We start from the raw sequence: 222035 nt of genomic DNA on the forward strand, positions 1-222035 counted from the left end.
GACAGGCGCGTTCAATCGCTTCCTCGGTGGACGGGCCGATCCATTTGAGCGGGCCCACGCGGGACTGAAAGCAGATCTCGTGGTTCTGCAGGTGTTCAGGCAGGCGCGCATTGACCTGGGCCACCGTCTGCTCGACCTGCCATTGATAGCTGTCGCCCTTCTTGATGATCGTTTCGGGCAGACCGTGCGCGGAATACAGGACGCGCGGATTGTCCGGCTTGCCGGCCTTCTCCCATTCCGCCTCGATCAGGCGCACATGGGCAGTAATGAAATCCGCTTCCTCGGGATAACAGCAAATGGCCCGCGCCTCAGGCCCGCCTGCATCACGCCACGCCTTGAAGGACGAGCCGGTCGTGGTCGTGGAGAACTGCGGGTAAAGCGGCAAAAGGACAATCTCATCAGGTGCATAGGCTTTCACAGCCTCCACCGCTTCATGCACGAAGGGGTGCCAGTAGCGCATGGCGAGGAAACACTGCACGTCGTCCTCTTCCCCGAGCCGATCCCGTAGCGCGGCGGTCAGCGCCTGCGCCTGCTTTTCGGTTTCAGGGACAATCGGCGAACCGCCGCCCATCTTGGCGTAGTTTTCAGTCGCTTCCTTGGTGCGCGTGGTCGAGATCAGCCAGGCCAGAAATTCCCGCACCAGACCGGGCGCGCCGATGATCGCCGGATCCCGGAACAGATTGCGCAGGAACGGGCGCACATTCTCGGGCCTGTCCGGGCCGCCCAGATTGAACAGCACCACTGCAATACGCCGCGCCATGCGCCTACTCCTGTCTGAAACCGATCACGCCTGACCTGTCAGCCCTTGAAGGCACGGACGCGTTCCACGAGGCGCGTCACATGCTCGGGCGGCGTGTCGAGATTAATGCCATGTCCGAGATTGAACACATAGGGCCGTCCCGCCCAGGCGGAAAGGAGGCGATCAATCTCTGAATCCAGCATGTCTCCACCTGCGCGCAGCACGGACGGATCCAGCTGACCCTGAAGCGGCAGATCCTTCGGAAACGCTTCACGCGCCCAGTTTGTGTCGAGGCCATGATCGAGCGCCAGACACTGGATGCCGGTCTCCCTGGCATAGCGCACGGCCTGGGGCCCCGCGCCGCGCGGAAAACCGATGACCGGCAGCGTGACGCCCATCTGGCGCAGGCGATCGATGATCAGCTTTGTGGGGCGAATGACCACGCGGTCAAACAGCGGATCGGGCAGCCCTTCCGCCCAGGAATCAAACAGCTTGAGCGCATTGGCGCCGGCATCGGCCTGGGCCTTGAGATAATGCGCGCTGGCTTCGGCCAGAAGATTGAGCAGAGCGTCAAACGCGTCCGGCTGGGTCCAGGCCAGGGTGCGGGCCTTGAACCGGTCCTTGGAGCCGCCGCCTTCGATCATGTAGGTCGCCACCGTCCAGGGCGAGCCTGCAAACCCGATCAGCGAACAGGTGTCCGGCAGGCCGGCGCGCACCTTGGCGATGGTGTCGCTGACCGGACGGAGAACCTCATTGGCCCGTTCGACAGACAGCGCCCCGAGATTTTCAAGCGCCAGCGGCTCAAGTTTGGGCCCCTCGCCTTTCTCAAACCAGACTTTCTGTCCAAGACCGTATGGGATCAGCAAGATGTCGGCGAAGACGATAGAGGCATCCAGATCATAGCGGCGAATGGGCTGGAGCGTGACTTCCGCAGCAGCGTCCGAATTCAAACAGAAATTGATGAAATCGGGCTGATTGGCGCGCACCTCCCGATATTCAGGCAGATAGCGACCGGCCTGGCGCATCAGCCAGATCGGCGGCGGAGAGACGGTCTCGCCAGCAAGGGCGCGCAGGAAAGGCTGGTTCTGATCAGTCATCGATGGCTCTCGTCAGCGCCGGGGTTCGGGAGTTTTCCCCGGACAGGTCAGACCCGGTCATACCGTTCTTTTTCATTGAATGAAAAGAAGGGGTGATAGTAGGGGCGCCCATAACGTGGATAACTGCGACGGATCAACGCTGGCGCCGGATATCCACAGCCTGTGAACGCGGGTCATCCACGGTCTGACTTTTGTATCAAAATGAGACGTTAACTCATTTTTTACTTTGGTTAACCGCAGCCTAGCCGAATGCGCGGCGGCGATCAGGCGTAAAACCGATAATATGACTCGGATAATTGTCGACAGTTCTGGGGTGATCGCAGACCTGTTAATCCCCGAATGTGCATGACTGGGCGCCGATTGGGCGCCAACGCTGAAACCCGACTTCGCCTGTCCCCAGCCGGGCTTGAATCGTGGACAAGCAGACAGGGTTATTCACAGCTTGCCCGCTCTGGTCTACCGATGGGGGATGAAGTCTGTTCAGGAGCCGCGCATGCCCCGGTCCGCCGATGCTGGCATTTATTTTCATGTGCACATGATCTCGGATTCCACGGGCGAGACCCTGATGGAAGTCATGCGCGCCTCCGTCGCCCAGTTCCAGAATGTGCGCCCTATCGAGCATCTGTATGCCCTGGTGCGGTCGCCGCGGCAGCTGGAGCGCGCGCTTGAGCACATCGAAGCCTATCCGGGCATTGTCATGTTCACACTGGTCAATGCCGAGCTGCGGCGTGATCTCGAGGATGCGTGCGCGTCCATGGGCATGCCGGCGTTGGCGGTTCTGGACCCGATCCAGGCCACCATGTCGAGCTATCTGGGCGCGCCGGTTCAGGGCAAGGCGGGCGCCCAACGGGTTCTGGACGCCGATTACTATCGCCGCATCGAGGCGATGAATTATTCCATGGCCCATGATGATGGTCAGGGGGATGACCTGGCGAGCGCCGACGTCATTCTTCTTGGGATTTCACGGACGTCCAAGACCCCCACAAGCGTGTATCTAGGCCATCGCGGCATTCGGACCGCGAATATTCCGCTGGTGCCGGGCGCGCCGCTGCCGGAAATCCTCTACCGCCTGAAAAAGCCGCTGATCGTGGGTCTGACCGCCTCGCCCGAGCGCATTATCCAGATCCGGCGCAATCGCCTGCTCAATCTCAAGGAAGATCGATCCACCGATTATGTGGATGAAGAGGCGGTCAAGGAAGAGGTCATTCACGCCAAGCGCTTGTTTGCGCGGTATAACTGGCCCTCTATCGATGTGACGCGGCGCTCGATCGAAGAGACAGCGGCGAAGGTGCTCAACCTTCTGCAGGACCATAAATCCAAATTCTAGAGACGGTCGTCATGAGCTTTATTCTCGCTTCCGGTTCGGCGTCACGCCGCGCCATCCTTGAAAACGCCCGGGTCGCCTTTGAGGTGGATCCCGCCGATATCGATGAAGGCGCGGTCAAGGACAGCTTTGCCGGCGACCCGGCGGCGCTGGCGCTGGAACTGGCCGAACGCAAGGCGCTTGAAGTGTCCAATCGTCGCCCCGGCGCGCTGGTGCTGGGCTCGGATCAGGTCCTCGAGTTTGACGGCGTCGCCTATGACAAGGCGCGCTCGGTCGCAGAGGCCGAGGAACGCCTGCGTCAATTGCGCGGCCAGACCCATCATCTGCAAGGCGGCATTGCGCTGGCGCGGGACGGAGAAGTCGTCTGGCGGCATCAGGCGACGTCCACGCTCGTCATGCGGAATTTTTCAGATGCTTTCCTCGCGGACTATCTCGACAAGGCCGGCGATATCCTGACCAAGGCGGTGGGTTGCTATGCGTTCGAAGGGCTGGGCGCGCAATTGTTCGAGCGCACCGAGGGCGATTATTACGCTATTCTGGGCCTGTCCCTGATCCCTGTGCTGGGCGCCTTGCGCGCACACGGCGTTCTGGAGGCTTAACGAGATGGTGAGCGATTGGCCCAAGGCGGCTGTGGTCGGCTGGCCCGCCAAGCACTCGCTGTCTCCCCTGATCATGAAAACCTGGCTCGATGAAACGGGTCAGCCGGGCGATTACGCCATCATTGAATGCGAGCCTGATGCCTTTGAAAGCGCAGTGCGCGAACGGTTTCATGCAGGTCTGGTCGGGGTCAATGTCACCGTTCCCCACAAGGAAACGGCGCTGAAGGTTGCAGACGAAGCCTCTGATGCGGCGCGCGCCATCGGGGCAGCCAATGTGCTGGTCTGGCGACAGAACCGGATCCTGGCGGACAACACCGATCATGTGGGGATCGCCCGCGCTCTTGAATCAGATTCAGGGTCTGGCCCCGCCGTGCTGATCGGCGCGGGCGGCGCTGCGCGCGCCGCGCTCTATAACCTCAAGGATCAGCGCCGGGACATACGCATCCTCAACCGGACCCGGTCTCGCGCTGAAGCGCTGGCGGCAGAGTTTGGCGTTTCCGCACACATTCATACGCTGGACGATGCGCAGGCCTATCAGGACGCGTCTCTGGTCATCAACGCGACATCGCTGGGCATGACCGGACAGCCGCCGCTGACGGCGGATCTGTCGGGCACGGCGGAAGACGCGCTTGTCTTTGACATGGTCTATGCGCCCTTGAAAACCGGGCTTCTGGCCGAGGCCGAGCGCCTGGGACGCCGGACCGCGGATGGCTTGGTCATGCTGGTCGGACAGGCGCGCCCGGCCTTTGGGCGCTTTTTCGGGGCGTCCGCGCCCGATCATGACGGCGTGCGTCAGGGCCTGCTCGCAGAACTGGAGCGCCGGGCATGATCATTCTGGGTCTGACAGGCTCCATCGGCATGGGCAAATCCACGACCGCGGCCCTGTTCGCGGAAGAGGGCGTGCCGGTCTTTGATGCAGATGCCGCAGTGGCCGCGATGTATGCGCCAGGCGGCGAGGCCGTGCCGTTGATTGCGCGAGCCTTTCCCGGATGCGCGGATGAAGCGACAGGCGTGGACCGGGCGAAACTGACAGCAGCCTTACAGGCCGATCCGTCAAAATTTGAAACCCTGAACGCCATCGTGCATCCGCTGGTGGGTCAGGCGCGGCGTCGCTTCTTTCATGAGGCGGAAGATGCGGGCGCGCCGCTTGTGGTTCTGGATGTGCCGCTCTTGTTTGAAACCGGCCAGCATGACCAGGTCCATCATGTGGTGGTGGTCTCGGCCCCCGAAGCAGTCCAACGTGATCGTGTTCTGGCCCGGCCCGGCATGAGCGTGGACAAGTTCGAAGCCATTCTGGCGCGGCAGACGCCCGATGCGGACAAGCGCGCCCGGGCCGATCATGTCATCGACACCAGCCAGGGCGTCGACCATGCCCGTGAACAGGTGCGGGCCTTGCTGGACGCGTTGAAATTGAGCGGGGATGCGCAGTGAGCAAGCGCGAGATCATTTTCGATACCGAGACCACCGGCCTGGATCCGCGCGGCGGGGACCGCGTGACGGAACTGGGTTGCGTGGAGGTCATTGACCTCATCCCGACGGGCAAGGATTTGCGCATCCTGATCAATCCCGAGCGCGACATTCCCGCCGAAGTCACCGCTGTGACCGGCCACACCTGGGAGATGCTCAAGGACGAGCCGAAATTCGCCGAAGTGGTCGATCAGTTTCTCGACTTCATCGAGGATTCAACGCTGGTGGCGCACAACGCCATGTTCGACATGGGCTTCATCAATATGGAGCTTGAGCGCTGTGGCAAGACAGCCATCCCGAAAGCGCGGTTCATCGATACCGCGGCGATTGCGCGCGAGAAATTTCCCGGCGCGCCCGCCAGCCTGGATGCCCTGTGTAAACGCTTTGATGTTTCGCTCGACAGCCGGACCAAGCACGGGGCCTTGATCGACTCCTACCTGCTGGCCGAAGTCTATCTTGAGCTCAATGGCGGGCGTGAGCAGAGCCTGAGCTTTTCAGGCTCAGAGGGCGGGGACGGAACGGTGGTCTACCCGACGCGTACGCCGCGGCCGAAATCCCTGCCCAGCCTTGTGACAGAACAGGAACGGGCCGCCCATGCCGAGTTTATCTCGGAAATGGACGACCCGCTCTGGCAGTCTCTGGGACTGTTGAAGGCTGATCAGACAGCCTGAGTATTACGCGTCAGACGGCGGGGTCGCCGGGGCGCCTTGCTGGGCCTGGGCCTGTTGGGCGGCGCGTTGGCGATACAGGGCCGCGAAATCCACCGGCTCCAGCATCAACGGCGGGAAGCCGCCATCGCGGGTGGCGTCAGACAGGACGCGACGGGCGAACGGGAAGATCAGGCGCGGGCACTCGATCAGCAGGAAGGCTTCACGCGCCTGCGGATCCACATTCTGGATCTGGAACAGACCGGCATAGGTCAGTTCGACGATGAAGACCGGGTTGGACTCGCGCTGGGCGCGGGCGCCAATGATCAGTTCCACTTCGAACATGTCATTGCCCATGTCACGGGCCTGAACGTCCACGCTCAGGTCGATATTGGGCTGGCCGGCGCCGCGCAGGCTTTCAGGCGCGCCGGGATTTTCAAATGACAGGTCTTTGACATACTGACCCGCCACACGAATGGCGGGAGGCATCGGCTGGTCGCCGCCTTGCGGCGTAGCGGGCGCGTCGGTCATGATGGGTCAACTCAAGCTTTGATCGGGAGAATGCGAAAGCACAATCCCGCAAACAACTAAGGGTGAAGCGGGGCGGGTAGCACGCAGGCGCGAATGCGGCAAGCACAAGCGCCCGCGTGACGTGGCGGTCATGAACCCCTATATCTGCACAAAACGCACACACATCTTGCGAGAGCGTCTCCATGGACATTCTTCAAATCCTGTTTTTCGCCGGCCTCGCCGTGTTCCTGGGGGTCCGCCTCTACATGGTGCTGGGCAAGCCGTCCGGACGCACCGCCGAGGATGTGGAACGCGAACAGCGCGAGCGCGCGGAAGCCGCCGGGATGGGCGCGCCGCCGCCCTCCATGCGCCCGCAAGAGGATGAAACGCCGTTTGCAGCGCAGTTCTCCGGCCCGGCCGGCGAAGGCCTGATGCAGATCGCCCAGCAGGACCCCTCCTTTGATCCAGAGGAATTCCGCAAGGGCGCCAAGGCGGCCTATGAAATGATCGTGCTGGCCTATGCCAAGGGCGATCGCGAGGCGCTTCAGCCGCTGTTGAGCGACCGGGTCATGAAAGCCTATGACCAGTCGATCAGCGCGCGTGAGGAGAAGGACTGGACGGTGACCACCGAGATCGACCGCATCAAGTCTGCGGAGATTTCTGAAGCCTCTCTTAACGATAATCGGGCCAAGGTGAAGATCACCTTCTCCGTCGAGCTCGCCAGTGAAACCCGCAATGCTCAGGGAGATGTGGTGGAGGGCGACCTCACCACACTGAAAACGGTCGATGAGATCTGGAGCTTTGAGCGTGACGTCACCAGCGAGAACCCCAACTGGCGCCTCTCCGGGGTCAAACCCGCTTAAGCTGGCGGCCCTTTTCGCCTGTCTGGTGCTGGCAGGCTGTTCCAGCGGACCCGTCGCGCCTTCGCCTGCTCAGCCAGGCGTACCGGGTCGACCCGGCGGGCTTCCGCCCCGCCCGGCTGTGACTTCGGTTCAGCTTCACCCTGTTCCGTTCTCCCGGGTTGAGGGTTGGCGTCAGGTGGATGCGCAATCGGCCCTGAGCGCGTTTGTCCGGTCGTGCGAACGGGTCGAGCAGCGTCCCGATCACGAACCGATGAATCCGCGCGTGCCCTATGCCGGCACGGCAGGCGATTGGCGGTCCGTGTGCTTGCAAGGCGCGATGCTGGTGGGCATGGGCGCTGGCCCCGATCAGGCACGGGCCTTCTTCGAGCGCAATTTCACGCCGGTCGAACTTGATGGCGCGGGTCGCCTGACGGGCTATTACGAACCCGTTGTGGAGGTCAGCGCTGCGCCGACATCTGAGTTCTCCATGGCGATCCGGGGCTTGCCGGGCGATCTTCTGACCGGCGATCTGGGCCAGTTCATTGCCGGGCTCGAGGGGCAACGCGTGGTGGGGCGCGCAGCGGACCATCGCTTTGTGCCCTATCAGTCCCGCGCCGAGATCGAGGCCCAGAATCTGGGCGTGCCGCTGGCCTGGGGCCGTCCGATCGATGTGTTCTTCCTGCAGATCCAGGGCTCGGGCCGTTTGGTCTATCCTGACGGCTCTGAAGCGCGGGTGCGCTTTGCGGCGCATAACGGCCGACCGTATGTCTCAATCGGGCGCATCCTGATTGATCGCGGGGAGCTGTCCGAGCACAACGCCTCCAAGCAGGATATCGAGAACTGGTTGCGCCTGCGCGGACCGCAATCCTGGCGCCCCCTGTTTGATGAAAACCCGCGCTATGTCTTCTTTACCCTTGATAGTCTGGATGACCCCTCTGAAGGCCCGATCGGGGCCCAGGGCGCGCCCTTGACGCCGATGGCGTCACTGGCAGTGGATGCGGCTCATCACGCCTGGGGCGTTCCGGTGGTGCTCAATGCGCGCCTGCACGGCGCGCCGAACTGGACCGGGCTGGTCATTACCCAGGATGCGGGCGGCGCCATTCAGGGCGCGGCGCGGGGCGATCTGTTTTTTGGCTGGGGTTATGAAGCGGGCGAACGCGCTGGGCGACAGAACGATCCCGCCGCGCGCTGGACGCTTCTTTTGCCCAATGAGCTGGCGGCGCGTCAGCAGCACTGATGGTCAAGCGGCGCACACCCCGTGGGCTCAAGCCCGAGGAGCGTGAGCTCTGGACCCGGTTTGCGCGGCAAGTGAAGCCGCTGGACGAGGATCGCCTCAAACGGCTGGAGCGGGAGGACATTGAACCGCCCAAACCCAAATCCTTGCCCATTCCCCAGACGGAACCGTTGAAAACCGGCGCCTTGCAGCGTGATTTGATGCGGGAAATGGCCAAACGGCCCGCGCGGCGCGTACCCGTGGATCGCAGTCCGGAAAAGAAGGTGCGTCGCGGACAGGTCGAGGTGGAAGCCCGGCTCGATCTTCATGGCATGACCTCTTCCCATGCGCGTCAGGCGCTGTTGGGCTTTTTGCACCGCTGCCGATCAAATGGCATGCGCACGGTGCTGGTGATCACCGGCAAGGGCGCGGGCTCGCGCGCGCTGGATGAACGGCGCTTCCAGCCCTGGTCGCCCGATGAGCGCGCGCTGCCGGGCGTTTTGCGCCGCTCCTTTACCCAATGGATGCGTGACCCTGACTTCGCCCAGCTGGCTTCGGGCTATGCCGAGGCCAATCGTCGACATGGCGGCTCTGGCGCGTTCTACGTCATGCTTCGAGCAAAATAATATTTAAATATATAGACTTACAAAATAACTAAGTTTTTAGTTGATAGATCAGGACGGGTGTGCGAAACGAATTGAAACTAAGGAATTCGTAGATGGCCCGCACCTCCTCCCCCACCCTGACCGAAGCCGAGCATCGCATCATGAGCGTGCTGTGGACGCGTGGCGAAGCCAGCGTTCGCGACCTCACCGATGCTCTGGAGCCCCGCTATGGGCTCGCTTACACCACCGTGCTCACCACCGTGCGCATCATGGCCGACAAGGGCTATGTCAGCTTTCGCAAGGAAGGCCGGGCGCATATCTACGCCCCGGCCTTGTCCCAGGAAGGCGCACAACGCACCGCGCTGGGCAGCGTGCTGAAATCTTTCTTCGGAGGCTCGCCCCAGCGCCTGGCCCAGCATCTGGTCGAGGATGAGGCGCTGAGCCTTGATGATATCGAGGCCCTGCGCGCGGAACTGCTCAAGCAACAGAACAAGACCGGCGGTGAATCATGATCATCGCCCTGTTCCAGTCTGCTGTCTTCGTTCTGATCGGATCCACTGCAATCAGTCTTGGCGCTGTGCTGTTTGACCGGTTTGCACCGGCCCTGCGCATCCGCGAACGCCATGATCTGGCGCTTGCGGGTCTGCTCACGATCCCCGCCATCTTCGCGTTCGCCCTGATGCCGGGTTCAAAGACCGCCATCCAGGGGTTCAATGTCGGCAGCGCAGCTGCAGCCCCGGTGTCCGTGATCTCACCTGAAGCGTTGACGACCCTGCCGGCGAGCGTCTCGTCGATGAGCGATCCGGGTTTGGCTGGGTCAGATATTCTGACGGGCATGGGGTTTGCCGGGGTCTGCTTGTGGCTGATCGGTCTGTTCTGGGCCGGATTAAGCCTCATCCGTGATCTGTGGAGCCTGAACCGCCTGACATCGAGAGCGAAATCCGTAGCGTCCCCGCTGGCCTTGTCTCGTCCGGTCCGCTTGCGTCAGAGCGCAGATGTCCTCACGCCCATGGTAGCGGGCTTCATCCGCCCCGTGATCGTGATCCCTGATGATTTCCGCTTCGATGAAGCCGGTGAAGCCGTGCTGGAGCATGAAATCGCACATATCCGTCGTCATGACGCCCTGACAGGGCTTGTCCAGCGCCTGATCGCGGGCCTGTTCTGGTGGGCGCCCGGCGTGCACCAGCTGAACCGGCAGGTGCATCGTATGCGTGAGGTGCTGTGCGATGAAGCGGCGGCGCGCACCCAGGGCAAGCCGCTGGTGCTGGCCCATGCGCTGTTGGACGCCGCGCAAAAAGCGGTGTTGGCCCGTCCTCTGACATTGGCGGCCCAAGCGCCGCGTAAATCTGAATTGAGGTTCCGTGTGAACGCTTTGACCCAAGTGCGCGCGGGTTCCGTGCGCCGCTCTTTCCTGACGATGCTGACCGCCTTGCCAGTTCTGATCGCGCTTGCCCTGGTCTTCACGCCGCGTGTCGGTGCGGTGGAGTTTCTGGAATCGCGCCTGATCCAGGCGGTTCGTCAGGGTGATCTCGCCAATGTCGAGGCCCGGCTCGCGCGTGGCGCGGATGTGAACCGCATCTGGCCCAATGACGGAACGGCCCTGATCGAGGCAAGCCGTCGCAGTGACGCGCCCATGGTCGCGTTGTTGCTGGAAGCAGGCGCTGCGCCTGATCTCGTCACGCGTCAGTCCGGTACGGCGTTGATCGTCGCTGCGCGGGCCGGAAGCCTGGAGGTGGTGGACCTGCTGCTGGAGGCCGGCGCCCAGGTGGATCTCGCCGCACCTCAGAATGGCTCTCCGCTCATCAACGCGGCGAGGGGCGGTCATCTCGACATCATCTCCCGGCTGGTGCTGGCGGGCGCCGATCCCAACGGTTTCGTGCTGGCGGATGAAACGCCGCTGATCAATGCAGCGGCGGCCGGTCAGACCGGGGCGGCTGAGCTCTTGCTGATTGCAGGCGCGGACCCGACTCTGACCGTGCCGGCGGCGCCGGGGGATCGGGGCGGTCCCTATCGCTCGCCGCTGAGCGAAGCTGAACGCCATGGCCAGTCTGAGATGGTGCGATGGCTTGAGGCGCGGGGTGCAAGACATCAACCGCCCCAAACGAACTAACCCACTCTAATAACACTAAAAACAAAGATTCTGGTAATCCGTCGATTGATGGAAAGGAGACCCCTATGTCTGGATTCCCCCTGAAGACAGTTTTGTCAGCTCTGGTGCTAGGCGCTGCGACGCTGGTGAGTGCGCCCGCATTGTCTGCCTGCCAGCCGGCGTCCGCCTTCAGCAGCTATGGCCCTGAACGCTTCACCGATGCGCTGCGCGGGCGGTTCTCCCATGACGGGGTTGTTGAGCGCTATTCGCTTGAAGATCGCATGGCCCATTACGGTGTTCCTGGCGTCGCTGTCGCCGTGATCGAGGATGGCGATGTCGTGTTCGCACAGGGCTATGGCGTGCTCCAGGCCGGCTCAGGGGCGCCTGTCACGGCGGACACCGTGTTCTCGGCGGGCTCGGTCAGCAAGATGGCGACAGCCTTCATGACCCTGAATCTGATTCAGTCCGGCGCGCTCGATCTCGATCAGGATATCAGCCACGCTTTGGACTACTGGGCGCCGGAGGCAGGCTCGCCCCATGCTGATGCGCCGCTCACCATCCGTATGCTGCTGTCTCATACGGGCGGGCTGAACCTGCACGGGTTTGCGGACTTCATGCCGGGCGAGGCCCTGCCGACCCGGGCGCAGACCCTGAATGGTCAGGCTCCGGCCAACCATGCGCCTCTGCGTGTGGAAGCGCGGCCGGGCCTGAGCTATCGGTATTCCGGCGGAGGCTATACCCTTCTTGAAGGGCTCATCGCCCAGGCGACCGGGATGAGCTTTGAAGAGGGCGCAGAGGCGGCCTTGTTCGACCCTCTGGGCATGAGCCGGTCCACTTTCGCCAATCCGCTGCCTGAAGACCATGGGGATATCGCCAGGGCCCATGACCGGTCCGGCGCGCCCACGGCCCTGCCGCGGGGCTATGAAGCCTTCCCCGAGATGGCGGCGTCAGGCCTGTGGACCAGCGCCAGCGATCTGGGCCGCATGACGGCGGAGATGATCCGGGCCTATCGCGGCGAGAGCGGGTATCTGCATCCCCGGCTGGGTCTGGAGATGATGACGCGAGTGTCGCCTTCCGAGCATGGCCTGGGTCCGCGCCTTGAGGGCCGTGGCGCACATTTCATCTTTCATCATGGCGGCGCGAACAATTCCTATCGCACCTGGATGGAGGGACATCTGGGAACCGGAGATGGTCTGGTCATTCTGACCAATGGCGCGAACGGGATGGACCTTGCGATCGAGATCCGCAATGCCATGAATGACGTCATGGGCTGGACGGTGAATCCGGTGGTGGACGTGCCCCGTCTCGAGCTGAGTGAAGATCAGCTGGCGCGATATGTCGGCGTTTATGCTGCGGACCCGGCCTTTCCTCTGGACATTCGGGCCCAGATGGCGGCCCCGCCCTTCACCAATGATCTCACGATTTATCTCGAGAACGGTCGGCTTATGGCAAGCTATAATGGAGGACAATCGTGGGCGCCTTTGGTCCCTGTGGCGCCGGACCGTTTCTACATTACTGATTTTTCACTGAGAACTGGCGTGTTTGAGCTCAAGTTCAACAGAAATTCACTTGCGCAAGTGACCTCGGTTGAGGCTTCTATGTCTGCAGCTGAGACGGTGTATCTCCCCGCTTCATAGCGTGCGACTTCGGTCGGCGCCGGTATCAGCTCGCGCCGCGCCGGTCCCCTTTTTTCGGCGCGGCGCACCCTTACGGTGCGCCGCGCTGTTCTTTTAGAGGATGAATTTGGACAGATCGGCGTTACGCGCCAGATCACCCACGCGCTCACGCACATAATCGGCGTCGATGGCCAGGGTTTCACCGGACCGGTCCGAGGCGGTGTAGCTGATTTCCTCGCACACGCGTTCGAGAATGGTCTGCAGTCGGCGAGCGCCGATATTCTCCACGCTGGCGTTCACCTCGGCGGCGAAGTCGGCGATGGCGTCAATGGCCGTATCGTCAAAGCTCAGCTCGAAGCCTTCAGTTTTCATCAGCGCCACATACTGAGTGATGAGGCTGGCTTCCGGCTCGGTCAGGATGGCGCGGAAATCATCGCGGGTCAGCGCCTGCAACTCGACCCGGATCGGCAGGCGGCCCTGCAGTTCAGGCAACAGGTCGCTGGGCTTTGATACGTGGAACGCGCCCGAGGCGATGAACAGCACATGGTCGGTTTTCATCGGCCCGTACTTGGTGGTGACGGTGGCGCCCTCGATCAGCGGCAACAGATCGCGCTGCACCCCTTCGCGGGACACATCCGCCCCGCGCGCGTCGGAGCGGGCAGAGACCTTGTCGATTTCATCGAGGAAGACGATGCCCTCGTTTTCCGCCAGACGGATGGCTTCGGACTGGATCTGGTTCTCATCCAGCAGCTTGTCCGCCTCCTCGTTGATGAGCGGCTCATAGGCTTCTTTCACCGTCGTGCGCAGGGTTTTGGGCTTGCCGCCAAACCCCTTGCCCAGCATGTCGCCCAGATTGATGACGCCCATCGATCCCATGCCGGGCAGATCCATGCCCTGGAACGGATTGGCGCTCTCATCGACAATCTCGATCTCGATTTCCTTGTCGTCGAGTTCGCCGGACATGAGTTTCTTGCGGAAAGCCTCACGGGTGGAGGCGCCGGCGTCCTTGCCGACCAGGGCGTCGAGCACGCGCTGCTCGGCGGCGCCATGGGCCTTGGCCTTCACCTCTTCGCGTTTCTTCTCGCGCACCAGCGTGATGGCGATTTCCACCAGGTCACGGGCGATGGAATCCACATCCCGGCCCACATAACCCACCTCGGTGAACTTGGTGGCCTCCACCTTGATGAAGGGCGCGCCGGCCAGCTTGGCGAGGCGGCGGGAAATCTCGGTCTTGCCGACCCCGGTCGGGCCGATCATCAGGATGTTCTTCGGCGTGACCTCTTCGCGCAGCCCTTCAGGAAGGTGCTTGCGGCGCCAGCGGTTTCTCAGCGCGATGGCGACAGCCTTCTTGGCGTCGCCCTGGCCGATGATATGGCGGTCGAGCTCATGGACGATTTCGCGCGGAGAAAACTCAGTCATGACGCCCCATGTCTTTTTGTCGATTGGGTGGTAAGGATTGCAGACATGTAGGGGCTTACCGCCCGGAACACAAAGCCCGTGGCTGCAGGGCCCGACAGAGGAGTGTGCGATGACCCGTCCCCGTTTCCATCTGGCCTTTCCCGTGGACGACCTTCAGGCGGCCCGCCGATTTTATGGGGACGTGCTGGGATGTCCGCGGGGACGGGACAGCGACCACTGGATCGATTTTGATTTTCTCGGCCATCAGATCGTCGCCCATCTGGCGCCCGAGGAATGCCAGAACGCCCAGACCGGCGCCGTGGACGGCAAGGATGTGCCCGTGCGCCATTTCGGCCTGATCCTGGAATGGGATCAGTTTGACCCTCTGGCTGAACGCCTGCGCCGCGCCGGCACGCCCTTCATCATCGATCCCTATGTGCGTTTCGCCGGAAAGCCGGGTGAACAAAAAACGATGTTCGTCCGTGACCCCGCCGGCAATGCCCTGGAATTCAAGGCGTTTCGCGATGACGCCATGGTGTTTGCGACAGAACTGGACAGCTGAACCTCTTGCGGGCTGGCGCTTCTCGCCTAATTCACTTAATGAGTGAACTAATCAGTCAGGGAGGAGACCACCATGTCGAACGCAGAATTTGACGTCGTGATCTATGGCGCGACCGGTTTCACCGGGCGTCTGGTGGCGGAATATCTCGCCAGCGAATACGGCAAGGACGTCGCCTGGGCCATGGCGGGCCGGTCCGAAGACAAGCTCAAGCGTGTGCGCGACGAGATCGGCGCGCCGGCCGATACGCCGCTTGTTGTGGCCGATGCGTCTGATCCGGCCTCATTGAAGGCCATGGCGGACCGTACGCGCGCCGTGATCACCACGGTGGGCCCGTACCAGCTTTATGGCGAGGCGCTGGTCAAAGCCTGTGTCGAGGCGGGGACCGATTATGTGGACCTGTCCGGCGAGCCGGCCTGGATGCACGACATCATCGCGACCTATTCGGACAAGGCGAAAGCGTCCGGCGCCCGCATCGTGCATTCGTGCGGGTTTGACTCCGTCCCCTTCGATCTGGGCGTTTATTTCCTGCAGCAGCATGTGACCGACAAGATCGGCAAGCCGCTGTCTCGGATCAAGGGCCGAGTGCGCGCCATGAAGGGCACCTTCTCGGGCGGCACGGCGGCGAGTTTCGCTGAAACCATGAAGCGCGCGGCGAAAGAGCCGCAGATTATCGACTGGCTGAAAGACCCCTTCTCCCTGTGCGAGGATTTTGAAGGTCCCAAACAGCCTCATGGCGCGAAGGTGATCTATGAGGATGATCTGGGCGCTTGGTCCGCCCCGTTCGTGATGGCCACGATCAACACCAAGAATGTCCATCGCTCCAATGCCTTGATGGGTCACGCCTATGGCGAGGACTTTGTCTATGACGAGATGTTCCTGACCGGGCCGGGCGAAAAGGGCGAGCAGTTTGCGCACGCCATCGCCAATGATCGCTCCATGCAGGACAACCCGCCCAAGCCGGGTGAGGGCCCGTCCAAGGAAGAACGCGAAACGGGCTTCTATGACGTCATGTTCACGGGAGAGACCGCGGACGGTCAGCGTTTCACCGCGTCGGTGAAGGGCGACAAGGATCCCGGCTATGGATCGACCTCGAAGATGATCACCGAATGCGCGCTATCGCTGGTCAAGGATGTGAGCCGCGACCAGACGCCGGGCGGGGTTTACACCACGGCGCCGGCCCTGGGCGATGCTCTGATCAAACGCCTGACCGATCATGCCGGCCTGACCTTCACGATCGAGGACTAAGTTTCCGCGCTGTCAGCATTCAATCGAGCTTAAAGAAAAACCCCGGCGGCAAGCCGGGGTTTTTTGTGTTCAGGCATGTGAAGATCCTAGCCCAGCGTCTCGACGGTGAGATTGCCGTTGGAATAGACGCAGATCTCGCTGGCGATCTTCATCGCCTTGCGCGCGATCACTTCGGCGTCCTCTTCATAATCGAGCAGCGCCCGCGCCGCCGACAGGGCGTAATTGCCGCCTGAACCAATGGCGGCGACGCCGTCTTCAGGCTCCAGCACATCGCCTGCGCCGGTCAGGGTGAAGGTTTCGGACTTGTCCGCCACGATCAGCATGGCTTCCAGCCGCCGCATATAGCGGTCTGTGCGCCAGTCCTTGGCCAGCTCCACACAGGCCCGCGCCAGCTGGTCGGGATATTGTTCGAGCTTGCCTTCCAGACGCTCGAACAGGGCAAAGGCGTCCGCGGTGGCGCCGGCGAAACCGGTGATCACCTTGCCGCTGGAAATCGGCCGCACCTTGCGGGCGGTCGCCTTGACGACCGTGTCGCCGATCGAGACCTGCCCGTCGCCTGCCAGAACCACTTTTCCGTTCTTGCGCACGCTGAGAATGGTCGTGCCGCGCCAGCCGGGAAATTTGCGTTCGGTATCAGGCATTATGCGATCATTTCCGGGTCTTCTGAGAACTGGCCGCCCTTGCGATAGCGCACCAGATAGGTCGGGGTGAGGGCTTCGACGGTTTCAAGCTCGATGTCGAAATCGGCGGTGGTTCCCAAATCCTCATCGGTCTGACCGACCACATTGTCCGATTTCAGCAAGGTCACCTGATCGCGGGTCAGGAAGGGTTGGACGAAGGGCAGCGCGCCTAGGATCTCGCCGACCATGCCCAGCGGATAGGCCGCAAAGAAGGGCACCGGGACCAGCACACGCTTGCGCCGGATCGTGGTCAGGATGAACTCCATCAGCTCCTTGAAGCTGTAGGTGCTCGGACCGCCCAGCTCATAGGTGCGGCCTGCATACTTGGAGGGCGCCTCGATCGCCTTGAGCACGCAATCGGCGACGTCGCCGGCAAAGATCGGCTGGAAGCGGGTCTGGCCGCCGCCGATCAGCGGCAGGGCCGGTGCAAAGCGCGCCATGGAGCCGAACTTGTTGAAGAAGCCGTCTTCGGTGCCGAACACGATGGACGGACGCAGCACGACGGCGGAGGAAATGGCTTCACGGACCGCTTTCTCGCCCAGCGCCTTGGTGCGCGCGTATTCGGACTTGCTGCCCTCATCCGCGCCAATGGCCGAGATCTGCACGAAATTGGTGATGCCGGCTTCAGCCGCGCACTTGGCGACCAGGCCCGCGCCATCCGCTTGCAGGGACTGGAAGCTCTGCTTGCCGCTTTCAGACAGGATGCCCACCAGATTGACCACCGCATGGGCGCCATCCACGGCGCGGCGCACGGAGTCTTCATTGCGCAGATTGGCCTGCATCAGCTGGACCTGGCCGACGACGCCCATGGGTTTGAGCTCATGGGCCAGATGCGGACGGCGGGTCGCGGCGCGCACCCGGTATCCGGCCTTGGCCAGTTCACGCACCACATACCGGCCGATAAAGCCCGAAGCGCCGAAAACGGTGATCATTTCATTGCGAAGTGTCATGGTCCGCCCCTGGAAGGCTCGCGCGCGAAGCTGCGTGCGACATGTAAGATAGGTTTGATAGGGCGATAGACCAAAATGGGGGCGCATGTCCATGCGGCGCAGTGATCGTGGCGGCGTCCGGGGGGCTTGGCGGGCGCCGGTTTCAGGGCATGTGACGATGATGTGCAGATCAACGGCGCCATCCCCGTTGACAGCCGCCATCCATCGCCGTATCACCCCCGCTCCTCACCTGCCCAGGTGGCGGAATTGGTAGACGCGCTGGCTTCAGGTGCCAGTTCCCGCAAGGGAGTGGAAGTTCGAGTCTTCTCCTGGGCACCATATTCTCCGAAGTCACTGATTTCGTTGAGAACGCTTGCAATCGGAAGCGAAATTACACAGGATTCTCCACAGAGGAATCCTCCAGTTTCGACCGATGAAGCGTATAAATTTCCATCTCCGTGAGCCTGATCGTCGTTCCCGATTCTACCGGTATGATCGAACGGTCCCTGCTGATGTTCAAAGCCTGGTGGGCCAGAAGGTAATTGCCTTCAGCTTGAAGGTGACTGACCCGGTCTAAGCGCGAAAGCTACGGGACGAATGGGATCACCATTACGAAGCAGAGTGGGCGCGTCTCCGTCAGCAGACAAAGTTGAATGCTGAAGCGCGATTGATTGCGGAAGCCAAGGCTTTCCAGGACCACAAGAGGAAGCCAGTGGAACCGGTCGCTTCGATAGAGCGAAGGCCGGGACACACGAGCTTGGCGATTTCCGCAGCCCCCAAAGTTCAGGAAGATACATTTGACCAACCAGAGCTGAAGAAGCTCGTGGATAGAACGCGTCAGATCGCCATCGACCGACTTCCTGTGAGTGACCGTGATGACGAACAGAAGATCAAAGCGTCTCTGGATTGGGTGAACGCGAATACCGAGGATGGTCGCCTACTTCGCCAGTACATGCATGCTCTGGTGGGGCGGAGGAGCTACGTTGACCTTGGCGCAGAATATCTGGAAAGAGCTCGAAAAAAACGCGATGGAAAGCCTTTATCGGACAAGTCTAAAGAATCGTATCGGAAGGCTTTCGAGCGAGCTGATAAGTATCGCCTTCCTTCGATTGAGCAAGTGGACTGGGATATTGCGGGCGCTTTTCTGCAAGAGATAGCCGATACTGAGCGCTTGTCTCAAAAATCCATCGGGAACATTGCTACCGCACTTTCGAACTTGTGGAAGTTCAACAAGAAGCAACGCACGGTCTGGCGTGGTCATGAAGTGCAAACCGAGCACATCCCGGTCGAGCATGAAGCCTGGTTTGATGATGAGCTTCGAGCCCTGCTGGCTGGGTCGGAGGGACACTGGATGCGGGATGTGATCTGGATCGCCCTATACACCGGACACCGGCGGAGTGCGATTGCCGAGATCGAGTATGACCCTGAGACGGACTTCATCCGCTTTAAAAAGCAGAAGCAGGAGTCAGGCGATCGGTTCTACCCCTGTCATCCGCATATTCGCGAAGCTGTTGTTCGCTATACGGCCCAGCCTCACAAGTCGAACACTCTTGGGAACGAGTTTCGTAAGCTTCGAGATCGCCTCGCTCTCAGACCTCAGGACGGTGAGCGGAAGAAAGATTTCCACTCCCTGCGATCCAACACGACAGCTCAGCTCATGCAGAAAGGCATTGCCGATAACAACATTGATGTCCTGCTCGGTCGGAAAAGCACATCGATCACAAGCGGGGTCTACGGTTTCAAGACTCTGCCGCCTCATGCGAAAGCAGAGATCGAGCGCTGGCGCCCGCTCGTGGAGACCGTGGACTGGCAGTACCTTCTTGAGTGATCCCAGTTCGAGGAATCACGGCCAAGTGTGGGACGATCCCATTAGGCGGCGGTCGTGTCGTTTGTGATCTCGCGAAGGACGTACTCACGTAAGGCCGCTGAGCTTTTGAAGCATCGGAATCCGGCCTGGCTGGCGAGGACGATCAGCTGGTCGTCTTCGTTCAGCAACAGAGCTACTGGCGTTGAGAGGCCCTGCTGAAGCCCATCCGGCCAGGCAAGGTCTAGCTGAGCGATCACAGTTCCGGCTTCGTCGGTTATTTCGTGGCTGATGAAGCCTTTGGGCAGCCCGCGTTCGATCAACCAGTCGTTCACGCTTTCCAGCTCAGCCTCTTCTTCTTCGCTTGAGATGCCGCCCAGAGTTTCAACTTGGTCGGTATGCCCAGCTGGCCGTGTCTCCATCAGCCAGCGATCATCTCCATGAAGAAGGTCCGCAAATCGCTTGTTGGCCTCTTCCGCAAGCAAAGCCTTCCGCGCTTCCAGGAAGTCGCCATATCGCTCTATGCGCCACAGATCGGGGTCCATGGGCACCCATTGCGAGGCGAGCGCCCCGGGGTGCTTGTCTTCAACCTCAGGGAAATAGTCTTCAGGCAGCCGGTTGGAGATATTGAGATTGGTGTCCTTGGTCAGGAAGCAGAAGTTTGCGAGTGCGTTGACCTCGGGCCTGCTCAAGTTGTGCGCATAGAGCCGAGATTTCGGGAAGATGTGATGCACTTCCAGGCGGCTCATCTTGCCCAACAGGTTCGACTTGAGGGCGATACCGCTTCCCCAGTCTCGCGCTTCGCCCATCCGCGTCATCATGTAAAGGACAGGATAGAAGCGGTTCCCCATGCTCCAACCGGTGAAGTGACCCGCTTCCATGCGCATGCCGCCTTGCCAGAGGCGCAACTCTTCGAGCAAGCCATCAAGGCCACCGGCCTCCAGAACGGCGAGGTCACGGTCGAGACGGCTCTCCGTGGAGCTCGAATACAGACCCCACATGCCAGCCTGAGCGAACCAGAAGAGCAGCTTGTCGCGCTCTCGTTCATCGAGCTTGCCGCCCTTCTGATCGAGATAGCGAACCATTATGGGGATAGCGAAGCGGCCAAACAGGACCCGGGCATGATCAAGACCAAGGCGGCCCGCGATCAAGTTCAGCACGTTGTCGATCTGACGTGTGGCGCGATCCAGTCCGCTCTGAACGGCGTCAGGTGACTGGTCATGCAAGAAGGTGAACTTGGCCTCGCCGGTGAGCACAGTGTTTACGGATCGAAGCAGCCAATCGAGATTAAAGTCATAGCCCTGATCCGACCATTCGGAGAGCTGAGACTTCATCTTGCCGCGAGCTTCAGGCCACTCGGCGCAAATCTTCGCTAGCGCCAGGTCGCCTTTTGAAAGCTTTGTGCCGCCGCTGTTGACCTTGTTGAAGATGTCTACGACCACATCCAGGGTCATATCCGCGCCGGTCACCTCTTCGATGTGAAGGTCAATATCCGCGATGCCCAGGAGCTTGCTGAGGCGTCCGATATAGTCTGACAGGCGCTCACTGAGCGCTTCATCCTGGCTGAGGACCTTCACAGCCTGGCCCAGGCTGGCTTGTCCGCCCTTCATCAAATCGGTGACATCAACCCAGAGCGGATCATCGCGCATCTTCACCGGCTGGTAGAACTCGAACACCTCATCTTCCAGATGGAAGCGTAATCCAGTGAAGGCTCCCTCATTTCCATCAAAGAAGGCGGGAGGCCGCCCCCGCATCACCCCGTAAAGCGAGGTCATCCGCTGTTGGCCGTCGAGCAGAAGCTTCACCACGCCCGACGCCAAATCTTGATCGCCACGGTGAGCTGCTGACTTGGCCTCGGTCGCCCAGACGAGGAGTCCGCCAATCGGGTGTCGCTGATAGAGCGATGCGAACAAGCCGCGCACCTGATGCGGCCCCCAGACATAGCCGCGCTGGAACTCGGGCAGGGCCATATGCCCGCTATCGATGTGGTCGAGGATCGTGGAGATTTTCATGTCAGCCTCAGTCGATATCGAGCTTGGGCAGGCTGTTAACGATCTTCATCGTCTCAAGGCTGACCGTGATCACCCGGCGGAACAGATCGAGCGGATAGCGCGGATCGCCGATGGTCTCATTGGCGTAATCGTTCGCGTCGTTGATGATGCCGCTGGCCTTATCGGTCTTCACGACCTGCCGCTCCATCACCCATTCAAGCGCAGGTTTGCCGTTGACCACATAGTCGTAGGCCGCCAGCGGGATATTTTGCATCGTGATGTTGTCGTTGTAGATGACCGTGGTCTTGTCCTTCTCCTTGCCCTTGCCACCGAACTTCATCTTTTTTACGCGGTAGAATTTGACGGAATCGTCCTGAGCCTCATGGATCAGCCGGTGATCGCCTTCCTTGAAGGTCACCAGGTAGGGCTCTTGCTCTTCAAAGTTCACATGAAGATCGCCCAGGGCACGGCCTGCGTCGCGGAAGGCGGCGAAGTCGGCGAAGGTCTTCACCGCCGGGATGCGCGGCAGGGCCTTTGCGAGGTTGTTTTTGAACCGCTCGCGATAGTCGGGTGAGTGGAGTAATCCGTAGACGTAGTAGAAAAGGTCTTCCTTTGTGATTGCCTTGCTCGGATAAACGGCTTGGAAATGGGCTAGCCCTGCGGCGGTGATCGCGTTGCGGCGTGTCAGACTGAGTTCACCATCTGCGTTGGCGAACAAGCCTTCTTCGGCATTGGTTTCTTCGTAAAGGAAAAGAGGGAAGCACTGGCCAGTGTCCACATTATGGAAGTTTGGCAACTTGTCAGTGAGCAGAGCTGAAAATCCTGTCTTCACTCCAATTCCGGTTATGTGAATAACTTTGTTCTCAGCCGCCGCGTGCGGAAAGATACGCGGCATCTGATAGACGCGTTCGTTTAACCTGCGGTGGAAATATTGCCATTGAGGCTGGTAAGGGCGATAGATTGCCCTCTGGATGGCATCATCAACAAACTCAAGCGGTTTCAATCTCGCCAAGTCGGATTTTAAGTTGCCGGTCCAGCTTATCCGCTTCGCGTCATCTTCCACGAATTTGTTGACGTCTTTCGGTTTCCCCGCCGCCTTATACCGGCCCACCTCTGAGCTGTAGAAATCGATCATTCGCCGCATATTCTGCGCGAGCTTAGATCGGCTCGAATTGTACGCCCATGAGTCACGTGCGCTTAGTACCCCTTGGGAGTAGTTCTCGAAAAGCCCAACCTCTTTCCCACGCTTCGCGCCAATTAGCGGGAACTTGTCAAAGCTCGCGTCGACCTGGTCCAGCCAATCATTGTTGGCGTCAGGTGTGATCCGCTCCCAACCCTCTCGGTCGGCGATGCCGTCAACCGACCCGACATCCCGAATGATATCCAGCTTTTCCTTCTGGCTCAGATAATCGCCAATATCGTGGAAATGGATACGGCCATGTTCGGTCGCGCCCGCGTTCTTCACAAAGACAAAGATCGCTACTGGCGTACGGGTACCCTCGCCGAAGACGTTCCCTTTCTCCATTCGCCGTTGCTCACCCGAAGTGCGTGCGTTACCGCGAAGATGGAACACATAGAGGTCGCTGAACTCTTCCACGAGGCATTTGCGCAACCCGTCAGTGGCGTTACCGTCAATCCACCCCGCATTCGTGACATAGGCCATGACGCCTGCATCCCCGATCCTGTCGGATGCCCAGCGAATTGCGCGGATATAGCTGTCGTAAAGCGCTTTCTGGAGGGTTGCGCTTGATGCTGCGGCGTAGGTTGCGCCGATGCGAGCGTCTAGCGTCGGATATCCGATGTTCTTCGCGTTATCGTTTTCGCTTTTCTGCCCAGCCGAATAAGGCGGGTTTCCAATGATCACACGGATATCCAGCGCCTTCTGCCGGGTTCTGCGCTCAGAATTGTCAGGCAGCAAATTGGCGATCATGTCGTGCTCTTGCTCGTACATCTGGAAAGTGTCGGTGAGCAGAATGCCGCCGAACGGCTCATAGGGCGCATCGTCACTCAGCTCGCCCTGAACCAATTCGTGATAGACCGTCTCGATATTGATCGCGGCAATGTAATAGGCCAGCAGGACAATTTCGTTGGCGTGGATTTCCTCGCGGTACTTTCGGGCAAGTTGGTCTGGCGCGATCAGTCCGGATTGCAAGAGGCGGGTGATGAAGGTGCCTGTACCGGTAAACGGGTCGAGGATGTGCACGCCCTCTGACCCGAGGGTCTGGCCGAATTGCGCCTTCAGAACGTCATTCACTGAGTGGATGATGAAATCGACGACCTCGACGGGCGTGTAGACGATGCCCAGGCGTTGGGTCAGCACTGGGAACGCGCCCTTGAAAAAGCTGTCGTAGAGCTTGTAGATCAGCTCCTGGCGGCCGTGGGCGGTTACGACACCAGCGGCTCGTCGTTCTACGCTGGCATAGAATTTCCTGAGGCTCTCAGATTCCTTGGCCAGGTTGTGTTCGTGGAGTTGACCGAGAACGGTTTCCATCGCCCGGGAAACCGGATTTTGCTTGGTGAATTCGCTGCCCTTGAACAACGCGTCGAAGACCGGGCGGGTTATGAGGTGCTGCGCCAACATCTCGATGGCCTCAGCCTCGGTGATCTCAGGGTTCAGGTCGTCCTGAAGCTCCTCCAGGAAGGCGAGGAACGCCTCACGCTCAGCTCCATCCTTCGCCACGATCGTTTTAATGCGAGTGATATGGGTCTGGGCGATCTCGGCGATATCCTTGGCCCAGGTGTCCCAGTATTCTCGCGTCCCGCATTTCTGGACGATCTTCGCCATAATGGCGCGGGTGAACTCGTCGAAGATCAATTCGCCTTGGGTTTCGGGTAGGTCTTGAGTGCGACTGTCTCGCCCAGGCTGCCCGATATCCGACTTTCCTTTGTGGGCCTTGGACTTCGTCGTCGCAAAATCATCGACGACTGCGGTCAGCTCTTTCAGCTCGCTTTCTGATGAGATGCGAACGAATTCAATTTTATCGCTGATATCCTCGCCCAGTTCAGCTTGGTTGATCCGGGCATCCAGGCGTTCATCATGAGCGCGGAGCGCGTTCAGGATTTGCCAGACGACCTTGTATCGCTCGTTATCGTTCAGCGCTTCTTCGGGCGTTGTGTTTGGCGGGATCGCGACCGGCAGGATCACATAGCCGAGTTTCTTCTCGCCCTTGGGGTCACGCCGCATGACCCTCCCAACCGATTGCACAACATCGATCTGACTTTTGCGCGGGTGCATGAACATGATTGCGTCGAGCGCTGGGACATCGACTCCTTCGGACAGAACCTTAGCGTTTGTCAGGATTCGACATGCATCCTCACCGGCGTCAGCTTTGAGCCAGTTCAGCATTTCCTCGCGGGCGCTGGCGTTGTAGCTGCCGTCGATATGTCGGACTTCGGTTCGTAGACGCGGCGCATCCTCGATCAGATCGCTGTTGATATATTCATCGACGACCTGAGCGAATTCGTCCTCGATGATCTCCGACTTCTTAATGCTCTGACAGAAGGCCAGCGCTCGCTTCATCGGTTTGGGATCGAACTCCAGATCGGCGCGAAGATCGCTTTTCGTCAGCGCCTTGTAGCACCCGATGATTTTGGTCGCGTCGTCGAGGGTTAGCTCGGCACCCTCCTTGAGGCGGGTCTGAATCGTGGTAGACACCAGTCCCTCATCCACGGCCAGGACGACAACTTTGTAATCAGTGAGCTGTTCGTTCTCTACGGCCCAGCCGAACCCACGGTGAAACAGGTCCTTACCGAACTTGGTCTCGTCATCCATCGACGCCAGTTCAGCGTCGTGATCATCGGCCTTACGACGCGCAGCGTCACCGAAGATGCGGGGCGTGGCCGTCATGTAGAGCCGTTTCCGCGCCGCAACGTACTCATCGTTGTGAATTCGGACGAAGTTGCTGTCGTCTTCATCCTTCAGCGTGACGCCGGTCGTCCGGTGGGCCTCGTCGCAGATGACGAGATCGAACTCGGGCATGCCGTAGGTCTTCTGAGCGCGGGTCAGCACATCGATGGAGTGATAGGTCGAGAAGACGACGGTCATCTTCTCTGGGTCAGCGTCGGCGACCTGATGGCCCAGCTTGGCGGGGTCAGTCGTCGCCGGGAATGACAGATCATGGACGTTCAGGTCCAGGCTGTCCGCATCCTCGCGCCGCCCAACCTTCTTGTCAGAGCAGGCGGCGAAGGCGGTGAACTCTTGTTCGGCGTCGTTCTTCCACTCGCGGACGGTCTGAGACATGAGGGCGAGCGACGGCACCATAAAGAGCACTCGCTTTCCAGGGCCGCCCATCTGCTCGGCGATCTTGAGAGAAGTGAAGGTTTTGCCGGTGCCGCACGCCATGATGAGCTTGCCGCGGTCAGCCTCGGCTAAGCCTTCGGTCACGGCTTTCAGCGCTTCTCGCTGGTGATCCTTGAGCGTCTTCTTGGCCGCGAGGCTGATGGCGCCGGTGCGGATGAACTGGGACCAATCGATCCGGCTGGCCGCCATATCGTTGATGCCGATCCGGTTCCAATCCTTCGACAGATTGTTCAACGTCTCCTGCGTATTCCGGCCAAAGTCGCGCTGGGTCGTGTCTGCGATGATCAGGCGAGTGAAGAGATCGCTGGATGACGCGGAAATGAAGCTGTCGATGTCCGGCTTCTGGATGACGTGGTTCGGCGCGTAGAACTTGCACTGGATCGCGGCGTAACCCGAGCCGTCAGCCAGGGTCGCCACGAGGTCGATCCCGGTGTCGGTATTTTTCCAGCCTTGCTCTTTGGCCCAGTCCGCGAAGGGAACCACAGCTGAAAAGTGCTGCTTCTGGATGTCGTCGTTTTCCAGGAACACGCGGACAAGGCGTTCGAAATAGTCGCCCTTCTCGCGCTCGTTCTTCGATGAGGCGCGGTACTGTTCCAGAAGCTCGTCGAGTTGCATGATTCAATCCGTCGGGTAATCGATTCAACGTGGCATTGTTAGGGGTGGAGCGGCTGCTCGTCTAGACGCGCTGAGATAAATCTCGTCGCTTCACCAGATAGATAGGCGGGTTTCAGTTATGTCTGAATTCATACTGGCCGCACCTGGTTCGCGTGTGCGTTGGCCACGCTAGTACAATTCGCGAGGTGCGAGGAAGGCGTTTAGCTGGGATCGCGCTAAGCTGCTGATAGACGCAGGGAGGCCTTGGTCATTGCCAGGCTGCCTGAGCTCCTAACTGTCTAAGCTTGGCTCGACGAAACTGGGGACAGGGTTTTTGCCGGAAAATCTGTCGGCCCTCTAATAATCAGGCAGAACGGGATTCCCCCCCCATACCCCCTCGGCCAATCTTCAGCATGCCCGGGGGCAGGCGGCAGCGATCACAACCGTACTAGCCCCAGGGTCAACCGAGGCGCCGGGGGACGGCTCGAGTGAGTCACATGACCTTGCCCGTGTGACTCATTTATAGGCTAACGGCTGGGGCATCATATGAGTGGTATATTGACTTTTGGATCATTGTGATGCATTGGGTCTAAACCCGTGTGATGCATGAGAATGACCAATGCTGATAGGATATGCGAGAACATCAACAGCTGACCAAGTGGCGGGACTTGAGGCTCAAACTCGGGATTTGACGGCCGCTGGTGCGGAGAAAATCTTTTCCGAGCAAATCAGTGCGAGGGCAAAACGCAAAGAGCTGGAAGCCGCGCTCGAATATCTCCGAGAGGGCGATACGCTGATCGTCAGCAAGCTCGATCGTCTTGCCCGCTCAGTCCGTGACCTTATGGAGATGGTGGAAACAATTGAGGCCAAAGGCGCAAGGCTACGCATCCTGGCCATGGACCTGGATACCGGGACGCCGACCGGGAAGCTGATCCTCGGGGTTCTGGGGTCAGTCGCTGAGTTCGAGCGGGGGATCATGCTGGAGCGTCAACGCGAGGGCATCGCCAAGGCAAAGGCGGAAGGGAAGTATACTGGGCGACAGCCCACAGCGATGCGGCGAGCCGAAGAGGTCTTGACGCTTCTTCGGGAGGGCAAGACCGAGATGGAAGCGGCTGAAGCCGTCGGGATTTCCAGGGCTAGCGTTCAGAGAATCAAGCGCCAAGCTAAGCGTGAGGGAGCCGAGGCTTGAAAGCGGACCGTGATCAGGCGGTAGATGATGAGCACGAGCGGTTCGTATAGCTGGTCAGGGACATAGCCGAGATGGAGCGTCACCTATCCTAAAGCTGAAGCGGGTGGGGACAGCTTCTCTTCCTGCTTGCAAGGCGAGACGCGAGGTGGCTATCTTCTGGCTTGGGCGTGTCCCCACTTCCGACAATAGAATCAATATCATGACGAATGCGCCGGACTGGCGTGTGTGCCAACCTACGAAATGCTCAACGATCAAGACGAAGAATTCGATTCACTCGCCAGCCTCCAGCGGGAAATCGATCAAGGGAGTCCGCGTCCGCTTCTCCCTGAGAATGGCTGCTTGCCATTGGAAGACATTCACTCGCTACCCGATGTTTTCCAACCTCGTCGCGGAGTCGATACGGATGGTGTTGCTGACAAGCTCTTTGTCGAAGACTTGAGCAATACGCTTGAAACACGTCTTCGGGTTGGCCTCGATCCGATATCTGTTTTTTGGACGGGCAAGCGCTGGGTCTTGGTCGATGGTCACCATCGGCTGAAGGCGTATCGTGCATGTCGCCTATGGAACGATAGACCGGTTCCTGTTCGAGTGATCGAAGGTGACCTGTGGGCTGCAATTCGTGAGAGCGTCGAGGAGAACAGTAAAAGCCGACTCCAGCTCACTAGGTCAGAGCAATCTGATTTCGCCTGGCAGTTTGTTTGCAAAGCCGATCCCTCCGAGACGGTGTTCATGGAGGTGACCGGGCAGCGGCGACGCCAGTACTTCAAGATGAAGAAGCGTGTTCGTGAGCTCCTTGAGGCCCACCCTGATCTAACTCGCTTGGACCTCGCCGAAAAGTCGTGGGGTCTGATCAGCATAAGTGATCCATTTGCTGACCCTGAGGCTTCGATGGACCCTGAGATTGCTGAAGACAAGAAGGCAATTGATTGGGCGAAGATCATGCGAAAAAAACTCGGACCTAAGCTTACAAGCCGGAAATTCTCGCAAAGGCAATTATCGAGGTGAGTCCGAACCTTCCAGCGATGTTGATGGAGTCTTTTGCTTGGAGTGGAACCCGCGACGAACTTTTGGATGACTGGTGCCGGGATCGGGCTGATCCAGACTTCTAACTGTGCATTCCCTTACTGGTTTTTGTGCATCGTGCACTTTTTTCAGAGATTTCCGCTATGGGACGCGATCGTTCAGCAGAACTGAGAAGGCGGTTGGATCGGCTTGACGCTCAGAGCTGTTGCATCGTCTTGGGTTGTCCAAATCCTTCAAGGGCCGCAGCGAGTGAGGGGTTCGATGAGCGGTTCTGCCGTCGTCACCACGAGCACTATCAGCGTCACGGGAGTCCCTACCGTGCATCATATTCGGCAGCCGAACTCGTAGAGCCGCGTAAATGGGCCGCGGCGTGGCTCAAATTGAATGGGAACAGTGACGAGGTTGGATCGGCTCTAGAACGTGTCCGTATTCTCTATCGCTCAGCAGGTGTAGCTGTTCCGGCTTTCCGCTTGAGGGGGCTCTCAGCGAAAGAACGCGCCCGAAAAGCATGGGCAAGGCTTCGGGATGCGCAGGTTCCACCGGAGCGTATTCTTGCGGCGTGGTTGGCGGTTCAGAGGGCGCTTGCCACTGACCCTGAAGCAGATAGTCGGCCTGAGTTTGCAAGAGTCCAGGCGGCTAAGCTTGTCCATCGGCTCGCTTCGGGAACACGGAAGACATGGGTTCAGGAGAGGCTAGACGGCGGAAAGAGAGTTGAGCGGATTGAGGTCTATCCCAGGAGCCGCGGGAAGGTTCTGCGCGTTTTAGGCGAGCAAATTGCGGATGCAGCTGACCCGATAAGCGCCTTATTACAATAGGTTATATGTATTTGTATCATGTGGGTATCACAGAAATCCACTCTACCCATAAAAATTGATTGACCGGTCAGCGCGTTTCATTAATGTGGGTATATCGGATATCGGACTTACCCACAGGAAAATCATGGTAACGCTACGCGATGAATTTCATACCCGGCTTGAAGAGTTCAGGGATGTTTACTGTTTCTATGAGCAAGATGAGGTCATTCGTTCTCTGGCTGTAACTGGAGAAATACTTGACCTCGTCTTCGTAGGAGATGAGGCCGCCATGGCTATGGCGCTTCTAGCTAAGATCATCAGTAAAGGAACGGCCGACAGCTGGGATCGTCTCAAGTTGAGCGAGACGAGGCCGGATCAGAACTGGCGAGAAACTTGGGCTGAGATCGATGGTTGGGATTCCAGCTCCACTCCGCCTTTTCTCGATGAGCTCCATGAGCTTAGCGCGTTTGCCAACTACGGAATCATGACGATTTGGGATATCCAAGAGGATGCGCATGATTACCTGGAGGTCAGGCATCTGAAGGAGAGAATGGCTGATGCGAAGAACCCGCCTAAGTGGGTTCAAAAAGTCTGCTCAAAGATCGAGCGGTTCGAAGCGCTTGTCGGTTCTGTCGAGGGTAAAACGAAGCTCGAATACCTTCCCGCGCTCAGGGAGCAAGCCCTGGCTCGTGTGAAGCTTGATGGAGGCGAGCCGCTAACAGTCAGTGAGCTGGCAGTACTATCAGGCGTTTCCATGAAGCGTCTCCAGAATGCGATCTATGCTCAAAGTGAAGGGGCGCCTACGGTTTCAAAAGGCGGATTAATAGCTCCTGAGGCTTGCGCTCGATGGCTGAACGAGCGCGATTACCGATGGTCGATTTGGCAGGATATTGTCGCGGAATATCCCCTTAAGGCGAATTGGGGGGAGAGCACAGAGCTCTCGCCGCATGATGCTCTTAAGGAGCATGAGGATTACCTTTTCGTGCCAGTCGCTTTGGATGGGTCGGTTTTTTCGCCCGATCTTGGTAGCGGGCCTTCCGGTCAACAATTTCGAGTTGGGCCTAAGGGCGAAGAGGTAAACGTTGAAGGTTTCGAAGAGGCTCTCCAACGCCTAACCAAGATGGAAACGCCTCGTTGGCGTCGTCCTAATCCTGAGAGCGGACGTTTGGGGATCGTATCGGGGCAGTCTTGGAAGCGAGTTCGTCGTTCTGAATTGGAGGTGCGTTGATGAATCAAGATCATCTGAAGACCCCGATGACGCACCATGCTGAGCGTAGGAGTGTAGATCGCAACATCCCGGAGATCGCGCGTTGGCTCTTGCTTGATTATGGAAGGCGTCAGCCCGCCGGTGGCGGTAGCACTCGATACGATTTCGATAAGCGATCTTGGAAAGAGGTGGAGCGGTTTTTTGGTCGCTGGCGACTCAAGGAAATGACTCAATTAAGAAATTCGTACCTGATCCAAAGTCAGGACGGCGCAATTATTACAGTGGCATACAGAGACTAAAATGTATCAACAATATATCGACATTATTAAGTCACACATTAGACAGGGCTCTCTTATCGAAAACATTGAAGCTGATCTTACGCTGTATGAAGACGGGCGTCTTCGAGCGGAGTATGCACCCTTTGATTATGTCGAGAGGAGTGCACGGGTTGTGATAGTTGGCCTTACCCCAGGCCGACAACAGGCCCGTAATGCTTTGAGGGCGTTGATTGAAGCTTTGCAGGGTGGTGCGAATGTCGAAGTCGCTCTTGAAGTGGCGAAAAAGACCGGAAGCTTCAGCGGGCCGCTTCGGCGTAATTTGACTGCAATGCTCGATCACATTGGGGTCAATACGCTTTTAGGCGTTCAATCTGCTGAGCAGCTTTTTGATGAAGAAGCTCGTGGCGCACATTTTACTTCAGCTTTGAGGTATCCCGTGTTCGTTAACGGGGAGAATTACAGCGGAGCGCCAAAGCCTCTGGGTGTTCCGGCGCTGAAGTCAATGATTGAAACGTATCTAGCTGAGGAGACGGCGATTCTAGATCGAGCGATCTGGATACCACTCGGCACTCACGCATCAGATGCTTTGTTGCACTTGGTTGCTTCCGGAGCATTGGATCGTGACCGCGTATTGGCTGGACTACCCCACCCCAGCGGGGCAAATGCGGAAAGGGTGGCTTACTTTTTGAATCGTAAGGGACGCGATGAGCTTTCCCGAAAGACTCGTCCAGAATCAATCGAGCAGGCGCGTGAACAGCTTAAGGGGCAAATTGCCAAACTCAGCTGACTGCACAGAAAATCACACAGACCAAGATCATGCTGAGTCTAGAAGATATAGTGCCAACTAACTGTAATACAAAAGGAAAGTAGTATGGCGGGTTCGAGTGCGGACAATCTTCTCCTGGGCACCATCCTTCCTTCCAAGGATGATCGAGACCAAAAAAGCCGCTGCACCCGCAGCGGCTTTTTTGGTTCCGGGCTGGGGCGGTCAGCCCCCGGCGCACTGCGCCTTTTTCAGCGCTTCATTGCGCAGATGACCCAACGCCTCGATCCAGGGTTTGAGATCCACATCCGCTTCGCTGGCCATGGCGTGCACGCAGGCCAAGGCGTCCGAGGCCTGCCCCTGCAGGGCGCGGCCCTGATCGGTCAGGCGGATGCGCACCACGCGTTCGTCCTTGGGGTCGCGCGTGCGCGTGAGATGGCCCATCCCCTCCAGGCGTTTGAGGAGCGGGGTCAGGGTGTTGGTGTCCAGAAACAGGCGCTTGCCCAGCGCCCCGACGGTGACATCGTCTTTTTCCCACAGCGCCAGAAGCGCGATGTATTGCGGATAGGTCAGGCCCAGCTTGTTCAGATAAGGCCGATACATGCGGTTGATCGCCGTGTTCGCCGAATAGATCGCAAAGCACAGCTGATCATCCAGTGTGGCGAGATCGGGCGTATGGGGCGCACTCATCGTCAGGTCCCTTCGAATAATCGCACACGACAATATCGTTACGTCTTGACGACGACAAGCGCATGATTATATCGCGTACCGTTATATCGCACGCGATAAATAAGGAGCGATCTCATGTCCATTCTCTACACCGCCCGCGCCAGCGCGAACAAAGGCCGCCAGGGCCGCGCCTGGTCTGATGACGACCGGCTGGATGTCCAGCTGTCCACCCCGTCCGAGCTGGGGGGTGATGGCGGTTCCGGCACCAATCCCGAGCAATTGTTCGCAGCGGGCTATGCCGCCTGCTTCATGAGCGCGATGGGCCTGGTGGCGCAGCAGGACAAGATCACGCTGCCCGAGGATGCGAAAGTGGACGCCGAGGTCGGGATCGGCCCGCGTGACGCGGGCGGGTATGGCCTGGAAGTGACGCTGATCGGGCATCTGCCCGGACTCGACACCGAACAGGCCAATGCCTTGATGGCGAAGACCGAGCAGGTCTGCCCCTATTCCAACGCGACCCGCGGCAATGTGAAAACCACGCTCAAGCTGGGATAGATCGATCGACCGGATGGTGTCTAACGCGCCCGGGTCCCGTGACCCGGGCGCGTTCTGCGATCTGCGCTGCAGAGCGGGCGCGCATTGACGCTATCGGGCGAACGTCCGATACCCTGATGGTTCAAGAGAATTGCAGCTGTGGAGCGCAGGCATGACCATTCACTTCCATCGCGGGGATCTGCCGGACGGCCTGGACCTGGGCAAGCGGGTCGCGATCGACACCGAAACCCAAGGGCTGTCGCTGGTGCGCGATGGGTTGTGCCTGGTCCAGCTCTCGGCCGGCGATGGCGACGCCCATATCGTCCAGCCGGACCGGTCCACCTATGACTGTCCCAATCTCAAGGCGCTGCTGGCCGATACGAGTGTCGAAAAGCTCTTGCACTTCGCCCGCTTCGATCTGGCGATCATCGAGCGCGATCTCGGCGTGACCATGACGCCGGTCTATTGCACCAAGATCGCGTCCAAGCTGGTGCGCACCTATACTGATCGCCATGGGCTCAAGGAAGTCTGTCGCGAGATCGCCGGGGTCGAGCTGTCCAAGCAGCAGCAAAGTTCGGACTGGGCAGCTTACGATCTGAGCGAGGCGCAGCTCAACTATGCGGCCTCCGACGTCCTGTACCTGCACGCCATCGCGGATGGTCTGTCCGCCATGCTTGAGCGCGAGGGCCGCGTGGAAATCGCACAGGCCTGTTTCGAGTTCCTGCCTCAGCGGGCGCGGCTTGATCTGATGGGCTGGGATGAAACCGACATCTTCGCCCACTCCTGAGCCTGCTTGCGCGCAGCGGCGATGACGGCCACAAAGGTTAGTTCACAATTCTGCTTCGGAGCCCGCCTGCATGTCTGCGGCCCTGACTTTCTCAGACGGTCACATGATTGGCCAGCGCCGCGCCAAGTCGCTGGCGTCGGCGCGCTCGCGCTCGCGCTTTGTGGCTGGTCTGCGTCTTGTGCTGATTGCCGCGGGCGTTCTTGTGGCGCTCAACGCGCTGGTTCAGATCGTATTGACGGGGGGTCGCAACGGCTCAGCGCCTGAGATCGCCCTGAGTGCGAGTGCTGGCGAGTCCGAACGCATCATCAATCCGCGGTTTACCGGTCGGGACGAGGGCGGCACGCCCTATGTCATCACCGCTGACACCGCAGAACGTCGGTCGGGCGCCGAGCAGGCCCTGATCGATCTTGAGCAACCCGCGCTGGATTATGCGCTTCTGGATGACGGGGCGGATGCCTCCCGGGTGCTGGCCCAGCATGGCGTGTTCGATGACGCCAGCCTGTCCTTGCATCTTGAAACCGATGTGCGCCTGACAACCCGCTCGGGCTATGTCTTTGATACCCAGGCGGCCACGCTGTATTTGCGTGAAGGCGTGGTGGTCGGACCGGAGCCGGTCCACGGTCTGGCGCCCTGGGGCGCCGTGCGCGCAGATCAGTTTGAAGTGCGCGAGGACGGCCAGCATGTCATCTTACGCGGTGACGTCCGCACGCGCTTCAATGCGCCGGGATCCGCCGATGCGTCCACCCATTCCAATTCTGACGCCGGCGCGGTCCGGTCAGAGGAGAACGAGCCATGATTATGCGTGTCCTGATCGCCGCCTGTGCTGCGGCGCCGCTGCTTGTGACGGCGCCTGCGCTGGGTCAGGCGCTGGGCTCTGGTGAAGGTCCGGTCGATATCAGCGCTGATGATTTTGAAGCCTTCGACGCCCAGGGCATGGGGGTCTACACAGGCGATGTGAATGTGGTGCGCGGCAATGTGCGCCTGCGCGCGGACCGGTTAGAAGCCTATTATGTCCGGCGCGACACCGGCGGGCCCGAACTGCAGCGCATCGTGGCCGAAGGTGATGTCTTCTACATCACCGAGGACGAGATCGCGCGCGGCGACCGCGGTACTTATGATCTGACTGAGGAAGTCATCGAGCTGATGGGCTCGGTGGTGCTCACCCAGGGCTGCAACGTCTCCACGGGTGAATATCTGCACGCCGAACTCGCCAATGGCGTCGCCCGCCTGGAAGGCGGCGAAAACAGTTCGGGCCGGGTGCGTTCGGTCTTCTTCACCGATGAGGACGCGGCGGCCGCCCAATCCTCCCAGGACTGCCCCCAGCCGGTCATTCCGGGTGATGGCCCGCGTCCCTACGAAGCGCCTGAAGGGTGAGGTTTCGCGCCGAAAGCGCCGGACTTCACAGTTTTTTAGGCCGTCGGAGTTAAGCATGACGACCATGGAATACGAGCGGATCGACACGCCGTCCGAGGCGTTCGCCGGGGAGGGGATTCAGGTTGAAAACCTGGGCAAGTCCTATGGCAAGCGCACGGTGGTCAAGAATGTCTCGCTATCGCTGAAACGCGGCGAAGTGGTGGGGCTTCTGGGACCGAACGGGGCCGGCAAGACGACCTGCTTTTACATGATCACCGGCCTGGTTTCGGCCGATCACGGACGCATCATGCTCGACGGCGAGGACATCACCGGCTTTCCCATGTACCAGCGCGCGCGGCTGGGCATTGGCTATCTGCCGCAGGAAGCCTCGATCTTTCGCGGCCTGACGGTGGGCGAGAATGTCGCCGCCGTCGCCGAGATCGTCGAGCCGGATCGTAAACGCCGCGAGACCCTGGTCGATGAATTGCTTGAAGAGCTTCATATCGGCCATTTGCGTCACAGCCCGGCCATGGCGCTGTCGGGCGGGGAGCGTCGCCGGGTGGAGATCGCCCGCGCGCTGGCCGCGCAGCCGAGCTTCATGCTGCTGGACGAGCCGTTCGCCGGCATCGACCCGCTGGCGATCGCCGATATTCGCGATCTCGTGGATTATCTCAAGCAGCGCGGCATCGGCATTCTGATCACCGATCACAATGTGCGCGAAACGCTGGAGATCACCGATCGCGCCACGATCATTCACGATGGGGAAGTCCTCTTCGAGGGCGCGCCCGAGGCGGTCCGCAACGACCAGGATGTGCGCCGGTACTATCTGGGCGAGCGGTTTTAATCAGGGACATTAATGGCCGGACTGGGACATAAGCTTGAGGCCCGCCAGGGTCAGGGTCTGGTAATGACCCCTCAGCTGCAGCAGGCGATCAAGCTGCTGCAGTTGAACAATATCGAGCTGGCCGAGTTCGTGGAAACCGAGCTGGAGCGCAATCCGCTGCTGGAACGCGATGAGCGTTCCGATGCGCCGGCGTTTGATGAATCCGCCCCTGCCGAACCCGCCGAGAAGACCCGCGAGAGCGGAGATGAGCTGAGCTTTGACGCGCCGGGCAAGGCGGATGAAGCGCTCGATGCGGACAGGGAGGCCATGTATTCGGACTCCAAATCCGACATGGCCGGCGCGGATAATACAAGCGGGGCTGTGGACTGGTCCCGCGCCGGATCGGGCGGCTCTTTCAACGCCTCCGAGTTTGACGCCGCGGACCATGCCAGTCGTGAAAAGACCTTGCATGAACATCTGCATGACCAGCTGGCTGATCTGGCGCTGCAGCCGGCCGATCGGCTGATCGCGGCGCATCTGATCGATCTGGCGGATGAAGACGGCTATCTGCGCACCGATCTGGGTGAGACGGCGGATCGTCTGGGCGTGACCCGGTCCGAGGTCGAGGCCGTTCTGGCGGCGCTGCAGAAGTTCGAACCGACGGGCGTCATGGCCCGCAATCTTCAGGAATGTCTGGCGTTGCAGCTTCGAGAGCGCGACCGCCTGGACCCGGCCATGGCGGCTCTGGTGGATCACCTGCCGCTCTTGGCCAAGCATGACTATGCCGGGCTCAAGGCCTTGTGCGAGGTGGATTCCGAAGATCTCGAGGACATGATCGCCGAGCTCAAGCGTCTGACGCCCAAGCCTGGCCTCGGCTTTGGCGCGGATGGCGCGCGGGCCGTGGAAGCCGATGTCATGGTGCGCGAGCGCCCCGATGGCGGCTGGGCGGTGGAGCTCAATACCGACACCTTGCCGCGCGTTCTGATGAACAATCGCTACGCTGCTCAGATCAGCAAGTCGGCGCGGTCAGAAGACGAGAAGGTCTTCATCAGCCAGTGCGCCCAGAACGCCTCCTGGCTGGTGAAAAGCCTCGATCAGCGCGCCCGCACCATTCTCAAGGTCGCCAGCGAGATCGTGCGCCAGCAGGACGCCTTCTTCGCCAAGGGCGTCGCCTGGCTGCGGCCCTTGAACCTGAAAACGGTTGCGGACGCGGTGGGCATGCATGAATCCACGGTCAGCCGTGTGACCTCGAACAAATACATGGCCACCCCACGCGGCCTGTTCGAGCTGAAATACTTCTTCACCTCCGCCATTGCGTCAGCAGACGGCGGCGAGGCCTATTCCGCCGAAGCGGTCCGGTTCCGCATCAAGGCGATGATCGATTCTGAAACCATCGATGACGTGATGAGCGACGACAAGATCGTCGAGCGTCTGCTGGCCGATGGCGTCGATATTGCGCGCCGTACGGTGGCCAAATACCGCGAGGCGATGAACATTCCCTCTTCGGTCAAGCGCCGCCGCAAGCTCAAGGGCATGAACTGAGCGATCGCCTTGCTGCACTGCATGATGCGATTGCCCTACCTGTCGTTCACCGTGTCGCACCGGTTCTGATTGACGGGCCTGCTTTGGCGCCTCTACCGTGAATGTCCGGTCTTTCTGACAGACCGGCCGCGCCCGGCGCGGGAGTGACCCTTAAGGGGTCCAACGCGCCGAAGGCGCGCTGTTGGACCCCCAGTTGAAGGGAGCTCTCATGTTTATCCAGTTCGTTTCCAAAGGCATCGACGTTTCCCCCGCTCTGCGTGAGCGCATGGAGACTCGCATCACGGACGCCGGCTCGAAATATTTCAATCGTCCGGCCGAAGCCTTTGTCGTCGCGAGCAAGGAGGGGTACGGCTTCAAGGTGGACATTTCGCTCCATCTGCCGTCCGGGGCTTTTCTTCAGGCGTCCGGCTCGGCCGAGGACGCCTATGGCGCGGCCGAGGACGCGGCGGGCCATCTCGAGAAACGATTGCGTCGTTATAAGCGCCGTTTGAAGGACCATCACGCTGATTCCAAGTCCGATCTGCCGGCGGCGGAGCCGACCCCGGTTCTCGTGCTGCGGTCTGATGGACGCCAGGGCGATCTGTCAGACGAGGCGTTCGACGATGATGATGGCGGCGCGGTCGGCGGTGACGAACCGGTGATCATCGCCGAGCAGGCGGCGGAACTGAAAACGCTCACCGTGTCCATGGCGGTGCTGGAAATGGACCTAGCGGATGCGCCCTTCGTGCTGTTCCGCAACGCTGCCAGCGGGGCCATGAATTTCGTCTATCGCCGTCCGGACGGACATGTGGGCTGGATTGATCCGTCCCGAGGCGCTAAAGACGCGGCCAGCGCGGCTGCGGAGTGAGTGAAATTCCCAGCCGCTGGGCAGCCAGCAGTTGAGCGTTTCATGGCTCTGAGCACTCTCATTCCGCCAGGCGGCGTCTCCGCCGAACTGGCAGCGACCAGTCGCAAGCAGGCCCTAGTGGGCCTTGCCGAACTCGCAGAACGGGCTCTGGGCGTCTCCGCACGACCGGTTCTGGATGCGGTGATCGAACGCGAGAAACTCGGATCGACCGGGGTGGGGGATGGCGTGGCCATTCCCCATGCCCGCACCGATCTGGTGGATCGGGTGTGCGGCGTGTTCGCGCGTCTGAAAAGTCCTGTGGATTTTGACGCCATCGACGGTCAGCCCGCCGATCTGATTTTCCTGCTCCTGGCGCCGGAAGACGCCGGGGCGGATCATCTCAAGGCGCTGGCCCAGGTGTCGCGCTTCTTCCGGCGTGAAGAACTGCGCCGCGCCGTGCGCGCGGCGCCGGATGCAGACGCGGTCGCGGCCTTGCTCAACAATGGCGTGGAAAGCGACGCGGCCTAGAGCTCGCGTCTCTGCGCTGAAACAAAAAGCCCCGGCCTGATGGTCGGGGCTTTTTCTTGTGTCTTAGCTCATCCGCACATCGATGCGGCCATCGGAATGCACGATGGCGCGCTTCATGCCCGGCGAATTGAACTGGGCGGTCACAGCCCCCGAGGCGTCCACCGCGATCAGCCCGCCTTCACCGCCCAGCCGCGCCACATCTTCAAGAGCGCCTTCAACCGCTTCGGCGAGCGGGCGTCCGGCGTATTTCACGCGGGCGGAGACATCGGCGGCGGCGTTGGCGCGCATGAAATACTCGCCCTGGCCCGTGCAACTGACGGCGACGCGCTCGTCCGCCCAGGTGCCCGAACCGATGATCGGCGTATCGCCGACCCGGCCCCAGACCTTGTTCAGCGTGCCGCCCGTCGAGGTCGCCGCTGCGAGGCGGCCCTGCAGATCCAGCGCCACCGCGCCCACCGTGCCGGTCGGGATGGGGCGGGGGTCGGGATCCGCGGCGGATTTGTAATAGCTGTCGGGGTCTTCGACCTGAGCGAGGCCTGCTTTTTCCGCAAAGGCTTCCGCGCCCTTGCCGGCCAGCAGGACATGCGGGGTCTCTTCCATGACCGCCCGCGCCGCCTTGATGGGCGATAGGAAGCCGGTCAGCGCCGAGACCGCGCCGGCATTGCGGGTGGAGCCCTCCATCACCGCCGCATCCAGCTCATACCGGCCCGCCGCATTGGGGGCGCTGCCCTTGCCGGCCACATACAGCCCGGACGCTTCCAGATCGGCGACCGCTTCGACAACGGCGTCCAGCGCGGACTGGCCCGCCAGCAGCTTGGCGCGGGTGCGTTCGGCGAGATCGGTCAGATGTGTGATCTCACGCTCATAGCTACGATCCGCGAGAACGCCCGCGCCGCCGTGAAGAACCAGAACCGGTGTGGTCATGCCGCCCTCGCACCTGAATGAATGAACTCAGTATCGCCGATCGCATTAACACCCCAGCGGTCAGGGTGGAAGCGCGGCGTCATGCCCATGAGAGACGCATTCCAATTTGTAGGGCGAGACGCTATGTCAGGGGGGGAGAGGGCCGGTTACTCCGGCCTGTCACCTCCACGTCCAAGAACACTCACACCCAGGGGAGAGACACATGGATTTCAAAGGCATTGCAGCGGTCGTCACGGGCGGCGCATCCGGTCTGGGCGAAGGCACCGCCCGTCGTCTGGCCGCCGAGGGCGCCAAGGTTACCCTGTTTGACCTCAATGAAGAGCGCGGCGAAGCCGTGGCCAAGGAAATCGGCGGTGTGTTCGCCAAGGTGAACGTGGCCGATCCTGAAAGCGTGAAGGCCGGTTTCGAGAAAGCCCGCGCCGCCCATGGCCAGGAACGGGTTCTGGTGAACTGCGCCGGCATTGGCTGGGCCGAGAAGACCGCACGTCGCTCCTCATCGGGCGATATCGTCATGCACCAGCTCGACAAATTCCAGCTGGTGGTCAATGTGAACCTGATCGGCAGCTTCAACTGCGCGGCCATCTCTTCGGCCGGCATGCTGACGCTGGACCCGACCGACTCCGGTCGCGGCGTGATCATCAATACCGCGTCGGTCGCCGCTCAGGACGGCCAGATCGGCCAGGTCGCCTATTCCGCGTCCAAGGGCGGCATTTACAGCATGACCCTGCCCATGGCGCGTGATCTCGCCCGTGAAGGCGTGCGGGTGAACACCATCCTGCCGGGCTTCTTTGAAACCCCGATCTACGAGCAGATGCCGCCGGAAGTGAAAACTAATCTCGCCGCCAACCTGCAATTCCCGCAGCGCTTCGGCACCCCGGCGGAATACGCCGACCTCGTCGCCTTCATGGTGTCGAATGATTATATTAACGCCGAATGCGTCCGCCTCGACGCCGGCGCGCGCATGCCCCCGAAATAAGGGCGGATTCAGCGCTGAAGCGACAAACCCCGGAGCCTGCGCTCCGGGGTTTTTTGCGTTTGGCGTCTATGCCGCGTGAAAAAGGGGGAAGACAGCTCCGGCCTGATCGCGCAAAGACAGGCCGATTTTGATCCGGATCAGGGAGCCATCCATGGGGTTTGCCGCGATTTTCTTCGCCGTTTTTCTGGCCGAGCTGGGCGACAAGACCCAGATCGCTTCCGCCGCCTTCGCCGCGGGCGATCCGGGCCGTGCCTGGAAAGTCTTCGCGGCCTCCTCGCTGGCGCTCGTCTGTTCCACCGCCATCGCGGTTTTCGTGGGCCAGTTTGCGGGCGAGCATCTGGCGCGCCTGCCCCTCAAACTGATCTCCGGGATCGTTTTCATCGCGCTCGGCGCTCTGGCGGTGCTGGATCATTTCCGCACGGCTGCGGGCGCTTGAGGCATGAAAAACGCGCCCGCTGATCCAGCGGACGCGTTCTTGAAGTCTGGTCGCGAGATCTAGTTGGTCGCCGGACGCTGGACGCGTGGCCCGAGATTGGCCAGCACTTCGCGGGCATTGAAGGCGTCGGGGGTTTCGGGAACCGCGCCGCGGCCCAGTACGATTTCCGCCATGGCTTCATAGCGGGTGACTTCACGCAGATTCACATCATTCCAGAACGGATCGTAATGGCCATACCAGCCATGCGCCGGGTGGAAATAGCGATAGCGAAGCCCGAACCGGTCATAGCCTGACGACCCCATCAAGCGGGTATTGCTCTCGGTGTCGCGCTGGGCGAGGCGGAAATAGTCATAGCCCTGATCCAGCGTCAGCTCGGCGGCGCGATAGAGCAGATAGGTTTCCACCGTATCGCGATCGGTCAGGGAATTGCCGCTGAAGCTGATCCGGAAGCGGTCGGATTCCACTTGCTGCTCGGTCAGGCCGTAACGGGAGTCGCCCGCCGGCGCGTAAGGCGTTGGGCCGCTTGCACAGCCAGCAAGTATGGCGGCCAGGCTGATGACGGTGAGTGTTCTGAGCATGATCGGAGTCCTCTCATGACGTTGCTTCCTTCAAATATGGGGGGAAGTTCGCGCCAAGTGAAGCCGACAGAGGCGAAATTTAACCTTATGACCGACGCGCCCGCCTAGAGCTGGATCAGCCACCCGCGCAAGACCACCATGTTCTTGTCCGCCTCGATCAGCTTGCGGGCGGCGGGGGACAAGGTGCGGCCCCGACCGGCCTGTTCGGCGGTCCGGGCGGTCCTTTCCGCCAGGGCCAGTATGTTCATGGAACGTCGCATGGGTCTCTCCTGTAGATTGGAGAGGAGAGTGCACCCATGGGTTGATTGTGAAAAGCCCTATCCCGTACGGCGGGCATTGATGATCTGTCCTCTCAGAACAAGAATATCAATGTTTTCAGGGGAGAGGGCCCGAGCCGCCTCAATGTCCGACAAGGCGGCGTCAAAGTCGCTCTTGGCGAGACGCGCCTCGGCGCGCAGGCGGTATGCCAGCGGGTCTGAGCGATCGTGTTCCAGGGCGGCGCTGGCGGAGGCTTCCGCCGCGTCAAAGGCTTCGAGCGCCAGCTGGGCCTGGGCGAGGCCGGTCAGAAGACCGCGATCCTGGGGCGCGAACTCAAGGCCCTGTTCGAAGCTGATCGCAGCTTGCTCATATTCTTCCGCCGCCAGAAAGGCGTCGCCGGACTGGCCCAGCATGATGGCGCGGCTGAGATCGCTCGCCAGGCCCGCCTCCAGCGCGGCTTCGCGCAAGCGCAGGGCGCCCGGCGCTTCCTGACCCAGCGCGATCAGCGCCAGGGAAATACAGTGTTCCGCCGGCCATCCGCCCCCTTGGTGTCGCCAGGTCAGCGCCGCCTCATAGGCGGTCTCGGCATCATCGCTGATGGTGGCGAGACAGGTCTCGAGCCGTGTCTGATCGCTCACGGGCGCGGACTGGGCCAGAGCCAGAGACAGGGTCAGTACAAGAACAGGCGCCATGACGGGTTTCCCAAGGGCTGCAACGGGGTCTAAGCCTATCGGGCCAATCAAGGAGACGTCCATGAGCGCGCGCAGCATCACCCTTTTCGGCTTCGGCTTCACCGCCCGGGCCATCGCTCGCCGGTTGAGCGCGGAAGGGTGGCGGGTGAAGGCCACAACGCGCTCTGAAGATCAGGCGGATGCGATTGCGTGCCTGGGGCATGAACCGGTCATCGCCAATCCCGCCAGGGCGTCTGATCATGCCCAGCTGCAAGCCGCCGCCGAGACGTCTGACGCCTGGGTCTTCTGCGCCCCGCCGGGCGAAGAGGGTGATCCTTTCTATCCAGCCCTTGAGGCGGTCGAGACGTCGGGCAAATGGCTGGGCTATCTGTCCACGACCGGGGTTTATGGCGACCGACAGGGCGGCTGGGCATTCGAGTATGAACCCACCTCACCCGGCCAGGATCGCTCCTTCCGTCGTGAAAGGGCCGAAACGCAATGGCGGATGCGAGGAGCGCGCCTGTTTCGGTTGGCGGGCATTTACGGGCCGGGCCGGTCCGCCTTTGACCGGCTGGAGGCGGACAAGACGGTTTTTGACAAGCCCGGCCATGTCTTCAGCCGTATTCATGTGGAGGATATCGCGCAGGCGGTGTCGCGGGCGCTGGCTCGCCCCCATATCGAAGGGGCGTTCAACATGGCCGATGACTGGCCCGACACTCAGCCTCATGTGATGACCGGGGCGGCCCGGATCGCGGGCCTGCCAGCGCCGACGATCGAACCGTTTGACCCCGAGAACGCCACGCGCATGCAGGCGAGCTTTTATGCCGAATGCCGTCGGGTCTCCAATGCGCGCGCCAAGGCGGCGCTGGGCTGGCGGCCGGACTATCCGAGCTGGCGTGAAGGCCTTCAGGCCATCTGGGATCAGCGCTAGACGCTGACTTCGTCAATCATCCGGATCAGCGCGGCCAGATCGTCAGGCGCGCCCATGCCGTGATCGCCGGCCTTGGACAGCTCATAGCGCACATCGTTTGAGGTGAGCTGTTCGAGCACGCGCAGGCCATGGCTCCAGGGCACGTCCCGATCGTGCCAGCCATGCAGGATGCGCACGGGACCGTCAAAGGGGATGGGGGCGTCGAGCACATTCCATTGCCGGCCGTCCTCGATCAGGGTTTTCGTGATCGGATAAGGCTCCCCATAGGGGTTGGGCCGAAGCCATTCCCCCTCTGTGTCGATCTGCTCGCGGATATGGAAGGGCAATTGCTCCCAGATCAGCGCATCGGTGAAATCCGCCGCCGGGGCGACCAGCACCAGGGCTCTGACTTTTTCAGGGCGCGTCAGGGCCAGAAGCAGGGCCATCCAACCGCCCATGGACGAGCCGACGAGGATTTGCGGACCGTCGGTTTCAAGATCGAGCATGGCGAGCGCATCCTCGCGCCACTGACTGATCGTCGCGTCCGCCCATTCGCCGTCCGACGCGCCATGAGCGCTGTAATCAAACCGCAGGAAGGCGCGCTCGGTCCTGTCCGCCCAGGCCTGAAGCGCGCTGGCCTTGGTGCCCGTCATGTCGGACTTGAACCCGCCCAGGAACATGACGCCCGGGCCGGAACCCGTGCGGCGGTGATAGGCGAGGCCGGGCTGGCCGGGGCGGTTCAGGCGTCTTGGGTCGGTCATCCAGGTCTCCTTGGCGGCGCCCAGATGGTTTACGGACCCGCCCGGTCGCGGTTATCTGAAGGTCTTGCGGGCCGTCAACCGGTTCGCCCGATCAGAAGGCGCACGCGTTTGAACATCTTGCAGGTCATCCCCCAGATGCATGCGGGCGGCGCTGAGCGCACAGTCATCGAGGTGGCCCAAGCCATCGTGGAGGCCGGGGGACAGGCGATCGTCGCCAGCTGCGGGGGCCGACTGGTCGCGGATCTGGAGGCGGTGGGCGCCCGCCATGTCACCCTGGACATGAAGACCAAGAATCCGCTCAAGATCTGGTCAAACGCCGGCAAGCTGGCGCAGCTGATCGAGGCGGAGTCCATTGACCTCATTCACGCCCGCTCGCGCGCCCCCGCCTGGAGTGCGAAATGGGCGGCCCGACGCACGCATATTCCGTTCGTGACGACCTATCACGGCTTCTATAAGGCGAAGGGGCGGCTCAAGCGCTGGTACAATTCCATCATGGCGCAAGGCGATCTCGTCATCGCTAACTCCGAATTCACCGCCAACCATGTGCGCGATGAGCACGCGATCGAGGATCGCCGCCTGCGCGTCATTCCGCGCGGGGTGGATCTGGACCAGTTCGACCCGGCGAAGGTGAACCCGGACCGGATCCGGGATCAGCGCAAGAGCTGGGGGGCGGGCCCGGAGCGTTTGACGATCGTTCTGCCTGGGCGGCTGACCCGCTGGAAGGGGCAAAGCCTGATGATCGAGGCGCTGGCCCGGCTCAGGCTTGATCCGGCGCCGCTCCTGGTCTGCCTGGGTGAAGGCGGGGGCAAGCTGGAGTATCAGGCCGAATTGCGGACGCTGGCCGAACAGGCCGGCATCGACCTGGCGATGCCCGGTCACACCACCGATATCGCCGCCGCCTATCTGGCGGCCGATCTGGTCGTCTGCCCGTCTCTGGAGCCTGAAGCGTTCGGGCGCACGGCAGCCGAGGCGCAAGCCATGGGCGCAAGGGTCATCGTGGCCGACCATGGCGGCGCGCGCGAAGTCGTCCGCGACGGCGAAACCGGGTGGCGTGCGGCGCCGGGCGATCCCGAGGCCTGGGCCACAGCGGTGAAAGCCGCCTTGTCTGTCAACGCCGATGGCGCCAACACTCTCGCCCAGGCCGCCCGCAAGCGGGTGCGCACCTATTTTTCCAAGGCGCAACTGCAACAAGCGACCTTGCGGGTCTATCAGGAGCTTCTAGACTAAGCCCATGTCAGAAGACGCCGGAAAAGAACAGATCCTGGTGATCCACGAGGGCGAGCTCACCGAGGTCGTCCGCATGCTTGCGGCCGCCAAGATGATCCGTGACCATCATCGCAAGGCGCGCATCACCCTGCTGTGTGGTGAGGAATACGAGGGGCTGCTCAAGCATTGCCCGTATTTCAATTCGGTCGAGACCAATCTCGAAGACACCGCCAAGCGCAATTTCTTTGACCGGCTGAAGGCCGCGCGCAATTCCGGTTTTGATGTCATCTACGATCTGTGCGGCACCGAAGGCGCCAAGAAGATCGGACGCGCCGTCCGGTTTTCCCGCACGCGCTGGGTCAGCGCCGTACCGCGCCCCGATCGTCCCGGACATCCGCTCGAACAGGTGGCGGGCCGGCTGGGCGAGGCGGGACTGGGTCCGACGCAGTATCGTCTGGGTGAAGCATCGCCGCCGGATCTGAGCTGGATTGATTTTGTCGCCAAGCGGTCGCGAACGCTGGAGCCGGAATATTTCGGCCTGCTGGGCCGGTACGCCCTGTTCGCGCCGGCCGGTGACGATGTGGCGCCCGCCCAGCGTTGGCCCAAGGAGCGCTGGGCGTCGCTGGCGCATGAATTGCTGGAAACCGGGGTCGAGCCGGTGATCGTCGGCGGACCCAACACCCGCGAAGTGGGGCGCTATGTGGCGCATGTGACGCCGGGCGCCCGCGACCTGACCGGACGCGCCAATCTGATCCAGCTGGCGGGGCTGGGCCGCAAGGCCAGTTGCGCCTTTGGCGAAGCGGCTGGCCTGCTGCACCTGATGGCGGCGGCGGGCTCACCCTCCGTGCTCTTCCATCCGGGTGAGAACGCACCGCTTGAAAGCGCGCCGCGGGGGGAATCCCCCACCTTGCTGATGCATGCGCCGACCCTGGCGCAGATCAATGCGAAAGAGGCCGTTCAGGCCATGCGCTGCGCGGGAGGCTTCGCAGACGCGTCAAACGCGGCCTGAACACCTTGATTTTCACGCCCTGATCGCGATATTCGCTACCGATCCCGCGCAATATCGGTTAATTTGCGCACTTTACACGCAGTTGCCATGGAGAAGACGCATAGCTCGACGTCCGCATGCCGCGCCCCCGCCTAAGAAAGAAGGGCCGCGCATCAACAGAGAAATCCGCGTACCGCGGGTTCTGTTAATTGATGAATCTGGGGAAAAACAAGGTGAAATGCCAATCGACGCCGCGCTTGAAGCTGCGTCCGAGGTTGGTCTTGACCTTGTAGAAGTTTCGCCGAACGCCAACCCGCCGGTCTGCAAGATCGTCGATTACGGCAAGCTCAAATACCAAGAGCAGAAGAAAAAGGCTGAAGCGCGCAAGAAGCAGAAGACCCAGGACGTCAAGGAAATCAAGATGCGTCCGAACATCGACATCCACGACTACCAGGTCAAAACCAAGGCGATGACCCGGTTCTTCGAGGATGGCGACAAGGTCAAGGTCACCCTGCGGTTCCGCGGTCGCGAAATGGCGCACCAGGAACGCGGCATGGATGTGATGAAGCGCGTCAAGGAAGACTTCTCCGAAGTCGCCAAGGTCGAGCTGGAACCCAAGCTCGAAGGCCGCCAGATGATCATGGTCATGGCGCCGCGCTAGGGCGTTCCGACACCCTGACTGGTTTGAAAAACCCTATCGTCAATCGACGATAGGGTTTTTTCATGCCGCGTTCAGATTTGCCGTCCCATGATGCTCTGAGATATTCGCGCAAAAGGGTCGCAGGCGAACGGTTTCGTCTGGTCCTTTAAACCAACCCTGCTTAGGGTGTTCGGGTAAAGCCGCATCACTCTGCGGGGGACTATGGGGGACGTATTATGAAGACACGATTTGGCGCTCTGAGTGCAGGGGTTCTTGCTATCGCCGCTCTGGCCGGCTCCGCGCTGGCCCAGGATTATACCGAGCCGCCGTCATTCGGCCGGGTGAGTCTGAGCTCGGGCTTCACGCCGGATCCCTATGTCCGCAATCTGACGGCGGGCGGGCCGATCCGCGCCCAGGACCGGTTTTCCGAATGCCGCGGCTATATCGCCAATGCGCCGGACTTCTCGATCAACTACACCTCCGGTTCGTTTCCGCTGATCTTCACCGTGGATTCCGACACCGACACCACCCTGGTGATCAACGGCCCCGACGCGCGCTGGTATTGCGATGACGACGGCGCGGAAAGCCCGTTGAACCCGATGGTGCGCTTCTCCAACCCGCAATCGGGCCGGTATGACATCTGGGTCGGCACCTATTCGCGCCAGGCCGGCCAGCCGGCGACGCTGTTCGTGTCTGAACTGGGCGAGCATACCCGCGACGGACAATCCGGCGGCATGAATTACGGCGGCGGCCTGGATATCAGCCTGCCCTCGCGCTTTGCAGACATCACCCTGAACGGCGGTTTCCTGCCTGATCCGTATCAGCTGCGACTGACAGCGGGCGGATCGGTTGCTGTCAGTGACGCCGTGCAATACGCCACCGGGTCATGCCGCGGCTATGTCACGCGCGAACCGAGCGTGGAGCTCGATTATACGGGCTATGGCGATCTGTACATCTATACGAGCGGGGACGCCGACACGACGCTGGTCATCAATGGTCCGGACGGGCAATGGTATTGCTCGGACGACGAGATCGGCACCGATGCAGGGCTTGATTTCACGAACGCCACCCAAGGCGTCTACGACATCTATGTCGGGACGTATTCGCGGGGCGATCGCCAGACGACTCTCATGATCTCCGAGATTGAAATGGGCTATCAGCCGGCTCGGAAATAAACGGTTCGCTGGCGGGCGCGGGGCTCGCCAGCGTTCACTCGGACAGCGCCGTCCGGGCGGCCCGGGATCACGGGTCGATAGGGGACAGGAAAGGGACACCTCATGTTTCGTACGATGCTTACCGCCGCTGTTGCCGTCAGTGCTCTGGCTGTCGCCGCCGAGGCTCAGAACTATTCGCTCAGCCCGACTTACGGCACGGTCAGCCTGAACAGCGGCTTTTCACCGGATCCGTATATCGTCAACGTTCAGGCTGGCGGCTCGATCTCGGCCTCCAATGTGGGCTGTGCGGGCTATATCGCCAATGCGCCGGATTTCCGGATCAACTACAGCGCTGGCAGCTCCCTGCCGCTGATCATTTCGGTCAATGCGTCTGCGGACACCACGCTGGTCATCAACACCCCCAGCGGCGGCTGGTCGTGCAATGACGATGGCGGCAATGGCACCAATCCGTCGATCCGTTTCAACAGCCCGCAATCGGGCCAGTACGACATCTGGGTCGGCACCTATTCCAGCGGCGGCACCCAGCCGTCTCAGCTGCATATTTCCGAGCTCTACAGCCAGTAGGCTCCAGCGTCGCTTCTCCCGCTTCAGGACAGCGGCGCACAGTTACGGCCGGCGGGTATTCCCGCCGGCCTTTTACCAGGCGGCCGCCCGGGATATGTCATCGAAAAAATCTCCGGAGCGGCGCCGGACAGCCATGATCTGGCCCGTTTGTACACGATGAATGGACAGATCAGGCACTGACTCAAAGGGGGGCGCCATGACGCCATCACTCAAACTCACCGCTTCCGCAGCAGCACTGGTTCTGGGGTTGAGCGTCCCGGCCTTCGCCCAGACTTTCTCCGGTGACCCGGCCTATGGCGTGCTCTCGCTTGAAAGCGGCGCGACTGAAACCGGCGTGCGCGCTGGCGGCGCCTGGAATGCGGACCTGCTCGAGCAGGGCTGTTACGGCTTCATCACCGAGACGCCGACCCTGGCGGTCAACTATCAGGGCGATGAAGACCTCTATCTGTCAGCGGGAGCGGACGAGGACACCACCATGATCGTCCGTGCGCCGGACGGTTCCATGCATTGTGATGATGACGGGGCGGGCGATTTCAATCCGGGCCTTGTCTTCGCCAAGGCGGATGCCGGCCTTTATGAAGTCTGGCTGGGCACCTACGGCGCAGGCATGGGCACGCCTCCGGCTCGTTTTCATGCCTCCACGACCGGCTTTGACACGTCCAACCCCTACACGGTGAACCCGAATCCGGCCCTGCCAGGCGAGCAGACAGCGCGTTTGCGGTCCGGATTCCGTAATGATCCTTACGAGATTGAAGTCGTCGCCGGCGGCGGCGCGCGTCTCGAGAGCCTGGGCGATATGTGCTATGGCTATGCCGGTGAGGCTGCCGATCTGGCGCTGAGTTATCGGGCCCGGTCCCTGCCGCTCTATATCGCCATGGAAAGCGAACGCGACGGCGTGCTGGCGGTCCAGACGCCCTCTGGCGAGATGCTTTGCAATGATGACGCTGTGGGCCTGAACCCGGGGCTCCACATCGACAGCCCTGAAAGCGGTGAATACCTCATCTGGGCGGGGCTTCTGGGCGATCGCGGCGCAACGGACGCCGGCGTGCTGTCCATTTCCGAAATAGGCTATCAGGGCGTTGATCGGCGTCTTGATCTGACGGCGACGCCCCGCTTCGGCGCAGGCGTCCTGCGCGCCGGTTTCCTGCCGGATCCGTCCGTCATCGAGGTCGAGGCCGGCGGCCCGATCCAGGCGGGCATGGCGGTTGAAGATGGTGTGACCGCGATCGGGTATTGCACGGGCGATATCACGCGCGAGCCGACCTATGAGCTGACTTACGAGGCGGGCGGCAATGCCCCTCTCTTCATCTCGGCCATCTCTGATGACGACACCACCCTGGTGGTGAACGGCCCGGACGGCGCCTGGATGTGCGATGATGACGGGGGCATGGGTGTTAATCCGCTGCTCACCGTCGAGAACGCGCCAAGCGGCGTGTACGATATCTATGTGGGTCGGTTCTACGGCGAAGGCGAAACGTCCGACGCGACGCTGTACATTTCCGAGATTGGCGGCGGCGCCGATCCGGTCAATTCGCGCGTGGATATCAGCCAGCCGGCCCTGTTCGGCGATCATGCGCTGGAGGCGGGCTTTGTGCCGGACCCCTATCGCATCCAGATCGAGGCTGGCGGCTCGCTTGAAGCGTCCATGTCGGGCATTGCTTCGGATGAAGACTGGTGTGCGGGCCATTACACCATGGCGCCGACGGCCCAGCTGGACTGGACGGGGGGCGATGGTCCGTTGTCGATCTATGTCGAGGGCGAGCGGGACACCACGCTGGCGATCAACATGCCCGATGGCAGCTGGCGCTGTAATGATGATGGCGGTCCGGGCCTGAGCCCGGCGCTGGAGTTCGGCAACGCCATGAGCGGCGTCTATGACATCTATGTGGGCGTGTTCAGCGGTGAACCGGCCTCGGCCGAGCTGATGATTTCCGAATTCGACGCGCCGTCCGACTAGGGCGCGTCGACCCGGTGTAAAAGGCGCCTCGGCCCGTCCGGGGCGCCTTGCATTTTGAGTGGGGACGCGTATAACCCGCGCTCTTACTCACCGGCCACCCCGGCCTTATCGACATGCCGGGCAGCCGAGAACGCTGGAATGACGGGCCTCAGGGCCCGATTTCCCCGCAGGAATGGAGAGCGAAATGTCGAAACTGAAGACCAAGTCGAGCGCCAAGAAGCGTTTCAAGGTCACGGCCTCCGGCAAGGTTCTGGCCGGCCAGGCGGGCAAGCGCCACGGCATGATCAAACGCACCCCGAAGCAGATCCGTCAGAAGCGCGGCACCACCGCCCTGGCTGCTCCGGACGCGAAAGTCGTCAAGCGCACCTACATGCCGTACAACCGCTAAGGCGGACGGCTCAGCCCACCTTGTAACGAGATTTAGGAGACAGCCCTATGGCTCGCGTGTCCTCCGGTCCGGCCCGTCATGCCCGGAAAAAGAAGATCATTTCCCAAGCGAAAGGCTATTATGGCCGTCGCAAGAACACCTTCCGCACTGCCAACCAGGCGGTGGAGAAGGCGGGTCAGTACGCCTATCGCGACCGCCGCGCGAAAAAGCGGACTTTCCGCGCGCTGTGGATCCAGCGGATCAACGCTGCTGCCCGTCTGAACGACTTCACCTATGCCCGCTTTATGGACGGGCTCAACAAGGCCGGCATCGAGCTGGACCGCAAGGTCCTCGCCGACATCGCCGTGCATGAGCCCGAAGCCTTCGCCTCGCTGGTCGCACAGGCCAAGCAGGCTCTGCAGGGCTAAGTCGAACCCGTTTGTTCGACAGCTTGTGACAAGCGCCCGCCTGCAGATGCTGCAGGCGGGCGTTTTCGCGTTTGAGATCAGGCGCGGGCCTCGCTAAACCCCTATCTGAATAACCGCTCGTCCGATCCCCGGAGTGACCAATGACCGCCTCTTCCGATCTTGAAGCGCTGGAAGCGCGCCTGTCCGCCGATATTGAAGCGGCGTCCGATCTTGCCGCGCTCGACGCCCTGCGCGTCGGCGCCCTGGGCAAGAAGGGCGAGGTGTCCCTGAAAATGCGCGAGCTGGGCAAGATGAGCCCGGAAGAGCGCCAGGTGATGGGCCCGGCGCTCAACGGTCTGAAGGATCGCCTGAACGCGCTGGTCGAGGCCAAGAAGACGGCCCTGGAAGACGCGGCCCTGAACGCGGCGCTCGCCAGTGAGAGCGTGGACGTCACCCGCCCGGTGAAGCGCGAGGCGCAAGGCTCGCTGCACCCGGTCGCCCAGGTGATGGAAGAGCTGGCGGTGATCTTCGCCGATATGGGCTTCGCCGTGGCCGAGGGGCCGGATGTGGAAGACGACTTCCATAACTTCACCGCCCTCAATTTCCCGCCCGATCACCCCGCGCGCGACACCCACGACACCTTCTTCATGAAGGCGGAGGATGGCGAAACGCCAAAAGTCCTGCGCACGCATACGAGTCCGGTGCAGATCCGCACCATGCTCAAGAACAAGCCGCCAATCCGCATCATCGCGCCGGGCCGGGTGTATCGCTGTGACTGGGACCAGACCCACACGCCGATGTTCCACCAGGTCGAGGGCCTGGTGATCGACAAGGAAACCCATATGGGCCACCTCAAGGGCTGCCTGATGGATTTCGTCGCGGCCTTTTTCGAGACCGACACCGTCGAGGCGCGCTTCCGCCCCCACCACTTCCCCTTCACCGAGCCGAGCGCGGAAATGGATGTGCGCTATGAGCGCGTGGGCGACGCGGTGAAAGTGGGCTCGGGCGACAAATGGATGGAAATCCTGGGCTGCGGCATGGTCCATCCCAATGTGATCAAGTCGTGTGGTCTCGATCCGGACGAGTACCAGGGCTTCGCCTTCGGCATGGGCGTGGACCGTCTCGCCATGCTCAAATACGGCATGCCCGATCTGCGACCCTTCTTCGAGCCGGACACCCGCTGGCTGAGCCATTACGGCTTCAGCCCGCTCCTGCAGGCGAATCTCGCCACGGGTTTGAGCTAGGACGCGCGCGATGCGGCTTGATTCCAATTACCTGCAAGCCTTCGGCACCCTGGCCGCCGCGGTGGCGGCGCTTATTGCGCTGTTTGTGGCCTGGGATCAGGGCCGGGTGATGCGCCAGGAAATCCGCGCCTCGGTCTGGCCGGCCTTGCAGGTGGATGGTTTTTCCACCCAGCGGGACGATGACATTGTCCAGGGGCTCAACATCCAGAACGCCGGTGTTGGTCCGGCCCGGATCGATTCCATCGCCGTCTTCTACCAGGGCGCGCTCGTGACCGATCTGGAAGCGCTGTCAGACTTGTTTCCAGGACATACCGGTCGCTCTGCGACCAGCGTCTCCGGACGCATCATCGGTGCGGGCGACACGGTCGAGGTCTTCTCGTTCCAGTTATTGCGCGCAGACGGCGATGACGCTGTCGAGATGATGTACGACCTCGCCAGCAACTACACCGTGGACGTGTGCTATTGCTCGGTTCTGGATGAATGCTGGATCGCGCATACGAGCGGCGCCGCCACCCCGAAACCTGAATCTGTGGACGCCTGCCCTGCCGAGGGCGTCAGCAATCTCTAACTCTCCGACCCTTTGGACCTGACCGATGAAATTCACCTATTCCTGGCTCAAAGAGCATCTGGACACTGATCTCAGCCTCGCCCAGCTCGACGAGGCGATGACCATGGCCGGTCTGGAGATCGAGGAGATTGAAGATCCGGGCGCCAAGCTGGCCGATTTCTCCACCGCCTATGTGACCGACGCCCAGCCGCATCCGGATGCGGACAAGCTGCGGGTCTGCACGGTGGAGACCCGGGACGGGACCAAACAGATCGTTTGCGGCGCGCCCAATGCGCGGGCGGGCATGACGGCGATCTATGCGCCGCTGGGCGCGTATATTCCCGGCCTTGATTTCAGTCTCGACAAGAAGCCGCGCAAGATCCGCGGCGTCGAGAGCCATGGCATGATGTGCTCGGCCAAGGAGATCGAGGCGGGCGAGGATCATGACGGCATCGCCGATCTTCAGGGCGACTGGCCGGTGGGCACCCCCGCCGCCGAGGCGCTGGGCGTGAATGATCCGGTCATCGATTTCGAAGTCACCCCGAACCGCCCCGACTGGCTGGGCGTTTATGGTATTGCGCGCGACCTCGCCGCGGCGGGCGCCGGCACGCTGAAAACCGGCCCGGTTAAACCGGTTCCGGGCAGTTTCCCCTGCCCGGTGACGGTGAAGCTGGACTGGCCCGAAGCCTGCCCGATCTTTGCCGGCCGGGTGATCAAGGGCGTCAAGAACGGTCCCTCGCCGGACTGGATGCAGAAGCGCCTCCTGGCCATTGGCATCAAGCCCAAGAACCTCTTGGTCGATGTGACCAATTATGTGGCGTTCGATTATGCCCGCCCGCTGCACGTCTATGACATGACGAAAATCGGCGCCACGCTGTATGCGCGTCAGGGCCGGGGCGAGGCGGACGCTCATGTGGCGCTCGATGAAAAGACCTACACCCCGTCGCAAACCGATTGCGTGATCGCCGATGATGAGCGCGCACTGGGTCTTGGGGGCATTATGGGCGGCCAGTATTCAGGCTGCTCGTCCGAGACCACGGATGTCTTCCTGGAGAGCGCCTGGTTTGACCCGGCCATCATCCGCAAGTCCGCCCGGGCGCTGGGCATTGAATCGGACGCCAAATACCGCTTCGAGCGGGGCGTGGATCCTGAAAGCCCGGTGGATGGCATTGAACGCGCCACCGCGCTGATCCTGGAATATGGCGGCGGTGAAGCGTCTGAAGTGACCGTGTCGGGTGAAGCCCCGGCGCGCCCGGACGACATCGCGTTCGATCCGTCCCGCATCCAGCGGCTTCTGGGTCTGGAGCTGAGCGAGGACCGGATCGAGGAGATCCTCGTCTCGCTGGGCTTTGGCGTCACCCGCGGCGAACGCTGGACAGTGAGCGTGCCCAGCTGGCGTCGTGACGCCACGATGCAGGCGGACCTCATCGAGGATGTGGCGCGCATTGCGGGTTATGACAATCTGCCGGTCGTCTCCTTCCGTCGTCCTGAAGGCGAGCGGTTTGACGCCCCGGCGACCGAGCTTCAGAACCGGGTGCGCGCCGCGCGCCGGTCAGCGGCCAATCGCGGCTATCGCGAAGCCATCACCTGGTCCTTCTGCCGGTCTGATCAGGCCGACCTGTTCGGCGGCGTCGGCAAGGGTCTGGTGCTGGAAAACCCGATCAGCACCGAGCTTGATGTGATGCGCCCTTCCGCGCTCATCCATCTTCTGACCAGCGTGCAGAAAAGCGCCGATCGCGGTTTTGATGACGCTCGCTTCTTCGAGGCGGGGCCGATCTATCTTGATGATACGCCCAAGGGGCAGCAGACCGTGGTCGCCGGCGTGCGCCGGGTGGTCGCCGCGCGTGACTGGCGGGGCGAGGGCGCTCCGGACGTCTTTGACATCAAGGCGGACGCCATGGCGGCTCTGGACGCGGCGGGCGCCCCGGTGGACAAGCTGCAAGTGACCGCCGATGCGCGCGATTACTGGCATCCGGGCCGCTCGGGCGTGCTGCGTCTGGGCCCGAACGTGCTGGCCGAGTTCGGCGAAATCCATCCCAAGACGCTCAAGGCGCTGGATGTGGATGGCCGCGTGCTGGCGTTCGAGGTCTTCCTCAACGCCATCCCGGCGACCAAGAAGAAAGCGCTCAAGGCGCGTCCGCCGCTGGAATTGTCCGGCCTGATGGCGGTCAAGCGCGATTACGCCTTCCTCATGGATGCGTCTGCGCCGTCCGCGGATCTGATCAAGGCGGTCAAGGGCGCGGAGAAACAGCTCATCACCGATGTGGCGCTGTTTGATGTCTATCAGGGCCAGGGCGTGCCCGAAGGCCAGGTCTCGCTGGCGCTGGAAGTCACCATCCAGCCGACCGACAAGACCCTGACCGACAAGGAGATCGAGGCGATCAGCGCCAAGATCATCGCCAACGCCCAGAAAGCCGGCGCATCGCTGCGCGGATAGGGCACAAGAAAACGCCCCGGAGGCTTGAGGTCTCCGGGGCGCTCTCACATCGCCCAGCCCTGTTCTTTGAACGCTAGACCCTGAGATTCACGCCGCTCTGGGCGATTTCCTGCGGGGTCACGGCGTTATCAAGGTTGTTATCCAGCGGTTGGCTGACCTGCCTGACGCGCTGAGGCTCCTGAGCGGTCTCGCTCAGCCGATCCACGAGTGAGGGGGTCGGATCGGTCTGGCTGAGCCCGTTATCACGGGTGGAGAGCCCGCTGTCCGCGCGGTCGAACCGCGTTTCAAACCGGGTATTGGGCGTTGTCACTTCGGCATCCACATCGCCGATGCTGGCTCCGGTTTCAGGCCGTGTGACGGCGGCGGGTCCGGTCTCGTCAGCTTCCAGAGGCTCATCGGGTCGTGGCGCGATCTCGGCGCGCAGCGTTGCGGTTTCCTCAGGCTCTTGCGCCTGTTCCAGCGCGGCCGTGGTCGGGTTCACCTCCTGGGCGGCCCGGGCGGCGGCGTTCAGGCCGTCATCAGACGGGTCCTCGGATTGTTGCGCAGGGGCTTCAGGACGGGTGTTCAGTTCAGCGTCACGCGGACTGTCTGCGGGCTCGGCCCGGTTCAGATTGTCATCGATCCGACTATCGAGCCGCTGGTCCTGACGTGCGCCGGCGTCTTCACGCTGGGCCTCGCGGATCGTCTCGGTTTGCTGGCGGCCCTCTTCAATCACGGTGCGGGTCTGATCGGCGCGCTGCTCACGCGTCTCCAGTTCATCAGACCGGGCCTGACGCTGTAGCGTTTCCGCCTGCTGCGCCTCGCTCAACCGGGCGGCAATGCTGGGCTCTTGGGCATCAACGGGCTGCGCCGGCGCCGGCGCCGTCTCAGCGCGCGCTTCAGGCGGCTCCGGCGTCTCGGCCGGTTCACGGGTCGGCTGGGGCGGTTCCTGGGAACGCGTGGCCAGACGCTGCTCCTGCACCTCCAGAAGCACGGCATTGGTGGAGGCGTTCAAGCGATCCTGGCTGGCTTGCGCAAACCCTTCCGCCGCGGCGGAGCGGGTCGGCGTTTCCTCTTCGGAGGACCGGTTCTGCGCCGCGCCGCGATCCTGCCGATCCTGGGCGCTGTCAGCCCGTTCCACAGGCCGGACGGCCGCGGCATCGCTGGCGGCGGTGGAATTGATCAGAGCGGGATCGGACTCACGGGGCGGGGTCCGGTACAGATCAGCCAGATAACCCACTCCACTTGCAATATCGGCGACCATAGCGCACCTCTGCACAGCTCGCGTATATTACAACTATATAGGTCTCAAGAATGCCTGTTAAAGGCGACCCTTTATGAGGGTTTCCATTTGGTAAAGAAAAGGCCCCGACGCGGAACGCCGGGGCCTGATCAGATCGGAAGAGAATTCGCCTTAGCCTTCGCTGCCTTCGGCTTCGTCCTCATCCATGAGTTCTTCCATCAGGAAGGTGTATTCCAGCGCCAGACGACGCGCGCTTTCCTGAAGGTTGGCGGCGGCGGAGTGGCCGCCCTCCATGTTTTCATAATACAGCACGTCCTGCTCCATCTCGTTGAGGAGATAGGCCAGCTTCCGGGCGTGACCCGGATGGACGCGGTCATCCTTGGTGGAGGTCAGAAGGAACATGGGCGGATAGTCGACGCCGGTCTCCACATTGTGGAAGGGCGAGATCGAACGCAGGAAGGCGCGCTCTTCAGGATTCTCGTCCGGGAAGCCGTACTCGTCCTGCCAGCTGGCGCCCGCCAGCAGTGTGTGGAAGCGCAGCATGTCCAGCAGCGGCACCTGGCTGATCACCGCGCCCCACAGATCGGGACGCTGGGTGTACATCACGCCGGTCAGAAGCCCGCCATTGGAGCCGCCCTGAACCGCCAGCTGGTCCGACGTGGTCACGCCGTCATCGATCAGGTCTTCGGCGACCGCGATCAGGTCATCATAGATGCGCTGACGGTTGGTGCGCAGACCCGCCTGGTGCCAGGCCGGACCGAACTCGCCGCCGCCGCGGATGTTCGCCAGCACATAGGTGCCGCCGTTTTCCAGCCACATGCGGCCGCGCGTGCCCGAATAGGACGGGGTCAGGCTGACCTGGAAGCCGCCATAGGCGTAGAGCAGCGTCGGCTGGGGCCCTTCCGCGCCTTCGGCATGGACCACGAAGTACGGGATCATCGTGCCGTCGGTGCTTTCGGCCTGACGCTGTTCGACCACAAGGCCTTCCGCATCAAACCAGGACGGGGCGGATTTCGCCGCTTCCAGCTCGAGATCGGCGGTCAGGCGGTAGAGCGCTTCAGGCTCCAGGAAGCCTTCCACGTTCACATAGGCCAGATCGGACTGCTCATCGGCGGTGACGATGGAGATCGAGGCGTTCTCCGGCGTTTCCACGCTTTCGCTGGTCCAGCCGGCATCGCTGCGGGTGAAGGCTTCAAGGCCGCCCACAACATTGTCGTTGATCACCATCAGAAGGTGGTTCTGGGTGGTGGCGACGCTGCCAATGGACTGGCGTTCGTTCGGCGTGAACACGACTTCGACGCTCGGCAGTTCGCCGGTTTCAACGAACGCGCCCATGTCAAAGCTGAGGATCGAGCCGGTGGGGTAGGTTTCGCCGCCCTCGACCGGGGTCCATTCCTCTTCGATGGAGAAGACCAGCTGACCGTCAAACAGGGTTTGCGGGCTGGACTTGCGCGGCAGCGGCATCTGCACCGGCTCGCCGGTCGCGCCGTCGGGCAGGTAATAATAGACGCTTTCAAAGAAGCTCGCGGCCTGGATGGCCATCATGTAGGCCGTGCCGTCCGCCTGTTCGAAACGGGCGGGCCAGACGCCCACATTGCTTTCCTCGCCGGAAATGACGACTTCGGCCTCTTCGATCGGCGTGCCGCGGGTCCAGCGTTTCACCACGAAGGGATAGCCCGACTGGGTGGCTTCGGCCGGATCGAGCGCGGTGGCGATCAGCAGGGTGTCGTCATCAATCCAGGCGGTTGAGCCCTTGGTTTCATCAATGACAAAGCCGTCCTCGATGAACTCGCGGGTTTCCATGTTGAATTCACGGCGCACCGCGGCGTCAGAGCCGCCATCGGACAGCGTGATCATGCAGCGGGTGTAATCGGGCGCCAGGCAATCTGCGCCGCGCCAGACCCAGTTATGGCCTTCGGCTTCGCCCAGGGCGTCGAGATCGAGCACCACATCCCATTCCGGGTTTTCGGTGGCGTAGCTTTCCACCGAGGTCTTGCGCCACAGGCCTTTGACGTGGTCGGCGTCCTGCCAGAAATTCCACAGCTCGCCGTTGCGCACGCCGACATAGGGAATGCGGTCGGTGGATTGCAGAACTTCAAGCGCCTGATTGTACAGCGTGTCATAGCGCGGGTCCGAGGTCAGGCGGTCGAGCGACTGCTCGTTCATCTCGGTCGCGAAGGCGAGGGCGCGTTCGCCTTCCACCTCTTCAAGCCATTCAAGGCTTTCGGTTTCCGCCTGGATCGCGGCGTTCAGCTCCGCGCCGGGCAGGTTGGCGGTGTCTGTCACACCGGACTCCTCGGTTTCGGTCGTATTGCTTTGTTCGGATGGCGAACAGGCCGCGAGCGCCAGAACGGCGGCAGCGGCGGACAGGTGATAACCCCAGCGGCGCATCATGCTCTCCCCTAGTTGAGCGACGGCGTGCATTGAACAGGGCGTTGAGCCCGCGGTCAAAGTGATACTGTGTTACGCGCGCGTCATCTTGCAGGCGGACGCAGACAAGCGTATCGGTGCGGTCATGAGAGCATACGCCATGAACGGGGCGGGGAACGCCTTCATCGTCATCGATCGTCGCGAGGCGTCGGGCCCCGCCGCCTATGCTGCGGATCAGATCGAGGCGATGCGGGCTGTGCATCCCTTTGATCAGCTCATCGTGCTGGACCCGTCCGATGACGCGGATGCGGATCTGCGGGTCTGGAACAATGATGGCGGCGAAGTGGGCGCCTGCGGCAATGGCACGCGCGCGGCGGCCTGGTTGCTGTTTGAAGACGGCGCAAAGCCCCAGCTGCGGTTCACGTCCACGGGCGGCCTGATGCAGGCCCGAAGGCTTGATGGCGGCGCCGCGGAAGTGGATCTCGGCCCGGCGCGTCTGGACTGGCGGGAGATCCCGTTATCGCTGCCCATGGAGACGGTGCGGCTGGATTTCGGCGTCAACCTGCCTGATGGCGGACGGCTGGAAGGTCCCGGTGCGGTGTCCATGGGCAACCCCCATGTGGTCTTTGCGGTCGAGGATGTTCTGGCCCTGGCGCTGTCGGAGATCGGACCGTGTGTGGAGCACGACCCGCTGTTTCCTGAACGGGTCAATGCCGGCTTCGCCCAGGTGCGCGATCGCGATGATGTCCGCCTGAAAGTGTTCGAACGCGGCGCTGGGCTGACGCTGGCGTGCGGAACGGGGGCGTGCGCGGCTCTGGTCGCCTTGCATCGACAGGGGCTTGTGGACCGCGAAGCGGTGATCGAGGCGGATGGCGGCAAACTGCCCGTGCGCTGGGATGATCAGGGCCATGTGCATCTGTCCGGCCCCGTGGTGCTGGAGCGGGAGCTCGATCTGAGCGGCGTTTAATTCCTCTCTCTCTTTCCAACTAGCGTCATCCCGGACTTGATCAGGGGATCCGGGGCCCATAGGCGCCCTGTGATCCCCTAGGTCCTGACGTTCGTCAGGATGACGATAAGTGAATAGCTTTCTCACCCTGTCATCCCCGCATGAACCGGCGAATGACAGCCTCTTAAAATCAAAGACAACTACGAAACGCTTGTGAGCGTCCCTCTCCCCTTTCTGAGGGGAGAGGACAGGTGAGGGGTGAGCGGCGCTTGATCCTTCAGGCTGGTTGTGCGCTGAAGCGCACCCCCTCACCCAGCCTCTCCCCCTTGGACAAGGGGGAGAGGGGTAGGGTCCAGCAACGCTCCAAACGCATACCCGCCTTGCAGACTCCCTTCCCCGCTTGACCGAAGGGCGTCTCAACCCCACTTTGCGCGCTCATGAGCACACCTGTGGAAAACCCTGCCCTGTCCCCTGAGACTTCAGAGGGGCGCGATGTGGAGATCGTCACCTTCGGCTGCCGGCTGAACGCCTGGGAGTCCGAAGTGATGCGCGATCACGCGCGCGCAGGCGGGCTGGAAGACGCGGTGATCATCAATACCTGCGCTGTGACCAACGAGGCGGTGCGTCAGGCGCGCCAGACCATTCGCCGGATGAAGCGCGAGCGGCCCGACGCCCGCATGATCGTCACCGGTTGCGCCGCCCAGATCGATCCCGACCAGTTTGCGAAAATGGCCGAGGTCGACCAGGTGCTTGGCAATGCCGAGAAGCTGCGTCCGGAAACCTTCAAATCCACCGTCATTGGCGGCGGCGACAAGGTGAAGGTGGATGACATCATGGCGGTCAGCGAGATCGCCAGCCATCTCGTCGATGGTCTGGATGGTCGCGCCCGCGCCTATGTGCAGGTGCAGACCGGGTGTGATCACCGCTGCACCTTCTGCATCATTCCCTATGGCCGCGGCAATGCGCGCTCCGCGCCGGCCGGTGAGGTGGTCGATCAGGTCAAGCGTCTGGTGGAGACCGGCCATTCCGAAGTGGTGCTGACCGGCGTGGACATGACCAGCTGGGGTCAGGACCTGCCCGGAACGCCCAAGCTGGGTCGTCTGGTGCGGGCCATCCTCAAGCAGGTCCCCGAGCTTCAGCGCCTGCGCCTGTCGTCCATCGACGCCATCGAGATTGACGAGGATCTGTTCCGCGCCATCGCCGAGGAAGAGCGGCTCTGCCCCTATATGCACCTCTCGCTTCAGGCGGGCGATGACATGATCCTCAAGCGCATGAAGCGGCGACACTCGCGCGATGACGCCATTGCGCTGGCCCAACGCCTGCGCGCCGTGCGTCCGGACATCGCCTTTGGCGCGGACCTCATCGCAGGCTTCCCGACCGAGACCGAAGAGATGTTCCAGAACTCGCTGCGGCTTGTGGACGAGTGCGACCTCGCTTTCGTCCATGTCTTCCCCTATTCGCCGCGCCCCGGAACGCCCGCTGCGCGCATGCCGCAAGTGGACCGCGAAGTGGTCAAGGAACGCGCGGCGCGGCTGCGCGCGAAATCGCATGACGCGCTGCAACGTCATCTGGCGTCGCGCGTTGGCCATGAGATGACGGTGCTGGTTGAAAAGCCCGGCTTCGCCCGCGCGGATGACTTTACGCCTGTGCGCATGCAATCCAGCGCCCGGCCCGGCGCGCTTGTCCGGGCGATCATCACCGGGCATGACGAGAAAGCCCTGTTCGCAACACCGCTGGAGGCTGCCCGGTGAGCTGGTTCAAATTCGGTTTCGGCAAGAAAAAGAAGAAAGACGAGGCTCCCTCTGAGGCTCCGGCCCTTGAAGCGCCGGACACAGAGGCTGAGGCCGAACCCGAAGCCCCGGTTGAATCCGCGGTCATCGCCGACGTCGAAAAAGCGCCTGAACATCTTAATGAACCGCGCCCGGCCGAGCCGGCGCCTGCGCCCGTCGATCCTGATCCGCAGGTGGAAGAACGCGCTGAAGCGGTTGTCGACGAGGCGGCGCCAAGCCCTGACGACATCGCCGAAACCCCCGCGCAGGCCAGCGGGATCGAAGCGCTGGCTGAAACACTGTCTGAGCCCGACGCAGCCGATCCGGTGGCGGATGAGACCCCGTCCGAGCCCCAGCCTGAACCGGCTGAAGAGAAGAAAGGCTTCTTCGCCCGCCTCGCTGCGGGTCTGAAGAAATCCTCCTCCCGTCTCAGTGACGGGCTCAGCTCGCTGTTCACCCAGCGCAAGCTCGATCAGGAGGCGCTCGACGAGCTTGAGGAATTGCTGATCGCGGCGGATATCGGCGCGCCCACGGCCGCCAAGGTCGTCGCCCGTCTCGCAAAGGACCGTTTTGACAAGGATGTCAGCGATCTCGAGATCCGCGAAGCGCTGGCCGACGTGGTCGCTGAAACCCTGCAGCCCTATGAGCAGCCGCTCGACATGACCGGCGCGACGCCGAGTGTGGTCGTGTTTGTGGGCGTGAACGGCTCGGGCAAGACCACGACGCTGGGCAAGATCGCGGTGAAGATGACGCGCGAGGGCGCCGATGTGGTCACCGCCGCGGGCGATACTTTCCGCGCCGCCGCCGTCGAGCAGCTTCAGGTCTGGTCAGAGCGCGCGGGGGCGAAATGCCTGTCGCGAGAGCTGGGTGCGGATGCTGCGGGTCTGGCCTTTGACGCCATTCAGCAAGGCCGTTCCGATCAGTCCGATGCGGTTCTGATCGACACGGCCGGCCGGTTGCAGAACAAGGCCGAGCTGATGGATGAGCTCAAGAAGATCATCCGCGTCATCAGGAAGATCGACGAGACCGCGCCGCATCATGTGTTGCTGGTGCTCGACGGGACAGTGGGCTCGAACGCCATTTCCCAGGCCGAAGCCTTCATGGAAACCGCCAATGTTACCGGCGTCATCATGACCAAGCTTGATGGCACGGCGAAAGGCGGCGCGCTGGTCCAGGTCGCCGAACGCTTCAAGCTGCCCATCCATTTCATTGGCGTGGGTGAAGGCGAAGCCGATCTGCAGGCCTTCAAGGCGAAGGAGTTCGCGCGCGCGCTGGCGGGGCTTGAGGGGTAGGCAAGGACGGTATGGGCCTCCGGATCAAGTCCGAAGGCCGAGAGGTTTGAGCACTATGGTCTCGGTCCTCGGGCTTGCCCTGGGGACCTATAAGGCGACTAGCCCAGCCCCCGCACCCAGTGCGGCACCACTTCGGTCGCCGGCCCGTAATGTGTTTCTTCGAACAGATCGCTGATTTCGCCCGGCTCAAGGGTCAGCTCGACCGTATGGGCGCCGCCCCGGCGGGCTTCGGCGACGAAGCCGGCGGCGGGATAGACCGTGCCGGACGTGCCGACCGCAACGAACAGATCGCACCGGTCGAGGGCGGCATAGATTTGATCGAGCCCGAGCGGCATTTCCCCGAACCAGACCACATGCGGACGCAGGCCGCCGGCCTTGCCACAGCCCGGACAGGGGCGCTCACGCGTCATGTCCTCTCGGTCGGAAAACAGATGGCCGCACCGGGTGCAGCGGGTTTTCAGCAATTCGCCATGCATGTGCAGCAGGCCCGCCGAGCCCGCCTGTTCATGCAGGTCATCAATGTTCTGGGTGACCAGAAGGTAATTCGCCCGGCCATCGAGCATCCAGTTCTGTTCCAGCTCGGCCAGGGCGAAATGGGCGGCATTGGCCTTGGCGTCCGCGAGGTTCGCGCGCCGCGCATTGTAAAAGCCCAGCACTGTGTCGGGATCGGCCTCAAAGGCTTCGGGCGTGGCGAGTTTCATGGGATCGAACTTGGCCCACAGCCCGCCTTCATCGCGGAACGTGCCCAGCCCGGATTCCGCGGATACGCCGGCGCCGGTCAGGATGACGATGTTTTCATAGCGCGCCATGACGGCCTCATGGGTTAGGAAAACGGGTCTTGAGCCAGCCCAGCATCAGTTCGGACAGCTCGGCGGGCGCCTCATACTGGGTCCAGTGGCCGATATCCTCGATCACGTTCATGTCCAGATCCTTGCACAGGATCGGCATCCAGCCCGCCAGCTTGGGCGGCAGCATGTAATCACACTCCGCCGAGATCATCTGGCACGGCATGGAGAGCCGGTGATCCACACCGCCGAGTCGTTCCCAGTTCGCATCGAAATTGCGATACCAGTTCATGCCGCCGCGAAACCCGGTGCGCGCATAGGTTTCGGCGTAGACCTTGCGGATTTCGGGCGGGACGACGCAATCATCCTCGCTCTTGAGACCGCCGCGTTTGACGAAATTATCGAACCGCTTGGGCAGGTGCGTGATGGAATCGGGCAGCTTGTCGAGATCGGCGCTGGGCGCCGGGGCGGCGAAGCTGAAGGCGAAGAAGTCGTCTTCGCGCCCCTTGAAGTAATCGTCCATCGCCTCGTCCTGGAAAGCGACGATGTAATGATCCTCGCCGCCGCGCTCGCGGAAGACCTCTGTGGGCGGGACCGAGCCGCGCGGCAGGTGCGGGGTGTTCACGCCCACCGCGCCCAGAAACCGTTCGGGGACCAGACAGGCGGCGTGCCACATCAGAATACCGCCCCAGTCATGGCCGACCCAGACCGCTTTCTCGATGCCCAGCGCATCCAGCAAGCCGGTGAAGTCACCCACCAGATGATCCACGCCATAGGCGTCCACCGGGTGCGGCGCGTCAGAGGCGCCAAAACCGCGATTGTCCGCCGCGATCACCCGGTATCCCGCGTTCGCCAGATCCGCGATCTGCTGCGCCCAGCTCAGCGCCAGCTCCGGCCAGCCATGCATCAGAAGGACCGGGACGCCGTCCTCGGGGCCGGCCAGATGCACCGAGAGCGTCACCTCCCCCACATCAATCCTCTGGGCGGGCGGCATGGGTGGGTGAGACATCAATTCCTCCGGGCAGTCAGGCGGGCCGTATCCCCGCACGTTTTTGTTTTCGCTCGAAGTGTAGAAGCTCGAACACGAAGACGGCCAGCCCTAACCAGATGAAAATGAAGGTGGCGAGATAGGCCAGGCTGAAGGGTTCGCCATACATGAGCCCCACAATGAACTGCAGGGTGGGCGCCACGAACTGCAACACGCCGATGATCGCAAAGCTCAAGCCCCGCGCGCCGGTCAGGAACAGGAGGAGCGGCAGCACCGTCATCGGGCCGGTCATCATCAGCAGGATCGCGTAATGGGGCCCGTCAAAGAAATGGCCCGCCTGCGCGCCGCCCTGAATCTCGAACACCGTGAGCACGAACAGGGAGGGGATCGCCATGATCAGCGTCTCCCAGAACAGGCCGACCCGGGCATCCACCTGGATGGTCTTGCGCACATAGCCATAGGCGGTGAACGTGCCCGCCATGATCAGCGCGAAGACGGGCAGATGTCCCACGGTGACGATCTGATTGATCACGCCCAGCACCGCCAGGCCGATCGCGATGGCGCGCAACAGGCTGAAACGTTCTTTGGCGACAAACAGGCCCACCGCCACATTCATCAGCGGGTTGATGTAATAGCCCAGCGAGGCTTCCAGTACGCGGCCTGAATTGACCGAGAAGATATAGACCCACCAGTTCGCCCCGATCAGAAGGGCCGTGCACACGAGCACTATCAGGGTCTTGCGGTCATTGAGCACGCTGAGCGCGGGACCGAGCCGTCGGCTGACATACAGGAGCGCGAACAGAATGGGCGCCGACCAGACCACCCGTTGCAGCACGATCTCGCTGGGGTTCGCGAACGCCAGGAACTTGTAGAAGATCGGCGACAGGCCCCAGATGAAATAGCCCGAAAAGGCGGCGAGCGCCGCCTGTTTGGGGTCGAGGCGATCCGGGGTGAGGGGCGGCTGGCTCATGCGGGCCATTTAGGGCCGCACAGCGCTCCTGTCATCTCACGCGGCTGCGCCTGTCATGATTTATTCGCGCGGGGTTCGGGACGTGCGGGCGATCCGTCCCAGGCGCCAGGCCAGCCAGACCGCGCTCCAGACATTGCCGAGGATGGGCAGCGGCAGGATAAACGCCAATGCGATCAGCTTGTTGGGTTCAAACACCCAGATCAGGATCGCGATCAGCACAAAGCCCAGATACAGATCAATCAGGCTGACCACGCCCCAGGGTTCTGACACCAGCCACCCCACCGCTTCAGAGAGCGACTGCCCGGCTGTCATGGACGCCCAGACAATGGCGATGAGGAGCGCGATGGCGCCCAGTCCTGAAAGTATCCGAAAGCCTGTGGTCATGTCCCGCTCCTGTGAATGCGTCATAAGGTGATACGGGCGGGATGGCGGTTCGGTTCAGCTGATGACACGGATGGTCGGCCTGCAAAGATAAGAAAAAGGGCGGCCCCGTCACTGGAGCCGCCCCTTCTCGTCTCAGCCTATGCGAATGACCTAGTCCCGGTCGGCGTCGGCCACGTCAGGGGTGGTTTTCGGCTCATAGGGCTGGTCGGCCGGATGGCGATAGCAATCCTCGTCCAGCTCGCCTTCCCACTTGGCCACAGCCGTTGCGACAGTGGCGTCGCCGGTGACGTTCAGCGCGGTGCGAGCCATGTCCATGATCCGGTCCACCGGCAGGATGAAGCCCACAATGATCGCCACCTGCTCCGCGCTGACGCCAAAGGTGTCGAGCACGATCGCCAGCAAGAACAGCGAGGCGGACGGAATGCCGGCCGCCCCGATCGAGACGATGGAGGCGGTGAAGGCGATCAGGAAATAGTTCGCCAGCGTCAGGTCATAGCCGAAGGCCTGGGCCGTGAAGAGCGCCAGAATGCCCAAGTACAGCGCCGTGCCGTCCATATTGATGGTGGCGCCCAGCGGCAGCACCGAACCGGCGATGGAGCGTTTGACGCCCAGATTTTCGCTGGCGTTGGCGATGGTCACCGGCAGGGTGGCGCTGGAGGAGGCGGTGGAATAGGCCACGGCGATGGCGTCGAGCATGCCGCGCAGGAAGTTCATTACCGGCAGGCCGAGCACGAAGCGGATGAAGCCGCCATAGACGAGCACGGCATGGGTGAACAGGCCCACATAGACCGCCGCGATCAGCACTGCGATGGCGGCGAGCGCTTCAAAACCTTGCGACGCCACGGTGTGGCTGACCAGGGCGAAGACCCCGAACGGCGCCACTTCCATCACCAGATGGGTGACTTTCAGGATCACATTGGCGGCCTGGGTGAACACATCGCCCACCAGCTTGCCGTCACGGCCCGCCATCAGGATGCCAATACCCAGAAGCACCGCGAAGAAGATGATCGCCAGCACATCCCCGTCCGCCAGGGCGGCGATGGGGTTGTCCGGCACGATGCCCAGAAGCCGCTCGACGAGCGTCGGGGCTTCGCGCGATACCGGGACAGCGTCGGCGCCGCCCAGATCCACACCGTCGCCGGGGCGGAAGGTCAGGCCGAAAATCATGCCGATGATGTTGGCGAAGAAGGTAGTGGCGAAATAGAGCGCCATGGTCTTCAGACCGATGGAGCCCAGCTTCTTGGGATCGCCAAGCGCCACGACCCCGGACACCAGCGTCGTCAGGATCAGCGGGACGATGAGCATCCGGATCAGGTTGATGAACAGATCACCGACCGGTTTGACGAAGGTCTCGAGCCAGCTCGCTGCGGCCTCGCCGCCCATGATCCGGCTCAGGATACCGCCGAAAATCACGCCGATCACGAGCGCGCCAAGCACGCGCTGCCACAGCGCGATCTTAAACCAACCTCTCATACAGGCCCCTCCCCGGCGGCTCTCATATCAGAACCGCGCCAGCCTAAGCCCGGATGCGGAGAGGTCAACGACCTGACGCCGTAAGGTTATCAGATGTAAATCACAAATCTCTTGAACGGGTGGATTGGCCGACGGCCTTGAGGACGCCCATACGCAATCCGTAAGCCAGCCAGAACGCACCGATGATCAGCATCCAGGGCGCGGTGGGCAGGGTCGGGTTCAATCGCGACAGCACGACGAGAATGCCGGCCATCACCACATGTCCGGTCACCACGCGCCAGCGCACGTCGCGATAGCTCTCGGCGGCCTTGATCGTCGCTTCCGAGAACCAGCGCCAGGCCCGGTTCACCGAGCCAGAATCCCGCTCCCGGCGGGCCGTTTCGGATTGATCGGGCGGGTAGGACATATTTTCAGGATACGGACTTGTTCAAACCCTGTCAAAATGACGTTTTCCAAGCGTGTGAACAAAAAAACCCGCCGGGACGGTCATTGAGGACCGCCCGACGGGCTCAGGAGAGATCGTGAATCAGGCGTTAGCCGAGATTGGCTTCCGCGCGGATCACGGCGGCCGCAGCGTTCACCACGGAGGCGATGCGGACCGCCGCCTGGATCTGTTCGGTGGTCAGGCCGGCCTTGCGCAGTTCGTGTTCGTGCGCATCGATGCACATGCCGCAGCCATTAATGGCGGAGACGGCGAGCGACCACAGTTCGAAGTCCGCCTTGTCCACGCCGGGATTGCCGATGACGTTCATGCGCAGCTTGGCCGGCATGGTCTTGTAATCGCTGGCGGAGACCAGGTGGTTGAAGCGATAGAAGACATTGTTCATGCCCATGATGGACGCAGCGGCCTTGGCGGCGCTGATCGCTTCGGCGGACAGCTTGTCTTCCACTTCGGCGACAATGTCGTTGAGGGTTTCGCGCTCGCCCACGGCATAGGCGGAGGCGAGAAAGACGCCGTATTTCTTCTGATCGTCGAGAACGGTTTCACGGCCCAGGGAGCTGAGATTCAGCTTGATGTCCTTGGCGTGATCGGGGAGGCGGTTCTTCAGGGCGTCAAGGCTCATGGCGCGTCCTTTCATGTTCTGTATCAGGTTTGGACCGGCCGTCCGGCAGGGCAGGAACGCCCGTCACCTGAAGGGGGGATAGGATCGGGCGGGGGACATTGGGCGGCCGGTCCGGCTACGCTCATGGCGCGCCATGAACGTAGCGGGGCTGGTCGCCGTCGGACGGCTCTCGTGTGAGAGCCGTCCTTCAGCAAGACGTTTACGCTGCGAGCGTGTCGCCGCCAGCCTGGCGGTTGCACGGGCAGAGTTCGTCGGTCTGCAGGGCGTCCAGAACACGCAGGGTGTCTTCCGGGTTGCGGCCCACATTGAGGTTGGTCGCATAGACGTGCTGGATGACGCCATCCGGGTCCACGATATAGGTGTAGCGGTAGGCGACGCCTTCGGGGGAACGCACGCCCAGGCCGTCAACGAGGGAACCGGTGGTGTCAGCGAACTGCCACTGGTTCAGGCCGTTCAAATCCGGGTGCTCGCGACGCCAGGCCAGCTTGCAGAATTCATTGTCCACGGAGCCGGTCATGACGACGGCGTCGCGGTCTGCAAATTCATCTTCAAGATTGGCGAACGCGACGATTTCGGTCGGGCAGACGAAGGTGAAATCTTTCGGATAGAAAGCGATGACTTTCCACTTGCCCGAGAAGGAATCCTGAGTGATCGGCTCGAAAGCGGACTCACCGTTTTCTTCGTGCTGATTGAACTTCGGCTTGACGCCCATGACTTCGAATTCAGGGATCTTATCACCAATACCCAGCATGTGTGTCTCTCCTGGCAGGTTTGAAATTGTTCACGCGAGGGCGGTTGTTGAGGGCCGCCCTTCGACACTCTTGGATATGAACCCCGGCTATTGATAAATCCAATGGATTGTTCCTGTCGCTCCCATAGGATTTATCAATAAAAGGCCTGCTAGCGATATAATTCAATGAAATCAGTTAGATGCTTTTTGACTTTCGGCATCAATCCGACTGCAGGGCGTATGTGATCCGGCCTCGAAGAGGCATGGAGGCACTATATTGGGAAAAACTATAGGGTCCCGTGATTAAATCGATTTGATAAATGCATGGGCCTCACGTCATTCTGGGCGCAATCTAGACGTTCTGATCCAGGAGGACATGACCATGGACGGACACGATATGAAATCTGCAGGCGGTTGCCCGTTCCACCACGGTGGCAATACCGCGATGGACAAGCCGGTCACCCAATGGTGGCCCAATGCGCTCAATCTCGACATTCTGCACCAGCGCGGCGCCCGCACCAATCCGATGGACCCCGACTTCGATTACAAGGAAGCGGTGAAGAGCCTCGACTTTGAGGCCGTCAAGGCCGACGTCAAAGCGCTGCTCCATGACAGCCAGGACTGGTGGCCGGCGGACTGGGGCCATTATGGCGGCCTGATGATCCGTCTGGCCTGGCACTCGGCCGGCTCCTACCGTCTCGCAGACGGTCGGGGCGGTGGCGGATCGGGCAATATCCGGTTCGCGCCGCTCAATTCCTGGCCGGACAATGCGAGCCTGGACAAGGCGCGCCGCCTGTTGTGGCCCGTGAAAAAGAAATACGGCAACAAGCTCTCTTGGGCCGACCTCATCATCCTGTCGGGCACTGTGGCCTATGAGGATATGGGGCTTGAGACCTTCGGCTTCGGCTTTGGCCGCGAGGACATCTGGGGCCCGGAGACGGATGTCTATTGGGGCTCGGAAGCGGAATGGCTGGCCAAGTCCGAAGAGCGCTATGGCGATCTTGAAGATGCGTCCTCGCTCGAGAACCCGCTGGCCGCCACCCATATGGGCCTGATCTACGTCAATCCCGAAGGCGTGAACGGCCAGCCCGACCCGCTCAAGACCGCCGCCATGGTGCGTGAAACCTTCAAGCGCATGGCGATGAATGACGAGGAAACCGCAGCCCTGACCTGTGGCGGCCACACTGTCGGCAAGGCGCACGGTCGCGGCGCGGTGGACAAGATCGGCGCGGAGCCGGAAGGCTGCAGCGTGGAATCCCAGGGCTTCGGCTGGGCGAATGAAGGCCATCAGGGCAAGGCGTCCAACGCCTTCACCTCCGGCATTGAAGGCGCCTGGACCCAGCATCCCACCCAGTGGGACATGGGCTATTTCGACTATCTGTTCGGGTATGAGTGGGAGCTCAAGAAGTCGCCCGCCGGCGCCTGGCAGTGGGAACCGGTCGACATGCCCGAGGATGTCAAACCGGTCGACGCGTCAGACCCGTCCATTCGCCACAATCCCATCATGACCGATGCGGACATGGCGATGAAGATGGACCCGACCTACAACGCGATCTTGCAGAAATTCCGCAAGGACCCGGAGTATTTCGCCGATACGTTCGCGCGGGCCTGGTTCAAGCTGACCCACCGCGACATGGGTCCGAAGGACAATTATGTCGGCCCGTTCGTCCCGGATGAGGACCTGATCTGGCAAGACCCCATTCCGGCTGGTCCGACGGGTTATGACGTTGATGCGGTCAAGGCGGCGATCCGGGCCAGTGATCTGACCCCCGCCGAGCTGATCGCCACGGCGTGGGACAGCGCTCGCACCTTCCGCGGTTCGGACAAGCGTGGCGGCGCCAATGGCGCGCGCATCCGTCTGGCGCCGCAGAAGGACTGGGAGGGCAATGAACCGCTGCGTCTGCACCGGGTGCTGACCGTGCTCGAGCCGATTGCCGAGGAAACCGGCGCATCGGTTGCGGACGCCATCGTGCTGGGTGGCGTTGTGGGTCTGGAAGACGCCATCGCCAAGGCCGGGTTTGACGTGGCCGTCCCGTTCGCGCCGGGCCGCGGCGACGCCACGGCCGAACAGACCGATGCGGAGTCGTTTGAACCGCTTGAGCCGTTGGCAGACGGTTTCCGGAACTGGATGAAGGACCGGTATGCCGTCAGCGCCGAGGAAATGATGCTCGACCGCGCCCAGCTTCTGGGCCTGACCGCGCATGAAATGACGGTTCTGGTGGGCGGCCTGCGGGTGCTGGGCGTCAATCACAACGGCTCGTCCCTGGGCGTGTTCACGGACCGGGTCGGGGCGCTGACGACGGATTTCTTCGTCAACCTGACCGACATGGATCTGAGCTGGCATCCGGCGGAAGACGGCCTCTATGAGGTGCGCAACCGCAAGACCGGCGAAGTGAAGTGGGGCGCGACCAGTGCGGACCTGGTGTTCGGCTCGAACTCCATCCTGCGCGCCTATGCCGAGGTCTACGCCCAGGACGACAACAAGGAGAAGTTCGTCAAGGACTTCATCGCCGCCTGGACGAAGGTCATGAACAATGACCGCTTTGATCTGAACTAGATCCCAGTTGGAGCGCTCCCGCCGAGGGGGCGCTCCTGCCTTTTCCGAACAAGCCGATCAGGATGCCGAATGAGCAGTCACCTGCCCACGCTTCGACAACTCACCTTCCTTCTGGCGCTCGCCGAGCACGGGTCATTCTCCCGCGCGGCTGAAGCCGCCCATGTCACCCAGCCCACCCTGTCCGCCGGCATCAAGGAGCTCGAGACGATTCTCGGCGCGACCCTGGTCGAACGCGGCGCCCGCGGCGCGGCCCTGACGCCGGCGGGCGAAGCGGCGGTGTCGCGCGCACGTATCGTGCTGACCGAAGCCGAAGACCTCGTGCATGTGGCGCGTGCGGCGGGCGAACCCCTGTCAGGGCCTTTCCGGCTGGGGGTCATCCCCACTATCGCGCCTTTCCTTCTGCCCAAGGCCCTGCCCAGCCTGCGCGAGCATTATCCCAAGCTGGAGCTGTTCCTGCGGGAGGATCTGACACATCGTCTGGTGGACGCGCTGAAGGATCGCCGCCTGGATGCGGCGCTGATCGCCCTGCCCTATGACGCGCCGGGTATCGAAACCACTGGCCTGCTGGAAGACGAATTCCTGTTCGCTGCGTCGCCGGACCACCCGCTGGCCCAGGCCGAAACGCTGAGCCCGGACATGCTGGCTGATGAACCGCTGCTGCTGCTGGAGGACGGGCATTGCCTGCGCGATCACGCTTTGGCGGTGTGCTCGGCCAGCCGGCCGGACACTCAGGATGCGCGCTCGGATTTCGCCGCCACATCGCTGCACACCCTGGTGCAAATGGTGAAATCGGGCCTGGGCGCGACCCTGCTTCCCAAGCTCGCCATCGATGCGGGTCTCGCCGACCGGCTTGATCTCGCCATCCGGCCCTTCGACCCGCCGGTCGCGGGCCGCGAAATCGGTGTCGCCTGGCGCAAGGGCAGCGCCCGCGAGCACGAGGCGCGCATGCTGGCCGATGCCGTGCGCGAAGCGCTGAAGGGATAAAAAGATACAAAAAACCCCGGCCCTTTGAGCCGGGGTTTTCGTTCGGCGCTGGGTGCGTCCCTAGTCGGGGCGACCCAGAATGATGGTGCCGTTGGTGCCGCCAAATCCGAAGGAGTTCGACAGCACGGTGTTGAGCTCGGCCTGTTTCGTCTCGGTGACGATGGGCAGGTCCGCCAACTCGGAATCCATTTCGGCGATGTTGATGGAGGGGGCGATGAAGCCCTCTTTCATCATCAGCAGTGAGTAGATCGCTTCCTGGACGCCGGCGGCGCCCAGCGAGTGGCCGGTCATGGACTTGGTTGCGGACAGGGCCGGGACATCCTTGCCGAACACGGCGCGCAGGCCCTCCGCCTCCTTCACATCGCCCACAGGCGTGGATGTGGCGTGCGGGTTGAGATAGTCGATCTTGCGGCCCTTGGCTTCTTTCAGCGCCAATTGCATGCAACGCGCCGCGCCTTCGCCCGACGGCTGGACCATGTCATGGCCATCGGAGGTGGCGCCATAGCCGAGCACTTCGGCATAGATGGTCGCGCCGCGCGCCTTCGCCCGCTCATACTCTTCGAGCACGACAATGCCGGCGCCGCCGGCGATGACGAAGCCGTCGCGATCCTTGTCAAAGGCGCGTGAGGCCACAGCCGGCGTGTCGTTATAGTTCGAGCTCATGGCGCCCATGGCGTCAAACAGGTTCGAGAGCGCCCAGTGCAGCTCTTCGCCGCCGCCGGCGAACATCACGTCCTGCTTGCCCCACTGGATCTGCTCGGCGGCGGCGCCCATGCAGTGCAGGGAGGTCGTGCAGGCCGAGCTGATCGAATAATTCAGGCCCTTGATCTTGAACGGCGTCGCCAGCGTCGCCGAGCCGGTCGAGGCCATGGCCTTGGGCACGGCGAACGGGCCGATGCGCTTGGGGCCTTTCTCGCGGGTGATGTCGGCGGCCTTGACGATGGCTTCCACCGACGGTCCGCCCGTACCCACGATCAGGCCGGTGCGTTCATTGGACACATCGCCCGGCTCGAGCCCGGCGTCCGCAATGGCCTGTTCCATGGACATGTAGGCCCAGCCAGCGCCTTCACCCATGAAGCGATAGGCGCGCTTGTCCACATGCTCAGCCGGATTGGCGTTCGGCCGGGCGTGCACCTGACACTTGAAGCCCAGTTCCGCATATTCGGGCGCAGCCACGACGCCGGACTTGCCCGCTTTCAGGCTGGCCGCGACTTCCTGGGCGTTGTCGCCAATGGATGAAACGATGCCGATACCGGTTACGACGACACGCCTCATGCTTGTCCTCCGCCATTGTTGATCTCTTCGGGCCGGAACAGACCCACCCGCATATCCTTGGCGGTGTAGATGGTCTTCCCGTCTGCTTCTACGTGACCATCAGCAATGCCGAGCACAAGGCGACGATTGATCACACGCTTGAGATCAATGACATAGCGAACCTGTTTGACGCTGGGCGGGACCTGACCGGTGAATTTCACCTCGCCCACGCCCAGGGCGCGGCCCTTGCCGGGCGCGCCGGTCCAGCCCAGGAAAAAGCCCACCAGCTGCCACATGGCGTCCAGGCCCAGACAGCCGGGCATCACCGGGTCGCCCTGGAAGTGGCAGTCGAAAAACCACAGATCGGGTTTGACATCGAGTTCGGCGACCAGAAGGCCCTTGCCGTGCGCCCCGCCATCGGCGGTGATTTCGGTGATGCGATCAAACATCAACATCGGGGGCAGCGGCAGCTGGGCATTGCCCTCGCCAAAGAGTTCGCCTTTGCCGCAGGCGATCAGGTCATCGTAATCGTAGCTGTTTTTTTGGTCTGTCATGGGGTCCGTCGAGCCGGTCCGGCGAGGGTGCGCCGGGTTCGGGAGTTGCGGCGAACGCGCCAGCGCCAAACGGGGTTCGCTCGGCGCCAGGCTCTCATCCTGGTTTCAGATCCGTCAGTCGGTCGGGGCGGAACCGGGTTGGTCCGCGGCCAACACGTCTGGCTCAGACGCAGAGCGGTAGCATGACGTTTGCCCCCCCTCAAGCGCGAGGCTCGGCTGGGTTTCTTCGCGATAGACGCCCCAGAAGGCGTCAGCGCGGGCCCAGCCGCGCCGATCTTCCGCTTCCAGACGGCACCAGCCGGCCCGGCAGCGTTCCAGCCAGAGCACGGCGCCCACCTGTACATCCGCAATCAGGGATGCCTCGACATCCGGCCGCGCATGCAGCTGTGTCGCTTCGCGAGCCCAGACGGCGCGGCGACCGGTCAGCGTGCGGCGATGCATCCAGACTTCCTCGCCGTCGGGATCGCGCACGCGGCGCCAGTCCGGTGTTTCGGCGACGATCTCCACCGGCAAGCCCTTGCGCTGATACAGCCAGGCGACCGGATGCGTGAAGGAGGGGCCGGCGCGTCCCCGGGTTTCATTGAATTTGAGCGAGACAAAGCGCGGCACGGGCAGGCCCGAGAAGGTGTCGCAGGTTTGCGCGCTTGCCGTGTACGGCGCCAGCAGGCCGCTCAGGAGCAAGATCAGGGCAAACAGCTTGGGCATGAGGTCGTGACATCCCGGTCAGAGTGACTTTGCGGGCAAGGGTGACCGGGCATGATTAATAATGTTTTTCGCCGGGGGCTGGATAAGCGGGTCGCCTGCACCCATCTTGCGCCCAGATCACAGCTCTTGAGGAGACCGTCATGATCCGCACCGCGCTTTTCGCCAGCCTGGCCCTGACCGCCACGGCGCAGGCCCAGAACGACAACCAGGTCTATGTGGAAACCACCGATCTGGGGTCTGGCCTGTACATGCTCGCCACCAACCAGGCTGGCAATGTGGGCGTCAGCGTCGGTGAAGACGGGGTGTTCATGATCGACACCCAGATGGAACGGTTCGCCGAAGCGATCGACCAGGCTCAGCGGGACGTGTCCGGCGACCGGGCCGTGGATCTGGTGCTCAACACGCACCTGCATGGCGACCATGTGCTCGGCAATGCCTATTTCGCCGAGCAGGGCGCGACGATCATCGCCCATCCCAGCGTGCGCGAGGCGCTGATGAACCCGGTGACCTCCCAGCTGACCGGCTCCACGCCGGAGCCGCTCTCGGGCGGATACCTGCCCACAGTGGGCGTCACCCATGGCGATGTGGTCACCCTGAACGGGCTGACCGCGCGGCTTCACCACACCCCGGACGCGCACACCAATGGGGACATCTTCGTCGTCTTCGAAGAGGCGAATGTCATCCATGCGGGCGATTTGCTGTTCTCGGGCTGGTTCCCCTATATCGATCTCGACAATGGCGGCACGGTGGACGGCTATATCGCCGGCATGCAGGCCATCGTCGATGAGGCGGACGCGGACACCCAGATCATCGCCGGCCACGGCCCGCTGTCGACCGAGGCCGATCTGGAAGCGAGCATCGCCATGCTGACCGAAGCGAAGGCGCGGGTTCAGGCCCTGGTCGATCAGGGCATGAATTTGCAGCAGGTTCAGGACTCTGAACCGCTGGCGGACTTCCATGACGACTGGAATTGGGCTTTCATCACCACCGAACGCATGGTCTGGACGCTGTATCGGGATATCACTGGTGAAACCGAGTAAATCGAAAACGGTCTGGATGCCGGAGCCGCGCATCCTGACGCTTATCGGGATGATTGCGCTGGTGATGGGGCTGGTCTTCTCGGCCCTGCTCACCAGCTGGGTCTATGGCGCGGCCGTGGGTCTGGTGTTTGCGGGCGGCATCTACCTGTTTGTCGTCGTGAACGCCCGCCGGGCCGCCAAGACCTTGACCCAGAACCATCACGGCAAGCATCGCGGTCGGATCTGACGCTTGCCGTTCTGGCCGGGTTCGGGGTAGGGAAGGGACAAATTGTCTCAGGTCCCTGACTGATGTTTCCCAACCTCGCCACCCATCCGCGTCGCCGCGCCGATCTGACCCTTCTGTCTTTCATGTTGTTGGGGCTGGCGGTTGCGATTGTTGTCGGCGTGCTGGGACGTAGCGCCGTTCTCGCGGTTGTGCTCGGCCTAGCGCCGGGCCTGTTGCTGGGCGGCATCGCCTGGTTCCGGATCAGACGCGGCGGGTGCGGGGGGTGCCAGTTCTGTCCGATGCGCAAGCCGGGCAGCTGCGGGATGCCGGCAGACTGACCGTCCGCATCCGGCCCGACAATCCGTCATAAAGCCCGATCCGACCCAGCAAGGGCTCGCCGGCGCCGGAAATCAGCTTGATCGCTTCCATCGCCATCATCGACCCGATGACGCCTGTCAGAGCGCCGACAACGCCCATCACCGCACAGTCTTCCGCATCCGGCGGTATCTCCGGCACCCAGCATTGATAGCAGGGCGCATCATCCTTGAGATGCGGGGCGAAGACGCCGATTTGCCCGTCCCAGCGCCCAACGGCGCCGGAAACCAGCGGGATGCGCGCGTCCAGCGCGGCGCGGTTCACCGCGAAGCGCGTCTCGAAATCATCACAGCCATCCAGCACCAGATCGCTGTCGGCCAGCAGGCCGGGCAGCGTCTCCTGGGTGGCTTTCACGCTGACAGGATCGATGTCGATGCCCGGGTCCAGCGCTGTCAGCGCGTCTTTCGCCCGCTCGACCTTGCTGGCGTCCACATCTTCGGTGCGAAACAGGATCTGGCGTTGCAGATTGCTCAGGGAGACCGTGTCGGGATCCACGATCCGCAACTGGCCCACGCCGGCGGCCGCCAGATACAAGAGCGCCGGGGCGCCCAGCCCGCCCGCGCCGATCACGGTGATGCGGGCGCGTGAGAGCTTTTGCTGGCCCGGACCGCCCAGCTCCTTGAGCACGATGTGTCGCGCATGTCGTTTGACGTCCACGGCCATGTCGGTCAGACCTGATGCATGCTGGGGCGAACGGACGGTGTCTGCTCAGCCTGTGTTCATGAAGGCGAGTGTAGCTCAGAGTGAACCGCCAGCCATGGGGATGCACAGATGAAATACCAGATCGCCGCCGCTCTTGCCCTGTTGGTGGCCGCTTGCGCCACTTCGGAAGGCTATCGCCAGCATATGAGCCAGCTGGTCGGTCGCACCCAGGATGTGGTGCTGGTCGAGTTCGGTTCGCCCGATCGCGTGGATGAGCTCAGTGATGGCGGCGAGGTGTGGAGCTATATGCGCGAGGAACAGCGCGTCATACCCGGCGGTTATCGCACCATCCCCAACGAGCGCCGCGTTACCTATGTGGATTCCAATGGCGAGCGTCATACCCGGATCGAGCGCTATGACGAGACGGTCTATGAGCCCGATGAAACGCGCTGGGTGCAGTGCGAGACCCGGTTCGTCATCGACCCGTCCGGCGTTGTGCGTGATTTCCGCTTCGTGGGCGATGGCTGCGTGGCTGAAGAGTTGTACTGACCGGCGCAGGCCCTCTCGAGTTCCTTTCAAAACTTGCATGAGCTGAACTGGCACGCATACTTTCTCCGTGGAGGAGAAGGTCATGATGAAACTTGCAGTCTGTGTCGCCGCAGCAATGCTTGCGTCCTCAGCCGCTCACGCGGAACGCCCCTATCTGCCGAACAGTTTTGAAGGCGCTCCCGTTGAGGCCATGATCGACGCATACGGTCAGCCCGCCTATCAGACACTGTCTCGTGATGGGCGTGACGTTGTGGTTTTCGAGCTTGTTTCGTCTGAAACGCGTTCATCTCTCGCCCGAGCGAATGGACAAGCGCCCTCACGTCGAGATCTGGCGTTTTTCCGGGACGTTACGGCCGCAAGCGGGCATCTTGGCGCTTACACTCCATTTAGCCGGCGTCCTGACACTCCTGAATTGCGCCGTCAGGCTTTTCTTCAGAGCGTCAATGTTGAGCCGGAGCATGCCTATGCCCTGGGCAGCAATGATCTGGACCGGGCGCGTCGCCATCGCCCGATCCTGATCGAGTGCCAGGTGGGCGCGACGCTTGATGAGTCCGGGCGTGTCAGTGAAGTTCATGTGAGCGATAACGCCTGCAGCACGCTCAATCTGCGCTGAACCCGCTCTCTGGCGGCTGAGCGCGAAACAGGCCAAGGTCGGGCTCTCTCAAAGGAGCCCTGACCGTGCTGACCCCTCGCCCCGGAATTACGCTTTCTCCTGACCAGCAGGCCGTGGTCGATTACGCCATCAATGGCGGCTCGCACCTGTTCCTGACGGGGCGGGCGGGGACAGGCAAGACCACGGTCACGCGCGCCATTCTTCAAAGGCTGGGGCCCCAAGCCGCCGTCGTCGCGCCGACCGGCGTTGCGGCCATGAATGCCGGCGGTCAGACCCTGCACAGCTTCTTCCGCCTGCCGCCACGCCTGATCACGCCGGGCGATATCCGCCGTTTGCGCAATGCACGCACGGTGAAGGCGTTGACCACCCTGGTGATCGACGAGATCTCCATGGTCCGCTCGGACATGATGCAGGCGGTGGATTTCTCCTTGCGGCTCAACCGCGACAGCAATGAACCGTTTGGCGGCGTGCGCATCATCCTGGTGGGCGATCTGGCGCAGCTGCCGCCCATCGCCCAGGGCGAGGAGGGGATGTTCCTTGAAGAGACCTATGGCGGTCCCTTCTTCTTTCATGCCCCGGCCTTCCGCGACGCCGGTTTCACCATGGTCGAGCTGACCGAGGTGCACCGTCAGGCTGATCCCGAATTCGTCGAAGTGCTCAACGCCGTGCGCGATGGCGAGCTGACCGATGATCTGGCGGACATCCTCAACGCGCGTGTCACGGGCCGGATCGGGCTTGAAGCGTCGGGCACCCATGTGGTGCTGACCCCCACCAACCAGGCCGCCTCCGCGATCAATCAGGCGCGCCTTGAAGGCTTGCGGGGCGAACCGCGCGGCTTTTCGGGCAAGGTCGAGGGCGAGTTCGATCCGCGGCTCTTCCCCACGGACGACCCGCTCGTTCTGAAGGTCGGGGCGCGGGTGATGATGATCCGCAATGATCCCGGCGGACGCTATGTGAACGGTTCCATCGGCGAGGTTCTGGGCTTTTCCTCTGATGGCGTGAAAGTGCATGTGAACGATCAGGTCGTCACCATCGAACCGGTGAGCTGGGAACGCATCCGCTATGCCGCGGACGGCCAGTCCAGCAAGCTCAAGCGCGAGACCATCGGCTCCTATGTGCAGTATCCGCTCCGGCTGGCCTGGGCGATGACCATTCACAAGGCGCAGGGCCTGACGCTGGACAAGGTCTATCTGGATGTGTCCCGGCGCTTTTTCGCCCACGGTCAGGCGTATGTGGCGCTTTCGCGCGCCCGCTCGCTTGAAGGGCTGGAATTGTCGCGCGCGCTCAAGCCGACCGATATCATCACCGACCAGCGCCTGTTTGATGTGAAGGCGTTCTGCGACCCTGCGCCCTTGGGGATTGGCGGATGACCCCTCAAGAGGCTCAAGCCGCGCTGGGGGTCGACGCCTGGGGCCTGAACCAGCTGGTTGCGCAGGGTGAATTCGCCGATGCGCTGGACGAGCGCAGCGTGAAACGCCTGGCCGAGCAACGCCGGCGCGTGCGCGCCCAGGCGCTCAAGGAGCTGGCGCAGATCGACGGCCCGCATCTGGCCCCGTCCAGCTCGGATGCGCCGGTGATCGCTGCCCCTGAAGCGGTTGAATTACCAGACGACTTTGACCGACCGGCCGTCTTTCTGGATGCCTGCGTGCTGGCGGGCGCCGTGCGGCGACACCTGGTGCTGGCGCTGGCGGACGCCGGGTTCTTCTATCCGCGCTGGTCGGACGCGGTCCTGTTCGAGACAGGATACGCCCATGCGCGCATCGTAGATGGCAAGCCCGATCGCGACGGGCCGGGCGAAGCGTCCCGTCTGGTCATGGCGCTCGAACATGCCTGGCCCGAAGCCCTGACCCCGGCGGAGGACGCCATGGCGATCAAGGTGACCGGCAAGCTGCCCGATCCGGACGACGCCCATGTCATGCAGGCCGCCAGCGCCGGTCAGGCGCGGGTGATCCTGACCGAGAACATGAAGGATTTCCCCCGCGCCACGCTCAAGCCGCTGGGCCTATATGCGCGCCCCACAGGTGATTTCATCGCCAGCCGCCTGGGACTGGCGCCGGACGCGGCGCGCGCCGCCTTGTTGACAGCTGCGCACCGTCTCGGGCTCAGCGCGCCTCGTTTTGCGCTGGCCTTGCAGCGGTCCCGGCTGGGTGCGATTGCGAAAAAACTGGGTTTCTAGACGCCGGTCGAACCGAAACCGCCCTGACCGCGTGCGGTTTCATCGAGCGCGTCGACGGGGTTCCAGCTGATCTGGGTGAACTGGCCGATCACCATCTGGGCGATGCGTTCGCCGCGCTGTACGACAAACGGCTCCTTGCCGTGATTGATCAGGTTGACGCGCAGCTCGCCGCGATAGTCGGCGTCCACCGTGCCGGGCGTGTTCACGCACGATATGCCCTTCTTGGCGGCCAGTCCGGAGCGGGGTCGGATCTGGGCTTCATAGCCTTGGGGCAGCGCAATGCAGATGCCGGTCGGGATTAGCTTCCATTCGCCCGGCGCAATGACCACGGGCGCGTCGGCGGGCACGGCGGCGGGCAGGTCGAGGCCAGCCGATCCCGCTGTCTGATAGGCCGGAAGCTCAAGGCCTTCGAAATGTTCCAGCGTTTTGACATTCAGCTTCATGACGCAACCCTTCCCGCCGCTTGAGTGAACGGGAAGGGTTAGCGTCTGAAACAGATGAAGTCAGCTGTCTTGTTCGGCTTGCGCCGTCATGTACGCATCGAGCGCCTGCTCACTTTCGGCGAATCCTTCAAGCGCGCCGATGATGCCGGTGCGTTCTTCGTCATTCAGCCCGCCCTGGGCCATCTGGACACGATATGTCGGCTCGGTCATCTCGCCGTTCTCGTTCTCCATGGCCGGCTGGAAGCCCAGGATCAGCATCTGGGTGTTTTCGCCTTCGCCCTTGGAAATCAGAAGCGGGGTGGCGTGATAGCGCACCAGCTCGAAATCATTCGGACGCGGCACGATGCTGTCGCGTTCACACGCGATGGCGTTGGCGCCGTCCGCCAGCGGCGGCGGGTCCATCAGGCCGTCAAGATCAGCGGCTTCGGTGACCGAATATCCGACCATCGGAACCGGTTCCTGGCCGGAGCCTTCCGGGTAGATGGAATAGCAGTCCGCCTGTGCGGCGGTCGCGCCAAGTCCGGCGAGCGCGAGGGCTGTCAGTACGGTTTTCATGTCAGGTCCTGAGTTTGCTTAACCCGGGCAGCCTAACAAGCGTAAAGGCTGCATATCAAACGCAGTCTGAAGTTCATGAAAGGGCTTGGAAAATACGCTCGGCCAGAGTGCGGGCCAGCGCGGTCTTGGCGGCGCGGGCGAAGTGTTCTTCGCCCTGATCGGTGATCAGCAGGGCGGCGTTTTCCGATCCGCCCATGACATCGCCGGACACGTCATTGGCGACGATCCAGTCACAGCCCTTGCGCGTGCGTTTGGCCCGCGCGTGATCGATCACGTCATGGGTTTCCGCTGCAAACCCCACCACCAGGCGCGGGCGCTGATTAGGAGTGTAGTGGGAGACGGTTTTGAGGATATCAGGGTTTTCGGCCAGCGGCAGGCTCGCCATTGCGCCCTTGTCGAGCTTGAGTTTCCTGTCCGCCGTTTCCGCTGGCCGCCAGTCCGCGACCGCGGCGACGGAGACAAAAACGTCTGCCGGCAGGTGCGCGTTAACGCTCGCCAACATCTCGCGCGCCGTCTCGATACGCACGGTCTGAAGGCCTTTGGGGTCGTTCAGCGCAACAGGGCCCGAGATCAGGACTACCTCGAATCCAAGGTCGCGCAACGCTTCGGCGATGGCGTAGCCTTGCTGGCCCGAGGAGCGATTGGAGAGAAAACGAACCGGATCGATCGGCTCCAGCGTCGGGCCGGCGGTGACTATGGCCTTCATGATTTCAGCGCGGTCTCGATGGCGTCGGCGATGCGCGCGGGTTCGGGCAGGCGGCCCGGACCGAACTCGCCGCAGGCCATTTCGCCCTCATCGGGGTCCATGACGGTGACGCCATGACTGCGCAGGGTCTTCAGATTGGCCTGGGTGGCGGCATGAGTCCACATGCGCACATTCATCGCCGGGGCCATCAGCACAGCCTTGTCGGTGGCCAGAAGCGTGGTGGTGGCGAGATCATCCGCCAGCCCGTTGGCCGCCTTGGCCATCAGATTGGCGGTGGCGGGGCAGACCACCACCAGATCGGCCGAGCGCGACAGCTCGATATGGCCCATCTCGGCTTCGTCGGTCAGCGAGAACAGATCGGAATAGACCTTGTCGGCGGTCAGCGCGCCCACGCTCATGGGCGTGACGAACTGCTGGCCGGCCTCGGTCAGGATGGCGCGCGTCCTGATGGATCGCCGCGCCAGCTCCCGGATGAGTTCAAGCGATTTATAGGCCGCGATGCCGCCGCCAATGATCAGAAGAATGCGTTTATCCGCCATGACATGCCCCGCGGGTGTTTCAACTCAGGCTTAGCGCGAACGGCGCGCCGCGTCACCTGAGGACGGATCACATCACCGCCAGCAGGACCGCAATCGCACTGGCGGCGCCGGCGATCACGCCCAGCCCGGCGATCAGCCAGCGCCGGTCCGATGGCGGACGGGTGTCGCGTTCACGCAGCACCCGCGCCGTCTCGGTCAGTTCATCCAGCGTATCGGGCAGGCGCTTGATGGCGGATTTGGCGCGGTCAAACGCTTCGGTCAGGTCCTCGATCCGGCCTTGCGGGCCCAGCTCGCGGCGCATGAAGCGCTCCACGGCGGGGCCGGAGGCCTGCCACATATTGTGATCATCGGTCAGAAGCCGGCACACGCCCTCGGCCTGCACCATGGTCTTCTGCAAGAGGACCAGCTGGGGCTGAAGGTGCATGTCATAAAGATCGGTGATCTCGAACAATTGCATCAGCACACGGCTCATGGGCGTCTCGCCGGCGCTCTTGCCGAAGATCGGCTCGGCGACGGCGCGCAGGGCGCTGGCGAAATCGGCGCGGGAATGATGTTCGGGCACATAGCCGGCGTCGAAATGGGCCTGCGCCGCGCCATCATAATCACGGGTCAGGAAGCCATGAAGGATGCGCGCCAGATAGCGGCGCTCGCCCCGGCCCAGTCGTCCGATAATGCCGAAATCCACCGCCCAGAGGAGGCCCTGCTCGGTCACGAACAGATTGCCCGCATGCAGGTCGGCGTGAAACACGCCCTGTTCCAGCGCGGTCGACAGGAAGGCGTCGGTCAGATCGCCCGCCAGCTTGACGGTATCCACGCCCGCTGCCCTTACGGCGTCCAGATCGGTCAGGGGAATGGCGTCGATCCATTCGGTGGTCAGGACCTTCTTGGCGGTGAGCGGCCAGATGACGTCTGGGATGAAGAAGTTCTGTGCGGCGACGGCGGCTTCGCTCAGCTCATTGGCTGAGGCGGCCTCCAGTCGCAGGTCCAGCTCCAGCACCAGGGAACGCGCCACTGTCTCCACAAAGGCGCGCGGCTCCATGCGCTTGGACGCCGGGAACAGGCCTTCGGCCAGTCTTGAACCCAGCCTCATGGCGGCGATGTCGCGCTTGATCCGCTCGGCCACGTCCGGGCGCAGGATTTTCACCGCCACATCGCGACCATCGAGCGTTTTCGCCCTGTGAACCTGCGCGATGGAGGCGGCGGCGACCGGTTCGCCGAATTCCGAGAACAACGCGTCCACGGGCTGGCCGAATTCGGCCTCCAGCGTGGCGCGCGCCTTCTCCATGCCGAAGGGCTCCATCTTGTCCTGGAGCCGGGACAGGCCGCGGGCGAACTCGGCGCCGATGACATCCGCGCGCGTGGCCAGCACCTGACCGAATTTCACATAGGACGGGCCCAGCTTTTCCAGCGCATGGGCCAGGCGTTCGCCGGGATTTTTCGCGCGGTCACGAATGGCGATCAGACGGGCGAGCTTGCCCAGCACCCGCGCCGGCGCCGGAAAGGCCGACTGGTACTCTTCGGGGAAGATCGCGTCATGACGGGCCAGCGTCCAGGCGGCGCGCGTCAGGCGAAGGAAATTTGAGATCGTTCCAAACACGGCTGAGAGGTTTAGGGCGCGCGCACGCATTTGGCGAGGGGGCGCGGCGCCTTGCGGGCTGCGTCATGGTGATCCGCCGACACATGAGCGATCATTCCGGACGCGCTTGTTTCAGGGTGAAGGCGGACCTAGTGTTTCAGGGGAAAATCGCATCCATGGGTAGAATGTCGCCTTGTGATCAGGAAAGTCGGTTCATGATCGAGGAACAAGACTCCCAACCAGGAGCCTGGCTTGGCTTGTCGCCAAGCCTCTGGATAGCCCTACTTTTCGGCGTCTTTGTATTGGGGCCTCTTGTCATGGCCCCGTTTCTGGACGGAGTGTCAGATGCGATTGCAGGTCGACCGAACGCGGTTCAGGAGCGCCTTCTAGAGGAGTGAGGCCGCCCTGGCCTTTTCCAGATAGGCGCGCACGGCCGGGTCTGAACTCAGGGCGATCGCCCGGTCAAAAGCGTGCGCGGCGCCTGTCTTGTGTTCGGCCTGGGCCAGCCAGTGCGCCAACGCCGCCCAGTACGGTTGATAGGTCTCCGCCTGGTCCTTGAGTTCCGCCAAGCTTTCAAGCGCCCGTTCCGCGCCGAAGGCTTCGCCATGGGCGCAGGCGCGGGCGATCAAGGCGCCCAGCCCGGGCGCCTGCCGCACCAGAGCGTCATAGAGCGCTGCAGCGGCCAGCCAGTTCGTGTCGCCGGTCATGCGGCGTTCGGCGTGGACGGACTGGATCGACGCTTCCAGCGCATAGCGGGCGGGCGGGGCGAGTCTGAGCGCGCGGCGCAAGGCGGCTTCCGCCTGATTGAGGGTCGCCTCGCACCAGAGCCGGGGGTCCTGTTCAGACAGCGGAATGAACCGGCCCTGCTCATCGCGTCGCGCCGGTGTGCGCGCCTCGCAATGGGCGATCAGGGCATACAGGGCCCAGACTTCGGCGATGTCGGGCGCCAGTTCCGTCAGGATGCGGCTCAGATAGAACGCCTCGCTCGCCAATCCGCGCACCCGGCTCTCGCCGGCGCTGATCTCGTCCCATCCCGTGCCATAGGCGGCATAGATCGCATCAAGGACTGGCGAGATGCGTTCGTTCAGTTCAGCCTTGCCAGGTCGCTCGAACCGGGCGCGACGCTCTCTCAGCCGGGCTTTGCCGCGGGACAGGCGTTGGCCCATGGCCGCCGGGCTGACCAGGAAGGCCGAGCCGATCCGCGCCGCATCCAGCCCCAGCACGGCCTGCAACATGAGCGGCGTATGCAGCGCCGGGTCGAGATCGGGATGGGCGCAGGCGAGCATCAACCCCAGCCGGTCATCAGGCAGGGCGTCCGGGTCCTCGATATGCGCCAGTTCTTCGGCGCGCCGGATCAGGTCGGGCGCTGCCTGCGCCGCGCGGCCTGAATGCCGAGCGGCGTCAACCAGACGGTTGTGCGCGGATTTGAGCAGCCAGGCCTCGGGCCGTTTTGGCAGGCCTGTTTCGGTCCAGGCCTTCAGCGCGCGCTCAAAGGCGTCGGCAAGGGCGTCCTCGGCGCGTGTCAGATCCCCCCAACGCCGGGCGAGACTCGCAACCAGTCGTCCATAGGAGCGGCGCGCGACAGCCTCGGCCATCGCGCGCGCGTTCGCATCACTCTTATTGAGTTCAGACGTCGCCATAATCAGGCACGGGCCGGACCTCGATCTGGTCGCCCGGCAGGCGCGGGCACTGCTTCGCCCAGTCGAGCGCGGCATCCAGACTGTCGGCCTCGATCACGTAAAAGCCGCCCAGCTGTTCCTTGGTGTCGGCATAGGGGCCGTCCTGCACGCCGGCATCAGTGACCCGCCTGGCGGTTGCGGCCACGTCCAGCGGTTCGCCGGCGACCATCACCCCGGCCTTGTCCAGCGCCTCGGAATAGGCGCCGTGCTTTTCGAACATGGCCATTTGCTCGGCTTCGCTCAGGGCGGTCCACTGGCTTTCCGCGCCATAAATCAGAAGGGTGTATTTCATATGACGGTCTCCACGCTGTTGCTGATGAATTGAAGGGGGCGCACTTCCACGGCGCCATTGCGGGCCGCCGGGCAGCGCTCGGCCCAGCTCAGCGCATCCTCGACACTGTCCATGTCGAGCATGATGACGCCGCCCAGCTGTTCAGGCGAGTCCGAATACGGCCCGTCCGAGATCCGGCGCATCGCGCCGTTGCGTCGAAACACGACGCCGGTGTCAGGCGTCTGAAGGCAGGCGCCCAGGCAGACCTGGTCGTCCAGTGCGCCTGAATAGGCGGCCCAGCTTGACCAGTAGGCGGCGGCTTCGGGCCCCCGCCTGCGCGCAAAGTCACACGCGCTTTCGTAAATGAGGAGTGCAAACTGCATCATCCCCTCCCTGTTCCAGCCCTGCCCCGATGGCAGGGATGATCCAAGGACGGTCGAGCCGGGCCCGTTTCGACAGCCCGGCTGAAAAAGTTTGCAAAAAGCCGGCTAGAGCTTCCAGCCCATATGGATGGCGGCGATGCCGCCTGACAGGTTGGTCACGCTGACGCGCTTGAACCCGGCCTCTTCCAGCTCGCTGGCGAAGGCGTCCTGATGCGGGAATTTGCGGATGGATTCCACAAGGTACTGATAGCTGTCGCGATCCTTCGCCACCCATTCGCCGATCTTGGGGATCGCGTTGAACGACCAGGCGTCATACAGCTTTTCAAGCGGACGTGTGGTGGGGCGGGAAAACTCCAGGCAGACAAAGCGCCCGCCGGGCTTGAGCACGCGGCGCATATCTGTGAGCGCCTTGATCCGGTCGGTGACATTGCGGATGCCGAAGCCGATGGTGATCGCATCCGCCACACCATCGTCAAACGGCATGCATTCCGCATTGGCCGTGCACCAGTCCAGCCGGTCGCGTTCGCCGCGCTTGAGGCCCGCAAGCAGCATCTGCTCATTGATGTCGGCGACCACGGCCTCGGCGTACTGGTCCGTACCGCGGCGCTGGGTCATGGCGTCAGCGCGATCGAGCCAGGCGCGGGCGATGTCGCCGGTGCCGCCGGCCACGTCGATCAGGCGCGCGCCCGGGCGCGGTCCGGCCTTGGTGACGGTGATGTCCTTCCAGACCCGGTGCACCCCCAGGCTCATCAGATCGTTCATCAGGTCGTATTTGCGCGCCGAGCGGTCAAATACGTTGCGAACAAGGCCCTGCTTTTCGCCGCGGGCCACATCCTTGAAGCCAAAGGAGACGGTGTCGTGATCAGAGGTCTGGGTCATGGGAGCCAAGCTAGTGCGCGAACGCCGGGAGCGCCAGCGTTCGATGCCGCGCCGAAACGCCTCATTCGACATCGAGCGATGTGAGCGCTCGCTCTCCGGCGACATAGCCATAAAGCGTGAAGCCGGCCGTCTCACGCCATCCCCCCGCCCCGCCATAAAACGCAAGCAGCATGGGATCGCCCTTCGGCGCATAGGCGCTCAGCCGGTAGGCGCAGGCGGTGGCCAGGGACAGGCCGTCCACTTCGCGCGTCGGATCCGCCTGGGTGGCCAGCACTTTGAGGCCCGCGCCGGCCTGGGACAGGTCATCACAGGCCCGGCTGAGATGGGGCCACAGGCCGCGCCATTGGGTGCAGATCACCGCCGGCTGATCGAGCATGGCGCTGTCGTCCTCGGCATAGATCCTCCAGTTCACCGGATACGGGCCGCCCTCGGCCAGACGGACCTGCATTTCCGGAAGGGCGCGTGTCAGCGGCCCCATCAGGGCGGAGACTTCGTGACGGTGTCCGGCGTCCGCCGGGTTGGCGGTGAGGGTGTGATCGATTTCAAGCGCCAGCTCGATCGCCAGATCGCGGGTCCAGGGATTGCGGACCCGTCGGGCATAATCAAGGGGCGCATCCGCGTCCGCACGCCGTTCGGTCAGCGCCCTGAGGGCGGCTGTCACGCACTGGCGCGCGTCATGCGCATCGACAAGGCTCGCGCGCCTGTCGCTCATGGCCTATCTCCTCCCCCCAAGGACCTCAGTTCCAGGATAGTCTAGATGCCCGAATTGCCAGAAGTCGAGACGGTCAGGCGCGGACTGGCGCCCGCCATGGAGGGACGCCGCATCCTGAGCGCCGAGGCGCACCGGCCGGATCTGCGGTTCGCCTTCCCCGAACGGTTCGCGGCCCGGCTGACCGGAACCCGTGTGGAGCGGATCGACCGGCGGTCGAAATATCTCCTGGTGCGGCTGGGCTCGGGCGAGACCTTGCTGATGCATCTGGGGATGTCGGGCCGGTTTTCGGTCACGGCCGAGGATATCAGCCGCCAGCCGGGCGATTTTGTCTATGCCGCGCCCGCCAATCCGGCCCATGACCATGTCGTGTTCGAGATGGAGGGCGGGGTGACGGTCACCTATAACGATCCGCGCCGCTTCGGCTTCATGACGCTCTATGCGACAGACGCCGAGGATGAGCAGGCGTATCTCAAGGATCTGGGCCCCGAACCGCTGTCGAACGGGTTTTCCGAAGCGCGCCTGAACACGGCGTTCAAGGGCCGCCGCAGCCCGGTCAAGTCGGGCTTGCTCGATCAGCATGTCGTCGCCGGTCTGGGCAATATCTATGTGTGTGAAGCGCTCTGGCGGGCGCGGATCAGTCCGCGGCGTTTGTGCCAGTCCATACCCGGGGTCAGGGCGTCTCGCCTGGCGCCGGCGGTCCGGGCGGTGATCGCCGAGGCGATCGAGGCGGGCGGCTCCACCTTGCGTGATTACGCGGGCGCGGATGGGGCGATGGGCTATTTCCAGCACAGGTTCGATGTGTACGGCCGTGAGGGGGAGCCCTGTCATCGCTGTGAAGACGCAAGGGTCGAGCGGATCGTGCAATCGGGGCGGTCGAGCTTTTTCTGTCCATCTTGCCAGCGCTAGGCGAAGCTGATCTCAACATGAACTTTTGGTAACTCTTCCGGTTTGGGTTGAACCGCGAGGTGGGGCGTTTAACCCTTGCGGCCAAATCTTTTGAGGGATGAGGAACTGATGCTCAAACGCATGCTTGCAGCCTGTTTAGGACTGACTGTACTCGCCGCCCCGGCGATGGCCCAAACCATGGACGTGGAAGAGGCCGAAATCGGTCCGGCCATCTGGATGCTCGAGGATGAGGACAATATCGCCTACATCTTGGGCACCATTCACCTGCTCAAGCCTGAAACCGAATGGCGCACCGAATTTTTCGATGAGATCCTGTCCGGAGCCGACCAGGTCTGGTTTGAAGCGGACGTCCACAGCGCTGAAGCACAGGCTCAGATGCAGGCTCTGGTGCCGCAGCTCGGCATGAATCCGCAGGGCGTCACCTTGTCATCCATGCTCAGCGACGACGCCAAGGCTGACATGGCGACCCTCGCTGGGCGGATGGGCGTGCCTGAAACGGCGATGATGTCGTCCATGGATCCGCTCCAGCCCTGGCTGGCGAGTGTGTCCCTGGCGTCCACCATGGCCATGGCCCAGGGCTATGATCCGCAATATGGCGTTGAAGCCGCGCTGCGGCCGATGATCGAACCGGTGACCGACGATGTGCGGTATTTCGAGACGGCCGAGCAGCAGCTGGGCTTCCTGTCCGGTCTGCCCCGGGATGTGCAATTGCGCGACCTGGAAAGCGCCCTGGAGCAATCGGTTGAAGAGCCGCACCTGCTTGATGACCTGGCGATGGCCTGGGAAGTCGGCGACATCGACATGATTGACCATCTTATCAATGACCGGATGAAATCGGACTCGCCGGAGATGTATCAGGCCCTCATCGTGAACCGGAATTATGACTGGGGCGAGCAGATCGACCAGATCATGATGGGCGATGAGGATGTTCTTATCGCGGTCGGCGTGGGGCACCTGCCCGGCGAGGACGGACTCGCGGAAGTGCTGCGCAATCTGGGATATGGTGTCTGGCGGGTTCAGTAGACGGGCTGAAGGCGCGGGGGTGACCCGCGCCTTCGCTTCCGCTAAGAGAGCGCCCGTTTTGCCGTCTATCCCGCGCTCAAGGGCGCGTAACTGCATCGGAGGGCCGCATGGCCTACAATACGATCCAAGTGAAAACCGAAGGCCGGGTGGGCGTCATCACCCTGGACCGTCCGTCCGCCCTGAACGCGCTGTGCGACGAGCTCACCACCGAGCTCAAGGACGCCCTGTCCGCGTTCGAGCGTGATGAAGAGATCGGCTGCGTGATCCTGACCGGCTCCGCCAAGGCGTTCGCTGCGGGCGCCGACATCAAGGAGCTCCAGGAAAAGGACTTCGTGTCCCTGTACAAGCACGATCCCTTTGCGGAGACCTGGGAAAGCGTGGCGCGTTTCCGCAAGCCGATCATTGCGGCGGTGTCCGGCTATGCGCTGGGCGGCGGCTGCGAGATCGCCATGATGTGCGATTTCATCATTGCGTCGGAGACCGCCAAGTTCGGCCAGCCTGAAATCAATCTCGGCGTCATGCCGGGCGCGGGCGGCACCCAGCGTCTGCCGCGCGCCGTGGGCAAGGCCAAGGCCATGGACATGTGCCTGACCGGGCGGATGATGCCGGCCGAAGAGGCCGAGCGTGCGGGTCTGGTGAGCCGCATCGTGCCGGCGGAAGAGCTGCTGGACGTGGCCATGGAAGCGGCGACCACGATCGCGTCCAAATCCCTGCCTATCGCCATGATGACCAAGGAAGCGGTCAACATGGCCTTTGAGATGGGCCTGGCCGAGGGCGTGCGTTTCGAACGCCGCGTCTTCCAGTCCCAGTTCGCCACCGAAGACCAGACCGAAGGCATGGCCGCGTTTGCTGACAAACGCGCTGCGCATTTCAAGCATCGGTGATGAATCTTGGCGTATACCGGTTGACCGCACCTGCGCGGACCGGTATACGCCGCGCCTCATAGTTTTACCCGGCGGCCGGCTTTGGCCTGGCGCCCTTGATCATACGGATCTGGAGACCTCATGGCGAACACGTCATCCGCCAAGAAAATGGCGCGCAAGATTGAGCGCCGCACGGCCCTGAACAAAGCCCGCCGCACGCGCATGCGCACCTACGTCAAGAAACTCGACGCGGCCATCGCGACCGGCGACCAGGAGCAGGCTCGCGCCGCACTGCGCACCGCGGAGTCCGAGCTGATGAAAGCGGTCAGCAAAGGCGTCATCCACAAGAACGCCGGCGCTCGCAAGGTGTCCCGCCTTTCGGCCCGCGTGAAGTCGATGACGGCTTCTTAAAAGCTGGTCCATACCCGGACTAAAAAAGAACGCCCGCACAAAGCTGTGCGGGCGTTCTTTTTTGTTCCGCATCAAAATGACCCACATACCAAAGTCCATATAAATCAACGCAGTAATAAGTTAATTCGGGCGGGATCGGCGGCTGGCGCTAGATCACCAAAACGCGCCAAGGCAAGCCCTGAAAACAGCGAAAATTTTTTTCAGAACGCAAACGCCCGACCTGCTTTAGGAATCAACCTGTCAAGCGCGGAATCCGAAAATTGCGTGGGTTAATCATGTTGATTCGCACGCGCGCGGCGGTAACCTGACGACCTCGACGGAGTTGTCCCCACACGGACCGAAGCTAGTCCGCCGAGCGCGAAAATATGCGTGCTCGGTGCGGGAGAACTACGTTCAAAATCAAGCCGCGACTTCGGTCATACCGGGGCGCGCAGAGTGGAATAAAGGTTGGGGCTCATGGGGTATTCTCAAGATGCGACGGCGCGGCGTAGCGGGATGGATATGACGGATTCCAGCTCGATCGTCGCCGTCTGGCGCGCTGTCCGCGCCCGCTTGCGTGAGGAATGCGGAGATCTGGTCTATGCCGCCGAGATCGCGCGGCTTCGCGTGGAGCCGGATTCTGCAGGTCGCGTGTGCGTGATCTGTCCGAACGAGTTCGGGCGCGCCTGGGTCGAGGACAATGTGGGCGTTCGCCTGCGCGCCCTGTGGGCGAATGTCGCCGAGCAGGCCTGTGACATCGTCATCTGCACCGAGAAGACTCTTTCCAGCGCCAAGTCCCAGTCCACGAGCGTGGCAGCGCTCAATGCGGGCGGCGTGTCTGAAACCGCGGCCCTGCCGCCGGTGGAGAGCGCCGAGCCCGAAGCCAAGCGCGAAGCCCGTTTCACGTTTGACACCTTCATGGTGGGCTCGGCCAACATGATGGCGGCAACCGCCGCGCGCGCCGTGGCCAGCGCTGACGCCCCGCCTTTCAACCCGGTCTTCTTTCATGGCGATTACGGGGTGGGCAAATCCCACCTTCTGGCCGCCATTGCCCACTCCTCCACGCTCAGCGGCAAGCGCAAGAAGGTGCTGTATCTGACCGCGGAAGAATTCCTCAACGGCTTCCAGTCCGCCCTGCGCGCCCGCGATGTCCAGCCCTTCAAGGATCTGGTGCGCGATTGCGACATGCTGCTGATCGATGACGTGCACTTCATCTGCGGCAAGCCGCGGACCGAGGATGAATTCCTGCAGACCGTCACCGCCCTGATCAGCGCGGAGAAGCAGGTCGTGCTCGCCTCCCATTGCGCCCCGTCCCAGCTCAGCGTGTCCGATGATCGTCTGCGCAACATCCTGGCCGGCGGCTTCAACTGCCCGCTCCAGGGGCCGGATCTCGACCTGCGCCGCAAGATCCTCGATTGCAAGATCGCCCAGGCGCGCAATCATTGCCCGGATCTGGAAGTGCCCGAGACCGTGCGCGATTTCCTGGCGGCGCGTGTGACCAGCTCGGCGCGCGAATTGGAAGGCGTGCTCAACAACATCATCGTGCGCACCGCCTATATGAACCGTCCCGTCACCATGGAGACGGTGGAGGAGGCGCTGGGCGAGCTGCCGGTGAAGGCCGAGCGCCGGATCACGGTCGACGACATCCAGAAGACCGTGGCGTCCTACTTCTCCATCACGGTGGACGACCTGATCTCCAAGCGCCGCACCAAGGCGGTGGTCCGTCCCCGGCACATCGCCATGTACCTGGCCAAGAGCATGACCACCCGGTCCCTGCCCGATATCGGGCGCCGCTTTGGCGGACGCGATCACTCCACGGTCATTCACGCGGTGAACAAGATCAGCGAGAGCCTCACCTCCGACGCGGTTCTGGCCGAAGATGTCGAGGCGCTGCGCCGCCGCTTGCGGGGTTAAGCAGTTTCATTGAAAAACGACCGCAAGACCCCCTTCTTGCGGTCGTTTTTTTTAGGCTATGGTGCTTGACCCAAATCAGGCGATTCTCGCCCCCTGTTCTGAATTCTCTGTTTGAGGCGACACATGAAGCTCACGATAGAGCGCGCGATCCTGCTCAAGGCGCTGGGCCACGTTCAGGCCGTCGTGGAGCGCCGCAACACCATTCCGATCCTGTCCAATGTCCTGATCAACGCGTCGGACGGCTTCGCCCGCTTCACCGCGACCGATCTCGACATGGAGATCGTGGAGGAGGCGGAAGCCCAGGTGGAGCGCGATGGTCTGATCACCGCGCCTGCGCACACCCTTTATGAAATCGCCCGCAAGCTGCCCGAAGGCAGCCAGGTGACGCTGGAGCTGGGCGGTGACGATCCGCGCATCCTGCTGTCGGCGGGCCGCTCGCGCTTCAACCTGCCGATCTTGCCGCCGGGTGATTTTCCGGTCATGCCCACAGAGGATCTGGCGGTCAGCTTCACCGCGCCCGCCAGCGAGATCGCGCGGCTGATCGACAAGACCAAGTTCGCCATCTCCACCGAAGAGACGCGCTATTATCTCAACGGCATCCATCTGCACGCCGCAGAGCGCGACGGGCGCAAGACCCTGCGCGCGGTGGCCACCGACGGACACCGTCTGGCGCTGGCGGAAACCGATCTGCCCGACGGCGCCATGGGCATGCCGGCGGTGATCGTGCCCCGCAAGCCGATCCAGGAATTGCGTCGTTTGCTCGAAGATCTGGACGGCGACGTGGATGTGTCCGTGTCCGAAGGCAAGATCCGCTTCCAGCTGGGCGCGGCGGTGCTGACCTCGAAACTGATCGACGGCACCTTCCCCGACTATGAGCGGGTGATCCCGCGCGGCAATGACAAGGTGATGCGTATCGATCGCGCGCCCTTCGCCCAGGCCGTGGACCGGGTCGCCACCATCAGCCAGGAAAAATCACGCTCTGTGAAGCTGTCGCTCGCGCCGGGCCAGGTCACCCTCACCGTGAACAATCCCGAAAGCGGCGCCGCCAGCGAGGAGCTGGTCGCCGATTACAGCGCGGACGAGATGACCATCGGTTTCAACGCCCGCTATCTGCTGGATGTGGCCAGCCAGATCGAAGGCGATGAAGCGATCTTCGAACTGGCCGATTCCGGTTCGCCCACCCGCGTCACCGATTCCGGCGACCAGGATGCGGAATATGTGCTGATGCCGCTGCGGGTGTGACCAGCGGCGGCCCTGATACCGGTGGGCCCGCCGTTTCCCGGCTCAAGCTCACCGGTTTTCGCAATTATGCCCGTCTCGACCTCGCGCTGGATGCGCGTCCGGTCGCCCTGTTTGGCGAGAACGGGGCGGGCAAGACCAATCTGGTGGAAGCGGTCTCCTTTCTGGGTCCGGGGCGCGGCCTGCGCGCCGCCGGAGCGGACGCCGTGCGTCGCCGCACCGAAGACGGCGTTGATCCGCTCTGGGCGGTCTATGCCGAGGCGATCACGCCTGAAGGCCCGGTCAGCCTCGCCACCGGCGCTGACCCCCAGAACCCCACACGCCGCCGAACGAAACTGGATGGCGCCGCCGCGACCCAGACCGAGCTGGCGCGCCTGATCCCCATGCTTTGGCTGACCCCGCGTGAAGACCGTCTCTGGGCCGGGCCGCGGGCGGACCGCTTGCGCTTCTTTGACCGGCTGGTGCTGGCCGCGGCGCCCGATCACGCCAGCTCGGCCAGCGCCTATGAGAAATCCATGAAGGAGCGCCAGCGCCTGCTTGATCGCATGGCCGAGGGTGGTCGCGCCGATCCGGACTGGCTCAAGGCGCTCGAAGCGGAAATGGCGGCGGCGGGCGTGGCGCTGGCGGCGGCGCGCCTTGATGCCCTGGCGCGCTTGCAGGACGAGATCGACACAAGACCCGAAAGCCAGTTCCCCAAGGCGGATCTGGCGCTGGACGGCGCAGTGGAAGCCCGGCTGGCAGAGGGGATGAAAGCGGGCGAGGCGGAAGACTGGTTCATCGAGGAGCTGTTGCGCGTGCGACCGCGTGACAGTGCGGCGGGGCGGGCGCTGACTGGCCCGCATCGCACCGAGCTTGAAGCGCGACACCGCACCAAGGACCAGCCCGCATCCGATTGTTCGACGGGCGAACAGAAATCCATGGTGCTGGGTTTGGCGCTGGCCCAGGCCGCGGCCATCCGGCGCGTTTCAGGTCGCGGGCCCGTACTGATCTTTGACGAGGCGTGTGCGCATCTGGATGCAGCCCGTCGCGAAGGCCTGGCGCAGACGGTTCTGGACCTGTCGGTGCAGGCTTTCATGACGGGCGTCGAGCCGGTTCTGTTTGACGCCTTTGGCGCAGGCGCGCAGCGGGTGGAAGTCCGCGACGGCGCCGCCCGGCTCCTTGACTGACTTGCCATTGCGATCTGATCGGAGTTCAACCGTTCCCATGAAAGGCGCCAAACCCGCTCTGCAGACCCGGTCCCAGCAAACGCGCGACAAGCTGGTCGCGGCGCTGGAACGCCTGCTGCGCCAGAAAGCCTTCGAGCAGATTTCCGTCGCCGAGATCGCTCAGGAGGCCGGGGTGTCTGTGGGAGCCGTCTATAACCGGTTTGAAAACAAGGACGCCTTCATCCCTGTCCTGTTCGAGCTGTACAAGGCGCGGCTCGATGACCATGCGGCGGACCAGACGGCCGAGGCGGAAACCGATGCCGATGAGAGCCTGCGCGGCGTCTTGCGGCGGTCCTTGCGGGTGGGCGCGCGGTTCATTGCGCGCGAAGCCCATCTGATGCGGGCGGTGCATCTGTATGCGCGCATCCGGCCGGATCTGATCGGCGAAGGCTGGGAAGAGATTACAGAGACGGCCCGGCAATCGCTGGCCGCCCTGTATGATCATTTCGACGCCGACATCACCCAGCGAGACCGGGAGCGGGCGGTGGAAACCCTCGCCTATTTTCTCAATACGGCGCTGATCGAGGCGGGTCTGTATCCCGATCTGGGGCCGCCCGCGCCCCGAGGGCTGAGCCTTGAGGCGCTGGCGGAGGAGCTGGCCGATTTCGCCTGGGGCTATCTTACGGCGCCGCGGGCGTAAGCGTGGCGGCGGGTTTCCGGCTCAGATAGAGATAGAGCCCGCCCACCATATCCGCCGCGATATGCACGATGATGGCGGGCCAGAGCGACCTGGACAGCACGACCAGCACCGTCAGGCCGATGGTGATGGGAATGATGCGGATCATGCCCGACACGCCCTGATAGGTGTGGAAACCGATAAAGATGATCATGGAGACGAGTGCCGCGGCCCAGAGCGGCATGACCAGTACCAGCGCGCCCAGCAGGAAGCCCCGGAAAATGATCTCCTCGTTCCAGCCGGCGCTGATCGCCATCAGCTGAAAGCGCCGGTGTTCGATGGCCGTGCGCGGCTGGATCATGTCGACGCCTTCCATGCCGTCCAGCGCCTTGGCCATTTCGGCCCGACCCTCAGATGTGCGCAGCGGCAGAAGCTGGCTCAGCAAAAACAGGACAAAGACGGTGGCGACCGCCCAGCCGGCCCAGCCGCGCCAGGCGCCGTCACCGGTCAGCTCGGGCAGGGTGAGGCCCAATGCGTCAAGATCGCGCCCGGACCCCAACCAGCAGGCCAGACAGATGCCGCCCAACAGCCAGAGCATGATGATGGTTTCAGTCATGGTCTTCAGCGTGTTGCGCTCTGCCGTCTCGGAGGCGCGTTTGCGCGCCGCCCTTGTGCTGCATTCGGCATAGATGAAAGCGATCACGATGGCCGTCATGCCCGCAAAGAGCGCGGGTTCGGAGGCCACTGCGAGCACAAAACGCTCGGCGATCGAGAGGTTCGAAGAAGCGGCAGACATGGATCGAAGCTCCAATAAGAATACGAATTCATATTCATATTCTGCATCGGGCCGGATTTGTCAATTCCGGCGGCCAAATCACTTGGTAGAGGGATATGAGGCCGGCTCAGCCGAGCAGCGGATATTCCGTCTCGATCCGGTACAGATTGGGGGTGTGGGATTTGCGCGCCCAGCTGGAATACAGATGGAAGCGGTCCACCGTGAACGGGTCGGACTTGAACAGGCCCAGCCTTTGTTCAAAGCGCTGGACCCGCCCCATATCCACATCCCGGTTCAGATAGGCCAGCGTCAGATGGGGCAGATAGGCGCGCTTCTCGATCTCAACGCCGGCCTGTCGCGCGGCCTTCCGGCACTGCCGCGCCAGATCCATCAAGGCGGGGTGGCGTTCCACTCCGAGCCAGATTGCGCTGGGATCGCCGCCGCCAAACCGCCCCGCGCCTTCCAGCCGCAACTCAAAGGGCGCCACGCGCACCTGGCCCAGGGCGGAATCGAGCTCTTCGATCACGGGCTCGTCGAGCTCGCCGTAAAAGCACAAGGTGATGTGCAGGTTCTCGCGCGGCCGCCAGTTGGCGTCCGGCACGCCGGTCATCTCATCGCAAGCCTGATCGGCGACGGTTTCAGACAGGGGCAGGGCGGCGAAGACACGGAGCGACATGATCCCAAGGGGCATGCCGGGAGTGATCGCGTCAAGCATGCAACGGCTCTGTGTGATGAAATCCCTTTAATATAAAGGGGTATTGCGATGCATGACGCTCCGGTTTCTCTTGAAACCCGAGCGCAAAACTCCGATATTCAGCCTCACAAGGCGCAGAGTTCGCGCTGACACGTTTCTGGTTGAGAAGGACATCATGAACCAGTTTTCACACCCTGCTTACGGCGCACAGTCGCTCGACACCTCTGTGGATGCCGGCCTGCGCAGCTTCATGCTGGGCGTTTACAACAAGATGGGCCTCGGACTGCTGTTGTCCGCCGTGCTCGCCTTCGTTGTCGGCACCGTCGATCCGGTGACACAGCTCGTCTTCAACACGCCGCTCTACTTCGTCGTCCAGTTCGGCCCGATCGTGCTGCTGTTCGGCTCCATGTTCTTCATGCGCAACCCGTCCCCTCTGGGCGCCGCAGTCCTGTACTGGTCGGTCGTGTCCCTGATCGGAGCCGGGCTTGGCGTCTGGGTCCTGATGGCGGTTGGCGGCACGAGTGCTGAAACCCTGACCGGGACCATCTCGATCACCTTCGGCACCATCGCGCAGGCCTTCTTCATCACGGCGGCGGCCTTCTTCGGCCTCTCGCTGTACGGCTACACCACCAAGACGAACCTGCAGCCGATTGGCGCATTCCTCGTCATGGGCGTGATCGGCGTGGTGCTCATCTCGCTGCTGAACATGTTCTTCATCGAGAGCTCGGGCCTGCAATGGCTGATCCAGTTTGCGATCCTGGGCCTGATGGCCGGCGTCGTGGCCTGGCAGACCCAGTCGCTGAAGCTGACCTATGTGGAAGCACGCGGCGATGAGCGGTCCCTGGGCGTGCTGACCTATTACGGCGCGCTGAACCTGTATATCGCCTTCATCAACATGTTCCAGATCATCCTGATGATGCTGGGCAACCGCGAATAGGCGAACGCCTTTCCAGCAAAAACCCCGGAGCATCCGCTCCGGGGTTTTTTGTGGTCAGGATCCGCTCCAGCTCAGTTTCTTGAGCTGATTGTCGAAAACCTTGAGCACGTTGGACAGCTCGTGGCCGCGCTTGAGGATGTTTCCGCCCGGCGCCACCACTTTCCAGGCGCCTTGTTTGCGGGCGTCCGCCGGGGTCTTCACGATCCGATAGATCGGCACTTCGGCGGCGTTTCTGAAAATGGCGAACTCGGCACGGTCCCTGAGGCCGTCAATGGCGTAGTCTCGCCATTCGCCGCCCGCCACCATCATACCGTAAACTCTCAGGATTTGATCGAGTTCGGTGCGCTGGAACATCACCTGATCATCTTTCGGGCGCGGCGTGTGAAGGGGAGTTAAAGCCATGTGTGTACTGAAATAACCTTCGTTCTGGACCTTACGAACTTTTCACAGTCTGCCGCAATCTCGCCGCAATTTCGTCCTCGCGCAGCCTAACCCCGTCACCACCTTAATCGCGTCGGCTGGCGCACACAAAACCCGCCTGATCTGGATTCACAGCCCCCCCAGCCCCCCGGGTCTGGCGGTTTGCGCCGGTCGACACCGTCTCCCTGTCATCGCGTTCCGTCATTTTCAGGCTTTGGTCATTCCCGGGCTCTAGAAAGCTGGTGCGAGGGGAAGAGGTAAGCTACCCCTGTTACGCCGTTTTCCGCAGCTGACGGGATGAGCCGCCGCCCATGATCCGCGCCGATCGCCTGATCAAACGTTTTGCCGGTTTCACGGCAGTGGACGCGGTGTCCTTCACGGTCGAGCGTGGCGAAGTCGTCGCGTTCCTGGGTCCCAACGGCGCGGGCAAATCCACCACCATGCGCATGCTGGCAGGGTGCCTGGAGCCTGATGACGGCCGGGCGCTGATCGCTGACTTTGATTGCCATATCGATCGCCGCGCCGCGCAGTCTCATCTGGGCTATCTGCCCGAAGGCGCGCCCGCCTATCCTTCCATGACGGCGCGCGGGTTTGTCCGGTTCGGCTTGCGCGCTCGAGGCTATTCCGGCGCCGCGCTCGAGGAAGCGACGCGCGTCGCGCTGGACCGCGCCCGGCTGGGCAAGATGGCGGACAAGGCGATCGGCGCTTTGTCGAAGGGGTATAAGCGCCGCGCCGCGCTTGCCGCCGCCATCGCCCATGACCCGCCGGTGCTGATCCTGGACGAGCCGACAGACGGGCTCGACCCCAACCAGAAGGATGGCGTCAGGGATCTGATCCGTGAGATGGCGCCGAAAAAGGCGATCCTGATCTCCACGCATCTGCTTGATGAAGTGGACGCGATGTGCTCGCGCGCGGTCGTGATCGCCGAAGGTCGGGTGAAGGTCGACGCGACCCCGGCTGAAGTGGCGCGCCAGTTCGGCGGCAGCCTGGAAAGCGCGTTCCGCGGGCTGACCGGATCGCTCCAGGACCCCGTGATTTCAGATCAGACGGGGCCGCGCACATGACGGGTTTGATCGCGATTTTCCGGCGTGAAGTGGCGGCCTATTTCGAAACGCCGCTCGCCTATGTCTTCTTGTCCGTGTTCGCCTTTGCCGCGCCCGCTTTCGCCTGGCGGGTCGGCCGCCTGTTTGATACCGGGCGCGCCGATCTCAGCCCGCTGTTTGATTACATGCCCTGGCTGTTGCTCGTGCTGATGCCGGCGCTGGCCATGCGCGCCTGGGCGGAGGAACGCGATCGGGGCACGCTCGAAGTGCTGTTGGCGAGCCCGATCGCGCTTTACGAGCTGGTGCTGGGCAAGTTCCTCGCCGCGCTCAGCGTCGCCGCCCTGGCCCTGATGCTGACCTTCCCCATGTGGGCGGCGATGAATTATCTGGGCAGTCCCGATAACGCCGCCATCGCCACCGCCTATCTGGGCGCGCTCTTGCTCGCAGGCGGATATCTGGCGCTGGGCCAGGCCCTGTCCGCCTCCACCCCGAACCAGGTGATCGCGTTCGTGCTGGGTGTGGGCGCGTGCTTCCTCGTCACCGTGTCCGGCGCGCCCTTCATGCTGGACGCCTTGTCCGCGCACATGCCGGGCGCCGCGGCTGAAGCGCTGGCCGACCTGTCTGCGCTCGCCCGGTTTGACAGCTTACGCCGGGGCGTCATCAGCCTGGCGGACCTGATCTACTTCCTGTCTCTCATGGGGCTGGGCCTGGGGCTCGCCATGGCGCTGATTGATGCGCGCCGGGGAGGCGGACGATGAGCCGCAATCGCTTCCTCTGGGTGATGATCCTCAGCCTCATTCTGGGGTTCGCCGGGCTGAACATGACGGCCCGGCTCATGCTCGACGGGGCCCGGCTCGATCTGACCGAGCGCGGTCTTTACGAATTGTCGGACGGCACGCGCGATGTCCTGTCCCGGATCGACGAGCCGATGACGCTCTCCTTCTATTATTCGCGGGCGGAAGCGGCCGGCTATCCCGAGCTTCGGGCCTATGGCGCGCGGGTGCGGGAATTACTGCGCACCCTGACGGCGCGGTCGGGCGGGGCGCTGCGCCTTGAAGAGATTGATCCGGCGCCGTTTTCGCCAGAGGAAGACGCGGCCATCGCCGCCGGTCTCCAGCCGGTCCCGGTCGAGGGCGGCGGCCAGATCTTCTTCGGTCTGGTGGGCCGCAACGCGGTTGATGACGCCCGCATCATTGCGTTCTTCGACCCCCAGGATGAAGCGCGGCTGGAATACGAGATCGTCCGTCTCGTCGCGGAGCTGGAGCGCGCCCGCACGCCCCGTCTGGCGATCATTTCGGACCTGCCCTTCGCACCGGATCGGGAGGGCCGCAGCGGCAATCGCATCATCGACGAGCTGGGCGCGACCTATGAGCTGAGCTGGCTGGAGCCCGATTTTGAAACCATCCCGGAAGACGCTGATGCGCTGCTGGTGATCCATCCGCCGATCATGAGCGAGCGTCAGCTCTATCTCATCGACCAGTTCACCCTGGCCCGGGGCCGGGTCATGGCGGCTGTGGACCCCATGGCGCATCTGGCGTTGAAACCGGGGCCGGACGGCCTGCCCCCGCTTAACGCCCAACGCGCTACGGACCTGCCGCGGCTCTTTGCCAGCTGGGGCGTCATCTACGATCGCAACAGCGTCGGCATGGATGGCGAAACCGGCCTGCCGGTGCAGATCGTCGAGGCGGGACGCACCCGCATGCGCGCCTATCCGCTCTGGTTCTCGGTGCCGCCCGCCGGGTTGAACGCATCGCTGCCCGGTCTGGCGGGGCTGTCCCGATCGGTCAATCTGGGTTCGCCGGGCGTTCTGGGATTTGAGCCCGATGCGGGTCTGAATGTGACGCCGCTTCTGTCCACTAGCGCCCAGGGCGCGCGGCTGGACGCCGATATCGCCGCCTCGAGCCCCTCACCTGAAGAGTTGATGCGCACTTTCGAGGCGGCTCCGGATGCGCCGCTCAATCTGGGCCTGTTGCTAGATGGACGCTTCCGCACTGCCTTCCCGGATGGGCCGCCCGCCGATGACGGCGCGCCGATCACCGCAGATCATCTGGATGAAAGCACCGGGCCGGGCGAAGTGATCGTGTTGGGTGATGTGGACCTGTTCGATCCGGCTTTCTATCTGCGCGCCGATCCGGTGCAGGGCGAACAGGTGGTGGCGGACAATCTGTCTCTGGTGCTCAATCTGGTGGACCGGTTGGCGGGCGATCGCGCGCTGGTGACCCTGCGCTCCCGCTCGCGTTCGGATCGCCCCATGACGCGCGTGGACGCCCTGCGCACGGCGGCGGAAGCCCGCTATCTCACCTTGCAGGACAGCCTGCAGGCCGAGCTGAGCGAAGCCGAAGGCCGGCTGGAGGAATTGACCCGTCTGGGCCGCGCCTCGGCGCTGGGCGGGGCGGGCAGTGCGGATGCGGCGGAGGCCGAGGCCCTGCGCGCCCAGATCCTGGATGCGCGCGAACGCCTCCGCGAGATCGAGCGGGGCTTCCGCGTCGAGATTGATGCGCTGGAGAACCGGCTCTTGTTGTGGACGCTCTGGCTGCCGCCCCTGGCGGTCCTGGTCTTCGGTATTGTGGCTGCTGTCTGGCGCAGGAGACATCGCGCATGAGCCGGCCCACACCCCATAAGCGCCGCGGCGTGCAGGCGCTGATCAGCCTGGTCGTGGCCTTGGGCCTTCTGCTTTCGGGGGCCGCCGCTGTCTGGCGTGACGCGCGGAGCGGCCAGGCGCCTGAGGTCAGCGGTCCGGTGCTTCCGGACTGGTCCGAACAGGCGTCCAGCGCGTCGCGCATCCGGGTTGAGACATCAGACGGCGTGTTTGTCATGGAAGAGCGCGGAGCGCGCTGGGTCATGGCGAACCGGGGCGACTACCCGGTGCGCGCCGAACGCATTGCCGAGCTCGATACGCTGTTACAGAGGCTGGTCTTTACCGAAGCCATGACCCGGGACGCCGACAAGTTTGACCGTCTGGGGCTGGGCGCACCTGAAACCGGCGGCGATGGCGTCCGCGTGACCGTCAGCAATGCCGGGGGTGAGACCCTCGCGGATCTGATCATCGGGCGTTTGCGCGGCGAGACCGGGCTCTATGTGCGCCGACCGGGGGGCGTGCGCGCCTATGCGGCGTCCGGGCCCGTGCTGGCGGCGGATCTGTTGGGAGATCCGGGGCGCTGGATGGGGCTCGATTTCTGGAACCATGAGGGGTCGGCCATCGCCCGGGCGGAAATCGAACCTGAATTCGGGCCGGACTGGCGGGTGATGCGGGCCGGGGAAGCTCAGCGCTATTACGAATTGCGTGAACCGTCCGGCTGGCGCCTGGTAACGGCGGGCGCGGCCAATGGCGTGGCGACGGCGGGTGCGCAATTGCGCTTTCGCGACGTCAAACCCGATCAGGAGGTCGTGGGCGCCTATGTGGCCCGCCATGCGGCCGTGACCTTCTCGGGCCTCGCCTATGAAATGCACTTCTATGCCGAGGGCGAGGAACGCTGGGTGACGATCGAGCTGGCGGCGCTGGCTGATGATGCCGCGCCCCGGGCCGCGCATTTCAACGCTCAGGTGGAGGGCTGGGCGTTCCGGGTCAGCCCCGATGCCTATGAGCGTCTGACCCGTGGGCTCGATCAGGTGGCCGAGCCGGTCAATTAACCCCAATTCACTTTTCCATCTGGTGACTGTGCGCCAGTCTGTCCCGATACGACAGGTCGGGAGGACGTGATGGGGTTGAGACAGTGCATTATGAGCGTGAGCGTCGCCTTGTGTTTCACAGGCTGGGCCAGCGCGCAGGAGGATGTGTCCGCGCGACAGCTCGAGGCGATGGCGCGTCTGGCGCCGCTGGCGGGCGATTGGGTGGTCACCGGTCAGATCATGGGACCGGACGGCGCGCAACCGCTGGAGCCCGGCACGGCGCAGGCCGATTACGCCTTCAATGATCGCGGACTGGAGGAAACCGCCCGGATCGATCTGGGATCGGACGGGCTGACCGAGCTGCGCACCCTGTTCAGCTATGATCCCTATCGCGAGATCTACCGGCTCAGCGTCATGGATGACGCTTTCGGGCTTCTCGATATCTATGAGGGTGATTTTGACGCCGAAGGCCGTCTGGTGACGACCAATCTGCGCGCCGATACCTCCTATCCCATTGAAGGCGGACAGCTACACTTCAAGCTGATCCATGACTTCACCGCCAGCGAAGGCCATGATTTCGAGGTTCATATGAGCGCGGATGGCGGCGAGAGCTGGATGCTGTATTTCGACCAGCACTACGCCCGAGCGGGCTAGGGCAGCCGCGCCGCCGCCAGAATGCGTCCGCCCGGCCCGTCCTGGACCAGCACCACTGCATCCAGACCCTGGGCGGTGTCGGGCAGGACATAACGCGCCTCCCCGCCCTGCCAGTCGGCGAGCTTCTCGACGGCGCGGACCATGTTGAAATGGGTCATGCGCAAGCCGGCATTGCGCCCGCTTTCAATCTGGCGGGTCTGAACACCCGGCTCATACTGCACCACCCAGATCTCCGCCGGGGTGGCGCGGGCGCCTGAAAGCGCGAGCGATTGAGCGCCTGTGTCGGTCTCTTCGATGTGAGCTGTGGGGATCGGGGCGGTCTCATCCAGCGCTGCCCTGATCCGGTCGGCGTCAAAGCGCAATTGCTCGGGCGAGCCGTTGAGCACGAAATGCGGGGTGTAGACCCGCATGGCCTCGCCCGCATCCACATAGGCTTTCTGGCGATCCATGAATTGGGGCATGGCGAACTGGTCCGCCCAGCCATAGGCGTCCCAGTAATTCACGCCCCAGGCCAAAGCGATCACATCGTCCTCTTCGCCAAATTCGGCCAGCAGCTGGTTGGCGGCGGGGCAGAGCGGGCAGCCCTGGGAGGTGAACAGCTCCACCACGCGCACGCTGTCAAAGGCGGCGGACACAGCCCGCTGGGGCGCCGCTTGCGTCTCATCAGACGGAGCGGTGTGGGCCTGGAAGAGGACGGCCAGAACGGAGAGCCACGTAAGCATAAGTGCTTACTAGCCCATATCCGGCTCGCTTGAAATTCACAGGGCCGTTATGGCCTGTTTCAATGCGAGTCTTTCGTCGCGCTCTCTTCGCTCTCGTCGGCCGATTTGGCGTATTTCAGCGTCATCGGGACATTGGCCAGCACGAACAGGAAGAAGAGCGGGAAGGTGCCGAAGAAGCGGAAATTGACCCAGAAGGCCTCGCTCAGCTCGAGCCCTGCGAACCAGCGTGCGCTTTCTGGCACGTTGGCGTCGACGATGTGCCGCCACATCACCTCGTTCAGCACCGCCAGGAAGGCGAAGAACAGTGCCCAGCGAATGCCCAGCATGACCCAGGCATGGTCGGGCATGGAGTAGATCGACCCGAACAGGCGCTTCCAGACATTGAAGCCGAGCGCAAAGCTGATGAGGATCGCAAAGCAGAAGATCAGATTGATGATCGTCGGCTTGATGAAGATGAAGATCGGATCCTGCAGATAGATCGTCATGCCGCCGAACAGCGTCACGATGACGAAGGTCACCGCCAGCATGGGCGGGAAGCGCTTCTGGGTGACGATCGCGTAGACCACGGCGGCGGCGGTGGCGAGCATGAAGATGCCCGTCGCCCAGTAGATCGCCTGATCCTCCACCATGCGCTTGGCGACATTGTAGGTGATCATGAAGATCGCCGCCGGCCCGACATCGACCAGCAGCTTGGAGCCCTGTCCGATGGTGCTCTTGGAGGTGTCGCTCTGGGCGTCTGACATGGGATCGCGGTCCGGCTTGGTTACTGGGATATCCTTGATGCCCTAATACGCAGGCGGGCGAAACCCGGATTGGTTATCCGAGCTGAATTGCAGCCAGTCCCAGGGCCAGCACGACCGCGAGCACGACCCGGCGTACGCCCAGAGGCTCCTTCAGGATCACCGCCGCGACGATCGCGCCAAACACCACCGAGGTCTCTCGCAAGGCCGCCATGGGTGCGACCGGGGCATTGGCGTAGGCATAGAGTGCGAGCCCGTACGTCGTGATGTTGAAAAAGGAGGCGTAAAAGCCGCGTTTGAGCTCGGACCGGGCGACGCGGATCAGCTGATCGCCGCGCCGCACCCAGGCGGTCCCGATCAGTGATATGGCGCTCAGCACGAAGAACCAGGCCGCATAGACCAGCGCAGAGCCGGCTGCGCGCACGCCCGAGGCGTCATTGACCGTATAGCTCGCCGTCATGACCGCCGCGGACAGGGCGAAACCGAGCGCCGCCGCCTTGGGCGCGCCGCCCTTTTCGGGCCAGGCGAAGGCGATGATGGCGGCGGAGGCGACCGACAGGCCGATGATGGCGAGCGGGCTCAGGGGTTCGCCCAGAAAGGCGAAGGCGAACAATCCGGCGATGGCCGGAGCGGCGCCGCGCATCACCGGATAGACCAGATTCATGGATCCGCGCCGGAAGGCGGAGATCATCAGCATGTTGAAGGCCCAGATCAGCCCTGCGCCAAGCAGGAGGAAGCGCCAGACCTCCCAGCTCGGGATCGGAAACACAAACAGGACCGGGCTGAGCCAGAGGGCGGAAAAGACCATGGACACGCCCCGGAAGGTGAGCGTGTCTTCGGCGCGCTTGGTGAACAGCGCCATGCCGGCATGCGCCATGGCGGATATCAGCGCAGCCAGAGCCGCAAGGGGCGGGATGGTCTCCATGCCCCGCTCTTACGACGATCAGTCCGCGGCGTCCTCTATGGCGTGCATATCATCGTCGGACAGGCCGAAATGGTGGCCGATCTCGTGCACCAGCACATGGGTGATGATCTCAGACAGGGTCACATTGCCCCGCTCGCACCATTCCAGAAGGATCGGCAGGCGGTACAGGAAGACATAATCGGGACCCTGGGCCGGATCGAGCACGGATTTCTGGGTCAGGTCCACGCCATGATAGAGCCCGGTCAGCTGATAGGCGCTCTCCATGTTGAAATGGTTGAGCGTCGCCTCGTCGGCGAAGTCCGGCGTCTGGATCACCACATTGCCGCACAGGGCCCGAAACTGGTCGGGCAGCCCGTCCCAGGCCTGCTGGGCGATGTCGAGGAATTGCGCCTCATCGGGCGCGGTCAGGCGGGAAAGGTCTCGGGCTTTGAACATGATACAGAAATAGGGCTCATTGCGTCCCGTAGCCAGTGGCGGACAGGACTTGCGGTGAGAACATAAAAGGAACATGATGCGGCATGGCTGTTACCGATCCCCTCTCCACGGCGCGCGCGAGCAATCCCGCCATTGATGACGCCCGCCTTTTGATGCGCGGCGCCGCGCGCTTGCTATTGGATCTGGGCATCACCGCGATCGCCGAATTCACCCTGCCCTGCGGTCGGCGCGCCGATCTCGCCGGGCTGGGCCCCAAGGGCGAAATGGTGATCGTCGAGGTCAAATCCGGGGTCCAGGATTTCCGCACCGATGAGAAATGGCCCGACTATTTCGCCTGGTGCGACCGGTTCTATTTCGCCGTCTCAGACCGCTTTCCCGCCGACATCCTGCCCGAGCAGACCGGCCTGATCATTGCGGACGGGTTCGGCGGCGCGGTGGTGCGCGAAAGCCCGGTGGCCAAGCTCGCCCCGGCCCGGCGCAAGGCCCTGACCCTCAAGTTCGCGCGCAACGCAGCCGAACGCGCTCTGCGTGCGATTTAGGCAGCCTTCGGAAAAATATTGCTCTTTCCGCCTTTCTCGTGCTGGACGCCTGCGAGTTCGCTTTCTAGGCTAGTCTTGGGGAAAGATGGTGCGAGGGGTCGCGTCATCGCTGTGAGGGGGTGAGCGATGCGAGCGTTCGTGCGCTATTTCAATATTGTGTTTGTCGTTGTGGTGCTTGTGGTTGCCGGGCTGGCGGCGACCGGGCTCCTGAACGTGCCGTCGTCCGAGACCGAAGTCGGACAGGCCATGCCTGCTGCAGCCCCCGTTGGCGCTGTGGAGTTCAGCCCTGTACCGGCCTTTGTGGAGCGGCTCGAGCCGGGCGCGTTTGACCGCCAGGCGCTCGCGGACTCCCAGACGGGCCTCTATTTTCGCCTGATCGATCAGCAGACAGACCTGCGTCCAGAACGTCCGGTCCGGTATGTCCGCATGGTGATAGACTTGGCCAACCGTCAGGCCGCCGAGGCTGTCTCCACCCGTCTGATCGATTTCTACCCCGATTATCAGAGCGTCTTGTTGCACGAAGTGGCCGTGATACGTGAGGGGGTGCGCCACGACAGGACGCCCGATCTGTTCATTGACCAGATCCGGGGGGAGGACCAGCTGGGCCAGGGAGTCGTCACGGGCCTTGAGCGCGCGCTCGTACGCATCCCGAATCTGCAGGCTGGCGACACGCTGGATCTGAGCTGGTCGGTAACGGGCGGGCATCCCAGCATGAACGGGCATGTGAGCGAGTTCGTCGGGGTCCAGTATTATGTGGACAGTCCGAAAACCCGCATTCGCGTGCTGGCGCCTGATGATGCGCGGCTGCAGGTGCTGGGCGATGCTGACGAGCCCGAGACCGTGAACGCAGAGGGCTATCAGGCCTTTCTCCAGCCCCCACAGGCCGCGACCGCCAATGTCGAGCGTGACCCCTATAATCGCTTCCAGCACACGTCCGGCTGGTTGATCACCCAGTTCGAGGGCTGGGCGAACGTCAAGCGCTGGGGGCGTGAGCTGTATGACGCGGGTCGTCCCTCAGCGGATGTGCGTGCAGTGGCGGACCGCATCCGCAGCTCCACGGACGATCCTGAGCTGCAAATGGTGCGCGCCATACAGTTCGTGCAGGACCATGTGAGCTATTTCGCGATTTCCCTGGGCGAGCAGGGGTATACCCCGGCCAGCCCGGAGGAGACGCTGCGCACCCGGAACGGCGACTGCAAGGCGAAGACCCTGTTGCTGATCCAGTTGCTCAAGGCGCTGGGCATCGAATCCCATGCGGCGTTGGTCAACAGTCTGGATGGTCGGGACCTCGCTGACCTTGCGGCCACGCCGCAAGCCTTTGATCATGTGATTGTCCGTATCAACTGGCAGGGCGAGCACTATTGGGTGGACCCAACGCTGAGCCTGCAGCGCGGACTGATGGATCAGCGCGTGCAACCCGATTATGATCAGGCGCTGGTGCTGGACGACAGCGAGACGGGCTTCGTTGACATGCCGGATCGGGAATCAGGCGAGCCCTGGACCGATATTCGCCAAGTCTATTATCTGCCACAGGGCCCGGATGACGAGCTGGTGATCGACGTGCAGCTGGTCTACCGCGCCGATTATGCAAACCTGCTTCGCGCCGCTTTCGAGAACACATCGGATGCCGATCGCGAGACATTTTTCCTTCAAGCGTATCAGGCTTTTGAAGACGTCTCGGTCGATCATATCAGCGTCTATGACAACGAAAACGAGAACGCCCTGCGCATCGGGCTCGAGCTCAGCGCATCCCGCTTTTTCGGCAAAGCGGATGCTCAAGGCGCACGAACTCGGATTCTGGCAACGGATGTCTTTCTCAATCCGGCCCAGTATCTGATCGAGCTCGATGAGGAAGCGCTGCTGCCTTACCCCATGAGCGCGCGACACCAGGTTGAAGTCCATTTCCCTGGTCCATCCCATGACTGGAATTTCGAGACCGGTGAACGCGGGGTCGACAATGACGCCTTCGAAGCCAGCCGCACGGTCCGATATGAGGACAGTGTGCTTGAGGTCGATTGGCGTCAGAGTTTCAAGACAAAGTGGGTGGTGGTGACGCCCGAGCTGATGGAAGAAGGCGGGATGGTGCCCTCCATGGTGTCTTATGAGCTGTACACTCAAATGCCCTGGATCTAATGCGAGCGGCGGCCTGATATGGCGGCTCCCATGGTGATCGAGCTGATCGGAGTTGTCGGCGTCAGCACGCTGTTCGCCGTCAGCGCGGGGTATGCCGGCCGTTGGGGGTGGCGCGGATGGCGGAGCCGCTTAAAGGCAAGCGGATATCGGTCAGAGGCAGTTGCTCTGCCCCCTTTTCGGCCACTGACGCCGCGCGCCTTTGTCACGTCCAATGACCAGGGCGCGTTTGGCGAAGCGCTCACCTTAATCATGATGGCGGCTGAAGGCTGGCGACCGGTCAACGGCAAACCCGGAACCGGTCCGCAGGGCATCGACGGCATCTTCGTGCGCCAGGTCGAGGACGCGTTTGAAGCCTGCCTGATCGAAACCAAGACCAATGCCAGCCGCTATGGTGCGCGTCAGATGGCCAACACCAAGCTGTGTGAGGATCTGACCCGTCTGTATGTGACGTGCGGCGACCCGGTCCTCGGGGCGCTTTATGCGCGGCTATACACAGGGCTGACAGAGGACGACCCGGCCGTCACGAAAGCGCTCTGGCGGCATCATCTGGCGCGGGGCGCCACCGAAATAACGGCGCTTAACGAGGCGGGCGAGCCTCAAGGCCCGGTGCGGCTGGCGCCCAGTCAGCTCCATATGGAAGCGCTGGCGGCCAGCCTGGATGAGATTGACCGGGCACGTCGTTACTGGACCGGCGTTTACCCGCTCTGAGCGGTCAGCTGCGTGACCAGAGTCTCGAAACTTTTCATGCGCGGGGCGAAGCGCGCCTCAACCGCATCTCGAACCGCTGGTGTCACCTGATCCGGGCGCCCGGCGTTCAAGGGCGGCGCCGGGTCGTATTCAAGGCCGAGCTGAACCGCGGCGGCCAGATCTTCACCCGCGATTTCACGCACCACGCTCAAGGCGAAATCGATCCCGGCCGTCACGCCGCCGCCCGTGATCACGCGCCCATCATGGACGACGCGCGCCTCGACCGGAATGGCGTCGAAGGCGGCCAGATGTGTGTGATAGCGCCAGTGCGTGGTCGCCCGTACGCCCTTGAGCAGGCCCGCCGCGCCCAGAATGAAGGCGCCCGTGCAGACGGACGTCACATAGTGCGCCTGTTCGCCCTGACGGCGGACGAAGTCGATCTGGGCCGGGTCCTGCATGACTGCGTCCACGCCAAACCCGCCCGGAACGCAGAGCAGGTCCAGGTCCGGGGCGGTGTCCAGCGTGTGAGTAGGCAGGATGAAGGGGCCGCAATCGGTGCGCACCGGGCGGTCCGATTTGGCGATCAGCAGGGTTTGCGCGTCGGGTATGCGGGAGAGGAACTGAAGCGGACCGGTGAAGTCGAGCTGGGTGAGCCCGTCAAACAGCACGAATCCGATCTTCATGGTCTGCCCCTTGTGTCCGGGCGTCCTAGCGCGGCGCGCGCTTGGCGAGAATGCGCTGCAACGTGCGGCGGTGCATGTTCAACCGGCGGGCGGTTTCGGACACATTGTGATCGCACAGCTCGAAGACGCGCTGGATATGCTCCCATCGAACGCGGTCCGCGCTCATCGGATTATCCGGCGGCGCCGGCTTGGCGTCCGGCTGGGCCAGGAGCGCCTTCATCACATCATCGGCGTCCGCGGGTTTGGACAGATAGTCCACCGCGCCCGATTTCACGGCGGCCACGGCCGTGGCGATATTGCCGTAGCCGGTCAGCATGATCACACGGCAGTTGTCGCGGTTCTCATGCAGGGTGCGCACCACATCGAGGCCATCCCCGTCATCCAGGCGCAAATCCACCACGGCGAAGGCGGGCGGCGTCTCACGCGCGACCGCCATGGCTTCGGCGACGGTGCCGACGGCGCTGACCACGTCAAACCCACGGCTTTGCATGGCGCGGGACAGACGATTGCGAAACGGCTCGTCATCGTCGACCAGCAGCAGGGTTTTGTCTTCGGGAAGGTCCAGTTCAGTGTGTTCGCTCACGGCCGACAGGCTCCTTTAACCGGGTCGGTTTGTTCAGACATAGTCTCTACCCTCATTCGGCCTGTGTCTGCAAAGGCCTGATGGAAAGCAAGACAGCTGTGTCATTGGACTATTTAGCGCGAGAGGTCGTAGGCGCCCACATCGCTCTTGGGTTCCGCCTCCAGCGTCGCACGGGGCAGGTTCAGCACGACCCGGGCCCCGCCTTCGGGCGCGTTGGTCAGGTCCACCCGGCCGCCAATCCGCTCGATCAGGGTGATGGCGATGAACACCCCCAACCCCAGACCGCCATAGCCGGGCTGGCCGCGCCGCGTGGTGACATAGGGCTCGCCCAGCTTGGCGAGGATGTCGGGCGGAAAGCCGGGACCATCATCTTCCACCACAATCGTCAGGGCGTCACGGGTCCAGGCGCCGGTGATCGCGACTTCGGTCGTTGCGAAATCCACTGCGTTTTCAATGAAGTTGCCGAGCCCGTACAAGAGCTCGGTCTGGCGTTTCAGGACCGGGGCATCCGGCTGGTCCGGCGGTGGAGCGAGCCGGATGGTGATATGCGCGTCGAGCCCTTTGAGCGGCGCCGCCGCCTCGTCCATCAGCTCCTTGATGCCGATGCGTTCATGCATCTTGTCCGCGGTGTTGTGTGAGGACTGGGACAGGCGCTGCAGGATATCGCGGCAACGCTGGGCCTGGGAGATGATCAGGTCGGCGTCCTCACGGGCGATATCGTCCTGGGCGGCGCGCAGCATTTCCTTGGCGGTCAGCTGGATGGTGGCGAGCGGGGTGCCCAGTTCATGCGCCGCGGCGGCGGCGAGCGCGCCCAGGGCGGAAAGCCGCTGTTCGCGCGCCAGCACGCCCTGGGTCGCCGCGAGAGCAGCGCCCATGCGCTGGGCCTCATGACCGACCCGCCAGGCGTAGATCGCGGTAAAGCCGATCGCGATGGCGAGCGCGATCCAGATGCCGGACCGGTAGGTGGCGGGCAGGGTCACGGTCTCGCCGTCCGCCCAGGGCAAGGGCAGATGCCAGATGCTCAACGAGATCGAGCCGATGATGGCGATGGCCGCCAGCGTCAGCCACCAGCGACCGGGCAGGGCGGAGACGGCGATCACCACCGGTCCCACCAGCATGACCGAGAACGGGTTTGTCAGCCCGCCCGTCAGGGCCAGCAGCACCATGAGCTGGATGACGTCATAGGCGAGTTGGAGGAAGGCCTCCCAGTCCTTGGCGAAACGCTGTGTGGGCATCGCCAGGGTCAGCCAGGCATTGACCCAGGCGCTCGCCGCGATCACCGCCAGACAGGCGCCCAGCGGCAGATCAAAGCCCAGCCCGTAAAACACCACGATCACCGCCAGCGTCTGACCGGCGACGGCCAGCCAGCGCAGCAGGATCAGCGTGCGCAGCCGCACGCGACCGAACACGGGCGTCAGGTCCGGGTCGGCGTCCAGATCGGACCAGTCAGGTTCAATTCGGCTGTCGCGCACGCGCGGGCTCCCCCAGGTTCGGCTAATGGGCCAACTGAGCGAGGAGAGGGGCCGAGGTCAACTGGACGAGATGCCGCGCCGCGCCTTCGCGAAAATGCTGCACTGCGATAGACAGGGCTCGCTTCTGACACAAGAATGTCGTACCTCAGGGGGGATGATTGCGCTGCGCCGGCGCGCTCTCAACTTCAGGACTATCCATGGACTTGAAAAATAGACCGATCTGGCTTTTTCCGGTTATCGCCGCCGTGCTGGCGGGTCTGGCCGGGGCCCTGCTGATCTGGCTTTCCGGGGCATCCGGGCCGTCATCGACCTCCTCGGGCGCCGCGCCTGTGCGCATGTCGGGCGAGGCGGATATCGGCGGGCCGTTCACCCTGGTGGACCATACCGGCCGAACCGTCACCGAAGAGACGTTCGAAGGGCGGCCGACCCTGATCTATTTCGGCTTCACCTATTGCCCCGATATCTGCCCGACCTCGCTTCAGGTGATGGCGGCGGCGCTTGATCGCCTGCCGGCCGAGCAGGCGGCGCAATACCAGCCGCTCCTGATCACGGTCGATCCCGAACGCGATACGCCTGAAGCCCTGGCTTCCTATGTGGATTCGCCAGCGTTTCCGGAGAATCTGCTGGGGCTAACCGGCAGCGAGGAGCAGATCCGGGACGCAGCGCGCGCCTACCGGGTCTATTATCGCCGCGTGGAGGATGACGGCACGCTGGCGGAATACACGATGGATCATTCCTCGCTGATCTATCTGATGGGCCGCAATGGCGAATTTGTTGAAGTCTTTCCGCACCAGGCGACGCCTGACCAGATCGCCTCACGCCTTCAACAGTTTCTAGAGAATAACCCGGCATAATCGTGCTCAGCTGACAGGGCTGCGGACATCCCGGCCCTGAGGAGAATGGCCATGCTTTACTCTTTCCTGGAAATGAGCCGGGCCGCCATGCTGCCCTGGCGGGCGGCGGCGAACATGACGCGCGCCTCCCTGCGCTCTCCGCTCAATCCGGCGTCGGAGACGCTGGCGGGCCGCGCCACGGCGGCGGCGGCGGATCTGTTTGAAAGCCTGACGCGCTATTACGGCAAGCCGGACTGGGAGCTGAGCCCGGTGCTCGTCAATGATCAGCCGGTCGACATTGATATCGAGACCGTCTGGAGCAAGCCCTTCTGTTCGCTTTTGCATTTCAAGCGTGATCGCAAGGCGCTGGCCAAGGCGCGCGGCATAAAGGTGTCAGAACTCAAGGACCGCCCGGTGCTGATCGTCGCGCCGATGTCGGGCCACCACGCCACGCTGCTGCGCGGCACGGTCGAGGCCTTCCTGCCCGACCATGAAGTGTACATCACCGACTGGGTGGATGCGCGCAAGGTGTCGGTCGCCGAGGGCCGCTTCGATCTGGATGATTATGTGCTGTATGTGCGTGAGATGATCACGGCGCTGGGCACGAACCCGCACGTGGTCGCGGTCTGCCAGCCCGGTCCGCCGACGCTGGCCGCCATCGCCCTGATGGCCGAGGACGAGGATCCGGCCCGGCCGTCATCCATGACCTTCATGGGCTCGCCCATCGATGCGCGCAAATCGCCGACCGTGCCCAACAAGCTGGCGGAAGAGCGCCCTTATGAGTGGTTCCGGGACAATCTGATCCAGACCGTCCCGGCGGTGTATCCCGGGGCCATGCGCCGGGTCTATCCGGGCTTCCTGCAGCTCACCGGCTTCATCAACATGAATTTCGAGCGCCATGTGGACGCGCACTGGAACTTCTTCCAGCACATGGTGGCGGGTGATGGCGACAGCGCCGACCGGCATCGCGATTTCTACGACGAGTATCTGTCGGTGATGGATCTGACCGAGGAGTTCTACCTGCAGACCATCGAGGACGTGTTCCAGAAGCACAAGCTGGCGCTGGGCGAGATGACGGTCGAGGGGCGCCCGGTGCGTCCCGACGCCATCACCGATGTCGCCCTGCTGACGGTCGAGGGCGAGAACGACGATATTTCCGGCATTGGCCAGACCCAGGCGGCGCACACCCTGTGCTCAAACCTGCCTGACGGTTTGCGACTGGACCATATCCAGCCCGGCGTCGGCCATTACGGCGTCTTCAACGGCCGACGCTTCCGCGAGGAAATCGCGCCGAAGATGAAGGCGTTCATGGCCGAACACCACGTCCAGCGCAGCTAGAGCTCAGCGCTCGGTCTGGTCCGCGTCACCGGCCGCCGGCTCATGACGAATGGTCAGGCCCAGCGTTTCGGCGTCTGGCGCCGGATAGTCGGCGAAGGCCGCCGCAGAGACAGGGCTTTCAGGGTCCATCTCGATCGTCAGAACTCCGCCTGAATTGATGAAGCCGTCCACGGCGCTGGCCGCCTGTTGCAACAGGCCGGCCGGCATCTGGGCGCCGGCGAAAGCCAGCCCCATGCGCGCCATGGCGCCCAGCTGGACCCGCGCCTGGGCTTCACTGACGCCTGATTGTTGCGCCATCTGCCGGGTGATCCGCTGCATCAGGGACTGGTCGGTCAGCTGCAGGCTGAAGTGGTGGATCAGCATGGGCTCCAGCACGTGGGCCGCATCGTCCTTGCTCTCATCGGCCAGCGCTGCAGAGGCGGCCAGACCGGTCATTTCCTGTTCGAAGGTCAGGGTCAGCCCGTCCTCGATGCGCAGATAGCTGTCCCCTTCAGTCCAGGCGCGGTCTTCAGCCGGGTCATACCGGGTTTCCCCGGCCGCGCTCAGCACGATGTCCTCATAGCCTAAAAGCGCGAAGCTCTCGCGAATGCGGGGGCTTTGAGGATGCGAGGCGGCGGGAGAAACGCGCATTTCGGGCAAGGCCAGCCGGGAGCTGATAATGCCGGACGACGCTTCGTCCACGCGCGCGCTCATTTCCGGCAGGGTGATGAAGACGCCGCCCGCTTCCAGTTCAAGACCGCGCAGATCAATCAATTCATAGGGTGCGGTCTCGGGTGACATCATGGCGGCGCCAAAGGGCGAGCCGCCTTCAAGACCATCCAGCTTGAGCTCGGTCGCCTGCAGATAGGCGACGCTCATCGCCATGGGCTGGCCCTGCTCGTCCACGCCTTCCATGGCGTAATTGGCGAATTCGATCGAGCCGAGGCGTTCATCCTGAACAAAATCGAACAGGCGGATATTGTCTGCGCTCAGCGTGACCGCCAGATCGGGCGCATCGTCGAGCTGCATGACAGGCGCGACCAGATCGAGTTCTGAAAACCCGTATGCGTCTTCCAGAGAGGCCAGTTCATCCAGATCGGCTTCGCCTCGCATCACGCCGGCCACAGCCCGGGCGAGTTCGGGGCTGGGGTCCGACAGGCTCAGTGTGGCGGCGTGCAAGGCGCCTTCGGGCGCTTCGATCGCCAGCGTTTCAAGGTCGAGACCCAGGAAATAGGGCTGTCCGTCCACCATTTGCGGACCGGTTAGCACCAGCTCATCAGCGCGCAGACGACCATTGTCGAGCGTCATCGAGAAATCGGTGAAGACATAGGCGCCGCGCTCGAAACGCCGACTCTCCCAGCTGGAACGACCGGGCGTTTCAAGGCCGAAGGCGGACAGCGCCGTCTGGGCCGTCGCCTCTGTCACATTGCGCTGGTACTGGCTGTCGCCTTGCGCGGTGTCGCCGACATCCGGACCGCAGGCAGACAATCCCAGTCCCAGGGTGAGCGCGAGGGCTAGTGATACGCGTCGGGTCAGAGCAGCCATGATCAGTCCTTGTGGCGAGCAGAGTTTGGGCCAGCCTATCGCAAGGCGCGGCGCAAACCCAGATAACTCGGCGACAGACTGTCAGGTTCCCGTCTTATTGCGCGCCGCCGATCCGGCCCAGCAGATCCGCGATGGGATCGCTGTCTTCGGGGTCGGCGTCCGGATCCTCTTCCGGCGCGGGGGAGGGACCATCCGCGTCAGATCGCATTTCATCGACGGGCCCGCTCAACAACGATGCGATGGGGTCATCCTCCCGCGGGGCATCGGCCAAGAGAGCGTCCAGACCGCGGGGCGGGATGGGCGCGCCGCTCATGAAGCTCGCGAAGACACGGGCCGGGCCTGCGCCGCCGACGGCGTTGTCGGTGGCGGTGTAATCATCATTGCCCATCCAGACCACGGCGGTCAGACCGTCCATCCAGCCTGCGAACCAGGCGTCGCGATTGTCGTTGGTCGTGCCGGTCTTGCCGCGCACCAGTCGGCCCTCGACCCGGGCGCCCCGCGCGGTGCCATAGCTCACGGCGGCGTCAAAGAGCTGGTCCATCTGGCGCAAGACGCGATCCGCAAGCACCCGTTCGCCCAGCGTGGGTTCATGCTCGAACAGCATGTCGCCTTCCGCCGTGCGAACCGACAGGATAGCGTAGGCGTCGGCCCGACGCCCGCCATTCATGAACGGCAGATAGGCCTGGCCCAGCTCGAGCGGCGTGACTTCGTACGCCCCGAGCGACAAGGCGTGGGTGTTCTGCAGCGGGCTGTGTATCCCCAGGCGCTGAGCGGTGCGCAGGACCCAGCCCCGACCCGTGGCTTCGGCCACCTGAACCGCGATGGCGTTGGACGAGCGGGCGAAGGCGCGCTCAAGGGTCATGTCCCCTTCATAGCGGTCGCCATAGTTTTGCGGCGCCCAGTCTCCGTAGGCGATAGGCGCGTCCGTGAAGACGTCATCCGGGCCTAGCCCGCCTTCAAAGGCGGCGGCGTAGACAAAGGGCTTGAAGGCCGAACCGGGCTGGCGCCGGGCGTTCACGGCGCGATTGAACGGCGCCTGGGCGTAGTCATGCCCCCCGACCATGGCTCTTACGCCGCCCTGGCTGTCGAGCGCGATCAGCGCGCCTTCGGTGGCGCCGCGTGACCAGTCCGGGGTTTCAAGCCCCAGGGTCAGCGCCGCTTCGGCGGCGCGCTGGGCGTCCACATCCAGCGTGGTCCGTACGATCAGATCGCCTTCATGTCCGGGCGCCAGCTCGCGCACCTGGGTCATCACCCAGTCTGCGAACCAGCCTGCACCGGGGCTGGAGCTGCCGCGCGACACCCGGATCGGGGTGGAGGCGGCTTCAATACGCTCGGCCTGGCTGATCCGTCCGGTGGCGTACATCAGATCAAGCACCACCGTGGCGCGGACCGAGGCGCGGCGCGCATCATTGGTGGGCGCATAGCGGGACGGCGCCTTGAGCAGGCCGGCCAGCAGCGCGGCCTCGCCAATGCTCAACTCATCCGCCGGTCTTGAAAAATACCGTCGCGACGCGGCTTCCGCGCCCCAGGCTCCGGCGCCGAAATAGACCCGGTTGAGATAGAGCGCGAGGATTTCATCCTTGGTGAAGCGGTTTTCCAGCCACAGCGCGAGCAGGACTTCCTGCGCCTTTCGTTTGTAGGTGCGTTCGGGGCTGAGAAAGAGGTTCTTGGCCAATTGCTGGGTGATGGTGGAGCCGCCCTGCACCACCCGCCCGGCGCGGATATTGGAAATGAGGGCGCGGGTCGTGCCGATCAGGTCGATCCCGAAATGGCTGTAAAAGCGGCGGTCTTCCACTGCGATCACCGCATCAGCCAGCGTCTGGGGCAGGGCGTCGGCCGTGATGACCGCACTGGTGGACTGGCCGCGCCGGGCAATGGTGCGGCCTTCCCGGTCCAGGAGGACCACTTCACCGGTGCGGGGCGCCGGCTCGATCGCGCTGAGATCGGGCAAGGTGCGCGCCAGATGCACCACCACGCCCACGCCCAGAAGCCCGCCCGCGATCACGGTGATCATCATCAGGCGCAGCCAGACCGGCAGACCGCCGGATTTGCGTCGGGTTTTGCGCGAAGAACGGGTCATGAAGCGTCCGGAACTTGAAGACCTGTCCTTGATGCAGCCGCCGGCGTTAAGGGCGCGTGAACTATAAATGCGCGCCGGTGCGCTTGCGCTGGCCTGACAAGCAGGAGATGGTGGCCCTGCCGTAAAGGGGAGCCGTCATGACCATTCGTCGATTTATCCGCGCCGCTGCGCCGTTCGCCATTGTGCTGGCTGTCACTGGCTGCGCCATGTTCCCCGAAGGCGATTCCACTTGCACCGGCCAGGGCCCGAATTCGGCGAGCTGGCCCTATTGCGCGCCGTCCGAGCCGGGCGGTCCCGGACCTGTGGACGATCCCATTGACCCGACCGGGCGCAGCGTGCGCGGCTGACCGGACACACCGTCCGGCGTCGTCACGAAAACATCACGCCGCTTCGGCGCGAGCCTTAGTAAAGTCAGCCCCCTGTGTTTCGCACGGTATGGGGGATGACCATGAACCGTTTCGCCGCGCTCCTGCTGATCACGCCGGTCCTGGCCAGCGCCTGTTCTCCGTCCAATGCGCCGCAAGCGGGCGAGACGAATGAGGCGTCAGCGCCGCAATGGCGCACGCTGGATGGGGCGCCGCCGCTTGTGATCGCCCATCGCGGCGCGTCCGGTTTGCGCCCCGAGCACAGCCAGGCCGCCTACCAGCTGGCGCTGGATCTGGGCGCGGATGTTATCGAACCCGATCTCGTCATGTCCTCAGATGGCGTCCTGATCGTGCGGCACGACCCGTATCTGTCGTCGTCCACCGATATCGCGACGCGGCCCGAGTTTGCTGACCGTCGTGCAGAAATGATGGGACAGGAGGACTGGTGGACCCCCAGCTTCACCGCCGCCGAGCTGACCACGCTGACCGCCAGCCAGACCATGGAAGACCGCGACCAGTCCTATAATGGACAATTTCCGGTCCTGACCTTCGATCAGTTTCTCGATTTCGTCGCGGCCGAGGAAGAGCGCTGCGCTTGCGAGATCGCCATCGAGCCGGAAGTGAAGGCTCCGGCTGCGTTTGCCGCCCTGGGCCTTGATCCGCTGCCCGCATTGATTGCGTCGCTGGACGCTCATGATCTCAACCGTGCGGAGGCGCCGGTGGTGATCCAGTCCTTTGATGCAGACTTTCTCGAGCGCCTGAATGCCCAAACAGATGTCCCGCTCGCCATGCTCTATGCCGGGCCGGATGCCGAGGGCGCGAATGCGGGCGGGCGCAGCCTTGAAGAGATTGCGCAATTCGCCGATGGCATCGGCGCCTACAAGGCGCTGCTCTTCACAGAGGGCGGAGAGAGCACGGGCTTTGTGCAAGACGCCCATGATCTGGGCCTAGAGGTGCATGTCTGGACTGTGCGCGATGATCGCGCGCCGGTCGTGGGCGAGACGGTCCAGGAGGAGCTGCGCGCGCTCTATGACGAGGGCGTGGACGGGGTTTTCACCGATTTTCCCGGCACCGCCGTCGCCGTCCGCGATCAGATGGCCAGCGAATAGCGGGATCTGAAACGGGTCGGGGTTCCGCGCTCCGGGCCATCAGGGCCGCAAGGCCAAAGGCCGCCCGCAGCGCAGCGAGGATCAGGATAACCGAGCCCAACGGGCTCGCAAGCGCGACCGCGCGTCCGCAGCGTCAGCGAAGATCGCCCGAGCGGAGGCGAGGGAGAACAGAAAATCTCCCGCAGGGCTTAGCTAAAACACCATAACAAAAAGCGCCCGCCGGAAAGCTCCGGCGGGCGTTATCTTGTCACCCGTAGAAGGGAAGAAGGGCTTAGCCTTCTTTCTTCTTGCCGCGCGGCTCGATGCCGCGACCGGTGGTGCGCTCGGCGATACGCGCGGACTTACCGCGACGATCACGCAGATAGTACAGCTTGGCGCGGCGCACTTTACCCTTGCGCTTGACCTCGATGGACTCGATCAGCGGGCTGTGGACCGGCCAGACGCGCTCGACGCCTTCGCCGAAGCTGATCTTGCGCACGGTGAAATTCTCGTTCAGGCCGCCGCCGGAGCGGGCGATGCACACGCCGTCAAAGCGCTGAACACGCTGGCGGTCGCCTTCACGGATCCACACGTTCACAGAGAGCGTGTCGCCCGGGGAGAATTCCGGAATTTTCTTGTCGCCGAGCACGCGGGCGGCTTCTTCCTGCTCGAGCTGTTGGATCAGGTTCATGGCTCTTCTCCTTGACGCCGCTGATATCTCGTCCAGAGATCGGGTCGGCGCAGTCGCGTTATTTGTTCGGCCTGTTCCTTACGCCACCGGGCGATCCGGCCATGATCGCCTGACAGCAAAACGTCCGGGATTTCGTGCCCGTCCCACTCACGCGGTCGCGTATAGTGGGGATATTCGAGCAGATCACCCTCAAAACTCTCGTCCTCGGTGCTCTCGAGCTTGCCAAGCACGCCGGGGATCAGCCGCACACAGGCCTCGATGAGGACCATGGCGGGGGCTTCCCCCCCGGCGAGCACGGCGTCGCCGACACTCACCTCGTCCATGCCGCGCGCTTCGATGACCCGTTGGTCGAGACCTTCGAAGCGGCCGCAAAAGACAATAACGCCCGGACCGGCCGCCCACTCCCGGACCATGGTCTGGGAGAGCGGCTTGCCACGGGGCGTCAGATAGATCAACGGCCGTCCATCCCTTGGAAGACTGTCGATCGCCGCTGCCGCTACATCGGGGCGCAGCACCATTCCTGGGCCGCCGCCAGCCGGCGTGTCGTCAACGGAGGCGTGCTTATGACGGGAAAACGACCGGATGTCCACCGTTTCAAGCGCCCAGAGTCCGTTCTTTCTTGCAGTCTCCAGCAATGAGACCCCAAGCGGACCCGGAAACGCGTCCGGATAGAGGGTGAGCACAGAGGCGTTAAACGTCATGGCGCGCGCTTATGGGGCGCCAAAGCCTGCGACGCAAGGACAGATGGGAGTCCCCGCCGTCAAGGAGAGCGCCGGACTTATCCGCCCCCGGTGAAAGTCGCGCCATACTGCCTGTCGTTCCTCCCATGACGGGCGGCCGGCGCGTTCAGGCTGGGAGGGGCGGGATGTCCCGAGGACAGAGGCTGTAACGCTGTCTCTGGCCGAAAAGGCGGGCCCTCACCGGGCGGTCCAGGGCAGCGGTGTCTGATGAGACACTGACTGCACCGGCGGCGCGACAGCGCAGAAGTCTCCGGACGGTGAACCCGACAAGTCATCTCAAGCGCGGGAGCCGAGGCAGGCTTCCAGACGACACACCTTCAACACCAGACGCCCCGCTCTCGCGCGACCCGTCTTTTGTGCTCCCCCTGCGTTTGCGCGTGGGGCTGGTGGCGCATGGGTCCCCGGGTCAAGCCCGAGGACCGAGATGCAGAGTATAATCCTCTCGGCCTTCGGACTTGATCCGGAGGCCCATCCGGCTCCGATCTACCTATTCCAAATCCGTGCGCCGTGCGCTCATCACGCGCCACGTGCCGTCGCTGCGCGGGGTGAGATACCAGACGGTGCCTGTTATGCGCGGTCCATCGTCGGGATCAAGCTCAGGATAGACGCTGCGCGCGGCGATCAGGGCGTGATCGCCATCGGGGCTGAACACAGGCCGCGCCGGTTCGACCCGGACGGCGCTGTCTGAGCGCGGGGCGGAGGCTCTGATCAGGGCGGCGCCGTGCTGGTCGCTCAGCGTTTGCGCGCAGGGTGTGGCGATGCTGGCGTCATTGGCGTCAAAGAAGGCGGCCCACAGGCTCTCTTCCGCGAAGATCCGGTCATCGCCCACCTGGGCATAGGCGGCTTCCCAGGCGCGGAACTCGCGCTCGGCTCTGCTCAATCCGGTTTGCCGCTGCAGGGGCGCATAATGGTCCCAATAGGCGCGGCGCAGGGCCTCGTCGGTCGCCGCCGCGCGCCAGACCGGCGCAAACCCCATATTCCGGGCATAGGTCCAGGCCTCTGCGCCCTGTTGGGGCCAGAGCCCGGTGCGCCTCGCCAGCTCGGCGTTGTCTCCGCTTTCATGGGCGGCATTGAGGATGGGGGTCAGCACCGCCATGGTTACCGCACACTCGCGCTCCACGACCCGGTCCGGCGCGCTGGCGCAGGCGGTGAGGAGGAGCAGAGGGAAGAGGATACTTACGGACCGTGCCAAATGCTTGCCTCCAGAATATCCACGATTGCCCATTGTCCTGCTGGGTTTTGCGCCAGCTTGATCCACCCTTCACTGCCATAGCTTCCGCCAATCTGCATTTGATGTGAGATGGTATGTTTTGAGTACGCGAGAATTGCGGTCTGACCTTCCTCAATATAGGCGGGTCGAGAGAGATCCAGATGCGTTACGGAAATATACTTGGCCTCAAAATGTGTCGGGTCAGGCCGAGCATGGATGCAGTCCCAAGGGGTGTTCCTGCTATTGGCGTGTGTGAATGCTTGCGACAGACTGGGGTCAAGCGGGGCCCACAGCTGCTCGAGATGCTCCAGATCATTGAGTATCATGGCTCGTGCGCGAGCTCTCCCAAACGCTATTGACGTATCAGCTAGCTCATCCAGTTCATCCAGAACGCTCATTAGTCTGTCCATGTCCACGTTCTCGGAGCTGACAGGACCGTCGACGAGTGGGTAATTCACCCAAGGTGTTTGATTGAGATCGATGACAGGCGTGACGGTTTGTTGGGCCTCGCTATTTGGGCCTGAAATGACAGCTACGTACGGATCGTCTTGAAAGTGAGCCATAACGGCTTCAGCGATCTCGCAATCTGTCTCTGCGCCCAGAAAGCCTGCTGTTAAGATGGTCGGTAGCCACATTTGCCCTCTCACGAAGGGAGGGTGCCCCGATCGTGCTCGCCTATCAAGGGAGCGGGCAGTTAGTCGCCATCCTTTTCATCACCCTCGATCACCTCGGGCGGATTGGCGACGAGCTTGCCCGCTTTCAGGTCCACATGAGGGGCGGCGTCCTTGGTGAAGGGCAGGAACCAGACCCCGTCCGGGCCGGAGATTTCCAGAAGATCACCCGCGCCGAAATCCTGCACCGACTTGATCTTGCCCAGCGTCTCGCCCTCAAGGTTCTCCACGTCGAGGCCGATGAGGTCGGAATAATAGAACTCGTCCTCGTCAAGCTCGGGCAGGGCGCTGTGGGGCACATGCAGGAGCGTGCCCTTCATGGCCTGCACCTGCTCGCGGGTGAGGCGTTCCTTCAACCGGACGATCACCGTGCCATTGGGGCCGGGTTTGGCCTGGGTCGGGGTCAGGATCACATTGCCCGATTTATCGAGGAAGGGGCCATAGCTGCACACTTGGGCAGCGTCGCCGAAGGGCTTGAGCTTGGCGTCCCCGCGCACCCCGTGGGCGCCCGCGACAGCGGCGATGACGACAAGCTCTTCTTTGGGTGCGGGCATGGCGGGATCCTTTTCTGCGCTCTCTGTGCCCAAAGATGCGCGCCGGCTCAAGATGGGCGCTGCGCGTGCTTCCCCTCTCCCCCTTGAATAAGGGGGAGAGGCCGGGTGAGGGGGTGCGCTTCAATGTCTTCCATCTCTAAAGACTGAAACGCCGCTTACCCCTCACCTAACCTCTCCCCTCAAAAAGGGGAGAGGGATGGATCGCCTCCTAGGGCATGCCGCCCTGAAAGGCTTCGGTCTCGCCCGAATTGACTTCATAGAGCGCCACGGCTCCACCGCAGCCGGGCTGGGCGCATTTCAAGGCGGTTTCCACCTCATCGAGATGGGCATGCGCCAGCGCGCGGCGGGCCAGCAATTCCTGCACGGTGTAATAGCGCGCCGCGCTGCAGGACTTGCAGAAGGCCTCCAGCCGGCTGTGCGGGGGCAGGTCGTCAAGGCGGAGTTCGGTTTTCCAGGTCATCACCAGAAGTCCTCGGCATAGGGAATGCGTGTGAAAGCGATCTTGCCGCCGGCATAGCCGCCGGGCGGCGGGGTCCAGACGCCCTGGGTCACCAGCGACTTGGCGTAGCGGCTGTTGATCGAGTCGATGGCGTCCTGCAGCGCGTTGCGGCGGGCGCGATCCTCGGCATTGTCCTCCACCAGCCAGTCGGTCTGGGTGACGCCGGGATCATCAAGGTCCGCCAGATACATGCCCGCCCGCATGGGCCGCGCGCGCGGATCAGCCCGCTGGGCGGCGGCCCACAGCGTGTCGAGCGCCTTGAGGCAGTCGCGGTCGGTGCGAGCGCTGTGCAGCGGCAATTCTCCGCTCCACCCGCCCTCGATATGGCGCAGCCACAAACCCATGCGCCCGGCGGTGCGGCCATCGCGGCGCATGCGGCGGGCGGCCTTCACCGTCAGCAGTCGCGCGCAGTCATAGGCGCTGGGCCAGCTGCGATGGCTGGGCGGCAGCACGCGGCCATGGCCATACATGCGCCGCTTGGCGGGCTCGGCATGGACCGCATAGCCGTGCAGGGCGTACCAGAAGCGTTCGCCCCCCACATTGCGCCACAGGGCGCGCATCTGCTTGGGCTGCATGGCCCAGAGCGCCTTCATGTCCGCCACGCCGGCCTTCAGAAGGCGCTTGCGCATGGACGAGCCAATGCCCGGCGCCTCATCGAGCGGGCGTTTGAGAAGCGGTCCCGGCAAATCCTCGGGCCGCCAGATGGTCAAACCGTCGGGTTTGCCCAGCTTGCAGGCCATCTTGGCGAGAAAACGGTTGGGCGCCATGCCGATCGAGCAGGTGACGACGCCGTCGGTTTCGGCCGCAATGCGCGCCTTGATGGCGTTCGAGACGCCTTCAGGGTCGGCGATGGCGCGCGCATCGAGCTTGCAGGTCAGCTCGTCAATGGATTTCACCGCGCCAATGGGCAGCACGGCCCGGATCTCGGCCACCATTACCGCATGCATGCGGCGATAGAGGTCAGGCTTCTGATCCACCAGGATCATGTCGGGCACGGCCTCGCGCGCCTCGCGCACGGTCATCACCGAGCTGGCGCCCTTCGCCTTGGCTTCCTTGGAGGCGGCGATGATGCAGGTATTGCGCGCGCCCTTCATGGGGATCACCCCGACCGGGCGGCCCCGCAGGCGCGGATCGGCGTATTGCTCGACGCTCGCAAAGAAGCTGTCAAAGTCGAGATAGAGCTGTTCGATGGTCTCTGGCTTGCGCATGGTTCGTGTTCCGCAGGCGGCTGTCCGCTACGGAACAAAAATAGAACAAATGCGACGACCGGCAAAGCGGGAAGAGTCAGATTGCGGGGCAAAACGCTGACTCCAGATGTGAAAAACCCCGCCGCGTTTCCACGGCGGGGTTGATCAAATCTCTGAAGGAAAAGGTCCTATTCGGACTTTTCTTCTTCAGCCGCAGCCTCTTCGGCCGGGGCTTCTTCTTCAGCCGGAGCCGCAGCGGCTTCAGCTTCAGCCGCCTTCTTGGCTTCTTCCTTCTCGGCGCGTTCAGCGGCGCGCTCTTTGGCTTTCTCGCCCGGCTCGCCCTTTTTCGGGTTGTTGCCGTGGGACCATTCATAGACGCCGGCGTCTTTCAGGAAGCGCGCGACGCGGTCAGACGGCTGAGCGCCTTTCTTGATCCACTCGGCGGCTTTCTCGGCGTCGACGGCCACGCGGTTCTCGTGGTCTTTCGGCAGCATCGGGTTGTAGTGGCCGATCTTCTCGATGAAGCGGCCATCGCGCGGCATGCGCGAGTCGGTGACGACGATGCGGTAGTACGGACGCTTCTTGGCGCCGCCGCGGGCGAGACGAATTTTAACAGACATGGTTGTGGTCCTTTGAGGTCATTTTTTCTTTGAGAGGCCGAGCGGAAGGCCATCCGGCCCCAACGGCCCGCCAATGCCTGGCAGGCCCTGGTTGCCTGGGCCGCCCAGCCCCGGCAGGTCTGCGCCCTTGGGCGCTTGTCCTTTGAGAAGATCCTTGGCGGCGCCATCGAGGCCCGGCGGCATGCCGCCCCCCATACCTGGCATTCCGCCGCCCATTCCAGGCATGCCGGGGAAACCCCCTTTTTTGCCCTTCTTGCCCATCTTCTTCATCATGTCCGCCATCTGGCGGTGCATTTTCAAAAGCTTGTTCACATCCGGCACTTCGACGCCCGAGCCCATGGCGATGCGGCGCTTGCGGCTGGCCTTGAGAAGCTCGGGCTTGGCGCGCTCTTCGCGGGTCATCGACTGGATGATCGCTTCCTGGCGCTTGAGCGCCTTGTCGTCGAAGCCGGCATTGGCCATCTGGGCCTTCGCCGCCTTGTTCATGCCCGGCAGGAAACCCATCATGCCGGAAATGCCGCCCATTTTCTGGAGCTGGCGCAACTGGTCGGCCATGTCGTCGAGATCGAACTTGCCCTTCGCCATTTTCTTGGCGAGGCGTTCAGCCTTCTCGTGATCGACCTCGGCGGCGGCTTTCTCCACCAGCGAGACGATGTCGCCGCGCCCGAGAATGCGGCCCGCCAGACGCTTGGCGTCAAAGGCGTCCAGGCCATCAACCTTTTCAGAGACGCCCAGGAACTTGATCGGCAGGCCCGTGACCCAACGCATGGACAGCGCGGCGCCGCCGCGGCCATCACCATCCATCCGGGTCAGCACCAGGCCGGTCAGCTTCAGACGCGCGTCAAAGCGCTTGGCGGTCTCCACCGCGTCCTGACCGGTCAGGCTGTCCGCCACCAGAAGGGTTTCGCGCGGCCGCGCCACTTCGGCGATCTTGGCCGCTTCGCCCATCATCTCTTCATCGATGGAAGTGCGGCCCGCGGTGTCGAGGATCACCACGTCATAGCCCTGAAGGCGGCCTGCGCTCATGGCGCGCTTGGCGATCTCCACCGCGGACTGGCCCGCCACGATGGGCAGGCAGTTCACGCCGGCCTTCTCGGCCATCTGCGCCAATTGCTCCATGGCCGCCGGACGGCGGGTGTCGAGCGAGGCGACGAGGACTTTTTTCTTTTCACGCTCGGAAATGCGCTTGGCGAGCTTGGCGGTGGTGGTGGTTTTACCCGAACCCTGAAGACCGGCCATCAGGATCGCCACGGGCGGCTCGCCGGTGAGGTTCAGACCCTCGGGTTCGCCGTCGCCGCCCAGAAGCTCCACCAGACCGTCATGGACGATCTTGATGACCTGCTGGCCGGGGCTGACCGAGCGGATCACCTCTTCGCCGATCGCCTTCTCGCGCACCTTGGCGGTGAAATCCTTCACAGCCGGCAGGGCGACGTCGGCCTCCAGCAGCGCCACGCGGATCTCGCGCAGCGCGGCGTCCACATCCTTTTCCGAGAGCGCGCCGCGCCCGGTCAGGCTGTCAAAGACGCCGGAAAGCCGTTCTGAAAGTGAGTCGAACATGTGTTCGCCTGCCCTGGTCCGCTTCTGGTCACACCCAACAAGGTGTGTGTGAAACGCGCACGCCGCAACCGCCCCACTGGACGAGCCTTCGTCGAGCGGGGGACCTCGCCCGCCTCCGGGCGTTCACTCCTGATCTGTGCAGGACGCCGTGTGCGGGTAAGGCAAGCGGAAAGACGCTTGCGTGAAGCGTGGGCGTTTACGCGGGGGGGCGCGAAGAGTCAAGGGAAAGCGCGATTGTGGAGTCTGCTGACTTCCATTCTCCCCCGCCATCCCCTACCTGTCAGGCCATTGATCCCGCCTCTGCCCGAAAGGCTTCCCATGCTGACGATTGCTTTCCAGATGGATCCCATCACCGCCGTCAATGTGAACGCGGACTCCACCTTTGACATTGCGCTGGAGGCTTTTGGGCGCGGCCATGAGATCTGGGTGTATGAGCCCAAAGATCTCAGCCTTGAGAACGGCATGGTGCGCGCGACGGCGCAGCGGGTGAAGACGCTGCAGCGGGTGCAGGGCGAGCATGTCACCCTGGCCGAGCCCGAAGTGCTGGACCTGCACACGGTGGATGCGGTCTTCCTGCGTCAGGATCCGCCCTTTGACATGAGCTATATCACCACCACCCACATGCTCGAGCATCTCATGCCCGAGGTTCTGGTGGTCAATGATCCGCGCCATGTGCGCGATACGCCCGAAAAACTGTTCGTCACCACGTTTGAAGGTGTGATGCCGCCGACGCTGATCACCAGCTCGGAAAAAGAGATCCGCGACTTCTTCGAGCGCCATGACCGCGACATCATCGTCAAGCCGCTGTTCGGCAATGGCGGGGCCGGCGTGTTCCGCATTCGCGACAGCGCCGAGAATATCGCCTCGCTGGTGGAGCTGTTCGGTCAGACCAGCCGTGATCCATTGATGGCGCAGGCCTTTGTTCCGGACGTTCGCAATGGCGACAAGCGCGTGATCCTGGTCGATGGCGAACCTGTAGGCGCGATCAACCGGGTGCCGGCCGAGGGCGAGGTGCGCGCCAACATGCATGTGGGCGGTCAGGCCATTCAGTCCGATCTCACCGAGCGTGATCTCGAGATTTGCCGCATCATCGGGCCGGAGCTCAAACGCCGCGGCCTCGTCTTTGTGGGCATTGACGTGATTGGCGATTACCTCACCGAGATCAATGTCACCTCCCCCACCGGCATCCAGGAATTGCGCCGCTTCTCCGGCGTGGATGTGTCGGCGCTGCTGATCGACTGGGTGGAAGCCAAGCGGGGGTGATTGAAACCGCCCTGTGATTGTCATCCCGGACGCGAAGCGATCCGGGATCTACCGGAACCACTCTGTTCTGATCACAGAAACGAAACGGGTGGATCCCGGCTCAAGGCCGGGATGACGGCAGAGCAAGCTCGAGGAAGGAAGCGCCCCATGATCGATACCGACACCCTGCATCTGCAATGGGCGCTCAGCTATCCCTTCCCGCGCCCGCAAACGCCCTTCATCTTTCTCGATGGCGCGACCTGGCCGCTGATGCAGACCAGCGGCGGGTTCGGCGACTGGATCATTGATCACGCCAAGGGGCCGATGCGCATGGCGACCGCGCTAGGCGAACAGCGCCTTTCGGAGTTTGAACGCGGCGCCTATCACGCCGTGGCGGCGGTGGGTTCGAACGCCGCGCCCGCGCAGTTACGCCGCAAATTCCGCGACCATCTCGATGACGTCGCCATTCCGGTGATCCAGATCAGCGTGCCCGATCATGTAGTCGCCTACGCCAACCGCATTGCGGTCTATGGCTCGATCCCGGCGACCCTGGTGGAGCGCCCTAGCGGCTCGGTAAGGGTCTGGGCGACGCTTCTGACCGCGCGCGACTACGCCATCATGAACGGCACCGAGGATCGCGGCGAGATCTATGACGGCGTGCCGATCAGCCCGATCCATGTACCCGAAGCGATCGAGAAGCCTTTTGAAGCCTATGCCTGCCTGACAGGCTCACTGCCGCTGCGCGTATCCGCCTTTCCCTCAGAGGGCTGCAGCTGGCCCGTGGGCGGCCAATGGGAAGCCCAGGCCGCCGCCATTCGCGCATTGGAGCTCGATCTCTCGGTCGATCATTTCGTGCTGGAAAACACCGCCGATGCGGAGCTGCGGCTGGCCCGCGATCTGGCGCTGTCAAAGGTGCGGTAGAGCCCATCCCGCTCGGTCCTTAGACTTGATCCGGGGACCCATGGGCCTCCGGGTCAGGCCCGAAGGCCGAGAGGTGAGTGTTGTCCAGAAGGTGAAACCCCGGCCCAGCGTAGCGCCGAGCCGGGGTGAGCGTCCCTCTCCCCCTTCAAAGGGGGAGAGGGGAAATCAGCGCTACTGCTTCAGCCAGCCCTTGTTGACCACCACTTCGGCGATCTGGACGGCGTTGAGCGCGGCGCCCTTGCGCAGATTGTCCGACACGATCCACATGGCCAGGCCGTTCTCGACGGTGGGGTCGTTGCGGATGCGACTGACAAAGGTGGCGAATTCACCCACGCTTTCCACCGGGGTGACGAATTGCGGATCGTCTTCTTCGGCGCGGTCGATCACCATCAGGCCCGGCGCTTCACGCAGCAGGTTGCGGGCGTCCTCGGCGGACAGCTCCTTCTCCAGCTCCAGATGGGCGGCGACGCAATGGCCGACAAACACCGGCACGCGGGCGCAGGTGGCGAACAGCTTGATCTTGGGGTCGAGGATCTTCTTGGTCTCGACCGTCATCTTCCACTCTTCCTTGGTCGCGCCGTCTTCCATGAAGACGTCGATCTTTGGGATGACGTTGAAGGCGATCTGCTTGGGGAAGGCTTCCGGCTCGATCGGATCGTTGACGTAGATCGCCTTGGTCTGGTTCCACAGCTCGTCCATCGCCTCGCGGCCGCCGCCAGAGGTGGACTGATAGGTGGAACAGTTCGCCCGCAGAATGCCCGCCGCATCATGGATGGGTTTCAGCGCCACCACGGTCTGGATGGTGGAGCAATTGGGATTGGCGATGATGTTCTTGCTCGGGCGCTGATCAAGCGTGTCCGGGTTCACTTCGGGCACGACCAGCGGCACGTCCGGGTCCATGCGCCAGGCGCTGGAATTGTCGATGACGAGCGCGCCGGCCTTGGCGATCTTCGGCGACATCTCGCGCGACACATCCCCGCCCGCGCTCATCAGCACGATGTCGACGGTGGAATAGTCGAACGTATCCGCATCCTTGATGGTCAGGGTCTTGTCGCCATAGGAGACTTCGCGGCCCACCGATTTTCGGCTGGCCAGCGCATACACGGTTTCGGCAGGGAAGAGGCGTTCCTCGAGGATGGTCAGCATTTCCTGACCGACAGCGCCCGTGGCGCCCAGAACGGCGACGTTGAGACCCATGGATCTCTCCTTCAGATGATATTGCTCTGCACAATGACGCAGGCTCAGACAAAGAAAAACCCCCGGGGCCGGTCTGGCCCCGGGGGTTTTTACACCGGATCGACCAGACCTTTAGGCCAGGCTGGGATCAATCTTCTTGCACGCTTCCACAAGGCCTTTCACGGAATCGACCGAATGGTCGAACATTTCTTGTTCGTCCTTGTTCAGCTCGATCTCGACAACCTTCTCAACGCCATTGGCGCCGATCTGGATCGGCACGCCCACATACAGGCCGTCCACGCCGAACTGGCCGGTCAGGTGCGCGGCGCAGGGCAGGACGCGTTTCTTGTCGTTGAGATAGGATTTCGCCATGGCGATGGCGCTTTCCGCCGGCGCGTAGAACGCCGAACCATTGCCCAGCAGGCCGACGATCTCGCCGCCGCCCTTGCGGGTACGGTCCACGATGGAGTCGATCTTCTCATCGGTGGACCAGCCCATCTTGACCATGTCCGGCACCGGGATGCCGGCGATGGTGGAATAGCGGGTCAGCGGCACCATGGTGTCGCCATGGCCGCCCATGACAAAGGCGGTGACGTCTTCGACCGAGACGTCAAACTCTTCAGCCAGGAACCAGCGGAAGCGCGCGGCGTCCAGAACGCCCGCCATGCCGACCACCTTGTTGTGGGGCAGGCCGGAGAATTCGCGCAGCGCCCAGACCATGGCGTCCAGCGGGTTGGTGATGCAGATCACGAAGGCGTTCGGGGCGTATTTCTTGATGCCTTCGCCAACCGCTTTCATGACCTTGAGGTTGATTTCCAGAAGGTCGTCGCGGGACATGCCCGGCTTGCGCGGCACGCCGGCGGTGACGATGCACACATCCGCGCCTTCAATGGCGGAATAGTCCTCCACCGAGCCGCCGGTCAGATGGCTGTCCTTGCCGAAGACCGGGCTGGCTTCGCACAGATCCAGCGCCTTGCCTTTTGCCGTGCCCTCATTGAGGTCCATCAGCACCACATCGCCCAGCTCTTCACGAGCAGCGATGTGAGCCAGGGTGCCGCCGATCATGCCGGCGCCGATAAGGGCGATCTTTTTGCGAGCCATGGAAGTACTCCTCAAGCCTTAGAGGGGGCGCGCCTTTGATGCAGGCGCGAAGACAGGTGGGCCTGATTTACGCCCCTCGGCGCAGAAGTGCAATGCGCAGAAGGGAGAAGACCGCTCACACCCCTGTCAGTCGCCCAGCCAGTGCATGAAACTGGTGTTGCGAAAGCGCTCTTCATCCATTTCCACGCCGACTGTCAGCGCGGCGGCGTTGTCGTGGGGCGTCTCGCCGGGCACGTGCAGGTATTCAGGCTGGATGCGGCCCGAAATGATGACCTGGCCGAGCGTTTCGTCCCGTGCGCGGAACTCGAAAGCGCCGTCCGTCAGGGTGAAGCTGGAGGGCCGGATCCGGCGATTGCCGACGAAATAGGTCTGTCCCAGCTCGTTGACCGCCGTCTCCCCATCCACCGGATCGAGGCTCAGCCAGACCGGAATCTCCACGGGCGTTGCGCCGGCTTCGCGCCACAGCTCGAAATCGGTGCTGTGGCCGATGAAGAGATGGTTCACGGTCCAGCCGCCTGCTGTAACCGCGCTATTGGGCAGATAATAGCCGCTGGCGTCATAGCTGACGCTGATCTCGAATTCCTGCTCGGACAAGGTCTCGGCCGCAACCGGTTCGGACGCCATGCCGGTTCCGCTTTCGGGCGAACAGGCGGTCATGGCCAGAACGGGCAGGGCCAGGGTCAGGGCGAAGAGGCGGCGCTTACAGGTCATCAGGCATCTCCTCGGTCATCTCAGTGTCCGTGGAGTGTGCACGTCGAACCCGCCTGCGTCACCCGCCAGCGTGGTCGGGCGTTTGATGATCCGGCGGTCCGGGCTGGCTTCAAATGCAAACGGCGGCGCAGCTTTCACTGCGCCGCCGTCGGTCATGCGTCTTACAGCTTACGCGTTGTCGAGATCGAAGCGGTCAAGCTCCATCACCTTGACCCAGGCTGCGACGAAGTCGTTCACGAAGCGCTCTTCCGCGCCCGTGACGGCATAGTGCTCGGCCACGGCCCGCAGTTCCGGATTGGAGCCGAAGATCAGGTCCACTTCGGTGGCGGTCCAGCGGGTCTCGCCTGAGGACACGTCCGTGCCGATGTAAACGCCCTCTTCGGTTTCAGACTCGGCCCAGCGGGTCGATAGGTCGAGCAGGTTGGTGAAGAAGTCATTGCTCAGCTCGCCGGGCGTGTCGGTGAGCACGCCATGCTCGGCGCCGCCGGCATTGGCGTCCAGCGCCCGCATGCCGCCGACGAGCACGGTCATTTCCGGCACCGTCAGGGTCAGCGTGTCGGCGCGATCAACCAGCATTGCAGCCGGCTCGAGGCGCGCCCGGTCGCTGTAATAGTTGCGGAAGCCATCGGCCGCCGGGTTCAGATACTCGAAGGATGCGACATCGGTCTGCTCTTCAAGCGCATCAACGCGTCCGGGCGTGAACGGCACCTCGACCTCATGGCCCGCGGCCGCTGCCGCGTCCTCGATGCCGACACCGCCGGCGAGCACGATCAGGTCCGCCAGCGAAACGCGGGTCTGATTGCCGCGCAGGCGGTTCATCAGGCCGTTGCCGTTGAAGTCGGACTGAATGCCTTCGAGCACGCCGAGCACACGCTCGAGCTCTTCGGCGTCATTCACGTCCCAGCCATTCTGGGGCGCGAACCGGATGCGCGCGCCATTGGCGCCGCCGCGCATGTCGGTGTCGCGGAAGGTGGACGCGGACGCCCATGCGGTGCGCACCATTTCGGACGGGGTCAGATCCGTGTCGCGGATCATCGCTTCCAGGCGCTCAATATCCTCGGCGTCGATCTGCTCGTAATCGGCTTCAGGCAGCGGGTCCTGCCAGATAAAGGTCTCTTCGGGCACTTCCGAGCCGGCATAGCGATCAAGCGGACCCAGATCGCGGTGAGTCAGCTGGAACCAGGCTTCGGCGAAGGCGGCGTCCATCTCGCCCGGATTCTCGAACCAGCGACGGGTGATCTCGCCATATTCCGGATCATAGCGCAGGGCCAGGTCCGTGGTCTGCATGACGGGCGGGTGGAAGGTGTCCGGATCGTGCGCGTCGGGCACAAAGCGGACTTCGTCGGCGTTCTCAGGCACCCACTGGATGGCGCCCGCCGGGCTTTCGGTCTGAACCCATTCGAAATTGTACAGGTTCTCGACATAGTTGTTGCTCCACGCGATGGGCGTGCCGGTCCAGGCGCCTTCCAGACCCGAGGTCGTGGTGTCCGGGCCTGCGCCCGTGCCGCAGCGATTGCTCCAGCCCATGCCCTGGGCGGCAACGCCCTCGGCCGCCGGTTCGGGACCGACGCAATCGGCCGCCGGACGCGCGCCGTGCGCCTTGCCCAGCGTGTGACCGCCGACGATCAGGGCGACGGTGCCTTCAGCGTCCATACCCATGCGCGAGAAGGTGGTGCGGATTTCCTGCGCCGCGCCCATGATGTCCGGATTGCCGCCGGGGCCTTCGGGGTTCACATAGATCAGGCCGATTTCAGACGCCGCGAGCGGCTCTTCCATTTCGCCGTTCTCGTCATAGCGCTCCGAGCCGGACAGGAACTGGGTTTCTGCGCCCCAATAGACCATTTCGGGCTCCCAATGGTCCACACGGCCGCCGGCGAAGCCCAGGGTCTCAAAACCGGCCATTTCCAGGGACACATTGCCGGACAGGATGATCAGGTCGGACCAGGACAGGGCGTCGCCATATTTCTCCTTCACCGGCCAGAGCAGGCGGCGGGCCTTGTCCAGATTGCCGTTGTCGGGCCAGCTGCGCAGCGGATCAAAGCGGATCTGTCCGCCGTCCGAACCGCCGCGACCGTCACCCACGCGATAGGTGCCGGCGCTGTGCCAGGCCAGACGGATCATCAGGCCGATATAGGCGCCGTAATCGGCCGGCCACCAGTCCTGGGACGTGGTCAGGGTCTGCGCGATATCGCTTTTCACCGCTTCAAGGTCGAGCGCCTCGAACCGGGCGCGATATTCAGCGGCGTCCTGTTCAAGCTCGGAGGAATACGCATTGCTGCGCAGTTCGCTCAGGTCCAGCGTGTTGGGCCACCAGAACTGATTGGAACGCGGCTGGCCGTCCAGGGCTTGCGCGGCGTCCGGATCGGCGCTCTGCGCGAAGCCGGGCGGCGTCACGGCGTGGGCGGAGCCAGCCAATATGGAAAGAGCGGAGACGGAGGCGAGACAGGCGCTTGTAAAGGTTTTCATGTGATTGCTCCCAGCAACTTCTAAAGGCGCTGCGTCATCGTGGGAGCAAACATATCACCCCCGTCAGATCGCACTCGTCGCTAGATAGTGGGAAGCCATGATCTCAACCAATGAATTGAATCGAATGCTGCGATCGCAAAATTCTATAGTCTGATCATGTGGTTGACGCAGAATGCTTTTCTTCTTCGCCCAGCCGGCGTTCCGCGGCCAAATAAGCATGCCCGCCCATCTCGATGAGCCGGGAGACCGTGCGCTGGAACTCGAACGCATACTCGCCTTCGGGGTAGAGCTGGCTGGCCTCTGCGGCGGCGCTCATGATCAGCTTGGTCCTGACCTCGTACAAGGCGTCGATGAGTGTGACGAAGCGTTTGGCCTGGTCGCGTTTGTCCGGGGTCAGCAGCGGCGCCCGGTCAATCATGACGGTGTGAAAGGTCTCCGCCACCATCAGGTAATCCGCCGGGCCCAGCGGTCGGGCGCAGAGCTCTTCAAAGGTGAAGCGCGCCACGCCGGCGGCCTGGCGCGGCACCACCAGCTCGCGCCCGTTCACGTCCAGAATACAGGTCTGAACCCTCGCGCCGCGGGTCAGGCGCTTGAAGGCGGCGTCCATCGCCGAGTCCGCCTCTGACCCCAGCGGATGGTAATAGACCGGCGCCGCCTCGAGCTGTTCGAGCCGGTAATCGCGGCCGGAATCAAGCTCGTGAACGTCCAGCGCGTCCTTGATCAGGTCGATGAAGGGCTCGAAGAGCTGGCGGTTCAGCCCGTTCTTGTACAGATCATCCGGATGCCGGTTGGAGGTGGCGACCATGACCACGCCCTCGGCGAACAGACCGTCAAACAGGCGGCCCAGGATCATGGCGTCGCCCACATCGGTGACCTGAAGCTCGTCAAAGCATAAGAGGCGCGTCTGCTTGGCCAGCGCCTTGGCGACGCGGGGCAGCGGGTCGGAATCCTTCTTCTCGCGCTCATGGGTGATGCGCGCCTGGATCTCCTGCAGGAACTGGTGAAAGTGCACGCGGCGCTTTTTCGACACCGGAGCGGTCTCGAAAAACAAATCCATCATCAGGGATTTGCCGGTGCCCACCCCGCCATACAGATACAGCCCCTTGGGCGCGGGTTTGGACTTGGAAAACAGGCCCGACTTGCCTTCATTCCATTCGCTGAGCGCGTCACACAACGCCTGCAGGTGTTCGGCGATCTTGGCCTGACCGGGGTCGGGTTGCAGACGGCCTTCATCCACCGCCTGTTTCAGGCTGTCCACAGGACCCATTCTCAAAGGCTCCAGATCAGAGCCGCCACAGCCATCAGCGAGAAGCTGACAGCGGCGGCGAGCCAGACAAGGGCGGGACGTTGCAAAGTGCGCATGGGCGCCTCGATACAATGAAGCGCCCGCTCCGCCAAGACGCGGCTGCTTATAGCTTTATGAGGTTGCAGAAGGATTGCGAGGACACGACTTTTTAGCGATACTCGCCTTAAAGGAGAAGTTCATGCTCATCAGGCGGGAAATCGCGGCCCTGGAACGCGCCGGACTCAATCCGGACCTGCGCGAGGAGATCGCAGCCCAGGCTGAAGGATCGGCCTGGGTCCGGTTGTATCGCTGGTATCTCGCGCCCTGGTGGGTTCTTGCTCTGGCGACGCTTGCGGTTGTCTCAAGCACATTCATGCAGGACATCGTGCACCCGCTCTGGTTTGTCATGGCGGTCATCCTGGCGCCGATGGCGGTGATGGAGCTGGGCCTGAGAGCCGTGACCTGGTCGCCCGATCCGGCGGTCCGCTTCCGCAACCGGCTTATCACCCTGTCTATCAACGCGTCCCGCCGCTGGGGCGGGGACAAGGCGCAGCTGGATCTGGCGGAGCTGGCGGACTTTGTGGACGGTGCGGACAATGCCTCGACGGCGGTCGTCCTTTTGACGCCCTATCAGCAGAAACGACGTCTCTATCACACCACCTACATGATGGGATTGAGCCTGTTCGTGCTCACCATCGCCTTCTTCATCGTCGGCCTGCCGCTTCTGCTGGGCCTGTTCTAGACCATCCAGCCTTCAAGCTCCGCCCGCCAGTGATCGGGCAGGGGCCTGGGACGCCGCGTCTCGCGATCCACATAGACATGGACGAAAAAGCCTTCGGCGGCTGCGGTGTCCTCGCCCTCCTTGAAGATGGCGATCTCATAACGCACCGAGCTTGAGCCGATGCGCGCCACCCGTACGCCGGCTTCCAGTGCATCGGGGAAGGCGGTGGCGGCATGATAGCGACAGCCGGTTTCCACCACGAGGCCGATGGTCTCGCCGTGCTCGATGTCGAGCAAACCCGCATGGGCCAGCCGCCGGTTCACCGCCGTGTCGAAGAAGCCGTAATAGACGACATTGTTGACGTGGCCGTAGACATCATTGTCCGCCCAGCGGGTCTCGATGGGCTCGAACTGTTTGAAGTCCGCCCGCGTCGCCGGGGCCTGACGCTCCGAACTCACAGGATTTCCTCATACATCGCGACGATGGAGTCATAGGTCATCTCGCGCGGATTGTTTGGCAGCAGGCGATCATTGGCGGCCACGTCCTCGGCCATTTTCGGCACGTCATTGTGACTGATGCCCAGCTGGGACAGGCGACGCTCAATGCCGACGGCCTCGGCGATCCGGTCCATCTCGTCAATCAGCCCCGAGGAGCCCGGCTTCAGGCCCAGATGCGCGGAAATCTCCGCATACTGATCTTCGGCGGAAGGCGCGTTATAGCGCAGCACTGGCGGCAGCACGACCGCGTTCGAAAGCCCGTGCGGCACGTGGAACATGCCGCCCAGCGGATAGGCCATGGCGTGCACCCCGGCGCAGGGTGAGTTGGAGAAGGCCTGCCCCGCCAGCATGGCGCCCAGCAGCATGTCGCCGCGCGCTTCCCGGTCAGAGCCATCCTCGCACGCGCGCAGGATCGAGCCATGCAGGAGCTTGAGCGCGGTCAGCGCCAGCGCATCCGACATGGGATTCTTGGACCGGCGGTTCGTGAAGGCCTCGATCGCGTGGACCATGGCGTCAATGCCGGTATAGGCGGTGGGATGCTTGGGCAGGCCCAGCGTCAGATTCGGGTCCAGGATCGCCATATCCGCATACAGAGGATCGGCCGCGATGCCGCGCTTGGAGGTCGCGCCGGTGGTGAGCACGGCCACATTGGTCACCTCGGACCCGGTGCCTGCGGTCGTGGGCAGCAGGATCAGCGGGGGACGCTTCGCGCGCACTTGCTGAACGCCGTACATGTTGGACAGGGGCTGTTCGCCGGACAAGAGGAGGGCGACCACCTTGGCGGTGTCCATCGGGCTGCCGCCGCCAAAGCCGATCACGGCCTCCGCGCCGAATTCCTGACCTTCCGCCACAGCTTCGAACACGGTGCTTTCGGGCGGGTCGGCGACGACCTTGTCATAGACATGCACGTCAAGTCCGGCGTCGCGCAGGCCGGCCAGCGCCTCATCGGCCAGACCGGCCTTCAGCACGCCCTGATCGGTGACAAAGAGGATGCGTTTGGCGCCCTTGAGGGCCGGGGCGGCGCTTTCGGCAAGCCGGGCGCTCGATCCCGGCTCGAACAGGGTTTTGGGGACCGTGGTGAAGGTGAAAGCGGTGGTCATGGCCGTCGGCTCCTCCCGTCTGCGGGCGCGCGCTGCGCGGATGCGTCGCGTGTGTTATGAGCAGGGTCTCTTTATGCGGACCGTCTAAACGGGCACAGTATGCTTGTTCTTTTCAATCAGACCAGCCCGGCTGGCCATCCATGGGAGGCGACGATGCTTGACGAAGTTTCCACATCCATTCCGGATATGGGTCGCGCCTATTATGACCCCCTGGTCCAGGATGCCGGCAACGGCCTGACCGGGCCGGGCGGCGCGTTGCATCGTTACGCCATTCGGCCTGAAGGCTATCGGCTGGATGAAAGCGACTTCATCGCCGAGAGCTGGCAGCTCAAGCGTCAGCCCGATTACACGCCGGCTGAACATGCGCGCTGGAAGCTGCTGTTTGAAAACCAGCGCAAGATGCTGCCGGGTCGGGCCTGCAAGGACTTCATGGACGGCTTCGAGCAGCTCGAGCACCTGTTCCAGGACGGCATTCCCAGCTTTGACGACATCAACGCCATCCTCAAGCCCGCCACGGGCTGGACCGTGGTGCCGGTGCCCGAGCTGATCCCCGATAACATCTTCTTCTGGCACCTGGAGAACCGGCGCTTTCCGGCGGGCGTTTTCATCCGCGGCGGCAATCCGCAATCGAAGAAGGTGAAAGAGGCCAATCAGGGCCGCGCGCCGGAATTCGTTGAATATACCGCGGTGGAGGATGACCTCTTCTACCTGCAGGAACCGGACACCTTCCATGACATTTTCGGCCATGTGCCGATGCTTATGAATCCGTTCTTCGCCGATTACATCCAGGCCTATGGCGCCGGCGGGCGCCGGGCCATCGAGTATAATCGCCTGAAGAATTTCGGCGCCGTCTACTGGTACACGGTGGAATTCGGTCTGATCATGGAAGAGGGCGAGCTGCGGGTTTACGGCGCGGGCATCCTGTCGAGCCCGGACGAGACCCTGTTCTCGCTCTACTCAGACAGTCCGCACCGCATCAAGATGGTGCCCGAGCGGGTCATGCGCACCGACTATGTGATCAGCGATTTCCAGGAAACCTACTTCGTCGTGGATTCGATCAAGGCGCTGTATGAAAGCACCGCCGGTCGCGATTTCACCCCGATCTACAAGAAGCTGCCCGCAGGCTTCACCTACGCCACCACCGCAGCGCTCGACACCGATGTGATCGTCACCGAGGGCACGCAGGAGTACAAATTCTGTGGCGGCAAGGGCAAGCCGCGTGCGGTCGAGCACATGCAGGCCATCCGCGACGCGCACAAGCGGTAGGGCGGTCTATGTCACCGTACAAAAAAGCCGGCGGATCGCTCCGCCGGCTTTTTCATGTTCGGGACCGAACAGCCTAGTCCATGGTCGGGATGATGAAGGCCTGGTCGGACACTTCACCGGTGGGCCAGCGCTGGGTCACCGTCTTGATCTTGGTGAAGAAGCGCACGCCTTCCATGCCGTGCTGGTTGGCATCGCCAAACGAAGAGCGCTTCCAGCCGCCGAAGGTGTGGTAGGCGACCGGGACCGGGATCGGCACGTTCACGCCGACCATGCCCACATTGACCTTGGAGGCGAATTCACGCGCGGCGAGGCCGTTGCGGGTGAAGATCGCCACGCCATTGCCGTACTGGTGCTCGCTCGGGAGCTTGGCGGCCTCTTCCAGATCCTTGGCGCGCACGATCTGCAGCACCGGACCGAAGATCTCTTCCTGATAGGTCTTCATGTCGGCGGTGACATGGTCAAACAGGGACGGGCCGATGAAATAGCCGTTCTCATGGCCTTGGAGCTTGAAGTTCCGGCCGTCGATCAAGAGCTTGGCGCCCTCGTCCACACCCATCTGGATATAGCCTTCGACCTTCTCCTTGTGCGCCTGGGAGACGACCGGGCCGTACTGGGCGTCGGGATCGGTGGAGGCGCCGGGGGTCAGCTTTTCGATCTCGGGGATCAGCTTTTCGAGCAGGCGGTCGGCGGTGTCATCACCGACCGGGACCGCAACAGGCAGCGCCATGCAGCGCTCGCCCGCCGAGCCATAGGCCGAACCGACGAGGTCCTGAACGACCTGATCGAGATCGGCGTCGGGCAGGATGATGCCGTGGTTCTTGGCGCCGCCCATGGCCTGCACGCGCTTGGCGTTCGCCGTGCCGCGCGAGTAGACGTACTGGGCGATATCGGACGAGCCCACAAAGCTCACCGCCTTGATATCGGGGTGATCAAGAATGGCGTCCACCGCTTCCTTGTCGCCATGGACGACGTTCAGAATGCCGTCGGGCAGGCCCGCTTCCTTCATCAGTTCGGCCAGGCGCACCGGCACGGACGGGTCCTTCTCGGAGGGCTTGAGGATGAAGGCGTTGCCGCAGGCGATCGCCACGCCGAACATCCACATCGGGATCATGGCGGGGAAGTTGAACGGGGTGATGCCCGCCACCACGCCCAGGGCCTGACGCATGGAATAGACGTCGATGCCCGGGCCGGCGCCTTCGGTGTATTCGCCCTTCATCAGGTGCGGCACGCCGCAGGCGAACTCGATCACTTCCAGGCCGCGCTGCACATCGCCCTTGGCGTCGGCGACGACCTTGCCGTGTTCGGACGCCAGCAGCACCGCCAGCTCGTCCATGTTCTCTTCAAGCAATTGCTTGAACTTGAACATGACGCGGGCGCGGCGCTGCGGATTGACCGCGGCCCAGGCCGGTTGCGCCGCCTTGGCGATCTGAACCGCCTCGTCCATTTCCTTCACGCTCGCCAGAGCGACCTTGGCCTGAATCTCGCCGGAGTTGGGATCGTAGACATCGCCAAAGCGGCCAGAGCCGCCCGGGACGGCTTGGCCGTTGATGAAATGGTGGATATCGCGGTGCGCGGACATGGGGCTTCCTCCATCAGGCCGGTCTGTGATGGGCGCCGGCTCGTGTGACTGGAGCAGGGTTTAACGCCCGGCGAGGCGGGTTGTCGAGCGCTGAGCCGCGTTTGTCAGCGCCTAGCGGCGGGAGAGCGTGGCGGGCAGCCCCTCGCCGATCTCGCCTTGCCAGCCGTCATCGGTCAGAACACCGGTAAACAGCGCGGCGCCGCTGGGGTCGAACAGGCTCAGAGTCCGGTCCGCATCACGATAGCTCCAGAAGCTCGTCGTTGAGGCGTTCGCCGGGCATTGCGGCATGGCTGTGGCGAAGCCGGAGGCGTCGCGTTGGTCGAGATTGGTTTCGGGCAGTGGCGCGGCCGTGGCGTCGAGCAGGAGCTCGCAGCTCTGACTGGGTGTTGAAAGCGTGTAGACGCCGCCCTCGGGCGGGGCGATGGCGCTGAGAGCCAGCGCGAGAACAGGCGTGATCATGGTCCGGTTTCCCTTCCAGGTTGCACCCATCCCCCATGGGTTCCCTCTTCCGCCCAGTATAAACGGACCCGGCGGCCCTCGCCATCCGCGCCTGCAATCGCGGTGGGCTGGATCGCGAAGGCGCGCCACAGAGCTCGCCCCGCGCCATCGCGGATAACAAACAGGCTGGTGCGGTCATCCGGCCGGCGCCAGTCATGCGCGGCGCCCCAGGGGGCGGTGCAGTCACGGGGGATGACAGGGCCTGTATTCAGGCGCGAGGCGTCGGCTTCCAGTCGAAGCGTGCAACCGCTATCCCCGATCCTCCACTCGCCAAGGAGCCAGTCCGGCGCCAATCCGGCATCCGAGAGCGGCAGGCGCGGCATGACCCGGTTGTCGGGTGGGGCGGTTGCAAAAGTCTGACTCGATGACGGGGGCGTCGACAGGCAGCCGCCAAGCAGGCTGATGAAAGTGATAAAAATACAACGCGCGATCATGGAATACGCCTCTCGCGTGTGCGGCCGTGAGAACAAGTCTTTCCTGACCCGATGGTAACGTTAGCTTGTCACCCACAGATGGGCGATCAAATCGTCGTGACCATACAATCGGGGAAACAACATGAAATCGATCAGAACTTCGCTTCTGGCGGCGACGTCATCCGTGATGCTCGCCATGGCTCTGGCGCCGTCCGCGGACGCAATTCCTTTCCGCGATGATGTCGGGGATGAAGGCGCGCAGGAATTCGCCCAAGGCTGGGACGGCGTCATCCAGATCTATCTGTGGAACCGCAACACCGGCGGCATCAGCTTCAACTGCACCGGTTCGATGATCAATCCGCGTACGGTGATCTCGGCCGCGCACTGTTTCGACGCCAACCCCGAAGAGGTCTACGCCAACGGTCCGGGCTCGCTGACCCCGATCATTGCGTATGGGCCCGACACGTTCGTGCCGCTGTTCAACTGGATCAATACGGACCGGCAATTTATCGATGACCTGAACGGGCTGACCTTCGGCGTCGATCTCATGATGCACCCCGACAGCCCGGTGAATGGCGAGACCACCTTCCCGGCGGCGGACGTGGCGATGATCGCCCTGGCCAACCCGCTCTATCACCTGCCGACCTATGGCATGCTGTTCAGCCCCATTCCCGAAGATGTTTTCAATGAAGGGGTTCTGGTCAACCAGATCGGTTACGGCACCTTCCATCCGGGCTCTGACACGTCCGCAGGCAACATCAATGGCCGCCGCCGCGCGGGTGAGAACATGCTCGGCCTGATGGCGTCCCAGAGCGATTTCTTCCAGGCGCTGGCCGGTGAAGGCGCGGGCTCCCCGGTTCCGAGCAACAACCAGCTTCTGTATTGGACCGATTTCGACCTGCCCGGTCGCACCGGGACCTGCGCCCGGGCCAATCTCGGCCCGACAGCGGAGGACAGCATTGTCTGTGATGACAATGTCCCCGGGGATGGCGTGCGCCTGGACGGGGACACGGTGATCCTGCCTGGCCCCTCCATCGATTACTTCCCCGGCGATGCGCTGCCGAATGAAGTCGCCACGGGCGGCGGTGATTCCGGCGGCCCGCTCATGGCCATGAATCTCTTCAACAACCCGCTGTTGCTAGGTGTGCTGTCTGGCGGTTTCGTGGACGGGTTCTTCCACAGCTCCGGTCAGAGCTATGGCGAGGTGAGTTATTACAATCCGCTGTTCACCTACCATCAGTGGATCAGTGAGAATAACCCTTACAAGTATGTGAGCGCGATGGCGGGCGATGGTCTGTGGTCTGATGGCGATCACTGGATCCAGGGCCTCGACCCGAACTATTTCGTCTACAATGAAGACGGCGAGATCGTGAACGGCCTGCCGGACGGCGATGAAGGCGGCCTGGGCCAACGTCGTCCGATTGCGGGCGATGTGTTTGACCGTCCTGTGACGGAAACGGACACCGGCGACGATCCGGCGGCTGCGGACGGCAATCTCATCAATTTCTCTGCTGACGACCTGGTCGCCATCCTGCCCGAAGGCCGCCTCAGCGCTGCGGAAGCGCTCGGCTTCAACGCGCCGGAAGCGTCTGAAACGCAGACCGTGTCAGGACTGATCCAGACGCTGACCGGGCCGGGCTATACCGGCTTTGTGCCCAGCAACTATTACGGCCGTCGCAACGCCCCGGCTTTTGAAGACTCGGCTCAGTTCTTTGACGTCACCCTGGCCGCAGCGGGCACGACGACTTTTGATCTCGACTTCGCCGAGATCGACAATCTGACCCTGGCGGGCGGCGATGCGCGTCTCGTGATCAACGAAGACACCAATCTCACCAGCCTGATCGGCGTCAATGTCATCGCCGGCGAGCTGGAAGTGAATGGCGGCCTGCTGACGCGCGAGCTGATGCTCTGGACGGGCATGCTGAGCGGTTCAGGCATTGTTTCTCTGTTTGATCTGAACGCCTTTGCCGGCAATGGCGAAATCCTTGACGGCGCTCTGTTCAATGTGGGCGGTGTGGTGACGGCAGGCGCCGTCGGTGAAACCGGCGCCCTGACGATCCAGGGGGATTACATTCAGTCCGCCGCCGGCGTTCTGGGCGTGGATTGGAGCGCGGACGGCGCAGACCTGCTGCAGGTCAATGGCGATGTCTCTCTGGACGGCATGATTGCGGTCAATCCGCTCGGCGGTTACGTGCCCGCTTACGGCGATACGCGCAACATCCTGAGCTTTTCGGGCGAGCGCGTCGGCGAATTTGCCGGCGATAACCTGCCCGGCGTTCTGTACCTGTCGTCCACTTATGGCGCGGGCTTTGTCAGCGTGACCGTTGAAGCCGAGGATTTCGGCGCCGTGACCGAATTCCAGAACCCGGCGCAGTCCGGCCTGGCGCAGTATCTCGATACCGCGCGTGCGTCATCCTATGATGATCTGGAGCCGCTTTATCGCGGTCTCGACCTGCAATCGGGCGCCCAGTTGGCGGCGTCCTTTGAGGCTCTGGCCCCACATGAGGCGTTCCAGTCGCGTCGGGCCAGCCGGGCGCACCTTGATACCTTCGGCGCGCAGATGCGGGACATTGCTCTGAGTCAGGACGTGTCCAGCGAGTCCGCCATGGGCGCGGCTGGGTTCACGGCGCGTCTGATGGACGCCGATATGCGGCCGGCCCTCAACGAGGCGAGCCTTGCGATTCAGGCTGAAGACAGCGCCTCGGGCCCTGTCATGAACGATGCAGGTCACGGTATCCGCATCTTCGCATCGGGGGGCCAGCTGGATGGTGAAGTCCAGACGACCAGCACCTCTCAGGGCGATCTTGAGGGTTATTTCGGCATTGTGGGCGCTGACATCCAGGCGCGTGACTGGCTGCGCCTTGGCGCGGCCCTGGGCTACGCCAGTTCCGAGGTGGAGAATCTCGGCTCGACGATTGGCTCTGTCACCTCCGAAGTCGATACGCTGCAAGTGTCCGCCTATGCGGTCGCAGAACGGGGACCGGTTCTGGGCATGGCGCGAGTGTCTTCCGCCTCCCACGACACCGAGAGCAGCCGCTACCTCACCCTGGGCGGTCAATCCCTGGGCGCCAAGGGCTCTCAGGACGCTGATACGCTGGAAGCGAGCCTCATGGGCGCGTACCGCGTCGATCCGCTTGAGGGATGGCTTCATCTGACGCCGATGGTCAGCATGACCTGGTCTGAAACCGAGTATGACGCCGGTCAGCAGTCCGGTTCGGCGGCGGCCGTCAATCTGTCGGAATCGATCAGCAATGAGCTGGTCGCACGGGCGGGCCTCAAACTCAGCACAAGTCTGGACTGGGGTTCGGCGCGGATTGAACCACAGGCCTATCTCGGCTTTGCCGGCGACCTTCTGGATGGGTCGGAAACGGTCTACGGCTCGTTCTCGAACGCGCCGGGCCTGTTCTCCATCGCGCCGGGCGTGAACGGCGATGATGAGTGGAGCGAGATCAGCGTGGGCGTCACCGCGCATCTGCCGAACAATCTCACGGTCGCCCTGAGCTATGAGGAGCTTCAGGACCGCGAGGACCTGGTCAGCACTCAGGCGCTCTCGATTGGCGCGCGCCTGCGCTTCTGATCCATATCGATCATGAGATGGAAGAGCCGCCCCGGTCTGTCCGAGGCGGCTTTTTCATGAGCGGGCGTCGGGGAACCAGCCGCGCGTCCGATTGGCGAAGGCGACCAGTGACAACATGACCGGCACTTCCACCAGCACCCCGACAACAGTGGCGAGCGCCGCGCCGGAATTCAGGCCGAACAGGGAGATTGCAACGGCCACCGCCAGCTCGAAAAAGTTCGAGGTGCCGATCAGGGCGCAGGGCGCCGCAATGTTGAAGGGGGTCCGCGCCAGCCAGGCCACGCCATAGGCGAGGGCGAAAATTCCGTAAGACTGGATCAGGAGGGGCACGCTGATCATGGCGATCACGACAGGCTGGCTCAGCAGCGTACGGCCCTGAAAGCCGAACAGGATCACAACGGTCGCAATCAGTCCCAGAATGGACAGGGGTTTGATGCGCGCCGTGAAGGCGTCCACGGCGGCTTCAGCCTCTGTGTGCGACTGGCCGCGCGTCAGCAGATGGCGGACAAGGGCGCCGGCGCACAAAGGCGCGATGACATAAAGCCCGACCGAAATCAGCAATGTGCTCCAGGGCACGCTGACTTCAGTCACGCCCAGCAAGACCGCCACGATCGGGGCGAAGGCGAACACCATGATCACATCATTGGCGGCCACCTGGACCAGGGTGTAATTGGCGTCTCCCCGTGTCAGCTGTGACCAGACGAAGACCATGGCGGTGCAGGGCGCTGCGCCCAGAATGATCAGCCCGGCGATATAGGCCTGGGCGTCCTGCGGCTGCAGGAAGGGGGCGAACACCCCTTCAAAGAACAGCACGGCCAGCCCGGCCATGGTGAAGGGTTTGATCAGCCAGTTCACCACCAGCGTGATGGCGAGGCCCTTGGGACGGGCGCCGATCTGGCGCAGGCTGCCCAGATCGATATTGACCATCATCGGAAAGACCATCAGCCAGATCAGGACGGCGACCGGCAGGTTCACCCGGGCGATCTCGAGGCTGGCCAGGGCGGCGAACACGCCCGGCGTCAGGGCGCCCAGCGCCGTGCCGACGAGAATGGCGCCGCCAACCCAGACCGAGAGCCATTTTTCAAAAAAACCGATACCGCCCGGAGCGGGGTTCGCATTATCTGGGTCCAAAACGCTCATTGGTCACTCTCGTGTGCGGATTTCAGGATGGCGAGGCGCTGGTCCGCAGGGGCGTTCACAATGCCTGCGTCCAGGCAGTATTGAACGCGGGCCTTGAGCGCCTGATATGTGGCTTCGAACGCCGCCTCCGCTTCAGGACCGGCCGGCAGTCCGGCCGGGTCGGGCAGGCCCCAATGGACGCGGACCGGCGCACCGGGCCAGATCGGACAGGGCTCGGAGGCGGCGGAATCGCACACCGTGATCACGACATCCATTTGCGGGGCGTCATCGGCTTCAAATTCGAGCCAGCTCTTTGATCGCAAATTCTGGACACTCAGGCCGTGATGTTTCAGGGTCGAGACCGCGTAGGGATTGGGCTCTCCAGCGGGTTTTGACCCAGCCGAATAGGCGGCCACATCGCCCTGGCTCAAAGAGGACCACAACGCTTCGGCAAGGATGGATCGCGCCGAGTTTCCGGTGCACAGCACAAGTAGATTCATTAGGCGCTCCGCTTGGTTGAATGCCATTCAGCCTTTATAATACGACGCTTGTATATTTCAGGATAAATTGAAATGAAAGACCCGAAATTGACACCGGAAGGGGCGGCGAACCAGTTCGGCGCATTGGCGCATGAGACCCGTCTGACTGTCTTCCGGGAGGTCATGAGCGCCGGGCCGCAGGGCGTTTCCGCAGGCGAGCTGGCCGATCAGGCTCAGGTGACGCCGAGCAACCTGTCCGCCCATCTCACCGTGCTTGTGAACGCGGGTCTTCTACATGTTCGCAAGGACGGGCGGCGGCGGTTCTATTCCGCAACGCTGCCGGCTGTCAGCAATCTGCTCAATTTCCTGATTGTAGAGTGCTGCGAGGGCAATCCTGAGATTTGCGATCTGGCTGTCTCGGACCTTAATGGCTTGCAGAAAGCCGCCTGCTAACCTGTTCTGGCGGCATGACCAGCCCTGACCTGACCCAAACCCATGTGGTGGACCAGCTCATTGAAGAGCGCGCGGTGCGTTTGTCCGCCAATCCCTGGCTCTGGCCCTGGGTGAAGCGCGTCTTCTATCCGCTTCTGGGCTACCGCCGCGCTCGTGAGATCGCCGATGCGCTGGCTGACAAGTCCGGGCGCGAAGCGATGAACTGGGCGCAGGACTTCCTGTCCATGACGACGAGGGATTCCGGGCTCGAGCATGTGCCCGAGACGGGCCCGTGCGTGATTACGGCCAATCATCCCGGCGGCATCGCGGATGGGATCGCGGTCTGGCAGGCGCTCAAGGCGCGTCGGCCGGACATGGTCTTCTTCGCGAACCGGGATGCGATCCGGGTCTGTGAAGGCCTGGCCGATGTGGTCATCCCTGTGGAATGGCGGGAGGGTCATCGCAATCGGGAAAAAACGCGCGACACCCTCAAGCGCGCCATCACCGCGTTTCAGGATGGGCGCTGCATCGTGGTGTTTCCCGCCGGGCGCATGTCGGCCTGGGATTGGCGCACGCTGAGCTTGCAGGATTCAGACTGGCAGCCGACCGCCATCAGCCTGGCGCGCAAGTTTCGCGCGCCGGTCGTCTCTCTGGGCGTGCGCCAGCGCATGTCGATGTGGTTCTATTCGCTGGGTCTCATCCATGAAGAACTGCGCCACATGACCGTGTTTCATGAGCTTCTGGCCAAGAAAGGCGCGCGCTATCGCCTGCTGTTTGGCGCACCGATGGATCCTCTGGAGCTTGCGGGGGATGAACAAACGGCCAGCGAGACGCTGCGGCTGTGCTCGCAGGGGCTGGCAAAACAGGCCTGAGACAGCGCAAACGCGGCTTGCGTGTTCCATGACGGAAATAAAAACCGTTCTCTTTCGCGAAGGCTCCTCTAGTCTCGGTCCTGAAGGGGAAGGCGCATGCGCACTGAGGCCTATTTGAAACGTCTGGCCGAGGATCTCGATCAATGGGTCCGCGATGGCCTTATTGATGCGACGACGGCGCACAAGCTGCGCGCGTATGCAGGCGCTCAGGCGCCCGAGCGCAGCTCTTCACCCATTCTGACAAGCCTGGCTGGGCTCGTCATCGGTCTGGGAGTCCTCACCATCATCGCGGCGAACTGGTCCGCCCTGACTGGCGTGATGCGGCTGGGCCTTGTGGGCGCTTTGATCAGCGCCGCCATGCTGTCCGCCGGCTATTTGCGCGATCGCGCACTGGATCTGCCCTCCAATATTCTCGCTGCGATCGCGGTCCTGCTCGCTGGCGGGGGCGTGATCGTCATTGGTCAGCTCTATCATTCCAGCGCCACAAACGCGGCCTTCCTGAGCCTGTGGACCGGGCTGGGTCTTTTGATCGCCTTGACCCAACGTTCGCCTCTGGCGGCGGCCGGAACCGGACTTCTGGCGCTGGCCTGGAGCCTGTTCCACTTTGGCGAAGCGGGAGAGCTCACGCGTCTGCCTGAACCGATTTGGGCGCTGGGCGCGCTGGCCTTGCTGGCCCTTCAGGGCGCGCGATGGCGGTCCTTGCTGGTTCTCAATATCATCAGTCTGGGGGTGATCGTCTGGCTCAGCTGGAATGTGACAGAGCTCTATATTGACGCGTTCAACTCGGGCCGAGACGGGCGGGTCGCCTACGCCCTGTTTGCGCTCTGGGGGGGAGTCGCCCTGGTCACCGAAGCGCTGGCCCGGTTGAGACCGGTCTTTGCGGTCAGGACCCTGGCAGGCTGGGCCAGCTGGACCGCCACGGCGTGCCTGCTGATGGGGCTTGCGACAGAGCGTGTCCTCAACAGCGGCTTCATGGCGGTCATCGCGATCGCGAGCCTGGCGATTTTTTCCGCGCTCACAGCTTATGGCGCGGCTCCGGGACGGCGTTGGTTCAGGGGCGCCGGGGTGGCCGGCTTCATCGGCGCGGCGATCATTCTCTTCACCTATTCCACCAACCTTGTCACCGCGGGGTTCACCCTGATTGTGTTCGGGGCCGCGCTGACCGCCTTGCTGCTGGTCACCCGACGCCGGCAGGCGCCGTCCGGGGAGCGCGCATCATGATCCGGATATCTTATCTGGCCCGCGCGGGGCTGGGACTCGCCGTCATTCTGGCGCTGCTGGGCTGGATGACGTTCAGCAATGAGCGGGCGCGGTCATCGGGCCATGAGGTGCTGCTTCAGACCTATCCGATAGATCCGCGCGATGTGTTCTTCGGTCATTACGCAGTTCTGAGTTATCGGGACTTCAACACCGGCGATGTCCGTCTCAGCTGGCCTGCGGAGCAGGGGCTTGAGGCCGGTGACTTTGTGTACTTCACCCTGACGACGTCCGGTCCTTTCCATCAGCCTGGTGAGTCCTTCGCCACGCTGGACGAGGCGGCGGCGCAAGGCGGACCGGTCTTGAAGGCTGAACTGTTCCCGGCTTTTGGCGAGTATGGGGACAGTCCGGAGCGGTTCTATGTGCGTTTTGTTCTGCCGCGTCAGTATTTTGCGGATCCGGAGACGGCGATGGCGATACAGGCCGACTTGCAGACCGTTCGGGATATGCAGCAGGAGCGGAGTGCGTGGGAACGGTGTTTGGATTTGCAGGAGTTCGAGCCTGAGGAATTTGAACGCGCCTCTGTCTGTGACGACTTCGATCCCGACAATGCCCCGACCACGGACATCCCCCAGTATGGCGCTATCCTGTCGGTCTCCGAGACCGGCGAAGCGGTCATCAAGGGGCTGTATTACGATGGCGAACGCGTCATCGACAGCCTGACCGGCCCCAGATTTGTGCGGGAGCGCACCGAGTAAGCAAAACGCCCCGGCCAGAGACCGGGGCGTTCTGCGTTCGACGGTTGATCGCAGGCGCTAGACCTGACGCTCGACCATCAGATCCTTGATCTTGCCAATGGCCTTGGCCGGGTTCAGGCCTTTCGGGCACACATTGGTGCAGTTCATGATGGTGTGGCAGCGATAGAGCTTGAAGGGGTCTTCAAGATCATCGAGACGCTCGCCCGTGGCTTCGTCGCGGCTGTCCGCGATCCAGCGATAGGCCTGCAGCAGCGCGGCCGGGCCGAGATACTTGTCAGAGTTCCACCAGTAGGACGGGCAGGCGGTTGAGCACGAGGCGCACAGAATGCACTCGTAAAGCCCGTCCAGCTCTTCGCGGTCTTCCTGGCTCTGCTTCCATTCCTTTTCCGGCTCGGGGGAGTCGGTTTGCAGGTACGGATTGATGGAGGCCAGCTGGGCGTAGAAGTTCGTCAGATCCGGAATGAGGTCGCGAACCACCGGCTGGTGCGGCAGCGGGGCGATGGTGATCGTCCCGTTATGCTCGTCGATGCCGTTGGTGCAGGCGATGGTGTTCCGGCCGCCGATATTCATGGCGCAGGAGCCGCAAATGCCTTCGCGGCAGGAGCGCCGGAACGCCAGCGTGGTGTCGATCTCGTTCTTGATGAAGAACAGCGCGTCCAGGATCATCGGACCGCACTTGGCGGTGTCGACATAATAGGTGTCCCAAGACGGGTTCTCGCCGGTTTCAGGGTCGTAGCGATAGACCTTGAAGGCGCGCAGATTCTTTTCGTCCGCACCTTCGGGCTTGGGCCACACCTTGCCCTTTTTGACCTGGGAGTTTTTCGGCAGCGTCAGTTGGACCATGGGGTCGTTCCCGCTTTCTTGTAGCCAGTGAGCGAGGGCGGGGTCTTAGTAGACCCGCGCCTTGGGCTCGATGTAACCAATGTCGTTGGACAGGGTGTATTCGTGGACCGGACGGTCATCGAGTTTGACCGCGCCGTCCTCGGTGAACCATGCCAGCGTGTGCTTCATCCAGTTCTCGTCATCACGATCGGGGAAATCCTCGCGTGCATGGGCGCCGCGGCTCTCCGGACGCGCCGCGGCGGAGTTCACCGTCACGGCCGCCTGGGCGATGAGGTTGTCGAACTCCAGCGCCTCGACGAGATCGGTGTTCCAGATCATGGAGCGGTCATTGACGCGAATATCGTCCGCATTCTTGTAGACCTCGGCGATGCGCTTGACGCCTTCGTCAAGGATCTCCTGGGTGCGGAACACGGCGCAGTTTTCCTGCATTGCGCGTTGCATATCCAGACGCAGGGTCGCGGTCTTGGTGCCGCCATCGGCGTGACGCATCTTGTCAAAGCGCGACAGGGTGTCGGCGCCGGCCTTTTCAGACAGCTCGGGCTGGTTGGCGCCCGCTTCCACGGTCTCGCCGCAGCGCAGACCCGCGGCCCGGCCGAACACCACAAGGTCGATCAGCGAGTTCGAGCCCAGACGGTTCGCGCCGTGCACGGACACGCAGGCCGCTTCGCCCACCGCCATCAGGCCGGGCACCACCTGGTCGGGATTGCCGCCGACCTTGGTCAGCACTTCGCCGTGATAGTTGGTGGGGATGCCGCCCATATTGTAGTGGACGGTCGGGATCACCGGGATCGGCTCCTTGGTCACGTCCACGCCCGCGAAGATTTTCGCGCTCTCCGAAATGCCCGGCAGACGCTGGGCCAGAATGGCGGGATCAAGGTGATCAAGGTGCAGGTGGATATGGTCGCCATGTTCGCCCACGCCACGGCCTTCACGGATCTCCATGGTCATGGAGCGTGACACCACATCGCGTGAGGCGAGGTCCTTGGCGTTCGGGGCGTAGCGCTCCATGAAGCGTTCGCCCTTGGAGTTGGTCAGATACCCGCCTTCGCCGCGCGCGCCCTCGGTGATCAGGCAGCCAGCGCCGTAAATGCCGGTCGGGTGGAACTGGACGAACTCCATGTCCTGCAGCGGCAGGCCCGCACGCAGGACCATGGCGTTGCCGTCACCCGTGCAAGTGTGCGCGGAGGTGGCGGAGAAGTAGGCGCGGCCATAGCCGCCGGTCGCCAGAATGGTTTTCTGGGCGCGGAAGCGGTGCAGCGTGCCGTCGTCGAGTTTCCAGGCGGTGACGCCACGGCAGACGCCGTCATCATCCATGATCAGGTCGAGCACGAAATACTCGATGAAGAACTCGGTCGCATTACGCAGGGACTGACCATACAGCGTGTGCAGGATGGCGTGGCCGGTGCGGTCGGCGGCGGCGCAGGTGCGCTGCACCGGGCCTTCGCCGAAATTGCGGGTCATGCCGCCAAAGGCGCGCTGATAGATCTTGCCGTCTTCGGTGCGTGAGAAGGGCACGCCCCAGTGCTCGAGCTCGTACACGGCTTTGGGCGCGTGGCGGCAGAGATATTCGATGGAGTCCTGGTCGCCCAGCCAGTCCGACCCCTTGACGGTGTCGTACATGTGCCAGCGCCAGTCATCCTCGCCCATATTCCCGAGCGACGCGGAAATCCCGCCCTGGGCGGCGACCGTGTGGGAGCGGGTGGGGAAAACCTTGGAGATGCAGGCCGTTTTCAGGCCTTCCTGAGCCGCGCCGAGGGCGGCGCGCAGACCCGATCCGCCTGCGCCGACCACGACGACGTCAAAGGTATGATCGATCCATTCATATGCGGACATTTATGAAGTCCTTCTCAGCTTGCGATCGCCAGCACGGCGTAAAGGGCGGCGACCCAGAGACCGGCTGCGATCAGCGTGTTCGCGCTCAGCAGCAGGGCTTTGGTCACAGGTTTGTGGATGTAGTCCTCGATGAGGACCTGAAGACCCAGACGCATGTGGTAGAATGTCGCAGTCAGCGTCAGAAGCATCAGGATCGCGCCGAACGGCGAGCCGACCCAGGCCCGCGCCGAGGCGTAATCGGCGGACGGCAGGCTGGCGATGGACCAGACAAACAGCGGGATCAGGACGACCAGCGCCAGGGCGGACACGCGCTGGGCGATGAAATGGCCCACGCCGGACTTGGCGGAGCCCAGACCGCGGGCGCGGGCGAGCGGGGTGCGGAAATCAGCCATTAGATGAGCCCTCCGGCCAGAACCCAGATCGCGACCGTCACCACGATCGAGGCGATGATGATGGCGATGGACCGAGTGTTGGAGCCTTTGGCGTCAAACCCCTTGCCGGCATCCCAGACCAGGTGGCGCACGCCGTTCAACAGGTGATAGATCAGCGACAGGGTGAAGCCGAACAGCACGATCTTCACGAGGATGCTGAGCGGGCCGCTCATCAGGGTTTCAAAGAAAGCGTAGGCGTCCGGGCCGGCGGCGAGCAGGACCAGCCACACCGTGACGAGAATGGCGCCGATATAATTCGCGGAGCCGGTCGCGCGGTGGAAGATCGAGGACGCCATCGTGGCGTGCCAGCGCCAGACTTGAAGATGCGGAGAAATCGGCCGGGCATCGACAGATTGTTTGGCCATGGAAGGGCCCCCACTTAATTAATTCAATAGCCCCGTAAGCTCGGAACACGGGCGTGACAATAATCCGCACCGGGGTAACGTCAACGCACACCAAAGTGTGGATTGCTGCTGTGTTTGCAAACGGTTCTCAGTTGCGCGATCGAGCGTGTCACTGGACTTGGCGGGACAGAGCGGCGTCTGGGGAGGAACAATGTCTGAAATGAAGAACGCCATGATCACCGGCGCCTCGACCGGGATCGGTCAGGCTAGTGCTAAGTATCTGGCGGACAAGGGTTGGCGAGTTTTCGCCGGCGTGCGCAAAACCGAAGATGCGGAACGGCTCAGCGCGGAACTGGGCGAGCGCGTCCGGCCGGTGCTCTGTGATGTGACGGATGCAGACATAATAAAATCAGCCGCTGAGCAGGTGCACAATGAATTGCAAGGCCAGAGCCTCGACGGCCTGGTGAACAATGCCGGAATCGCGGTCGCCGGTCCGCTCCTGCATCTGCCGCCAGAAGAGATGACGCGCCAGCTCGATGTGAATGTCACCGGTCAGATGCGCGTCACCCAGGCCTTCGCGCCGCTTCTGGGGGCCCGCAAGGGTTTCGCGGGAAGGCCGGGCCGGATCGTCAACATGTCCTCAGTGGCGGGGTTTCACGCCATGCCGATCCTGACGCCCTATGCCTGTTCGAAATTTGCGCTCGAAGCCTTCACTGAAGGCCTGCGCCGGGAAATGATGCTCTATGGGATTGATGTCGTGGCGATCAATCCGGGGCCGATCAAGACGCCGATCTGGGACAAGGCGCAGGAGCTGGACCCCGAGCAGTATGGCGAGACCGACTTCATCAAGGCCATCCACAGGCTCCTGAAATTCACCCTGAAGAGCGCCGAGAACGGCTTGCCGCCCGAGCGGGTCGCGCAAGCGGTCCATGCGGCGCTGACGGACAAGAAGCCCAGGCTCAACACGGTCGTCACACCCACGCCCATGCAGGGTCTCATATTGAAACTCCTGCCGACGCGCATGGCCGACCGGATGATCGCCAAACAGCTGGGACTGATGCCGTCAGCCTAGCGTTGAGCGCGCGATCAGGCTTGAACTGAACCGCATTGAGCGACAGTCTCTTCTCATCATAACGGGGAGAGACTTTGCTCATGCGTATTGCCTTGGCGTCCATCACTGCGCTGGCCCTGGCCGCGCCGGCCTTCGCCACGCCGGTCGAGGATTTCCGCGCGCTGATCGCGGACTATGAGGCGTTCACAGCCGAGCGCAATCTCAGCGCCCGGGCGCGCCAGGGTGATCTGGATGCCGCCGCTTCATGGCCGGATGTGAGCGTCGAGGCGATCGAAGGCTGGGATGCGGGCATGGCGGGCTTTGACGCCCGGATTGATGCGATTGATCCGGCCGACCTGCCCGCCGATGAGCAGGCCAATTACGCCGTGCTTGCCTATACGCTGGACAGCGCGGTCGCCGTGCCGTCCATGACCACGTCCATGGTCCCCTTCACCAATGATAGCGGGTTTCACACCACCGCCAGTTTCGCGGCTCTGACGACGCGGGTGCGCAGTGTGGAAGAGGCGGAAGCCTGGATCGAGAAACTGCATGCCCTGCCTGATTATTTCGCCCAGCAACAGGCTTGGCTGGAGCGAGGGGTAGAGACCGGTTTCACTCAGCCGCGCGCCATTCTGCAAGGGGTGGCCGATCAGATCGAAGCGCAGATCACGCCGGCTGAAGACAGCGAGTTCCTGACACCGATCCGCAATCTGCCTGAAACGATCCCGGCTGCCGAGCGGGAGCGCCTGATGACAGAGGCTGTCGAGGCTGTTGAAACGTCGGCCCTGCCAGCCCTGCGTGAGCTGCATGCCTTCTTCACCGACGTCTACATGCCCGCTGCCCGGGACACGCTGGGCGCGCGCGATCTGCCGGGCGGGGAAGACTTCTACCGGGCTCTGGTGCGTCAGCACACCACGCTCGATATGACGCCCGAGCAGGTGCATCAGCGCGGTCAGGCGGAAGTGGCGCGCATCCGCGCCGATATGGAAGCGATCATTGAAGAGACCGGGTTCGAGGGCAGCTTTGACGACTTCCTGGATTTTCTGCGGACCGACCCTCAGTTCTATGCCGAAAGCGAGCGCGAGCTGATGATGGCGGCGTCCTATTTCGCCAAGCAGGCGGATGACCAGATGCCCCGCTTTTTCCATCATCTGCCGCGGCTGAGCTATGGCGTGCGTCCGGTGCCGGCCGCTATCGCGCCCAATTACACCACGGCGCGCTATTGGCCGGGCGATGCCGAGCAGGGCATTGCGGGCGGCTATATGGTCAACACCTATCGGCTCGATCAGCGTCCGCTCTATGAGCTGCCTGCGCTGACGGTACATGAAGCCGTGCCCGGCCATCACCACCAGATCGCCATTGCCCAGGAACTGGAAAATGTGCCCGAATTCCGCACCCAGGGCTATATCACCGCCTTTGGCGAGGGCTGGGCGCTCTATACCGAATTCCTGGGCCAGGATATGGGCATCTATGAAACGCCCTATCAGCATTTCGGTCGCCTGACCTATGAGATGTGGCGGGCCTGCCGCCTCGTCGCGGATACCGGCATCCATTGGTATGGCTGGAGCCGGGAAGAAGCCGAAGCCTGCTTTCTTGAGAATTCCGCTCTCAGCCCGCTCAATATCACCAATGAAGTCAGCCGCTATATCAGCTGGCCCGGTCAGGCCCTGGCCTACAAGACCGGCGAACTGCTGATCCGCGAATTGCGCGCGGATGCCGAAGCGGAACTGGGTGAAAACTTCGACCTCGCCGCCTTCCACGATCATATCCTGGACGAGGGCGCCGTGCCGCTGGGCTATCTCGAAACCAAGATGCGTGCCTGGATCGACGAACAGGCGGCCGAATAACGGATGTGTCTGCCGGCCCGGGCGACACTGTCGCTCAAGCCAGCGCGTCTCGGTGATCGCATGATCCGCCTTCCCTCAGTCTTGGGTGAAGGCGGATCGGCATGCGACCTCCCTCCAAAGAGCCGCCTGACTTGCGCGAGCGCATCCGGGACGGCGTCATCGCCATCACAGATGAAGCGGAATACGCCGAGGCGATCGAGCTTGTGAACTCTGGGCTCGCCTTCGTCATTGATGTGGTCAAACCCTTCAAGCTGACCAAGACGGCGGGCTGGTTCCTGCGCTCGGCCTGGCTGACCTCCTCCAATGGCAGCTATATCGAGGATCAGGGCCTGTCGAGCGTCCAGGTCAAGGGGTTGAGCGTCACCCTCGCCCTGTCCTTGCGCGTGCTGGGACGGGGGTTGAACCAGATCTTTGAAGGTCGGCTGGCAGCCGAGCCGGGCGCCGAGCTGCCCACCGTTCTTCTGGTCCAGAAGGGTGGGCTGAGCGTACCTGCAGGGACCGATTTCATGCTTAGCCAGGGCCTCGACGCCACGCCCAGGGGCTGGCTCCTGGTGGGCGGCGTGTTGCGGGTCGCCCAGCCCGTCGGAATGAGAGAGGCACGGGTGGTGTTCAGCCCTGAGGACGGCTGGCCCTGCGCCATTCATCAGGCGGTGATCGCCGAACAGGGCTCGGTCCTGGCGCTGACGCCCGGGGCCCGTGTGTATGTGGAGCGCCTGACGCTCAAGGAGGCGAGCCGTCTGGAATGCATGGACGGCCGGGCGCGGCTCGACAGCGACGGCGCGATCGTTCTTGAATCAAGCCAGCCTGACAAACCTGCGCGCATGCGCGGCGTCGATGCGGACGCGGTGCATCTCAAATCGGGGGGCGTCTATGAGTGCCGGGGCCAGGGCGCCTGGGCGGACGCGCCCGCCCGCATCGAGGATCTGCATAATGAGGGCGGGGTGGTGGACCTTGAGGGCGATGCCCGGCTCATCTGTCAGCGCCTCGTGCAGACCGCCGGGGATATCCGGTTCGAGCTAAGCGATCCCCATGCCCCGCCGCCGCGACTGATCCTCGATGATCATGCCGAAATGCGCGGCGGGCGTCTGGTCGTGGTGGGGCCGGGGGTCATGTCCGATCCGCCGCGCGAGCGATGCTTTCTGCCGCTGGTCGAGAGCCGGCGCGACGCCCCGGTGCTGACGCGGCTGATCGAACACGCCTGGATCACCGGGTTCCCCGAGCGCGCGCTGGTGGGCTTTGATCTGGTCGACAACCGCACGCTGGGACTGGTGATTGCGCCCCGCTAGCGGATCTACACGCTTTCCTGTCGGGCCAGCTCATCAGTGTATCCGGCGCGGTAAAGGTGCACTTCTCTCCCCAGTCTGATGACCGGTTTGGCGGTGAAGAACAGGGACCCCGTCAGAAACAGCCAGACCGCCGCCGTCTGGGTATCGTCCCAGAAAAACAGGATGGAGCCGGTCAGGAAGGACAGGGCGGCCATCACATCGACCAGGGTGAAGCCAATCTCGTAGAGCGCATAGATCTTCTTGCCCTGTTCGGTATCAAGCCGGTTTCCGGGATTGAAGACATAGGTCATGGGCGCCTCCGGTTCTGAAACCCTCGGCCCTAACGAAAACCCCGATCACTTGGCTCCATGAAGCGCTGATATGCCTCCCGCGTCGGGTGCGGTTGGGCGAAGTCGCTAGGCGCCGGGTTCGTAAAATCGCTCCAGCGCCTCTTCGTTGAACGGTTTGCGCCCCAGCCAGGCCAGCGCTTCTTCCCGGGTGTCGAAAAACCGGACCCGCAGGCCCCTGTCGGTTTCAGGGAAGAAATGAGGCCAGTATTCGAGCAAGGCCTTGAGCGCCGGAGGCACATCGACAAAGGCGGAGCGAAGCTGACGCCCCGATGCGCGTTCATTCAGGGTGCGCTGGCGTTCAATGGCGTGGCCGACGATCGCATCATGATCAATCTCGACGCGGATATCAGGATCAAACAGGTTCAGGACATCGTAATCGGCTGGAAAGTCCGGATGCCTGAACAGGCGCATGGCGCGCGTGAGCTCATTCTGAGAGAGCTTCTCATGGCCACGAAAGACAACCAGTTTCTGGGCGTGATCAAGGCGGGTGGTGAAAGTCATAGGGGTATCGCCTTGGCGAGGTAATGGCCGGATTAAAAGTAAGGGAATAACCGACGCTGCGGCGAATGAAAGAGTCGCCCACGAAAAAACCCCGGCGGATGCGACCGCCGGGGTTTCTTGCGTGGTTTATGTCACAGCGTCTTACGCGGTGGCGCGCTGACGCAGGACATAGTGCAGGATGCCGCCATTGTTGACGTAATCGAGCTCGTTCTCGGTATCGATCCGGGCCAGAAGCTCGGTCGTCTTCTTCGAACCGTCCTCGAACGTGATCTCCAGGGTCACCTGGCCGCGCGGCTTCACGCCCTCAACGCCTTTCAGCGAGACGGTTTCCTTGCCGGTGATGCCCAGGCTGTCCCAGCTTTCGCCGTTCTGGAACTGCAGGGGCAGCACGCCCATGCCGATCAGGTTGGAGCGGTGAATGCGTTCGAAGCTTTCGCAGATCACGGCTTTGACGCCCAGAAGACGGGTACCCTTGGCGGCCCAGTCGCGCGACGAACCGGTGCCGTATTCCTTGCCGCCAAAGACGACCAGCGGGGTGTCCGCTTCGGCATACTTCATGGCGGCGTCATAGATCGCCATGTCCTCGCCGGACGGCTGCAGCTTGGTGACGCCGCCTTCCACGCCCGGAACCATCTGGTTCTTGATGCGGATATTGGCGAAGGTGCCGCGCATCATCACTTCGTGATTGCCGCGACGGGCGCCGTAGGAGTTGAACTCACGCGGCTCGACGCCTTTTTCCTGCAGGTACAGGCCCGCCGGGCTGTCCGCCTTGATCGAACCGGCCGGAGAGATGTGGTCGGTCGTGATCGAGTCGCCGAACAGGCCCAGGATGCGCGCGCCGTCGATATCCTTGGGCGGGGTCACATCCGTGCTCATGCCGGTGAAGAAGGGCGGGTTGGCCACATAGGTGGATTCCGGCCAGTCATAGGTCAGGCCGCCGGAGGTCTCGATGCCCTGCCACATGGCGTCGCCCTTGAAGACGTCGGCATAGCGCTTGGCGAACATTTCCGGCGTCACTGCGGACCGGACCGCTTCGGCGATCTCGGCGGAGCTCGGCCAGATGTCCTTGAGGTAGACCGGGTTGCCGTCGGCGTCTTCGCCAATCGGGTCCTCGGCCACATTGATGTTCATGGTGCCGGCGATGGCGTAGGCGACCACGAGCGGCGGGCTGGCGAGATAGTTGGCGCGCACATCGGGGCTCACGCGGCCTTCGAAGTTGCGGTTGCCCGACAGCACCGAGGTGGCGACCAGGTCACCGTCCTTGATGGCCTTGGAGATCGGCGCCGGCAGCGGGCCGGAGTTGCCGATACAGGTGGTGCAGCCATAGCCCACAAGGTTGAAGCCCAGCGCGTCCAGATCATCCTGCAGACCGGCTTTTTCCAGATAGTCGGTCACGACCTGAGAGCCCGGCGCGAGGGAGGTTTTCACCCACGGCTTGACCTTCATGCCCTTCTTGAGCGCGTTGCGCGCCACAAGACCGGCGCCCAGCATCACGGACGGGTTGGAGGTGTTGGTGCACGAGGTGATCGCAGCGATCACCACATCGCCATGGCCGATGGAGAAGTCCTCGCCATCCACGTCCACGCGCTTGCCGGCTTCCTCGGCCTTCTTGAATTCGTCCTTGAGGACATTGGCGAAAGCGTCGGCGGCGGTGTTGAGCGCCACGCGGTCCTGCGGGCGCTTCGGGCCGGCGAGAGACGGCACGACGGTGGACAGGTCCAGTTCCAGCGTGTCGGTGTAGACCGGGTCGTCCTTGCGCTCGGGGCGGAACATGCCCTGGGCCTTGGAGTATTCCTCGACCAGCTGCACCCGGCCTTCTTCACGGCCGGTGGCGCGCAGATAGTCCAGCGCCTCGTTGTCGACCGGGAAGAAGCCGCAGGTCGCGCCGTATTCGGGCGCCATGTTGGCGATGGTCGCCGCGTCTTCCAGCGACAGATTGTCGATGCCGGCGCCGAAGAATTCGACGAACTTGCCGACCACGCCTTTTTTACGGAGCATTTCCACGACGGTCAGCACGAGGTCGGTAGCGGTTGCGCCTTCGGGCAGCTTGCCGGTCAGCTTGAAGCCGACGACTTCGGGGATCAGCATGGAGACCGGCTGGCCCAGCATGGCCGCTTCGGCTTCGATGCCGCCCACGCCCCAGCCCAGAACGGCGAGGCCGTTGACCATGGTGGTGTGGGAGTCGGTGCCCACGAGGGTGTCCGGATAGGCGTAGGTGACGCCGTCTTCATCCTTGGTCCACACGGTCTGGGCCAGGTTCTCAAGGTTTACCTGGTGGCAGATGCCGGTGCCCGGCGGAACAACGCGGAAATTGTCAAAGGCGCTGGAGCCCCATTTAAGGAATTTGTAGCGCTCGCCATTGCGCTCGTATTCGCGCTCGACGTTCTTCTCGAAGCTGTCGCCCTTGCCGAAATAGTCCACCATCACCGAGTGGTCGATGACCAGGTCAACGGGAACCAGCGGGTTGACCGATTTCGGATCGCCGCCCAGCGAGGTGGTGGCGTCGCGCATGGCCGCGAGGTCCACCACGGCGGGAACGCCGGTGAAGTCCTGCATCAGCACGCGCGCCGGACGATAGGCGATCTCGTGATCGGATTTGCCGGTCTTGGTCCAGGCGGCGACGGCTTCAATGTCTTCTTTGGTGACGGTGCGGCCGTCTTCAAAGCGCAGAAGGTTCTCGAGAAGAACTTTCAGCGTGTAGGGCAGCTTGGAGACGCCATCGAGGCCGTTCTGTTCCGCCTCTTTCAGATCGAAATAGGTGTAGGTCTTACCTGCGACCGTCATTTCGCGACGGCACTTGAAGCTGTCCAATGAAGCCATGTTTGGTCCTCGTTGTCGGGCCGGACCGCCGCAATGAGAGGGTGCGGGCGGGACCGGGCGGAGTGTCGTGCGCGATCACACGACGGAAAGGTTTCGCGCGGGTTTTAATACTGTCTGCGCTGCACCGCAATGCAGCCGAAGGCCGTAGACGCGGCAAACGCATTTATCGCAACGCATTCGCAGGTCCTGCAGTTGCCGATTTTCACGCCAATCCCTGACCTGCCCGCCCTGACCTAGGCCGCTGCGACACTTCTGCCTTGGACCCGCGCACCAAGTGCGGCTAAGTCTGCGCTCATGAGCACCGCCGCCTTTTCGCCCTCCCCCATTTCGGTTTCCGGCCTGCGCCTTGAGCGCGGGGGGAAGACTTTGCTGACCGGGTTCTCGCTGGATGTGCAGCCGGGCGAGGCGCTGGTTCTGCTGGGGCCCAACGGGTCAGGCAAGACCACGCTTTTGCGTGCAATGGGCGGTCTGGTGCGGCCTGCAGAGGGTGAGATTTCACTCGATCCGCAATCGGTCGCCTTTCTGGGCCATGCCGATGCGCTCAAAGCCTCTGAAACTGTCGAGCAATCGCTGCGGTTCTGGGCCGGGCTTTATGGCGGCGATGTCACGACGCTGGATCCTGTCATGGTCGATATGGCGCTGGCGCATCTGGCGCGACGGACCTGCGGCACGCTTTCAGCGGGGCAGAAACGACGCACGGCGCTGGCGCGGATCGCCCTTTCAAACCGCCCGGTCTGGCTTCTGGATGAGCCTGCCGCTCCGCTCGACGCCCGCTCGCGGGCGCGTCTGGCGTCACTGGTTCGGCAACATTGTGAGGCCGGCGGCATCGTGATCGCGGCCACCCATGTGGATCTGGGCTGGGCGGGCGCGCGGGTCGAGGATTTGCGTCCGGCGCCCACCAGAACCGCGGCAGGTGTCGGATGAGCGCGTTGGGAGCGATCTTCACCCGCGAACTGCGCCTGGCGTTTGCAGGCGGTGGCGGTCCGGCGGGGCCGGCGGCGTTCAATCTGGCGGCGCTCGCGCTGGCGCCGCTCGCAATCGGTCCGGATGCTGAAACCTTGCAAGCGGCGGGGCCGGGCGTCATCGCCTTCGCCGCGCTCCTGGCGACACTTCAGCCGGCCGAGCGGATTTTCAGCGAAGACGCCAGCGATGGGACGCTGGAACTCTATGCGCTCTCCCCTGTGGGATTGGCGCTATCGGTGTTCATGAAGACCCTGGCCTTCATTCTGGCGGTGTTCTGGACGACGCCCCTGCTCGCCTTTGTGGGCGGGCTGGCTTACGGCATGGATGTCACTTCAGCTTTCGTGCTGGCGCTGGGTCTGGGTTTCGCCGCGCCGGGGCTCGCCTTTATCGCCGCCTTTGCGGGCGCGCTGGCGGCGGGGCTCAAACGGGCCGGGCTGTTGATCGCGCTGATTGCGGCCCCCTTGCAGGTGCCGCTTCTGGTGTTTGCGGCGGGCGCGGGCCGGGCGGCGATGGATGGCACCGGGCTTGAGGGCCCCAATCTGATGATGGCGCTGGCCGGATCGCTGGCGGCGCTGGCGCTGGCGCCCTTTGGCGCCGCCGCTGCGCTCAAGGCGCGACTTGAATAGGGTTCATGCGGCTCAGCGCCGCATCGGCTTGCCCGTTTGCGCAGGCCCGGCTAGGTGATCTGTCATGTGGAGCTATTTCGCCAATCCCGAACGGTTCGACCGCCTTGCGCGCGCCCTCCTGCCCTGGTGCTGGGGCGTGGCGGCGGCGCTGTTCGCCATTGGTCTGCCCTGGGCGTTGTATTTCTCGCCGGGCGACTATCAGCAGTCCGACACGGTGCGCATCATGTATGTGCACGTTCCAGCGGCCTGGCTGGCCATGTTCGCCTATGCGGGGCTGGGCGGCGCCAGCTTCGTCTACTTCATCTGGCGGCATAATCTGGCTGATCTGGCGGCGCGCGCCATTGCGCCGGCGGGGGCAGTGTTCGCCTTCATCTGTCTGGCGACCGGCGCGCTCTGGGGCCGGCCCATGTGGGGCGCCTGGTGGGTGTGGGATGCGCGCCTGACCTCGATGCTGGTGCTGTTCCTGCTCTATCTGGGTTACATGGCGCTGCGGGGCGCGATCGAGGATGAGAAGCTGTCCGCCCGCGCGGGCGCCATCCTCGCCATGGCCGGATTGATCAACCTGCCCATCATCAAGTTCTCGGTGGACTGGTGGAATACCTTGCATCAGGGCGCGAGCGTGTTCCGATTCGATGGCCCGACGATTGATCCCTCCCAGCTCTGGCCGCTGGCGATCATGGCGTTGGGCTTTACGGTGCTCTATCTGGCCTTCGTGCTGACCCAGATGCGCGCAATGATCATGGAGCGCCGGGCCGAGGCGCTGGAACGCCGCCGCGAGCGGCGCCTGGAACTGGAGGCGGAGCTGTGAGCGCGCTTGCCGATTTTCTCTCCATGGACGGCTATGCCGTCTATGTCTGGGTGTCTTACGGGCTGAGCCTTTTGGGCAGCGCCGGTCTCGTGATCCTGGCGGTGAACCGTCGCCGCGCGGCCAGCGCGCGTCTGGCCCGGCTTGAAGCACAGGAAGCGGCCCTGAAGCCGGGCGCTGTCCTGAACGCCGACGAGGATGCGGCATGAAAAACATCATGACCTGGTTCCCGGTGATGGCGGTGGGCCTGCTCCTCGCCATTTTCGCCATCGCCCTGCTGCGCCCGAGCGAGGGCGGCGGCGATCCGATCATCGGTCAGCGGGTCAGTGATCTGGACCTGCCGCTGGAGGCTGTGAGCTTCACCGAGTCCGGCTTTGATCCTGGAACGGTCGAAGGCCCCTATCTTCTGAACGTCTGGGCGTCCTGGTGCCCGCCCTGCCGGGTCGAGCATCCCTATCTCGATTACATGGCCGAGCAGGGCGTGCCGATCTATGGCATCGTCTACAAGGATGACGAAGCGGATACGGTGCAGTTTCTCAACCAGCTAGGCGACCCGTTTACAGGGCTCGCCGCTGATCCTGAGGGCCGCGCCGGCTTCGAGCTGGGCGTGACGGGCCCGCCGGAAACCTTTGTCGTGGATGGGGAGGGCGTGATCCGGGCGCGTTGGCGCGGCGCGGTGACCGATATTGTCTGGATACAGCGCATGGCCGGACCCTGGGCCGCCGCCGGCGGTCAGCCGGTCGACTGGAGCGCGGCGGAGTAAGCGCTGATCCACCTATTCGGCGGCGGCTTTCTTCTTTTTCTTCTTTTTCTTCTTGTCGCCGCCCTTGGCCTTCGCCTTGGCGGCTTTCGCGGCGAGCTTGGCCTTCTTGGCCTCTTCCTTCGCCGCTTCCGCGCCCAGTTCAGAGGCGCGGGCGATCCGGTTGAGCGCTTCGACGAAGCTGGCGCGCTTGTTCTTGGGCAGGGCGGTCAGAATGGCGTCGTCCGCCGCTTTTGCCCCGGCGATAACCGTGGCGTGCAGCTTGCGACCCTCTTCTGTGAAGCGCACTGCGTTGGCGCGGGCGTCGCCCGGCGCCTTTTCACGCACCAGCAAGCCTTTGGCCGCCATGCGCGAGACCAGCTCGGCGAGCGTCGAGCGGTCGATCCCGGTCGATTGCACCAACTGCGTCTGGGTCAGCCCTTCCTGATCGTGAACGGCGCAGAGCACGGCGAATTGTCGCTGGGTGATCTGAACCCCGCCGGTCGCGTCGGAAAACTGTTCCGCTGCGAATTGCTGGGCGCGGTGCAAGAGATGCCCCGGAGAACCATTGAGGTCGAAATCGAGTGCGTCAGCCATATTTCACCCTCCGGCGACGGAACAAAGCAACCATAACCGGGTTTAGCGACGTTTCAATAACAAGTCCTTCCTGATACGGAATGGGCCGGGAAATGACCCGATACAGCAAGGGGTTCGCCATGTATGAGCAAGAGCCTGATTTCCATCACATCGTGCCAGAGGACGATGATCGCGAACGGCGCGTCTGCCGGACCTGCGGGTTTGTGGATTATGTGAACCCCAAGATCGTCGCGGGTGTCGTGGCGACCCGAGAGGATGGTCGTGTGCTGATGTGCAAACGCGCGATCGAGCCGCGCTCGGGCTTCTGGACCCTGCCCGCAGGATACATGGAGGAAGGTGAAAGCGTGCAGGAGGCCGCCCTGCGCGAAGCGCGCGAAGAGGCCTGCGCAACGCTGGAGCTTGATGGTCTGCTTGGCGTCTATTCCGTGCCCCGCATTTCCCAGGTCCAGATTTTCTTCCGGGCCCGGTTCAAGGCGCCCGGGATCGCGGCGGGTCCGGAAAGCCGGGAGGTGGCGCTTTTCGAGTGGGATCAGCTTCCCCTGCCGGATCTGGCCTTTCCCAGCGTCAAATGGGCGCTGGACGATTATCGCGCCGGACATGGGCGGGACCGGCCGCCGGCCATGCGCACCCAGGGGCCGGACTTCAAACCGCTGTAGCCGAGTAGGCGCCGGGGTCTGTCAACTGATCAAGCCGGGCGCCGAGAAGCGCCAGGTTGACGGGCTTGGACAGGCAATCGGCAGCCCCCCGTTCCCGCATGCGCTGGGCGGTGCCCGATGTGACGTCAGCGGTGACGATGATAACGGGCATGTCCGGATAGACGCTGTTCAAATGGACCAGCAAATCCTCGCCTGACAGGCCGGGCATGTGCAGGTCCAGCAAGACCGCATCGGGATCGCTTTCGGTCTTGTCCATCAGGGCCAGGGCCTCGGCGCTGCTTTCCGCTTGCAGCACGCGCCAGCCGTTTTCTTCAAGATAGACGGTCAGAAGTTGCCGGTTCGTGGCGTTGTCCTCGACCACGAGCGCGGTCCGGGCGCGTCTTGTATCCGCTGCTTCGGCTGCGGCGTGCGGGTGCAGCTCGGCCTCCGGGGCGTCCTGGGCCGTATCGATCGGACGGTGGGGCAGGCGGACCCAGAACCGGCTGCCCGCGCCAAGCTCGCTGTCGACGCCGATCTCACCGCCCGCAAGCACAGCGATCTCCTGAGCGATGGTGAGGCCAAGGCCTGCGCCCTCATAGTGACGGCCCAGACTGTCATCGAGCTGGCTGAACCGTTCAAAGATGGTTTTAACGTGCGCGGGCGCGATGCCGGGGCCGGTGTCGGACACGCTCAGCTCCATATCACCGCTCTCCAGCAGGCGTCCGCTGATCGCGATCGCGCCCGCATCCGTGAACTTCACGGCATTGCCGGCGAAATTGGTCAGGATCTGCATTACCCGGGTGGCGTCGCCGAGAACGGTCGTCTCGAGCTCGGGTGCGATATCGAGCTCCACCGTCAGCTTCTTGCTCGCGGCCTGACTGGCGATCGTATCCGCGGTGCTGCGCAACAGATCGGCCGGGCGGTAGGGCGCGTCCTCCAGGACGAGCTCGCCGGCCTCGATGCGGGAGATATCAAGCACATCGTCAATCAGGCCCCGCAAAGCGGCGCCGGACGAGTTGAGCATGCGCACATAATCTTGTTGCCGGTCATCGAGCTTGGTCTGGCCCAGAAGCTGGGCCATGCCCATGACGCCGTTGAGCGGCGTGCGGATTTCATGGCTCATATTGGCCAGGAAACGCGATTTGGCGGCGTTCGCTTTCTCGGCCTGAAGATAGGCGTCCTTGATGCGCCGGCTCGTATCCCCGAACCGGCGCGCCGCTATGAAGAAATGCACCAAGAAGAGGCAGGCGGCGATGATAGCGAGGAGATATTCGATATTCATTTCGCCATCGCGGAACAGCGCGCTGGCGGGCAGACCCAGCAGATAGGCGGCGGCCGGCCCGCCGCCGCTCAACGTCAGGGGCAAATCCTCGTTTGAGTGCACGGCGATATGAAAAAGCGATCCGCACAACAAAAGCAGAGCGATGGATTCTCCGGCTTGGCCCCAGGCGTTCCACAGTCCGATGCTGAGCGAGGAGTAAATGACCGACGCAAGCAGCATGGAGAGATTTGCGGAAATCTTCTCCGCACGTGAAACCGGTTGGGTCCGTGTTTCGTCGCGAAATTTGGAGGCGATCCAGTAATCAAGACACTGGGACGCCAGCGCCAGAACAGCGTAGGCGATCGCAAACAGCTGCAAGCCCGCCAGGTACATGACGGCCGCGCCAAACAAGGCGGTGCCCACCCGCATGGGCAGCTCGCGCGCTCGTTTCCCCGCGACGCTTTGATAAGCATCGAGGGTGATGAGGTTGTTCATGTGAAGACCCCCGGGTGACGCTATGTCTTATCCTGCACCCGGAAGTCTTGAAACTTGGTGACGCACCGCCAAAAGTCGTAGGCGATCAGAGCGCGTCGAGAATGCGCTCAACCGGGCGGCCCAGCGCCGCGCGGGGACCGTTGATCAGGACAGGGCGCTCGATCAGTTTGGGATTGTCCGCCATGGCTTGCACAAGCGCGTCCTCATCCTCGACCGATTTGAGATCAAGCTCCTTGTAGATCGCTTCCTTGGTGCGCATCAGGTCTCGCGCGCTGGACAGTCTCAGTTTCGAGATCACGGATTGAATTTCGTCCGTACCGGGCGGGGTCTTGAGATACTCCCGGATCGTCGGACGGTGGCCATGCTGTTCCAGAAGGGCCAGCGCCTCACGCGATTTCGAACAGCGGGGATTGTGCCAGTATTCCATGTGTCACTCCTTGGTTTGCGCCGCCGCAAGCACAGCTCGCGCAGCACGCAGATGCATCAGTTCGACCATGCGGCCCTCTACCGGGACGGCGCCCTTGCCGGCATTGGCCGGGTCTTCGAAGGCGTCAACGACGGTCTGGGCCCAGGCGCGTTCGGACGCGCTGGGCGCGAAAGCGTCATGTACAGGATAGATCTGGCTGGGATGGATCAAGGTCTTGCCGTCAAAGCCGAGCGCGCGGGCCTGACGCGCTTCGTGCTGCAGACCTTCTTCGTCCTTGTAGGCGTTGTAGACAGCGTCCAGAACGACAAGCGCCATGGCGCGCGCCGCCAGCACCAGTCGCGACAGATAGGGCGTCAGAGTCTCGCGGCGTTGCGCGTTCTCGGGCAGGCGTAGTCCTTCGGCCAGATCATTGGACCCCGCCACAAGCGCCTGAAGTCGATTGAGCGGCGCCTGTTGGGCGATCGCTTCGACATTCATCACGCCCAGCGGGGTTTCGATCATCGCCCAGACCGGCCCGTCAAACCCCGCTTCGTCGAGCCGTTTGCGAACCGCGGCCAGCTGCTCGGGCGTTTCGACCTTGGCGATCAGGGCGGCGTCGGGCGCGGTGTCGGCGGCCACGCACAGGTCGGCGGCCAGATCGGGTGAGCCGGGCTCGGCGATGCGTAAGACCGTGTACACGCCCGCCGCTTTCAGTCGGGGAACGGCGCTCTTGGCGTTGAGGCGCGCTTCGGCCTTGCGATCCGGGGCGACAGCATCTTCAAGGTCGATGATGATCGCATCGGCGCCCAGGCCATCCGCCTTGTCCAGGGCGCGCGGCTTGTCGCCGGGCACGAAGAGCGCAGAGCGCATAAGCCTTGCGTTCAGAAGTGTGTGAGAGGAATCGTCCATCATGAGGGAAAGGCATACATAAGGCGCATGGCTGACACCACTCCCCAACCGCGTGTTCTCGTCATCAGCTCACTTGTCGCAACGAGTGAAGTGGGGGGCGGTGTGACCGCACAGGTGCTCGCGGCGCATTCGGTGCGCCCCCATCTGGCGCCCACGGTGATGCTGGGACGGCATCCGGCGCTGGGCGCGCCCGGCGGCGGTCCGGTCCCGATCACGCTCATGACCTCCGCGCTGGAGGGCGCGAAGGCGAATGGGGCGCTGGATGCGGTGGACGCGATCTTCACCGGCTATTTCCACAACCCCGACCAGGTCCGTCTGGCCGCGGGCGTGATCGCGGAAGCGCGGTCACAGCGCCCGGACCTTCTGGTGATGGTCGATCCGATACTGGGCGACGGCGAAGCCGATGGCGGGGAAGGCGGGCTGTATGTCAGCGCCGACACCGCCCGGACGATCCGTGAAGCGCTCCTGCCCATGGCCAGCGTGATCACGCCCAACCGGTTCGAGCTGGCCTGGCTGGCGCAAACCCCTGTGGAGACGCCGGAGCAGGCGGTGGCTGCGGCGCGCCAGCTGGCGCCGGTGGTCCTGTGCACCTCCGCCCCGACCGATCTGCACGATGTCTGCGTGATGACCGTGACCGGGGATGACGCATTCAGTGCGCGCATGCCGCGCATCGATCCGGCTCCGTTCGGCACGGGTGATGTGTTCGCCGCGAGCGCGCTGGCGGAACGGTTGAAGGGGGCGCGCTGGCGCGATGCCGCGGCCCGGGCCATGGCGCGGATTTCCCATGTTCTGGAAGAGACGCGGCTGGCGGGCGAGACGGCGGACCTGCGGCTGACGCGCGAGATCCTGCAAGCGCCCTTGCGGGCGCCGGCCCTGAGGCGCGTGGGCGCCCGACGCCCGGCCTGGGTGATGGGGCTGGATGGATGCAAGGCGGGCTGGGCCGGGGTGATGGTGGATCTCAATGGTCTGGAGGCGCCCCGCCGCGCAGTCTTCGAACGCTTTCAGGACGCCTTTGACTGGGGCGCCCAGGTGATCGCGGTGGACATGCCGATCGGCTTTCAGACACAGCCCTCCGGCCCGTCCGGGCGGGCTTGCGAGCGTGCTGCGCGCCAGCGGCTCGGCCCGCGACGCAATTCGGTCTTTCCCTCGCCTCTGCGGGCGGCGTTGGCCGCCACAGAATATGAGGAGGCGAACCGGCTCAATCGCGCTGCGGGCGGTCAGGGATTGTCAAAACAGGCGTTCAACCTGTTTCCGAAAATACGCGAGATCGACGCTCTCATGACCCCGGAGCTGTCGCGGGGCGTCATCTTTGAAACCCATCCCGAGGTGAGCTTTGCGGTCCTGTCTGGCGCGCCGGCCCGACATCGCAAGAAGACCCGAGAGGGACGCGACGAGCGCCTGGCCCTGTTGGTGCGCGAAGGCCTGCCTCAGGCTCTGTTTGAACCTCATCCTTTCAAGTCGGCCCTGTGTCCGCCCGATGACCTGATTGATGCCGGGCTGTGCGTGCTGACCGCGCAGCGCATCGCCGCCGGAGAGGCGGAGTGTCTGCCCGCTGACCCGCCTGAAGATGAGCGGGACCTGATCATGGCCATTCACGCCTGAAGACGGATCTGCGCTTGAATCCAAGTTTGCAGGGCTATACCTGAAATCTCATGAGCATAGAAATCCACGGACATCTCGCGTCGGGCTTCGAGCCGGTCGCCGAGGCCTTCAAAGAGAATTTCACCGAGCGCGACGAGCTGGGCGCGGGCTTCACGCTGATCCGTGAAGGCGAAGTTCTTGTCGACATTCATGCCGGCCATGCCGACCGCAAGGCGGAGCGCCCCTGGACGGCGGAGACGATTGTTCCGGTCTTCTCCACCGGAAAGGCGGTTACGGCCCTGGTCGTCGCCTGGCTCGTGGATCAGGGACATCTGGATTATGACGCGCCGGTCGCGGAGGTCTGGCCCGACTTCGCCCAGGCGGGCAAGGGCGAGGTGACCCTGGCCCAGGCCCTGTCTCACCAGGCGGGCCTGCCGGGCTATCCTGAAGAGATGGAGCCGTCGGACTGGTTTGATCGCGAGCTGATGGAAAGCCGGTTTGCCGCCATGTCGCCCATGTGGCCTCTGGGCGAAGGCTCCGGCTACCACCCGATCAGCTATGGCGTGATTGCGGACGCGGTGGTGCGACGGGCCGATGAACACGGCCGCACGGTGGGCGCCCTTCTGCGCGACATGGTTTGCGGGCCGCGCGGGATCGATTTTCATATCGGGGTGCCCGAAAGCGAGCATGACCGCGCCGCCGAGCATGTCCTGCCGCCGCGTCCCCCGCATCTGGGGTCCATGACGCCGGAAAAGGCGGCGGCCTTCCTCAAGCCCTGGTCGTCACCGGGGCGTCGCGGCACCGCCGCCTGGCGTTCGGCCGAACTGCCCGCCGCCAATGGTCACGGCACGGCCCGCGCAATCGCCCGACTGATGGCGCCCTTCGCCACGCAGGGGCGGCTTGATGGCGAAGCGTTCGTGTCGGACGCCGTGATCAAGGCGGCCCTGACCGAACGTGTGAACGGACCGGATCGGGTTCTGCCGTTTGATCTGTCGTTCGCGTGCGGCGTGATGATCAACCGCGACTCCGAAGCCTTCGGGCCGGAGCCCAAGGCGGTGGGCCATTACGGCTTTGGCGGGTCCTGTGGATTTGCGGACCCCGCGCGTGGCGTGTCCGGCGCCTATGTCATGAACCGGCAGATGGATGTTCTGGTCGGCGATGCGCGCGCCAAGGCATTGATCGAGGCGGCTTACCGCTGCCTTTAGTCTAGATTGCGCCAGATAAGACAAGCGCCGCGCGAGATGTCTCGCGCGGCGCTTTCAAACAGGCAGGAAAGCGATTAATCCATCGCCTTCAGATTGACCGCTTTCGGACCTTTGCCACGGCGGTCCGGTTCGGTTTCAAATTCAATGCGTTGGCCGTCGCGCAGATCGTTCAGGCCGGCGTCTTTGACAGCGGTGATGTGCACGAACACATCCTTGTCGCCTTCATCCGGCGTGATGAAGCCGAAGCCCTTCTCGGTGTTGAAGAATTTAACGGTACCCGTAGTCATGGGTAGGAGTCCTTTCCCGTCCGTCTGCGCAGCGTCCCACGCCAGTAGTTAGTGTGCACGGCGTCCCGCGCACGGCATGCGGATTGCGGTCGGGGAAGGCAAAGTCAGAGGCGTTCGGCACTCGGGTCTTCCATACTCTTCACCGGGCCTTGTTCAAGCCGCTCGTGCCCGAATACTATGCCTGAAAATTTACCTTCTCACAAGCAAAGCCTAGGCGTGCAAGCGCTCTGGACTAGGGACTGACAAGTGAGCCGAAGAAGCCGAAGATTCATAAGCGCTAAGTCGCGCGCGCCTCGCACGGGCGGCTCGGATCCCGGCGCGATGATCCGGTTGTCGGGGTTCGGCGCGGCCTTGCTGGTCTTCGTCGCGGTCGGGGCCGGGTTTCACGGCGAACGCTTCACCTCGGCGGCGGCGCGGTTGATGAGCGTGCTGGCGCCCATCGCCGAGCCTTCGATCTTTGGCGTGAGCCTGGCAGAGATCGGTGCGGCGCTACTGGTCCTGGGCGTGTTCGGCTGGGCGGTCTGGCGCGGGTTCAGGCGTTGAGCCGCCAGGTGCTCCACGAAAGCGCCAGCGCGAAGATGAGCCAGAGCACGAGCGGGACCATCAGGACCCCCGCCAGTCGGGACGCCCGGAAGGCGGCCAGGGTCACCGGAACCGACAGGACCAGCGCGACGATCGTGATGTAAAAGCCGTTGGCGACGCTTTGCAGGGCGAAATAGCCGAACGTCCAGCCCATGCAGACCAGATACTGGGCGATGATCGCCAGGCGCGCGAAGTCCTTGTTCGCCGCGTCGCCAAACCGGTCCACGGTGAAAGCCGCCAGCGCCATCAGGGTGAACAAACCCACCCAGACCGCGCCGATCACTCCGCCGGCGGGTGACCAGTCGGGGTTCTCCAGCGTCCGGGACCATTGAATGGCGGGGCCGGTGAAAATCCAGGCGTTCAGCGCCAGGGCGGCGCCGACAAAGATGAGCAGATAAAGGGCCAGACGGCCAAGCGCGGGACGGGATTTGCGAAAGATGTTCGTCGCCACTGATCGCCTCCTCTGCGCGGACCCGGCAGATCCGAACATGAACACTAGCATGGTTTACGGCGCGGACCAGTGCGCCGGGGCGCGCGCCCCTGAACGGTCACAATCCCTTGAGGCGAGCCGATTTTGGAACCCGTGCGCTTTTCAGTCGGCGCGCTAGCCAGCATTATCGATCAAACGTGCGGCGCGGAGCCGCTTTTAGTGAAGGATTGTCCCGGATGCTGCGTTTCGGTCTCGCTCTTGTTCTGGCGCTCGGTGCGTCCGTGTCTCTCGCTACGGCCCAGAGCCCGGCACAGGCGGCGGCTGAGGCCGCAGAGGCGTTCGGCCCAAGGGTCGGTGAGACTGCGCCTGCGCTATCGGTCGTCGACGCGGAGGGCGAGGCGCGCAGCCTTGAAGGCCTCATGGGCGCCGGCGGGGTGGTCTTGTACTTCAATCGCTCGCTTGACTGGTGTCCGATCTGCTTGCGCCAGACCCTCGAGCTGGACGCGCATGTCGACGCCTTCGAGGAGGCCGGCTGGCCGGTGGCGGTTCTGACCTATGATCCGGCGGAGACGCTGGCGCAGGTGGCGGATCGGCGCGGACTGACCATGACGCTTTTGTCCGACGAGGGCAGTGAGACCATCGATGCCTTCGGCGTGCGCGATCCGATCTATGCGGATCCGGATCACCTGGCCCATGGCGTGCCCTATCCGATCACGTTCGTGATTGACCGCGACGGCGTGGTGGTCGCCAAGTTCTGGCACGAGGCCGGGCTGGGCCAGGACCGCGGCTACGCCACCCGGATCTCCGCCGAGGACGTTCTGGCCGCCGTGCAGTCGCGCTAACGCTTGCATGCGAGGGCCGCATGGCGACACTCGGGCCTGACCGAGGAGACCCCCATGCTTGATGGCCCTGTACTGGAAACCGAACGCCTGCGTCTGCGCATCCCCGAGGAGCGTGATCTTGAGGGCTTTGTCAGCCTGATGAGTGACGCGGTCGCCGCCCGGCATATCGGCGGCGTGATGGATGCGCCGCAGGTCTGGCGACAGATCTGCACGATGATCGGACATTGGGCGGTGCGCGGCTATGGCTTCTTTTCTGTGGAAGAGAAGGCGAGCGGACATTGGGTGGGCCGGGTCGGGCCCTGGGCGCCCCATGGATGGCCGCAGCCTGAAGTGGGCTGGTCGATCACCCGGGCCCACTGGGGCAAGGGTTATGGGCCCGAAGCCGCGGCGGCGTCGATGGACTTTGCCTTTGACACGCTGGGCTGGGACAGCGTGGTTCACATGATCGCGGCGGATAACGCCAATTCACAAGCCATGGCGCGCAAGCTGGGATCGGTCGATCTGGGCTGGGATGCGGACCTGCCGGGCCTTGGCGTGACGGTGGATGTCTGGGGCCAGTCCAAAGCGGACTGGGCGCACAATCGTGACCGTTTCAGACGCTAGAACCAGCCCGTCTCCCTGAGTGCGGAATAATAGGTGCGGCTGACCGGGGCTTCGATCTCGTCCTTAAGGATCAGAACGCCCCGGCCATCGCCCTTGCGGGCCTCGGCGACAGCCTCCCTGGCCACCCACCAGGAACGGTGAGTGCGCGCGCCCTCCAGCGCTTCACAGGCCGCCACCGCATCGGACAATCGCATCAGGATCAGCGCTTCGCCGCCATCGGTGCGCACGCGCAGATAATGGTCTTCCGCGGTCATGGACCACAGCGTGGCGGTCTGGAGCCTGGGCGGCAGCTTCTCCAGCAGGGCGGGATGGGCGCGGGGCGCATCGGTCTCGGCAGCGGCTGTGTGTGACGGACCTGTGAGCTTGTCGACCACATAGACCACGCCCGTCGCGAAGCTCGAAATGAACAGGACCAGAAAATAGGTCAGGGCCAGTTCGGCGGCGCTGAAGTCGAGGGCGAAGCCCGCATTCACGAAGGCGACCCCGAAGGTGACCGGCAGCGAGACGGCGGCGGCCACCAGGGCGTAGATGCTCCATTCGGGCGCGTTCGGCATCCAGCCCGGCAGGACATGGCCCAGCGAGAAGCCGACGCCGGCGCCCAGGGTGATGAAGCCGACCCAGTACACCCAGACCCAGGGCCAGCCCAGCTCGTCAGAGCCGAACGGCCCCATGATCGCCAGGAAGGTGCCAAGGCCGAGCACCATGAGGACGGGTTGCGCGCTGGCGCGCATGTATTTGACGACCGCGTCCTTCATCCGTCCTGCGCCCCTCCCTTCACGAAGCGTGAATGGCAGGTTGGCGGCAACTCGCGAAGAGGTCCAGTCCGCTCGCGCAGAACCGCTTTCATGGCGCGTCCGGGCCGGTCAGCACTGGGGTCGACCCGCAGCGATCCGGCTGCCTCAGACCCTGAAAGGATATGTCATGAACCATAAGACGATGAAGACCGTTGCGTTGGCCAGCGCCGCCTTGTTCGCCCTGCATTTCGCGCCCGCGGCGAAGGCGCTAGACCCCTCCGAGGCGTCCGCCGCCTTGTCCCTGACCATTGACGGTCTGACCGCGGACTCCGGCCGGGTCTGGGTGGGTGTTTATGACAGTGCGGATGCCTGGGAGGCCCAGGAAGAGACGCGCTCTGTATGGGCCGAGATCGAAGACGGGCAGGCCGTGCTGGTGATCGAGGACGCGCCGGTCGGCGCCCTGGGGGTCCAGGTGTTTCACGACGCCAATGGCAATCAGGATTTCGACACCAACATGCTGGGCGTGCCCCGCGAGCGTTACGGGTTTTCCAACAATCCCCGCCCGCGGTTTCGCGGCGCCAATTGGGATGAAGCCAGGTTCGATCTGGCGCCGGGTGAACGCCGTGACATGACGATTTCGGTGCATGGGGTCCGGGGATGAATATGGACGCGTTTCTGGCGGCGCCGCTGACGATCCAGATCCATGCGCTGGCCGCGCTCGCAGCGCTGGGTCTGGGTGCGGTCCAGTGTGTCGCGCCCAAGGGCACGATCCCGCACCGCACGTTCGGATATGTCTGGGTCGGCCTCATGCTGCTGGTCGCCGGGACGGCCTATTTCATCCGCGGGCCCGGCGGCGGGTTCAGCCTGTTGCACCTGTTGATCCCCGTGACGGTCCTGGGCGTGATCGGCTTGTCGGTCGCGGCGCTGACGGGCCGGGTGGCGCGGCACAGGACCGCAGCGCTCATTCTGATGGTGTCGGCGCTGCTGGTTCCAGGCGCGGCGACGCTGATCCCGGGGCGGCTCATGCATGCGGTCGTATTTGGCGGTTAGCCGTGGCCGGGGCTGTCATTGACCTGACGCAAGGCGGCGCTAAACCTGCCTCCCACCGCCCGGTCTCGCCCCGGGTCCAACCGTCAGGGGGTTCGCATGACGCAGATAGGGTTCAAATTCACGCTGGGCGCTGGCCTGCTCGCACTGTCAGCCTGTTCAGAGCCGGTCCCGGCCGATGCGACCGAGCCCGTCGCGGCTCCGAGTCTGGTCTCCCAGGAGGCGCCGCGCACGCCCGTCGAGGCCTTGGCCCCGTACTACGCCCAGCTTGAACATCCGCACCCGACCGCGCCAGAAGGCCCCGCCCTGCCGGGGTCGGACGCCGTGCTGACCTCGATCGCCTTTGGGTCATGCAACACGGCCCAGCGGGAAATCCCGATTCTCACCACCATCGCGGACGAGCCCCATGACCTGTTCATGTATGTGGGCGACAATGTGTATGGCGACGCCCGGTCCTATAACGCTGACCTGCCCGAGCTGCGCGAGAACTACGCCGCCCTGGCCGCGCGCCCGGAATTCCGGCTGCTGCGCTCGGCCCTGCCCATGCTGGCGACCTGGGATGACCATGATTACGGCATGAACGACATGGGTCGGGACTTCCCGTTCAAGGGCTATGCCGAGGCGCTGTTTCTGGACTTCTGGCGCGCGCCTGAAGAGGATCCGCGACGCCAGCGCGAAGGCATTTACGACGCGCAGGTGTTTGGCCCGGAAGGCCAGCGCGTTCAGATCATCTTGCTGGATACGCGCTATTTCCGCTCGGACCTGACCCCGACCGACGAGCGCGGCGCTGTGGGCCGCGAACGCTACATCCCCAGCACCAATCCTGATCAGGACATGCTGGGCGCTGCGCAATGGGCCTGGCTGGCCGACCAGCTGGCCGAACCGGCGGATCTGCGCCTGATCGTCTCCTCCATTCAGGTTCTGGCCGATGGTCATGGCTGGGAAGCCTGGCGCACCATGCCGCTCGAGCGCGACCGCCTGTTCCGCCTGATCAATGAGAGCGGCGCGGAAGGCGTGGTGTTCGTCTCGGGCGACCGCCATTCCGCCGGGCTCTATCGCCGCGATAATGTGACGAGCTACCCGCTTTACGAGATCACCTCCTCGGCATTGAACATGTCTTATACGGACGAGAACAACGAGCCGGGTCCCAATCGTCTGGGCTCTATGTATGCGCCGGAAAACTACGGCGTGATCGGCATTGATTGGGAACAAGGCCGCTTGAGCCTGCAGATCCGGGATATGGACGGCGAGGCCGTGCGCCAGGAAAGCATCGCTCTGTCCGCCATCGGCGCGCGCTAGCGCGTGTCCTGCACGACACGCCCTTCAGCCTGTTGAACGGTCGGGCCGTGTGCGCGATTGCCTGAGAACGGTCTGAGCGGGCAGGATGGCGCTGGGGGACGACATGAAAGATGCAAGCCAGTTCGAGCGCCTGTTCATGGGCGCGGGAGAAGCTGCGGGGCCGGGCGCCGGGGGCGCGCCGCCCGTCGTGAGATCGGAATCGCCTGTGCGTCGCGGGGCCGGCATCCGCGATGCCGTCATCGGGCTGGCCGTGCGCGCTGTGCTCATCGTGCAGATGTGGAGCTGGTCGCGGGCCAACGCCGCGGCCGTGGAGGATCCGCTGTCCTGGCGCGCCTGGGTGACCCCGGCCGAGGGGCTGCAGTCCGCCGCCCAGATCTGGACCCAGGGCCATGTGGATGCCGGGTTTGCCGCGTTTTTGCTGCTGACGGTCGCCACGCTGGCCAGCCTCAGCCTCGCCGCCGGGTTTTTGACGCGTTTGACCGGGATCGCCGTCTTTCTGGGCGCGCTCTGGCACATGCTGTTCATTCTGCCTGAAGCCTTCACCTCGACAGTGGCCTATCTGGCGCTGGGCCTGTATCTGATCCTGCGCGGGGCGGGGCCGGTGTCTCTGGACTGGGCGCTCGCCCGTTTGGCGCGTCTGGCCTGAGCCTGTAGCTTGCCTTGCGCACGCCCGCATGATGACCTGACGACATCCAAGCCGACCCAGACTGCAAAGGCCGCCCATGCTGATTTATCGCAATGTCGCCATGGTGATGGTCGCGACCCTGTTCCTGCAGGCCGCGATGGGCGCGATCGGTGTGGCCCTGCCCCTCGCCATGAGCGGGGCGGGCTGGGGGCGTCCGGCGATCGGCGCCGTGATCGCCGGCTTTGGCGCTGGCTTCGCCTTTGGCGCCTGGCTGTCGCCGGGCATGATCCGCTCGGTGGGGCATATCCGCGCCTATGCCGGGTATGCGGGCGGCGCGGCGGCGCTGACCCTGATGCTGGCGCTGGGCGATCATTTCCTGTGGTGGCTGATCACCCGTTTCGGCTTTGGTCTGTGCGCGGCCGGCCTGTTCGCCGTGGCGGAAAGCTGGATTGCGGACGCCACGCCCAGCGAGCGCCGCGGCGCCGTGATCTCGGTCTATCAGATCGTCGGCCGCGCCGGCCTGATCGCCGGGCCTTTCCTGATCGCGCTGCCCGGCTTTGATGCGCGCGACGGCTTCATAATGGCCGGGGCGTCGCTGGCCCTGGCGCTGACCCCGATTGTCTTTACGCGACGCGCCCAGCCCAGCCTGCCCACGGGCGAAACCGTGCCGGTCACCCGTCTGTTCTCGATCGCGCCGGCCGCCGCCGCGGCGTCTTTCACCGCCGGATTGCTCAATTCGGGCGTGCTGGGCTTCATGCCGATCTGGGCGGAATCGCTGGATCCGATCAATGGCGCGGGCAGTGCGGCGCTGTTGATGGCGATGATCTATGCCGGCTCCATGCTGACCCAATGGCCGGCGGGCATGCTGTCTGACCAGATGGACCGCCGCCTGGTGATCGCCGGGCTGTCCATTCTGGGCGCGGTGTTCGCCATGATCCTTGTCGTCATGCCCAGCCCCGGGCTGGGATTGGCGGCGGTGCTGGTGGGTTTGTGGGGCGCGGCGAGCCTGGCCTATTTCGCGGTTGCGGTGGCGCATGCGGCGGATCGCTCGCGGGTGGAGGAATTGCCCGCCATCGCGTCGGGCATGCTGCTGGTCTATGCAGCCGGGTCGACCCTGGGCCCGATCCTGGCGGGCATCGCCTATTCAGGGCCCTTGGGGCCGCGCGGCCTGTTCCTGTTCGCCGCCGTCGCCAGCTGCATTCTCGCCGCCGGCATGTTCCTGCGTCGCCGGGCGCGGGAAGCGGTCAGCGAGGATGAGCGCCAGCCCTTCGTCAACCTGCAGGCCACGTCGGCCGAGCTGGCCGAGATCGAGGCGCCCGAAGACGAGCACGACCGGGTATGATGATGGCGCTGGTCATCGCCGTGCCCGCGCTCATTGGCGTGCTGGCTTCCTTTGTCCTGCGTCGCAAGCTGGCGGGGCTGGGTTTCATGACCTGGCTGGGCTGGGTGATGATCGGCGCAGGCGCGCCGGTCCTGCTGGGCCAGCTGGTCGCTCTGGCGCTGACCGAGCCGGCGGCGGCGCTCGCCGACGGATGTCAGCAGGCCGGGCCTGACGCCTGCCGAACCGCCAGCCTGTTGCTTGTTTTGCCCCTAGCGGCGGGCTTGTGCGCCGGGCTGGGATGGGCGGCTGGCGCCCTGAGCGCCCGCTTCGCTAAGGTAAAAGACACGATCTAGTCATAAAGATAGGGGAATGCCGCGTTGCGCCTGACGCCTTGGGTGCTATAACGCCGCCTGTCCGCCTAGGTGCGGGTGTTTCTCGCCCGCACTCCCCTCAGCTCTGTGCGAGAGATATTGCTCCATGAACATTCACGAGCACCAGGCGAAAGCCCTGTTGAAATCCTACGGCGCGCCTGTCGCCGAAGGCGTCGCCGTGTTTTCCGTCGAAGAAGCTTCTAAAGCCGCTGACCAGCTTCCTGGTCCGCTCTGGGTCGTGAAGTCCCAGATCCATGCCGGCGGTCGCGGCAAGGGCAAGTTCACCGAACTGCCTGAAGACGCCAAGGGTGGCGTGCGCCTTGCCTTTTCCAAGGACGAGGTCGCCAGCCACGCCAAGGAAATGCTCGGCAATACGCTGGTCACCCATCAGACCGGCCCCGAGGGCAAGCAGGTCAACCGCCTGTACATCGAAGACGGCGCGGATATCGCGACCGAGCTTTACCTCTCCTTGCTGGTGAACCGCGAAACCGGCCAGGTGGCCTTTGTGGTCTCCACCGAAGGCGGCATGGACATCGAACAGGTGGCTGAAGACACCCCTGAGAAGATCCTGACCGTCAATATCGACCCGACCACGGGCGTGACTGCGGACGACGCCGCCACCATCGCCAAGGCGCTGGAGCTGGAAGGCCAGGCGCGTGACGACATGCTGTCGCTGGCGCCGACCCTGTACAAGGCGTTCACCGAGAAGGATATGAGCCTTCTCGAGATCAACCCGCTGATCGTCATGGACAATGGCCGTCTGCGCGTGCTCGACGCCAAGGTCTCCTTTGACGGCAATGCCCTGTTCCGCCACGACGATGTGCGTGAGCTGCGCGACCTCACCGAAGAAGACGACAAGGAAATCGAGGCGTCCAAATACGACCTCGCCTATATCGCGCTCGACGGTGATATCGGCTGCATGGTGAACGGCGCAGGCCTCGCCATGGCGACCATGGACATCATCAAGCTCTACGGCGCCGAGCCGGCGAACTTCCTCGATGTGGGCGGCGGCGCTTCCAAAGAGAAAGTCACCGCGGCGTTCAAGATCATCACGGCCGATCCGAACGTCAAAGGCATCCTCGTGAACATCTTCGGCGGCATCATGCGCTGCGACGTCATCGCCGAAGGCGTGGTCGCGGCTGTGAAGGAAGTCGGCCTGAACGTTCCGCTGGTGGTGCGCCTTGAAGGCACCAATGTCGAGCAGGGCAAGACCATCCTCAACGAAAGCGGTCTGGACATCACCTCCGCTGACGATCTCGACGACGCCGCGAAGAAAATCACCGCTGCTGTGAAAAAGGCCTAAGCCATGTCAGTTCTCGTCAACAAAGACACCAAAGTCATCGTTCAGGGCCTGACCGGCAAGACCGGCACCTTTCACACCGAACAGGCGCTGAACTATTACGGCACCAAGATGGTCGCCGGCGTGCACCCCAAGAAGGGCGGCGAAAGCTGGACTTCGGGCCTGGACGGCTCGGCGACCCTGCCGATCTACGCCTCGGTGGGTGAAGCCAAGGAAGCCACCGGCGCCACCGCGTCCGTGATCTATGTGCCGCCGGCCGGCGCCGGCGCCGCCATCATCGAAGCCATCGATGCGGGCATCGAGCTGATCACCTGCATCACCGAAGGCATTCCGGTGATGGACATGGTCAAGGTGAAAGCCGCGCTCGAAAAATCCAATTCGCGCCTGTTGGGCCCGAACTGCCCCGGCGTGCTGACGCCGGAAGAGTGCAAGATCGGCATCATGCCGGGCTCCATCTTCAAGAAGGGCTCTGTGGGCGTCGTGTCCCGTTCGGGCACCCTGACCTATGAAGCGGTGTTCCAGACCTCCAATGCGGGCCTGGGCCAGACCACGGCTGTCGGCATTGGCGGCGACCCGGTCAAGGGCACCGAATTCATCGACGTGCTGGAGATGTTCCTGGCCGACGACGAGACCAAGTCGATCATCATGATCGGCGAGATCGGCGGCTCTGCGGAAGAAGAAGCGGCCCAGTTCCTCAAGGACGAAGCCAAGAAAGGCCGCAAGAAGCCGATGGTCGGCTTCATCGCGGGCCGCACCGCGCCTCCGGGCCGCACCATGGGCCATGCCGGCGCCATCGTGTCCGGCGGCAAGGGCGGCGCTGAAGACAAGATCGCGGCCATGAAGGAAGCGGGCATTGTCGTGTCCGACAGCCCGGCGCGCCTGGGCGATACCCTGGTCGACGTCCTCAAGGGCTAAGGCTTCGGTCGTCTCAAAGACAGGCCCCCGTCCGGCGATCCGGGCGGGGGTTTTTCTTGGGCCCTAGCCGAAAGTCGCATCGGAGGGCCGGATCTGTGGTTGTATGAAGGCCTGAAGACCCGGAAGAAGTCCGGATTGCAGTAAAATCGGCCCGCTTTTACCGATTTGCGGCGCTTCGGTCTTCTATTTCTTAACTAACAGGCATAAATGTCGGGTCAAACCATATGCGCGCGTCTGTTCAGATGCGCGTTTCCCTTAGATGCCGATTGAATGGCGCCATGGCTGACGAACGCTCCCCCCAAAATCAGACTTTCCTGGACACCTCGTTCCTGTTTGGCGGCAACGCCGTCTATCTCGAGCAAATGGCGGCGAAGTACGCCGCAGATCCGGCGTCCGTGCCGGCAAGCTGGCGGTCCTTCTTTGAAGAGGTGGGGGACGCCCCCGCCGAAGCCAGCCAATCCGCCGAAGGCCCGTCCTGGAAACGCAAGGACTGGCCGCGTCCGGCCAATGGCGAGCTGGTCACCGCGCTGGGCGATATCGAAAGCGCGACCATGGCGCTGCCCGACGCCGTCGCCGAGCATAAGGGCTCCGGCGCCACTCCGGAAGAGGTGCACAAGGCGGTCAAGGATTCCATCGCCGCGATCATGCTGATCCGCGCCTACCGCATGCGCGGCCACCTGGCGGCGGATCTCGACCCGCTCAAGCTGACCAATTTCGGCCAGCAGCCCGAGCTCGACCCGGCGACCTATGGCTTCGGTGCGGATGATCTGGACCGCGAGATCTTCATCAACGGCTATCTGGGGCTCGAGACGGCGACCGTTCGCCAGATGCTCGACATCCTCAAGCGCACCTATTGCTCCACCTTCGGTGTGGAGTTCCAGCACATCTCCAATCCCGAGGAGAAAGCCTGGCTGCAAGAGCGCATCGAGGGTCCAGACAAGGAGATCGCCTTCTCCAAGCAAGGCAAGATCGCCATCCTCAAGAAGATCATCGAGACCCAGGCGTTCGAGAACTTCCTGCACAAGCGCTATCCGGGCACCAAGCGCTTCGGCATTGACGGCGGCGAAAGCCTGATCCCGGCGCTGGAGCAGATCATCAAGCGCGGCGGCGCGCTGGGCGTGAAGGACATCATCCTGGGCATGCCGCACCGGGGGCGCCTGAACGTGCTCGCGGCGGTGATGGGCAAGCCCTATCACGTGATTTTCCACGAATTCCAGGGCGGCGACACGCTGGGCCAGGTCGATTACGCCTCCGGCGACGTGAAATACCACCTCGGCTCCTCGTCCGACCGTGAGTTTGACGGCAACAATGTGCACCTGTCGCTGACCGCAAACCCCTCTCACCTCGAGGCGGTGAACCCGGTCGTTCTGGGCAAGGCGCGCGCCAAGCAGACCCAGTTCCGTCGCGATGAAGGCGATGGCTCCAACTATGCCGAGAAGGTCCTCCCGCTGCTGCTGCACGGTGATGCGGCCTTTGCCGGCCAGGGCGTGGTGGCGGAATGCTTCGGCCTGTCGGGCCTGCGCGGTCACCGCACCGGCGGCGCGATCCACTTCGTTGTGAACAACCAGATCGGTTTCACCACCGATCCCAAGGACAGCCGGTCCTCGCCGTATCCGTCCGACGTGGCGCTGATGGTGCAGTCGCCCATTTTCCACGTGAACGGCGATGATCCTGAAGCGGTCACCTTCGCCGCCAAGGTCGCGGCGGAATATCGCCAGCGCTTTGGCAAGGACGTGGTCGTGGACATGTTCTGCTATCGCCGGTACGGCCACAATGAGGGTGACGATCCCAGCTTCACCCAGCCGATCATGTACAAGGCGATCGCCAAGCACCCGACGACGCTGGACCTTTATGGCGAGCGCCTGATCAAGGAAGGCATTGTCAGCCAGAAGGATATCGATGGCTGGGTCGAGGAATTCGCCCAGTTCCTCGATGACGAGTTCGAGAAGGCCAAGTCCTACAGCCCGAACCGGGCGGACTGGCTTGATGGCGTCTGGCAGGGTCTGGGCCTGCCTGAAGAGGATGACCGCCGCGGCCAGACCGCCGTGGATGCGAGCGTCCTCAAGGATGTGGCCGACAAGATGACGACCGTCCCCGAGGACATCGCCATCCACAAGACGCTCAAGCGCGTGATCGCCAATCGCCGCAAGGCCGTGCTTGATGACGAGAACGGCATTGACTGGGCGACGGCCGAGCATCTGGCTTTCGGTTCGCTGCTGAAAGAAGGCTTCCCGGTGCGCCTGTCCGGGCAGGATTGCGGCCGCGGCACCTTCTCCCAGCGTCACTCCCATGTGATCGATCAGAACACGGAAGAACGCTACACCCCGCTCAACAATCTGGGCGGCGACCAAGCGCGCTACGAAGTCATCGACTCCATGCTGTCTGAGGAAGCGGTGCTCGGCTACGAGTATGGCTACACGCTGTCCGCGCCCAACTCGCTGGTGATGTGGGAAGCCCAGTTCGGTGACTTCACCAACGGCGCCCAGGTCATCATCGACCAGTTCATTTCCTCGTCCGAGCGCAAATGGCTGCGCATGTCCGGCCTCGTGATGCTGCTGCCCCATGGCTATGAAGGTCAGGGTCCGGAGCACTCCTCCGCCCGCCTCGAGCGCTATCTGCAGCAATGCGCCGAAGACAATATGCAGGTCGCCAACTGTTCGACGCCGGCGAACTATTTCCACATTCTGCGCCGTCAGATCCATCGCGGCTTCCGCAAGCCGCTGATCCTGATGACGCCGAAATCCCTGCTGCGTCACAAGCGTTGCATCAGCCCGCTGGCGGAGTTCTCCGAAGGCTCCAGCTTCCACCGCGTGCTGTGGGATGATGCGGATATGAAGGTGCGCGAGGGTCGTTCGGACGTGGCCACGGGCCGCGCCGAGATTCCGCTCGCCGCCGACGACAAGATCCGCCGCGTCGTTCTGTGCTCGGGTAAGGTCTATTACGACCTGCTTGAAGCGCGCGAAGAGCGTAAGATCGATGATGTCTACCTGCTGCGGGTCGAGCAGTTCTATCCGTTCCCGGCCAAATCGGTGATCGACGAGCTCAAGCGCTTCAAGAACGCCGATGTGGTCTGGTGTCAGGAAGAGCCCAAGAATATGGGCGCCTGGAGCTTTGTGGAGCCGTATCTGGAATTCTGTCTCGAGAAGTCCGATACCAAGAGCGCGCGCGCCCGTTATGCCGGTCGTGCGGCTTCGGCCTCTACCGCGACGGGCCTTCTGTCCAAGCACCAGGCCCAGCAAGCCGCCCTTATTGACGAAGCCCTCTCGTAAGCCTTCGCCCGCACGAAGACCTTTCTAGGAAAGAGCCCAACATGACCGAGATTACCGTCCCCACCCTCGGCGAATCCGTTTCCGAAGCCACTGTCGGCGAATGGCAGGTTTCCGAAGGCGACGCCGTGAAGAAAGACGACATCCTGGTGGAGCTGGAGACCGACAAAGTGTCGGTTGAAGTGCGCGCCGAGGAAGATGGCGTCATCTCCAAGATCGTCGCCCAGGAAGGCGATACCGTCGAGATCGGCGCCAAGCTGGCTGAAATGGGTGAAGGCGGCGGCGCGTCCAAAGCCTCCGATGACAAGCCGGCGAAAAAATCCGAATCCAAATCCGACGACTCCAACGGCACGTCCGGCGGCGGCGATCTGATCGACGCCAAGGTGCCGGTGATGGGCGAAAGCGTGGCCGAGGGCCAGGTCGGCCAGTGGCTGGTTCAGCCCGGCGACGCGGTCGAACAGGATCAGGCGCTTCTGGAAATCGAGACCGACAAGGTCGCCGTGGAAGTGCCGTCTCCGGCCGCGGGCGTTCTGGAAGAACAGCTTGTCTCGGAAGGCGACACCGTCACCCCGGATCAGGTGATCGGCAAGATCCGCGAAGGCGCATCCGCGTCCGGCGGTTCGGCGTCCAAATCCGACTCTGCGCCCAAAGAGGCCGCCTCGTCTGCCTCGTCGTCGGGCGACACCAAGGCTATGCCGTCCGCCAACCGCGTCGCGGCCGAGAACAATCTCGATCTGAGCAAGGTCGAAGGCACCGGCAAGGATGGCCGCGTGACCAAGGGCGATGCGCTCAAGGCCGTGCAGTCGGGCGGAGCCGCGCCGTCGTCTTCGTCTTCGGCGTCGTCCTCCTCATCCAAGCCGCGTGAAACCGGCCCGCGCGAAGAGCGCGTGAAGATGACCCGCCTGCGCCAGACCATCGCCCGCCGTCTCAAGGACGCGCAGAACACCGCGGCGATGCTCACGACCTATAACGAAGCGGACATGAGCGCGATCATGTCCCTGCGTAAGGAAATCCAGGACGATTTCGTGGCCAAGCACGGCGTCAAGCTGGGCTTCATGAGCTTCTTCGTGAAAGCCTGCGTCGCGGCGCTCAAGGACGTCCCGGCGGTGAATGCCGAGATTGATGGCACGGACATCATCTACAAGAACTATTACGACATGGGCGTGGCGGTCGGCACCGATCGCGGCCTCGTGGTGCCGGTGGTGCGTGACGCGGATGACCTGTCGCTGGCGGGTATCGAGAAGTCCATCATGAATCTCGGCAAGCGCGCCCGTGACGGCAAGCTTGGCATCGAGGACATGCAGGGCGCCAGCTTCACCATCTCCAATGGCGGCGTGTATGGCTCGCTCCTGTCGAGCCCGATCCTCAACGCGCCGCAATCGGGCATTCTGGGCATGCACAAGATCCAGGAGCGTCCGGTCGCCATCAATGGCGAGGTGAAGATCCGCCCGATGATGTATCTGGCGCTCAGCTACGATCACCGCATCGTGGACGGCAAGGAGGCTGTGACCTTCCTCGTGCGCGTGAAGGAAAGCCTCGAGAATCCGCAGCGCCTGCTGCTCGACATCTAGTCGATCTCGAAGCGTCAAGCGATCAGCCCCGGCCTGAAACGGCCGGGGTTTTCGTTTGGGCTGGGCGGTCATGGGGTTCGGGGTGTAGAATGCCGGTATAACCTTGGGGGAGGCTTCTGATGACCGATGACAGCACAGTTGTGACCGAACGCCCGAAAACGCCGATCTGGTTCTGGATCGTGGCCGTGGTGGCGCTGATCTGGAACGCGTTCGGCGCTCTGGATTACACGCTCACCCAGATGGGCAATGAGGCGTATCTGGCCGCCTTCACAGAAGAGCAGCGCGCCTTCTATCTGGGTTTCCCGCTCTGGTATGAAGCGGTCTGGGCCATCGCGGTCTGGAGTGCGGTGATCGCCAGCCTCGCTTTGCTCATCCGGTCGAAATTTGCGGCGCCAGCCTTTCTGGTCTCGCTCGTCTTCTTCCTTGTCAGCGCGGCCTATCTTTTCGGTTTCACCGCCGCCTATGACCTGATGGGCGGAATTGGCGGGGTGATTTTCTCCGTTGTGATCTTGCTGAGCCTTATTGCGTTCTGGCGCGTGTCGGTCTGGGGCGTGAACGCCGGGATCCTGCGCTAACGGGGTTGAAACCCGTCTTCGATACGCCGAGGTGTAAATGCATGGCCGCTCTGCGTCCTTCGCCGCATTGACGCGGGGGAGGGCGGGTATAGGGTGCGGCTAACCCCTCCTTGGCGCGCCGGTGCGGCGCGCGTTTACCGATGACGGTGTACCCATGGCTGATCAATATGATGTGGTGATTATCGGCGGCGGCCCTGGCGGCTATAACTGCGCCATTCGCGCGGGCCAGCTGGGTCTGAAGACGGCGTGTATCGAGTCGCGCAAGACGCTGGGCGGCACCTGCCTGAATGTGGGCTGCATCCCGTCCAAGGCCATGCTGCACGCCTCCGAGCTCTATGAAGAAGCGAACAAGAATTTCGCTGATATGGGCATCGAGGTCGGCAAGCTGTCGCTCAAGCTCGACAAGATGATGGGCCAGAAGTCCGATGCGGTTGAAGGCCTGACCAAGGGCGTGGAATTCCTGTTCAAGAAGAACAAGGTCGACCATGTGCGCGGCAAGGGCCGCATTGCAGGCAAGGGCAAGGTCATCGTCACCGACGAGGATGGCAAGGAAACCGAGCTCAGCGCCAAGAACATCGTCATCGCCACCGGCTCTGAAGTGACCCCGCTGCCGGGCGTAGAGATCGATGAGGAGCGCATCGTCTCGTCCACGGGTGCGCTGGAGCTCAAGGAAGTCCCCAAGAAGCTGATCGTGATCGGCGCAGGCGTGATTGGTCTCGAACTGGGTTCGGTCTGGCGTCGCCTCGGTTCGGACGTCACGGTCGTGGAATATCTCGATCGCGCCCTGCCGGGCATGGATGGCGAGGTCTCCAAACAGGCCAAGCGCCTGTTTGAAAAGCAGGGCATGAGCTTCAAGCTGTCGCGCAAGGTGACCGGCGTTGAAAAGCTCAAGACCAAGCTGAAAGTCTCGACCGAAGCCGCCAAGGGGGGCGACGAAGAGGTGCTGGATGCGGACATCGTTCTGGTCTGCATTGGTCGCCGTCCGTACACGGAAGGCCTGGGTCTCGACACGGTCGGTATCGATGTCGACAAGCGCGGCATGATCGAGAATGATCACTTCAAGACCTCGGCCGAGGGCGTCTGGGTCGTGGGCGATGTTACCTCCGGTCCGATGCTGGCGCACAAGGCCGAGGATGAAGGCACGGCGGTCGCCGAGCTGATCGCGGGCAAGGCCGGCCACGTCAATTACGATGTCATTCCCAACGTGGTGTACACCTATCCCGAGATCGCCTCGGTCGGTCAGACCGAGGAACAGCTCAAGGATCAGGGCCGCAAGTACAAGTCCGGAGCCTTCCCGTTCATGGCGAACTCGCGCGGACGCACCAACCACACCACCGACGGGTTCGTGAAAATCCTCGCCGATGCGGAAACTGACGAGATTCTGGGCGCGCATATTGTCGGCCCGAACGCCGGCGAGCTGATCGCCGAGCTGGCGGTGGCGATGGAGTTCCGCGCGGCCTCTGAAGACATTGCGCGCACCTGCCACGCCCACCCGACCCTGTCCGAGGCTGTCCGTCAGGCGGCCATGGGGGTCGAAGGCTGGACCATGCAGATGTAGGCTGTCCCGGACTTCTTTCGGGCGCGTTTGGGACTATGTCACGAAAATGTCTGACGACATTTGTGTGGCAGTGCGTCATAACGCGTCCGGACAGTCTCGGGAGGCTTGCCGATGACAGCTTCAGCTCAGACAGACCCGAACCCGCCTTTGGAGATCAAAGGGGCGCGTCTGCGCCTAGTGGCCATCACAGCTGAGCTGGCGCGTCTGCAGGTCGAGGATCGGCCCGGCTTCTTCAAGGCGCTCGGCGCCGAACGCGAATCAGCCTGGCCGCCGGTCACCGACGATGAGCCGAAGCTGGCGGAAAAGCTCGAAATTCTGAACCGTGCGCCCGAAGAAGCGGGATGGCGCGGCTGGGTCTTTCTTATGGGCTGGACCCCGGATGGTCTCGACCGGGCCGTGGGCGTGGGCGGCTTCCACGGACCGCCTGATGAAGAAGGTGTCGTCGAGATCGGCTACGCCATGCAGCCCAGCTTCCGAGAGCAGGGCCTCGCCACCGAAGCGGTTGAAGGGCTTGTGGGCTGGGCGTTGAGCCATGAACGCGTCCGCAAGGTCTGCGCGCGCACCCTGCCGCATCTCACCGCCTCGATCCGGGTTCTTGAAAAGACCGGCTTCTCCTTCGTGGCGGAGAATGAAGACGAAAATGGCGAGCGCGTGCGTCTGTATGAGCGCAATCGCGACTAGCGCTTGCGGGCCCTTGGATGCGTTGCGGCGTGAATCGCCATCAGTCGGCTTTGTTCAATATCGGCATAGACCTGGGTGGTGCTGAGCGAAGCATGGCCCAACAGGTCCTGGATCGCGCGCAAATCCCCGCCATGGGCCAGAAGATGAGTCGCAAAGGCGTGGCGCAGGGCGTGCGGCGTCGCCGTGGCGGGCAGGCCCAGCCGGCTTCGCAGGATCTGCATGGCGCTTTGCATGGCGCGCGCCTGCAAGGGCCCGCCGCGTGACGCCCGGAAGAGCGGATCATCGCCCCCTATCTGGTAGGGGCAGGCGTCCACATAGGCGCTCACGGCCTGACGCACGGCAGGCAGGACAGGTACGATCCGGGTCTTGCCCCCCTTGCCTGCGACGCGCAGCACGTCGGGCAGAGGATGATCGCGGCCTGTCAGGGCAAGGGCTTCGGAAATCCTGAGCCCGCATCCATACAGAAGGCTCAGCACGGCGGCGTCCCGTGCGCCGATCCAGGGTTCACGGGCGCCCGTCTCGGCTTCCTTCAGCAGCGATTTCGCGGCGCTCTCGCTGACCGGTCGCGGCTGGCGACGTTGCGCCTTGGGCGATTCCACAAGTCCGAGCGCCGGATTATCCAGCCCCCAGCGTCTGCGCCCATAGCTGAAGAATGTGCGAGCTGCGGACAGGCCGCGTTGCAGGGTGCGCGGGCCCACACCCTCCCGGCGGCGATCGGCCAGCCAGGCGCGCCAGTCCGCGCTTTGAAGATCTGAAAGCGTCTTCAGGGTCAGGGCGCCGCCCAGATGCCCGGTCAGGAATTCGAACAGACCCGACAGATCCCGGTCATAGGCCTCGACGGTGCGCGGGCTCAGTCGCCGTTCGCCCTCGAGATGGCTCAGAAAGGCGCTCAGGGCCGCGTCGGTGCCAAGGGAGGGGTCGTCTAGTCGCGCAGCCATGGCGCAATCCGGCGCTCAAGGGCGCGGGCGAGGAAATGAATGAGGTCCGCGCCCTGGTCAGCGGTGAAGGCGCGGGCGTCCCGGCTGGCCAGGCACAAAAGCCCCGGATGCCCGCCAATTTCCATGCGCGCAATGGCTTCCGAACGCAGATTGGGGCCGAGCGGACCGTAAAGCGCATCGGCGAACCGCCCGTTCACAAGGCCCAGCCGTTCACTGTCATCCTCGAGAAGCGCATTGGTCAGCTCCGGCGAGCAGCCCAGAATGGCGCTTGCGTCCTTGAGCGGGGAATGGCCCTCAAGAAACACGCGCACAGCGTCCACGCTCAGCGCGCCGGCGACCCGGCTGGCGAGCTTGTGATCCAGCGCGGCGAGGTCTTCAGCTTCCATGATGGCGAGCACGGCGGCATGGGTTTGGGCCTGGGCGGCCATGTTGGCCTTGGCGAGCGCAATCAGCGCATCATTGGTGGCGCGGACCTTGCGCAGATCCTTTTCGAGTTTCTTCTGGCGGCGTTGACCCAGATCCACCACGCTGCCGCCGCTATCGGCGTCGCGCACCAGGGCGATCAGGTCGGGATCCCCGGTGATCACTTCGGGGCGTTCGCGCAGGGCGGCGCGCAGGGATTCCATGTCCAGCGTGTCGAGGGCGGTCATTGATCAAGCTCCATGCCAACCCGACCTACCTGCCAGAGCCAGCTTGTGAATGCGTTAACCCTGAGTCGTTCCGCCTGCGCTTTGTTACACTGATGCAGAATCAAACCGCCCCAGGACGCCGACTTTCGTGAGCGAGCCCGCTTCATCCCCGCAACGCGCCTCGGTCCTGTTTCCGATGCCCTTGCCCGAACCGTTCGATTATGCGGTTCCAGACGGCGTGCGCGTCAGTCCGGGCGATCATGTGCTGGCGCCGCTGGGCAAGCGCAGCGCGCCGGGTGTGGTTTGGGATGTGGGGCCGGATGACGGTTCACGTACACTCAAGCCGCTGGATGATCTGCGCGGCGGACCGCCCCTCAGCGCCTCCATGCGCGAGTTTGTGGAGTGGGCGGCGCGCTATCTGGTCGAGCCGCCGGGTATTGTCCTGCGCGCGGTCCTGAGGAGCCCGGGCGCGCTCAAACCCTCCCCCACCGAAACGCTCTATCATCCCACCGGGCAGGTGCTGGCGCGTCTGACGCCGGCGCGCCGCGCCGTATTGGACGCGGCTGAAGAAGGGCCGGGCAGCGCGGCGGAGCTGGCGCGGCGGGCGGGCGTGTCGTCGTCAGTGGTGAAGGGGCTGGCGGAGGCGGGCGGATTACGCGCCGAAGAGGCGCCGGTCGATCCGCCCTTCGAAACCCCGGATCCCTATCGCGAGGGCGTGGAGCTGAACGCCGTGCAGGCGGACGCGGCGGCGACGCTGCGCCGTCTGGTGGCGGCGGGCGGGTTTCAGGCGGCGCTACTGGATGGCGTGACCGGCTCGGGCAAGACAGAGGTGTATTTCGAGGCCATCGCCGAGCTGATGAAACGCGAGCCCGAAGCCCAGATCCTGGTGCTTCTGCCCGAAATCGCGCTGACCCAGGCGGTGACCAAGCGCTTCAAGGACCGGTTTGGCGTGGAGCCGGCGCTCTGGCATTCAGGGCTCGCCGACAAGGAGCGCCGTCGGACCTGGCGCGAAGTGGCGTCGGGTCGGGCCAGGATCGTGGCAGGGGCGCGCTCCTCAATCTTTCTGCCCTTTACCCATCTGCGCGGCATCGTGGTCGATGAAGAGCATGACCCGACCTACAAGCAGGATGAAAACCTCACCTATAACGCCCGCGATCTCGCAGTAGCCCGCGCCAAGCTGCAGGGCGCGGTGTGTATCCTCGCCAGTGCGACGCCCTCGCTTGAAAGTCTCGTGAATGCCGAGGCCGGCCGCTATGTGCATGTGGTGCTCCCGAGCCGCGCGGGCGGGGCGGTGTTGCCCGATATCGAGCTTCTCGACTTGCGCGACAGCCCGCCCGAAAAGGGCGAATGGCTGTCGCCGCCCTTGCACAAGGCGGTCGCCGACACGCTGGCGCGTGGCGAGCAGGCCATGCTCTATCTCAACCGGCGCGGTTTCGCCCCGCTCGTGCTGTGCAAGGCCTGCGGGCACAAGATGAAGAGCCCCGAGGCCGATCGCTGGCTGGTGGAGCACCGCTATACCGGGCGGCTGGTCTGCCACGTCACTGGCTTTTCCATGCCCAAGCCGAAAAACTGCCCTGAATGCGGTGAACCTGATTCGCTGATCGGCGTGGGTCCGGGCGTGGAGCGCGTGGCCGAGGAGGCGCGACAGCGCTTCCCCGACGCGCGGGTGGAGGTGTTTTCGTCCGATACCGCCCAGAACGGCGATGATGTGCGCTCCATCGTCCAGCGCATGGAGGACGGCGAGATTGACATTCTGGTGGGCACCCAGATCGCGGCGAAGGGCCACAACTTCCCCCATCTGACGCTGGTGGGCGTGGTGGACGCCGATCTGGGGCTGGCGGGTGGCGATCTGCGCGCGGGCGAGCGCACCTATCAGACCCTGGTCCAGGCGGCCGGGCGCGCCGGGCGGGCGGATCGACCCGGCCGGGCGATCTTGCAGACCTGGAATCCCGAGCATGAAGCGCTGCAGGCGCTGGCGAACGGGGATCGGGACGCGTTTCTGGCCGCTGAGCGCACCATGCGCGAAATTCTCGGCCTGCCGCCCTTCGGGCGACTCGCCGCCCTGATTGTCTCCGGTCCCGATCCGGCCCAGCTCGACGACGCCTGCCTGGGGATTGCGCGTGCTGCACCGGTCTCTGAAGGCGTACAGGTCTTCGGTCCCGCCGAAGCGCCTTTGGGCGTGGTGCGCGGGCGCTGGCGGCGGCGCTTTCTGGTGCAGGCGCCGCGGAATGTGGATGTCTCCTCCTTCATGCGCGCCTGGATGGGTCGCATGAAACCGCCGTCTGCGGTCAGAGTCGTGCTCGATATCGAGCCCTATTCGTTTCTCTAGCGCTCTGGTCCGAGGCTCAGAGTTCGCGCTTGCCCATCACGCCAGATCGTCAGGGTCTGAACCGATTGCGCGTCCAGCCCGTCCGCCAGCCAGAACGCCGTTTCGCATCGGGCCTCGCGCGGTTGGGTCGGCAGCTCGCGCCCATCCACCTGTAAAACCACATCACCGACCTGCAATCCGGCGCGCGCCGCCGGTGTGTTCTCATACAGCCGGACCAGCTCGGCCTGGTCGCTGACAATGGCGATGGAGAAGTCGGGCGGCGGGCTGGTTGCTGCGGTGGTGGCGAGCGGGCTCAGCACGATCCGGCCGCCCGGATAGTCAAGCGTCACCACGTGGGTGTTGAGGAGTCCAGCGCCGAAGAGGGTCGGCGGGATGGGTCGCAAATCGCTGTAAAGACGAGGCAAGGCGTCAGCGCCCAGCGAGACATCGTCCAGCTGCGCGCGCACCAGGGGAGCCGGATCTGACCAGCCGCCAGCTGATTCTCCGGCGCGTCCTGTTCCGCGTTCCAGGCTGCCGCGTACGATCCGACGGCGTACGGACGGCATGTCGGCGGCGCGCTCGAACAGGGCCAATTCTCCGGCGAAGCCTGTGTCGAACAGCGCCTTGTCGCTCATCTCGCCGATGGCGTAGTCGATGATGGGCATGTGCGGATAGCCAAAGTCATGGAGCGCTGTCTCCGGACCGGGCGGTAATGGGGGGAAGTCTCCAGCCTCCGCTGCAAGCGCCACGGTCTGCCGGGAGAGATCGAGGCGCCAGGCGCTGCCCTTGAGGATCTCCGATCCGATGATGCCGTCCTCGATGAAGCAGGCGCCCTGGTCGAGTGTTTCGAAGTTGAAGATCATCACGGGGACATCGTGAAACACCACATCGCCCAGCCGGACCGTGTCGACGATGGCGATGTCCATCACGATCTCTGCGCCATGGGCGTCCCGCCCCGTGTTCTGCCCGATAATCTCCAGTTCGAGCGTGTCTGCGAGGGCGCGTGACAGTATCGTGGGCGAGCCGGTGTCGAAGATGAAATTGCCGGGCCGATCATTCAGTTCGGCCTGGATGAAGATTTTATCGAGTCTCCAGTCAAAGCTGAGCTCGCTCACGGGGGCGCTGCGTTCGATTTGGATGTCGCGTTGAAATGCGTCTTGCGGCGTCGGCTCCTGGATGAGGCTTGTGATCGCTGACAACGTGAAGGCGGCTAGCGCAGAAGCGGGCATGGCGATTGTCCTTCAATTGACCCGGTGTGGGCGGTTTCCGGGGACGCTAGCGGAGCTTTGGAAGCCGGTCTCATGAATTCGAGTCCATAAAGTTTCACTTTAATTGCGAGGGTGTCTGCCTCATGGCCTCAACGCGCTGCTGACGGAGGAATGGGGACCTCTGGAGCTGAATGGGACGCAGAAGGAGGTTATTTCGCGCACTCCCCGGTGTTGCGGGGGGCGCACCCCTGTGCTAGTTCGGCGCCGGGCTGTGAGACACACGTGGCGGTAACCCTAGTGTGTCTTGCAAGAAGCCAAGTTCCTTCAAGCGTTTGGGCAATGCCGCACTGGTGGGGTCTTAACGCGCATCACGAGAAGAAAGCGGCGCAGAACGGTGACCACCGTCGATAATGCGATCATGAGCGAGGCCGGCGAGCGCTATGCGCGCGCCTTGTTCGACCTGGCCGAAGAGGCGGGCGCGGCAGAGGCTGTCGAGAAGGACGTGGACGCGCTGGGCGCGGTGCTCGCGGACTCCGATGACCTGCGCGACGCGCTGACCAGCCCGCTGTATGGCGCGGCTGAGAAATCATCCGTGCTCTCTGCTCTGGCTGAAAAGCTGGGCGCCCAGGACCTGACCAAGAAATTCATCGCTGTTGCGGCCCATAACGGCCGGGCGAGCGATATCACCGACATGCTGCGCGCCTTCAAGGTGCTGGCGGCGCTCAAGCGCGGGGCGACTTCGGCTGTGGTCACCACCGCGGACGAGCTGACCGCAACGCAGCTGAAAGAGCTGACCGCGGCGTTGAAAACCGCATTGGGCCAGGATGTGGATATCCGTACGCAAGTGCGGCCCGACATCCTCGGCGGACTGATCGTAAAGGTCGGTTCGCGCATGTTTGACTCCTCCCTCCGCACAAAGCTGGAGGGGCTGCGCAACACGATGAAAGAGGCGTAGGCCATGGATATCCGGGCGGCGGAAATCTCCGCGATCCTGAAAGAGCAGATCAAGAACTTTGGCGCAGAGGCTGACGTTTCCGACGTTGGTCAGGTGCTGAGTGTGGGCGACGGCATCGCTCGTGTTTACGGTCTTGACGAAGTGCAAGCCGGCGAACTCGTGGAGTTCCCGGGCGGCGTGAAGGGCATGGCCCTGAACCTCGAGCGCGACAATGTCGGCTGCGTGATCTTCGGCGACGACCGGGGCATCAAGGAAGGCGACACCGTCAAGCGACTGGGCTCCATCGTGGACGCCCCGGTCGGCAAGGGCCTGCTGGGCCGCGTCGTGAACGCGCTGGGCGAGCCGATTGACGGCAAGGGCCCGATCGACGCCGCCGAGCGTCGCGTCGTGGACGTGAAGGCGCCGGGCATCCTGCCGCGTAAATCGGTGCACGAGCCGATGGCGACCGGCATCAAGGCGATCGACTCCATGATCCCCGTCGGCCGTGGCCAGCGTGAGCTGATCATTGGCGACCGCCAGACCGGCAAGACCGCCATCGCCATCGACACCATCCTGAACCAGAAACAACTGAACCAGGGTGATGACGAGAGCCAGAAGCTGTACTGCGTCTATGTCGTGGTCGGCCAGAAGCGCTCCACCGTGGCCCAGGTCGTCAAGACGCTCGAGGAAAACGGCGCGATGGAATACTCCATCGTCGTGGCCGCGACCGCGTCCGACCCCGCGCCGATGCAGTTCCTGGCGCCGTTCACCGGCTGCGCCATGGGCGAATACTTCCGCGACAACGGCATGCACGGCCTGATCATCTATGATGACCTGTCCAAGCAGGCCGTGGCTTACCGCCAGATGTCGCTGCTGCTACGCCGTCCGCCGGGACGTGAAGCCTATCCGGGCGACGTGTTCTACCTGCACTCCCGTCTGCTGGAGCGCGCGGCGAAACTGAACGAGACCCATGGTTCGGGCTCGCTGACGGCGCTGCCGATCATCGAAACCCAGGCCAATGACGTGTCGGCCTATATCCCGACCAACGTGATCTCGATCACCGACGGCCAGATCTTCCTGGAAACCGACCTGTTCTACCAGGGCATCCGCCCGGCCGTGAACGTGGGTCTGTCGGTGTCCCGCGTGGGCTCCGCCGCTCAGACCAAGGCGACCAAGTCGGCCGCCGGCAAGATCAAGGGCGAACTGGCCCAGTATCGCGAAATGGCGGCCTTCGCCCAGTTCGGTTCCGACCTGGACGCGGCCACCCAGAAGCTGCTGTCGCGCGGCGAGCGTCTGACCGAGCTGCTCAAGCAGCCGCAGTTCAGCCCGCTCTCCATGGAAGAGCAGGTCTGCGTGATGTACGCCGGTACGCGCGGTTATCTGGACAAGATCGAAGTGTCCGCGATCGGTCGCTATGAAGAAGAGCTTCTGCGTCACCTGCACGCCGAGAAAGCCGACCTTCTGGCCGCGATCCGCGACACCAAGAAACTGTCGGACGAGTCCGAAGCGGCGCTGAAAGCGACGCTGGAGACCTTCACGGCGAACTTCGCATAAGGACGGGCGCGCTTAGGCGCGCCCAACCTCCTCGTTCTGGAGGGGCTTGCCCCGACAGGATCAAGCGGTTGGGCTGAGGACGACAAATGGCCAGCCTTAAAGAGCTGAAAAACCGGATCAACTCGGTCGAATCGACCAAGAAGATCACCAAGGCGATGCAAATGGTCGCCGCGGCCAAGCTGCGCAAGGCGCAGGAAGCTGCGGAAGCCGCGCGCCCGTACGCTGAGCGTATGGCGGCGGTGATGGCCAATCTGTCATCGGCCATGGAAGGCCCGGACGCGCCGCGTCTGCTGGTCGGCACGGGCAAGGACGATGTCCACCTGCTCGTCGTCGCCACGGCGGACCGCGGCCTGTGCGGCGGCTTCAACACCAATATTGCGCGCCTGGCGCGCGAGCGTGTCGCGGCGCTGGTCAGCGCAGGCAAGGCGGTCAAGATCCTGACCGTCGGCAAGAAGGGCTATGAAGCCCTCAAGCGCTTGCACAATGACAAGATCGTCGATCGCGTCGACCTGAAGGATGTCAAATCCATCGACGGCTCGATCGCGGCGATGATCGGCGACAAGATCCGCACCCTGTTCGAGGCGGGCGAGTTTGATGTCTGTGAAGTCATCAGCTCGGAATTCGTCTCCGTGATCAGCCAGAAGCCGCGCGCTCAGACGCTGATCCCGGCGCGTGACGCCATCGACGAGACCGTCGAGCGTCCCGACCTCAAAGGCGCGATCTACAGCTATGAGCCCGACGAGGAGAGCATCCTCGAGGTTCTGCTGCCGCGTTATGTGGATACGGTCATTCTCTCGGCCCTGCTGGAAAACGCCGCGGGTGAAATGGGCGCCAAGATGGCGGCCATGGATTCTGCGACCCGCAATGCCGGTGAGCTGATCGACAAGCTGAATCTGGAATACAACCGCTCCCGCCAGGCGAAGATCACCAAGGAGCTGATCGAGATCATCTCCGGCGCCGAGGCGGTGTAAGCGTAACAAGTTTGAACGACAGGCGACCGGGCGCGGCGCCTTGCAAGGTTTGGAAAAGAGGCTGAGACGATGAGCAAGCTCAAAGGCCGTATTGCGCAGGTGACCGGCGCCGTCGTGGACGTGGAGTTCGAAGGCGGTCTTCCCGACATCCTGAACGCTCTGGAAACCAAGAACGGCGACCAGAAGCTGGTTATGGAAGTGGCGTCGCACCTGGGCGAGAACATGGTGCGTACGATCGCCATGGACGCGACCGAGGGTCTGAAGCGCGGTTCTGAAGTGATCGACACCGGTTCGCCGATCATGGTTCCGGTGGGTCCGGGCACGCTGGGCCGCATCATGAGCGTCACCGGTGAACCGATCGACGAAGCGGGTGAGGTTCCGGCCGCCATGATGGCGCCGATCCACCGTCCGGCTCCGGCGTTCGAGGAACAGTCCACCGAGGCTGAAATCCTGCCGACCGGCATCAAGGTCGTCGACCTGCTCTGCCCGTACGCCAAAGGCGGCAAGATCGGCCTGTTCGGCGGCGCTGGCGTGGGCAAGACGGTTCTGATCCAGGAACTGATCAACAACATCGCCAAGCTCTTCGGCGGTTATTCCGTGTTCGCCGGCGTCGGCGAGCGGACCCGCGAAGGCAACGATCTGTACTACGAAATGATCGAATCCGGCGTGAACAAGGACCCGAAAGAGAACAACGGGTCTGCCGAAGGGTCGCGTTGCGCCCTGGTGTTCGGCCAGATGAACGAACCGCCCGGCGCGCGTGCTCGCGTGGCGCTGTCCGGTCTGGCTCAAGCGGAATACTTCCGCGATGAGGAAGGCAAGGACGTGCTGTTCTTCGTGGACAACATCTTCCGCTTCACCCAGGCCGGCGCCGAAGTGTCCGCCCTGCTGGGCCGGATCCCGTCCGCCGTGGGCTATCAGCCGACCCTGTCCACCGACATGGGCGCGCTGCAGGAGCGCATCACCTCGACCAAGAAGGGCTCGATCACGTCCGTGCAGGCCGTTTACGTGCCGGCTGACGACCTGACCGACCCGGCTCCGGCCACCACGTTTGCGCACCTTGACGCCACGACGGTTCTGAACCGCTCGATCGCGGAAAAAGGCATCTACCCGGCTGTGGACCCGCTGGACTCCACCTCCCGGATCCTCGAGCCGCGCATTGTGGGTGAAGAGCACTATCAGACCGCCCGTCGCGTGCAGGAAATCCTGCAGCGCTACAAGGCTCTGCAAGACATCATCGCCATTCTCGGCATGGACGAACTGTCCGAAGAGGACAAGCTGGTCGTGGCGCGCGCCCGTAAGATCGAGCGCTTCCTGTCCCAGCCGTTCGACGTGGCCGAAGTCTTCACCGGTTCTCCGGGCATCCAGGTGCCGATCGAAGAAACCGTCAAGGGCTTCAAAGGTCTGTGCGATGGCGATTACGACCACCTGCCGGAACCGGCCTTCTACATGGTCGGCACCATCGAGGATGCCGTGAAGAAAGCCGAGAAACTGGCTGCTGACGCGGCGTAAGCCTGATCAGCCGGCGCGCTTCATGCGCGCCGGCGACCAGCCCGCGCTGCGGGTCTAACTGAGCAAGGCCTGCCCGCTTGTCGGGCGTAATTGAGCAAGGATCGGCCCATGGCTGACAAGCTGCACTTTGACCTGGTTTCGCCTGAGCGCCGCGTCTTCGCAGGCGAGGTGGACATGGTTGTGGTTCCCGGTTCGGAAGGCGATTTCGGCGTGCTGGCCGACCATGCGCCCTTCATGTCGACTATCCGCACCGGCGCGATCTCGGTTCATTCCGGCAATGACGTCACCCGCACCTTCATCCGCGGCGGTTTCGCCGAGGTGACGGCGGCCGGTCTGACCATTCTGGCGGAAGAAGCGATCGACCTCGCCGATGTGAACGCCGAGGACGCTTCGAAGTCCCTCACCGAAGCCCGCGAAGATCTGGGCCAGGCGCGCAATGACGAAGAGCGTCATGACGCGGAAGCCCGCATCGAGAAGTTCCAGGCCCTGCTGGCGGAACTGTCTCACTAAAGATTGAAGTCATTTCATTTCCGGCTTCGCGAGACCCTGCGCATATTCTGCGCAGGGTTTTTTGTATCTGAGGTTCGATCATGACGCGTTTCATCCGCTCGTCTTTCGCTGCTGTGGCTCTGTCTTTGTCAGCGACGCCGGCGCTTGTGGCTCAGGATGCCGATCCAGCCGCTTTGGCGAACCACATGATTGCGCTGTGTGAGACCGCACTGGGCGCAGACGGACTGGAAGGCGCAGCCGCCGAGAGCGGCGGTCGCATCGAGGCGTTTGATTTCCCGGTTGAGGACCGCGATATCACGCGTTCTGACCGTGCTCTGCTGCTCCCGGCGGGCGAAGGCCTGTCGATCTGGCTGGGGCGTCGTGACGGGCAGGAAGTCTGTGTGTTGGGCGCGCATGACGATAATCTGCGTGTTGTTCGCGAGGTGGAGGCGCGTCTGCGCCGTGAAGGTCGTGAGGTGGTTCACAACACGGTGAACGTCTCGTTTGGCCTGTTCCGCCGTGGCAACTCGGTGCGCGTTGTGGAGCTGGCTGCAGACCGCTAGCCGCTGAAGGGCGCGAACGCTTCGGCCACACGTTCATAAACGGCCCGTTTCCACGGAATGATCAGCTGCGGCGTGGTTTCGAGCGAGACCCAGCGGAACTCGGAAAATTCCTGCGGCGGCACGGCTTCCAGGTCAAAGTCGGCGTCTGTGCCCAAATAGCGATAGGCGAACCAGCGTTGTTTCTGGCCGCGCCAGCGATTGCGTGAGCGTTGGGCGAGCACTTCGGGCGGGAAGTCGTAGGCCAGCCAGTCTTCAATGCTGCCCAGCGGTTCAATGAGGTCCGAAGTGACGCCGGTCTCTTCGTGCAGCTCACGCAGACCGGCTTCTTCAGCCGTTTCGCCCGCGTCCATGCCGCCCTGGGGAAATTGCCAGCACCAGGGCTCATCCGCACCATAACGCTTGCCCAGCCAGACCTTGCCATGCGCGTTGAACAGCACCACGCCCACATTCGGGCGGTGTTCGGGATAGGCGTCAGACATGGCTAGTGCGTGTCCCCGTGTGCGTCGTCAGAGGGTGAATGATCGTCATCCGCTCCGTTCTGAGTCTCAATTGACGCAATGGACGTCGCCTCCACCGGGTTCCGGATCTGCATGACGAAGCTCGCCGGTGCGAGCTGGTAGCCCCGGCCATCCAGCCCTTCCGCCCAGCTGGCGATGGTGTCCACGGTTGCGGGGTAGGCGAAGCCCGATCCCAGTGCGGACCCGTTCTGCAGCGCCAGGGCTTCGAGCTCCAGGAGGCGACCATCAATGGCGCGCGGCGTCGGGTCGGAATCCACGACCCGGTCAGCCAGCGTCATCCGCGCCCGGGCCTGGCGACCGGCCTGTTCGAGCACCGCGCGACGGCCGGCCCCGTCATGGAAAATGCTCAGCCCACGCGCTTCAAGCTCTGTGAAAACTTCTGTCATCGGGCCCTGCGCCGCCCCCAGCCGGGCGCCGAGATAGTTCACAACGCCGGTATAGCCCGCAGCGCGAGACAGCAGCCAGACGAGCCGGCGGGTGTTCTCCTGCGTGCTGGCGTCCACCAGGAGGGTGTGCGGGCCGGGATCATTATTGGGATAGTCGAACGGCTCCATGGGCAGTTCGATCAACACCTCATGCCCGTCGGCGCGGGCGCGATTGATCCAGTCCTGCAGATTATCAGAATAGGGCGCGAAACTGAGCGTCACTTCGGCGGGCAATACCTCGATGGCGCGTTCGGTCAGGCTCTGTGACAGCCCCAAACCGCCCACGATCACCGAGACGGTTGGAACATTCTCCGCGCCATCAAAGTCGCGCGCATAGGCCTGGTCGGGGCGTTCGCCGCTGGCGCTGATCACGGGCAGAGGACCGCCGGGGCCGTTCTCATAGAGGCCGGGCAGGGGCGCGGGCGGCGCCTGGGGCGTTGCTGGCGCGACTGGCTGGGCGTCTGGATCGGCTGCGTTCAGTGCATCCGCCGTGTCACGCACGCCGGGCAGGCTGACATCTTCAACCTCTTCATCACCAAAAGGCGCGCTGCGTACGCCCTCGATCTCGGCGGCGGCCAGCACGTCAGGTTGGCCGGCGATGTCCGCGCTGGCGCTGATGGTTGGCGCCGGGCCGCCCGCCAGCCAGGTGAGCGCAGCCACGCCCGCGATCAGCGCAAGCGCGACCCCCAGGCCCGCCAGCAGCGGTCCCTTGAGAGGAAAGCGATCAGTGTCCAGTCGAGCCATGGTGCGCGGGCCGTTTCTTCAACGCCGGGTCGGGGTGATTCGAACCCTGACCCTGCGTGAAGACGCGGTAAAGAAGCGTTAACGAACCCGGTGAAGCGCTGTCAGGCTTACTGAAGCTGGGCCTGGTCCTGGCTCATCATGGCGTTGAGAATCTCGAGCGCACGGTGGAGCTGGTAATCCTCGCTCTCATCCCAGTCTTCCGGGGGCATCTCGGTGTGGGACAGTTCGTTCTCGAGCTCTTCGCGTTCAACGCCGTTCTCGTTTTCCAGCGCGTTGCGCAGGCTGGATTCGGCATAGGTGTTGACGTTTTCCACCTCTTCTTCGTCCACACGGCGCGGCGCAATGGCGATGTCGGGCGCGATTCCAGTGGCCTGGATGCTGCGGCCGGCCGGCGTGTAATACCGCGCCGTGGTCAGGCGCAGGGCGCCGTCGCGTCCTCCGCGCAGCGGCACCACGGTCTGCATGGAGCCTTTGCCGAAGCTGGTCATGCCCACAATCGTGGCGCGTTCCCGGTCCTGCAGGGCGCCGGTGACGATCTCGGAGGCGGAGGCGGAACCCGAATTGATCAGGATGACGATCGGAGCGCCGTTCAGAATGTCGCCGGGCTCGGCGTTGTAACGCCGGGTGTCACGCGGATCACGGCCCCGGGTGGATACCACTTCCCCGCCATCCAGGAACAGGGAGGAGACGGAGACCGACTGGTCCAGCAGCCCGCCCGGATTGGATCGCAGATCCAGGATCAGCCCAGGCAGCGGGCCGCCATAGGCTTCGGTCAGGTCTTCAATGCCGGTCACGGCGTTGGCCGTGGTGTTCTCGTTGAAGGTGGTGATGCGCAGATAGGGGGTGTCGCCCTCTTCCATGCGCCAATAGGCGGCGCGCACTTCGATCAGGTCGCGCACGACCGTGACATCGAAGGGATCTTCCTCGCCTTCGCGCAAGATCGTCAGCACGACCGGATCGCCGGCCGGGCCGCGCATGCGTTCGACGGCGTCATCCATGCTGGCGCCGATCATGCTCTCGCCATCCACCGCGATGATCTGGTCATTGGGTTCGAGGCCGGCGCGCTCGCCCGGCGTCTCGGCGATGGGGGAGATGATGGTGATCAGCTCGTCGCGGATGGTCACTTCAATGCCCACGCCGCCATACTCGCCGCTGGTGGTGACCTGCATGTCCTGAAAATCGTCGGGCGACAGATAGCTTGAATGCGGGTCGAGCGCCTGCATCATGCCGTCGATCGCGCTCTCGATCAGCTCGGCCTTGTCCGGTTCGCTGACATAATCGGCTTCGATCCGGCTCAGCACGTCGCCAAACAGTTCCAGCTGGCGGAATGTGGCTTCACGGCTATTGGCGTCCTCGCCTTCGGCGGACACCGCCAGGGTGGCGGCGCCAATTCCGAACAGGATTGCTGAAGCGATAATGTGCAGACGCATGATGGTCTTCCTTACAGCGCGGCGGTCGAGGCTCTAGCCTCTGCGAAATTCGGGCCGAAGCCAATCTTCAGGGTCAGCAGCTTCATCAGTGCTGCGTCTTATCTCCAGATAGAGCATTGGAGGCGGATTTGCACGGTCTGACATGGCGCCCACGGGCTCTCCGGCCAATAATGATTGTCCCTCTACGGCGTAAATAAGACCTAAGCCCCCTAAAATAAGCGTGTATCCGTCAGGTGTGTTGATCATCAAAACACCGTCAAACCCCTGAAAAGGCCCGGCATAAACGACAACGCCGTCAAAGGGCGCGGTCACCTGGGCGCGCGAATTGGTCTCGAACCAGACGCCCTCGCGACGCACGCCATCGGGGCCGCGCTCGCCGGCGCTGATTGTCAGCTGACCCCGGGCGGGCGGGCTTAACCGGCCGCGCGTGTCACTAAAGCGCAGGGTTTCGATCGGGCCATCCACCGGGCGCGCATCCACAAGGGCCGCCATGGCGAGCGCCGGAGCCTGTTCCGGTCTGAGACGGGGCACCGGGACGCCGGGATCCAGTTCCGGCGCCGGTTCGGGACGCGGGGCCAGGCGTGGTTCGGCGGCGGCGAAGCGCCGGATATCGGTCATGAGCTCGCGCAGGGAGCCCGCTTCATGTGCAATCCGGGCGGCGCGTTGGGACAGATCATCGGCCTGTGCGCGAAGCGCGGCTTCCGCGGCGCGGCGCTCCTCGATCAGGGCGGTGACCTCTTCCCGCGTAACGCTCAGCGCTTCGCGCGCTTGCACCAGGGCCTGGGTCTGGGTCTGAAGTTCCTCGCGCAGGGCTTCGAGCTCGGCCAGACGCGCCTGGACCGCCTCGACCCGGGCGTCAAGCTGCGGGGCGATCTGGGCCAGGAGACCCGCCGCACGGGCGGCGGAGGCTGCATCATCGGGGGTGACCGCAAGGGCTGGCGGATCGGACATCTCGATACGCTGGAGCGCGGCCAGCACCCGAGCCAGATCAGAGCGTTCGGCGCGCAATCGCGCCAGCAGATCAGATTCCTCGCGCTCCAGCGCGCGCAGGCGTTCAGTGGCGGCTTCCACCTCGGCTTCCCGGGTCTCGACCCGGCCCGCCGCGTCTACCAGCCGCTGCTGCAGGCGGGCGATGGCGATGCGGGCGGCTTCGGCCTCCGCCTCACGCGCTTGCGCCTCTTCGCGCAGCTCAGCCGCTTCCTGCTCAAGCGTATCCACCTCTTCGGGCTCGGGCGCGGTCTGCGCCTGGAGCGCGAGGCTCAGAGCCAGAATGGACAGAAAGGACGCCATCAGCCTTCCCGGTGATAGGGCGCGCCCGCCATGACGGACGCCGCGCGATAGATCTGCTCGGCCAGCATGACGCGCACCAGCTTGTGCGGCCAGGTGGCCTTGCCGAAGCTGAGCATGCGCGCCCCTTGCGGCAAGGCCGGACGGTCATGTCCGTCCGCCCCGCCAATGAGGAATACAAGATCCCGCGCCCCGTCATCACGCGCGGTTTCAATCACGCGTGCGAAATCGAGCGAGCTCATGGGCTTGCCGGTTTCATCCAGTGCGAACACCAGCGCGCCTGCAGGCATGTCCGCGATCAGCGCCCGGGTTTCGGCCGCTTTGTCCTTGAGGGTCCGGGTATCAAGCTCGCGCTCCGAGACGGGGCCCAGGCCGATCCCGCGTCCCACGCCATTGGCGCGGTCCATGTACTGGTCCACAAGCTCGCGCTCGGGCCCGGCCTTGATCCGGCCGATCGCACGAATCTCAACGCGCATGGGACGCCCCGGTTCGGGATAAGGGTTGGGGGTGGATCAGGAGGCGCCGTCGGGCGAGACGGACCACATCTTTTCCAGATCGTAGAAGCTGCGCACTTCGGGACGGAACAGGTGAACGATCACGTCGCCGGCGTCAATCAGAACCCAGTCGCACGTCTTCAGGCCCTCGATCGCGACCTTGCCGTGCCCAGCGTCCTTGAGCTTGCGCACCAGATGGTCGGCCATGGCGCCCACATGCCGGTTGGACCGGCCAGAGGCGATGACCATCACATCGGTGACGGATGATTTGCCCGTAAGATCGATGGCGACGACATCTTCTGCCTTGTCATCGTCCAGCGCGTTCAGAACCAGCGCTTCGAGATCCTGCGTGCTCTGGGCGAGTTCGCCAGAGTCGCTGTCAGCCTCGCCATTGGGGCGGCTGTGCAATTCGGTGGACAGAGTCCTTGCTCCCTTAATTGACCAAGCCGAACTCTAACACGTTTTCTCGCTGCGTTCGAGCCAGTGAATGGAGAAGGCGCAGGCGCCCTCTTCGGTCCAGACATGGGCGGGGATCAGGCCGACCTGACGCGCCAGGTCCTGGAAGGTCGAGACCGTGAATTTATGAGAGTTTTCCGTGTGGATCGTCTCGTGCTCGCGCAGGATGAAGGGCTCGCCCGCCACATTGAACCGCAGGTCGCTTTGCGCCTGAAGGTACATTTCCACACGCGACCGGTAGGGATTCCAGAAGGCGCGATAGACCAGCCCGGCCGGATCGATATCGCCGTCCAGCTCGGCATTGATGCGCCGGATCAGGTTGAAATTGAAATCCGCCGTCGCCCGTCCGGCGTCGTCATAGGCCGCTTCCAGCACAGCCGGGTCCTTGCGTAAATCGACCCCGATCAATAGCGCATCGCCCGGACGCAACCAGTCGCGCAGCGTCTTGAGGACGGCGAGCGCGTCGATGAGTTCGAAATTGCCAATGGTCGAGCCGGGAAAGAAGACGATCCGGCGACCGTCAGGCAGCTCAAGCGCATCCACATCCAGCGGCTGGGTGAAGTCGTGACAGATCGCACCGACGGTCAGGTCTGGGTGATCGGACGCGATGTCCGCGCAGGCCGCTTTCACATGATCGCCTGATATATCCATGCCGACAAAGGCGGACGGGGCATCCAGCGCATCCAGCAACCGCCTGATCTTCACACTGGACCCGGCGCCGGGCTCGAGCACGACCGCGCCGGAACCCGCGAGGCTTTTCAGTTCGGGGCCGATCCGGTCCAGCAACGCCAGCTCGGTGCGGGTGGGATAGTATTCAGGCGCCTCGGTGATGCGATCAAAGATCGCCGAGCCGGCCGCATCGTAGAAATATTTCGGCGAAATCGCCTTTTGGGGTTTGCGCAAACCGGCCAGAACATCCGCGCGGAAATCGCTGGCGGACGGTTGCAAGTCTTTGAAAAACGCCAAGGCGCCGGCCTTGACTAGGGTCTCGTTCGACATGGTCTCAAGGCGGTGGCGGCTGCGGATCAGGATGTGGCGTTTGCACGCAAGAGGCGTGAGGCCTCAGCATGTAGTGGCTCAGTCAGGTAAGTCCACCCCGGAGGAGTACCTAGGACGAGTGTTTTCGCCTGTGTGTCGGGTTTGCGCGTCTGGCTCAGGAACCGGGCGGCGGGCGACAGTCGGGCTTTCATGGCCGAGCCGGGACGCGCGATGACGCAGATCGGAATGCGGTGTGCGATGGCTTGCCAGTGTTTCCAGCGATGAAAACTGGCAAGCCCGTCCGCCCCCATGATCCAGACAAAATGCACGCGCGGATGCCGGGCCTGCAAATGGCGGATCAGATCAATCGTGGTGCGGGTGTCCAGCCGCTTTTCCAGCGTCGAGACGACGTGACCGGGTTCGGGCATCATTGTCTGAATGGCGGCGACGCGGTCTTCAAGGGGCGCGGGGGCATGGGCCTTGAGCGGGTTGCCGGGGCTGACCATCCACCAGACCCGATCAAGATCCAGTCGCTTGAGGGCGGTCGAGGCCACATGCCGGTGGGCGCGGTGGACCGGATCGAAACTGCCCCCGTAAATCCCGACCTTCATGTCGTCATGCAGGAGTTCGGATTTGAAGGCCCGGCTCATCAGCGTGCGCCCTCCGGGTCCAGCACCAGATCGCCGGCATGGATCAGTGCGACGCCGCGGCGATAGCCCAGCACCTCGGCTATGGAGTCCGATTTGAGCCCCTTGATCTGGCGGGCCTCATGATCGTCATAGCCCGCCACACCGACCCCGATCCGCTCTCCTGTCGCGGTCAGAAGGCGCACCGCAGCACCGCGCTCGAAGCGGCCCTGAACATCCACCACGCCAGCGGGCAGAAGGCTTTTGCCCTTGCGCACCGCGTCCGCCGCGCCGGGATCCAGCACCAGCGCGCCTTCGCGGGCCAGAGAGCCCAGTATCCAGGCGCGGCGCGCGCTTTCGGGATTGCCGTCGGGGGCGAACCAGCTGTAGCGGGCGCCGTCATGTAACGCGGTGATGGGGTGATCCAGGTCGCCGCGACAGATGACCAGGGCGCAGCCGGCGGCATTGGCGATGCGGGCCGCCGCGATCTTGCTGGCCATGCCGCCAGTTCCGGCGCCGCCCGTGCGAGCCGGGCCCGCCAGCGCCTCGATCTCGGCGGTGATGGTCTCGATTTCAGGAATGTGCAGGGCGCCGGGCTCGCGCGGATCGCGGTCATAAAGCCCGTCCACATCCGACAGGATGATCAGCAGCTGCGCGCCGACAAGCTGGGCCGTACGCGCGGCCAGCCGGTCATTGTCGCCAAAGCGCAATTCCTCGGTGGCGACAGTGTCGTTTTCATTGATCACCGGCACGGCGCCCAGCTTGAGCAGGGTTTCAAGCGTGGTGTGGGCGTTGAGCCAGCGCGGGCGCGATTCAATGTCGGCAGGAGAGACCAGCGCCTGGGCGGCGGGGAAACCATGGCGGGCAAACGCCTGGTCCCAATGCTGGATCAGGAGCGCCTGGCCGGCTGCGGCGGCGGCCTGCTTCTCTTCCAGCGTCAGCGCCTGACCGGGTTTGAGCCCGAGCCGCGGACGTCCGAGCGCAACAGCGGCGGAGCTGACCAGAACGACCTCGCGGCCCTCCTGGCGCAGCTGCGCCATGTCATCTGCAAGAGCGTCGAAGCGGTGTTTGAGGGGCGCAAGACTGTCAGGATCGATCAGCTGGGCCGATCCGACCTTGATGACGACCCGGCGGGCCGTCGCCATGTGCGCCCCGAAGGTCACCGATCGGGCGTCCAGCCGGTTTCGCCGCGCTCTTCGCGCTCGGCTTCTTCCTTCAGGCGCTTCTCTTCTTCGCGACGGGTATAGACCGCCTCCCAGATGACTTTCAGAAGGTCCTTGAGGCCCTCTTGCGTGGCGCCCGAGAGGTGATGCGGCACATCGCCCAGCTTCGCCTTGAACTCGGTATCGAGCATTTCGACGATTTCAGGATCGGCGGCGTCGAGCTTGTTCAGAACGACGATCTCGCGCTTGCCTTCAATGCCCGCGCCATAGGCTTCCAGCTCCTTGCGCACGGTGTCATAGGCGGCCATCGGGTCTTCGCCCGTGGCGTCGATCAGATGCACCAGCAGCGCGCAGCGTTCGATATGGCCCAGGAAGCGGTCGCCAATGCCCGCGCCCTCATGGGCGCCTTCGATCAGGCCGGGAATGTCGGCCAGCACGAAGCGGTTGCCCGTGCCCATCTCCACGACGCCCAGATTGGGATGCAGGGTGGTGAAGGGATAGGAGGCGATCTTGGGGTGCGCGCGGCTCGCCACCGACAGCAGGGTGGATTTGCCCGCATTGGGCAGGCCCACAAGGCCGGCGTCGGCGATCAGTTTCAGGCGCAGCCAGATGGCGCGCTCCTCGCCCGCTTCGCCGGGCTGGGAGATGCGCGGCGCCTGATTGCGGCTCGACTTGAAGTGCGCATTGCCTTTGCCGCCAATTCCGCCCTTGGCCAGCATGGCGCGCTGGCCCACCTCGGTGAGGTCAGCCAGCAGGGTTTCCTTGTCCTCGTCAAACACCTGGGTGCCGACCGGCACGCGCAGCACCACGTCCTCGCCGCCGCGACCGGTGCGGTTGCGCCCGGCGCCGTTATGACCGCGCTCGGCCTTGAAGTGCTGCTGGTAGCGATAGTCGATCAGGGTGTTCAGGCCTTCGACGGCCTCCACCCAGACATCGCCGCCATCGCCGCCATCGCCGCCGTCCGGACCGCCGAACTCGACATAGGCCTCGCGCCGGAATGACACGCATCCCGGGCCGCCCCAGCCGGACTTCACATACACTTTGGCTTGATCAAGGAACTTCATGGCTTGGTTTTATCTATGTCTTGTCAGCTGGGCTAGCCCGCCATCGCCATCTGACGGATAGGCGCCGAGCCCATGCGTCCGAAGGAAAAGGCGTTTCCGGTTTCACCCGTATAGCCAAAGCCGGATTTTTCCAGCACCCGGCCCGAGGCCGGATTGTCTTCAAAATGGCTCGCCGTAAACGGCGTCATCGCATGGGCGCGCGCCCATTCGCACAGGCCTTGCGCCGCTTCGGTGGCGTAACCCTGCCCCCAGACGGCGGGCGTCACCCAATAGCCCAGCTCCCAGCCCTCATCGTGCGGGTGCAGGCCGATCACGCCCACCGTGCTGCCGGTCTCGGCTTCACAGATGGCGCGCACCACATCGCCCCTGATCTGTTCGCGCGCCCGCATGATCAGGATGAAGGCTTCCGCAAACAGGGGCGGGTTCTGGGCCGGCACCCGGCTGGTCATGCGGCAGATTTCAGGGCGGGCGCTTTCGGGCCCGATCCAGGCGGCGTCGTCAATCTCGAGCGGGCGCAGAACCAGACGCGGAGTGCGGATTTCTGCAAACACGGCCGGTTTCATCGCTGCGCCCGCTTCGAACTCGGGCGTATCTTCGGGTTCAGACTGCATGTCTCTCATATCGGCCTCCTCTGGGCGCGAACTGGGCGGGGAGAGACTTCAAACGCAAAAGGGGAGACGGCGATCCGTCTCCCCTGAAACTTGGCCGTCTGGCCCGGATCGCCCCTCATCGGGATGGGCGATCACGAGGTCAGCGTCGCCCTATTCAGCCGCGTCCGCGAGCGGAGCGACGGACACGAAGGTCCGGTTGAGCTTCTTCTTCTGGAAGGTCACGCGACCTTCGGTCAGCGCGAACAGGGTGTGATCCTTGCCCATGCCGACATTCTCGCCCGGATAATACTTGGTGCCGCGCTGACGAATGATGATGTTGCCCGGAATCACGGCCTGGCCGCCGGATTTCTTGACGCCGAGGCGCCGGCCTTCACTGTCGCGACCGTTGCGCGACGAACCGCCTGCCTTTTTGTGAGCCATGGTGCTCTCCTTCTCAGGTTCTGTTGCCGCGTGGCCTTACTTGCCAGCGAGTTTCTTGGCTTCGGCGACCCAGTCGCCTTTTTCCGCTTTGGTCTTCAGACCGGAGATCTCGCCGTCCAGGCGCTCGATCTCGGCATCGTTCCAGGCTGCGATCTGAGCAAAGCTGGTCACGCCGGCTTCGTTCAGCTTGGTGGCGAAGGCCGGGCCGACGCCAGTCAGCTGGGTCAGATCGTCAGAGCCAGCGGTTTCGGTCTTGGCCTTGGCGGCCGCTTTCGGAGCGGCTTTCTTGGCCGGAGCCGGGGTCTCGTCAGCAGCAACCTTGGCCGGTTTGGCGTCCAGCTTGGACTTCGAACCCGGCTTCAGGATTTCAGCGACAGAGATCACGGCGATCCACTGGCGGTGACCCTTGGTGCGGCGGTAGTTCTGACGGCGGCGCTTCTTGAAGACCTTGATCTTCTTGTCCTTGCGGATGTCCAGCACATTGGCGGTCACCGAGGCGCCGTCCACGGCCGGCGCGCCGACCAGAGAGTCGCCTTCGCCGCCGATCATCAGCACTTCGTCAAACGCGACCACATCGCCGGTTTCCGCGCTGAGCTTTTCAACGCGCAGGATGTCGCCTTCAGAGACGCGGTATTGCTTACCGCCGGTCTTGATCACTGCATACATGATCGTTGTTCCTTTTTCCGGAGCCGTATCTGCGAAAAATCCGCGAGACCGGAGCCCTTTTTCTTCGCCGGTTCTTGGTGCGAGCCAGCGTTGTTTCACAAGCCTGTACCCGCATCGGACAGGTCCGTGCGCGAACAGAGCGCGGGATATAGGCGAAACGAACGCCCGGAGTCAATGCAGCAAGGCGCTTTCAACGCCTGATCCGCGCAGGTCTGTTTTACAGTGCGGGCGGCGGTCCGGCCAGCAATCGGCGCCCAAGGGGCTTGATTTTACCCCCGGCCTTTGCGAAACCGCGCTTCCCTGAGTTCGGAGAGGTGCCGGAGTGGTCGAACGGGGCGGTCTCGAAAACCGTTGAGCGCGCAAGCGTTCCGAGGGTTCGAATCCCTCTCTCTCCGCCAGGATTTCCATGTAATTGTGATCTTGTGGTCTTCGCAGCGCTTTGTACGCGGCTGACGCGATGGGCTGGCGGTCTGGAAGCTGGATCGGCTCGCCGACGCTCTATCGATCCCTTTGAAAGCCTTCGATGCAGGTCATTCGATATTTCCGCGTCTTTGGCCTAAGCTAGCGACAAGAGTCCACGAGACGCAAACCACGGCGCCCCGAACCGCTCGATCCGGATCAGATCAAGATGGCGCGGAGCATGAAGCCGTTGTCCTGCCGCCTGAGGGCTCAGCGCCGCGAAATACCGTCCGTCAAAGGCCCGATCTCCGGATTCAATCGGGTCCACGCATCCGACACGGCGGTGTTCAGTCCATCCATGGTGTGCGTATCAGGTGAGCCTTCGGCCTGCGCTTGGATCCGACTGGTCGCGATGTCGATCGTGCGAGCAAATACGAAGGGATCGCCATCCACGGTATGGACCTGAAAATCGAGGTAGCGCACCGGCGGATCGATCCAGCGCTCATCGAGGCAATAGGCGCTCTCGGGGTCGAGCTTCCGCAGTGCGACGTCGAGGCGCGGCAGCACGGCGCCGTCCATTGAAAGGCGCAGGCGGACTCTGACGCTCTCTTCTCCTCGCACTGACGTCTCGATGTAGTCCAATAGCGACAGGTTGTCCGCGGGGATCATGCCGCGCTCGGCCATCGCGTTGGCGAGCGCGGCCGCTTCCGGGCGCAAACCACGATCAGGCGGCGGAGGCGGCGCGTCATCCACGCAGCCCTCAAAGCGCGTCTCCACCGGCGTGTTGAGCGTCAGCCATACGGGCCGTGTTACACGGCTTACGCCATCGGTCGCGATGAGGCCGCCGCGCAGATTGCGATCCGCGTCCAGCGTCAGCCGCATGTCCCGAGCGACCCCGTCGCCCATGTCGATCGGTCCGGACCATGTCCGATCGTCCATCGCCTCCTGATACAGCGTTACGGTCGTGCCTTGAATGATCAGTGTCATGGCGCGCCCGCACTGGCCCATGCGCAGCTCCGCCCGTGTCCGGATCGCGTCACCGACCGGGATCGACATGGCGCCGGCGACCATGTTTCCCTGCCCTGTGGCTGCGGAATAGCCGCCATTGCAGGGGACAAAACGGAAACTGTCCTGGGCTGCCGACAGGCCCGGGAAACCGGCCGTAAGCAGAAGTGGGACGATGAGGCCCGTGCCGATCCGTTTCCCAATCATCATCCCACCCCGTCAGCATCCGTGTTGAACATGCGCCAATGCCGTCCGCGTCCGGCGTCTCATGGCGTGCTGGACAGGCTCGCCGGATCGACGCCCTCCAGGATCAGGCCATTGTCGATCGCGCAGCCGACCATCTGCGTCAGATACATTTGCACCCGCTCCGGACTATTGCCCGTAATCTGAATGCCGTAGGGCCCCAACTGGGTCGAGCCCGGAGCCATTTTCATCACGGGGTATCCATAGGGGCCAGAGTCCAGCATCGCGCTGCGCATCGCTTCGTTGTCCAACATCATGGACATGTACTCGGCGCTGTCAGCGCTTTCGGTGACCCGGATGGTGATCATGTTGGATGGATCGGAAAAGCCCTGCTCGCCCGGGGCAATCCCGTGGTCGTAATACTCGTAGAAGATTTCTGCGCGTGCGTCGCTGATCGGGTTTTCAACCCTGCCGAAATCACTCCGGATGGCCCAGCCGTCCATGGGCGGCGGGATGAGGCTGACCAGATCCGTGCAGGGGCCATAATCCCAGCTGACATTCTGAAAGACCGGTTGTGAGGTGACGAATTCGTCCATTGGTCCCTCGAAATCGCTGAACCGGCGTCTGTCTTCGGCCTCAGCCATGTCGTCGCGCGCCATGATCGCGTCCATGGCGGCGCGGGCGTCCACCACCGTGTAGGGTTCCGATATCAGCGGTTGGGCCGTCATGTCCTGCGCCTGCGCCGTAGAGGCGTGTCCGAGTGCAAACACGGCGCATAGGCCGAACTGCGCCAGCGCGCGTCTTGCGGGTGTAGAGGTCTTTCGTTTTTCCAACGGAGCATGCGTCATCAGGATGTCCTCTTGTCTCGAGCCGTAATCGATTGCCGGTGTCCTGCGGTCTCAGATGAAGGGCGGTTCTATTGCGGTGGCGCGTAGCCCGCCTCCGGGCCGCAGCCGATGAGCGGGGCAGGTTGGCCGCCGACGCGGGTCAGGGTGAGGTCGCGCGAGACCGTGATGTTTGCGTCTCTGGCTTGCAGGTTGCCGGTCACGCTCAGATCAGCATGGCAGGTCAGCGAATATGTGAGGGTTTGCCCCTCCTCGCCCTGAACGGAACCAAGATAGGCGCCATCAGCTTGCCGGACGAGATCGACGCTGCGCCCCTCGACGATGACCCGCATCTGCGCAGTGCAGGCCGAGGTCGAGATCCGAGCTGACGTGGTTTCTGGCCGTCCCATCGCCATGCCATTGGATAAGCGCGGCTGGCCCAGCAACACGCTGTAATCGCCTGAGCACCAGACCCGCGCAGAGCCGTCACCAGTGGAACCGCCGACGCCCGCAGGCGGCCCTGCAGCCGGCGTGCCGCCCGGCTCGCCGACACCGTCCCGTTCAAGCGGGCCCACAAGCGTCAGTGTCGGGACCTCACTGCGCAATGTCTGCGCGGTGACGAGCGACAAGGCGGGCGCCTCCACCCGCAGTTCCACCAGCTCTGGGGGGGCGGCAAGCGTGAGCGGCGGCGCTTCAATCCTCAGGTCTTCTGGTACAGGTGGGCCGGCGAGCGTGAGGCCTGGAGTTTCCACCTTTATTGTGAGCGGCTCGGCCGGGCCGGCAAGTGTTAGGCTTGGCGTCGACACCCTCAGGGCTTGTGGCTCGGGCTGGCCGACAAGCGTTAGAGTATCCGTCTCAATGCGTAGCGACTCTTGCGCGTGAACGTCGCCGTCTGGCGTCGAGACAAAGCCCATGGCGCTCAAAAGAGACGCGATTATCCAGCGCATTCAGGCGACCCGACAGTCATCGCGCCATCGCTCTCAATCGTACCGCGAATGATGGAACAGGTGCCGGCCATGGCGGGAGGGACAGGTCTCCACGCGTTCTCGCCGCCGGTTTGGAAGGGGGCGGATGTTCGGTCCTGCTCGCCTGGAAGAGAGGCGATCAGCGTGTCTGTCATGAACACGCAGATCCACTCCAACTGGCCGTCGGGCTCTGCGGCCAGAAGATTGCCCAGCGGATAAACCGGGGTGTCCAACTCGACGGTATATTGGCTTCGATCCGGGGTCGCGCGTGCATCGACGACTGTGTGCTCGATGCCCCCAAGAAACTCGGTTTCCAGAATCTGATCTTCGAGTTCAGAGGTAAAGCCGCAAAAAAGGCTTATGCCGTCATCAAAGACCTCGAAATCGCCGGTGATTTCCAGCGGGACCACAAAGGTTATGCGCGCATCACCCATCTCCTGGCTTTCGGCGGATGGCGCGAGGATCAGCGCAAATGTCGAGGCGAGAAGGGCAGGCCGGAGAAGTAAGGGCATATCAGTTCCACTTCTAAACAGTTGCGAAAGGTCGCTGGGGAGCTGGCCGGATGAGCAATCCATTGCGCTAATACGGAACGTCGCCCGGGATCATCCGTGTCAGGACGAACACGATCACTGGGCGCGCTCCATATGCGCCATCAAGCGCTGCATGAGCTCAGGATCCGACCACCGGCGCGAATTCGCTTCGAGCACGCCGCAGGCCTGGGAAACCTCGATATTGCGCTCTTCCACGTCTTCAGGCATGCCCACGGTCAGAAACGCCCGGTCCACCTCTCCGGTCATGAGCGCGATCATGGTGATGCTGTCATCCTCGCGCAGCCGTTCCAACGCGACTTCAGTCTGCTCCAGCGCGATGGCCATGTTTTCGAGCTCGCCGGATTCGGCATAGGTATCGTAGACGCAAGCGGCGGCCTCGCGATCAACCTCATCCCACTCCGGCGAACCGATATACTGGGCGAGTTCAGGGTCCGTGCGCGTGTAAATCAGCTGAAAGGCGTCCAGAAACTCCTCGCCGACAGTTTCATAATGCTCCAGCGCCTGTGCGCGCGGCATTTGCTCGAAATCGGATTGTGCGTTTGCACCCGCTGACAGGCCAGCGGCGAGAACAAGGGCAGTGAACACACGCATGAAGGCGCTCCTTTAATGGCGGTCTGGAGCATGGCTAGCAGGTCTTGTTCGTGCGGGCGTACGTCATATGACCGATGGCGTAGTGGGGGCACGCACAGATGATGGCGTCTGAATCACGAGCCATCAGGGTCCAGATCCATGTTGCGAAGCCTTTGCCTGCTCACTTCAATCGCGGCGCTGACCGCCTGCTCACCCGGCGATGCCGGCGCAAATGCGGGCGCGGGGCAGGGGTGCCCACCGGAAGTTGGAAATGGCGTTCTGGTGAACCAGCGTGTGAGTGTTGAGCAGGCCATGCCCTTTACTCAGTGGCGGGATGACTATCCGCCGCTTGAGTGCGCGGGTGAGCTTGCGCCGCTGATTCCGGCCATGCCCGATGGCTATGCGCTGGCGCCGAGCGTCATGACGCAGCCGCCCCTGATGGGTGACGATCACGTCGCCATGACGCTGGGCGTGCCGTCGGACCCGCGCACCACGCCGGATGGAACCGCCATTGCGCCCACCGAAGTGCTGATGTTCGAGATCATCCGCTATGAACCGGAAGAGATCGCGCAGTTCCGCCAATGGTTTGACGCCAATCCGGGCAGCTATAGACAGCTCTCGATTGAGGGCCGGGACATCATGATGGCCCCGGCTGGTGCGACACTGGTCCCGGGCCGCACGACCCGGATCGGCGCGGGCATGACCCGCTTTCTTGGCGAGGATCTCGTCCTGCAGGTGAGTTACACCAATATGTTCGACGATCAGCGCAGCGGCGCGCTTGAACGTGGAGACACCGATGGCGCCCGTCTCATGCTCGATATTCTCGATCTTGCTGAGGCGGAGGGGTTGCTATGATGCGCGCAGGTGTCCTGGCGGCGACAGCGATGATCGCGATTGTCCTGCCAACAGCCGAAGCTCAAGACGGGCAGGCGATGGCGCTCTGCGGCAGCTTGGACCGGCCCAATATCGACTGTGCCTGTGTGGCGCGAAACGTGGCCCAGCACCGCGCGATCGCCCCGAGCGATGCCGCGTCTGATCTCGTTATTGCGCGTTATGCCCATGCGCTCGGTCAGGACGGTGAGCCTGTTGATGCCGCGTTTGAGCGTGTCGTGCAAAGCGGATCAGGTCCAAGCGCGATCCTGGATATGGAGCGCGCCTTTGATCAGCTCGGCGGTGCGCTGGAGACGATCGAAGACTTTGAGGGTCAGTGTGTCATCGGCGGCGCGCCGCAGGCCGCGCCGCCCCAGCCTGAAGCCGATTCTGTTGCGGCCCGGTTTGCGAACAGCTGCATCGATGCGGCGGGGGCCGGGTCAGCGCGCGCCTGCGGGTGCGAGGCCGCGATGTTCGAGGATCTGGCGGGCTCTGAAGGGTTGGAAGCCTATCTGTTGTCCTTTTCGCTCTATCCCGATGACCCGTCTGAAAATCCTGCTGGCGTGCGTGCCGAACAGATGGGTGTCAGCCCGGAGCGGTTCGAGGCGCTTGAGCAGGAGGCGCGTGGGGCCATCGCTCCACGGCAGAACGCGGTGAGGAATTACTGCACCGCCATGATCTGGGCCGATGATGCGCCCGGCTTCAGCCAGGCTGAACGCGCCGCGGTCGGGGCGCAGGCGGTGTCGCGCGCTGAAGGCGGTGGCGTCGCCCAACGCGAGATGGAAGCCGCGATGATCGAGGCCGGGGAAGAGGCTCGGGCACGGGCCCGAGCGGCGCGTGAGGGCGGTGATCTGGACATCCCCGAGAATGACCGCACGCGGGCCGCCCTGGGGGAGGCTGAAGCCATGAGCGCCGCGTCTGTCCTGCAGCAAGGTTGTTCCGGGTCTGACGCCTATTGCCGGTGCCTGACCACTCGCTTTGACCAGGCCGTGGGCGGAGCCAGCGAAGGTGCTCGCATGCTGGCGGCCATGACGCTGGTCGGGGATGGACTGGATGAAGCCACGGCAACGCGCGCGGCGCGTTCCGCCGATGCCCGCGCGCAGGCCGAACTCGGCCAAGTGTTCCCCCGGGTCATGAACATTCCCGGACAGTGCGAGGCTGAGGCGGATGCAAGCGCTTTGACTGAGGCCGCTGACGCGGCGCGTGGGAGCGGGGCTCCGCGTGAGCGCTATCTGGCGCTGTGCGAAGTGCAGCATGGCGAGGATGCTGCAGATGTTTGCGCGTGTGCCGCCAATCATTTCGAGACCCATCTCAACGTCGACGAGTTTGACCTGCTCATTCGCATTCAGGCCGCGGACCTTGAAGGTCAGGGTGGGTTCGAAGCCTTTGCTGATGGTCTGGGGATGAGCGAAGCTGAGGCTGGACGTGCGCTGGCGACCAATCCCAACTTGATGGGAGCAATGATGGAAGTGCAGAGCGCCTGCATGACCGGCGGGTATCAGTAAGCGCCCCCAACGGTTTGGGCCTGTATTTCTGCATGTGTTGAATTTCGTGCGTATAGCGCTAGTATCCATCTAGGGTAGTGGAGTGGGCAGGTCAGATCCTCGATGCAGGACAATGAGGGGGACGTGACGACGACCGCGCTTCATTTTGTGGAGGCGCTGTATGCGGCCGCCACGGGCCGGTCCGGCTATGATGAAATCTTCGCCCCGTTTGACGATCATCTCAATGCGCGCGCGCGTGCGGACAAGCTGACCGATCCGGGCTGGCTGGACTCCCTCAATCGACATTTTGAACGCGCCGCCGAGGTTTATGAGCTTTCGATCCAGGCCCATGCCGATTCTCCGGCGGCCTTTGTGGAACGGTTCCGCCAACCCGCCCTCATTTTCGACGCCAGACTGGAAATTCTGGCTCAGAACGCCGCGTTTTCAGCCCTTTTGGACCTCAAGGTTGGTGACCGGCTGAGCGATGCTGCGCTGGGCGATGATGCGGGCTCTACGCTGGTGGAGGCTCCAGAGCTTCTGGACAAGACCGTCGACCAGCGTCGTCTTCTGATTCCGGTTTATCTCCACGATGACGCCGCGCCGGATCTGTTCATCGCCGAACGCATGCTGCCGCGGGCCTACGCCAAGGCGCGCACGGCTGAATACGTGCTCATATGCGCACGCACCAGCTGGCACCCGGCGATCGCCGAACTTCTGAGCACGGCCTTCCAACTCACCGATGCCGAGCTGGACCTGACGCGCCGCTTGCTTGAAGGCGCAGATCTGAAACAGATCGCGCAATCGCGCGGGCGCTCGCTGCGCACGGTCAGAACCCAGATGAACAGCGTGCTCAGCAAGACCCAGAGCCAGGACCAGAAGCGCCTGGTGCGTCTGGTGGCCGGGCTGATGCAAACAGGGGAGGTCGAGCCCGACCACCCCGATTCCGGGCCGCGCGCCCGACGCATCGCGTCCAGCGCCATCACGCGCCACAAAAGCCGTCTGGCCTCCATGAAGCTACACGATGGGCGGCGCCTGGCGTATGCCGAGTATGGCGATCTTGAGGGTGAGACGGTGCTGATGCTCCAGCCCACGACGACTCCGACCCAGC

The 222035-nt window shown here is 63.3% G+C and carries 224 protein-coding genes, 2 tRNA genes and 1 pseudogene (2 of these 227 running past the window's edge); 121 read left to right on the forward strand and 106 right to left on the reverse strand.

Annotation, left to right across the window (positions count from 1 at the left end; translation table 11 throughout):
- Together hemH and hemE are read right to left on the reverse strand one after the other, a co-directional pair.
- On the reverse strand, positions 1-760 hold the 5' portion of the coding sequence (gene hemH / locus RBA95_RS01355) for a ferrochelatase (RefSeq protein WP_306014989.1). The gene continues 299 nt to the left of window position 1, outside the view; the window shows 760 of its 1059 coding nt (coding positions 1-760); it begins with the start codon at positions 758-760; its stop codon lies beyond the left edge, outside the window.
- A 38-nt stretch (positions 761-798) separates the two neighbouring features.
- Entirely contained in the window at positions 799-1836 is a 1038-nt protein-coding gene (gene hemE, locus RBA95_RS01360; protein WP_306014990.1) for a uroporphyrinogen decarboxylase, read from the reverse strand.
- 493 nt (positions 1837-2329) lie between these two features.
- Here hemE and RBA95_RS01365 point away from each other — a divergent pair, with 493 nt between their 5' ends.
- The 5 genes from RBA95_RS01365 to dnaQ are packed head-to-tail and all read left to right on the forward strand — an operon-like array spanning position 2330 to position 5897.
- Positions 2330-3163: a pyruvate, water dikinase regulatory protein gene (locus RBA95_RS01365; protein WP_306014991.1), complete on the forward strand. Its 834-nt coding sequence runs from the start codon at positions 2330-2332 to the stop codon at positions 3161-3163.
- Positions 3164-3174: 11 nt separating this feature from the next.
- A complete protein-coding gene (locus RBA95_RS01370) occupies positions 3175-3759 on the forward strand; it encodes a nucleoside triphosphate pyrophosphatase (protein WP_306014992.1) in 585 nt (194 codons plus the stop codon).
- A gap of 4 nt (positions 3760-3763) precedes the next feature.
- Positions 3764-4588, forward strand: coding sequence for a shikimate dehydrogenase (gene aroE / locus RBA95_RS01375; RefSeq protein WP_306014993.1), 825 nt, complete (start codon positions 3764-3766; stop codon positions 4586-4588).
- Positions 4585-5190, forward strand: coding sequence for a dephospho-CoA kinase (gene coaE, locus RBA95_RS01380; protein ID WP_306014994.1), 606 nt, complete (start codon positions 4585-4587; stop codon positions 5188-5190). Before aroE ends, coaE begins: the two co-directional genes overlap by 4 nt.
- Positions 5187-5897 (forward strand): DNA polymerase III subunit epsilon, encoded by a 711-nt coding sequence (dnaQ, locus tag RBA95_RS01385; RefSeq protein WP_306014995.1) that lies wholly within the window; start codon positions 5187-5189, stop codon positions 5895-5897. Before coaE ends, dnaQ begins: the two co-directional genes overlap by 4 nt.
- 3 nt (positions 5898-5900) lie before the next feature.
- Here the strand turns inward: dnaQ and secB are convergent, their stop codons facing one another.
- Positions 5901-6404: a protein-export chaperone SecB gene (gene secB, locus RBA95_RS01390; RefSeq protein WP_306014996.1), complete on the reverse strand. Its 504-nt coding sequence runs from the start codon at positions 6402-6404 to the stop codon at positions 5901-5903.
- Between the two features lie 182 nt (positions 6405-6586).
- On the opposite strand from secB, the gene RBA95_RS01395 reads away from it, so the two are divergent.
- The 6 genes from RBA95_RS01395 to RBA95_RS01420 all read left to right on the forward strand — a co-directional run bounded on the left by RBA95_RS01395 (position 6587) and on the right by RBA95_RS01420 (position 12769).
- Entirely contained in the window at positions 6587-7246 is a 660-nt protein-coding gene (locus RBA95_RS01395) for a Tim44/TimA family putative adaptor protein (RefSeq protein ID WP_306014997.1), read from the forward strand.
- 175 nt (positions 7247-7421) lie between these two features.
- Complete coding sequence (locus tag RBA95_RS01400) at positions 7422-8462, forward strand: murein transglycosylase A (RefSeq protein ID WP_306014998.1); 1041 nt, start codon at positions 7422-7424, stop codon at positions 8460-8462.
- Complete coding sequence (locus RBA95_RS01405; protein WP_306014999.1) at positions 8462-9064, forward strand: Smr/MutS family protein; 603 nt, start codon at positions 8462-8464, stop codon at positions 9062-9064. Before RBA95_RS01400 ends, RBA95_RS01405 begins: the two co-directional genes overlap by 1 nt.
- 92 nt (positions 9065-9156) lie before the next feature.
- Entirely contained in the window at positions 9157-9555 is a 399-nt protein-coding gene (locus RBA95_RS01410) for a BlaI/MecI/CopY family transcriptional regulator (RefSeq protein ID WP_306015000.1), read from the forward strand.
- Entirely contained in the window at positions 9552-11153 is a 1602-nt protein-coding gene (locus tag RBA95_RS01415; RefSeq protein WP_306015001.1) for an ankyrin repeat domain-containing protein, read from the forward strand. Before RBA95_RS01410 ends, RBA95_RS01415 begins: the two co-directional genes overlap by 4 nt.
- Before the next feature lie 65 nt (positions 11154-11218).
- Positions 11219-12769 (forward strand): serine hydrolase, encoded by a 1551-nt coding sequence (locus RBA95_RS01420; RefSeq protein WP_306015002.1) that lies wholly within the window; start codon positions 11219-11221, stop codon positions 12767-12769.
- A gap of 93 nt (positions 12770-12862) precedes the next feature.
- On the opposite strand, the gene hslU is transcribed toward RBA95_RS01420, so the two are convergent.
- Complete coding sequence (gene hslU, locus RBA95_RS01425; protein WP_306015003.1) at positions 12863-14167, reverse strand: ATP-dependent protease ATPase subunit HslU; 1305 nt, start codon at positions 14165-14167, stop codon at positions 12863-12865.
- Between the two features lie 109 nt (positions 14168-14276).
- Here hslU and RBA95_RS01430 point away from each other — a divergent pair, with 109 nt between their 5' ends.
- Entirely contained in the window at positions 14277-14708 is a 432-nt protein-coding gene (locus RBA95_RS01430; protein ID WP_306015004.1) for a VOC family protein, read from the forward strand.
- Positions 14709-14780: 72 nt separating this feature from the next.
- Positions 14781-15953 (forward strand): trans-acting enoyl reductase family protein, encoded by a 1173-nt coding sequence (locus RBA95_RS01435; protein WP_306015005.1) that lies wholly within the window; start codon positions 14781-14783, stop codon positions 15951-15953.
- 86 nt (positions 15954-16039) lie between these two features.
- Here the strand turns inward: RBA95_RS01435 and hslV are convergent, their stop codons facing one another.
- Both hslV and RBA95_RS01445 read right to left on the reverse strand, forming a co-directional pair.
- A complete protein-coding gene (hslV, locus tag RBA95_RS01440) occupies positions 16040-16594 on the reverse strand; it encodes an ATP-dependent protease subunit HslV (protein ID WP_306015006.1) in 555 nt (184 codons plus the stop codon).
- Entirely contained in the window at positions 16594-17583 is a 990-nt protein-coding gene (locus RBA95_RS01445; RefSeq protein ID WP_306015007.1) for a complex I NDUFA9 subunit family protein, read from the reverse strand. Before RBA95_RS01445 ends, hslV begins: the two co-directional genes overlap by 1 nt.
- A gap of 231 nt (positions 17584-17814) precedes the next feature.
- On the opposite strand from RBA95_RS01445, the gene RBA95_RS01450 reads away from it, so the two are divergent.
- The 3 genes from RBA95_RS01450 to RBA95_RS01455 all read left to right on the forward strand — a co-directional run bounded on the left by RBA95_RS01450 (position 17815) and on the right by RBA95_RS01455 (position 19390).
- A tRNA-Leu gene (locus RBA95_RS01450) sits at positions 17815-17901 on the forward strand.
- 94 nt (positions 17902-17995) lie between these two features.
- On the forward strand, positions 17996-18139 hold the full coding sequence (locus tag RBA95_RS14500) for a DUF6538 domain-containing protein (protein WP_371933568.1): 144 nt from the start codon (positions 17996-17998) through the stop codon (positions 18137-18139).
- Between the two features lie 72 nt (positions 18140-18211).
- Complete coding sequence (locus tag RBA95_RS01455; RefSeq protein WP_306015008.1) at positions 18212-19390, forward strand: hypothetical protein; 1179 nt, start codon at positions 18212-18214, stop codon at positions 19388-19390.
- A 41-nt stretch (positions 19391-19431) separates the two neighbouring features.
- Here RBA95_RS01455 and RBA95_RS01460 read toward each other — a convergent pair whose 3' ends face one another.
- Complete coding sequence (locus RBA95_RS01460; protein ID WP_306015009.1) at positions 19432-21378, reverse strand: DUF262 domain-containing protein; 1947 nt, start codon at positions 21376-21378, stop codon at positions 19432-19434.
- Between the two features lie 7 nt (positions 21379-21385).
- Positions 21386-26272, reverse strand: coding sequence for a type ISP restriction/modification enzyme (locus tag RBA95_RS01465; RefSeq protein WP_306015011.1), 4887 nt, complete (start codon positions 26270-26272; stop codon positions 21386-21388).
- Positions 26273-26870: 598 nt separating this feature from the next.
- On the opposite strand from RBA95_RS01465, the gene RBA95_RS01470 reads away from it, so the two are divergent.
- From RBA95_RS01470 to RBA95_RS01485, 4 genes are all read left to right on the forward strand, one after another.
- Entirely contained in the window at positions 26871-27440 is a 570-nt protein-coding gene (locus tag RBA95_RS01470; protein ID WP_306015012.1) for a recombinase family protein, read from the forward strand.
- A gap of 225 nt (positions 27441-27665) precedes the next feature.
- Positions 27666-28445 (forward strand): ParB/RepB/Spo0J family partition protein, encoded by a 780-nt coding sequence (locus RBA95_RS01475; RefSeq protein WP_306015013.1) that lies wholly within the window; start codon positions 27666-27668, stop codon positions 28443-28445.
- A gap of 957 nt (positions 28446-29402) precedes the next feature.
- The gene (locus tag RBA95_RS01480; RefSeq protein ID WP_306015014.1) at positions 29403-30485 is read left to right on the forward strand and encodes a hypothetical protein; all 1083 of its coding nucleotides are present in this window, start codon (positions 29403-29405) and stop codon (positions 30483-30485) included.
- 279 nt (positions 30486-30764) lie between these two features.
- On the forward strand, positions 30765-31529 hold the full coding sequence (locus RBA95_RS01485; protein ID WP_306015015.1) for a uracil-DNA glycosylase family protein: 765 nt from the start codon (positions 30765-30767) through the stop codon (positions 31527-31529).
- Positions 31530-31730: 201 nt separating this feature from the next.
- On the opposite strand, the gene RBA95_RS01490 is transcribed toward RBA95_RS01485, so the two are convergent.
- On the reverse strand, positions 31731-32195 hold the full coding sequence (locus tag RBA95_RS01490) for a MarR family winged helix-turn-helix transcriptional regulator (protein ID WP_306015016.1): 465 nt from the start codon (positions 32193-32195) through the stop codon (positions 31731-31733).
- A 114-nt stretch (positions 32196-32309) separates the two neighbouring features.
- Here RBA95_RS01490 and RBA95_RS01495 point away from each other — a divergent pair, with 114 nt between their 5' ends.
- The 8 genes from RBA95_RS01495 to RBA95_RS01530 all read left to right on the forward strand — a co-directional run bounded on the left by RBA95_RS01495 (position 32310) and on the right by RBA95_RS01530 (position 38567).
- Positions 32310-32729 (forward strand): organic hydroperoxide resistance protein, encoded by a 420-nt coding sequence (locus tag RBA95_RS01495; protein ID WP_306015017.1) that lies wholly within the window; start codon positions 32310-32312, stop codon positions 32727-32729.
- Between the two features lie 151 nt (positions 32730-32880).
- A complete protein-coding gene (locus RBA95_RS01500; RefSeq protein WP_306015018.1) occupies positions 32881-33495 on the forward strand; it encodes a ribonuclease D in 615 nt (204 codons plus the stop codon).
- Between the two features lie 70 nt (positions 33496-33565).
- Positions 33566-34291, forward strand: coding sequence for an LPS export ABC transporter periplasmic protein LptC (lptC, locus tag RBA95_RS01505; protein WP_306015019.1), 726 nt, complete (start codon positions 33566-33568; stop codon positions 34289-34291).
- Positions 34288-34869: an LptA/OstA family protein gene (locus RBA95_RS01510; protein WP_306015020.1), complete on the forward strand. Its 582-nt coding sequence runs from the start codon at positions 34288-34290 to the stop codon at positions 34867-34869. The genes lptC and RBA95_RS01510 overlap by 4 nt, the downstream gene beginning before the upstream one ends.
- Positions 34870-34933: 64 nt before the next feature.
- The gene (gene lptB, locus RBA95_RS01515) at positions 34934-35692 is read left to right on the forward strand and encodes an LPS export ABC transporter ATP-binding protein (protein WP_306015373.1); all 759 of its coding nucleotides are present in this window, start codon (positions 34934-34936) and stop codon (positions 35690-35692) included.
- Positions 35693-35704: 12 nt separating this feature from the next.
- Positions 35705-37213 (forward strand): RNA polymerase factor sigma-54, encoded by a 1509-nt coding sequence (gene rpoN / locus RBA95_RS01520; protein ID WP_306015021.1) that lies wholly within the window; start codon positions 35705-35707, stop codon positions 37211-37213.
- A gap of 208 nt (positions 37214-37421) precedes the next feature.
- A complete protein-coding gene (gene hpf, locus RBA95_RS01525; RefSeq protein WP_306015022.1) occupies positions 37422-38060 on the forward strand; it encodes a ribosome hibernation-promoting factor, HPF/YfiA family in 639 nt (212 codons plus the stop codon).
- A 42-nt stretch (positions 38061-38102) separates the two neighbouring features.
- Positions 38103-38567 carry a PTS sugar transporter subunit IIA gene (locus RBA95_RS01530; RefSeq protein WP_306015023.1) on the forward strand — a complete coding sequence of 155 codons (465 nt, stop codon included), beginning with the start codon at positions 38103-38105 and terminating at the stop codon, positions 38565-38567.
- 63 nt (positions 38568-38630) lie between these two features.
- Here the strand turns inward: RBA95_RS01530 and RBA95_RS01535 are convergent, their stop codons facing one another.
- Complete coding sequence (locus tag RBA95_RS01535) at positions 38631-39491, reverse strand: isoaspartyl peptidase/L-asparaginase family protein (protein ID WP_306015024.1); 861 nt, start codon at positions 39489-39491, stop codon at positions 38631-38633.
- A gap of 202 nt (positions 39492-39693) precedes the next feature.
- On the opposite strand from RBA95_RS01535, the gene RBA95_RS01540 reads away from it, so the two are divergent.
- Both RBA95_RS01540 and RBA95_RS01545 read left to right on the forward strand, forming a co-directional pair.
- The gene (locus RBA95_RS01540; RefSeq protein ID WP_306015025.1) at positions 39694-40467 is read left to right on the forward strand and encodes an SDR family NAD(P)-dependent oxidoreductase; all 774 of its coding nucleotides are present in this window, start codon (positions 39694-39696) and stop codon (positions 40465-40467) included.
- Positions 40468-40618: 151 nt separating this feature from the next.
- The gene (locus RBA95_RS01545) at positions 40619-40903 is read left to right on the forward strand and encodes a TMEM165/GDT1 family protein (RefSeq protein ID WP_306015027.1); all 285 of its coding nucleotides are present in this window, start codon (positions 40619-40621) and stop codon (positions 40901-40903) included.
- Between the two features lie 59 nt (positions 40904-40962).
- On the opposite strand, the gene RBA95_RS01550 is transcribed toward RBA95_RS01545, so the two are convergent.
- The 3 genes from RBA95_RS01550 to RBA95_RS01560 form a co-directional block, all read right to left on the reverse strand.
- Positions 40963-41481, reverse strand: coding sequence for a hypothetical protein (locus tag RBA95_RS01550; protein ID WP_306015028.1), 519 nt, complete (start codon positions 41479-41481; stop codon positions 40963-40965).
- Positions 41482-41585: 104 nt separating this feature from the next.
- The gene (locus tag RBA95_RS01555) at positions 41586-41741 is read right to left on the reverse strand and encodes a hypothetical protein (RefSeq protein ID WP_306015029.1); all 156 of its coding nucleotides are present in this window, start codon (positions 41739-41741) and stop codon (positions 41586-41588) included.
- A 57-nt stretch (positions 41742-41798) separates the two neighbouring features.
- Entirely contained in the window at positions 41799-42431 is a 633-nt protein-coding gene (locus RBA95_RS01560) for a tetratricopeptide repeat protein (RefSeq protein ID WP_306015030.1), read from the reverse strand.
- A 61-nt stretch (positions 42432-42492) separates the two neighbouring features.
- On the opposite strand from RBA95_RS01560, the gene RBA95_RS01565 reads away from it, so the two are divergent.
- Positions 42493-43341, forward strand: a complete 849-nt coding sequence (locus RBA95_RS01565) for a hypothetical protein (protein WP_306015031.1) — start codon at positions 42493-42495, stop codon at positions 43339-43341.
- On the opposite strand, the gene RBA95_RS01570 is transcribed toward RBA95_RS01565, so the two are convergent.
- Positions 43338-44081, reverse strand: a complete 744-nt coding sequence (locus tag RBA95_RS01570) for an alpha/beta fold hydrolase (protein WP_306015032.1) — start codon at positions 44079-44081, stop codon at positions 43338-43340. The two genes, RBA95_RS01565 and RBA95_RS01570, sit on opposite strands and share 4 nt — an antisense overlap.
- A 108-nt stretch (positions 44082-44189) precedes the next feature.
- Here RBA95_RS01570 and RBA95_RS01575 point away from each other — a divergent pair, with 108 nt between their 5' ends.
- The 11 genes from RBA95_RS01575 (at position 44190) to pheT (ending at position 55613) form a co-directional block, all read left to right on the forward strand.
- Positions 44190-45308, forward strand: coding sequence for a glycosyltransferase family 4 protein (locus tag RBA95_RS01575; protein WP_306015033.1), 1119 nt, complete (start codon positions 44190-44192; stop codon positions 45306-45308).
- Positions 45309-45312: 4 nt separating this feature from the next.
- Positions 45313-46296, forward strand: coding sequence for a glycosyltransferase family 9 protein (locus tag RBA95_RS01580; RefSeq protein ID WP_306015034.1), 984 nt, complete (start codon positions 45313-45315; stop codon positions 46294-46296).
- Between the two features lie 100 nt (positions 46297-46396).
- A complete protein-coding gene (gene infC, locus RBA95_RS01585; protein ID WP_371933576.1) occupies positions 46397-46936 on the forward strand; it encodes a translation initiation factor IF-3 in 540 nt (179 codons plus the stop codon).
- 215 nt (positions 46937-47151) lie between these two features.
- A complete protein-coding gene (locus tag RBA95_RS01590) occupies positions 47152-48090 on the forward strand; it encodes a hypothetical protein (RefSeq protein WP_306015035.1) in 939 nt (312 codons plus the stop codon).
- A gap of 102 nt (positions 48091-48192) precedes the next feature.
- The gene (locus RBA95_RS01595; protein WP_306015036.1) at positions 48193-48654 is read left to right on the forward strand and encodes a peptidase S1; all 462 of its coding nucleotides are present in this window, start codon (positions 48193-48195) and stop codon (positions 48652-48654) included.
- Between the two features lie 196 nt (positions 48655-48850).
- On the forward strand, positions 48851-50611 hold the full coding sequence (locus RBA95_RS01600) for a hypothetical protein (protein WP_306015037.1): 1761 nt from the start codon (positions 48851-48853) through the stop codon (positions 50609-50611).
- A 184-nt stretch (positions 50612-50795) separates the two neighbouring features.
- Complete coding sequence (gene rpmI, locus RBA95_RS01605) at positions 50796-50999, forward strand: 50S ribosomal protein L35 (protein ID WP_009802356.1); 204 nt, start codon at positions 50796-50798, stop codon at positions 50997-50999.
- 47 nt (positions 51000-51046) lie between these two features.
- The gene (gene rplT, locus RBA95_RS01610) at positions 51047-51406 is read left to right on the forward strand and encodes a 50S ribosomal protein L20 (RefSeq protein ID WP_009802355.1); all 360 of its coding nucleotides are present in this window, start codon (positions 51047-51049) and stop codon (positions 51404-51406) included.
- Positions 51407-51546: 140 nt separating this feature from the next.
- The gene (pheS, locus tag RBA95_RS01615; protein ID WP_306015038.1) at positions 51547-52629 is read left to right on the forward strand and encodes a phenylalanine--tRNA ligase subunit alpha; all 1083 of its coding nucleotides are present in this window, start codon (positions 51547-51549) and stop codon (positions 52627-52629) included.
- 10 nt (positions 52630-52639) lie between these two features.
- Positions 52640-53197, forward strand: coding sequence for a hypothetical protein (locus RBA95_RS01620; RefSeq protein ID WP_306015039.1), 558 nt, complete (start codon positions 52640-52642; stop codon positions 53195-53197).
- A 25-nt stretch (positions 53198-53222) separates the two neighbouring features.
- A complete protein-coding gene (gene pheT, locus RBA95_RS01625; protein WP_306015040.1) occupies positions 53223-55613 on the forward strand; it encodes a phenylalanine--tRNA ligase subunit beta in 2391 nt (796 codons plus the stop codon).
- Between the two features lie 73 nt (positions 55614-55686).
- Here the strand turns inward: pheT and RBA95_RS01630 are convergent, their stop codons facing one another.
- On the reverse strand, positions 55687-56856 hold the full coding sequence (locus tag RBA95_RS01630; protein WP_306015041.1) for a hypothetical protein: 1170 nt from the start codon (positions 56854-56856) through the stop codon (positions 55687-55689).
- Between the two features lie 150 nt (positions 56857-57006).
- Positions 57007-59226: a prolyl oligopeptidase family protein gene (locus tag RBA95_RS01635; protein ID WP_306015042.1), complete on the reverse strand. Its 2220-nt coding sequence runs from the start codon at positions 59224-59226 to the stop codon at positions 57007-57009.
- Between the two features lie 124 nt (positions 59227-59350).
- Between RBA95_RS01635 and dapF the strand changes: the two genes are divergently transcribed.
- From dapF to ftsY, 3 genes are all read left to right on the forward strand, one after another.
- Positions 59351-60172 (forward strand): diaminopimelate epimerase, encoded by an 822-nt coding sequence (gene dapF / locus RBA95_RS01640; RefSeq protein WP_306015043.1) that lies wholly within the window; start codon positions 59351-59353, stop codon positions 60170-60172.
- Positions 60173-60588: 416 nt separating this feature from the next.
- The gene (mtaB, locus tag RBA95_RS01645; RefSeq protein WP_306015044.1) at positions 60589-61902 is read left to right on the forward strand and encodes a tRNA (N(6)-L-threonylcarbamoyladenosine(37)-C(2))-methylthiotransferase MtaB; all 1314 of its coding nucleotides are present in this window, start codon (positions 60589-60591) and stop codon (positions 61900-61902) included.
- Complete coding sequence (gene ftsY / locus RBA95_RS01650) at positions 61899-63212, forward strand: signal recognition particle-docking protein FtsY (RefSeq protein ID WP_306015045.1); 1314 nt, start codon at positions 61899-61901, stop codon at positions 63210-63212. Before mtaB ends, ftsY begins: the two co-directional genes overlap by 4 nt.
- A 98-nt stretch (positions 63213-63310) precedes the next feature.
- Here ftsY and RBA95_RS01655 read toward each other — a convergent pair whose 3' ends face one another.
- The 8 genes from RBA95_RS01655 to RBA95_RS01690 all read right to left on the reverse strand — a co-directional run bounded on the left by RBA95_RS01655 (position 63311) and on the right by RBA95_RS01690 (position 69627).
- Positions 63311-64021 carry an NAD-dependent deacylase gene (locus RBA95_RS01655; protein WP_306015046.1) on the reverse strand — a complete coding sequence of 237 codons (711 nt, stop codon included), beginning with the start codon at positions 64019-64021 and terminating at the stop codon, positions 63311-63313.
- Positions 64022-64028: 7 nt separating this feature from the next.
- Positions 64029-65006 (reverse strand): alpha/beta fold hydrolase, encoded by a 978-nt coding sequence (locus RBA95_RS01660; RefSeq protein ID WP_306015047.1) that lies wholly within the window; start codon positions 65004-65006, stop codon positions 64029-64031.
- 16 nt (positions 65007-65022) lie between these two features.
- Complete coding sequence (gene rarD, locus RBA95_RS01665; RefSeq protein WP_306015048.1) at positions 65023-65955, reverse strand: EamA family transporter RarD; 933 nt, start codon at positions 65953-65955, stop codon at positions 65023-65025.
- Between the two features lie 60 nt (positions 65956-66015).
- Positions 66016-66339: a hypothetical protein gene (locus RBA95_RS01670; RefSeq protein ID WP_306015049.1), complete on the reverse strand. Its 324-nt coding sequence runs from the start codon at positions 66337-66339 to the stop codon at positions 66016-66018.
- 150 nt (positions 66340-66489) lie between these two features.
- Positions 66490-67812, reverse strand: coding sequence for a dicarboxylate/amino acid:cation symporter (locus RBA95_RS01675; RefSeq protein WP_306015050.1), 1323 nt, complete (start codon positions 67810-67812; stop codon positions 66490-66492).
- A gap of 100 nt (positions 67813-67912) precedes the next feature.
- Positions 67913-68218: a hypothetical protein gene (locus RBA95_RS01680; protein ID WP_306015051.1), complete on the reverse strand. Its 306-nt coding sequence runs from the start codon at positions 68216-68218 to the stop codon at positions 67913-67915.
- 127 nt (positions 68219-68345) lie between these two features.
- Positions 68346-68876 carry a carboxymuconolactone decarboxylase family protein gene (locus RBA95_RS01685; protein ID WP_306015052.1) on the reverse strand — a complete coding sequence of 177 codons (531 nt, stop codon included), beginning with the start codon at positions 68874-68876 and terminating at the stop codon, positions 68346-68348.
- Between the two features lie 199 nt (positions 68877-69075).
- Complete coding sequence (locus tag RBA95_RS01690; RefSeq protein ID WP_306015053.1) at positions 69076-69627, reverse strand: peroxiredoxin; 552 nt, start codon at positions 69625-69627, stop codon at positions 69076-69078.
- A gap of 361 nt (positions 69628-69988) precedes the next feature.
- On the opposite strand from RBA95_RS01690, the gene katG (RBA95_RS01695) reads away from it, so the two are divergent.
- Positions 69989-72163, forward strand: coding sequence for a catalase/peroxidase HPI (katG, locus tag RBA95_RS01695; RefSeq protein WP_306015054.1), 2175 nt, complete (start codon positions 69989-69991; stop codon positions 72161-72163).
- 69 nt (positions 72164-72232) lie between these two features.
- Positions 72233-73147, forward strand: a complete 915-nt coding sequence (locus tag RBA95_RS01700) for a hydrogen peroxide-inducible genes activator (protein ID WP_306015056.1) — start codon at positions 72233-72235, stop codon at positions 73145-73147.
- A gap of 60 nt (positions 73148-73207) precedes the next feature.
- Here the strand turns inward: RBA95_RS01700 and fabB are convergent, their stop codons facing one another.
- The 3 genes from fabB to RBA95_RS01715 all read right to left on the reverse strand — a co-directional run bounded on the left by fabB (position 73208) and on the right by RBA95_RS01715 (position 75660).
- The gene (gene fabB, locus RBA95_RS01705) at positions 73208-74422 is read right to left on the reverse strand and encodes a beta-ketoacyl-ACP synthase I (RefSeq protein WP_306015057.1); all 1215 of its coding nucleotides are present in this window, start codon (positions 74420-74422) and stop codon (positions 73208-73210) included.
- On the reverse strand, positions 74419-74955 hold the full coding sequence (gene fabA, locus RBA95_RS01710; RefSeq protein ID WP_306015059.1) for a 3-hydroxyacyl-[acyl-carrier-protein] dehydratase FabA: 537 nt from the start codon (positions 74953-74955) through the stop codon (positions 74419-74421). Before fabA ends, fabB begins: the two co-directional genes overlap by 4 nt.
- A gap of 114 nt (positions 74956-75069) precedes the next feature.
- Positions 75070-75660 (reverse strand): SH3 domain-containing protein, encoded by a 591-nt coding sequence (locus RBA95_RS01715; protein WP_306015060.1) that lies wholly within the window; start codon positions 75658-75660, stop codon positions 75070-75072.
- Positions 75661-75800: 140 nt separating this feature from the next.
- Here RBA95_RS01715 and RBA95_RS01720 point away from each other — a divergent pair, with 140 nt between their 5' ends.
- Positions 75801-76700 (forward strand): MBL fold metallo-hydrolase, encoded by a 900-nt coding sequence (locus RBA95_RS01720; protein ID WP_306015061.1) that lies wholly within the window; start codon positions 75801-75803, stop codon positions 76698-76700.
- Positions 76687-76926, forward strand: a complete 240-nt coding sequence (locus RBA95_RS01725; protein ID WP_306015062.1) for a hypothetical protein — start codon at positions 76687-76689, stop codon at positions 76924-76926. The genes RBA95_RS01720 and RBA95_RS01725 overlap by 14 nt, the downstream gene beginning before the upstream one ends.
- A 240-nt stretch (positions 76927-77166) precedes the next feature.
- Here the strand turns inward: RBA95_RS01725 and RBA95_RS01730 are convergent, their stop codons facing one another.
- Positions 77167-77943: a molybdopterin-synthase adenylyltransferase MoeB gene (locus RBA95_RS01730; RefSeq protein WP_306015064.1), complete on the reverse strand. Its 777-nt coding sequence runs from the start codon at positions 77941-77943 to the stop codon at positions 77167-77169.
- A gap of 108 nt (positions 77944-78051) precedes the next feature.
- Between RBA95_RS01730 and RBA95_RS01735 the strand changes: the two genes are divergently transcribed.
- From RBA95_RS01735 to RBA95_RS01750, 4 genes are all read left to right on the forward strand, one after another.
- Positions 78052-78471 carry a hypothetical protein gene (locus RBA95_RS01735; RefSeq protein WP_306015065.1) on the forward strand — a complete coding sequence of 140 codons (420 nt, stop codon included), beginning with the start codon at positions 78052-78054 and terminating at the stop codon, positions 78469-78471.
- A gap of 82 nt (positions 78472-78553) precedes the next feature.
- Positions 78554-79084 carry a hypothetical protein gene (locus RBA95_RS01740; RefSeq protein WP_306015066.1) on the forward strand — a complete coding sequence of 177 codons (531 nt, stop codon included), beginning with the start codon at positions 78554-78556 and terminating at the stop codon, positions 79082-79084.
- A gap of 65 nt (positions 79085-79149) precedes the next feature.
- Positions 79150-80454, forward strand: a complete 1305-nt coding sequence (locus RBA95_RS01745; RefSeq protein WP_306015067.1) for an ATP-dependent RecD-like DNA helicase — start codon at positions 79150-79152, stop codon at positions 80452-80454.
- A complete protein-coding gene (locus RBA95_RS01750; RefSeq protein ID WP_306015068.1) occupies positions 80451-81260 on the forward strand; it encodes a PIN domain-containing protein in 810 nt (269 codons plus the stop codon). Before RBA95_RS01745 ends, RBA95_RS01750 begins: the two co-directional genes overlap by 4 nt.
- On the opposite strand, the gene dut is transcribed toward RBA95_RS01750, so the two are convergent.
- The 9 genes and pseudogenes from dut to RBA95_RS01800 all read right to left on the reverse strand — a co-directional run bounded on the left by dut (position 81257) and on the right by RBA95_RS01800 (position 89003).
- A complete protein-coding gene (gene dut, locus RBA95_RS01755) occupies positions 81257-81703 on the reverse strand; it encodes a dUTP diphosphatase (protein ID WP_306015069.1) in 447 nt (148 codons plus the stop codon). The genes RBA95_RS01750 and dut overlap by 4 nt on opposite strands.
- 60 nt (positions 81704-81763) lie before the next feature.
- Entirely contained in the window at positions 81764-82258 is a 495-nt protein-coding gene (locus RBA95_RS01760) for a hypothetical protein (RefSeq protein WP_306015070.1), read from the reverse strand.
- Between the two features lie 73 nt (positions 82259-82331).
- Positions 82332-83503, reverse strand: a pseudogene (gene coaBC, locus RBA95_RS14505) (bifunctional phosphopantothenoylcysteine decarboxylase/phosphopantothenate--cysteine ligase CoaBC).
- 67 nt (positions 83504-83570) lie between these two features.
- Positions 83571-85100: a 2-polyprenylphenol 6-hydroxylase gene (gene ubiB, locus RBA95_RS01775; RefSeq protein ID WP_306015073.1), complete on the reverse strand. Its 1530-nt coding sequence runs from the start codon at positions 85098-85100 to the stop codon at positions 83571-83573.
- A 365-nt stretch (positions 85101-85465) separates the two neighbouring features.
- A complete protein-coding gene (locus tag RBA95_RS01780; protein WP_306015074.1) occupies positions 85466-86674 on the reverse strand; it encodes an RNA polymerase sigma factor in 1209 nt (402 codons plus the stop codon).
- A 31-nt stretch (positions 86675-86705) separates the two neighbouring features.
- Positions 86706-87050, reverse strand: a complete 345-nt coding sequence (locus RBA95_RS01785; protein WP_306015075.1) for a YciI family protein — start codon at positions 87048-87050, stop codon at positions 86706-86708.
- Positions 87047-87412: a YciI family protein gene (locus RBA95_RS01790; RefSeq protein WP_306015076.1), complete on the reverse strand. Its 366-nt coding sequence runs from the start codon at positions 87410-87412 to the stop codon at positions 87047-87049. The genes RBA95_RS01785 and RBA95_RS01790 overlap by 4 nt, the downstream gene beginning before the upstream one ends.
- Before the next feature lie 105 nt (positions 87413-87517).
- Positions 87518-88291: a class I SAM-dependent methyltransferase gene (locus tag RBA95_RS01795; RefSeq protein ID WP_306015077.1), complete on the reverse strand. Its 774-nt coding sequence runs from the start codon at positions 88289-88291 to the stop codon at positions 87518-87520.
- Positions 88292-88352: 61 nt separating this feature from the next.
- Positions 88353-89003 (reverse strand): hypothetical protein, encoded by a 651-nt coding sequence (locus tag RBA95_RS01800; RefSeq protein WP_306015078.1) that lies wholly within the window; start codon positions 89001-89003, stop codon positions 88353-88355.
- Between the two features lie 45 nt (positions 89004-89048).
- Between RBA95_RS01800 and mutM the strand changes: the two genes are divergently transcribed.
- The 8 genes from mutM to RBA95_RS01840 all read left to right on the forward strand — a co-directional run bounded on the left by mutM (position 89049) and on the right by RBA95_RS01840 (position 97183).
- Positions 89049-89909 (forward strand): bifunctional DNA-formamidopyrimidine glycosylase/DNA-(apurinic or apyrimidinic site) lyase, encoded by an 861-nt coding sequence (gene mutM, locus RBA95_RS01805; protein WP_306015079.1) that lies wholly within the window; start codon positions 89049-89051, stop codon positions 89907-89909.
- Between the two features lie 108 nt (positions 89910-90017).
- Positions 90018-90932: a TraB/GumN family protein gene (locus RBA95_RS01810; protein WP_306015080.1), complete on the forward strand. Its 915-nt coding sequence runs from the start codon at positions 90018-90020 to the stop codon at positions 90930-90932.
- A 107-nt stretch (positions 90933-91039) separates the two neighbouring features.
- A complete protein-coding gene (locus tag RBA95_RS01815; protein WP_306015081.1) occupies positions 91040-91816 on the forward strand; it encodes an enoyl-CoA hydratase in 777 nt (258 codons plus the stop codon).
- 120 nt (positions 91817-91936) lie between these two features.
- The gene (rpsT, locus tag RBA95_RS01820) at positions 91937-92206 is read left to right on the forward strand and encodes a 30S ribosomal protein S20 (protein WP_306015082.1); all 270 of its coding nucleotides are present in this window, start codon (positions 91937-91939) and stop codon (positions 92204-92206) included.
- A 456-nt stretch (positions 92207-92662) separates the two neighbouring features.
- Positions 92663-94099: a chromosomal replication initiator protein DnaA gene (dnaA, locus tag RBA95_RS01825; protein ID WP_306015083.1), complete on the forward strand. Its 1437-nt coding sequence runs from the start codon at positions 92663-92665 to the stop codon at positions 94097-94099.
- 123 nt (positions 94100-94222) lie between these two features.
- Positions 94223-95341, forward strand: a complete 1119-nt coding sequence (gene dnaN, locus RBA95_RS01830; protein WP_306015084.1) for a DNA polymerase III subunit beta — start codon at positions 94223-94225, stop codon at positions 95339-95341.
- Positions 95338-96504: a DNA replication/repair protein RecF gene (gene recF / locus RBA95_RS01835; protein ID WP_306015085.1), complete on the forward strand. Its 1167-nt coding sequence runs from the start codon at positions 95338-95340 to the stop codon at positions 96502-96504. The genes dnaN and recF overlap by 4 nt, the downstream gene beginning before the upstream one ends.
- A 37-nt stretch (positions 96505-96541) precedes the next feature.
- Entirely contained in the window at positions 96542-97183 is a 642-nt protein-coding gene (locus RBA95_RS01840; RefSeq protein WP_306015086.1) for a TetR/AcrR family transcriptional regulator, read from the forward strand.
- Here the strand turns inward: RBA95_RS01840 and RBA95_RS01845 are convergent.
- Positions 97164-97955, reverse strand: coding sequence for a CPBP family intramembrane glutamic endopeptidase (locus tag RBA95_RS01845; protein WP_306015087.1), 792 nt, complete (start codon positions 97953-97955; stop codon positions 97164-97166). The genes RBA95_RS01840 and RBA95_RS01845 overlap by 20 nt on opposite strands.
- Before the next feature lie 106 nt (positions 97956-98061).
- Complete coding sequence (thpR, locus tag RBA95_RS01850; RefSeq protein ID WP_306015088.1) at positions 98062-98649, reverse strand: RNA 2',3'-cyclic phosphodiesterase; 588 nt, start codon at positions 98647-98649, stop codon at positions 98062-98064.
- 154 nt (positions 98650-98803) lie between these two features.
- Between thpR and RBA95_RS01855 the strand changes: the two genes are divergently transcribed.
- The gene (locus RBA95_RS01855) at positions 98804-99565 is read left to right on the forward strand and encodes a Bax inhibitor-1/YccA family protein (protein WP_306015089.1); all 762 of its coding nucleotides are present in this window, start codon (positions 98804-98806) and stop codon (positions 99563-99565) included.
- Positions 99566-99619: 54 nt separating this feature from the next.
- On the opposite strand, the gene RBA95_RS01860 is transcribed toward RBA95_RS01855, so the two are convergent.
- Complete coding sequence (locus tag RBA95_RS01860) at positions 99620-99967, reverse strand: DUF2794 domain-containing protein (protein ID WP_306015091.1); 348 nt, start codon at positions 99965-99967, stop codon at positions 99620-99622.
- Between the two features lie 329 nt (positions 99968-100296).
- Here RBA95_RS01860 and RBA95_RS01865 point away from each other — a divergent pair, with 329 nt between their 5' ends.
- From RBA95_RS01865 to RBA95_RS01885, 5 genes are all read left to right on the forward strand, one after another.
- Entirely contained in the window at positions 100297-101049 is a 753-nt protein-coding gene (locus RBA95_RS01865; protein WP_306015092.1) for an ABC transporter ATP-binding protein, read from the forward strand.
- Positions 101046-101786: an ABC transporter permease gene (locus RBA95_RS01870; protein ID WP_306015093.1), complete on the forward strand. Its 741-nt coding sequence runs from the start codon at positions 101046-101048 to the stop codon at positions 101784-101786. The genes RBA95_RS01865 and RBA95_RS01870 overlap by 4 nt, the downstream gene beginning before the upstream one ends.
- Positions 101783-103630 carry a GldG family protein gene (locus tag RBA95_RS01875; protein WP_306015094.1) on the forward strand — a complete coding sequence of 616 codons (1848 nt, stop codon included), beginning with the start codon at positions 101783-101785 and terminating at the stop codon, positions 103628-103630. The genes RBA95_RS01870 and RBA95_RS01875 overlap by 4 nt, the downstream gene beginning before the upstream one ends.
- Positions 103627-104658: a DUF4340 domain-containing protein gene (locus tag RBA95_RS01880; RefSeq protein WP_306015095.1), complete on the forward strand. Its 1032-nt coding sequence runs from the start codon at positions 103627-103629 to the stop codon at positions 104656-104658. The genes RBA95_RS01875 and RBA95_RS01880 overlap by 4 nt, the downstream gene beginning before the upstream one ends.
- 90 nt (positions 104659-104748) lie before the next feature.
- Positions 104749-105291, forward strand: coding sequence for a DUF1579 family protein (locus tag RBA95_RS01885; RefSeq protein WP_306015096.1), 543 nt, complete (start codon positions 104749-104751; stop codon positions 105289-105291).
- On the opposite strand, the gene RBA95_RS01890 is transcribed toward RBA95_RS01885, so the two are convergent.
- The 4 genes from RBA95_RS01890 to RBA95_RS01905 form a co-directional block, all read right to left on the reverse strand.
- The gene (locus RBA95_RS01890; protein WP_306015097.1) at positions 105288-106013 is read right to left on the reverse strand and encodes a thioredoxin family protein; all 726 of its coding nucleotides are present in this window, start codon (positions 106011-106013) and stop codon (positions 105288-105290) included. The genes RBA95_RS01885 and RBA95_RS01890 overlap by 4 nt on opposite strands.
- 59 nt (positions 106014-106072) lie before the next feature.
- Positions 106073-106756, reverse strand: coding sequence for an inner membrane-spanning protein YciB (locus RBA95_RS01895; RefSeq protein ID WP_306015098.1), 684 nt, complete (start codon positions 106754-106756; stop codon positions 106073-106075).
- Between the two features lie 73 nt (positions 106757-106829).
- Positions 106830-107678 carry a DMT family transporter gene (locus tag RBA95_RS01900; protein ID WP_306015099.1) on the reverse strand — a complete coding sequence of 283 codons (849 nt, stop codon included), beginning with the start codon at positions 107676-107678 and terminating at the stop codon, positions 106830-106832.
- Between the two features lie 18 nt (positions 107679-107696).
- On the reverse strand, positions 107697-108113 hold the full coding sequence (locus RBA95_RS01905) for a metallopeptidase family protein (protein WP_306015100.1): 417 nt from the start codon (positions 108111-108113) through the stop codon (positions 107697-107699).
- A gap of 83 nt (positions 108114-108196) precedes the next feature.
- Between RBA95_RS01905 and mmcB the strand changes: the two genes are divergently transcribed.
- From mmcB to RBA95_RS01920, 3 genes are all read left to right on the forward strand, one after another.
- The gene (gene mmcB, locus RBA95_RS01910) at positions 108197-108652 is read left to right on the forward strand and encodes a DNA repair putative endonuclease MmcB (RefSeq protein WP_306015101.1); all 456 of its coding nucleotides are present in this window, start codon (positions 108197-108199) and stop codon (positions 108650-108652) included.
- Between the two features lie 126 nt (positions 108653-108778).
- Positions 108779-110785, forward strand: a complete 2007-nt coding sequence (locus tag RBA95_RS01915; RefSeq protein ID WP_306015102.1) for a DUF3857 domain-containing protein — start codon at positions 108779-108781, stop codon at positions 110783-110785.
- Positions 110786-110803: 18 nt separating this feature from the next.
- The gene (locus RBA95_RS01920; protein WP_306015103.1) at positions 110804-111493 is read left to right on the forward strand and encodes a hypothetical protein; all 690 of its coding nucleotides are present in this window, start codon (positions 110804-110806) and stop codon (positions 111491-111493) included.
- Here RBA95_RS01920 and RBA95_RS01925 read toward each other — a convergent pair.
- From RBA95_RS01925 to RBA95_RS01935, 3 genes are all read right to left on the reverse strand, one after another.
- Positions 111481-112155: a DJ-1/PfpI family protein gene (locus RBA95_RS01925; RefSeq protein ID WP_306015104.1), complete on the reverse strand. Its 675-nt coding sequence runs from the start codon at positions 112153-112155 to the stop codon at positions 111481-111483. The two genes, RBA95_RS01920 and RBA95_RS01925, sit on opposite strands and share 13 nt — an antisense overlap.
- A 25-nt stretch (positions 112156-112180) precedes the next feature.
- Positions 112181-112738: an ActR/PrrA/RegA family redox response regulator transcription factor gene (locus RBA95_RS01930; protein WP_306015105.1), complete on the reverse strand. Its 558-nt coding sequence runs from the start codon at positions 112736-112738 to the stop codon at positions 112181-112183.
- 113 nt (positions 112739-112851) lie between these two features.
- Positions 112852-114210: an ActS/PrrB/RegB family redox-sensitive histidine kinase gene (locus RBA95_RS01935; protein WP_306015106.1), complete on the reverse strand. Its 1359-nt coding sequence runs from the start codon at positions 114208-114210 to the stop codon at positions 112852-112854.
- Between the two features lie 197 nt (positions 114211-114407).
- On the opposite strand from RBA95_RS01935, the gene RBA95_RS01940 reads away from it, so the two are divergent.
- Both RBA95_RS01940 and RBA95_RS01945 read left to right on the forward strand, forming a co-directional pair.
- Positions 114408-115064 (forward strand): SCO family protein, encoded by a 657-nt coding sequence (locus RBA95_RS01940; protein WP_306015107.1) that lies wholly within the window; start codon positions 114408-114410, stop codon positions 115062-115064.
- A gap of 51 nt (positions 115065-115115) precedes the next feature.
- The gene (locus tag RBA95_RS01945) at positions 115116-116381 is read left to right on the forward strand and encodes a polyhydroxyalkanoate depolymerase (RefSeq protein ID WP_306015108.1); all 1266 of its coding nucleotides are present in this window, start codon (positions 115116-115118) and stop codon (positions 116379-116381) included.
- A gap of 3 nt (positions 116382-116384) precedes the next feature.
- On the opposite strand, the gene RBA95_RS01950 is transcribed toward RBA95_RS01945, so the two are convergent.
- Together RBA95_RS01950 and RBA95_RS01955 are read right to left on the reverse strand one after the other, a co-directional pair.
- Positions 116385-117905, reverse strand: a complete 1521-nt coding sequence (locus RBA95_RS01950; protein WP_306015109.1) for a hypothetical protein — start codon at positions 117903-117905, stop codon at positions 116385-116387.
- A 94-nt stretch (positions 117906-117999) separates the two neighbouring features.
- Positions 118000-119985, reverse strand: a complete 1986-nt coding sequence (locus tag RBA95_RS01955; RefSeq protein WP_306015110.1) for a transglycosylase domain-containing protein — start codon at positions 119983-119985, stop codon at positions 118000-118002.
- 137 nt (positions 119986-120122) lie between these two features.
- Between RBA95_RS01955 and RBA95_RS01960 the strand changes: the two genes are divergently transcribed.
- Together RBA95_RS01960 and RBA95_RS01965 are read left to right on the forward strand one after the other, a co-directional pair.
- Complete coding sequence (locus RBA95_RS01960; protein ID WP_306015111.1) at positions 120123-120332, forward strand: hypothetical protein; 210 nt, start codon at positions 120123-120125, stop codon at positions 120330-120332.
- Between the two features lie 101 nt (positions 120333-120433).
- A complete protein-coding gene (locus tag RBA95_RS01965) occupies positions 120434-121459 on the forward strand; it encodes a glycerophosphodiester phosphodiesterase family protein (RefSeq protein WP_306015112.1) in 1026 nt (341 codons plus the stop codon).
- A gap of 271 nt (positions 121460-121730) precedes the next feature.
- Here the strand turns inward: RBA95_RS01965 and rplS are convergent, their stop codons facing one another.
- From rplS to ffh, 9 genes are all read right to left on the reverse strand, one after another.
- The gene (gene rplS, locus RBA95_RS01970; RefSeq protein WP_306015114.1) at positions 121731-122129 is read right to left on the reverse strand and encodes a 50S ribosomal protein L19; all 399 of its coding nucleotides are present in this window, start codon (positions 122127-122129) and stop codon (positions 121731-121733) included.
- The gene (gene trmD, locus RBA95_RS01975; protein ID WP_306015115.1) at positions 122126-122830 is read right to left on the reverse strand and encodes a tRNA (guanosine(37)-N1)-methyltransferase TrmD; all 705 of its coding nucleotides are present in this window, start codon (positions 122828-122830) and stop codon (positions 122126-122128) included. Before trmD ends, rplS begins: the two co-directional genes overlap by 4 nt.
- 526 nt (positions 122831-123356) lie before the next feature.
- The gene (locus tag RBA95_RS01980; RefSeq protein WP_306015116.1) at positions 123357-123965 is read right to left on the reverse strand and encodes a hypothetical protein; all 609 of its coding nucleotides are present in this window, start codon (positions 123963-123965) and stop codon (positions 123357-123359) included.
- 80 nt (positions 123966-124045) lie between these two features.
- A complete protein-coding gene (locus tag RBA95_RS01985; RefSeq protein WP_306015117.1) occupies positions 124046-124714 on the reverse strand; it encodes a hypothetical protein in 669 nt (222 codons plus the stop codon).
- 59 nt (positions 124715-124773) lie between these two features.
- The gene (gene rimM, locus RBA95_RS01990; RefSeq protein WP_306015118.1) at positions 124774-125304 is read right to left on the reverse strand and encodes a ribosome maturation factor RimM; all 531 of its coding nucleotides are present in this window, start codon (positions 125302-125304) and stop codon (positions 124774-124776) included.
- Between the two features lie 208 nt (positions 125305-125512).
- A complete protein-coding gene (locus RBA95_RS01995; protein ID WP_306015119.1) occupies positions 125513-125764 on the reverse strand; it encodes a hypothetical protein in 252 nt (83 codons plus the stop codon).
- On the reverse strand, positions 125764-127011 hold the full coding sequence (locus RBA95_RS02000; protein WP_306015121.1) for a type VI secretion protein ImpB: 1248 nt from the start codon (positions 127009-127011) through the stop codon (positions 125764-125766). The genes RBA95_RS01995 and RBA95_RS02000 overlap by 1 nt, the downstream gene beginning before the upstream one ends.
- A gap of 167 nt (positions 127012-127178) precedes the next feature.
- Positions 127179-127610, reverse strand: coding sequence for a 30S ribosomal protein S16 (rpsP, locus tag RBA95_RS14510; protein ID WP_371933569.1), 432 nt, complete (start codon positions 127608-127610; stop codon positions 127179-127181).
- A gap of 18 nt (positions 127611-127628) precedes the next feature.
- Positions 127629-129167, reverse strand: a complete 1539-nt coding sequence (gene ffh, locus RBA95_RS02010; RefSeq protein WP_306015122.1) for a signal recognition particle protein — start codon at positions 129165-129167, stop codon at positions 127629-127631.
- Between the two features lie 318 nt (positions 129168-129485).
- Between ffh and gshB the strand changes: the two genes are divergently transcribed.
- Entirely contained in the window at positions 129486-130430 is a 945-nt protein-coding gene (gene gshB / locus RBA95_RS02015; protein WP_306015123.1) for a glutathione synthase, read from the forward strand.
- 147 nt (positions 130431-130577) lie between these two features.
- Entirely contained in the window at positions 130578-131330 is a 753-nt protein-coding gene (locus RBA95_RS02020; protein WP_306015124.1) for a hypothetical protein, read from the forward strand.
- A 171-nt stretch (positions 131331-131501) separates the two neighbouring features.
- Here the strand turns inward: RBA95_RS02020 and RBA95_RS02025 are convergent, their stop codons facing one another.
- From RBA95_RS02025 to zapE, 6 genes are all read right to left on the reverse strand, one after another.
- Positions 131502-132527: an aspartate-semialdehyde dehydrogenase gene (locus RBA95_RS02025; RefSeq protein ID WP_306015125.1), complete on the reverse strand. Its 1026-nt coding sequence runs from the start codon at positions 132525-132527 to the stop codon at positions 131502-131504.
- A gap of 111 nt (positions 132528-132638) precedes the next feature.
- Positions 132639-133607, reverse strand: coding sequence for a malate dehydrogenase (mdh, locus tag RBA95_RS02030; RefSeq protein ID WP_306015126.1), 969 nt, complete (start codon positions 133605-133607; stop codon positions 132639-132641).
- Positions 133608-133733: 126 nt separating this feature from the next.
- Positions 133734-134318 carry a hypothetical protein gene (locus RBA95_RS02035; RefSeq protein ID WP_306015127.1) on the reverse strand — a complete coding sequence of 195 codons (585 nt, stop codon included), beginning with the start codon at positions 134316-134318 and terminating at the stop codon, positions 133734-133736.
- A 15-nt stretch (positions 134319-134333) separates the two neighbouring features.
- On the reverse strand, positions 134334-134474 hold the full coding sequence (locus tag RBA95_RS02040) for a hypothetical protein (RefSeq protein WP_306015128.1): 141 nt from the start codon (positions 134472-134474) through the stop codon (positions 134334-134336).
- Positions 134475-134486: 12 nt separating this feature from the next.
- The gene (gene katG / locus RBA95_RS02045; RefSeq protein WP_306015129.1) at positions 134487-136784 is read right to left on the reverse strand and encodes a catalase/peroxidase HPI; all 2298 of its coding nucleotides are present in this window, start codon (positions 136782-136784) and stop codon (positions 134487-134489) included.
- A 154-nt stretch (positions 136785-136938) separates the two neighbouring features.
- Complete coding sequence (gene zapE / locus RBA95_RS02050; protein WP_306015130.1) at positions 136939-138051, reverse strand: cell division protein ZapE; 1113 nt, start codon at positions 138049-138051, stop codon at positions 136939-136941.
- Between the two features lie 217 nt (positions 138052-138268).
- On the opposite strand from zapE, the gene RBA95_RS02055 reads away from it, so the two are divergent.
- A complete protein-coding gene (locus RBA95_RS02055; protein ID WP_306015131.1) occupies positions 138269-138811 on the forward strand; it encodes a hypothetical protein in 543 nt (180 codons plus the stop codon).
- Here the strand turns inward: RBA95_RS02055 and RBA95_RS02060 are convergent.
- Together RBA95_RS02060 and RBA95_RS02065 are read right to left on the reverse strand one after the other, a co-directional pair.
- Entirely contained in the window at positions 138808-139248 is a 441-nt protein-coding gene (locus RBA95_RS02060) for a thioesterase family protein (RefSeq protein ID WP_306015132.1), read from the reverse strand. The genes RBA95_RS02055 and RBA95_RS02060 overlap by 4 nt on opposite strands.
- Positions 139245-140387: an iron-containing alcohol dehydrogenase gene (locus RBA95_RS02065; RefSeq protein WP_306015133.1), complete on the reverse strand. Its 1143-nt coding sequence runs from the start codon at positions 140385-140387 to the stop codon at positions 139245-139247. The genes RBA95_RS02060 and RBA95_RS02065 overlap by 4 nt, the downstream gene beginning before the upstream one ends.
- 153 nt (positions 140388-140540) lie before the next feature.
- Here RBA95_RS02065 and RBA95_RS02070 point away from each other — a divergent pair, with 153 nt between their 5' ends.
- Positions 140541-141653 carry a phenylalanine 4-monooxygenase gene (locus RBA95_RS02070; RefSeq protein WP_306015134.1) on the forward strand — a complete coding sequence of 371 codons (1113 nt, stop codon included), beginning with the start codon at positions 140541-140543 and terminating at the stop codon, positions 141651-141653.
- 73 nt (positions 141654-141726) lie between these two features.
- Here the strand turns inward: RBA95_RS02070 and RBA95_RS02075 are convergent, their stop codons facing one another.
- From RBA95_RS02075 to RBA95_RS02085, 3 genes are all read right to left on the reverse strand, one after another.
- Positions 141727-143232, reverse strand: a complete 1506-nt coding sequence (locus RBA95_RS02075; RefSeq protein WP_306015135.1) for a CoA-acylating methylmalonate-semialdehyde dehydrogenase — start codon at positions 143230-143232, stop codon at positions 141727-141729.
- A gap of 111 nt (positions 143233-143343) precedes the next feature.
- Positions 143344-143691 (reverse strand): hypothetical protein, encoded by a 348-nt coding sequence (locus RBA95_RS02080; protein ID WP_306015136.1) that lies wholly within the window; start codon positions 143689-143691, stop codon positions 143344-143346.
- Positions 143688-144053, reverse strand: coding sequence for a hypothetical protein (locus tag RBA95_RS02085; protein ID WP_306015137.1), 366 nt, complete (start codon positions 144051-144053; stop codon positions 143688-143690). The genes RBA95_RS02080 and RBA95_RS02085 overlap by 4 nt, the downstream gene beginning before the upstream one ends.
- 232 nt (positions 144054-144285) lie before the next feature.
- Between RBA95_RS02085 and RBA95_RS02090 the strand changes: the two genes are divergently transcribed.
- Positions 144286-147720: an autotransporter domain-containing protein gene (locus RBA95_RS02090; RefSeq protein WP_306015138.1), complete on the forward strand. Its 3435-nt coding sequence runs from the start codon at positions 144286-144288 to the stop codon at positions 147718-147720.
- Positions 147721-147774: 54 nt separating this feature from the next.
- On the opposite strand, the gene arsB is transcribed toward RBA95_RS02090, so the two are convergent.
- Entirely contained in the window at positions 147775-148860 is a 1086-nt protein-coding gene (gene arsB / locus RBA95_RS02095; RefSeq protein WP_306015139.1) for an ACR3 family arsenite efflux transporter, read from the reverse strand.
- Positions 148857-149339 (reverse strand): arsenate reductase ArsC, encoded by a 483-nt coding sequence (locus RBA95_RS02100; RefSeq protein ID WP_306015140.1) that lies wholly within the window; start codon positions 149337-149339, stop codon positions 148857-148859. Before RBA95_RS02100 ends, arsB begins: the two co-directional genes overlap by 4 nt.
- Before the next feature lie 72 nt (positions 149340-149411).
- On the opposite strand from RBA95_RS02100, the gene RBA95_RS02105 reads away from it, so the two are divergent.
- The 4 genes from RBA95_RS02105 (at position 149412) to RBA95_RS02120 (ending at position 152577) form a co-directional block, all read left to right on the forward strand.
- Positions 149412-149771 (forward strand): helix-turn-helix transcriptional regulator, encoded by a 360-nt coding sequence (locus tag RBA95_RS02105; protein ID WP_306015142.1) that lies wholly within the window; start codon positions 149412-149414, stop codon positions 149769-149771.
- 14 nt (positions 149772-149785) lie between these two features.
- Positions 149786-150622: a 1-acyl-sn-glycerol-3-phosphate acyltransferase gene (locus tag RBA95_RS02110; RefSeq protein ID WP_306015143.1), complete on the forward strand. Its 837-nt coding sequence runs from the start codon at positions 149786-149788 to the stop codon at positions 150620-150622.
- A gap of 96 nt (positions 150623-150718) precedes the next feature.
- On the forward strand, positions 150719-151843 hold the full coding sequence (locus RBA95_RS02115) for a DUF2157 domain-containing protein (RefSeq protein ID WP_306015145.1): 1125 nt from the start codon (positions 150719-150721) through the stop codon (positions 151841-151843).
- Positions 151840-152577, forward strand: coding sequence for a GDYXXLXY domain-containing protein (locus RBA95_RS02120; protein ID WP_306015147.1), 738 nt, complete (start codon positions 151840-151842; stop codon positions 152575-152577). Before RBA95_RS02115 ends, RBA95_RS02120 begins: the two co-directional genes overlap by 4 nt.
- A gap of 57 nt (positions 152578-152634) precedes the next feature.
- On the opposite strand, the gene RBA95_RS02125 is transcribed toward RBA95_RS02120, so the two are convergent.
- The 4 genes from RBA95_RS02125 to sdhC are packed head-to-tail and all read right to left on the reverse strand — an operon-like array spanning position 152635 to position 156049.
- Positions 152635-153420 carry a succinate dehydrogenase iron-sulfur subunit gene (locus RBA95_RS02125; protein ID WP_306015149.1) on the reverse strand — a complete coding sequence of 262 codons (786 nt, stop codon included), beginning with the start codon at positions 153418-153420 and terminating at the stop codon, positions 152635-152637.
- Positions 153421-153465: 45 nt separating this feature from the next.
- Entirely contained in the window at positions 153466-155253 is a 1788-nt protein-coding gene (gene sdhA / locus RBA95_RS02130; protein ID WP_306015150.1) for a succinate dehydrogenase flavoprotein subunit, read from the reverse strand.
- A gap of 14 nt (positions 155254-155267) precedes the next feature.
- Positions 155268-155645, reverse strand: coding sequence for a succinate dehydrogenase, hydrophobic membrane anchor protein (gene sdhD, locus RBA95_RS02135; RefSeq protein WP_306015151.1), 378 nt, complete (start codon positions 155643-155645; stop codon positions 155268-155270).
- A complete protein-coding gene (gene sdhC, locus RBA95_RS02140; protein WP_306015152.1) occupies positions 155645-156049 on the reverse strand; it encodes a succinate dehydrogenase, cytochrome b556 subunit in 405 nt (134 codons plus the stop codon). Before sdhC ends, sdhD begins: the two co-directional genes overlap by 1 nt.
- A gap of 190 nt (positions 156050-156239) precedes the next feature.
- On the opposite strand from sdhC, the gene RBA95_RS02145 reads away from it, so the two are divergent.
- From RBA95_RS02145 to RBA95_RS02155, 3 genes are all read left to right on the forward strand, one after another.
- Complete coding sequence (locus RBA95_RS02145; protein WP_306015154.1) at positions 156240-157100, forward strand: SDR family oxidoreductase; 861 nt, start codon at positions 156240-156242, stop codon at positions 157098-157100.
- Between the two features lie 80 nt (positions 157101-157180).
- On the forward strand, positions 157181-158926 hold the full coding sequence (locus RBA95_RS02150) for a DUF885 family protein (protein WP_306015155.1): 1746 nt from the start codon (positions 157181-157183) through the stop codon (positions 158924-158926).
- 101 nt (positions 158927-159027) lie between these two features.
- Positions 159028-160212 (forward strand): hypothetical protein, encoded by a 1185-nt coding sequence (locus RBA95_RS02155; protein WP_306015157.1) that lies wholly within the window; start codon positions 159028-159030, stop codon positions 160210-160212.
- 5 nt (positions 160213-160217) lie between these two features.
- Here the strand turns inward: RBA95_RS02155 and RBA95_RS02160 are convergent, their stop codons facing one another.
- The 3 genes from RBA95_RS02160 to acnA all read right to left on the reverse strand — a co-directional run bounded on the left by RBA95_RS02160 (position 160218) and on the right by acnA (position 163862).
- Positions 160218-160502 carry a YrhK family protein gene (locus tag RBA95_RS02160; RefSeq protein ID WP_306015158.1) on the reverse strand — a complete coding sequence of 95 codons (285 nt, stop codon included), beginning with the start codon at positions 160500-160502 and terminating at the stop codon, positions 160218-160220.
- Between the two features lie 105 nt (positions 160503-160607).
- Positions 160608-161042 (reverse strand): hypothetical protein, encoded by a 435-nt coding sequence (locus RBA95_RS02165; RefSeq protein ID WP_306015159.1) that lies wholly within the window; start codon positions 161040-161042, stop codon positions 160608-160610.
- A gap of 141 nt (positions 161043-161183) precedes the next feature.
- A complete protein-coding gene (gene acnA / locus RBA95_RS02170; RefSeq protein WP_306015160.1) occupies positions 161184-163862 on the reverse strand; it encodes an aconitate hydratase AcnA in 2679 nt (892 codons plus the stop codon).
- A 294-nt stretch (positions 163863-164156) separates the two neighbouring features.
- Between acnA and ccmA the strand changes: the two genes are divergently transcribed.
- The 5 genes from ccmA (at position 164157) to RBA95_RS02195 (ending at position 167019) form a co-directional block, all read left to right on the forward strand.
- Positions 164157-164786: a heme ABC exporter ATP-binding protein CcmA gene (gene ccmA, locus RBA95_RS02175; RefSeq protein WP_306015161.1), complete on the forward strand. Its 630-nt coding sequence runs from the start codon at positions 164157-164159 to the stop codon at positions 164784-164786.
- Positions 164783-165451, forward strand: coding sequence for a heme exporter protein CcmB (locus RBA95_RS02180; RefSeq protein WP_306015162.1), 669 nt, complete (start codon positions 164783-164785; stop codon positions 165449-165451). The genes ccmA and RBA95_RS02180 overlap by 4 nt, the downstream gene beginning before the upstream one ends.
- A gap of 64 nt (positions 165452-165515) precedes the next feature.
- Positions 165516-166259 carry a heme ABC transporter permease gene (locus RBA95_RS02185; protein WP_306015163.1) on the forward strand — a complete coding sequence of 248 codons (744 nt, stop codon included), beginning with the start codon at positions 165516-165518 and terminating at the stop codon, positions 166257-166259.
- The gene (gene ccmD / locus RBA95_RS02190; protein ID WP_306015164.1) at positions 166256-166465 is read left to right on the forward strand and encodes a heme exporter protein CcmD; all 210 of its coding nucleotides are present in this window, start codon (positions 166256-166258) and stop codon (positions 166463-166465) included. Before RBA95_RS02185 ends, ccmD begins: the two co-directional genes overlap by 4 nt.
- Positions 166462-167019, forward strand: coding sequence for a DsbE family thiol:disulfide interchange protein (locus tag RBA95_RS02195; protein ID WP_306015165.1), 558 nt, complete (start codon positions 166462-166464; stop codon positions 167017-167019). Before ccmD ends, RBA95_RS02195 begins: the two co-directional genes overlap by 4 nt.
- 12 nt (positions 167020-167031) lie before the next feature.
- Here the strand turns inward: RBA95_RS02195 and RBA95_RS02200 are convergent, their stop codons facing one another.
- Entirely contained in the window at positions 167032-167592 is a 561-nt protein-coding gene (locus tag RBA95_RS02200; protein WP_306015166.1) for a MarR family winged helix-turn-helix transcriptional regulator, read from the reverse strand.
- A gap of 92 nt (positions 167593-167684) precedes the next feature.
- On the opposite strand from RBA95_RS02200, the gene RBA95_RS02205 reads away from it, so the two are divergent.
- Positions 167685-168248, forward strand: a complete 564-nt coding sequence (locus RBA95_RS02205; protein ID WP_306015167.1) for an NUDIX hydrolase — start codon at positions 167685-167687, stop codon at positions 168246-168248.
- Here the strand turns inward: RBA95_RS02205 and RBA95_RS02210 are convergent.
- From RBA95_RS02210 to RBA95_RS02220, 3 genes are all read right to left on the reverse strand, one after another.
- The gene (locus RBA95_RS02210; RefSeq protein WP_306015168.1) at positions 168235-169983 is read right to left on the reverse strand and encodes an ATP-binding protein; all 1749 of its coding nucleotides are present in this window, start codon (positions 169981-169983) and stop codon (positions 168235-168237) included. The genes RBA95_RS02205 and RBA95_RS02210 overlap by 14 nt on opposite strands.
- A gap of 85 nt (positions 169984-170068) precedes the next feature.
- The gene (gene arsC / locus RBA95_RS02215) at positions 170069-170410 is read right to left on the reverse strand and encodes an arsenate reductase (glutaredoxin) (RefSeq protein ID WP_306015169.1); all 342 of its coding nucleotides are present in this window, start codon (positions 170408-170410) and stop codon (positions 170069-170071) included.
- Between the two features lie 3 nt (positions 170411-170413).
- Complete coding sequence (locus RBA95_RS02220) at positions 170414-171259, reverse strand: CoA ester lyase (RefSeq protein WP_306015170.1); 846 nt, start codon at positions 171257-171259, stop codon at positions 170414-170416.
- A 66-nt stretch (positions 171260-171325) separates the two neighbouring features.
- Between RBA95_RS02220 and RBA95_RS02225 the strand changes: the two genes are divergently transcribed.
- A complete protein-coding gene (locus RBA95_RS02225; protein ID WP_306015171.1) occupies positions 171326-172900 on the forward strand; it encodes a PfkB family carbohydrate kinase in 1575 nt (524 codons plus the stop codon).
- A gap of 50 nt (positions 172901-172950) precedes the next feature.
- Positions 172951-174084: a serine hydrolase domain-containing protein gene (locus RBA95_RS02230; RefSeq protein WP_306015172.1), complete on the forward strand. Its 1134-nt coding sequence runs from the start codon at positions 172951-172953 to the stop codon at positions 174082-174084.
- A 74-nt stretch (positions 174085-174158) separates the two neighbouring features.
- Here the strand turns inward: RBA95_RS02230 and RBA95_RS02235 are convergent, their stop codons facing one another.
- On the reverse strand, positions 174159-174371 hold the full coding sequence (locus tag RBA95_RS02235) for a cold-shock protein (protein WP_009802223.1): 213 nt from the start codon (positions 174369-174371) through the stop codon (positions 174159-174161).
- 321 nt (positions 174372-174692) lie between these two features.
- On the opposite strand from RBA95_RS02235, the gene RBA95_RS02240 reads away from it, so the two are divergent.
- Positions 174693-174914 carry a hypothetical protein gene (locus tag RBA95_RS02240; protein WP_306015173.1) on the forward strand — a complete coding sequence of 74 codons (222 nt, stop codon included), beginning with the start codon at positions 174693-174695 and terminating at the stop codon, positions 174912-174914.
- Here the strand turns inward: RBA95_RS02240 and RBA95_RS02245 are convergent.
- Complete coding sequence (locus tag RBA95_RS02245) at positions 174904-175404, reverse strand: TspO/MBR family protein (protein WP_306015174.1); 501 nt, start codon at positions 175402-175404, stop codon at positions 174904-174906. The two genes, RBA95_RS02240 and RBA95_RS02245, sit on opposite strands and share 11 nt — an antisense overlap.
- 215 nt (positions 175405-175619) lie before the next feature.
- Between RBA95_RS02245 and RBA95_RS02250 the strand changes: the two genes are divergently transcribed.
- Positions 175620-176225 carry a peroxiredoxin family protein gene (locus RBA95_RS02250; protein ID WP_306015175.1) on the forward strand — a complete coding sequence of 202 codons (606 nt, stop codon included), beginning with the start codon at positions 175620-175622 and terminating at the stop codon, positions 176223-176225.
- Positions 176226-176279: 54 nt separating this feature from the next.
- Positions 176280-176828 carry a GNAT family N-acetyltransferase gene (locus tag RBA95_RS02255; RefSeq protein WP_306015176.1) on the forward strand — a complete coding sequence of 183 codons (549 nt, stop codon included), beginning with the start codon at positions 176280-176282 and terminating at the stop codon, positions 176826-176828.
- On the opposite strand, the gene RBA95_RS02260 is transcribed toward RBA95_RS02255, so the two are convergent.
- Positions 176825-177583 carry a LytTR family DNA-binding domain-containing protein gene (locus tag RBA95_RS02260; protein ID WP_306015177.1) on the reverse strand — a complete coding sequence of 253 codons (759 nt, stop codon included), beginning with the start codon at positions 177581-177583 and terminating at the stop codon, positions 176825-176827. The genes RBA95_RS02255 and RBA95_RS02260 overlap by 4 nt on opposite strands.
- 166 nt (positions 177584-177749) lie before the next feature.
- Between RBA95_RS02260 and RBA95_RS02265 the strand changes: the two genes are divergently transcribed.
- The 13 genes from RBA95_RS02265 (at position 177750) to RBA95_RS02325 (ending at position 192091) form a co-directional block, all read left to right on the forward strand.
- Positions 177750-178223 carry a DUF2141 domain-containing protein gene (locus RBA95_RS02265; protein WP_306015178.1) on the forward strand — a complete coding sequence of 158 codons (474 nt, stop codon included), beginning with the start codon at positions 177750-177752 and terminating at the stop codon, positions 178221-178223.
- Positions 178220-178612: a DUF2306 domain-containing protein gene (locus RBA95_RS02270; protein ID WP_306015179.1), complete on the forward strand. Its 393-nt coding sequence runs from the start codon at positions 178220-178222 to the stop codon at positions 178610-178612. Before RBA95_RS02265 ends, RBA95_RS02270 begins: the two co-directional genes overlap by 4 nt.
- A 96-nt stretch (positions 178613-178708) precedes the next feature.
- On the forward strand, positions 178709-179908 hold the full coding sequence (locus RBA95_RS02275; protein ID WP_306015180.1) for an alkaline phosphatase D family protein: 1200 nt from the start codon (positions 178709-178711) through the stop codon (positions 179906-179908).
- A gap of 103 nt (positions 179909-180011) precedes the next feature.
- Positions 180012-180554, forward strand: a complete 543-nt coding sequence (locus RBA95_RS02280) for a hypothetical protein (RefSeq protein WP_306015181.1) — start codon at positions 180012-180014, stop codon at positions 180552-180554.
- 76 nt (positions 180555-180630) lie between these two features.
- Positions 180631-181875 (forward strand): MFS transporter, encoded by a 1245-nt coding sequence (locus tag RBA95_RS02285; RefSeq protein ID WP_306015182.1) that lies wholly within the window; start codon positions 180631-180633, stop codon positions 181873-181875.
- Positions 181872-182207, forward strand: a complete 336-nt coding sequence (locus RBA95_RS02290; RefSeq protein WP_306015183.1) for a hypothetical protein — start codon at positions 181872-181874, stop codon at positions 182205-182207. Before RBA95_RS02285 ends, RBA95_RS02290 begins: the two co-directional genes overlap by 4 nt.
- Before the next feature lie 124 nt (positions 182208-182331).
- Positions 182332-183528, forward strand: coding sequence for an ADP-forming succinate--CoA ligase subunit beta (gene sucC, locus RBA95_RS02295; protein ID WP_306015184.1), 1197 nt, complete (start codon positions 182332-182334; stop codon positions 183526-183528).
- Positions 183529-183531: 3 nt separating this feature from the next.
- Positions 183532-184440, forward strand: coding sequence for a succinate--CoA ligase subunit alpha (gene sucD, locus RBA95_RS02300; protein ID WP_306015185.1), 909 nt, complete (start codon positions 183532-183534; stop codon positions 184438-184440).
- Between the two features lie 278 nt (positions 184441-184718).
- On the forward strand, positions 184719-187709 hold the full coding sequence (locus tag RBA95_RS02305) for a 2-oxoglutarate dehydrogenase E1 component (protein ID WP_306015186.1): 2991 nt from the start codon (positions 184719-184721) through the stop codon (positions 187707-187709).
- Between the two features lie 41 nt (positions 187710-187750).
- Complete coding sequence (gene odhB / locus RBA95_RS02310) at positions 187751-189277, forward strand: 2-oxoglutarate dehydrogenase complex dihydrolipoyllysine-residue succinyltransferase (RefSeq protein ID WP_306015187.1); 1527 nt, start codon at positions 187751-187753, stop codon at positions 189275-189277.
- A gap of 119 nt (positions 189278-189396) precedes the next feature.
- Positions 189397-189852: a hypothetical protein gene (locus RBA95_RS02315; RefSeq protein WP_306015188.1), complete on the forward strand. Its 456-nt coding sequence runs from the start codon at positions 189397-189399 to the stop codon at positions 189850-189852.
- A 154-nt stretch (positions 189853-190006) separates the two neighbouring features.
- Positions 190007-191410 (forward strand): dihydrolipoyl dehydrogenase, encoded by a 1404-nt coding sequence (gene lpdA, locus RBA95_RS02320; RefSeq protein WP_306015189.1) that lies wholly within the window; start codon positions 190007-190009, stop codon positions 191408-191410.
- A 111-nt stretch (positions 191411-191521) separates the two neighbouring features.
- The gene (locus RBA95_RS02325; RefSeq protein WP_306015190.1) at positions 191522-192091 is read left to right on the forward strand and encodes a GNAT family N-acetyltransferase; all 570 of its coding nucleotides are present in this window, start codon (positions 191522-191524) and stop codon (positions 192089-192091) included.
- Here the strand turns inward: RBA95_RS02325 and RBA95_RS02330 are convergent.
- Both RBA95_RS02330 and RBA95_RS02335 read right to left on the reverse strand, forming a co-directional pair.
- The gene (locus RBA95_RS02330) at positions 192088-193029 is read right to left on the reverse strand and encodes a tyrosine recombinase XerC (protein WP_306015191.1); all 942 of its coding nucleotides are present in this window, start codon (positions 193027-193029) and stop codon (positions 192088-192090) included. The two genes, RBA95_RS02325 and RBA95_RS02330, sit on opposite strands and share 4 nt — an antisense overlap.
- On the reverse strand, positions 193014-193679 hold the full coding sequence (locus RBA95_RS02335; RefSeq protein WP_306015192.1) for a DUF484 family protein: 666 nt from the start codon (positions 193677-193679) through the stop codon (positions 193014-193016). Before RBA95_RS02335 ends, RBA95_RS02330 begins: the two co-directional genes overlap by 16 nt.
- A gap of 127 nt (positions 193680-193806) precedes the next feature.
- Here RBA95_RS02335 and RBA95_RS02340 point away from each other — a divergent pair, with 127 nt between their 5' ends.
- The gene (locus RBA95_RS02340) at positions 193807-195987 is read left to right on the forward strand and encodes a primosomal protein N' (protein ID WP_306015193.1); all 2181 of its coding nucleotides are present in this window, start codon (positions 193807-193809) and stop codon (positions 195985-195987) included.
- Here RBA95_RS02340 and RBA95_RS02345 read toward each other — a convergent pair.
- Positions 195984-197195, reverse strand: a complete 1212-nt coding sequence (locus RBA95_RS02345; protein WP_306015194.1) for an aspartyl protease family protein — start codon at positions 197193-197195, stop codon at positions 195984-195986. The genes RBA95_RS02340 and RBA95_RS02345 overlap by 4 nt on opposite strands.
- Positions 197196-197568: 373 nt before the next feature.
- Here RBA95_RS02345 and RBA95_RS02350 point away from each other — a divergent pair, with 373 nt between their 5' ends.
- The 6 genes from RBA95_RS02350 to RBA95_RS02375 all read left to right on the forward strand — a co-directional run bounded on the left by RBA95_RS02350 (position 197569) and on the right by RBA95_RS02375 (position 203194).
- Positions 197569-198129, forward strand: a complete 561-nt coding sequence (locus tag RBA95_RS02350) for a F0F1 ATP synthase subunit delta (protein ID WP_306015195.1) — start codon at positions 197569-197571, stop codon at positions 198127-198129.
- A gap of 3 nt (positions 198130-198132) precedes the next feature.
- Positions 198133-199662: a F0F1 ATP synthase subunit alpha gene (gene atpA, locus RBA95_RS02355; protein ID WP_306015196.1), complete on the forward strand. Its 1530-nt coding sequence runs from the start codon at positions 198133-198135 to the stop codon at positions 199660-199662.
- Positions 199663-199748: 86 nt separating this feature from the next.
- On the forward strand, positions 199749-200633 hold the full coding sequence (locus RBA95_RS02360; protein WP_306015197.1) for a F0F1 ATP synthase subunit gamma: 885 nt from the start codon (positions 199749-199751) through the stop codon (positions 200631-200633).
- A gap of 69 nt (positions 200634-200702) precedes the next feature.
- Positions 200703-202142, forward strand: coding sequence for a F0F1 ATP synthase subunit beta (gene atpD, locus RBA95_RS02365; protein WP_306015198.1), 1440 nt, complete (start codon positions 200703-200705; stop codon positions 202140-202142).
- 108 nt (positions 202143-202250) lie between these two features.
- Positions 202251-202652, forward strand: a complete 402-nt coding sequence (locus RBA95_RS02370) for a F0F1 ATP synthase subunit epsilon (RefSeq protein WP_306015199.1) — start codon at positions 202251-202253, stop codon at positions 202650-202652.
- Between the two features lie 80 nt (positions 202653-202732).
- Positions 202733-203194: a hypothetical protein gene (locus tag RBA95_RS02375; RefSeq protein WP_306015200.1), complete on the forward strand. Its 462-nt coding sequence runs from the start codon at positions 202733-202735 to the stop codon at positions 203192-203194.
- Here the strand turns inward: RBA95_RS02375 and RBA95_RS02380 are convergent.
- The 13 genes from RBA95_RS02380 to RBA95_RS02440 form a co-directional block, all read right to left on the reverse strand.
- Positions 203191-203673: an RNA pyrophosphohydrolase gene (locus RBA95_RS02380; protein WP_306015201.1), complete on the reverse strand. Its 483-nt coding sequence runs from the start codon at positions 203671-203673 to the stop codon at positions 203191-203193. The genes RBA95_RS02375 and RBA95_RS02380 overlap by 4 nt on opposite strands.
- A gap of 2 nt (positions 203674-203675) precedes the next feature.
- Positions 203676-204881, reverse strand: a complete 1206-nt coding sequence (locus RBA95_RS02385) for a divergent polysaccharide deacetylase family protein (RefSeq protein ID WP_306015202.1) — start codon at positions 204879-204881, stop codon at positions 203676-203678.
- A gap of 107 nt (positions 204882-204988) precedes the next feature.
- Positions 204989-206311 (reverse strand): S41 family peptidase, encoded by a 1323-nt coding sequence (locus RBA95_RS02390; protein WP_306015203.1) that lies wholly within the window; start codon positions 206309-206311, stop codon positions 204989-204991.
- Between the two features lie 33 nt (positions 206312-206344).
- On the reverse strand, positions 206345-207601 hold the full coding sequence (locus tag RBA95_RS02395) for a murein hydrolase activator EnvC (RefSeq protein ID WP_306015204.1): 1257 nt from the start codon (positions 207599-207601) through the stop codon (positions 206345-206347).
- Complete coding sequence (rlmH, locus tag RBA95_RS02400; RefSeq protein WP_306015205.1) at positions 207601-208074, reverse strand: 23S rRNA (pseudouridine(1915)-N(3))-methyltransferase RlmH; 474 nt, start codon at positions 208072-208074, stop codon at positions 207601-207603. Before rlmH ends, RBA95_RS02395 begins: the two co-directional genes overlap by 1 nt.
- A gap of 36 nt (positions 208075-208110) precedes the next feature.
- On the reverse strand, positions 208111-208500 hold the full coding sequence (gene rsfS, locus RBA95_RS02405) for a ribosome silencing factor (protein ID WP_306015206.1): 390 nt from the start codon (positions 208498-208500) through the stop codon (positions 208111-208113).
- A gap of 45 nt (positions 208501-208545) precedes the next feature.
- Positions 208546-209514: an L-histidine N(alpha)-methyltransferase gene (gene egtD / locus RBA95_RS02410; protein WP_306015207.1), complete on the reverse strand. Its 969-nt coding sequence runs from the start codon at positions 209512-209514 to the stop codon at positions 208546-208548.
- 59 nt (positions 209515-209573) lie between these two features.
- Entirely contained in the window at positions 209574-210176 is a 603-nt protein-coding gene (locus RBA95_RS02415; RefSeq protein WP_306015208.1) for a nicotinate-nucleotide adenylyltransferase, read from the reverse strand.
- On the reverse strand, positions 210176-211297 hold the full coding sequence (gene proB / locus RBA95_RS02420) for a glutamate 5-kinase (RefSeq protein ID WP_306015209.1): 1122 nt from the start codon (positions 211295-211297) through the stop codon (positions 210176-210178). The genes RBA95_RS02415 and proB overlap by 1 nt, the downstream gene beginning before the upstream one ends.
- A 14-nt stretch (positions 211298-211311) precedes the next feature.
- The gene (obgE, locus tag RBA95_RS02425; RefSeq protein ID WP_306015210.1) at positions 211312-212379 is read right to left on the reverse strand and encodes a GTPase ObgE; all 1068 of its coding nucleotides are present in this window, start codon (positions 212377-212379) and stop codon (positions 211312-211314) included.
- Positions 212380-212411: 32 nt separating this feature from the next.
- Positions 212412-212999, reverse strand: coding sequence for a GNAT family N-acetyltransferase (locus RBA95_RS02430; RefSeq protein WP_306015211.1), 588 nt, complete (start codon positions 212997-212999; stop codon positions 212412-212414).
- 141 nt (positions 213000-213140) lie between these two features.
- The gene (gene rpmA / locus RBA95_RS02435; protein ID WP_022700614.1) at positions 213141-213410 is read right to left on the reverse strand and encodes a 50S ribosomal protein L27; all 270 of its coding nucleotides are present in this window, start codon (positions 213408-213410) and stop codon (positions 213141-213143) included.
- 36 nt (positions 213411-213446) lie between these two features.
- Entirely contained in the window at positions 213447-214076 is a 630-nt protein-coding gene (locus RBA95_RS02440; protein ID WP_306015212.1) for a 50S ribosomal protein L21, read from the reverse strand.
- A gap of 308 nt (positions 214077-214384) precedes the next feature.
- Between RBA95_RS02440 and RBA95_RS02445 the strand changes: the two genes are divergently transcribed.
- Positions 214385-214474: transfer RNA gene (locus RBA95_RS02445), tRNA-Ser, on the forward strand.
- Between the two features lie 271 nt (positions 214475-214745).
- Here the strand turns inward: RBA95_RS02445 and RBA95_RS02450 are convergent.
- The 5 genes from RBA95_RS02450 to RBA95_RS02470 form a co-directional block, all read right to left on the reverse strand.
- Positions 214746-215687, reverse strand: a complete 942-nt coding sequence (locus RBA95_RS02450; protein WP_306015213.1) for a hypothetical protein — start codon at positions 215685-215687, stop codon at positions 214746-214748.
- Between the two features lie 59 nt (positions 215688-215746).
- Positions 215747-216391 carry a hypothetical protein gene (locus RBA95_RS02455; RefSeq protein WP_306015214.1) on the reverse strand — a complete coding sequence of 215 codons (645 nt, stop codon included), beginning with the start codon at positions 216389-216391 and terminating at the stop codon, positions 215747-215749.
- Positions 216392-216579: 188 nt separating this feature from the next.
- Positions 216580-217434, reverse strand: a complete 855-nt coding sequence (locus RBA95_RS02460) for a hypothetical protein (RefSeq protein WP_306015215.1) — start codon at positions 217432-217434, stop codon at positions 216580-216582.
- Positions 217422-217964, reverse strand: a complete 543-nt coding sequence (locus tag RBA95_RS02465; RefSeq protein ID WP_306015216.1) for a hypothetical protein — start codon at positions 217962-217964, stop codon at positions 217422-217424. The genes RBA95_RS02460 and RBA95_RS02465 overlap by 13 nt, the downstream gene beginning before the upstream one ends.
- A 114-nt stretch (positions 217965-218078) precedes the next feature.
- Positions 218079-218594: a hypothetical protein gene (locus RBA95_RS02470; RefSeq protein ID WP_306015217.1), complete on the reverse strand. Its 516-nt coding sequence runs from the start codon at positions 218592-218594 to the stop codon at positions 218079-218081.
- 138 nt (positions 218595-218732) lie between these two features.
- Here RBA95_RS02470 and RBA95_RS02475 point away from each other — a divergent pair, with 138 nt between their 5' ends.
- The 3 genes from RBA95_RS02475 to RBA95_RS02485 form a co-directional block, all read left to right on the forward strand.
- Entirely contained in the window at positions 218733-219428 is a 696-nt protein-coding gene (locus tag RBA95_RS02475; protein ID WP_306015218.1) for a hypothetical protein, read from the forward strand.
- The gene (locus RBA95_RS02480) at positions 219428-220948 is read left to right on the forward strand and encodes a hypothetical protein (protein ID WP_306015219.1); all 1521 of its coding nucleotides are present in this window, start codon (positions 219428-219430) and stop codon (positions 220946-220948) included. The genes RBA95_RS02475 and RBA95_RS02480 overlap by 1 nt, the downstream gene beginning before the upstream one ends.
- A gap of 123 nt (positions 220949-221071) precedes the next feature.
- On the forward strand, positions 221072-222035 hold the 5' portion of the coding sequence (locus RBA95_RS02485; protein WP_306015220.1) for an alpha/beta hydrolase. The gene runs 752 nt beyond the window's last position; only the first 964 of its 1716 coding nucleotides appear in the window; its start codon is at positions 221072-221074; the stop codon falls past the right edge of the window.

Origin of the sequence: Oceanicaulis sp. MMSF_3324, assembly GCF_030733545.1 — a bacterium.
GTDB lineage: Bacteria > Pseudomonadota > Alphaproteobacteria > Caulobacterales > Maricaulaceae > Oceanicaulis.

Bases quoted from the DNA above. Each gene is read 5' to 3' on its own strand.
- hemE (WP_306014990.1), bottom strand. From the start codon at position 1,836: ATGACTGATCAGAACCAGCCTTTCCTGCGCGCCCTTGCTGGCGAGACC.
- RBA95_RS01365 (WP_306014991.1), top strand. From the start codon at position 2,330: ATGCCCCGGTCCGCCGATGCTGGCATTTATTTTCATGTGCACATGATC.
- RBA95_RS01370 (WP_306014992.1), top strand. From the start codon at position 3,175: ATGAGCTTTATTCTCGCTTCCGGTTCGGCGTCACGCCGCGCCATCCTT.
- aroE (WP_306014993.1), top strand. From the start codon at position 3,764: ATGGTGAGCGATTGGCCCAAGGCGGCTGTGGTCGGCTGGCCCGCCAAG.
- coaE (WP_306014994.1), top strand. From the start codon at position 4,585: ATGATCATTCTGGGTCTGACAGGCTCCATCGGCATGGGCAAATCCACG.
- secB (WP_306014996.1), bottom strand. From the start codon at position 6,404: ATGACCGACGCGCCCGCTACGCCGCAAGGCGGCGACCAGCCGATGCCT.
- RBA95_RS01395 (WP_306014997.1), top strand. From the start codon at position 6,587: ATGGACATTCTTCAAATCCTGTTTTTCGCCGGCCTCGCCGTGTTCCTG.
- RBA95_RS01405 (WP_306014999.1), top strand. From the start codon at position 8,462: ATGGTCAAGCGGCGCACACCCCGTGGGCTCAAGCCCGAGGAGCGTGAG.
- RBA95_RS01410 (WP_306015000.1), top strand. From the start codon at position 9,157: ATGGCCCGCACCTCCTCCCCCACCCTGACCGAAGCCGAGCATCGCATC.
- RBA95_RS01415 (WP_306015001.1), top strand. From the start codon at position 9,552: ATGATCATCGCCCTGTTCCAGTCTGCTGTCTTCGTTCTGATCGGATCC.
- RBA95_RS01420 (WP_306015002.1), top strand. From the start codon at position 11,219: ATGTCTGGATTCCCCCTGAAGACAGTTTTGTCAGCTCTGGTGCTAGGC.
- hslU (WP_306015003.1), bottom strand. From the start codon at position 14,167: ATGACTGAGTTTTCTCCGCGCGAAATCGTCCATGAGCTCGACCGCCAT.
- RBA95_RS01430 (WP_306015004.1), top strand. From the start codon at position 14,277: ATGACCCGTCCCCGTTTCCATCTGGCCTTTCCCGTGGACGACCTTCAG.
- RBA95_RS01435 (WP_306015005.1), top strand. From the start codon at position 14,781: ATGTCGAACGCAGAATTTGACGTCGTGATCTATGGCGCGACCGGTTTC.
- hslV (WP_306015006.1), bottom strand. From the start codon at position 16,594: ATGCCTGATACCGAACGCAAATTTCCCGGCTGGCGCGGCACGACCATT.
- RBA95_RS01445 (WP_306015007.1), bottom strand. From the start codon at position 17,583: ATGACACTTCGCAATGAAATGATCACCGTTTTCGGCGCTTCGGGCTTT.
- RBA95_RS14500 (WP_371933568.1), top strand. From the start codon at position 17,996: ATGAAGCGTATAAATTTCCATCTCCGTGAGCCTGATCGTCGTTCCCGA.
- RBA95_RS01460 (WP_306015009.1), bottom strand. From the start codon at position 21,378: ATGAAAATCTCCACGATCCTCGACCACATCGATAGCGGGCATATGGCC.
- RBA95_RS01465 (WP_306015011.1), bottom strand. From the start codon at position 26,272: ATGCAACTCGACGAGCTTCTGGAACAGTACCGCGCCTCATCGAAGAAC.
- RBA95_RS01470 (WP_306015012.1), top strand. From the start codon at position 26,871: ATGCTGATAGGATATGCGAGAACATCAACAGCTGACCAAGTGGCGGGA.
- RBA95_RS01480 (WP_306015014.1), top strand. From the start codon at position 29,403: ATGGTAACGCTACGCGATGAATTTCATACCCGGCTTGAAGAGTTCAGG.
- RBA95_RS01485 (WP_306015015.1), top strand. From the start codon at position 30,765: ATGTATCAACAATATATCGACATTATTAAGTCACACATTAGACAGGGC.
- RBA95_RS01490 (WP_306015016.1), bottom strand. From the start codon at position 32,195: ATGAGTGCGCCCCATACGCCCGATCTCGCCACACTGGATGATCAGCTG.
- RBA95_RS01495 (WP_306015017.1), top strand. From the start codon at position 32,310: ATGTCCATTCTCTACACCGCCCGCGCCAGCGCGAACAAAGGCCGCCAG.
- RBA95_RS01500 (WP_306015018.1), top strand. From the start codon at position 32,881: ATGACCATTCACTTCCATCGCGGGGATCTGCCGGACGGCCTGGACCTG.
- lptC (WP_306015019.1), top strand. From the start codon at position 33,566: ATGTCTGCGGCCCTGACTTTCTCAGACGGTCACATGATTGGCCAGCGC.
- RBA95_RS01510 (WP_306015020.1), top strand. From the start codon at position 34,288: ATGATTATGCGTGTCCTGATCGCCGCCTGTGCTGCGGCGCCGCTGCTT.
- lptB (WP_306015373.1), top strand. From the start codon at position 34,934: ATGGAATACGAGCGGATCGACACGCCGTCCGAGGCGTTCGCCGGGGAG.
- rpoN (WP_306015021.1), top strand. From the start codon at position 35,705: ATGGCCGGACTGGGACATAAGCTTGAGGCCCGCCAGGGTCAGGGTCTG.
- hpf (WP_306015022.1), top strand. From the start codon at position 37,422: ATGTTTATCCAGTTCGTTTCCAAAGGCATCGACGTTTCCCCCGCTCTG.
- RBA95_RS01530 (WP_306015023.1), top strand. From the start codon at position 38,103: ATGGCTCTGAGCACTCTCATTCCGCCAGGCGGCGTCTCCGCCGAACTG.
- RBA95_RS01535 (WP_306015024.1), bottom strand. From the start codon at position 39,491: ATGACCACACCGGTTCTGGTTCTTCACGGCGGCGCGGGCGTTCTCGCG.
- RBA95_RS01540 (WP_306015025.1), top strand. From the start codon at position 39,694: ATGGATTTCAAAGGCATTGCAGCGGTCGTCACGGGCGGCGCATCCGGT.
- RBA95_RS01545 (WP_306015027.1), top strand. From the start codon at position 40,619: ATGGGGTTTGCCGCGATTTTCTTCGCCGTTTTTCTGGCCGAGCTGGGC.
- RBA95_RS01550 (WP_306015028.1), bottom strand. From the start codon at position 41,481: ATGCTCAGAACACTCACCGTCATCAGCCTGGCCGCCATACTTGCTGGC.
- RBA95_RS01555 (WP_306015029.1), bottom strand. From the start codon at position 41,741: ATGCGACGTTCCATGAACATACTGGCCCTGGCGGAAAGGACCGCCCGG.
- RBA95_RS01560 (WP_306015030.1), bottom strand. From the start codon at position 42,431: ATGGCGCCTGTTCTTGTACTGACCCTGTCTCTGGCTCTGGCCCAGTCC.
- RBA95_RS01565 (WP_306015031.1), top strand. From the start codon at position 42,493: ATGAGCGCGCGCAGCATCACCCTTTTCGGCTTCGGCTTCACCGCCCGG.
- RBA95_RS01570 (WP_306015032.1), bottom strand. From the start codon at position 44,081: ATGACCGACCCAAGACGCCTGAACCGCCCCGGCCAGCCCGGCCTCGCC.
- RBA95_RS01580 (WP_306015034.1), top strand. From the start codon at position 45,313: ATGTCAGAAGACGCCGGAAAAGAACAGATCCTGGTGATCCACGAGGGC.
- RBA95_RS01590 (WP_306015035.1), top strand. From the start codon at position 47,152: ATGAAGACACGATTTGGCGCTCTGAGTGCAGGGGTTCTTGCTATCGCC.
- RBA95_RS01595 (WP_306015036.1), top strand. From the start codon at position 48,193: ATGTTTCGTACGATGCTTACCGCCGCTGTTGCCGTCAGTGCTCTGGCT.
- RBA95_RS01600 (WP_306015037.1), top strand. From the start codon at position 48,851: ATGACGCCATCACTCAAACTCACCGCTTCCGCAGCAGCACTGGTTCTG.
- rpmI (WP_009802356.1), top strand. From the start codon at position 50,796: ATGTCGAAACTGAAGACCAAGTCGAGCGCCAAGAAGCGTTTCAAGGTC.
- rplT (WP_009802355.1), top strand. From the start codon at position 51,047: ATGGCTCGCGTGTCCTCCGGTCCGGCCCGTCATGCCCGGAAAAAGAAG.
- pheS (WP_306015038.1), top strand. From the start codon at position 51,547: ATGACCGCCTCTTCCGATCTTGAAGCGCTGGAAGCGCGCCTGTCCGCC.
- RBA95_RS01620 (WP_306015039.1), top strand. From the start codon at position 52,640: ATGCGGCTTGATTCCAATTACCTGCAAGCCTTCGGCACCCTGGCCGCC.
- pheT (WP_306015040.1), top strand. From the start codon at position 53,223: ATGAAATTCACCTATTCCTGGCTCAAAGAGCATCTGGACACTGATCTC.
- RBA95_RS01630 (WP_306015041.1), bottom strand. From the start codon at position 56,856: ATGGTCGCCGATATTGCAAGTGGAGTGGGTTATCTGGCTGATCTGTAC.
- RBA95_RS01635 (WP_306015042.1), bottom strand. From the start codon at position 59,226: ATGCGCCGCTGGGGTTATCACCTGTCCGCCGCTGCCGCCGTTCTGGCG.
- dapF (WP_306015043.1), top strand. From the start codon at position 59,351: ATGAGAGCATACGCCATGAACGGGGCGGGGAACGCCTTCATCGTCATC.
- mtaB (WP_306015044.1), top strand. From the start codon at position 60,589: ATGAGCACACCTGTGGAAAACCCTGCCCTGTCCCCTGAGACTTCAGAG.
- RBA95_RS01655 (WP_306015046.1), bottom strand. From the start codon at position 64,021: ATGGCGCGCTATGAAAACATCGTCATCCTGACCGGCGCCGGCGTATCC.
- RBA95_RS01660 (WP_306015047.1), bottom strand. From the start codon at position 65,006: ATGTCTCACCCACCCATGCCGCCCGCCCAGAGGATTGATGTGGGGGAG.
- rarD (WP_306015048.1), bottom strand. From the start codon at position 65,955: ATGAGCCAGCCGCCCCTCACCCCGGATCGCCTCGACCCCAAACAGGCG.
- RBA95_RS01670 (WP_306015049.1), bottom strand. From the start codon at position 66,339: ATGACCACAGGCTTTCGGATACTTTCAGGACTGGGCGCCATCGCGCTC.
- RBA95_RS01675 (WP_306015050.1), bottom strand. From the start codon at position 67,812: ATGAGAGGTTGGTTTAAGATCGCGCTGTGGCAGCGCGTGCTTGGCGCG.
- RBA95_RS01680 (WP_306015051.1), bottom strand. From the start codon at position 68,218: ATGTCCTACCCGCCCGATCAATCCGAAACGGCCCGCCGGGAGCGGGAT.
- RBA95_RS01685 (WP_306015052.1), bottom strand. From the start codon at position 68,876: ATGAGCCTTGACGCCCTGAAGAACCGCCTCCCCGATCACGCCAAGGAC.
- RBA95_RS01690 (WP_306015053.1), bottom strand. From the start codon at position 69,627: ATGCTGGGTATTGGTGATAAGATCCCTGAATTCGAAGTCATGGGCGTC.
- katG (WP_306015054.1), top strand. From the start codon at position 69,989: ATGGACGGACACGATATGAAATCTGCAGGCGGTTGCCCGTTCCACCAC.
- RBA95_RS01700 (WP_306015056.1), top strand. From the start codon at position 72,233: ATGAGCAGTCACCTGCCCACGCTTCGACAACTCACCTTCCTTCTGGCG.
- fabB (WP_306015057.1), bottom strand. From the start codon at position 74,422: ATGAGGCGTGTCGTCGTAACCGGTATCGGCATCGTTTCATCCATTGGC.
- fabA (WP_306015059.1), bottom strand. From the start codon at position 74,955: ATGACAGACCAAAAAAACAGCTACGATTACGATGACCTGATCGCCTGC.
- RBA95_RS01715 (WP_306015060.1), bottom strand. From the start codon at position 75,660: ATGCCCAAGCTGTTTGCCCTGATCTTGCTCCTGAGCGGCCTGCTGGCG.
- RBA95_RS01720 (WP_306015061.1), top strand. From the start codon at position 75,801: ATGATCCGCACCGCGCTTTTCGCCAGCCTGGCCCTGACCGCCACGGCG.
- RBA95_RS01730 (WP_306015064.1), bottom strand. From the start codon at position 77,943: ATGGCCGTGGACGTCAAACGACATGCGCGACACATCGTGCTCAAGGAG.
- RBA95_RS01735 (WP_306015065.1), top strand. From the start codon at position 78,052: ATGAAATACCAGATCGCCGCCGCTCTTGCCCTGTTGGTGGCCGCTTGC.
- RBA95_RS01740 (WP_306015066.1), top strand. From the start codon at position 78,554: ATGATGAAACTTGCAGTCTGTGTCGCCGCAGCAATGCTTGCGTCCTCA.
- RBA95_RS01750 (WP_306015068.1), top strand. From the start codon at position 80,451: ATGACCCCTCAAGAGGCTCAAGCCGCGCTGGGGGTCGACGCCTGGGGC.
- dut (WP_306015069.1), bottom strand. From the start codon at position 81,703: ATGAAGCTGAATGTCAAAACGCTGGAACATTTCGAAGGCCTTGAGCTT.
- RBA95_RS01760 (WP_306015070.1), bottom strand. From the start codon at position 82,258: ATGAAAACCGTACTGACAGCCCTCGCGCTCGCCGGACTTGGCGCGACC.
- RBA95_RS01780 (WP_306015074.1), bottom strand. From the start codon at position 86,674: ATGGCCGAGGCTGTCGCGCGCCGCTCCTATGGACGACTGGTTGCGAGT.
- RBA95_RS01785 (WP_306015075.1), bottom strand. From the start codon at position 87,050: ATGAAATACACCCTTCTGATTTATGGCGCGGAAAGCCAGTGGACCGCC.
- RBA95_RS01790 (WP_306015076.1), bottom strand. From the start codon at position 87,412: ATGCAGTTTGCACTCCTCATTTACGAAAGCGCGTGTGACTTTGCGCGC.
- RBA95_RS01795 (WP_306015077.1), bottom strand. From the start codon at position 88,291: ATGACCCAGACCTCTGATCACGACACCGTCTCCTTTGGCTTCAAGGAT.
- RBA95_RS01800 (WP_306015078.1), bottom strand. From the start codon at position 89,003: ATGAGCGACAGGCGCGCGAGCCTTGTCGATGCGCATGACGCGCGCCAG.
- mutM (WP_306015079.1), top strand. From the start codon at position 89,049: ATGCCCGAATTGCCAGAAGTCGAGACGGTCAGGCGCGGACTGGCGCCC.
- RBA95_RS01810 (WP_306015080.1), top strand. From the start codon at position 90,018: ATGCTCAAACGCATGCTTGCAGCCTGTTTAGGACTGACTGTACTCGCC.
- RBA95_RS01815 (WP_306015081.1), top strand. From the start codon at position 91,040: ATGGCCTACAATACGATCCAAGTGAAAACCGAAGGCCGGGTGGGCGTC.
- rpsT (WP_306015082.1), top strand. From the start codon at position 91,937: ATGGCGAACACGTCATCCGCCAAGAAAATGGCGCGCAAGATTGAGCGC.
- dnaA (WP_306015083.1), top strand. From the start codon at position 92,663: ATGGGGTATTCTCAAGATGCGACGGCGCGGCGTAGCGGGATGGATATG.
- dnaN (WP_306015084.1), top strand. From the start codon at position 94,223: ATGAAGCTCACGATAGAGCGCGCGATCCTGCTCAAGGCGCTGGGCCAC.
- RBA95_RS01840 (WP_306015086.1), top strand. From the start codon at position 96,542: ATGAAAGGCGCCAAACCCGCTCTGCAGACCCGGTCCCAGCAAACGCGC.
- RBA95_RS01845 (WP_306015087.1), bottom strand. From the start codon at position 97,955: ATGTCTGCCGCTTCTTCGAACCTCTCGATCGCCGAGCGTTTTGTGCTC.
- thpR (WP_306015088.1), bottom strand. From the start codon at position 98,649: ATGCTTGACGCGATCACTCCCGGCATGCCCCTTGGGATCATGTCGCTC.
- RBA95_RS01855 (WP_306015089.1), top strand. From the start codon at position 98,804: ATGAACCAGTTTTCACACCCTGCTTACGGCGCACAGTCGCTCGACACC.
- RBA95_RS01860 (WP_306015091.1), bottom strand. From the start codon at position 99,967: ATGGCTTTAACTCCCCTTCACACGCCGCGCCCGAAAGATGATCAGGTG.
- RBA95_RS01865 (WP_306015092.1), top strand. From the start codon at position 100,297: ATGATCCGCGCCGATCGCCTGATCAAACGTTTTGCCGGTTTCACGGCA.
- RBA95_RS01870 (WP_306015093.1), top strand. From the start codon at position 101,046: ATGACGGGTTTGATCGCGATTTTCCGGCGTGAAGTGGCGGCCTATTTC.
- RBA95_RS01875 (WP_306015094.1), top strand. From the start codon at position 101,783: ATGAGCCGCAATCGCTTCCTCTGGGTGATGATCCTCAGCCTCATTCTG.
- RBA95_RS01880 (WP_306015095.1), top strand. From the start codon at position 103,627: ATGAGCCGGCCCACACCCCATAAGCGCCGCGGCGTGCAGGCGCTGATC.
- RBA95_RS01885 (WP_306015096.1), top strand. From the start codon at position 104,749: ATGAGCGTGAGCGTCGCCTTGTGTTTCACAGGCTGGGCCAGCGCGCAG.
- RBA95_RS01890 (WP_306015097.1), bottom strand. From the start codon at position 106,013: ATGCTTACGTGGCTCTCCGTTCTGGCCGTCCTCTTCCAGGCCCACACC.
- RBA95_RS01895 (WP_306015098.1), bottom strand. From the start codon at position 106,756: ATGTCAGACGCCCAGAGCGACACCTCCAAGAGCACCATCGGACAGGGC.
- RBA95_RS01900 (WP_306015099.1), bottom strand. From the start codon at position 107,678: ATGGAGACCATCCCGCCCCTTGCGGCTCTGGCTGCGCTGATATCCGCC.
- RBA95_RS01905 (WP_306015100.1), bottom strand. From the start codon at position 108,113: ATGTTCAAAGCCCGAGACCTTTCCCGCCTGACCGCGCCCGATGAGGCG.
- mmcB (WP_306015101.1), top strand. From the start codon at position 108,197: ATGGCTGTTACCGATCCCCTCTCCACGGCGCGCGCGAGCAATCCCGCC.
- RBA95_RS01915 (WP_306015102.1), top strand. From the start codon at position 108,779: ATGCGAGCGTTCGTGCGCTATTTCAATATTGTGTTTGTCGTTGTGGTG.
- RBA95_RS01920 (WP_306015103.1), top strand. From the start codon at position 110,804: ATGGCGGCTCCCATGGTGATCGAGCTGATCGGAGTTGTCGGCGTCAGC.
- RBA95_RS01925 (WP_306015104.1), bottom strand. From the start codon at position 112,155: ATGAAGATCGGATTCGTGCTGTTTGACGGGCTCACCCAGCTCGACTTC.
- RBA95_RS01940 (WP_306015107.1), top strand. From the start codon at position 114,408: ATGGACTTGAAAAATAGACCGATCTGGCTTTTTCCGGTTATCGCCGCC.
- RBA95_RS01945 (WP_306015108.1), top strand. From the start codon at position 115,116: ATGCTTTACTCTTTCCTGGAAATGAGCCGGGCCGCCATGCTGCCCTGG.
- RBA95_RS01950 (WP_306015109.1), bottom strand. From the start codon at position 117,905: ATGGCTGCTCTGACCCGACGCGTATCACTAGCCCTCGCGCTCACCCTG.
- RBA95_RS01955 (WP_306015110.1), bottom strand. From the start codon at position 119,985: ATGACCCGTTCTTCGCGCAAAACCCGACGCAAATCCGGCGGTCTGCCG.
- RBA95_RS01960 (WP_306015111.1), top strand. From the start codon at position 120,123: ATGACCATTCGTCGATTTATCCGCGCCGCTGCGCCGTTCGCCATTGTG.
- RBA95_RS01965 (WP_306015112.1), top strand. From the start codon at position 120,434: ATGAACCGTTTCGCCGCGCTCCTGCTGATCACGCCGGTCCTGGCCAGC.
- rplS (WP_306015114.1), bottom strand. From the start codon at position 122,129: ATGAACCTGATCCAACAGCTCGAGCAGGAAGAAGCCGCCCGCGTGCTC.
- trmD (WP_306015115.1), bottom strand. From the start codon at position 122,830: ATGACGTTTAACGCCTCTGTGCTCACCCTCTATCCGGACGCGTTTCCG.
- RBA95_RS01980 (WP_306015116.1), bottom strand. From the start codon at position 123,965: ATGGCGGTGCTGACCCCCATCCTCAATGCCGCCCATGAAAGCGGAGAC.
- RBA95_RS01985 (WP_306015117.1), bottom strand. From the start codon at position 124,714: ATGTGGCTACCGACCATCTTAACAGCAGGCTTTCTGGGCGCAGAGACA.
- rimM (WP_306015118.1), bottom strand. From the start codon at position 125,304: ATGCCCGCACCCAAAGAAGAGCTTGTCGTCATCGCCGCTGTCGCGGGC.
- RBA95_RS01995 (WP_306015119.1), bottom strand. From the start codon at position 125,764: ATGACCTGGAAAACCGAACTCCGCCTTGACGACCTGCCCCCGCACAGC.
- RBA95_RS02000 (WP_306015121.1), bottom strand. From the start codon at position 127,011: ATGCGCAAGCCAGAGACCATCGAACAGCTCTATCTCGACTTTGACAGC.
- rpsP (WP_371933569.1), bottom strand. From the start codon at position 127,610: ATGTCTGTTAAAATTCGTCTCGCCCGCGGCGGCGCCAAGAAGCGTCCG.
- ffh (WP_306015122.1), bottom strand. From the start codon at position 129,167: ATGTTCGACTCACTTTCAGAACGGCTTTCCGGCGTCTTTGACAGCCTG.
- gshB (WP_306015123.1), top strand. From the start codon at position 129,486: ATGCTGACGATTGCTTTCCAGATGGATCCCATCACCGCCGTCAATGTG.
- RBA95_RS02020 (WP_306015124.1), top strand. From the start codon at position 130,578: ATGATCGATACCGACACCCTGCATCTGCAATGGGCGCTCAGCTATCCC.
- RBA95_RS02025 (WP_306015125.1), bottom strand. From the start codon at position 132,527: ATGGGTCTCAACGTCGCCGTTCTGGGCGCCACGGGCGCTGTCGGTCAG.
- mdh (WP_306015126.1), bottom strand. From the start codon at position 133,607: ATGGCTCGCAAAAAGATCGCCCTTATCGGCGCCGGCATGATCGGCGGC.
- RBA95_RS02035 (WP_306015127.1), bottom strand. From the start codon at position 134,318: ATGACCTGTAAGCGCCGCCTCTTCGCCCTGACCCTGGCCCTGCCCGTT.
- RBA95_RS02040 (WP_306015128.1), bottom strand. From the start codon at position 134,474: ATGACCGACGGCGGCGCAGTGAAAGCTGCGCCGCCGTTTGCATTTGAA.
- katG (WP_306015129.1), bottom strand. From the start codon at position 136,784: ATGAAAACCTTTACAAGCGCCTGTCTCGCCTCCGTCTCCGCTCTTTCC.
- zapE (WP_306015130.1), bottom strand. From the start codon at position 138,051: ATGGGTCCTGTGGACAGCCTGAAACAGGCGGTGGATGAAGGCCGTCTG.
- RBA95_RS02055 (WP_306015131.1), top strand. From the start codon at position 138,269: ATGCTCATCAGGCGGGAAATCGCGGCCCTGGAACGCGCCGGACTCAAT.
- RBA95_RS02065 (WP_306015133.1), bottom strand. From the start codon at position 140,387: ATGACCACCGCTTTCACCTTCACCACGGTCCCCAAAACCCTGTTCGAG.
- RBA95_RS02070 (WP_306015134.1), top strand. From the start codon at position 140,541: ATGCTTGACGAAGTTTCCACATCCATTCCGGATATGGGTCGCGCCTAT.
- RBA95_RS02075 (WP_306015135.1), bottom strand. From the start codon at position 143,232: ATGTCCGCGCACCGCGATATCCACCATTTCATCAACGGCCAAGCCGTC.
- RBA95_RS02080 (WP_306015136.1), bottom strand. From the start codon at position 143,691: ATGATCACGCCTGTTCTCGCGCTGGCTCTCAGCGCCATCGCCCCGCCC.
- RBA95_RS02085 (WP_306015137.1), bottom strand. From the start codon at position 144,053: ATGCCGCGCCTGCCGCTCTCGGATGCCGGATTGGCGCCGGACTGGCTC.
- RBA95_RS02090 (WP_306015138.1), top strand. From the start codon at position 144,286: ATGAAATCGATCAGAACTTCGCTTCTGGCGGCGACGTCATCCGTGATG.
- arsB (WP_306015139.1), bottom strand. From the start codon at position 148,860: ATGAGCGTTTTGGACCCAGATAATGCGAACCCCGCTCCGGGCGGTATC.
- RBA95_RS02100 (WP_306015140.1), bottom strand. From the start codon at position 149,339: ATGAATCTACTTGTGCTGTGCACCGGAAACTCGGCGCGATCCATCCTT.
- RBA95_RS02105 (WP_306015142.1), top strand. From the start codon at position 149,412: ATGAAAGACCCGAAATTGACACCGGAAGGGGCGGCGAACCAGTTCGGC.
- RBA95_RS02110 (WP_306015143.1), top strand. From the start codon at position 149,786: ATGACCAGCCCTGACCTGACCCAAACCCATGTGGTGGACCAGCTCATT.
- RBA95_RS02115 (WP_306015145.1), top strand. From the start codon at position 150,719: ATGCGCACTGAGGCCTATTTGAAACGTCTGGCCGAGGATCTCGATCAA.
- RBA95_RS02120 (WP_306015147.1), top strand. From the start codon at position 151,840: ATGATCCGGATATCTTATCTGGCCCGCGCGGGGCTGGGACTCGCCGTC.
- RBA95_RS02125 (WP_306015149.1), bottom strand. From the start codon at position 153,420: ATGGTCCAACTGACGCTGCCGAAAAACTCCCAGGTCAAAAAGGGCAAG.
- sdhA (WP_306015150.1), bottom strand. From the start codon at position 155,253: ATGTCCGCATATGAATGGATCGATCATACCTTTGACGTCGTCGTGGTC.
- sdhD (WP_306015151.1), bottom strand. From the start codon at position 155,645: ATGGCTGATTTCCGCACCCCGCTCGCCCGCGCCCGCGGTCTGGGCTCC.
- sdhC (WP_306015152.1), bottom strand. From the start codon at position 156,049: ATGGCCAAACAATCTGTCGATGCCCGGCCGATTTCTCCGCATCTTCAA.
- RBA95_RS02145 (WP_306015154.1), top strand. From the start codon at position 156,240: ATGTCTGAAATGAAGAACGCCATGATCACCGGCGCCTCGACCGGGATC.
- RBA95_RS02150 (WP_306015155.1), top strand. From the start codon at position 157,181: ATGCGTATTGCCTTGGCGTCCATCACTGCGCTGGCCCTGGCCGCGCCG.
- RBA95_RS02155 (WP_306015157.1), top strand. From the start codon at position 159,028: ATGCGACCTCCCTCCAAAGAGCCGCCTGACTTGCGCGAGCGCATCCGG.
- RBA95_RS02160 (WP_306015158.1), bottom strand. From the start codon at position 160,502: ATGACCTATGTCTTCAATCCCGGAAACCGGCTTGATACCGAACAGGGC.
- RBA95_RS02165 (WP_306015159.1), bottom strand. From the start codon at position 161,042: ATGACTTTCACCACCCGCCTTGATCACGCCCAGAAACTGGTTGTCTTT.
- acnA (WP_306015160.1), bottom strand. From the start codon at position 163,862: ATGGCTTCATTGGACAGCTTCAAGTGCCGTCGCGAAATGACGGTCGCA.
- ccmA (WP_306015161.1), top strand. From the start codon at position 164,157: ATGAGCACCGCCGCCTTTTCGCCCTCCCCCATTTCGGTTTCCGGCCTG.
- RBA95_RS02180 (WP_306015162.1), top strand. From the start codon at position 164,783: ATGAGCGCGTTGGGAGCGATCTTCACCCGCGAACTGCGCCTGGCGTTT.
- RBA95_RS02185 (WP_306015163.1), top strand. From the start codon at position 165,516: ATGTGGAGCTATTTCGCCAATCCCGAACGGTTCGACCGCCTTGCGCGC.
- RBA95_RS02195 (WP_306015165.1), top strand. From the start codon at position 166,462: ATGAAAAACATCATGACCTGGTTCCCGGTGATGGCGGTGGGCCTGCTC.
- RBA95_RS02200 (WP_306015166.1), bottom strand. From the start codon at position 167,592: ATGGCTGACGCACTCGATTTCGACCTCAATGGTTCTCCGGGGCATCTC.
- RBA95_RS02205 (WP_306015167.1), top strand. From the start codon at position 167,685: ATGACCCGATACAGCAAGGGGTTCGCCATGTATGAGCAAGAGCCTGAT.
- RBA95_RS02210 (WP_306015168.1), bottom strand. From the start codon at position 169,983: ATGAACAACCTCATCACCCTCGATGCTTATCAAAGCGTCGCGGGGAAA.
- arsC (WP_306015169.1), bottom strand. From the start codon at position 170,410: ATGGAATACTGGCACAATCCCCGCTGTTCGAAATCGCGTGAGGCGCTG.
- RBA95_RS02220 (WP_306015170.1), bottom strand. From the start codon at position 171,259: ATGCGCTCTGCGCTCTTCGTGCCCGGCGACAAGCCGCGCGCCCTGGAC.
- RBA95_RS02225 (WP_306015171.1), top strand. From the start codon at position 171,326: ATGGCTGACACCACTCCCCAACCGCGTGTTCTCGTCATCAGCTCACTT.
- RBA95_RS02230 (WP_306015172.1), top strand. From the start codon at position 172,951: ATGAGCATAGAAATCCACGGACATCTCGCGTCGGGCTTCGAGCCGGTC.
- RBA95_RS02235 (WP_009802223.1), bottom strand. From the start codon at position 174,371: ATGACTACGGGTACCGTTAAATTCTTCAACACCGAGAAGGGCTTCGGC.
- RBA95_RS02240 (WP_306015173.1), top strand. From the start codon at position 174,693: ATGATCCGGTTGTCGGGGTTCGGCGCGGCCTTGCTGGTCTTCGTCGCG.
- RBA95_RS02250 (WP_306015175.1), top strand. From the start codon at position 175,620: ATGCTGCGTTTCGGTCTCGCTCTTGTTCTGGCGCTCGGTGCGTCCGTG.
- RBA95_RS02255 (WP_306015176.1), top strand. From the start codon at position 176,280: ATGCTTGATGGCCCTGTACTGGAAACCGAACGCCTGCGTCTGCGCATC.
- RBA95_RS02260 (WP_306015177.1), bottom strand. From the start codon at position 177,583: ATGAAGGACGCGGTCGTCAAATACATGCGCGCCAGCGCGCAACCCGTC.
- RBA95_RS02265 (WP_306015178.1), top strand. From the start codon at position 177,750: ATGAACCATAAGACGATGAAGACCGTTGCGTTGGCCAGCGCCGCCTTG.
- RBA95_RS02270 (WP_306015179.1), top strand. From the start codon at position 178,220: ATGAATATGGACGCGTTTCTGGCGGCGCCGCTGACGATCCAGATCCAT.
- RBA95_RS02275 (WP_306015180.1), top strand. From the start codon at position 178,709: ATGACGCAGATAGGGTTCAAATTCACGCTGGGCGCTGGCCTGCTCGCA.
- RBA95_RS02280 (WP_306015181.1), top strand. From the start codon at position 180,012: ATGAAAGATGCAAGCCAGTTCGAGCGCCTGTTCATGGGCGCGGGAGAA.
- RBA95_RS02285 (WP_306015182.1), top strand. From the start codon at position 180,631: ATGCTGATTTATCGCAATGTCGCCATGGTGATGGTCGCGACCCTGTTC.
- RBA95_RS02290 (WP_306015183.1), top strand. From the start codon at position 181,872: ATGATGATGGCGCTGGTCATCGCCGTGCCCGCGCTCATTGGCGTGCTG.
- sucC (WP_306015184.1), top strand. From the start codon at position 182,332: ATGAACATTCACGAGCACCAGGCGAAAGCCCTGTTGAAATCCTACGGC.
- sucD (WP_306015185.1), top strand. From the start codon at position 183,532: ATGTCAGTTCTCGTCAACAAAGACACCAAAGTCATCGTTCAGGGCCTG.
- RBA95_RS02305 (WP_306015186.1), top strand. From the start codon at position 184,719: ATGGCTGACGAACGCTCCCCCCAAAATCAGACTTTCCTGGACACCTCG.
- odhB (WP_306015187.1), top strand. From the start codon at position 187,751: ATGACCGAGATTACCGTCCCCACCCTCGGCGAATCCGTTTCCGAAGCC.
- RBA95_RS02315 (WP_306015188.1), top strand. From the start codon at position 189,397: ATGACCGATGACAGCACAGTTGTGACCGAACGCCCGAAAACGCCGATC.
- lpdA (WP_306015189.1), top strand. From the start codon at position 190,007: ATGGCTGATCAATATGATGTGGTGATTATCGGCGGCGGCCCTGGCGGC.
- RBA95_RS02325 (WP_306015190.1), top strand. From the start codon at position 191,522: ATGACAGCTTCAGCTCAGACAGACCCGAACCCGCCTTTGGAGATCAAA.
- RBA95_RS02330 (WP_306015191.1), bottom strand. From the start codon at position 193,029: ATGGCTGCGCGACTAGACGACCCCTCCCTTGGCACCGACGCGGCCCTG.
- RBA95_RS02335 (WP_306015192.1), bottom strand. From the start codon at position 193,679: ATGACCGCCCTCGACACGCTGGACATGGAATCCCTGCGCGCCGCCCTG.
- RBA95_RS02345 (WP_306015194.1), bottom strand. From the start codon at position 197,195: ATGCCCGCTTCTGCGCTAGCCGCCTTCACGTTGTCAGCGATCACAAGC.
- atpA (WP_306015196.1), top strand. From the start codon at position 198,133: ATGGATATCCGGGCGGCGGAAATCTCCGCGATCCTGAAAGAGCAGATC.
- RBA95_RS02360 (WP_306015197.1), top strand. From the start codon at position 199,749: ATGGCCAGCCTTAAAGAGCTGAAAAACCGGATCAACTCGGTCGAATCG.
- atpD (WP_306015198.1), top strand. From the start codon at position 200,703: ATGAGCAAGCTCAAAGGCCGTATTGCGCAGGTGACCGGCGCCGTCGTG.
- RBA95_RS02370 (WP_306015199.1), top strand. From the start codon at position 202,251: ATGGCTGACAAGCTGCACTTTGACCTGGTTTCGCCTGAGCGCCGCGTC.
- RBA95_RS02375 (WP_306015200.1), top strand. From the start codon at position 202,733: ATGACGCGTTTCATCCGCTCGTCTTTCGCTGCTGTGGCTCTGTCTTTG.
- RBA95_RS02380 (WP_306015201.1), bottom strand. From the start codon at position 203,673: ATGTCTGACGCCTATCCCGAACACCGCCCGAATGTGGGCGTGGTGCTG.
- RBA95_RS02385 (WP_306015202.1), bottom strand. From the start codon at position 204,881: ATGGCTCGACTGGACACTGATCGCTTTCCTCTCAAGGGACCGCTGCTG.
- RBA95_RS02390 (WP_306015203.1), bottom strand. From the start codon at position 206,311: ATGCGTCTGCACATTATCGCTTCAGCAATCCTGTTCGGAATTGGCGCC.
- RBA95_RS02395 (WP_306015204.1), bottom strand. From the start codon at position 207,601: ATGGCGTCCTTTCTGTCCATTCTGGCTCTGAGCCTCGCGCTCCAGGCG.
- rlmH (WP_306015205.1), bottom strand. From the start codon at position 208,074: ATGCGCGTTGAGATTCGTGCGATCGGCCGGATCAAGGCCGGGCCCGAG.
- RBA95_RS02415 (WP_306015208.1), bottom strand. From the start codon at position 210,176: ATGAGCCGGGCCTTCAAATCCGAACTCCTGCATGACGACATGAAGGTC.
- proB (WP_306015209.1), bottom strand. From the start codon at position 211,297: ATGGCGACGGCCCGCCGGGTCGTCATCAAGGTCGGATCGGCCCAGCTG.
- obgE (WP_306015210.1), bottom strand. From the start codon at position 212,379: ATGAAGTTCCTTGATCAAGCCAAAGTGTATGTGAAGTCCGGCTGGGGC.
- RBA95_RS02430 (WP_306015211.1), bottom strand. From the start codon at position 212,999: ATGAGAGACATGCAGTCTGAACCCGAAGATACGCCCGAGTTCGAAGCG.
- rpmA (WP_022700614.1), bottom strand. From the start codon at position 213,410: ATGGCTCACAAAAAGGCAGGCGGTTCGTCGCGCAACGGTCGCGACAGT.
- RBA95_RS02440 (WP_306015212.1), bottom strand. From the start codon at position 214,076: ATGTATGCAGTGATCAAGACCGGCGGTAAGCAATACCGCGTCTCTGAA.
- RBA95_RS02450 (WP_306015213.1), bottom strand. From the start codon at position 215,687: ATGATTGGGAAACGGATCGGCACGGGCCTCATCGTCCCACTTCTGCTT.
- RBA95_RS02455 (WP_306015214.1), bottom strand. From the start codon at position 216,391: ATGACGGCCCAACCGCTGATATCGGAACCCTACACGGTGGTGGACGCC.
- RBA95_RS02460 (WP_306015215.1), bottom strand. From the start codon at position 217,434: ATGCGCTGGATAATCGCGTCTCTTTTGAGCGCCATGGGCTTTGTCTCG.
- RBA95_RS02465 (WP_306015216.1), bottom strand. From the start codon at position 217,964: ATGCCCTTACTTCTCCGGCCTGCCCTTCTCGCCTCGACATTTGCGCTG.
- RBA95_RS02470 (WP_306015217.1), bottom strand. From the start codon at position 218,594: ATGCGTGTGTTCACTGCCCTTGTTCTCGCCGCTGGCCTGTCAGCGGGT.
- RBA95_RS02475 (WP_306015218.1), top strand. From the start codon at position 218,733: ATGTTGCGAAGCCTTTGCCTGCTCACTTCAATCGCGGCGCTGACCGCC.
- RBA95_RS02480 (WP_306015219.1), top strand. From the start codon at position 219,428: ATGCGCGCAGGTGTCCTGGCGGCGACAGCGATGATCGCGATTGTCCTG.